The following is a 226,478-nucleotide window of genomic DNA, read 5'->3' as shown; positions in this document are numbered from 1 at the left end:
CGAATGTGAAACACATGGCCGGCCGGCACCCGGATCACGTCTGCGCCGGTGACCGCCCCCAGCAACGGGACCGGAGGTTTTTCTTTTTCCAGCATGGGCAGGATATCGGCCACGTTGGCGGTGCCGGTCAGATTGAACAAGGCAAATACCCGGTCCTCATCAATCAGGCGGCGCACGGTTTTCACGGTGTTGGCCGGCTGGTAGCCGTCATCGACGGTCACCACGCGGATCTGGCGACCGAAAATGCCGCCCTTCGCGTTCACGACGTCGAAGTAGGCCTTCGATCCATTGACGATGTCGGGCGCCAACTGGGCCAGCGGGCCGGTCAACCCCAGGGATTGGCCCAGCACGATTTCCTTGTCGCTGACGCCGTTTTCCGCGTGAGCCCCGCTCCAGAACAATGCGGCCACGATGCCGAGCAAGCTCACCAGGAAGTGCCTGATTTTTGAATTCATCTTGTCTCCTGTTGAGGGTAAGTATCAACTTGCACGTCGTTGCCAAATCACATCCAATTGCCCGCAGGTGTCGCCTGTCCGTGATGTGAAAATTCTAAGGAGCATGTGGCGTTTGATCGTTATCCGAACACGACCGAAGTAATGACTTTGGCTTGCCATTTTTTGATATGAACCGTACGAGCTCCTCCATCTGGGTCAAGGGTGTGACCGACATGTTTGCCTCGCAAGGCATTGATGTGCCGAAGCTGTTCCGGACCGCCAAGCTGGACATTCAGCTGCTGGACAGGCCCGAGGCACGTTTTGACGTCGAAAAGATTTCAGAGCTGTGGGAGCTGGCCGTGGCCTGGTCGGGCAATCAGGCCCTGGGCATGAACCTCGCGCTGACGTCCCGGTACGTGAACTTCGACATCGTGGGCCACGCGATGTTGTCCAGCGCCGACCTGCGTACGGGTCTGGACAAGCTTTCCCGTTACATGGCGCTGATTTCAGACTGCACAACTTTCGAGTTGCAGCCCGAGGGCCAAAACAGCTGGCTGGTCCTCGGCCATATTGGCAACACGCGACGTCTTCCCCGGCAGCGGCAGGAGTACAGCCTGTTGACATTGCTGAATTTGTGCAACTGGGTGACGCGTCGTGACATACGTGTGTTGGGCGCTGAGTTCATCTTTCCAGAGCCCGTCCATCTTGAGCCTTATCGCCGGACGTTTGACTGCCCCTTGAAGTTTGAGCAGTCGGCTTCCCGATTCCTGTTGGCGGCCCAAGACCTGGATGCGCCTGTCCCTTCGCGCAATCCCCTGATATTCGAGCTGCACGAACGCGTGATCGAGGAAAGGCTGAGCAGCCTGGGCAACACCCGCACCAGCTATCGCGTCAGCGAGGAAATCATGCGCAAGCTGCACCAGGGTGAGCCACGCCGCGAAGACATTGCCAGCGACCTGGCCCTGACAGACCGCACCTTGCAGCGGCGGCTGCAAGCCGAAAACACTTCTTTCCAGCAACTGCTGGATGAGGCGCGCCGCGAGTTGGCCCGCAAATACCTGACGGAGGATCGCCATTCGCTGGGCCAGGTGGCTGACAAGCTGGGTTTTGTCGACCAGAGCAACTTCTTTCGCGCCTGCAAGCGCTGGTTCGGCCTGCCGCCGGGGCAGTACCGCCAGCGGCTGGGGATGGGGCCTACCTCGGCGGCTTAACCCCACCGGCACGGGCCAGTGCTGGCCATAGGACAATGGCGGCATGAACTCTGTCATCACCGAGCCGCTGTCCACGCCATCCAGCCTCAAGTGGGTTAACAGTTTTGCCCGGTTGGGTCCGGACTTTTACACCGAACTCCAGCCCAGTCCCCTGCCCTCTCCGTATTGGGTGAGCCGCAACAGCGTCTTGGCGCGTGAACTGGGTTTGGACCCCAACTGGTTTGAGTCGCCCGCAGCGCTGGAGCTGTTCACCGGCAACCGTGTGGCCATCGGCTCGCAGCCGCTGGCCAGTGTTTACAGCGGTCACCAGTTCGGCCAATGGGCCGGGCAATTGGGCGACGGCCGTGCCATTCTGCTCGGCGAGATGGACGCGGCAAACGGGCCGCTGGAAATCCAGCTCAAAGGCGCAGGTGCCACGCCTTATTCACGCATGGGCGACGGCCGTGCGGTGCTGCGCAGCTCGATCCGTGAGTACCTGTGTTCGGAGGCCATGCACGGCCTGGGCATACCCACGACACGTGCCTTGTGCGTGACGGGGTCCGACGCCAAGGTGCGGCGTGAAGAGATCGAAACCGCGGCCGTGGTCACCCGGACCTCGCCGAGTTTTATCCGTTTTGGCCACTTCGAACATTTCAGCTACAGCGACCAGCACGAGCAACTCAAAACACTGGCCGATTACGTGATCGACCGCTTTTACCCGGCCTGCCGCGATACCGCCCAGCCTTATGCGAGTCTGCTGCAGGCCGTGAGCGAACGCACGGCCCACCTGATGGCGGCTTGGCAGGCGGTCGGGTTTTGCCATGGCGTGATGAACACCGACAACATGAGCATCCTGGGCCTGACCGTCGACTACGGACCGTTCCAGTTTCTCGATGCTTTTGACCCGGGCCATATCTGCAACCACTCGGACCCCCAGGGCCGTTACGCCTACAACAAACAACCCAACATCGCCTACTGGAATTTGTTTTGCCTGGGCCAGGCCCTGCTGCCGCTGATGGACACGCAAGACCAGGCCTTGGCGGCGCTGGAGTCTTACAAAACCGTGTTTCCTCAAGCCCTGGAAGGCCGCATGCGCGCCAAGTTGGGCCTGCCGGATGCCAGGCCCGAGGACAAGGCGCTGATTGAAAACACCTTCAAGCTGCTGGCGGCCGACAAGGTGGATTATTCGATTTTCTGGCGCCGCCTCAATCATTTCAACAGCCCGCAAGGGCTGGAGGCAGTGCGTGACCTGTTTTTGGACAGGCCGGCTTTTGATGCCTGGTCGCTACAATATTCGGAGCGCATTACGCCCGTGGATATTGGGCTAAAGACCGATTTGATGCTTAAAAATAACCCAAAATACGTGCTGCGCAACCATTTGGGCGAACAAGCCATACGCGCCGCGAAACTAAACGACTTTTCAGAGGTCGACACCTTGCTGGCTGTGCTGCAGGCCCCATTTGATGAACATCCGGGCCGGGACGGCTTAGCTGGCTTTCCGCCCGACTGGGCTGCCTCGATTGAGATCAGCTGCAGTTCGTAAGCAAGATTAAACAAAAATCTCAAAAGGTAGAACGATGACCGCCAAAATCCAGAAGACCGACGCCGAATGGAAAGCACTGCTGGCCGAAAAAGGCGCGGAGCCCGGCGCTTTCCAGGTGACTCGCCAGGCGGCGACGGAACGGGCTTTCACCGGCAAATACGACCAGAATTTTGCCGATGGCACCTACCGCTGCATTTGTTGCGATGCCGAGCTTTTTGACGCCAGCACCAAGTTTGATGCGGGTTGCGGCTGGCCCAGCTTTTCGCAGGAAATCCGCGCGGGCGCGATCGAAGAACATGTGGACCGTGCTTACGGCATGACACGCACCGAAACCGTTTGTGGCAATTGCGGCGCGCACCTGGGCCATGTCTTCCCCGACGGCCCAACGCCGACCGGGTTGCGTTATTGCATGAATTCGGCGTCGCTCGACTTCAAGAAAAAGTAGCCCCCATGGTCGCTCGCTGCGCGTAGCTCCCTGCCCCACTAGGGGGTTGCCGCGCCTGCAGTCTGGCGAAGCCAGTCCCGCGGCCCCTGCTGGTAGGGGGCGTCATAAAGTCCCGCCCGCGCTTCTGGGTTTTCTGGTTCTTTTTTTGCCACCGATAATCACCGCATGAAAATTCTTTTTGACTTTTTGCCGATCGCACTTTTCTTCGGCATGTTCAAGTACGCCGAAGGCCACAAGGACTGGGCGGCCAGCACGGCCACCGACTGGCTGGGCTTCATGGTGTCTGGCGGCATCGTTGGGCCGGCAGAAGCACCGGTGCTGCTTGCCACCGTGGTGGTCATCGTTGCCACTTTTGCACAAATCCTGTGGCTCAAGGCCAGGGGTAAAAAGGTCGACACCATGTTGTGGGTCAGCCTGGCCCTTGTCACGGCCCTGGGTGGTGCGACGATTTATTTCCACAGCGAAAGCTTCATCAAGTGGAAACCCACGGTGCTTTACTGGGTCATGGGCGGTGCCCTGGCTGTTGGGCAACTGGTGTTCAAGAAAAACGGCATCCAGTCGCTGATGGGCGCGCAAATGAACTTGCCGGAGCCGATCTGGCGCAAAGTCAATTACAGCTGGATGGGCTTTTTCCTCGTCATGGGTTTTGTGAACATCTGGGTGGCGTATAACTTCTCGACCGACGCTTGGGTGAACTTCAAACTCTTTGGCGGCCTGGGCCTGATGTTTGTATTTGTGCTGGCGCAGGCGGTTTTTCTGAACAAACATATCAAGACCTGAGTTTTCATGGCCTCTGCTACCGCCCCTTTGCCTTTTTACACCGCCCGGATCGAGGAACAACTACGCGACCGCCTGAGCCCCACACATCTGGAGGTGATTGACGAAAGCGCGGCCCATGCCGGTCATGCCGGCGCCAATGCGCAAGGTTTTGGCAGCCACTTCCGTGTGCGGATTGCGAGCCCGGCCTTTGCCGGCAAAAGCCGCGTGGCACGCCACCGGCTTGTGTATGATGCACTGCAAAATTTCATTGACGAGGGCCTGCACGCGCTGGCCATTGAAATCATCGAAATCCCCTGATTTTTCACGGCCCTATTCCTGGGCCGTGGATCAACCACCCTTCGACTTACCCCAAGGAAACTCATGAAGAAAAACTTGTTACTGGTTAGCGCCCTCACCGGCCTGATGGCTCTGGGAACGGCGGGTGCCTTCGCCCAGAACGTGGCCATCGTCAATGGCAAAGCCGTGCCCAAGGCCCGTATTGACGCGCTGGCACAGCAACTGGCACGCTCAGGCCGTCCGGTCACGCCAGAGATGGAAGGCCAGATCAAGGAAGAAGTGATTGCCCGCGAAGTGTTCATGCAGGAAGCCGAAAAACTGGGCCTGTCAGCCACGGACGACTTCAAAACCCAGATGGAGCTGGCACGCCAGGCGATTCTGATTCGCGAGTTGTTCGCCGACTACCAGAAGAAAAATCCGGTGACCGATGCGGATCTGAAAGCCGAATACGACAAGTTTGTTGCAGCCAACGGCGGCAAGGAATACAAGGCACGCCACATCCTGGTGGAAAAAGAAGCCGAAGCCAAGGCCATCATCGCCAGCCTGAAAAAAGGCGGCAAGTTTGAAGAGATCGCCAAAAAATCTTCCAAAGACCCTGGCTCTGGCGCCAAAGGCGGTGATCTGGACTGGGCCAACCCAAGCAGCTACGTCCCCGAATTTGCCGAGGCCCTGGGCAAACTGAGCAAAGGCCAGTTGACGGATGTGCCGGTGAAAACCCAGTTCGGTTACCACGTCATCCGCGTCGACGACATCCGCACCGCGCAATTGCCGCCGTTTGAAGAGCTCAAGCCGCAAATTGCACAGCAGATGCAACAACAAAAGCTGGGCGCTTACCAACAAGGCCTGCGCGAAAAAGCCAAGGTGGAGTAATACGCCCGGCGGAGTTTTCTCCGCTTGGCCTTCAAAAAAAACGCGGCCTCGGCCGCGTTTTTTTATGTCGTCAAGCAAGACAGTTCCCGATTGACGGGCACGGCGAGGATAGATCCAATGGTGGCATGCCAACCAAAAAACAGGACATCGCCATGTACGCAGTTGCTCAAAGCCCCACAACTGCTGGATCACGGTTGCCCAAGCTCTTACGCTTGGGTGGGGCGGTGCTGCTTTCAGGCCTGATGGCCGCCTGCGCGTCGGCGCCATCAGCCCCTGTGGCTGAACTGGCGCCTTCGGGCACGCTGCGCGCCGCCATCAATTTCGGCAACCCCATCCTGGCGGTCAAAGACGCGGCGACTGGCGAGCCGCGCGGCGTGTCGGTCGATCTCGCGCGTGAACTCGGCAAGCGCCTGGGCGTGCCGGTCGAACTGCTCACCTTCCCCGCCGCCGGCAAGGTGGTGGAAGCGGTGACCGCGGCTCAGGTGGATATCGGTTTCGTGGCCATAGACCCGGTGCGCGGCACCGGCATGTTGCAGACGCCGCCTTACCTCGTCATCGAGGGTGCTTACCTGGTGCGCAACGATTCGCCGATCAAAAGCAATGCCGAGGTGGATCGTGCCGGCAACCGCATTGTGGTCGGCAATGGCAGCGCCTACGACCTCTACCTCACGCGTGAAATCAAGCATGCGACCCTGGTGAAAGCGCCGACCTCGCCCGCCGTGACCGACCAGTTTCTGGCCCAGAAGCTGGATGTGGCAGCTGGTGTCAAGCAGCAGTTGCAGGCGGACGCCCAGCGCCTGCCCGGCCTGCGTCTGCTCGACGGGCGTTTCATGGTGATCCAGCAGGCCATGGGCCTGCCCAAGGGGCGCGACGCCGGCGCCCGTTACCTGACGGCCTTCGTCGAGGAAATGAAAGCCTCGGGCTTTGTGGCTGCCGCCCTGGCGCGCCACAAGATCGAAGGCGCCATGGTTGCGCCTTTGCAGCCCTGAGTCAGCCCTACGGCGCGGACGGGAGCACGGCTCTAGTCGACGGCAATTTTGCGCTCGCGAATCAGCTGGCTCCACTTGACCGTGTCGGCCGTCACCATCTGTCCCATTTGCTCCGGTGTGCTGCCCGTGGGGGTGGCCCCCAGGGTGGCCAGGCGCTTTTGCATGTCGGGGTCCTGCAGCGCCTGATTGAACGCGGTGTTGACTTTGGCGATCAGGTCGGGCGGTGTGGCCCTGGGGGCATAAACACCAAACCAGTTGCTCACATCAAAACCTTTCAGGCCCTGCTCGTCGAGTGTCGGGACGTCGGGCAGAAAAGGCAGGCGCTGCGGGCTGGTCACGCCCAACACGCGCAATTTACCGTCCTTGATGTTGGCCTGCGCCGTGACGTAGTTGTCCATCAGCATGTGCACTTGGCCCGACATCATGTCGCTGAAAACCAGACCCGTGCCCCGGTAGGGAATGTGGGTGATGAACACGCCGGCATGGACCTTGAACAATTCGCCGCTGAGGTGGCTGTTGGTGCCGTTGCCGCTGGAGCCGTAATTGAGCTGGCCCGGTTTGGCCTTGGCCAGGGCAATAAACTGGGCCAGGTTTTTCACGGGCAGGCTGGCCGGCACCACCAGCACGCTGCTGGTCTTGGCCACATACACCACGGGCGCAAAGTCGCGCTCGACGTTGTAGGGGATTTTCGAGTTGATGAGTGGGCCTATCGAGTGAGTACTGCCGGTGGCGATCAGCAAGGTGTAGCCATCGGGTGCGGACTTGGCGACATGGTCGGAGCCTATGGTGCCGCCGGCGCCGGGGCGATTGTCAATGACAATTTGCTGGCCCAGTTTTTCCGCGGCTTTCTGGCTGATGGTGCGCGCCAGAATGTCGGTAGCGCCGCCGGCCGGAAAAGGCACGACCAGGCGCACGGGCTTGGCCGGGTAAGTCTGGGCCCCGACCCCGCCACACACAAGTGCGCTACCCAGACCCAAGAGCAAATTCAGCAAATGTCGCTTCATCCGTCAGCACTCCGTCTGCAAATTAGTTGCAGATGGCATGCTAACCCGGCCTATAGCCCGTCGGTCTGGGGGCTATCCCCAAGCTTCAGCCTTGATGGCCGTGATCAATGCCCGAGGATGCTGCTCATGGCGCGTAATTCAATTCCGGCATCGGTGAGCCACTGCGCAAACGCGGAACTGCCGAGAACCTCAAACTCCATCTTTCGAGCCGCATGAATGGGGTCCGCGAGTTGAAGCTGTGCGCTGGGGTGACACATCAGCAAGTCGCCCTCTTCACAAACCTTCAGGCTCGCCAGCAACATCGCACGGTAGCGGTCCGGCGAGGTTTGAAAGTCGTACGCGCCAAGAAGGTGCCGATTTTGCGGGTAGTGTCCGCGGCTGGCCAACAAAGCCATGCCGGAGGCACCCAGATGTGCGATGACTCTGGATTTGGCGAGCCCCCGCCAACCGCCGTGCAGGTTTGGCCCCATGGGGCTCGCCGCCCTGGTCGATCGGATCCACGGCCTGAAAGAGCCATACCGGCCGGTCAACTCCTCAAGCAACTCGTCACGCACGCCTGGAAACTGGTGTACATGCTGGTGTCCATCAATGAAGGCCGGCGGTCGGCCCATGGCACTTTCGAAAGCATCCAGTTGCATCCGTATTTCTGCGCGAACCATGGTTCGGTCCAGCCGCCCCAGATAGCTGTCCAGGATCCAGCGTGCAACGGTTTTCCGCGTGTGGCTCAGCAAAGGATATTCCGTCAAATCAAGGTGAAGCCCCAGATCCACCGTGCTTGCATCCAGGCGATGAGCGCCTGCGTGCCCGGCCTTCCAGGCAGGTGCACCGACCATGCAGCCAATGGCATGCACGCGCGCCATCTCGGCGAGCTGCAACGCAGCCGTGTTGATACCTTCATGCAGGCCGAAGTCATCGACACACAAGCAAAGCGGTCGGGGGCGGCTATGCTCTGGGCCATCGTGATTAAAAAACTCATCCATTTCCCGCGTACGCTTCGCCCCGCCATCGGACGATCGAAGCGGATTCTGTGGTTCATCGCTGTTGGTTGTAGCGCGGCTGCCGTGCACTGGTGCATCGTCGTGTTTCTGGTGAGCCAGTGGCAATGGCAACCTCTCAGTGCGAACGTGCTGGGGTGGCTGGTGGCGCTCGGGGTCTCCTTCACCGGGCACCATCGCCTGACTTTCGGGGACTTGAACGCGGACTTCTTGCCCGCGGCGCGGCGTTTTATCCTGGTTTCCGCCTTGGGCTTCGCCATCAATGAGGCGAGCTACGCTTTGTTGTTGCAATGGGGTATCCAGCGCTACGACCTGGCGCTCGCGGTGGTTTTGGTGGGGGTGGCGATTGCTACTTATTTGCTGAGCCGACATTGGGCTTTCCTTCGCAGCGAAGCAAGCTGAGCATTCTGGGGTCCGCCTTATCAACCCGCCACAGAATGGCGTCCTTGTCACTGAATACTTCGCGTGCCGCTTCAACAAACGGATAGCTGGCGCTTTGGGCTCTGGAACCGATCACCCAACTGACGGGCGCCTGGCAAAGGGCCAGCGGCAGCTGTGTTGATTCCATCAGGGTGACGCGCGCTTTGGACGGCGCGAAACGCCCCGCGTCGGAAAATTCCTTGCGCCAGTTGTCATCGACAGAACTCTCAGCACTCTTCCAGTCATCCACCACCACCACTGGATCATTCAGCCTGGCATAAAACGGCAAGTCGTAGTCATAGTGATTGAGCATGAATACCGGCTCATGCGGGGCGTGCTGACTTCTGAGGACCTTGGCCAGTTCCAGAGTGCTCTTGGTCGGATGGGTCGAGAGCCAGGCAACGGCGGCCAGGCTTAAAACAGCGGCGAGGCCGGCGCTCAGGAACCACCAGCGCCGCAAGCGCGGCGATGAGTTGAGCGTCGCCGTGAAGCTGTCAGCCAGAAGAAACGCCAGAGGCGGGACAGCCGGCAGGATGTAACCCAGCAGCTTGGACTTTGGAATCGAGAAGAAAACCACGATCACCAGAAACCAGACCCACATGAGTGCGCGCACCGGATCCGGCCGGGACATGGCCAGGTATTTCGGCGTGAACATCCGGTAGATCCACGGCAGCCAGAGCAGATGGAAGAACAGCAGGACCGCCGGGTAAAACCACCAGGGCAGCATATTGTTGAACCCGCTCCCGGTGAAACGCTGGAAGTGCTGGACGACAAAAAAATAATTCAAAAAGTCGGCAAACTTCCACTGCATGGCTGCGAACCATGGCGCGGTCACCAGCACGAAAAGAAGCAAGCCCGGGAACCAGATCAAAGGCCGGAGCATGCGCCAGCGCTTTGTCGCCAGCAGCCAGACCAGAACAGTCATCGCCGGGAGCGCGCCGCCTATCAGACCTTTCGCCAGGACCCCTATCCCTGCCATGGCATAGGCGCCGGCCAGCGGCCAGCGGTAAGGCAAATCCTGTTCTTTCAGCAGCATGGCGTGAGCGGCCAGAAGAATGGTCGCCGTGATGCAGCCTGCAACCAGCATGTCCAGATTGGCGAACTGGCCTCCGATGAGGAACAACGGTTGCACCAGCAGGACCAACACCGCCATTCGCGCCGTACGCACACTGCACCAGCGGCAGACAAAGGCATACAAGGACATGGCCCCCAGCCAGGCGCCCAGAATGGGCGCTGCACGGGCCGCGATTTCATTGGCTCCGAACAGCGATAACGAGCCGGCCGTGACCCAGTAAAACAGCGGTGGTTTGTGGAAAAAAGGCAAGCTATCCAGAGTGGGCGTCAACCAGTCGCCGGAACGAAGCATTTCCCAGGCAACACCGACGTAGCGCCCCTCGTCCGGCAGCATCAGCGGCCGCGCCCAGGCGCTTGCCGCCAGCCAGATGAGGATGAGGGCAGCGCTTAAAAGCAGTTCGCGGCGAGAGGCTTGTGCAGGATGTGTCACTGGCGAGGCGCTTTCAGCCCACGACCCGTTTGACTCCGGATGACAAACAAGGGCCTGGCCTTGACCTCTTCAAAAATCCGGCCCACGTATTCACCCACGATCCCCAGCGAAACCAGCTGAATCCCGACAAACAACATCAGGCTCACGACAATCGTTGTCCATCCGCTGACGTTATGCCCGTAAAGCAGATAAACGGCCGTCAGGTAGCCGCCGTACAGGAAGGCCGCCATGGCCATGACGATGCCTATGGCACTGACCACGCGCAAAGGCCAGTCGGTAAATGCGGTCAGTCCACTGATGGACAGGCGGATCAGGTGCGCGGCATTAAAGGTGCTGCGCCCGCTAGCCCGTGCATCGGGGACATAAGGGACGGCGATCGATTGAAAACCTACCCAGGCGTACAGGCCTTTCATGAAGCGGTTACGCTCCGGCAAGGCCAGAATAGCATCGACCACCTGCCGGTCCATGAGCCGGAAGTCACCAGCACCGGCCGGCACTTCGAATCGGCCGCCGGCGTTCACCAGCGCGAAAAATCCACGCGCGCCCAAACGCTTGAAAAAACTCTCGTCGTCCCGGTTTTCGCGCAAGGCGTAGGCCACGTCCGCCCCGCGCTGCCAGTGACCCACAAATTCCTTGATCAGCGCCGGTGGATGTTGCAGGTCGGCATCCATCATGACGACCACTTCACCAACTGCAGCTTCAAGACCCGCGGTCAGGGCGGCTTCCTTGCCGAAGTTGCGTGACAGTTGTATGCCAAGAAACCCCGGGCGTTTTGTCCATTCCCTGAAGACCTTGATCGTGTCGTCCGTGCTCCCGTCGTCCACCAGGATGATTTCCCACGCGCGCGTGCATGTCTCCAGAACCTCACTCAGCAGGGGCAGCAGCAGCGCCAGATTTTGCGCCTCGTTGTGGCAAGGGATGACGCAGGAGAGCGTCGGCAGCGAGGATCGTCTCGCCGGGCCTGTCTGGTCCAGGTTATGTGCAGCCAGCCGTGCGCGCGCCAATGGCCTGACGCGGTCTCGCGCGGGCTCTCTTCCATCAAAGGACTTTAAAACGGGTTGTTGGCGCATGAGGGTAGTCCGCAGGTTGCTTGGCTGGCCAGAGTGTGGCTGACTACTATTAAGTGATCCTTAAGACGGTTTCAAAATGTATCTTTTCCGATTCCTGGGTGCCACTTTTTTCTGTCGCAACATGGTTTGGCGCGCTTAGTTCGCTATATGGCAGCCTTGTGATGCGGCAGGTCAGATCGCAGGTCCGTTGGCCGGGGCGCTGAAACCCGCCAGAGTTGTCCCCGCTTCATGTGCATAAGTTTGTTGATGAAGCACAGGAAAAGTCTGCAAAGCCAGACGGGGCGGGGCCTGTACTAGGGTGCCCGCGTTTTAAGCGACTGACGTATCGCCGGGGCATCAGGGCATTTAATGAGAGGAAACTGCCCCGAATGCCCCTCTCATCACAGGTATTTCTGGCCGACTTGGGCCTGGCCTGCCCGCCAGTTTGCGCCGCCTGGATTGACCAGGCGGGACAAACTTCCACGCATCGTCAGTTCTGTGTGGGTTGGCGCCGAACACCCACGCCAAGCCGCGTGCTGAGGTCTTGCCTTTAGCAAATGGGATTTTCAGCTGGCGTTGTTGTGAAATGCATCACGCAGGCACGCTCCGACGCAAGCGGTCACGGGGCGTTGTCGGGTTCGAAGTGGACGGTTGAAACCGGATCAAGACCCAACCGGCCCGCGCTAGGTCTAGCCGGTCAAACAGCCCGCGCGGCCGCAGTGCCTATCCGCGCCATGCGACAACGCAAGCCCTCCCCAAGTTTCACCACTCGGGAGGAGTTAACCCACCCACTTGCGCGCATTGCGCCAGATCTGCATCCACGGACTGAACTGGTTGGGCTCACCCGAGGTCCAGCTCATCTGGATGTTGCGGAACACACGCTCGGGGTGCGGCATCATGGCGGTGAAGCGGCCGTCCGCCGTGGTCACGGCCGTCAGGCCGCCGGCGCTGCCATTCGGATTGGCCGGGTAGGCTTCGGTCGGCTGGCCGTGGTTATCGGTGAAACGCATGGCCGCAATTGCTTTGGACGCGTCGCCGCGGTGGGCAAAGTTCGCAAAACCCTCGCCGTGCGCGACGGCAATCGGCAGGCGGCTGCCGGCCATGCCTTGCAGGAACAGGCTGGGGGACTCCAGCACTTCGACCTGACTCAGGCGGGCTTCAAAACGCTCGCTGCGGTTGGTGGTGAAACGCGGCCAGGCTTCGGCGCCCGGAATGATGTCGGCCAGCTCGGCAAACATCTGGCAGCCGTTGCACACGCCCAGTCCGAAGGTGTCGCTGCGGCCGAAGAAGGCCTGGAACTGCTCGGACAACACCGGGTTGAAGGTGATGGAGCGGGCCCAGCCTATGCCGGCGCCCAGGGTGTCGCCGTAGCTGAAACCGCCACAAGCCACCACGCCAGCAAAATCTGCCAGCTGCGCACGGTCGGTTTGCAAGTCGGTCATGTGCACGTCATACGCTTCAAAACCAGCCTGGGTGAAGGCATAAGCCATCTCCACATGCGAGTTGACGCCCTGCTCGCGCAGCACCGCCACCTTGGGGCGCGACAACATCAGGGCCGGGCTCGCTATGGATTCAGTAGCTGCTTGCGCAGGTGGGCTAAGGGCTGGAGGCTGATTTGATGCCAAATACACGTGCAAACCCGGGTCCAGCGGGTCGCCGGCGGCGGCGTGCTCCATATCGGCGCAGGCCGGGTTGTCGCGCTGCTGGTTGATCTTCCAACTGACCGAGTCCCAGACCTGGTGCAGGTCTTGCAGCTTGGCGCTGAACACCGCCTTGGTGTCGCGCCAGACCTGGACTTGACCCTTGCCCACTTCAAGTGAAGCATGTTGCGGGCGAGTCTTGCCGATGAAATGACTGAACTTGGACAGGCCATGTTCGCGCAAAGTTTGTATCACCTCGTTGCGCACGGCGGTCGCCACCTGAATCACGGCGCCCAGTTCTTCGTTGAACAAGGCCTTGAGCGTGAGTTCTTCGCGGCGCGCACTCACTTGCGAGGCCCAGTTTTTGCTGTCGCCGGCGTCCATGCGGCTGTCGGAAATACCGTCGCCTTCCAGCAGCAACATGTCGATGTTGAGCGACACACCCACGTGGCCGGCAAACGCCATTTCGCAGACGCTGGCAAACAGGCCGCCGTCGCTGCGGTCGTGGTAAGCCATCAGCCGGCCCTGCTGGCGCAAGGTATTGATGGCGTTGACGAGATTGACCAGGTCTTTCGGGTCGTCGAGGTCGGGCACGTCGCCCTCTTCCTTGTCCAGGGTCTGCGCCAGGATGGAGCCACCCATGCGGTTTTGACCTTTGCCCAGATCGATCAGGATCAAGGTGCTATCGGCTTCCTGCGCGTCCAGTTGCGGTGTCAAAGTGCCGCGCACATCGGCCAGGGTGGCGAAGGCGCTGACGATCAGCGAGACCGGCGAGGTCACCTTCTTGCTGTTTTTGTTATCAGTCCAGACCGTGCGCATGGACAGCGAATCCTTGCCGACCGGAATCGACACGCCCAGCGCCGGGCACAGCTCCATGCCCACGGCTTTCACGGTTTCGTACAGCGCGGCGTCCTGCCCGGGCTCGCCGCAGGCCGCCATCCAGTTGGCCGACAGCTTGACACGTGGCAACTCAATCGGCGCGGCCAGCAGATTGGTGATGGCCTCGGCCACAGCCATGCGGCCCGAAGCTGCCGCGTTGACGGTCGCCAGCGGCGTGCGTTCGCCCATGCTCATGGCTTCGCCAGCAAAACCCTGGTAATCGGCCAGGGTGACCGCGCAATCGGCCACCGGCACCTGCCAGGGGCCAACCATCTGGTCGCGGTGTGTCAGGCCGCCCACGGTGCGGTCGCCGATGGTGATCAGGAAACGTTTGGAGGCCACCGTCGGGTGGCTGAGCACGGCGATGGCACTTTTTTGCAGATCCACGCCGGTCAGATCAATCGGCTGGATGGTCTGCGTCACGCTGGTCACGTCGCGGTGCATCTTGGGCGGCTTGCCCAGCAACACGTTCATGGGCATGTCGACCGGTGCCGCAGCATCCTTGTCCGACAAGACCAGTTGTTTTTCTTCCGTCGCCACGCCAATCACGGCAAAGGGGCAACGTTCACGCTCGCAAAAGGCCTGAAACTGCGCCAGCGACTCGGGCGCAATCGCCATCACGTAACGCTCCTGGCTTTCGTTGCTCCAGATTTCCTTAGGCGACAGACCACTTTCTTCCAGCGGCACGGCACGCAAATCAAAACGTGCACCACGTCCCGCATCATTCACCAGTTCGGGGAAGGCATTTGACAAACCACCAGCACCCACGTCATGGATGGCCAGAATGGGGTTGGCTTTGCCCAGTTGGGCGCACTGGTTGATGACTTCTTGCGCACGGCGCTCGATTTCGGGGTTGCCACGCTGCACCGAGTCAAAGTCGAGTTGGGCCGCGTTGGCGCCGGAGGCCATGGAACTGGCCGCGCTGCCGCCCATGCCGATACGCATGCCGGGGCCGCCCAACTGGATCAGCAAGGTGCCGGCCGGGAACAGAATCTTTTGCGTGAGTTCGGCGTCAATCGTGCCGACACCGCCGGCGATCATGATGGGCTTGTGGTAACCCCAGCGCTGGCCGGCCACGGTTTGTTCGTATTCGCGGAAATAACCGGCCAGGTTGGGCCGGCCGAATTCGTTATTGAAGGCCGCGCCGCCCAGTGGGCCCTCGGTCATGATTTGCAGCGGGCTGGCGATGTGTTCGGGCTTGCCGAAATCACCGTCGAACAGTTTGGACACGGTGAAACCCGTCAGGCCGGCCTTGGGTTTGGAGCCGCGGCCGGTCGCACCTTCATCGCGGATTTCGCCGCCCGCGCCGGTCGAAGCGCCAGGGAACGGTGAAATCGCCGTCGGGTGGTTGTGCGTCTCGACCTTCATCAGCACGTGGGTCAACACCGCATCGGAGGCGCTATATTTTTGGGAGCTGCTGGCGCCCGCCCCGTCTGGGCTAGAGGCCGATTTGGCATAAAAACGCTGGATTTTTCCGCCTTCCATGACGGAGGCGTTGTCCGAATACGCCACCACCGTGTGTTGCGGATGCAGCTTTTCGGTGTTGCGGATCATGCCGAACAGGCTTTTGTCCTGCGCAACGCCGTCAATCGTAAAGTCAGCGTTGAAAATCTTGTGACGGCAATGCTCGCTGTTGGCCTGGGCAAACATCATCAACTCGACATCGGTCGGGTTACGCTGAAGCTGGGTGAAGGCATTCACCAGGTAGTCGATTTCATCAGCGGCCAGCGCCAGGCCGAATTCGCTGTTGGCGGCTTCCAGCGCGGCTTGGCCGCCTTTCAACACGTCAATGGTTTGCAGCGGCGCGCCCTGCAGCTCGGTGAACAGCCCGGCCGCCTCGGCCCGTTCGAACATCACGCTTTCGGTCATGCGGTCGTGCAGCAAGGCGGCGACCTGCTCGTGCTGCGCCTCGCTCAAGGCGGTCTTGCTGAAAAAGCCCGATTTGAGCGTCAGCCGGTACTCGGTGATGCGTTCTATACGTTTGATGGCCAGGCCGCAGTTGTGGGCAATGTCCGTCGCCTTGGAGGCCCAGGGCGAAACCGTGCCAAAACGTGGCGAGACGATGAACAGCAGGCTGTCCGCCCCATCGGCATCAGCGCAGGGCTCGCCATAAGTCAGCAGGGCTGCCAGCCGGGTCTTGTCCGCGTCGGATGGCGGCGTTTCGCTGGCGACCAGATGCACAAAACGGGCGCTGATGCCCGTGATTTTGTCGTGGATGGCCTGCAGGCGCGGCAGGAGTTGCTGGACGCGAAAGTCGCTCAGGGCGCTGATGCCGTGGGCTTCGCCCTCAAAAGTCGTCAGGTGCAGGGTCACGGTGGCGTGGCTTTGTAGTGGGAGGTGGGCAGCTCATGCTGCGGGTGTTAACGCTGCCTGGGCTGCGGGCTAAGCGTTAACCCGCAATTTTATCAGCGACTGGCCAAGAGCCCTCGCCGCTGGCCATACGCTACAAAGCCGGCCCAAAATGCAGGCCCGCTGCTGCGGTGGGATAATCGGGGCATGAGTATTACGTACAAAGATGCGGCCGGGATTGCTGGCATGCGGGTTGCCTGCAAACTGGCTTCCGAGGTGCTGGATTACCTGACACCTTTCGTCAAGGTCGGTGTCACCACCAAGGAAATCGACAAGCTCGCCAACGACTACATGGTGAACGTGCAGGGCACGGTGTCGGCCACGCTGGGTTACCAGCCGCCGGGTTACCCGCCCTACCCTGCGTCGCTGTGCACCTCGCTGAACCACGTGGTGTGCCACGGCATCCCGAACGACAAGCCCCTGAAAAAGGGCGACATCATGAACATCGATGTCACCGTCATCACCAAGGACGGCTGGTATGGCGACAACAGTCGCATGTACCTGATCGGCGATGTGTCGATCGCTGCCAAACGCCTGTGCAAGATCACTTACGAGGCGATGTGGCTGGGTATCATGCGTGTCAAGCCGGGCGCCCGCCTGGGCGACATCGGCCATGCTATCCAGACCTATGCGGAAAAGCAGGGTTTCACGGTGGTGCGCGAGTTTTGCGGCCATGGCATCGGCAAAAAATTCCATGAAGAACCGCAGGTGCTGCATTACGGTCGCCCCGGTACGCTGGAAGAACTCAAGCCCGGCATGACTTTCACCATCGAGCCCATGATCAACGCCGGCAAGCGCGACATCAAGGACGGCCCGGAAAAAGACGGCTGGACCATCGTGACACGCGACCATTCGCTGACGGCCCAGTGGGAACACACCATCCTGGTCACCGAAACCGGCTACGAAGTGCTGACACTGTCGGCCGGCAGCCCAGCTATCCCGGACTTTGTGCTGGCGCAGCAGTCGCAGGCCGCAACAGCCGACTCGGCCGCCTGAGGCCGCGCAGCCAGCGCACCCGACTGCAGCAAATGCTCTCCGCGCTGGCCACTTCTCCTTCCGTGACCGAACTGGCCTCCTTGCGCGAACAATACCGGGCCGGCAAAAACGCCTTGTTGACTTCCCTGGCCGGCAGCGGCTCGGCGACGCGCGGCATCCACAGTTTGCTGCGCAAGCTGGCCAGGCACACCGACACCACCTTGTGTGAACTCTGGCGGCGCAGCGACTTTCCGGCCGACTGCGCGCTGGTCGCCGTCGGCGGTTTTGGCCGCGGCGAGTTGTTTCCCCATTCCGATGTCGACGTGTTGCTGCTGCTGCCCGACGAGACCTGTCTGGACGGCGATACCGCGCTGAAAAGCAAGATTGAACACTTCATAGGTGCCTGTTGGGACAGCGGCCTGGAGATAGGCTCCAGCGTGCGCACGGTCACCGACTGTGTCGAAGAAGCCATCAAAGACGTGACGGTGCAAACCTCGCTGCTGGAAGCGCGCTGGGTGGCCGGCTCCAAAACAGGGGTTGCCGCACTGATCACGCAACTGGACGCGGTGCTCGACCCCAGAGCCTTTTTTGTGGCCAAAACGCTGGAACTGCGCCAGCGCCACAACAAATTTGAAAACACGCCTTACGCCCTGGAACCCAACTGCAAGGAGTCCCCTGGCGGCCTGCGCGACCTGCAGGTGGTGCTGTGGGTGGCGCATGCGGCCGGGTTGGGCAAGTCCTGGGATGATCTGGCGCGCAAGGGCCTGGCGACGGCTTTTGAAGTGCGCCAGATCAAGGCCAACGAAGCCCTGCTCAGCCTGATACGCGCGCGCCTGCACCTGATCTCGGGGCGGCGTGAAGATAGACTGGTGTTTGACCTGCAGACGGCCGTGGCCGAGTCCTTTGGTTATTCCGCCCAGGCTGAAGATGGCAGCAAGCTGCCACGACGCGCCAGTGAAGCGCTGATGCGGCGTTATTACTGGGCCGCCAAGGCCGTGACCCAGCTGAATCAGATCCTTCTGCTCAATATCGAGGAGCGGCTCAACCCCCACACCGGGGCGCTGCGTGTCATCAATGAGCGGTTTTTCGACAAGGCCGGCATGATGGAAGTGGCCCGCGACGACTTGTATGAACGCGAGCCGCACGCCATCCTGGAAACCTTTTTGCTGTTCCAGACCACGCTGGGCATCAAGGGCCTGTCGGCCCGCACCCTGCGCGCGCTGTACAACGCACGTGGCGTGATGGACGCCAGCTTCCGGCGCGATCCGGTGAACCGCGCCACTTTTCTGAAAATTCTGCAGCAGCCCTCGGGCATCACCCATGCCATGCGTCTGATGAACCAGACCTCGGTGCTGGGCCGTTATTTGTGGGTGTTTCGCAAAATTGTCGGGCAAATGCAGCACGACCTGTTCCACGTCTACACGGTGGATCAGCACATCCTGATGGTGTTACGCAATGTGCGGCGGTTTTTCATGGCCGAACACGCGCATGAGTACCCCGCGTGTTCACAACTGGCCGCCGGCTGGGACAAGCCCTGGATTCTCTACATTGCCGCCTTGTTTCATGACATCGCCAAGGGCCGCGGCGGCGACCATTCCGAGCTGGGTTGCCGTGACGTGCGGGTGTTTTGCCGCCAGCACGGCATCCCCGCCGAAGATGCGCAATTGATCGAATTTTTGGTCGGTCAACATCTGAGCATGAGCCGTATCGCGCAAAAGGAAGACCTGAGCGATCCCGAGGTGATTGCTGCGTTTGCCAAACGTGTCGGCAATGAACGTTACCTGACCGCGCTTTACCTGCTGACCGTGGCCGACATACGCGGCACCAGTCCCAAGGTGTGGAACGCCTGGAAAGGCAAGCTGCTCGAAGACCTGTACCGCTACACCCTGCGTGTGCTGGGTGGCCGGGCGCCCGACGCCAACGCCGAGGTGGAAGCGCGCAAACGCGAGGCGCTGACCATTCTGGCCCTGCACGCCGAACCCTTCGAAGCGCACAAGGCCTTGTGGGACACGCTGGACATCAGCTATTTCATGCGCCACGAGGCCGCCGACATTGCCTGGCACGCGCGGCATCTATCTCGCTATGTCGGTACCACGCGTTGCATCGTGCGAGCCCGCCGCTCCTCGGCCGGCGAAGGCCTGCAGGTGCTGGTCTACACGCCCGATGCGCCCGACCTGTTTGCCCGCATCTGCGGCTATTTTGAAGAAGCGGGTTTCAGCATTCTGGATGCCAAGGTGCATACCGCCAAGCCTTGCAAGGGCTCGCCCGGTTATGCGCTGGACACCTTCCAGGTGGTCAGCCCCGATCTGCCCGACCACTACCGGGAGCTGGTGGCCATGGTTGAAGCCGATCTGGACCGCGCGATTGAAGAAAACGGCCCCTTGCCGCCGCCCGGCAAAGGCCGGGTTTCACGCCGCGTCAAAAGTTTTCCGATCACGCCCCGCGTGGACCTGCGCCCCGATGAGAAAGCCCAGCGCTGGCTGCTCAGCGTGTCGGCCAGCGACCGTGTGGGCTTGCTCTATTCGATTGCCCGTGTCTTGGCCAACCACCGCATCAACCTGCAACTCGCGAAGGTCACGACCCTGGGCGAACGGGTGGAAGACACCTTTCTGATCGACGGACCGGAACTGCAGCACAACAAGGCGCAGATTGCGATCGAGACCGAGTTGCTGGAAGCCCTGGCGTCCTGAAGCAGCGGCAAGCCCGCCTGTGTGTAGTTGGCCTTGGCGCCATTTTTTTCCCATCGACTTGCAATGCCTGCCCTCTGTTACAGCGGCTTATCGCTGTGCGCATCTTCATCTCCTGAGAAATGGCTGGGAAAAGTATTTATTGATTTAAATCAACGTCTTAGGCGATGTTCTTGAGGTTACAAAGCACCCAAGAACGAGACACATTTGTCGTTGCCCGGCGGTAGACAATGCTTGTTCGGAAAGTACATGCGGATGTCGTGCCGGCCAGGCCAACCGCCGTGGATCGCTTTGTCATTGATCTCAAGTCCAGGAGTTTCTTGTGCCCCACCAGACCCTGAATCTTCTTGCCCGCGAGCAAGATCTACGCACATCCGGCGCCCGTGCCGCCGATGGCCGACCCTTGGCCCAGCAGGTATTTTTTGAACCTGACGACTGGCTGGTGCCAGATGGTTATGAAGAGATGCTGGCCGCCCATGCGACCTATCTACAGGCGCACCCGGAACTTGCCGTCGTGGTGTCCGGCCACAGTTACGGCACCGGCAGTCACCGTTTTTTCTGGCTGATGGGGGAGCGCCGGGCCCTGGCCGTGCGGGCTGCGCTACTGAAAGCTGGGGCGGATCCCGAGCAGTTGCTGGTGCAAAGCCAGGGCGCTGCACGGCCGCTGATCGAAATGGCGGGTGACGATGTCGGGCGTTACCGCCGCCGCGTCAGCATCGACTACCTGGCGCGGGATGCGATGACTGCAGCACCTGTGCCCCCGGATGGGTCGGCCCAATGGTGGCGTTCCGTGCTGGGTACAGTCCACAAGGACAAATTGCCAGACCATCCCCCGGCTTCGCGGGCCAGCTAAACCTCAGGCGCGTTGCGCTTAGTCGTCCGCGGCATCCATGCCCGGAAACAAGACCTCGGTGAAGCCGAACTGCGTGAAGTCGCGGATACGCATGGGGTAAAGCTTGCCTATCAGGTGGTCACATTCGTGCTGCACCACCCGCGCATGGAAACCGTCCACCGTGCGGTCTATCGGGTCGCCATAAGGGTCCATGCCGGTGTAGCGTATGCGTGAAAAACGCGGCACCATGCCGCGCAGGCCAGGGACCGACAAACACCCTTCCCAGTCGCTTTCTTCCTCGTCCGACAAGGGCGTGATCACCGGGTTCAGCAGCACGGTGCGCGGTACCAGCGGCGCATCGGGGTAACGCGGATTGACTTCGTTGGTGCCAAAAATCACCAGCTGCAAATCCACGCCGATTTGCGGCGCCGCGAGGCCAGCGCCGTTGACGGAGAGCATGGTGTCGAACATGTCGGACACCAGCAGGTGCAGCTCGTCGGTGTCGAACACGGTGGCAGGCGGGGGCGATGCGCAGCAGGCGCGGGTCGCCCATTTTGAGGATGTCGCGAATGGTCATGCCTCAATTATCGCGGCTCGCCGTGTTAATGCCAGTGACGGCGGCCGTAATAACCGCGGTAGCCGTAGTAACCGTAGTTGAGCTGCACGGAAGGCACGACCACCGGCGCAACGTAAGCCCCCGCAGGGTAGACGGCGACAGGGCCGGGGCCTATGGGCGCCACCACGCAGCCGGACAAGGTAGCGGCCAGGCCAGTGATGGCCAGCAAGGCGGACAAGCGCATGTTTTTCATGAAAAGCTCCTGTTGTTTAGAGCTTTAACGCCTGGCTTGACGCCCTGGCCTGACATCCCGAAAGCAAAGCTCGGTAACGCGGTGTAAGCGCGGGCCCCGAGGGGCAGCGCCGCTCAGGCTGAATCAGCCGCCGCTGTCAGCAGCGCCAGCAGGGCCGCTTCGTCAATCACGGTCACGCCCAGCTCCTGCGCCTTGGTCAGCTTGCTGCCGGCCTCGGCCCCGGCGACCACATAATCGGTTTTTTTGCTGACCGAACCCGCCACCTTGCCGCCAGCGGCTTCCACCTTCCCCTTGGCCTCGTCCCGGCTCAGGCTTGGCAAGGTGCCGGTGATGACAAAAGTTTTGCCGGAGAAAGGCTGGGGCGCACGTGCCGCCGGTTCACCCTCTTCCCAGGTCACGCCGCAGGCACGTAATTGCTCGACCACTTCACGGTTGTGCGGCTGGTCGAAGAAGGTGCGAAGACTTTTGGCGACAATGGGGCCCACGTCGCTGACTTCGAGCAATTGCTCTTCCGTCGCGTCCATGATGGCATCGAGCTTGCCGAAGTGGCGCGCCAGTTCCTTGGCGGTGGCTTCGCCGACATGGCGAATACCCAGGCCAAACAGGAAACGTGGCAAGGTCGTATTTTTGGATTTCTCCAGCGCTTCGAGCAGGTTGTTGGCCGACTTCTCGGCCATGCGATCCAGGCCCGCCAGCGCCACCAGGCCCAGCTTGTACAGGTCAGGCAAGGTGCGGATCACGTTCGCGTCCACCAGTTGCTCCACCAGCTTGTCGCCCAGGCCTTCGACCTCAACGGCGCGGCGGTGGGCGTAATGCAGGATGGCTTCCTTGCGCTGGGCGCCGCAAAACAGCCCGCCGGTGCAGCGGTAATCGGCCTCGCCCTCTTCCCGCACGGCGGCCGAACCGCAAACCGGGCACACACGCGGCATGGTGAACTGCGGCGCATCGGCCACGCGTTTGTCCAGCAACACGCTGACCACCTCGGGAATCACGTCCCCGGCGCGGCGCACGATCACGGTGTCGCCAACCCGCACGTCCTTGCGTCTGGCTTCGTCTTCGTTGTGCAAGGTGGCGTTGGTCACGGTGACACCGCCGACAAACACCGGCGCCAGCTTGGCAACCGGCGTGAGTTTGCCGGTGCGGCCTACCTGCACGTCAATCGCCAGCACGCTGGTCATCTGCTCCTGCGCCGGGTACTTGTGGGCCACCGCCCAGCGCGGCTCGCGGGTCACAAAACCCAGTTTTTTCTGCAAAGCCAGGCTGTTGACCTTGTAGACCACACCGTCGATGTCGTAAGGCAACTGGTCGCGCTCGCGCCCGATTTTCTGGTGAAACGCTATCAATTCAGGAGCGCCTTGCGCTCTCTGCGTCTGGGCTGCGACCGGAAAACCCCATGATTTCAAGCGCATCAGCAGCTCGAAATGGGTCTCGAACGTGGGACCGCCTTCTTCCTGCGGCGTGATGTCGCCCAGTCCGTAGGCAAAAAAACTCAAGGGGCGCTGGGCCGCAATCGCCGGGTCCAGCTGGCGCACGGCGCCAGCGGCGGCGTTGCGCGGGTTGACGAAGGTTTTTTCGCCTTTGGCGCCCTGAGCAATTTTTTCACGCTGTTTCTCGTTGAGCGACTCAAAGTCATCGCGGCGCATGTACACCTCGCCGCGCACCTCCAGGACAGGCGGCGCGTCTGCCGGCAAACGCAAGGGGATCTGGCGTATGGTGCGGATGTTTTGTGTCACCTCTTCGCCGACTTCGCCATCACCGCGGGTGGCGGCCTGCACCAGCACGCCGTTTTCGTAACGCAAGCTCATCGCCAGGCCGTCGAACTTGAGTTCGGCCACGTAGTCGACCGGCGGATCGGATTCGGAGAGGCCCAGTTCCTTGCGCACGCGGGTGTCAAAATTTTGCGCGCCGCTGGCTTCGGTATCGGTTTCGGTGCGGATGCTGAGCATGGGCACCTTGTGGCGCACGCTGGCAAACTGGTCCAGCGGCTTGCCGCCCACCCGCATGGTGGGTGAATCCGGGCTGGCCAGCTCGGGATGTTGGGCCTCCAGGGCTTGTAACTCCTGGAACAGCCGGTCGTATTCGGCGTCGGGAATCGTCGGTTCGTCCAGCACGTAATAACGGTGGGCGTGGGTATGCAGCTCCGCGCGCAAGGCAGCGATACGCTTGGCAGCCGGCGAGTCCGGCTGCGCAAACAAGTCAAGGGTGGCCATAAGGGAAAGGAAAAATCAGCTGAACAAACGCCGGCCCAGCGCCGAGCCGGCCGCCATGTCGCGTCCGTCCAGCGTGTTGTAGAGCTGTTCCAGGTCGGCGTGAATGACCTCCATGGTTTCGGTACGGATCAGCTGGCCCTGGTCGTCAATGATCACGCCGTCCATGCTGGCGGCCAATGCAATCGCGGTTTCGCACATGCGCACAAAAGGCTGCTCGGAACGCGCCACCTGCGGCACGTCCAGGGACAAGGTCAGCTCGCGCAAGGCGGTTTGTTCGGGGTCGTCGGCCATGGCCGCCTGGGTGTCAAACGACAGGCCCAGGATGGACGCATGGCCGGACTGGCTGGCCGGCAACACCATGCGGCCGGGAATGGCGCCCGCCACAAAACCCTGTTTGGAGGCGCTTTGCTGCACATAACCCGGGCTCCAGGCCGTGTGTTTGGCGCGCAGCGTGAAGCTCAGCTGGGCGTCGTGGGCGCTGGCAAAACTGTCCAGTTCGCGGGCGCGTGCCACCTCTTCCGTCATCTCGGGAAACTCGGGCTGGCCGTCCATCGCGTCGGCAAAGGCTTGGGCCTTCATGACAAATTCTGAAAATTCGATCTGGTTCAGCGCCCCGGTGCGGTTGGCCAGTTGTACGCCGGCCTGGAAGGCGCTGTAACGCTGGCCCGGTGCCGGGGTTTCCCAGATACCTGTCTCCACGCACAGGCCTTCGATGGCAAACGGTTTGCTGCCGGCGCGGCGTGTGGAGGGCATGGCGGCCAGCGCGGCTTCACCCGACACCGGCGCTTCCACGGCGATAGGGGCAATCACATCGATCAACACATCGAGTCCGGTTTTTTTCTCGGGTGCGGTCATGGCCGTCAGGGCGTCCAGACCGGAATCCTGGTCAAAACTGGGCTCCTGGCGCTCCGCGGGGGCGGTGCCTGCGGAGATCTCGCCGATCGGCTCGGACGGCGGCGGTACCGAATCGGGCGTGGGCTGCTTGGGCAGGTTTTTACGCGCCGACCAGGCGCTGTGCGCCACCACCATGGCCAGCAACAGGCCGCCAATCACTGCCAAACTGATCTGAAGTGTGCTCATCTGTATTTATGCTGCTTCCGCAAAACCAAGGGCTGCTTCCATGTCCACGGCCACGATGCGTGACACACCCTGCTCCTGCATGGTCACGCCAATCAATTGTTCGGCCATTTCCATGGCAATTTTGTTGTGGCTGATAAAAAGAAACTGCGTTTCCTTGCTCATGCTGGACACCAGCTTGGCATAACGCTCGGTGTTGGCGTCGTCCAGCGGCGCATCCACCTCGTCGAGTAGGCAAAACGGTGCGGGATTGAGCTGGAAAATCGCAAACACCAGCGCAATGGCTGTCAGCGCTTTTTCGCCGCCCGACAACAAATGGATGGTCTGGTTTTTCTTGCCCGGCGGCTGGGCCAGCACCTGCACGCCGGCGTCCAGGATTTCCTCACCCGTCATCATCAGTTTGGCATTGCCGCCGCCAAACAGACGCGGGAACATCTCGCCGAAATGGCGGTTCACGGTCTCGAAGGTGGACGACAACAAGTCACGTGTTTCCATGTCGATTTTCTTGATCGCGTCTTCCAGCGTGGCCATGGCGTCATTCAGGTCGGCCGATTGCGCATCAAGAAACTGCTTGCGTTCACGCGCGCTGCTCAACTCGTCCAACGCGGCCAGGTTGACGGCGCCCAGGGACTGGATTTCGCGGTTGATGCGGTCGATCTCGCCCTGCAAGCCGGTCAGGCGCACATTGCCGGTCTGGATGGATTGCTCCACCGCGGCCAGGTCGGCTTGCGCGTCTGTCAGCAGTTGCGCGTATTGCTCAAAGCCCAGGCGGGCGGCTTGCTCTTTCAGCTGGAATTCGGTGATGCGCTGGCGCAGCGGGTCCAGCTCGCGCTCCAGCTGCAAACGCCGCTCGTCGCTGGCACGCAGCTTGGTGGTCAGGTCGTCGTACTGGCTGCGTTTGGCGCCCAGATCGGCCTCGCGCTCCAGCTTGACGCTGAGTGCACTTTGCAAGCCGGCTTGTGCGGCGGCATCGGTCAGGCGCGAGAGTTCCTCTTTGGCCCGTTCCTCCTCGGTCGCAATCGACGCGGCTTGCTGCGCGGCAATGGCGATGGAGCGTGTCAACTCGTCGCGGCGCGAGGCCAGGCTGCGCAGCGAAAACTGCGCTTCCTGCGACTGGCGCTCCAGCGCTCGCTGCTGCTCGCGTGATTCGTTGAGTTTGCGTTCGGCTTCGATCACGCGGTCGTCCAGCTGGGCGTGGCGCTCCTGGCTGTCGGCCAGCTGCATGTCCAGCTCTTCAAAACGTGCCTCGGCCGTGACCTTGCGTTCCTGCAAGTCGTTCATCTGCGCGTCGATTTCAGCCAGATCGCCAGCGATTTGCTGACTGCGCGCGCGGGTTTGTTCGGCCAGTTGCGTCAGGCGCAAGACCTCAACCTGCAGCTCGTGGGTACGGCTTTGCCCTTCGGCGGTCTCGCGGCGCGCCGTGGCCAGGCGCTGGGCCGCGTCGGCGTAGGCCGCTTCGGCGCGTATCAGGGCGCTGCGGGTTTCGTCGCTGATCAGGGCCTGGGCGCGCAATTGTTTGTCCAGGTTTTCGATTTCCTGGGCCCGAGCCAGCAAGCCGGCCTGCTCGGAATCCTGGGCGTAAAAACTCACGCTGTGCAAACTCACGGCGTGGCCGCTTTTGACGTAAATCACCTCGCCGGCCTGCAACTGCTGGCGTGCGGCCAGTGCCTCGTCCAGGCTGGTCGCGGTGAAGCAGCCATGTAACCAGTCGCCGAGCAAGGCGGCCTGGCCGGCATCACTCAAACGCAGCAAATCGGCTAGGGGTTTCAGGCTGTGGCCGGAGGCCTTGGCCGGTGCGGCGGCGGACGGCGGCGAATAAAACGAGAGTTTGGCCGGCGGCGTATCGCGGCCATCGGTGCCGGCAAAACCGCGCACCATGTCCAGGCGGCTGACTTCCAGCGCGCCCAGCCGTTCGCGCAGCGCGGCTTCCAGCGCGTTTTCCCAGCCTTGTTCGATGTGGATGCGACTCCACAAGCCCTGCAGGCTGTCCAGGCCGTGTTTGGCCAGCCAGGGTTTGAGTTTGCCGTCTGTTTTGACTTTTTCCTGCAGTGCCTTCAGCGCTTCCATACGCGCCGACAACTCGGCCTGTTTGGCCGACTCGGTGTTGACGGCCTGCTGGCGCGTGCGCCTGTCTTCGTCCAGCTGGGGCACGCTGTCGGTCAGCTCGTGCAGGCGGGCTTCGGCCTCTTCCTGCGCTTCCTGGGCCGCGGCAAACTGGGTGTTGAGGTTGAGCAGGCGCGTTTCATCGGGCGCATTCAGCGCATTTTTGTCGGCGCTGAGTCGCTCGTGGCGCAGGCCAAGGGCGCGTGACTGCTCCTCGATGTTGCGCTGGTCGGCGGCCAGCACCTGGATTTGCTGCTGCACCTGGCCGACGCTGCTGCGTTGCTCATTGGCCTTGGACTGCGCCGAACGCAGCGCCTCTTCGAGCGCGGGCAACTGGCCGGCCTGGTCTTCGCTCTGGGCGGCCAGCAGTTCGGCCTGTTCTTCGGCCTGCACCGCTTGTTCGGCCAGGCTTTCAGTTTCAAGGGCGGCAGAGTCCTTGCGCTCGGCCCACTGGCTGGTTTGTTCTTTCAGTTGTGCCAGGCGCTGCTCGACACGTTGCCGGCCTTCGACCACAAAACGGATTTCAGCTTCCAGCCGGCCGACTTCGGCGCTGGCTTCATACAACTTGCCCTGGGCCTGGTTCACCTGGTCACCGGCGGCGTAATGCGCCTGGCGAATGGTTTCCAGTTCGGCTTCGATGTGGCGCAAGTCGGCAATGCGGCTTTCCAGGTCGTTGACCGATTTGGCGGCGTCGGCCTTGACCTTGGCCTGGTCGGCTTCGCTCTCCATGCGTTTGAGAAACCACAGCTGGTGCTGCTTGAGCGTGCCATCGGCATGCAGGGTGTTGTAACGCAGCGCCACCTCGGCCTGTTTTTCCAGCTTGTCGAGGTTGGCATTGAGCTCGCGCAGAATGTCTTCGACACGGGTCAGGTTTTCACGCGTGTCGCTGAGCCGATTGGCGGTTTCGCGCCGGCGTTCCTTGTATTTGGACACACCGGCCGCTTCTTCCAGAAACAGGCGCAGCTCTTCGGGTTTGGACTCGATGATGCGGCTGATCGTGCCCTGGCCAATGATGGCGTAGGCGCGTGGGCCCAGGCCGGTTCCCAGGAACACGTCCTGCACGTCGCGGCGGCGCACCGGCTGGTTGTTCAGGTAGTAGCTCGACGTGCCGTCGCGTGTCAGCACACGCTTGACGGCGATCTCGGCAAAATGTCCCCACTGGCCGCCGGCGCGCTGGTCGGCGTTGTCGAACACCAGTTCCACGCTGGAGCGGCTGGCGGGTTTGCGCGTGTTGGTGCCGTTAAAAATCACGTCCTGCATGGACTCGCCGCGCAACTCGGAGGCCTTGCTTTCGCCCAGCACCCAGCGCACGGCATCCATGATGTTGGACTTGCCGCAACCATTGGGGCCCACCACGCCTATCAGCTGGCCTGGCAGCACAAAATTGGTCGGCTCCGCAAACGATTTGAAGCCGGATAACTTGATTGAATTAAGACGCACGGCTAACCCTGTTTTTCTTGGCGCTTTGAAGCTAACTTGTTGATTTTTATGGCGCTTTTAAGGCGCACCCAAGCCGCTTCAAGCAATGCACAAGCCCGCAATGTTACCCGAGCCGGCCAGGCTGACCGCTGTAAAAAGGGTGTCATGCTGTGCATTGGCCCTCTGGGCCGGGCAGGATGGCGTGCTCAGCGTGAGGTTTTTATCGATTTTATACGTCAAATTGGCTTCCAGCCTTTGCCCTGTATGCGCAAGAAGCTATCTATTTGGTAGCAAGCAAGGAGCGCAGCCTTTGCACATCCGAAGATGGCGCCGCCTGACGTCGTTTCAGGCTGGATAATCCCCGCCATGAATCCATTGTTGAACCGCCTGCAGCCCTACCCTTTTGAGCGGCTGCGCCAACTCCACGCCGGCATCACGCCCAACCCGGCTTACCGGCCCATCAGCCTGGGTATAGGTGAGCCCAAACACGCGACGCCGGAACTAATCAAAACCGCGCTGAGCGCCAGTCTGGCCGGCCTGGCCAACTACCCCGCGACCGCGGGTGAACCCAGGCTGCGGCAAGCCATGGTCGACTGGATGTTGCGCCGTTACGGCCTGGCGCTGGACCCAGTGACCCAGGTCTTGCCGGTGAATGGTTCGCGCGAAGCCCTGTTTGCGCTGGCGCAAACCGTGATAGACCCGACCCGGGCTGAGGCCACGGTGGTCTGCCCCAACCCTTTTTACCAAATCTACGAAGGTGCGGCCTTGCTGGCCGGCGCGCAGACCTGGTTTGCCCCCAGCGACCCGGCGCGCAACTTTGCGATCGACTGGGCCGGCGTACCCGAAGCGGTCTGGGCCAAAACCCAGCTGTTGTTTGTTTGTTCCCCCGGCAACCCGACCGGCGCCGTCATGGGCCTGGAAGAATGGAAACTGCTGTTTGAACTCAGCGACCGCCATGGCTTTGTGATCGCCTCGGACGAGTGTTACAGCGAGATTTATTTCCGCGACGAGCCGCCGCTGGGCGCCTTGCAGGCCGCGGCGCAGCTGGGCCGCAGCGACTTCAAGAACCTGATCGCCCTGACCAGCCTGTCCAAACGCAGCAATGTGCCCGGCCTGCGCAGCGGTTTTGTCGCCGGCGACGCCGCGCTGATCAAGCCCTTTTTGCTTTACCGCACCTACCACGGCAGCGCCATGAGCCCCATCGTGCAGGCTGCCAGCATCGCCGCCTGGAACGACGAGCAACATGTGGTCGACAACCGCGCCATGTACCGCGAGAAGTTTGCCCAGGTCACGCCGATGTTGTCGGCGGTGATGGATGTGGCTTTGCCAGACGCCGGGTTTTACCTGTGGGCGCAAATCCCGGCGCGTTTCAACAATGACGACGCGGCGTTTTCCAGCGAGCTTCTCGCTCTCTACAATGTCGTGGTGTTGCCAGGCAGTTACCTGGCCCGCGAAGCCCAGGGCCACAACCCCGGCGCCGGGCGAATCCGCATGGCGCTGGTGGCAGAAACCGCTGAATGTGCGGAAGCCGCCGCACGAATTGTCCAATTTATTCAATCCACCTGATCTAAAAAATGACTGAAAACCAATTGCAAAGCATCATCGACGCCGCCTGGGACGACCGCGCCAACCTGTCCCCCACCGCTGCTTCCAAGGAAGTGCAGGACGCGGTGGAACACACCATCGCCGAACTCAACGCCGGTCGTCTGCGCGTGGCCACACGCCAGGGCGTGGGCCAGTGGACCACCCACCAGTGGATCAAAAAAGCCGTGTTGCTGAGCTTTCGCCTGAAAGACAACGTGTTGATGCGCGCCGGCGACCTCGGTTTTTACGACAAGGTGCCGACCAAGTTTGCGCACCTGAGCGAAGAAGAAATGAAGGCCAGCGGCGTGCGTGTGGTGCCGCCCGCTGTGGCGCGCCGCGGCAGCTACATCGCCAAGGGCGCGATTTTGATGCCCAGCTACGTGAATATCGGCGCTTATGTCGATGAAGGCTCCATGGTGGACGCCTGGGCGACGGTCGGCAGCTGCGCACAAGTCGGCAAAAACGTGCACCTCTCCGGTGGCGTGGGCCTGGGCGGCGTGCTGGAGCCTTTGCAGGCCAACCCGACCATCATTGAAGACAACTGCTTCATCGGTGCCCGCTCTGAAATCGTTGAAGGCGTGATCGTTGAAGAAAACTCGGTGATCTCCATGGGTGTGTACATCGGCCAGAGCACGCCGATTTACGACCGTGAAGCCGATACGATCACGTATGGCCGCATTCCGGCCGGTTCCGTGGTGGTCTCGGGCAATCTGCCCAAGGCCGGCGGCAAATACTCTTTGTACTGCGCCGTGATCGTCAAACGTGTGGATGCGAAAACCCGCGCCACGACCAGCCTGAACGACCTCTTGCGCGATTAATCTCCCGCCACGGGGGTGACTAACTGAAAGGCGGGACGATGAGCACGATGGAAAGAATTCTGCGTCTGATGGCTGACAAAAAGGCCTCCGACGTTTACCTGTCGGCTCATTCCCCGGCTTTGATCAAGATCAACGGCGAAGCCATCCCCATCAACAGCCAGATCCTGCCGGCCGATGCGCCGCGCAACCTGCTGGCCGAGGTCTTGCCGCCCGAGCGTATCGAGGAAATGGAAGAGCTGGGCGAGCTCAACATGGCGTTTCCGCTGGCCGGTGTCGGCAATTTCCGCATCAGTGGCTTCCGCCAGCGCAACACCTATGCCGTGGTGATTCGTTATGTGCCTACCGACATCCCGCCGCTGGACAGTCTGAGCCTGCCGCCCATTCTGGCCGACCTGATCATGGAAAAGCGCGGCCTGCTGCTGATGGTCGGCTCCACCGGCGCCGGCAAAAGCACCACCTTGGCGTCCATGCTGGACCACCGCAACGCGACCACCGCCGGCCATATCCTGACGATTGAAGACCCGGTGGAGTTTTTGTTCACCAACAAAAAATCGTTGGTGAACCAGCGCGAGGTCGGCAGCGATACACAGTCGCTGCAGGTGGCGCTGAAAAACGCGCTGCGCCAGGCCCCCGACGTGATCCTGATCGGCGAAATCCGTGACCGCGAAACCATGTCGGCCGCGATTGCTTATGCGCAGTCCGGCCACCTGTGCCTGGCCACCATGCATGCCAACAACAGCTACCAGGCGCTGAACCGCATCCTGAGTTTTTACCCGGTCGAGGTGCGCAACACCATGCTGGGCGACCTGGGTGCGGCCATGAAAGCCATCGTCTCGCAGCGCCTGCTGCGCACCCAAGCCGGCGGCCGCACGCCGGCGGTCGAGGTCATGCTCAACACCAAACTGGTGTCCGAGCTGATTGAAAAAGGCGACTTTTCCGGCGTCAAGGAGGCCATGGAAAAATCCATGGCCGAAGGTTCGCAGACCTTTGAGCAGGACATCGCCAGGCTGATCGGCGACGGCACGGTCACACGCAAGGAAGGCCTGCAACACGCCGACTCGCCGACCAACCTGATGTGGCGCCTGGAAAACGACTTTGCCATCGCGGCCAAAGCCATGGAGCCCGAAGAAGATCCCGATGACGAAGCCTCTTTCACGGAAATCGTCCTGGACGTGCGGCACGATTCGAAATACGGCAGCTCCGGCTTCACCCCTCTTTAAACGCGGCCCCGGCCCCTTTTCATGTCTTCTACCCTTCGACTTGCAGAACAACTCATCTCCCGCCCCTCGGTCACGCCGGACGACGCCGGTTGCCAGGCCATCCTCGCCGCGCGGCTTGAGCCCTTGGGTTTCGAATGCGAAACCATCGTCAGCGGGCCGGAAAACTTCCGCGTTACCAATTTGTGGGCAAAATTTAAAGGTTTTAGCCCACTAGCCCAGGCAGGACGGGCGCAGGCAGCTACCAATTCCGTAGCGCCGCGCACCCTGGTTTTCGCCGGCCACACCGACGTGGTGCCGACCGGCCCGCTGGAGCAGTGGACCAGCCCGCCTTTCACGCCCAGCCACCGCGACGGCGTTTTGTACGGCCGCGGCGCGGCCGACATGAAAACCTCGATCGCCGCCATGGTCGTGGCGGTGGAAGAGTTTCTGGCCGCCAACCCCGAGCCGAACCTGTCCATCGCTTTTTTGATCACCAGCGACGAAGAAGGCCCGTCGGTTGACGGCACGGTGGTGGTCTGCCAGCAGCTCAAGGCGCGCGGCGAGGTGCTGGACTACTGCATCGTCGGTGAGCCGACCTCGGTGCTGCAACTCGGCGACATGATCAAAAACGGCCGGCGCGGCACCCTGAGCGGCAAACTCACGGTCAAAGGTGTGCAAGGCCACATCGCCTACCCGCACCTGGCCGACAACCCGATTCACCGCTTTGCGCCTGCCCTGGCCGAGCTCGTGGCGACCGAGTGGGACGCCGGCAATGCATTTTTCCCGGCGACCAGCTGGCAGGTGTCGAATGTGCACGGCGGCACAGGCGCGTCCAACATCATCCCGGGCGAACTGGTGGTGGACTTCAATTTCCGCTTTTCCACCGAATCCACCGCCGACAGTTTGAAAGAACGGCTGGAGGCCGTGTTGCAAAAACACCAGCTAGCCTACACGCTGAAATGGACCCTGGGCGGCCAGCCCTTTTTGACCACGCCGGGCGAGCTGGTGCAGGCCGTCAGCGGCGCCATCCAGGCCGAAACCGGATTGAGCACCGAGCTGTCCACCACAGGCGGCACCAGCGACGGGCGTTTTATCGCCAGCATCTGCCCGCAACTGATCGAGTTCGGCCCGATCAACGCCTCCATCCACAAAATTGACGAACATGTGCTGGTCAGCTCGCTGGACCCGCTGAAAAACATCTACAAAGGCGTGCTGGAGCGTCTGGCCGCTTTATGACTACCTTGACATCTCAGCCGACGGTGCTGGCCCTGATCGAACACTGGGCCGACCGGCTGGAAGCCGCCGGCCTGAGCCAGTCCGATGGTTTTGGCCAGGGCACACTCACCGCTTTTGACGAAGCCGCCTGGCTGGTGCTGTGGCGCCTGGGGCTGCCGCTGGATGACCTGGATTCAGTAGAAAACAGACCTGTAGCCCCCGCCGATGTTGCGCAGATAGCTACACTTTTGGAAGCGCGCATCAGCACGCGCCAGCCCGCCGCCTACCTCACCAAAGAGGCCTGGTTGCAGGGTGTACCGTTTTACGTCGACGAACGCGTGATCATTCCGCGCTCTTTTATTGCCGAGCTGTTGGTGGATGAAAGCATTGATCCCTGGCTCAGCGAAGACACCCAACGCGTGCTGGACCTGTGCACCGGCAACGGCAGCCTGGCCGTGCTGGCCGCCATGGTTTATCCCGACGTGACGGTGGACGCCGCCGACATCAGCCCGGACGCCCTGGCCGTGGCCCGCATCAATGTGGACAAACACCAGTTGTCCGAGCGCATCACGCTGATCGCCTCCGACGGCCTGGCCGCCTGCCCCGGCCCCTATGACCTGATTTTGTGCAACCCGCCCTATGTGAACGCGACCACCATGGCCGCCCTGCCGGCGGAATTCCGGGCCGAACCGGCCCTGGCATTGGCCGGCGGCGACGATGGCATGGATTTCATCCGACATCTTTTTCTGAACGCCGCCCGCCACATGAGCGACAACGCGGTATTGGTGCTGGAAATCGGCAACGAGCGCGAGAATTTTGAACGTGCTTTCCCGCAGCTGGAGCCGCTCTGGTTTGAAACCAGCGCCGGCCCCGACCAGGTGTTGCTCCTCACGCGCCAACAACTGGCTTGAACGCTGGGTACCCGCATTGAGGCGGCGGCCGTGAGCCAGGCAGCCCCGCTATTGTCCTGAATCTGTAGGCGCCATGGCTTGCCCTCGGTTTGCAGGGCCTTCAGACACCTTTCATTGGCGTCTCAGGGCCCGCAGCTCGCCGCATTGGTGAAGCTGATCTGAGATCCTGTACCTGCACCGAGTACGTGGCACATGCCCTTGACGATAGTGTTGCCGGTGGAGCCGGGAAGGATGTTGGCGTTGTTGACGCTGGTGGCGCGGCTCTCGAGGGCGGTGCCGCCGCTGGCGCTGAGGATGTTGTTGGTGACCGTGGCGCTGGAGTCCACCACGTTGACGCCGATGGCGGTATTGCTGCCGGTGGCCGTGAGGCGGTTGCCGCTGACGAGAATATTGCTGGCGTTGTTGGAAATCTGGATGGCCTGCGCGGAGCCCACGCCGACATTCGTCACGACGCTGAGATCATTGTTGATGATGCGTGCATTGCTGACGCCGTCGACCTTAACGGCATAGGGATTGGGATCGGGGAGGTTGCCAACGGTGGACAGATTGCTGACCGTCATGCCGGTCAGGGTGCTGTTACTCGCCATATGAACCGCTCCGTTGTTGCCGGCCACGGCACCGGTGATGGTGGCGCCGGGCGCGTTAAACGTGGCGATACGGCCGCTGGGGGTGCGCACGGACAAGGGGCCCGCGCCCATCAAGGTCTGGCCGGGCTGCAACTGCGTGATGGCGCTGGTGTTGAACGAGCCGGCGAGCACGACCGTGCTGTTGGCGCCGGCCGCGGCAACGGCCCCGGGCAGGGCAGCCCCCGTGGTCGAGTCGCTGGACAGAAGGGTGAAGTTTTGCCCGCCGGCCAGTGCGCTGGCAGTTTCCACCACAGAGGCACCGGTCACGACCTGGCTGACGATGTCCACATCGCGAACAATGGGCGCCGTCATGCGCTGTTCCTGTGTCGTGAGCCTGCGCTCCCCAGTCTGGCTGCCGCCACCGAAGGGAATACGCAGGCGCAGGCTGACAAAACGCTGGTTGCCACGCGCGTCGTCGTTCTGAACTTCGGCGCCCAGGGTCATCTGGGCGCCTTTCCACAACTGCGGCAATTCGGCAACCGTGTATTCGGCGCGCAGGCGCGTGCCCACCACCCGGGTCACGCTGTCGGAAAAGCGGTAGCCGCCCACATAGACGCGCAATTGTTGCGCCTCGTCGGCGCGGAACACGGGCAGGCGCCAGCCCGCCTCGGCGTCATAACCGCCCAGGGCGCGCTCTTGGCGCATGCCCGGGGTGGTGACCTGGATGCTGGTGCCCGATAGCGTGGCGGTGACGGGGCCGGCCCCCAGATTGTTCACCCGGCTGCCATAAGGGGTGTAGGTATTGGCGCGTAAATCCCAGTCACGTCCCAAGGCTTCCACGCCCAGCGTGGCCTGACCAAAGCTGCTGCCCTGCGGGGTATGGCGGCGGTCCAGATAACCGTAGGCGCCGATATTCCAGCCGTTGTCTAACATGCGGCGCACACCCAGCCCGAGGTTGCCTTCGCGGCTGCTGCCGTCCGCGAAGCGGCCGCGCAGATTGCCGAAGAAAAGAGTGCGCCCGTCTTGCGCAAGCGGAACAAACAGGTCCACCTCGCCCAGACTGCGTTTGTTGCCGGGCTTGGCCTCCAGGTCAAGGTAAGCCCCCCACTTGGGGCGAGCGGCGTCGACAGGCGTGGCGGGCTGCCCCTGCGCCAGGGCAGATCCTGCCAGTGCCCCCAGGATGGAGAGCGCAAAAAAAGTGAAAGACGCGTTTGCGCCGCTCGAAGAATGGGTCATTTCTTGTTTTCCTCAGCCTGGCGCTTGTCGTCCGGCTGTTGTCTTTTTGTCTTGTGGGTCTGGAGCGCCGCCTTGCACGGCGAAAGTCCCTCGATGAAGTGAAAGTTTATCCCACGGCCCCCGCTGCCCTGTAAGCCTAAAGTAGCAGGCATGCGGCTTGATTGCTACTCAATTGATAGCAACGTACTTGGCTGGTGTTTGGTCTATAGGCGATTTTCATCAAGAAAACATCCGGATAAAGCTTTAGAGCCATTCCTGTCATTCAGTGCATTTGGCTTGGTTTTGGCCAGGCAAAACCGTCGCCGGCCCAAACAGCGGCATCTCCTTGGTGTCGTTCCCGGCTGCTTTTGCCGTTGCCCATCGCCTGATTCACGGGACGGCATGGACTGTATAAGAAGCCTTTTTCTAAACGCCGCCCGCCATATGAGCGAAAATGCTGTCCTGGTGCTGGAAATTGGCAATAAGCGCGCGCATTTCGAACGCGCTCTTCCCGAGCTTGAACCCCTGTGGTTCGAGGCCAGCGCGGGCCCTGACCAGGGCTGACCGCTGACGCGGCAGTACCTGGATTGGCGCCTGCGTCCCGGCCTTCCCGTCCGATAATTTTCCTGAGCTTGTCTGTTTTAAATGATTACCCTTAAAAACGTGGTGCTGCGTCGTGGCTCCAAAGTGATTCTCGACAGCGCGTCTGTCACCCTCAACCCGGGCGAAAACGTCGGCCTAGTGGGGCGTAACGGCGCGGGCAAATCATCGCTGTTTGCCATGCTCAACGGCACCTTGCACGAAGACGGCGGCGAGTTTTATATTCCCGCGCAGTGGCGCATGGCGCAGGTGGCGCAGGACATGCCAGAGACCGAGCAAAGCGCCACCGACTACGTGATCGAAGGCGACGTGGTGTTGCAGGCCGCGCAGGCAGAAGTTGATGCGTCCGAGGCCAGCGGCGACGGTGACCGCATGGCCCACGCCTACATGGAGCTTTACGACGCCGGCGCGCATGACGCGCAAGCGCGTGCGCAAGCGTTGATTCTGGGCCTGGGCTTCAAGCTCAGCGAACTCGACAACCCCGTCAACAGCTTCTCCGGTGGCTGGCGTATGCGGCTGCAACTGGCGCGCGCGCTGATGTGCCCGTCCGACCTGCTGCTACTGGACGAACCGACCAATCACCTGGATTTGGACGCGCTGGTCTGGCTGGAAGCCTGGCTCAAGCGTTACCAGGGCACCATGCTGGTCATCAGCCATGACCGCGAATTCCTGGATGCCGTGACCAACGTCACCGTTCATATCGAAAGCGCCAAACTCACGCGTTACGGCGGCAACTACAGCAAGTTTGAAGACCTGCGCGCCGAACAAATGGCGCTGCAACAAGGTGCTTATGCGAAACAGCAGGACAAGATTGCCCACCTGCAAAAATTTATCGCCCGTTTCAAGGCCAAGGCCAGCAAGGCCAAACAGGCGCAAAGCCGGGTCAAGGCGCTGGACCGCATGGAAAAAATCGCGCCGTTGCTGGCCGAAGCCGACTTCACCTTCGAGTTCAAGGAACCGGCGAATCTGCCCAACCCCATGCTGTCGATGCAGAACGCCTACTTTGGCTACCCGGCGCCGGAAGACGCACCCGAAGGCACACCACCCACCGTCATCGTGCAAAACGTCAGCAAGTCGGTGCTGGCCGGCCAGCGCATCGGCATTCTGGGTGCTAACGGCCAGGGTAAATCAACCCTGGTGAAAACCGTGGCGCGCGCCCTCGCTCCGATTCAAGGCGACATGACCGAAGGCAAGGGCCTGAACATCGGTTATTTCGCGCAGCAGGAGCTGGACGTGTTACGTCCCGCCGACAACCCGCTGGAACACATGATTCGCCTCGTCAAGGAAGTCAGCGCCGCCGGCAAGCTGGGCAACCAGCCCACCCGCGAGCAGGACTTGCGCAGTTTCCTGGGCAACTTCAACTTTGGCGGTGACATGGTCAAACAGGCCGTGGGCAGCATGAGCGGCGGCGAAAAAGCCCGCCTTGTGTTGTGCATGATCGTCTGGCAGCGCCCCAACCTCTTGCTGCTCGATGAGCCGACCAACCATCTGGACCTGGCCACGCGGGAGGCGCTGTCGATGGCGCTGAACGAGTTTGAAGGCACCGTGATGCTGGTCAGCCATGACCGCGCCTTGCTGCGCGCCGTGTGTGACGAGTTCTGGATGGTCTCGCAAGGCGGCGTCGCACCGTTTGACGGCGACCTGGACGACTACCAAAAGTATTTGCTGGACCACGCCAAACGTCAGCGCGAAGAAGCCAAAAAATCCAGCAGCAGCGCCGCACCTGCCGCCGCTACCAAAACCGTAGCTGACAGCGCCCCATCCACGGGGGCTACAGGCACTTTTGATGCAAAAAAATCGGCTACGAGCAAAAAAGACGACGCCCAGCGCCGCCAGCAGCAGTCGGAAAGCACCAAACCGCTGCGCAAGGAGCTGGAAAAAATCGATACCCGCATGCTGTCCCTGACGACGGAACGTGACAACCTGCAGGCTTCGCTGGCAGCCATAACCGCCCCGGCGGAAATGGCCCAGACCGGCAAACGCCTGAAAGCCATCGAGAACGAAATCGGGACGCTGGAAGAACGCTGGTTAGAGCTCACCGAGCAGATCGAAACCGCCACGGCGTAAAAAGACGGGGCTTGGGGTACGGCTCTAACCCCGGCCCCTCTTTCGCGCTACAGTGGCTTTCATGCCCACCGCCCTTCAAATGGCTGCCAACGACGCAGCCCTCCAGGCCGCCGTCGCCCGCGGCCGCAAGCTGCTCAACAAACGCGCGCTGGTGGCCGCTGCCGCCAGCGCCGTTCCTGTCCCGGGTCTGGATTGGGCGGTGGATGCGGCCATGTTGTCCAAACTGATTCCCGAGATCAACCGCGAGTTCGGCTTGAGCCCCCAACAGCTCGACCAGTTGACGCCGAAAAAGCGCGAACAAGTCCAGAAAGCCGTGACCCTGGTCGGCTCGGTGCTGATTGGCAAACTCATCAGCCGCGAGCTGGTGATGAAAGCCGCCAGCAAAATCGGCATGCGCCTGACCACCAAACAGCTCGCCAAATACGTCCCTTTCGCCGGCCAGATTGTCTCTGCCGCTGTGGGTTATGCGGCGATTCGTTACCTGGGGGAAGAACACATGAAGGATTGCGTTCGGGTGGCGACACAGGCCGAACTGGACGTACCTCAGCTCGCGTACAGCGCGGTGAAAACCTGAAGATTTTTAGAACACAGCGATGCACATGCAGCATCGTGTCTGCCATGTCGAGCCTTAGCGCTGGCCGTCACTCAACGCCAGCGCTCGAACGATGGCCATGAATTCCTCGCGATTCACATCTGAAATCACCCAGTGCGTCATGCCGCCACGTGTCCAGTGTGCAATTTGAAAACCCCGCTGCGTTGAGACGCTGACACCGCTGTCGGCCCCTGTGCCTGGCCAGACAAAGGTGTTCACCAGGTGTTCTCCCTGCCGGTACACCAGGGCCGCCACCGGACGGCCGTCCAGGTAATCGACCCGTCCGCCCAGGAAGGTTGACCCCGGGATGTCCAGGTCAGCTACGGGGGGCGAGAAGTCGAGTTTTGACGACAGCCATGGCTTGACGGTATGGTGATCCGACGACGCGATATCGACCAGGTGCTGCGTCAGCGTCGCGCGCACATGGCTGGCAATCACCTCCTGCGCCAGGCGCTCGTTCTGATTCCACTGCAACAGCGTGAGATTGAACGCCATGGCCAGCAAGGCCACGGCGCCGAAAGACGCCAGCAACGGCCGCCATGCGAACCAGCGTTGCAAGGCCGCCTTGCCGCTGGCATGGCGCGGAGTGGTGGGCTGTGACGGCACGTCCAAGGCTTGTGCCTGCAGGCGAAGACGCAGCGCGGCCGGGGCCGCATGGTAATCGGCATGGCCGCTCACCGCCTGACGCAGGCTGCGCAGGCCCTCCACCTGCGCGCGCAAGCCTGCGTCCTGGGCCAGGAGCGACTCCATCGCCAACTGGCTACTCAGGTCCAGCTCACCATCGATGAAGGCGTTTAATTGCCGGCTGTCAAATTCTGGGCTCATCATGTCACTCCGCCTTGTGTGGACCGGGCCACGGTGCGCAGCACGGGCCGCCCCCCCGGCAACAAGGCCTGGCGCATCAGGCTGCGTGCGCGTGCCAGGCGCGACATCACGGTTCCAACCGGAACATCGGCAATCCGCGCGATGTCCTTGTAGGACAGGTCTTCCAGTTCACGCAACACCAGCACTTCACGGTAGACAACAGGCAGCCCGGCAATGGCATGGTTGATCTGCTCTCTATCGGCATTGCGAACCGCCAGGGTATACGGCTCATCGGACGACGGCGCGGCGAGCTCGCAGTCATCGAACATCACCACTTCTGCTGGCCGGTTTTCCTTGAGCCACGCGTAACAGGTGTGGCGGACGATTTGCAGCCACCAGGCCCTCGCCTGGTCGCCACGGAAGCCTTTGAAATAACGCATGGCCCGCATGGCCGCGTCCTGCACCACGTCCTGCGCATCCTGGTCGTTGCGGGTCAACCAGCGCGCGAGGTTGTAGGCAGCATCCAGGTGCGGCATCACCAATGCTTCGAAGCGCTGCAAGTCATGACTGTCGATCACAGGTCATCCTCTTTCCTGCATCTATCGGTGCTGACCGGTATTTATTCCCCAAATACCCAAAATCCACGCCCTTTGTCGGGCTTTGAGCGAGTTCGTGGAATTTTTCGCGCATGGTGCCGGTATGGCATACCGAGGCTCGCACACCTCGCTTACCACCAGGAGTTCATTATGAGTACGTTTGATCGCAGACAGTTCATGCAGTTAGCAGGTGTAGGGGGTGTCGTTTTCGTTACTGGGATCGGCAAGCCGGTGCTGGCCGCTGACGCGGCGAGCGGATTGGCCCCTGAGGATTTCTTCTTTGTCCAGCTCTCCGATTGCCACTGGGGCTTCGAAGGCCCGCCCAATCCCGATGCCAGGGGCACGCTGCCCAAGGCGGTGGCGGCGGTCAATGCACTCGCACAGGCCCCCGACTTTGTGATCTTCACCGGCGACCTTACCCACACCACGGACGACCCCAGAGAGCGCCGCAAGCGCCTTGCGGAGTTCCGGGATATTGCGGCCGGGCTGAAAGTCAAGACCGTGTATTTCATCCCCGGCGAGCACGATGCCGCGCTCGACAATGGCAAGGCCTTCAAGGAATTCTTTGGCGCCATGAACTACACCTTCGATCACAAAGGGCTGCACTTCATCGTGCTCGACAACGTCAGCGATCCCGGCGCACAACTCGGAGACGCGCAACTCACCTGGCTGGCTGACGATATGAAGAAGCAGACTCAGGATGCACGCATTGTTGTCTTCGCGCACCGCCCGCTGTTTGACCTGTACCCGCAATGGGACTGGGCCACGCGCGACGGCGCCAAGGCGGTTGACCTGCTGATGCCTCACACCAATGTGACGGTGTTTTACGGCCACATTCACCAGGAGCACCACCACATGACAGGGCACATTGCCCACCACTCGGCCAAGTCGCTGATCTTCGCGCTGCCCGTGCCTGGCTCACAGCCCAAACGCACGCCCCTGCCCTGGGACCCTGCGCAACCCTACCGCGGCCTGGGGTTCCGCGAGGTGACAGCCGAAACAAAAACTGCCGAGTATCTGATTGTTGAATTGCCGGTTCAGAAAGCCTGATGCCATGACCATCGATACCCAACGACGTGCGCTGATGGGCGCGGCAGGGGCGCTGGCCCTGAGTTCGATGCTGGCCTTCGCCATGGACAAGAAGCCCAAGGTGCGGGTGATCAAGGTGATGGCGAAAAAGTTTGAATTTGTGCCGGGCGAGATTCATGTGAAGAAAGGTGAAACCATCACCCTGCAATTCACCGCGCCCGAAGTGCCCATGGGTTTCAACCTTCCCGATTTCGGTGCGCGCACAGACATTGTTCCCGGCAAGCTTGCCACGCTGCAACTGACGCCGGCCAAGACCGGCAGTTTCACGTTTCTCTGTGATGTGTTCTGCGGCAGTGGACACGAAGACATGAACGGAACGCTGGTTATCTCCGAGTGAGTGCGCCGTGTCTATTCAAGAGAGAAGGACCGGTGCGCGGGGTCACACCGGACAGCCAATCCGCAACAGCGGATCGCGGCTGGCCCAACATGTTTGTCGTACCCGGAAGGACAAAAGGACCTGACCACGAGGCCCGAGCCGAACATGGTTGTCATGGTTTGGTGCCGCTCGCTGCTGAAGCGGTTTTTTTGGGTTGGTCGGCGGACCGAATTGCGTTGAGAGCAATTGGTTTCGACCTTCCGTCGGCAACTCTGGGAGCAAGCATTTGCCCTGCTGGTCAAGGACAAGGATCGCCACTTCATGGCCTTCCTGTGTATCGCCGCATTCCTCATCTGGATCTCGATTGAATGTCGATTCAGTCTAGGCCTCAATGGGTGCGTGATTTTTTGAGTTGCCTATTCTGCGGCGTCTACCCTCAATCGACCTGCTTTTCAAATGTCGTTGGGATGCGGGTCGTCAATCAGTTCGGCTTGTTCAAGCTTGCGATCGCTAATATTTTGAATTTGGCGGACAAAATAAACAGGTTTTCGGTCGGAGTCACGCACCAGGCAAGAGGTTACGTGGGCCCAAATAATTTGGCCTGACTTGTGTATATACCTTTTTTCCGTTTGAAAAGTCTCAATCTCCCCGGTGAGCGCTCTCTTTGCAAGCTGAAAATCCGTTTCGATGTCATCGCGATGGCTTATCTCTTGAACGGTTCTCGCCAACATCTCGGCTTCTGAATAGCCTAACATTTGACAAAATACTTTGTTAAACCTTAACCCTCTAGAATCAAGACCAATGAGCGACATCCCGATTGGCGAGTGCTCAAACATATTTGTGAAATGCCCAGCACTTATGGAAAATGAGTCGCCTGTCGTGTCCGACATGTGATGTTGCCGGCCCGCTGAATATGAAATCCTTTCAACAGCAGCGTTCCGATACCCCTCGCGTTTTGGTGCGGCCTGAGCTCCTAACGTAAAGTAAAAGGTGCAGCCTTCCCCAACTGCTGCGTCGGCCCATATTTTTCCGCGATGTCTGGAAATTATGCGATGGACAGTTGCCAAGCCTATGCCAGTGCCGCTGAACTCATCAACCGAGTGCAAGCGTTGGAATGCACCGAACAGCTTATCGGCGTATGCCATATCGAAACCGGCACCGTTGTCACGAACGAAAAATACAGTTTGCAAATCAGGGGCCACAATTTCGCCGATTTTAATTTTTGCAACTGATTTTTTTGAAGTGAATTTCCACGCGTTTCCTATGAGGTTCTGAAGTGCCTGGTGAAGTAGTGCTTTATCCGCAATAACCAGCATATCGGGCTCGACAGTTACCTCCACAAAATGCCTGCGGCCACTCTCTTCCAGCGCTCTAATGACATCAGACGCCACAACGCTCAAATTTATCGACTCAAGGGTGACGCTGGTACGCGAAATATGGGCTAAAGACAAAAGTCCGTCGGTGAGCGCGCCCATATGACGAACACCTTCACGAACCCGACTCAAATATCGGATGCTTTGCTGACCAATTTCACTTGGCAAAGATTTCTCAAGTAAGGTGCAAAAACCGTCAATAGAAGTAAGAGGCGACCGCAAATCGTGTGCCACTGAATACGAAAATGCTTCCAGTTCCTTGATGGCGGTGTGCAGTTGAGCCGTTCTCCTTACAACCCGATTTTCCAATTCAACATTCAGGCCCGCAATTTCGATTTCTCCGCGCTTGACTTTGCTGACATCCGTAATCGTGCTGACAAAGCCCGACGGTACGGTAGGAGACTCCTCAAATAAGGGTTGTACGTTGATCAAACACCACACGTCAATTCCGCAAGGATTGCGATAACGCACAAGCACGTTCGCCTGAGGCAATCCAGTACGTCTTGCCGCCACGCTAGGCCTTTCGTTGACGGGCATCGTGGTTCCGTTTTCGCGGAATATTTGCCAGTCAGACCCCACAGATGTAGCGCCTCTCATCTGAGACAAGGTTCTACCGAAGAGGCGTTCGGCGCTTGCGTTGCAATCGATGATGCGACCGTCTGCATCTCTTAAGATGACCGCGTCGGCTAACGACTCCAAGATGACGCGGAAACGTTTCTCACTGTTTTTGTGCAACGTATCGGATTTATTCAGTTTCTGTTGGAGCGCTTCGTTTGCTATCCTCAGTTCAACTGATTGTTGCGCTAGCCGATAAAGGCTTTGATATGTTTCCAAATCCAAATCGATCATGGCATTGTGCACTTTGAGGGTCGCCTCATTCATCGAAAAGTCGTAGTGCAACCTGCGCAGATTAGATCGTTAAATTGGCAGGTAGCATCGACACCATACGCTCTCTAAGTACCTCGGCTGGCTCGCTGCCCGCCATGGCATCTACAGCAGCGAGAATTTTGTGCGCCACAATCGAGCATTGACTCGCCGTCTCTGACCTCACGGAGCTGAGCAGGGCAGCTGTTAGAAAATTCAGGCAATTTTTTCACAAACATGCGCTCACAGGTGTCCAGGAGAAGCGACTTGGTAATTACAAGCGTACAAGCGCGCGACTGTATCCGGGAGCCTCGGCGGCCTTCCCGTCGATAGCTGGCTCTGGTTCGTGTATCGCCCTGTTGCCATCCATCTGCAGCAAGTAACCGCTTTCGATCAACTTTTGCAAGATAGTGCCGTCATCCTGGAGCAAGAGATTTAAGTCTTGCATGCTCCTTTTGCCATCTGCAAGGAATAGGGCCTGCCGCTCTTTGAGCCCCAGTTGACGCCCCTTGCCACCTATTTCACTTTTGGCTTTTTCCGACCTTTGTAGTTGCATTTGCATCCTCAGTTAGCGCATGAGGAACTCTATGTCGGCTTGATGTCCTATTGATGACGCAGCCCTCCCGGGATTGCTTGTCATTGGCAAATGAACAACCCAGTCACGAACGTTTTATTCGCATCACGGGATCACACATGCAGAAGCCTATTGGCTGAGACAGGCCTCAGCCATCTTGCGGTGCACAACTTAAATGCCCATCTCTGGAGGGGGCCCGTCTTCGATTGCCGACCGTCCTCATGATGGGACTCTTTTGGCTCTTCACGCAGCTGCGATTTCTGTCCGCATTGTCGATAGCCTTTATGCAAAGGATGCGACAGAACATCTTGTGGGTGCGGCAACTCGGAATGATGGAGTTCGAGCCCAAAAAGACAGCAACATGGCCACATTGCTTGCACAGCGACCAAAAGAAAAGGACCTAGCCTCGCGGCCAAGTCCTTGAAATGATTGGTGGGTTCTGCGAGATTCGAACTCGCGACCTACGGATTAAGAGTCCGCTGCTCTACCAGCTGAGCTAAGAACCCAAATAGCGCCAACCTTTCCAGGCGAGCACTATTTTTTTAAAACTGGTGGGACCTGCGGGGGTCGAACCCACGACAAACGGATTAAAAGTCCGCTGCTCTACCAACTGAGCTAAGGTCCCAAAGAAAAAGCGCCTGCCCTTCCAGGCAGGCGCTTTTTTAAAAACTGGTGGGACCTGCGGGGGTCGAACCCACGACAAACGGATTAAAAGTCCGCTGCTCTACCAACTGAGCTAAGGTCCCAGGATTTCTCCGGGTTGCACTACATTATCTGCAGCACAGCCTCAAATTATAGCGTCATTTTTTGGTGCTATAAAAACTTGCTCCGCAATTTTTCCAAGAATCCATCCGGCCGCGCACAAACCGAAGGTCGAGGTCACGCTGACCACCGATCCATAGCCGTGGCAATTCAGGCTGCCATCACTGGCGGCATCGCCTGGGAGATCACAGGCATCGCCCTCTGCGGACGTACTGTTTTCAGTCTGGGCAAGGGTTGCTGGTTGCAGCACGGCCTCGCGGCTAAACACACAAGCAAGGCCGATTTTTCCTTTGCGGGCGGCGCCCTGCTCCTTGCGCAGGCGGTAACGTAGTTGCGCCAACAACGGGTCGTGAGTGACCAGAGACAGGTCTTCAATGTCCACCTTGTGCGCGTGGCGCTTGCCGCCTGCCGCACCCACGCTGACGAAGTTGATTTTGTTTTGGATGGCCCAGGCGGCCATGGCAGTTTTTGCCCGTACCTGATCGCAAGCATCAATCATTGACACGGTGCCGGCGCCTTGCGTCTCCAGGCCGGCAATCGCCGGCCAGTTGCCGGCGTCCACAAACTCTTCGACGCAATTCACTTGACAGTCGGGATTGATGTGCGCAATGCGATCACGCATGGCGATCACCTTGGCTTGCCCCAGTGTGGTGTCCAGCGCATGGATCTGTCGGTTGATGTTGGACTCGGCGATGTGATCCAGGTCAATCAGGGTCAGCTTGGCCACGCCACTGCGCGCCAGGGCTTCTGCGGCCCAGGAGCCCACGCCGCCCAGACCCACAACAATCACATGAGCCGCACGAATCTTCTGAGCACCGGCCACGCCATAAAGGCGTGCCAGGCCACCAAAGCGGCGCTCCAGGTCCGCAGGAAAGTCAGCAAGAATTTCAGCCATGGCTTATTCCCCGCCGGCCGCTTCAAGAGGCATGTATGTCATCGAAAACATGGCCATCATCAAGCGCTGCGTTCAAGCCGCCAGACCTGGTAGCGCAGGCCCACGACACAACCGGCCACGATGGCCGTCACGGCCACAATGCTGGTGGCACTGAGCGTTGAGACGCCGGACAGACCTTGCCCGATGGTGCAGCCCATGGCCGTCACGCCGCCCACCCCCATCAGGACGGCGCCGGCGAGATGGTTGGCCGTGTCTTCGGCATCGCGAAAACCTTCCCAGCGAAAGCTGCGTGACAGCAGCGAATACAGCGTCGAGCCTGCGACCACACCAAACACCGAGACGATGCCAATGGTCAGCAGCTTGCTTTTGTCACTGAAAAACATCAACCAGTCGATGGTGTAGGCCACGGGCGACACAAAACTCAAGGCCTCCATGCGGCCGGAATTGGTGGCCAGGAAAGCGTCCTGCAGCGTGTCGGGATGTTCGGCCACATAGCCCAGATGGCCGCTGACCCACCACATGCCGGCGATCACGGCGCCTATGCCCAGGCCGGCCAGCAGATTGTCAAAGCGGCGAAACTCGGCGCCCAGCAGCGCCCAGAGGATCAGGCCGCCGCCCAGCATCAGGGCCAGCACCAGTCCGGCCAGGGCCGGCGATACACCGGCCACGCCAGCCGCCCAGTTGGACAAGGCGGCGTTGTTGGAAAAATCGATGGCTACCTGGTCCACCGTTGCCACGCGCAGTACGGCCGTGATGCCCTTGAGTGTTGCAAACGCGGCCACACCCATGACCACAAACACCACCAGCGATTTCAGGTTGCCGCCACCTATGCGGACCAAGGTCTTGCTGCCGCAGCCCGACGCCAGCACCATGCCAAAGCCAAACAGCAGGCCGCCGACCAAGGCGGACAGCCAGATCAGGCGGTTCGAGGCATACAGGGTTTTGCTGGGATCAATCACCCCGGCCGCGGCCATGCCGTAAAAACCTATCATGGCCACACCAATGGCCATGCCCCACATGCGCATGCGGGTCCAGTCGCCCATGTTGATGATGTCGCTGACGGCACCCATGGTGCAGAAATGCGTGCGCTGGGCGATGGCGCCAAACAGCATGGAGAGAATAAAGGCCGCCCAGAGAACTTGGGTGGTGAGTGTGTTGAGCTGGGTGATATCCATCCCCCAATTTTAGGGGGTGAATGGACCGCTGCTCGCGGCAGGGGCCATCAGCCATGGGTTGTCGACCCATGGCTGTGCTCCCGGCGTTTTATTTAAGCTTGCTCAGACGCTCTTTGGCAACCGAGGCGGCTTCCGACTGGGGATAGGCTTTCACCAGGTCCTCCAGAGTCTTGCGTGCTGCTTTCACGTCCTTGAGTTCGACCTGGCAGTTGGCCACGGCCAACACGGCCTCAGGCGCACGCATGTGTTCAGGATCAGCCGCGACCAACGCACGGAAATTGACGATGGCATCGCGGTAATTACGCAAGGCGTATTGGGCATTGCCGAGCCAGAACAGTGCGGGCGCCTTGTAGCCGCTTTGCGGATAACGCTTCAGGAAGGCTGTAAAAGCCGCCTGTGCCGGCGCAAACTCGCCTTTGCGCATGACCGCCAGCGCCGCATCAAACTCCTGCTTTTCAGCCGGATCGGCCACAAACTCCTTGCCATCCACGGTGACTTTCGATGGCTCGAACTTGCGAAGCCTGTCATCAACACCTTGCGACAAATCCTTCTGGCGACGCTGGACTTCGGAAAGATCACGCGCAATCTGTTCATCCTGCCCACGCATCTGAGCCATCTCTTTGCGCATGACCTCGAGCTGGTTGGACAAATCAAGCAGGCTGCGACGCAGTTGTGCGTTGTCCTCGTTGGCCTTGCGCAACTCCTCCGTCAGGCGTTGCTGCGAGCTGTCCAGCCGCTGACGCACTTCAAGAATGGCTTTACGGGCTTCGTCGTCTTCGAAAAGACCGGCATGGGCAGTAAAGGCCAGCGCGCAGCCCAGCGCGGCCAGAGCGATCCGGAAGTGCTTCAAGGTCAAAGCTCCGGTTTAACGGTAGTTGAATTCAGCGCGACGGTTCTTGGCGTAAGCCGCTTCGTCGGAGCCGGAGACAGCGGGCTTTTCCTTGCCAAAGCTCACGGCTTCGATCTGGGCATCGACAGCCCCCATCAGGCCCAGCGCGCGGCGCACGGCTTCGGCGCGTTTTTGACCCAAGGCGAGGTTGTATTCGCGGCCGCCACGCTCATCGGTGTTGCCTTCGATGACCAGCTTGCGGTTTTTATTGGCGTTCAAGAAACGTGCATGGGCTTCGATGGTGCCCTGGGCTTCTGGCTTGACCACAAAGCTGTCGTAGTCGAAATAAATCACTTTGGCTGCGCCTTGAGGGCCTGCCAACGAGGCATCAGCGGCGTCGATTTGCACGGGTGCCACGCCGCGGCCAGCCACGCCGGAGGCGTCACCGGTAGCGCCCTGCCCCGTTGTGCTGGCGGCCCTGTTTTCGACAGGAACTTCGTTGAGTTTGACGCCAGAGCTGCAGCCGACCAGGGCGGCGGTCAGGGTGACGATGGTGGCGAGTGAAAGCAGAATACGTTTCATGGAGAGGTACCTTGGGGTAAAGAAATAAAAAAAAGAGGTTCAAAAATGCGGGGTTTAGCGCTGAAAAGGGCCCCAGTCCGGCTCACGGATGTCTCCCGTGGCGCCGGTCAGGCGGGCTTTGATCTTGCCGTCCAGCGTGGTGGTCAACAAGGCTTCCCTGCCGGACTGCTGAGTCGCATACACGATGAGTTTGCTGTTGGGCGCAAAGCTTGGGCTTTCATCGGCACTGGTGTCGGTGATCGCCACACCAGTCCCCTTGCCCAACTCCATCACGTGCAGTTTGAAGGCGCCACCGATGCGTGAAATATAGGCGAGCCAGCGGCCGTCCGGGCTGATGGCCGGGGATATGTTGTAACTCCCGGTAAAGGTGATGCGTTCAACATTGCCGCCACTGGCGCCCATGCGGTAAATCTGTGGCGAGCCACCCCGGTCGCTGACGAAGTAAATGAATTTTCCATCGGGCGAAAAGGCCGGTTCGGTGTCTATGCTCGCGGACTGGGTCAGGCGGCGTGGCTCGCCGCCGGAGGCGGAAATGGCATACAACTGCGAACCACCATCGCGGCTCAGCGTGGCGACCAGTTGGTTGCCGTCAGGTGCCCAGGCCGGTGCGCTGTTGGAGCCACGGAAGTTGGCCAGCAGGCGGCGCTTCCCGGAAACCACATCATGGGCATAAATGACCGGTTTGCGCGATTCAAAGGACACATAGGCCAGTTGCGATCCGTTCGGCGACCATGAGGGCGAAATAATCGGCTCGGGACTGGTCAGCGCCGATTGCGCGCCTTCACCGTCGGAGTCGGCCACCCACAGGTTGTAACGCGTACCGGCTTTGGTCACGTAGGCAATACGCGTGGAGAACACCCCTTTGTCGCCGGTCAATTTTTCGTAGACAAAGTCGGCAATGCGGTGGGCCGAGAGGCGCAGGTCAGCTTGCGGCACCACATAACTTTGCCCGCCCAGGTCTTGCCCGCGCACCACATCCCACAGACGGCAACGCACGTCGTAGCGGCCATCCGCCAGCCGTGTCACGCTGCCCGTCAGCAGCGAATCGGCGGCGCGCTGGCGCCACAGCGACAGATCGGGCCGGGCACTTTCGTCCAGGGTGTTGCCGCTGGCATCGACCGCCCGGAACTGACCGCTTCTTTCCAGGTCGGCCTGCACAATGGCCGCGATTTTTTGCGGTGACTGCGCATCACCACGAAAGGTGGCTATGGCAATCGGCAACTGGGTCAGACCGACACCAGAGACCTCGACCCGGAATTGCGCCCATGTGGGAAACACCGCCAGGGTGCCCAGGCCGCCGGTCAAGCCGGCGATAAACGTGCGCCGTCCTGACAACAGGGATGGCGACGAAGTCGAATCAGTTTTTTCTGGATGCATTTTGCTGGTTCAAACAATACAAGGTGAAATATTTGCCAAAGGCGGCTTGGGCCTGCATGGCGCACACGGCGAAGCCCATGCTGCCATCGAGGATGCCGAGGCGAAAGATATAACTTTTCAGGAAGGCCACCAGCCCCGATGTTACCGCCCTGGGCATGGAGCTGGTCTTGCCGCGTGCATGCGCCTGCTCCGCCCAGGCCAGGCTGTATTGCTCCAGCTTGCGCCAGTAATGCGCCGGGGTGGGATAGCTGTAGTGCAAGAGCTGGAACTTGAGACGCGCCAGTGCGCCGGATTTCAGGATCACACGTTCATGCACCAGATCGTTGCTGAACTCGGCCTGGCCGCGGCGGAACAGTCGCAAGACGTGGTCCGGTGTCCAGCCGCAGTGATGAATCCATTGGCCACAAAACTGTGTGAGTCGCGGAATTTCAAAGGCATTTTCCCCGGAGGTTTGCATGGCCTGCCGGATTTCGGCGGCCAGCTCGGGTGTGACCCGTTCATCGGCATCCAGCGAGAGCACCCAATCCTGCGTGGCCAGGCTCAGGGCCAGGTTTTTTTGCGGACCAAAGCCAGGCCAGGTCTGGGTGGTCGTGACCTCGGCCCCAAAAGCGCTGGCAATCGCCCGTGTGTTGTCCGTACTGGCACTGTCTACCACGACCCACTGGTCTGCAAATCGTACGGACTCCAGGCATGCCTGCAAATTGGCCTCTTCGTTTTTGGTGATGATGATGACGGACAGGCTCATGGTGCGCGAGGTAGGGGTGTTGAATTTCTCAAGCCAGCCACCTCAAGCAAACCTGTGTCAGCAAGTCAATCATTCTGGGTGCTGTGGACGCAAGGGCTTGTAGGAATTGGCCGCCAATTGTTCCACGATAATGCAGGCTTGCTCTGTCCACCGGACTCTTTCGCGGCACATATGTCAAAAATCATCGTCTATTTTCGCTTGGCTTTCGTTGCGCAGGCTGCATCGACGCTCTTGCGGGCCCTTGCCAAGTTGCCAGGCAGGCGGACGACTGCGATCTCTGAGCGCGAGGCCTACACTAAGATTGGGTTTATGGATTCCTTCTCCTTCGGCGGGCAAACGCCAACACGCAACCCTGCATGTCGCGAGGCCACAGCTTGACGAACCCCGGCACCACGCCCGCAGCCCTCACACCGGCACCTATCGGCCAGCGCCTGCGTCGCATCTGGCCGTATTTCAACCAGTCCAAAAGCGCCTGGGCCATTGCCATAGGCGCTACCGTGGTGGCATCGGCCACCGAGCCGCTGGTCCCTGCCCTGCTGCAGCCTTTGCTGGACAAGGGCTTCCAGAAAGGCGGCATTGACCTCTGGGTGATTCCCGTGTCCTTGCTGCTGTTGTTCGGTGTGCGCGGTTTCGCCGGCTTTGTCGCGCAGATTGCGCTGGCCAAGGTGACCAACCTGGGTTTGCTGGAGCTGCGCAAGGCCATGTTCAGGAAGCTGCTGACCGCACGTCTGGGTCTTTTTTCCAGCCAGTCGGCCAGCGCGCTGGCCAATACGGTGGTGTATGAGGTGCAAAACGGCTCCGCCATGCTGGTCAATTCGGTGATGGGCTTGACGCGGGACAGCTTGACCCTGCTGGCTTTGTCCAGCTACCTGCTTTACCTGAACTGGAAATTGACCCTGATCGTTGCGCTGCTGATTCCGGCGGTGGCCTGGGTCATGCAAGTGCTCTCCAGCCGCCTGTACCGGCTGACCAAAGCCAGCCAGACGGCCACCGATTCGCTGGCGTATGTGGTCGAGGAAAACGTGTTGGCGCACCGCGTCATCCGGCTGCATGCGGCGCAGGCCGAGCAGGCGAAGCGCTTTTCGCTCCTGAGTGATACCTTGCGGCGCCTGTCCATGAAGTCGACCGCGGCATCGGCGGCCATGACACCGACCACCCAAATGCTGGCGGCCGTGGCGTTGTCGGCGGTGATCTCGGTCGCCCTGATGCAAAGCGCCACCGATGGCACCTCGGTGGGTTCTTTCGTGGCCTTTGTGACCGCCATGCTGATGCTGGTGGCACCGATCAAACACCTGTCGGAAGTCGCCAGCCCGATCACCCGGGGACTGGCCGCCCTGGAGCGCGGGCTGGACTTGATGGAAAAAACGCCCGATGAACTGGGTGGCAGTTTCTCCAAGCCCAGGGCGGAAGGGTCAATCCGTTTCCTCGACGCCTCCGTGGCCTACAACAACGAAGCCGCGCCCGCCCTGGACAACCTGTCCCTGACCATCACGCCCGGTGAAACCGTGGCGCTGGTGGGGGCGTCGGGCGCCGGCAAGACCACCCTGGTGAACCTGCTGCCGCGTTTTATCGAGCCTACATCTGGAAGCGTGGAACTGGATGGCCATGACGTGCGCGAATGGCAGATGGATGCCTTGCGCCAGCAGTTTGCGCTGGTCAGCCAACATGTGGTGATGCTGAACGACACGGTGGCCGCCAATGTGGCGCTGGGCATGCCCATGGACCGGGACAAAGTCATGGCGTGTTTGCAGGCCGCCAACCTGGAGCGTTTTATTGCCGATCTGCCCCAGGGCATAGACACGCTGGTGGGCCACAACGCCACGCAATTGTCCGGTGGCCAGCGTCAGCGCCTGGCGATTGCCCGGGCGCTGTACAAGGATGCGCCGGTGCTGATCCTGGACGAAGCCACCTCGGCACTGGACACCGAATCCGAACGTGCGGTGCAGGAAGCGCTGCAGCGGCTGATGCGCAACCGGACCACGTTGGTCATCGCACACCGACTGTCCACCGTCCAGCATGCCAGCCGGATTGTGGTCATGGATGCCGGCCGGATTGTCGAGACCGGCACCCATGCCGAACTGATTGAACGCGACGGCCCTTACTCTCGCCTGTACAAACTCGGTTTGTACGACTCCGATTTATCGCAAAGCGCCCCGAGTGCGCAGCTCTCATGACCATATCCATCAGTGGCTTTACCTTTATCCGCAACGGCGTCGAGTTGGGCTTTCCGTTTGAAGCCTCGATCCGTTCCCTGCTTCCGCTGGTCGATGAATTTGTCGTGGCGGTAGGCCGCGGCAATGACGACACCTTGGCACGCGTGCTGGCCATTGGTGATCCGAAAATCCGAGTGATCGAAACCATCTGGAACGAACGTATGGCGGACCGTGGCTTTGTCTATGCCCAGCAGAAAATGATCGCGCAATACGCCTGCACGGGCGACTGGGCTTTTTACCTGGAGGGCGACGAGGTGGTCCACGAAGGTGAGTTGGCGGCCATCCGAGCCAGCGTGGAGCAACACCATGACAACGCGGCGGTGGAAGCGCTGGTGTTCGACTACCACCATTTTTACGGCTCGGCGCAATGGGTGTCGGTCAGCCCCGGCTGGTACCGCCGCGAGTGCCGCTTGATTCGCAATACCCTGCGTTCCTATGCACCCGACGGACAGTACTGGCTGATCACCACCCAGCACAAACGACCGCGCAATCCGCAGGCGGCCCTGGCCAACGCCCACATTTATCACTATGGCTGGATTCGCCGTAACGAAGACATGCAGAAAAAGCTGGACCAGGTCAGCAAGTACTGGGCCGATTCAACGACGATGCAAATCAAGTACAGCCAGTTTGATGCACGGGCGCTGCAGGCTTTTACGGGCACCCATCCCCAGGCGGTTCTGGAGTGGCTTAAAACAGGCGCGGAACAAGAGTTGCACATCGATCCGGCCTATCAGCCCACGCCCAAGGAAAACAAGTACCACCTGATGCGCAAAATCGAGCTGTTGACCGGTCGCGATTTCAGCCGCAAACACTTCAAACTGGTGGCCTGAACCAAGCCCCGGGCAGGCTCAAGCAGGCTTTGTTGCCAGCGACGAGAAATAAACGGCTTCCTGCTGTCGCGCGATGTCCTGCCACTGGTAGCGGCTCGCAAAAGCGCGGGCTAACACACCCAGTCGCTGCTGCAGCGCCGTTTCAAGGATGATTTGATTAAGCGCGTCCGCCAGCAAGGCCGCATTGCGCGGATCGTCAAGAATCAGCGCATTGCGACCGTGGCTTAACAGGCCCGAGATGCCGCAATACGTGGCACCGCTCACCACCACCGGCAAGCCATGTGCCATGGCTTCCAGTACCACCATCGCAAAGGTGTCCTCCAGCGTCGGGTGTGCCAGGCAGTCGGCCGCGCGGTAGGCCGGTGTCACGTCCTGCAGCGCACCCAGGAAAAACACACGCGCGCCCACACCCTCGGCTTCGGCCTGCCGTTTAAACGCCGGTATCTGCGCGGGGTGACCCACCACGGCCAACACCACATCGGCCGGCAGGCTGGGCAGTGCGCGCAGCACGGTTTCAAGCCCTTTTTTTCGGTAGTCGTTGCCGACAAACAGCAGACAGCGACCACTTGGCGGCAAACCCAGTTGCAAACGTGCGGCGCTTTTTTCCACATCGTTGACCGGATGATCGGGCAAGCTGACGCCTGGCGTGATCACATGGGTCACGGCGCGGGTCTGGGGATAGGTCGCGGCCATCCTGTCGCCCAGGCTGTCGGAGGTCACCACGACTCGTCGTGCAGGCGCATTTTTGAAACGTGCTCGCTCCAGGCCCAGGTAGGTCAACAAACGTGGGCTGGTCACCACCTTGACCCAGCGCAAAATACGTTGGAAGCCGGTTCGCCCATGGAACAGGTTGTATTTCACCGGCAGGACATGCACGGTCTGCACTTGCCCATGCCAGGTGTTTTCATGCGAATGAACAATGTCAAAGCCCTGGCGGGTGGCGCGCCAGGTGGCAAAGGCATACCAGAGCTGGTTGAGCCAGCGCGGTTTGCGCAAGGGCATGGACACCTGGTGGTAGGTTACGCCAGGTGCATCATGGCTGATCTGCTGGGCAAACACGTGGACCTCGTGGCGCAAGGAGAGCTGTTCGACCAGCGCGATGGAATAACGCTCTGCCCCGCCGCCACTGGCTTCGAAAACCCGGTTTAAAACGGCAATACGCAGCCTGGGTTGTTCCGGCAGCGACTGCGTCATGCGTTCTTCCGGTCTTCGTAGGCCGTGGCAATTTTGAGCCAGAAAACCGGCAAGCTGGTGGAACGCACGACGGGTACACGCGGCAATTCGAACAAGTCACCCTTCACGGCGCAACGGCCGCGGCGTGTGGTGGTGACGGTTTGAAAACCGGCCTGCCGCGCCATTGCCACATGTGGCTCTGCGTATTCGCCATAGGGATAACAAAAATGCTGGACCGGTGTTGCCAGCAGGTTTTCCAGTGCGGCCTTGTCCTGCGTCATTTCAGCCTGCGCCGTCGTAGCGTCAGTTTTCAGCAGACGTACATGGTTTTGGGTATGTGAGCCCACTTCCTGGCCGCCGGCCACCCACAGACGCAACTGGTCGGCCGTCATGAGTGGCACCTGCGCGATGCCGATGGCGCGGTCCCATTCGTTGGTCTTGCCCAGCAGGTTGCTGACCGCATAACAGGTCGAGGAAAAACCGTGGCGCTGCAGCACCGGCAAGGCATGGGCCAGGTTGTTCAGATAACCGTCATCAAACGTGATGCCCACCACCTTGCCGCTTTTCTCTCCGCACAGGTAAGGCAGCAGCGCACTCATGGACAGGCCCTCGTAACCCAACAGCTTGAGCAAGGCCATCTGCCGGGCAAACGCGGTTGGCGCCACATAAAGGCCGCGAAACGGCGCGCCTTTGGGCGGTGCTTCGCTGATCTGGTGGTAGACCAGAATCGGAATCGAGGGGGAATGACGGGCAGCGGTATCTGGCATGCGATGGCTTATTTCTTTCGATGGATCACAGCAAAACAATGTCGTATTGCTCCTGTGCCATCGCCGCTTCGGACTGCAGCGAAATCGGCTTGCCGATGAAGTCGCTCAGCCCGGCCAGGTGCTGGCTTTCTTCGTCGAGAAACAGCTCGATCACCTTGGGCGATGCGATCACCCGGAATTCCTTGGGATTGAACTGGCGCGCCTCACGCAGAATTTCGCGCAGGATGTCGTAACCGACGCTGCGCGCGGTCTTGACCACGCCTTTGCCCATGCAGGCGCTACAGGGCTCGCACAACTGGTGCGCCAGTGACTCGCGGGTCCGTTTGCGTGTCATTTCCAGCAGGCCCAAGGCCGAAAAGCCGTTGACATTGGTTTTGATGCGGTCACGCGCCAACTGCTTCTGGAATTCGGCCAGCACCGCATCACGGTGGTTGTCCTTGATCATGTCAATAAAGTCGACAATCACAATGCCGCCCAGGTTGCGCAGGCGCAGTTGCCGCGCAATGGCCTGGGAGGCTTCCAGGTTGGTTTTGAAAATCGTGTCGTCGAAGTTACGGGCGCCGACAAAACCGCCGGTGTTGACGTCCACCGTGGTCAGCGCTTCGGTCTGGTCGATGATCAGGTAACCGCCCGACTTCAGCTCCACCCGGCGGCCCAGCGCCTTGGCAATTTCCTCGTCGATATTGAAGAGATCGAAAATCGGCCGCTCGCCGCTATGCAGCTGCAGTCTTTGCAGGGTGGCCGGCATGAACTCTGTGGCAAAGGTGTTGAGTTCTTCAAACTGCTCGCGTGAGTCGATACGTATGCTTTGGGTGTTTTCCACCACCATGTCGCGCAACACGCGTTGCAGCAAGCTCAAATCCTGATGCAAGACCGAGGTCGGCGGCAGGCGCAGCGCTGCGGCCTTGATCCGTGCCCAGGTCTTGCGCAAATAGGCGATGTCTTCGCCCAGCTCGGCGTTCGTGGCATCTTCGCCATTGGTCCGCAAAATAAATCCGCCGCCCATGTCGGCGGTCAGGGTCTGCAAGCGCTGGCGCAACTCTTCCCGCTGCGCGGTCGGTATTTTTTGCGACACACCGATATGGTTGTCCTGCGGCAAAAAGACCAGCAAGCGGCCGGCAATGCTGACTTGTGCGGTCAGCCTGGCACCTTTGGTACCTATCGGGTCCTTGAGCACTTGCACCATCATGGCCTGGCCCTCGAACAGCTGTTTCTCAATCGGCTGCGCGGCCGGGGCCGTCCCCTGGCTGGTGCCGTCGGCATCGGCGTGGCGGCTGTTGATGCTGCTCATCAAATCGGCCACATGCAGAAACGCGGCCCGGTCCAGCCCGATGTCGATAAATGCCGATTGCATGCCCGGCAGGACCCGTACCACCTTGCCGAGGTAGACGTTGCCGACCAGGCCACGCTCCAGCGTGCGTTCGACGTGTAATTCCTGCACCGCGCCGTATTCGACCACGGCCACACGGGTTTCCTGGGGTGACCAGTTGATCAGGATGTCTTGTTGCATGATGGGGTCTCGGGGAAAACTATAGTTTCAGGCCTGCGGCTTTGAGCAGCAGTGCTGTTTCATGCAGCGGCAAACCCATGATGCCCGAATAACTTCCGCTGATGTGGCTGATGTGCATGGCCACCCTGCCCTGCACCGCATAAGCGCCGGCCTTGCCCATGGGTTCACCGGAAGCCACATAGGCGAGTATCTGCGGCTTGCTCATGGACGCAAAAGTCACCCGCGACACGCTCAAAGCCTGCAGGCGCTTGCGCCCGTGCTGCACCGCCACGGCTGTCAGGACGCGGTGCGTCGTGCCCGCCAGTTCGCCCAGCATGCGCATGGCGTCGCTGTCATCGTCCGGTTTGCCATAGATGCGGCGTGCCCGCGCGACCGTCGTGTCCGAACACAACACAGGCGCTGGCGGCAAGCCGCGCCGCTTCAAACGAGCCACGGCGGCGTCCAGCTTCAGTTGCGTCACGCGCTGCACATAAGCTGTGGGCGCCTCGCCAGGAAGCACTGCTTCCAGCGCCTCGCTGTCTTCGCCGGCGTCTGGCAGCAGCAACTGACAGGACACGCCGAGCTGCTCGAGCAACTGGCGACGCCGGGGACTTTGGGATGCCAGGTAAATAAAGTCGGTCATACCGTGAACATGTGGGAGTCCGTCCCCTGCAAACAGGGGCCGCGGGACCGGCTTTGCCGGACCGCAGGCGTAGCGGCCCCCTCGGGGGGCAGCGCAGTACGCGAAGCGACAAGCGTGGGGGCCATTATTCCCTGTGATAGGGATGGTTGACCGTGATGCTCCAGGCCCGGTACAACTGCTCGATCAGCAGCACACGCACCATGGCGTGTGGCAGGGTCAGGTCGGACAGGCGCAGGCGTTCGTGGGCGGCCTGTTTGAAGGCCGGGTCCAGGCCGTCCGGGCCGCCGATAACGATGGCGACATCGTCGCCTTCGCGCTGCCAGGCTTTGAGCTTGTCAGACAAGGCCACGGTGGTCACGGCCGTGCCGCGTTCGTCCAGGGCCACAATGCGTGTGCCCCGGGGAATCACGGCCTCAATGCGTTGGCGCTCCGCTGCCAGCAGCGTGTCCAGCGTCTTGGAGGCGCGCGGCTCGGTCTTGACGGCCTTGATCTCTACCCGTAATTCAGGCGGAAACCGTTTGGCGTAATCGTCGTAAGCGGTTTGCGCCCAATCGGGCACCTTTTGGCCGACGGCGACAATCGTCAGCCTCATTTGCTCCGGGTCGTGGTTTTCTTGGCAGCCGGTTTTTTCGCGGCCGTCTTCGCTGCGGTTTTTGCAGCGGTTTTCTTCGCCGCTACTTTTTTGGCGACTGGGATTTTGACAATCGGTGTTTTAACTGCGGTTTTTTTAGCTGCAGGCTTGGCTGCGGAACGAGTGGGTTTGGCCGCAGGATCTGCAGCCGGTTCGGCGGCATTACGTTTGGCGGTCCAGTCGTTGGTTTTGCCAACCCGGCCGACATAGGTGCCGTCGTCGGTACGGGTGACTTTTTTCGCTGCGGGCTTGGCGGCGGTTTTGGCGCCAGCACGTGCGCGAGGCGCCGGCTTGGCTTCTTCTTCCGCATCAGGCTTGGAGGCCTTGACCAGCGGCGCTGGCGCGCCCAGCTTGAGCTTGACGGGCTTGTCGCCCCACAACTCTTCCAGGTGGTAATACTGGCGAATCACGGGCTGCATGATGTGCGCCACGGCCGCGCCGCAATCCACAATGATCCATTCGCCGTTTTCTTCACCTTCGATACGCGGCTTGGCAAAACCGGCATCACGCACGGCGTCGCGGACACTGGCTGCCAGCGCTTTGGTTTGCCGGTTGGAGGTACCCGAGGCGATGATCACGCGCTCAAACAGCGAGGTGATGTGTTCCGTGTCAAACACCTGGATGTCCTGCGCCTTCACATCTTCCAGGCCATCAATAATGGCTCGCTGCAGTTTCTGGACGTCTTTTTTTGCAGCGGTGCTGGCGGTGTTGGCGGAGGTGGAGGTCATGCAGTGGTTTGCTTCAAAAATGAAAATAACGGGAATTAGATGGAAATATAGAGCTTATGGCGCTCAATATAACGCGCAACCGGCTCAGTAACCAAGTGGGACAGGCTTTCCGGGCTGGCCTCGCCTGAACTTAGTTGCCGCCGTATCTCGGTGGCGCTGACCGGCATCAGGGGTAATTGCAGGGTTAAAACTGCATGCCTGGCCTGGATTTCGGGGTCGAAACCGGCATCAGTCCTTGCGGGATCTGCGCGGTTTGCTATACAAATTATAGCTATTTCCAAAATGGCCTGCCAACGGTGCCATGTTTTCAGGGCGGCGAACTGGTCGGTGCCAATGATCAGGTAGAGCTGGGCACCCGGATTTTCGGCCTGCAAAGACTCCAGCGTGTCGATGGTGAAGCTGGGGCCGGCACGGTTTAATTCACGCTCATCGACCAGCACATGGTCCAGCCCGGCGAAGGCCAGTTGCGCCATCGCCAGCCGGTGTTCGGGCGCACTGAGCGCCCTGTCCTTGTACCAGGCCTGACGGGTCGGGACGATGTGCAGGGCATTGAGCTGCAACTGGGTCACGGCCGCCCGGGCCAGCGCCACATGTGCCAGGTGCGGCGGGTCAAACGAGCCGCCATAAACACCCAGGCGTTTTTGCATGTCTTTGGTGCTGGTTGGGCCCATGACCGGTGCTGCCGTCAAAGCCAGTCCCGCCGTATCAGGAATTCCTTTTGCAGACGTTCTTCGGCGGAGCCGGCTTCCACCGGGCGCTGGTAAGTCCAGCTCACCAGCGGCGGCATGGACATCAGGATGGACTCGGTGCGGCCGCCTGACTGCAGGCCAAAATGGGTGCCGCGGTCCCAGACCAGGTTGAACTCCACATAACGGCCGCGGCGGTGCAACTGAAAATCACGTTCGCGCTCGCCATAAGCCATGTCCTTGCGGCGCTCCACCAGCGGCAGGTAGGCCGGCAAAAAGGCATTGCCGACGGATTGCAGCATGGCCAAGCTGTTATCGAAACCCTGCTCCTGGAAGTCGTCAAAAAAGATGCCGCCTATGCCGCGCTGCTCGTTCCTGTGTTTCAGGTAGAAATACTCGTCGCACCAGGTCTTGAAGCGCGGGTATTTGTCCTCGCCAAAAGGCGCCAGGGCATCGCGGCAGCTGCGGTGAAAGTGCTGGACGTCTTCTTCAAAGCCGTAATAAGGCGTCAAATCCATGCCGCCGCCAAACCAGCAGACGGGTGGGCCGGATGCGGGGGTGGCGGCCAGCATGCGCACATTCATGTGCACCGTGGGTACATAAGGATTGCGCGGATGAAACACCAGCGACACCCCCATGGCTTCAAACGGCGCACCGGCCAGTTCGGGCCGGTGTTGCGTCGCCGAGGGCGGCAACTTGGGGCCGCGCACATGCGAAAAACCGCAGCCGGCACGTTCAAACAGCCGACCCTGCTCCAGGATGGTGGTGATGCCGTTGCCCTGCAGGGACTCCCCGGCCGCCTTCTGCCAGTGGTCGGCGACAAAAGCCTGGCCATCCAGCGCGGCGATGGAGCTGGTGATTTTTTCCTGCAAACCGAGCAGGTATTGGCGAACACCGGAAATGTCTTGAATCGTCATGAAGTGATGATGGTATCGGCTGGGGTCACGGCTGACCTTGGTGGTCCGCCGTGCCGCCCTTTACGCCAAGTGGGTTGGCCGCAGATCAGCCCTCAGGACTTGAGCGCCCGAAAGCCGATGTCCTTGCGGTACTGCGCACCGTCGAACTGGATGGTCCGTGCGACGTCATAAGCCTGGTGTTGGGCCTCCCGGACCGAGTTGGCCAGTGTCGTGACACACAATACGCGCCCGCCCGAGGTCAGCACGCTGTCTTTGGCACTGCCCGTGGCCGTGCCGGCATGGAAAACCACGGTGTCTTCCGGCTCGACCGGATTCACAGGCGGCAGGCCGGTGATCAGATCACCCTTGCGCGGCTGCAAGGGGTAGCCGTGCGCAGCCATGACCACACCCAGCGCCACACGGCGGTCCCATTCCAGCTCGACCTGGTCCAGCTTGCCCGAGGTGGCGGCCATCATGACCTCGTACAGGTCGGATTTGAGCCGCATCATGATGGGCTGGGTTTCCGGATCGCCCATGCGGCAGTTGAATTCCAGGGTTTTGACCTTGCCTTCGGCATCAATCATCAACCCGGCGTACAGAAAACCGGTGAAGGGAATACCGTCTTTTTCCATGCCCTTGATGGTGGGCATGATGATTTCGCGCATGGCCCGGGCATGCACCGTGGGTGTCACGACGGGGGCCGGCGAATACGCGCCCATGCCACCGGTATTGGGACCCTGGTCGCCGTCCAGCAGGCGTTTGTGGTCCTGGCTGGTAGCCAGGGCGGTGACGTTTTTGCCGTCACACAACACGATAAAGCTGGCTTCTTCGCCCTGCAAAAACTCCTCGATCACCACCCGCGCGCCGCCGGCGTTGTGTTTGACACCCAGCGGGTTGAAGTCGGGGTCCGGCGCCAGCATGAACTCAATCGCTTCGTGCGCCTCATGCAGCGTCATGGCCACCACCACGCCTTTGCCGGCCGCCAAGCCGTCGGCCTTGACCACGATCGGTGCGCCTTTTTCATCGACATAAGCATGCGCCGCCGCCGCGTCGGTGAAGGTTTCGTACTCGGCCGTCGGAATGCCATGGCGCTTCATGAAGGCCTTGGAAAAAGCCTTGGAGCTTTCCAACTGCGCCGCCGCCTTGGTCGGGCCAAACACCCGCAGACCGTGCGCGCGGAACTCGTCGACGATGCCGGCGGCCAGTGGCTGCTCGGGCCCCACCACCGTCAACGCTATCTTTTCAGTAGCTGCCCACGCCCGCAGCGCCTGGACATCCGTGATGTTGATGTTCTCAAGGCGGGCGTCGAGCGCGGTTCCGCCGTTGCCGGGTGCGACATAAACAGCCTGCACCTTGGGGGACTGTGCCAGCTTCCAGGCCAGCGCATGTTCACGGCCACCGCCGCCGACCACTAAAACCTTCATGCGAAAACTTTCATTGTTGGACTCTTATTGTGAAATGGCGGCGTTGTGGAAGACGTCCTGGGTATCGTCCAGGTCTTCCAGCACATCCAGCAGGCGTTGCATCTTCTGGGCATCGTCGCCGGTCAGTTCAATTGTGTTGTCGGCGCGCATGGTCACGCCAGCTATTTCAGGCACCAGGCCGGCTGCTTCCAGGGCGTTTTTGACGGTTTCAAAGGCGGTGTAAGGTGTCAGCACCTCGATCGCCCCGTCTTCATCGGTGACCACGTCGTCGGCGCCGGCTTCCAGCGCCACTTCCATGATTTTGTCTTCGCTGGTGCCGGGGGCAAAAATCAGCTGGCCGCAATGTTTGAACTGGAAGGCCACCGAGCCCTCGGTGCCCATGTTGCCGCCGTGTTTGGAAAACGCGTGGCGCACTTCGGCCACGGTGCGCACGCGGTTGTCCGTCATGCAGTCCACGATGATGGCCGCGCCGCCAATGCCGTAACCTTCGTAACGAACTTCTTCGTACTGCACGCCTTCCAGGCTGCCGGTGGCCTTGGCGATGCCGTATTTGACGTTTTCATTCGGCATATTGGCCGCTTTGGCCTTGTCCACGGCCAGGCGCAGGCGCGGGTTGGTGCCCAGGTCGCCGCCGCCCATGCGGGCTGCCACCATGATCTCGCGCATCACACGGGTCCAGATACGCTGGCGCTTCTCGTCCTGGCGACCCTTGCGGTGCTGAATATTCGCCCATTTACTGTGACCAGCCACGGAAATCCTTTGGAATTGATTTAATCTACAAGCAGCATTTTACTTTTTCATCCCAGGACATTGCCATGGCCGAGCCTTTACTGATTGCCCAGAACGCTTCCACCCATTGTGAACTTCTTCCCGGCCTGGCCAATCGCCACGGCCTGATCACAGGCGCCACCGGCACCGGCAAGACGGTGACCCTGCAAACCCTGGCTGAAAACTTCTCGAAAATCGGCGTGCCGGTCTTCATGGCCGACGTCAAGGGCGACTTGAGCGGCATCAGCCAGGCCGGTAGCCTGGGCGACAAGATGGCAGCCATCCTGAAGGAACGCGGCATAAATCCCCCTGCCCCACGCGCCTGTCCGACCCAACTCTGGGACGTGTTTGGCGAGCAGGGCCACCCGGTGCGCGCCACCATCTCGGACATGGGGCCGCTGCTGCTGGGCCGTATGCTCAACCTCAACGAGACCCAGGCCGGCGTGATCAACCTGGTGTTCAAGATCGCCGACGACAACGGCCTGCTGCTGCTGGATCTGCCGGACCTGCGTGCCATGTTGCAACACGTGGGCGACAACGCCAGCAGCTTCACCACCAAATACGGCAATATCAGCGCCGCCAGCGTGGGCGCCATCCAGCGCGGCCTGATGCAGATCGAAAGCCAGGGCGGCGACAAATTTTTCGGCGAGCCCATGCTCAATATCAGCGACTTCATGCAGACCGACGGCAACGGCCAGGGGGTGGTCAACATCCTGGCGGCCGACAAGCTGATGAATTCGCCGCGCCTTTACGCCACCTTTTTGCTCTGGATGTTGTCCGAGCTGTTCGAACAACTGCCCGAAATCGGCGACCCGGATCAACCCAAGCTGGTGTTTTTCTTTGACGAAGCGCATTTGTTATTCAACGAAGCGCCCAAGGTGCTGATTGAACGCATCGAGCTGGTCGTGCGCCTGGTACGCTCCAAGGGCGTGGGCGTGTATTTCGTCACCCAAAACCCGCTGGACATTCCCGACTCGGTGCTGGCCCAGCTTGGCAACCGGGTGCAACACGCCCTGCGCGCCTTCACGCCGCGTGACCAGAAAGCCGTCAAGGCCACGGCCCAGACCATGCGGCAAAAGCCCGGGCTGGACATAGAAACCGCCATCACCGAGCTAGCGGTTGGTGAGGCGCTGGTGAGTTTTCTCGACAGCAAAGGCCGGCCCAGTGTCACCGAACGTGTTTACGTGTTGCCGCCCGGCAGCCAGATCGGCCCGATCACGCCGCAGCAACGCCAAGCGTTGGTGGCCGGCTCGCTGGTAGCCGGTGTCTACGAAAAAGCCGTGGACCGCGAATCCGCCTACGAGGTGCTGACGGCCCGCACCGCCACCGCCCAGGCCGAAACGGCGAAAGCCGCGGAAGACTCAGGCGGCCTGATGGGCGGCCTGAGCGACGTCTTGTTTGGCTCCAAAGGGCCTCGCGGCGGCCAGCGTGACGGCATGGTCCAGTCGGTCCTGAAGTCGGAAGCCCGCCTGCTGGCCCGCCAGGTCTTGCGCGGCGCCCTCGGCAGCATCTTCGGCAGCAAAAAAAGGTAGGCCGCACCCATGTTGACTCCCACTTACGAAGACGTCAGCGCCGCCGCCCACCGCCTGAAAGGCCAGGCGCATCAGACACCGGTCCTGACCTCGCGCACGGCCGATGCCCTATTCGGCGCCCAGCTGTTTTTCAAGTGCGAAAACTTCCAGCGCATGGGCGCGTTCAAGTTTCGCGGCGGCTACAACGCCCTGGCCCGCTTCACACCCGAACAGCGCAAACGCGGCGCACTGGCGTTTTCATCCGGCAACCACGCCCAGGCGGTGGCGCTGTCGGCCCGCATCCTGGGCATGCCGTCGGCCATTTTGATGCCGCAGGACGCACCGGCGGCCAAGCTGGCCGCCACCCGTGGCTACGGCGCCGAGGTCATCACCTTCGATCGTTTCAAGGACGACCGCGATGCACTCAGCCGCCAGTTGGCCGAAGAACGCGGCATGACCTTGATCCCGCCGTTCGATCACGCCGACGTCATTGCTGGCCAGGGTACCGCGGCCAAGGAGTTGTTCGAGGAAGTCGGCGAGCTGGACCATCTGTTTGTCTGCCTGGGCGGCGGCGGTTTGACCAGCGGCAGCGCCTTGTCGGCGCGTGCTTTGTCGCCGCGCTGCAAGGTTTACGGCGTGGAGCCGGAGGCCGGCAACGACGGCCAGCAGTCCCTGCGCAGCGGCGAACGCGTGAAAATCGCCGTGCCCGAGACCCTGGCCGATGGCGCCCAGACCCAGCAACTGGGCAAAATTACCTTCGAGATCATCCGCCGCAACGTGGACGACATCTTCACCGCCACCGATGCAGAGCTGGTCGAATTCATGCGGTTTTACGCCGAACGCATGAAGATGTTGGTCGAACCCACGGGTTGCCTGTCGCTGGCCGGCGCGCGCAGCAGCGGGCTGGACTTGCGCGGCGCGCGTGTCGGCGTACTGATCAGTGGCGGCAACGTCGACCTGTCGCGTTTCGCGCAATTGATGGCGAGCTGAGAGCCGGCTGAGGGTCAAGCGCACTTGCCAGCGGCCGGCGGGCTCTGTACATTGGGATTTTTGAGGGCCGCCCATGTCTGCTGACGCCATGACCCCTGCCCGGGAGCAATCCCCGCACCATATCCGCCTGACCTCGCATGCTGGCGGCAACGGCGCCCTCCCCATCCATTGGGCTGCAGCCACCGCCGCCGAACGCGGGCCGGTGGTCGGCACCACGACCAACCGCGGCCACCGCAACGTGATCGGCACCCACAGCGGCTCCTACAGCGTTTACCGCGCCCTGGCCGTGGCCTCCGGCGCGCTGTCCCCGCACCACAAAGCCGACCTGACCAACACCTCGCCGACGGACCTGATCGGTCCTTACCCGCAATGGAGCGAGCCCGGCCGTATCGTCGCCATGGACCCCTGGGGCGCCGCCGTCGCCGATGTGTTTTCCCGCGAACTCGCCGCCGGTTATGACATCCGGCCGACGATTGCCGTGACCCAGGCCCATGTGATTCTTCCGGAAGTCATCGAGGCCCTGCAGTCCGGCCGGCTGAAAGCCGACGGCAAACACCTCACGGCCGGTGGCGCCGCCATGGTCACCAAGGTGGCCATCGAGCCGGTCTGGTACCTGCCCGAGGTAGCCCATCGGTTTGGCTGCAGTGAAGCCGATTTGCGCCGCGTGTTGTTCGAGGAAACTGGCGGCATGTACCCCGAACTGGTCACACGCAGCGACCTGGAGGTGTTTCTCCCGCCTATCGGGGGCCTCACCGCTTATATTTTCGGCAACCCGCGCGACCTGGCCAACCCGGCGGTCGAACTCACGGCCCGCGTGCACGACGAATGCAATGGCTCGGACGTGTTCGGCTCGGACATCTGCACCTGCCGGCCCTACCTGACCCACGCGATCGAGGAATGTATCCAGGGCGCACAGCGCGGCGGTGTGGGCCTGGTGGTTTACTTCCGCAAGGAAGGCCGGGCGCTGGGCGAAGTCACCAAATTCCTGGTTTACAACGCGCGCAAGCGCCAGGTCGGTGGCGACACCGCCGACCAGTATTTTGCCCGCACCGAATGTGTGGCCGGCGTCCAGGACATGCGTTTCCAGGAGCTGATGCCCGATGTGTTGAGCTGGCTGGGGGTACGCAAAATCCACCGCCTGGTGTCCATGAGCAACATGAAGTTTGATGCGATCGTCAAGGCCGGGATAGAAATTGTCGAACGCGTGAACATTCCGGATGCGCTGATCCCCGAAGACGCCCGCGTGGAAATGGACGCAAAGATGGCAGCCGGTTATTTCACGCCAGGCCTGGTGCCCGATGCCGCAGAACTCAAAAAGGCCAAAGGCCGTGGTCTGGATGTTTAACCTCCAACACATAAGGCGGATTCGCTATGAATACAGTAGCTGGTGACGTCCGACTGACGGGGGCTGAGGCCACATTACGTTCTACAGCCACGATACGCACGCGCGCCAATACCTTGCTGGCGCGGGCGCGCCGTGGTGAATCCCGCTGGTTCACGATCAACGACGGCGCACTCGACACCGCCGCCATCCTGGTGGCCAAGCTGACGCAAGCTCGTTACCCACACCTGAAAATTCCGTACCACAGCCGCTGGCGGCATTTTGAAGCCGGCGGCGTGGACCGCGCTGCTCAACTGACCCAGGCCTTGGGACCCGTCACGCCGGCCCAGCGCGCCCGCGCCCAGATCGACCTGGCGCTGGTCAGCGTCTTGCTTGATGCCGGTGCCGGCCCCGACTGGCGCTACCGGGAGCCCGGCCTGGCGCAAAAACCCGAACATGAATACACCCGCTCGGAAGGTCTTGGCGTGGCCTGCTTTCACAGCTTCATGGCCGGGCTTTTTTCCAGCGACCCGGACCGGCCGCTGCAGGCCGACGCCCAGGGCTTGCAGGCCGTGACGGCCGAACGCCTGGGACTGGCGTTTCAGGTCACGGCGGGCAACACGCTGGTCGGGCTGGAGGGACGTGCGGCCTTGTTGCGCCACCTGGGCCAGGTCTTGCAGGAACACGCCGGGGTCTTCGGCCAGCCGGCCCGGCCCGGCCATTTGTTTGACCTGCTGACGCGGGACGGCCAGACGACCATCCAGGCGCATGAGCTGTTGTCGGTGTTGCTGCGGGGGCTGTCGACGATCTGGCCGGCGCAAAACGCCATTGACGGAACGCCGCTGGGGGACTGCTGGCGCCACCCGGCAGCCAGCGCCCAGGGCGCGGACAGCCCGCTCAGCGAGGGCTGGATGCCGTTTCACAAACTCTCGCAATGGCTGACCTATTCGCTGCTGGAGCCTTTTGAATGGGCCGGCATCCGTGTCGAAGGGCTGGACGCGCTGACCGGCCTGCCCGAGTACCGCAACGGCGGCCTGTTCCTGGACGCCGGCGTCATACACCTCAGAGACGAGTCGCAGGCTCGGCGTTTGCATGAGGTCGGGGATGAATTGATCGTCGAATGGCGAGCGCTGACGGTTGCCCTGCTCGACGAACTCGCGCCGCTGGTGCGCGAGCAGTTAGGATTGACGGCTGCGCAAATGCCGCTGGCCTGCGTGCTCGAAGGCGGGACCTGGGCCGCGGGCCGCGTCCTGGCCCAGCGATTGCGCGAAGGCAAACCGCCCCTGAATATCCAGAGCGACGGCACCGTATTTTAAAAAGCTGAACGACATGACCTCTTCCAAATTCAACGACAAAGTCCACCTGATTGACCACCCGCTGGTCCAGCACAAACTCACCCTGATGCGCCGCAAGGACGCGTCGACCAACACCTTCCGCACCCTGCTCAACGAGCTGAGCATGCTGATGGCCTATGAAGTCACGCGCGACATGCCCACGCAGGACGTCGAGGTCGAAACCCCGCTGGAAACCGCCACCTTCAAGGTCATCGACGGCAAAAAGCTGGTGTTTGTCTCCATCCTGCGTGCCGGCAACGGCATTCTGGAAGGCATGCTCAGCGTTGTGCCCGGCGCCCGTGTCGGCCATGTGGGCCTGTACCGCGACCCGAAAACCCTGACCGCCGTCGAGTATTACTTCAAGATGCCGCAGGACATGGAAGCGCGTGACATCGTGGTGGTCGACCCCATGCTGGCCACCGGCAATTCGGCGATTGCGGCGGTCGAGCGACTCAAGGAACTGAACCCCAAATCCATCAAGTTTGTCTGCCTGCTGACCTGCCCCGAAGGCATCACCGCGCTGCAAAAAGCCCACCCCGACGTGCACATCTACACCGCCGCCATCGACCGCCAGCTCAGCGACCACGGCTACATCCTGCCCGGCCTGGGTGATGCCGGCGACCGGATATTTGGAACAAAATAAGCCTCCCGCCCAATAGCTTCGGGCGCAATCAGCTATCTTTTAAATAGCGAAAATTTCCATGCATCAGTCCACTCTCCCAGGCCGCTTCTGGCGTTTTTTCTTGGCCTGCGGGATGGCACTCTGCCTGGCCGCTTGCGCCAGCATGCCCGCCGGCCGGCTCGACAACACGCCGCGTATGGCCGTTTTGTCGGCTTTTGAGCCCGAGCTGGCCTTGCTGCTCGGCAAGCTGCAGGGGCCGGTACAACACCAGGTCAACGGCGTGCGTTTCACCACCGGCACCCTGGAAGGTCAGGCGGTGGTGTTGTTCCTGTCCGGCATCAGCATGACCAATGCCACCATGAACACGCAACTGGTGCTGGACCGGTTCAACATCCAAAGCATTGTTTTCAGCGGCATCGCCGGCGGCGTCAACCCCGGCCTGCACATTGGCGACGTGAGTGTGCCCGCGCAGTGGGGCCAGTACCTGGAAGTGGCGATGGCGCGCGAAACCTCGCCCGGCCAATTCAGCCTGCCGCCGCACCTGGAACGCCCGCTGTTCCCTGCCTTCGGCATGTTGCAGCCGCGCACGGTTGAAACCCGCACTGCGGCCAACCCGGCGCTGGTGCGCAAGTTCTGGTTTGAGGCCGACCCGAAAATGCTGGACGTCGCGCGGAATCTGCGCCAGGTTGAACTGATCCGCTGCAAGGCCAGTCAATGCCTCACGCGCCAGCCCGAGCTAGTGGTGGGCGGCAATGGCGTGTCCGGCCAGGCCTTTGTCGACAACGCCGCCTTCCGCGAATACGCCTTCAAGACCTTCCAGGCCAATGTGCTGGACATGGAAACCGCCGCCGTCGGCATGGTCGCCTACAGCAACGGTGTGCCTTACATCGCCTTTCGTTCGCTCAGCGACCTGGCGGGCGGCGGCGAAGGCCAGAACGAGATGCAGACTTTTTTCAGCATTGCCGCCGACAACTCGGCGCGGGTGTTGCTGGCGTTTCTGGCGGCCTGGAAACCCTGAGGCCAAAGGACTGTCATGCTCGACCTGCTGATCCGGAACGCCACCCTGCCAGACGGCCGCACCGGTATGTCCATCGCCGTGTTGAACGGCAAAATCATCGCCGTCGAGTCCGACCTGGATGCGCCCGCCCATGAAACGGTGAACGCAAGCGGCTATCTGCTGAGCCCGCCTTTTGTGGACCCGCATTTCCACATGGACGCCACGCTCAGCTATGGCCTGCCGCGTGTCAATGAAAGCGGCACCTTGCTGGAAGGCATCGCCATTTGGGGCGAGTTGAAACCCACGTTGAAGCTTGAGGCCATCATCGAACGCGCCCTCACCTACTGCGACTGGGCCGTGGCCAAGGGCCTGTTGGCGATCCGCAGCCACGTGGACACCAGCGACCCCAGCCTGCTGGCCGTGGACGCGTTGCTGGAGGTCAAAAAACAAGTCGCGCCCTACATAGCCCTGCAACTGGTGGCCTTCCCGCAAGACGGCGTGTTGCGTAGCCCGGGCGGTGTGGACAACCTCAAGCGTGCACTCGACAAAGGCGTAGACGTGGTCGGTGGCATCCCTCATTTCGAGCGCACCATGGCTGAAGGTGCCGCCAGCGTGAAGCTGCTCTGCGAAATCGCCGCCGAGCGTGGCCTGCTGGTGGACATGCATTGCGACGAGTCCGACGACCCGCTCTCGCGCCACATCGAAACCCTGGCCTTTGAAACCCAGCGCCTGGGCCTGCAGGGCCGTGTCAACGGCAGTCACTGCACCTCCATGCACAGCATGGACAACTACTACGTGAGCAAGCTGATTCCGCTGATCGCCGAGTCGCAGGTAAGCATCATCGCCAACCCGCTGATCAACATCACGCTGCAGGGCCGGCACGACAGCTACCCCAAACGCCGCGGCATGACCCGCGTGCCCGAACTGATGGCCGCCGGTATCAACGTCGCCTTCGGCCACGACTGCGTGATGGACCCCTGGTACGGCATGGGCAGCGGCGACATGCTGGAGGTGGCGCACATGGGCCTGCATGTGGCGCAAATGACCAGCCAGCAAGGCATTCGCCAATGTTTTGAGGCAGTGACGACCAACGCCGCCAAGGTGATGCACCTGAATGGTTACGGCATCGCGCCGGGCTGTGATGCAAGTTTTGTGCTGCTGCAGGCGCGAGACCCTGTAGAGGCGATCCGCTTGCGGGCAAACCGCTTGAAGGTGTGGAAAAAAGGCAAGCTGCTGGCAGAGACACCCGAAGTGGTGGCCTTGTTGAAAACGGCTAGCCGGCCAGAACGCGTCACGTTTCAGATCGGTGCGGCCGGCCCCTAGAGACCGCGATGACTGTCACCCGCACTCAGGCGTTGGTGGCAAAAACAGGAGACAGGCATGCTGAAGGTCGACGGCAGAAACATCGATTGTGTGGAGTCCGGCGAAGGTCCGGCGCTGCTGTTTTTGCCGGGTTCGTACAGCACAACAGCGGCCTGGCGCCAGGTGCAGCGCCACATGAACTCGGGTTGCCGCGTGGTGACCAGCAGCTTGTGCGGCTATGGCGGCACAACCGATACACGCACCAAACAGGACTTTGACATTCCGCATGAAGTGCAGTTGGTGCAGGCGCTGGCCCGCCACATCGACCAGCCGGTACATCTGGTCGGTCATTCCTTTGGCGCCACCGTGGCGCTGGCGGCCGCCCTTTCCCGCACGGTTGAGATTGCCAGCCTGACGCTGTTCGAAGCCAACCCGATGGCCCTCATCCAGGCACACGGCGACGGCTGGCTGTATGAGGAAACCTTGGGCATGAGCCGGGCCTTCGAGGCCGCGGTCCATGCCGGCGAGGTACGATGCCCCCGCCCACGTCATTGACTTTTGGAGCAGCCCCGGGGTTTTCGCCGGCATGCCTGATGCCGTCAAAACCTACTGCCGTGAGACCGCTGCGGTGAATGTGCTGGACTGGCGCACAGACTTCGCCTTCAAGGTCAGCGCGTCTGATTGTTCCCACTTGAACATCCCCGTGTTGCTGGTGCGCGGCGGCGAAGCGAACCCGGCCATGATTGCCATCACCGACACTTTGCAAGGCTGCCTGCCGAATGTGCGCTGCGTTGCGGTAGCGGGTGCTGGCCATTTCCTCATCACCAGCCATGCGGCCCGGTGTGCTGAACTACTTTCTTCTTTTTTGCTTGAAGTGGCCTAGGTCAACGCCGGCTTTTGGCCCGACTCCGTCAGCTCCGGACGCAGACGACGTGCGCCTGGATCTTTCCATCAACCGGGCCGGCGCCGAATCGCTCGGCGATGGCAGCGGCGCAGGCCGACGTCGCCTGCTCCAGATTGGCGCCAGAACGGGCCTCAATCTCATTGCGCAAAAGCGTTCCCTGGCAATAAGCCATGGCCGGCACGCGCGCCGACACCGCGCGACTGCGCGCTGCAATGGTCTCGATACGTGGCGCGGCGTCAAACCCCGCAGCTGCGAGGTCGCGTGAAATGATTTCCCGGTCGAAATAGCCATGTGGCGTGCGCGCCATGAACAACGGCGGATCCTCGGGGAACAGGCCAGCCAGCACCGTTGTCACGGTATGGGCAAACTCGTTTTCCTCAATGCGATCCCAGACGTTGAACAACAACACACCGCCGCGACGGAGCACGCGCCTTGCTTCGGCAAACGCGCGCGCCTTGTCCGGGAAGAACATTGCGCCAAATTGGCAAACGACGATGTCGAAACTCGCGTCCTCGAAGGGTAAACGGGCCGCGTCCGCCGCTTGCCACGTCACCGGCCTAGGCGTGCCAACGGCCATCGCACGATCAAGCATAGGCTGATTCAGATCGGTCGCCACCAGCTCGACATGGCCGGGCAAGGCCTGCACCATCGCGCGGGTGACAACACCCGTACCCGCAGCGGTCTCAAGCACATGGGAAGGGTCGAGAGCGGCCACACGCTGCGCCAGATCGGCGGCATAGGACTCAAAAATCAGTGGGACAAGATAACTGTCGTAGAGCTCGGGGATCGAGCCAGTGAAAAGCGCGTCAGATGCAGGCTTGTCCATGAGATGACTCCTTTCGGACTTGCTGCGATCTTAGGCGCGGTAGAGCAAATTGAATAGCGATCTTGCGAAGGATGTCCCCAATGACCGTTTTCGGGCCAGCACTGTCGACCGACCTTTCGGTGCAGCTTGGTGCCGCTTGCCGATCGGATTTTTTTTCGACCGTCAACAGAAGACTGCAAAAGGCCGTTTAGTCGACGAGTTGCCATCCGAAACGCCACGATCCAGGCGCTCGCGGCTCAGGATCGATCTGCGCGAAACGGTCGCTCAACTCAGCGCTGGGGCTTCATGGATCGCTGATGGTCTCGTGTTCAGCGGGAATGAGGATCTCGAGGAGCTCGCAGTCGTCCGACCAGCCGACGACCGTGTGGCGGATGCCGGGTGGCTGGACCCAGCACGACCCGGCGACCAGCCGCTGTGGTCCGATACCCTCGAAGTCTGTCTGGAACCAACCCTTCAGACAGTAGACCAGTTGAAACTGCACATTGTGGTGATGTCGCAGGCTGAGTTCGGTGCGGAACGGCGCGATCATGCGGATCACATGCGCTTTAGCCAACCCATTGGTTGCCGCCGAGACGCCCAGATCGCGGTAAGCCGAATAGTCCCGCAGGCCACCGGTTTTGAAGTCGGTCTCGTTGTGGTGGCTGATGACAAAGCGCTGCGGCGCCTCGCGAAAAGGACGTTCCATCTGATTCTCCGAAAAGATCGTCAGACCGCAATTTAACCTCCGAATCCAGAGCGAAGCAAGCGCACGGTGGCGCCGGCGTCGTCAGGCCGTGAGCCAACATTGCTACCGAGGCTAACGGCAGCAAAGATTCAAGGTGGTAGCCCTTCGACGAGCGGCGCAACCATCTCGCGATCATGCGCTACTGGTCGTGAAGCAACGGGCTCGAGGCACGATCAATCGGTCTCTGCGCTGCATTGATCACCCGGCGTAGTCAGTCTGCGGACACTGGCTGCAGGCGCTCAAGCAGGGCCTTCTGACAGACTGATCCGAGTCCCAACCGGACCTCATGACGTAACTGACGTCGGGTTCGCCCCGAATGTATTGCTACAAGTCCCTGTTTGGGATCAGCGGGTACATTGCTACAAACCACTCTCTGACATCTTATGGACACCACCCATCTGCACCAAATCGCCGTCGAAGCCATGCGCTCCCGAGGCCTGCTGCCCGACTTTGCGCCGCAGGCCTTGCAAGAGGCCGAAGCCGCACGGCAGTCTGCGCCTGAACGCAATGACAGCATCCACGACCTGCGCCACCTGACCTGGTTTTCCATCGACAACGACGACACGCGCGACCTGGACCAGTTGAGTGTGGCCGAGCCCCTGGCCGATGGCACCTCGCGCCTGCTGGTGGCCGTGGCCGATGTGGATGCGAAGGTGGCGCCCGGCGGTGCGGTGGATGGCCATGCGGCCGTCAACACCACCTCGGTGTACACGGCGGCGGGCGTGTTCCCGATGTTGCCGGAGGTCCTGTCCACCGACCTCACCTCGCTGCACGAAGGCCAGGAGCGCCTGGCGGTGGTGGTCGATATGCAGGTTGCCACCGACGGCACGGTGTCTGAATCCACCATCTACCGGGCGACGGTGTTCAACCGCGCCAAGCTCACTTACGACGCGGTCTCGGCCTGGCTGGACGGCGTGGGGCCGCCACCGCCTCAGATAGCCAGCGTGCCGGGGCTGGAAGACCAGTTGCGTTGGCACGACACCCTGGCCGGCCAACTGCGGCAATGGCGCCAGACGCGCGGCGCGCTGAACCTCAACACGGCGTCCGCCCGCCCGGTGTTTGAAAACGGGCATCTGGTGGACCTGCGCCCCGACGAAAAAAACCGCGCCAAGGACCTGATCGCCGACCTCATGATCGCGGCCAATGGCGCAACGGCCCGCTTTCTGGTCGCCAAGGGTTTCCCCTCGCTGCGCCGCATGCTGCAGGCGCCGCGCCGTTGGGACCGCCTCGTTGCGCTGGCCGCTGGCCACGGCGTGCAACTGCCTGAGACACCCGATGCGCCGGCGCTGGACCGCTTTCTGAATACGCGTCGCCTGGCCGACCCGGCCGGTTTTGCCGATCTGTCGCTGGCCGTGGTGAAGATGTTGGGCGCGGGTGAATACGCGGCCGCACCGGCCACCACGACCGGCGCGACGGGATCGGGACACTTCGGGCTGGCGGTGAACGACTACGCGCATTCCACGGCGCCCAACCGGCGTTTTCCCGACCTGGTGACACAGCGCCTCCTGAAGGCATCCCTCGCGGGCGAGGCATCACCCTACTCCGCCGAACAACTGGCCGAGATTGCCAGTCACTGCACGCTGCAGGAAAACAATGCCAACAAGGTCGAGCGCCAGGTGCTGAAGGCCGCAGGGGCCTGGCTGCTGCAGGGGCGCCTGGGCGAGGTCTTTGACGCCATCGTCACCGGCGCTGCAGCCAAGGGCACCTTTGTGCGTATCTGCAGCCCCTTACTGGAAGGCCGGGTCGTGCGCGGTTTTGAAGGGCTGGACGTGGGCGACGCCGTGCGCGTCAGGCTGGTGGCGGTGGATGCAGAAAAAGCTTTATCGACTTTGAACAGGTTTGAGCGCCACGCACAGTTTGTGGATGAAATGTAAGGCCCGGTGAACAAGCCCTTGCAGCAGGCGCGGCCGCTACCATGTGGGCTGAATGCGGCCCGTTGGGGCCAGTCACCAAGGAGTTGCCATGTTGAAACGCCTGACCCTGCTGTGGGCCGTGTTGCGCGGCGACGCGCGGCAGTTGTGGTTTGCGCTACGCCACCCCAAGGCACCGGCTTGGCTGAAGCTTGGCACCGCGCTGATCGCACTCTACCTCTTCTCGCCGATTGATCTCATCCCGGATGTGCTGCCCGTGATTGGCGTGGTGGATGACCTGGTGCTGGTGCCGCTGGCGATTCGCTGGCTGCTCAAGCGCCTGCCGCCGGATATTGCCGAGGCAGCGGCAAATCGCCGTAGCGGTTGAGGTTGAGCGGCCCCCCGCTGCTTGCGCCAAGGTGGCGTACTGTCTGCGCCGAGCGCTGATGCCTACGGGTGTCGCCCTAATTCGTACAGACCGTGAAGCATTGAGACACCATCAAACCAGGCACTCAACGGGGCTGTCCATCAGCGTCTGCAGCAAAACGGCGCAATCTCGCAAAGCGATACATTGAGATGTCATGGCCAGCTGTAAGAAGCGGATGGCATACGGTGGATCTCTATGCATGCGGGTCGAGTCAATCCACCAGCCCTGTCCAGCCATGAGCCATTTGAAGTCGACCTCTGCCAGCAACGACATACGTTCATCGGCGCAGGGTGGCGCTTCCTGGGCTTTTGTCACTCGGTTTTTTTGAGCTTGCATGGTGATGGCTTCCTCATAGTTGGTCGGCATAGCCCTATAACGGCCGAGTCCCCATATGCGCAGACAACAGCAAGCGCAACAACTGTGAAATTAAGGTAAACATGAGGTCTTCCCGGATGAGGGGAAGGCACTGGGCCGGTTAAAAACCACCCACGGTAAACGCGGCCAAACGCTACACGTATGGGGGTAGCGGACTTCCGCAGTCACCCTAAGCCCGCTTCTCTTCCAGCAACTTCACCAGCGCCCACAAGACCCGGTTCGCAGGCGTCGCAATCCCCAGTACCTCGCCGCGTTTCACGATCAGGCCATTGAGGTAGTCGATCTCGCTGCGTTTGCCGCGCGCCAGGTCTTGCGCGGTGGATGAAAACTGGCTGGGCATGCTGCCGGCGAGTTTGTCCACGGCGGCATGGGCATCACCCACCACCTGTACACCTTCGGCCTGGGCCACGGCCAGGCACTCGTTGACGACGTCGCGCATCAGGTCTGTCACGCCCTCACCCTGCACGGTCTTGCCATAAGGCAGCTGGGCGATGGCCGAGACCGCGTTGTAGGCGCAGTTGAGAATCAGCTTGGCCCACAACGCGCCGCGCACGTTGCTGGAGACCTCGGTCGGCACACCGGCGGCGATCAAGGCCTGCGCGACGGCGTCGCTGGTGCTGGCAGGCTCGATCACCAGCTCACCCCGGCCGTGGTGTTTGACGTGGCCCGGACCGGCCATTTCGGTGGCGACGTAGACCACGGCAGCGGCCACCGCATGTTGCGGCAACACACTGCGCAGGCGGTCGGCGTTGTCCACGCCGTTTTGCAGGCACAACACCAGCGCGTTGCTTGCCAAATGCGGCCGAATCAGGGCGCCAGCCGCTTCGGTATCTGTGGATTTGACACAGAACAAGACCAACTGCGCACCCTGCACGGCGCCGGGCTCGCTGCTGGCGGCCAGGCGCACCTGTTCGTCAAAGGACGTGGTTTCCATGCGCAGGCCGTCTCGGGTGATTGCCTCGACATGCTGCGGCCTGGCGATCAGAACCACCTCATGCCCGGCGCGGGCCAGCATGCCGCCGTAATAGCAGCCGACGGCACCTGCGCCCATCACGGCGACTTTGATGGACTTGGAGTGAGGGTTGGAGCTTGTCATGGATCAACGTCAAAAGTGGCGCCTTTGGAGAAGCGAAGGGCGAACGCTAAGGTCATTCTAAGAAGGCTTCTGCAGATGCGCAGCCGATGCCAGCCTAGTCCGTCTGGCACCAGCGACCCGACGCCGGGCACACACGGGCCGGAGCGCCCTTGAGCCAGACCTGCTCATCATCCAGTTGCGAGGCGGTAGCGGGGTCGATGTCGAAGGCGATCCCAAGTGCGTGCGCCACATGGGCATCTTCGATGGGAAGCTCCCAGGTCAGGAAGACCTGGGAGCAATCCTGCTCGGGCGCGAAATCGGCCGCGTCAAAGCCGCTGCTGGTTCGTTGAATGAGCGCATGAGGCTGGCCCGTGTCGAAGATCAGCGCCGTCCCCCGAACCAGGGGGATGCGCTGGCCGGTAGACGGAAAATGCACGTCCAGGCCCTTGTCCTCGCTCAGGAACAGATTGCAAAATGCCGCGCTGCCATACTGCGCCCCGTCATGGTGGTAACGCGCGCCGCGGCAGGCCATGAGCGCGACGTCGCTGGCGGCAAGCACTTCGGACAAGCCCAGCCTGCGTGTCCAATCGGACACCGCTTGCACACAGCGTTTGTAGTCGGGCCAGCGTACACGCGCACGCGCCAAAGGCAAGGCCTCGACATCGCCGGGCTCCAGGCCCAGGCGCAAGGCGATCTCCCTGTCCCAATCGGCGGTCAGCCTTGCGGGCGGCGCAGGTATGTCGACGACGCCAGACAGCACCACATCACTCACGCTTCGACTGCGGATGGCATCGCCACGCCAGAAATAGGAGGTCAGGCCGCTTTGCACATGAAACGCGTCCATATAGAAGGCTTAGGCCTGGTCGCGTTTGGGACGAAAGATGGCATAGTTTCCGTTCGCCTGTGCCACCAGGACTTGCGTCACGTAGAGCCGTGACTCCAGATTTGCAACGGTCTTGCCACGGTTGACGAGTTCGGTTTTGCAGACAACCTGGCCTTGAAACACAGGTTTGAAGTAGTTGATCTTGATTTCTATCGTGGCGCAAATCTCGCCCGCATCGAGCGTTGGATAAAGCGCCGCGCCCATCCCCGTGTCGGCCATGGCGTACAAGACGGCACCGTGCACTACTTCATGTGGATTCAAGTGTTGAGGCGCCACCATCAAGGTCAGCGTGCTTGCGCCGGCCTTGGTTTCAGCGGCCTGCAAATCGATCAATTCGGCGAAAGGATGTTTCATGGTGTCTGTTCGATGTCCTGGTCAGACTATGCAATGGCCCGCGTTTGCCCTTGCCAGTAGGGCTCGCGCAAGATGCGCTTGAGTATCTTGCCACTCGGGTTGCGTGGCAACGCTTCGAGAAAGTCCACACTCTTCGGGCATTTGTAATGCGCCAGGTTCGCTCGCATGAAGTCGATGATCTCGCGCTCGCTGCTTTGCGCACCCGCGCGCAGAACGACACAGGCTTTCACGGCTTCGCCCCAGCTTGTGTCCGGCACACCAATCACGGCGCCGTCCGCGATGTCCGGGTGGCGCATCAGCACGTTTTCCACTTCGGCTGGATAGATGTTTTCGCCCCCGGACAGAACCATGTCCTTGATACGGTCGGTGATGTAGAGATAGCCGTTTTTCAAATAACCACCGTCGCCAGAACGGAACCAGCCGCCATTGGCATTGCGGCCTTCGGGAAAAGCATTCGCCGTGGCCTCGGGATTGCGCCAGTACTCTTTCAGGTTGCGTATGGTCTCTATCCAGATCTCACCCACCTCGCCTTCGGGCAGATCCTTCAAGCTCGTCGGATCGACGATACGCAGACAGGCGCCGCCAACAGGACGTCCGGCCGAACGCAACAAACCGGGCTCCCCGGCTTCATGGTCAGCTGGCGACAGAAAAGTCGCCACGCCTGACACTTCGGTCAGCCCATAGGCCTGAACGAGCTTGCATTTGAAAACTTTTGCCGCTTCCTTCAACACAACCTCGCTGATGGGCGAGCCGGCATACGCCATCAAGCGGAGGTTTTGGTAGTCGGCAACCTGCGCGCCGGGATTTTGCAGCATGAATTGAATCATGGCGGGCACCAGCAAGGTGTGGGTAATACCTTGAGACGCGAAGCTTTGCAGATAGGCGGCCGGATCGAATTCCGAGTACGCCTCGGTTCGCGCACCCGTATAAAGGGTCGCTACCAGCACGCAAATGCCGGCCACATGAAACACCGGCAAGGGATTCCCCATCACGTGATGAGGCTCGAACGCCCAGTCTTCTTCGATGGCCTTCGCCACAGACAACAGGCCTTCATGCGACAGGACCACGCCTTTGGGCAATCCCGTGGTGCCCGAAGAATAGAGCTGCAGCGCCGCATCACTTGTTTCGGCCTTCACGGGCGTGAAGTCGGTGCTGAAGCCGCTGCACCACGCCTCGAAGCTGGGCAGGCCTTCGAACGCTTGTTCGGTGCAAACCAGGGTCTTGATCCTGGGCAGGCGGGCCTTCAGCGCGTTCGGAGCGAGCGCGGCATCGACCAGCAGGAAAGACGCTTCCCCGTTGTCCACGATGTATTCGAGTTCGGGAACCGTCAGCCGCCAATTCACGGGCATGCAGACTGCCCCTAGCTTGCAGGCCGCCAGCAGCAGCAACATGCAATCCAGGTGATGCTTGGTCAGCGCCGCCACCCGGCTTCCCTGTCCGACGCCCATGGCAGCCAGCGCATTGGCAATCTGGTTGCTCGCGCGCTCGACATCCTTGTACGTCAGGCGTCTATCGCCTTCTGCGTAGGCAAGGGCATCGGGGCGGACGTCAAGCTGCCGTCTCAGGGTAGCTATCAGGGTTTGATCTTGCACAGCTGTCTCCTTTTGTTTTATGGGCGAATGCGCGAACGCCAGGCTCGCTCAGCCATTGACGTCCATCACGGCTGGGATGGCGGTGACTTGCTCGTTCAGTTGTTCATGAAAGCGTGGCGCGCTGAACTCAAAGGTGCCAAAGGTCAAGGCCGCATTGGCGCCGGAGGACAAGCCCGCCTGGATGGACTCGGACAGCTCGTAGTCCTCTGCCAGGGCGCGGCGATAAAGATCGACGTTGGCGTTCCAGTAACCTTGCGCCTTGGGCCCGTCCGGCGCGACGGGCAACAAGGTGATCTCATGAACTTTCGTGACGCCCGGCGCAACCAGTTCCAGCGTGCTGAGCTGGGCATGATCGGGCTGCACCAGAATCATGGTGCTTGGGAAAAAGAAATAGATCAGGTTTCCGTGCTGACGTGGCTGGAAGTCTTCAACATGTGGAGGACTGTTGCCGTCGAAACTCGACTTGACGAGATACAGGCGCCGATTGAGACCCAATTCGTCGACGATCTGCACATTTTCGGCAAACATGTGGGCGATCGTTTTTCGATGCGCCACCTTGAAGTGGTAGGCCTCAAAAGAGCCATCCACAAGCAACTTCCAGTTGGCCGCCACCTCGTAGGACCTGGGCGCGAAGGCCACCGGTGTACGCAAATCCAGCGTTTCCAGCTCGTCCATGAGCGGCCCCAGACAGGCATCCACGTCGGTGTCAACCAGCTCGGGATCAGCGATGACCCAGATCAGGCCCGCGCGTTCGCTCGCGGCCAGCCGACGCAAGCCGGAAGAGGCATGGTCGAGGCAGGGAAAACCAAAGGCCTGGGGCAAACCGCGCAATGCGCCGTCAGGCTTGTAGGTCCAGGCGTGATACGGGCAAACAAAGGCCCTGGCCTGTTCGCCACCGCCCAGGGGCGCAACACGCGCGCCCCGATGACGGCAGACGTTGAGGAACGCATGGACCTCGCCATTTTCTTGTCGTACGAGCAAGAATGGGGTGCCGGCGCGGTCACGTGCGAGCCAGGAGCCAGGAGCGGACAGCTCGGAACTGGCGGCGACAGGTTGCGGGAAACGTTTGAAAAGCTGCGCTTCCTGCGCGAAATGGCCAGGGTTCAGGTAGCGATCAACCGCCACCTCGCCAACGCTCGTCCCAGGCTCCGGCCTTTCCCCGCGCACCGCGGTCAGTGTGCGCTGGTACAAATCGCGAATAACGTCCTGCTTCATAAATCGTCTCGTATCAAAGTCTGAAAAAGTGTTTCTGTAATCTTCTGAATCCAGGATTCGTCCTCTGATAACAAGGGCTCATCCAGCTGCATTCGGTGGAAGGTCGGCCTGACAACCAATGCATAGGCCAGGGTGCCCAGCACCTGCGTCAAAAATGCCAGGGGAGGACCGACCGGCAACAACCCCTTGTTTTGGGCCGCCGAGAATTCCCGCGTCAAAATCGTCACAAGATGGGTCAGTGGCAGCGTTTCTGCAGCGTCGACCCGTTCAACGTTGTCGATCAGCTCTCTCAGGATCAACCTGACGGCTGGGGAGCGTTGAATGGTCCATGTCGCCAGTGCCGCCATCAAGGCCCGTAAGCGTTCCTTGGGGCCGGCCACATCAACCAAGGCGGTCGTCACGCGTTCGACGAGTTCGCCGCCCACCCGATCGAGCAATGCAAGATACAAAGCCGCTTTTGTCGGGTAGTGGTGAATCAAGCCTGGATTGCTTAAACCCGCAAACCGGGCAATGGCGCTCAAGGACGCACCATGAAAACCCTGGGCCGCAAACGCATCTTCGGCAGCGGCCAATGCGCGCCGTCGCGACTCGGCAGAAAGGTCGTGTTTTTTAACTGATGAGGTTGTAGCGGCCATTCGGCAAATAATACAGACCGATCAGTCGGTCTGTCAATATGGGATCTACGAATGGAAAAAATTGCGCAGAAACCTGGTTCGCGCGTGACCGCCTCCGCCCTGCTTTGCGGCCATTCAAAACAGACGCACGGCGGGCCGGTTTGACTCTGAGTAGAAGTTCGCTCTTCGCCATCACCGACACCCGATGCGCAAGACCACCTAAGTGCTCGGTTTTTACAGGCGTGGTGGTCCAAGATGGCCCCTATACGCAGTTATCCTTGCGGCATGATTTTTGAATGTCCAAGCGGGTCCAGGAACACCGCAAATTCCACCCTTCGCACGCCCATCCACCCAACAAACTTCAGCGATAAAACCAAGTCCTCGCAGCCAGGTGCCGCTGCATGACGATTTGGCAAATAGCGCTTTTTTTAGTCTGTGTGGCCCTGGCTTCCTGCGCCCAGAGCCTGAGTGGTTTCGCTTTTTCACTGATCCTGCTGGGCCTGGCCGGCCTGTTTGAACTGGCGCCGTTGGCGGACCTGGCCAATGTGGCCACCGTGCTGGCCCTGGCCAATGCCCTGGTCGCCTTGCGCCGAACGGGCAAAACCCTGGACGTGCCGGCCTTTCGCGATATTTCCATGGGCAGCCTGGCCGGCATTTTGGCCGGCCTCTTGCTGCTGGGCTGGCTCAGCAGCAATGTGATCCTGGGCTTGCGCCTGATGCTGGGTTTGACCGTGGTCGCCTGTGCCATCGTGGTGCTGCTTGATACGGCGGCCTTGCGCCAGCGTTCGTCGGTCACCTCGTTTCGCCTTTTTGGGGCCTTGTCGGGCCTGCTGACCGGCCTGTTTTCAACCGGCGGGCCGCCGCTGGTCTACCAGCTCTACCGCCAGCCCATGGCGCAGAAAACCGTGCGCGACACCTTGGTGGCCACGCTGGCGGCCGGCTCCCTGCTGCGGCTGGCCATTGTGTTGCTCAGCGGTCAGTTCAGCCTCAACGCGCTGAAGTTATGTCTGCTGGCCTTGCCACTGGTGTTTGCGCTAAGCTGGTGGCTGGAGCGGCACCCGCCAAGCTGGTCGCGGCAGGCCATGCGCAAACTGATCAGCTTTTTGCTGCTGCTGACGGGCCTGGGGCTGATTCTTCCCGCGCTGTTGCAGATCGCCACCTCCGCACGCTAAGGACCCACCACCATGAACTACTGGCTGATGAAATCCGAGCCCGAAGAATGCTCGGTCGACGACGCGCTGGCCGCACCAAATGCGACCGTGCCCTGGACCGGCGTGCGCAACTACCAGGCGCGCAACTTCATGCGTGATGCCATGCGTGTGGGCGACGGCGTGTTGTTCTACCACTCCAGTTGCGCGGAGCCCGGCATTGTCGGCATCGCCCGCGTGGCCTCGACCAGCCGGGTTGACCCGACACAGTTCGACCCCAAGTCGCCCTACTTCGATCCGGCCTCCAAACCCGAGGCGCCGCGCTGGCTGCTGGTGGACGTGCAAGTGTTACGCAAAATCCCCAACCTGACCCTGCCCGCTTTGCGCGCCCGGCCGGAGTTGGCCGATCTGCTGATGCTGAAAAAAGGCAATCGCTTGTCGATCACACCGGTAGAGCCCGCGCATTGGCAGGCTATTCTGGATAGTTGCCCCGAGGCGTAGTCGCTACACAATTCATAGCTACCTGCGCCCGCTCCACCTGGGCTAGAGCCTCATTTTATTAAAAATCCGGCTTGGCGGGTGTTGAAGCCATCAGTTTCAGACCCGGCGGCAAGGCTTCGCCGAACACACGGCGCTCGGTCGCTTCGTCCAGTTCCACACGTTCGCGCACCAGGGTCTGCCAGGCGGGCGGCGCATGTACAGCCGCGAGTTTGGCCATGATTTTTTCGCGCAGCGGCAGCGGCAAGTCACGCACCCGGTCGTCGGTCACGCGCGCCAGCTGCACAGCGGCAAACGCGGCGGCCTCCAGGCGTTTCCAGTCCAGCGTGAGCAAGGCCTCCACCCACGACGCAGCGACTTCGGCCGGCACCACGTCGTGGGTGCTGCCGTGAACCGGCTGGCGCGCACCTATGCGGCCCAGCGCCCACAAGGTCAGACTGTCGTTGGCCAGCTCGGATTCGCTGCGGGCTTTTTTGGAGGCCACGGCCTTGGACACACGGCCCAGCAGCCAGGTGCCGATTTCGGTTTTGTAGGCCTGCGGAATCCGCTCCAGCGCGGCGCCCAGGCGCAACATGTCGGCGCTGCTGCCGGCAACGGGTTTGGCGGCCAGCGGCTCGTCATCACCCTCTTCGTTGATCTGCAGGTTGAAGGCAAAATCATCGAGCAGACGCAACTGCTCGGGCGCGGCCAGGCCGCCGGCCACACGCCGCCACAAGGTCCACCATTCGGCGCCCACCTGTTTGTCGTTCGTGTGCTGAACGCCCAGTGCATGCTGCGGCCAGAGCTGCTGCACACGCCACTCGTCCAGCACATCGCCAAAACCCGGGCGCAGGCAAAAACCCGCGAGGTTGAGCCAGGCGCGTTCATGCGCGGCGCTGCGGCGGCGCCCGCGCGCGCGTTGCCACAAGGCGTCGTACAACTGGCGCAACACCGGCGTGGTCCAGCCCGCGCGATCGCCGAGCAGGCGTTCCAGCTGTACGCGCAGTTGCGTCACGTCCTTGGGGCTGACGGCCTGTTTGTTGGTGCCGAAGATGCGGTCGATCTGGGTTATGGCTTCGGCCATGCGGGCGGCGGCGCGGCGGTCTTCGGGTGATGCGGTTTCGTCGGCAACGGTCTTGCCGTGCCGCAAGTCAAATTCGAGCCGCCAGCGCTGGGTCGGGTCGGCCAGGCTGACGCAATGCATCTCCAGCGTGCCCACTTCAGTCAGCGAGGTCGCCAGTTGCACCGCGATGTCCTGCCGGCCGCTGTGGGCTGGATTAGCGCTTGCCCTGTTGGGGGGCGCTGGCAGCACCATCACGATGGGCGGCAGACGCACAAACTGATCGTCGTTTAAAGCCACCAACTCACCGGCTTGCGCCGGGGCTTGGTGGGCGTTGCTGATCGCGCTGAACAACTGAAAACGCACCGGCTGGCCGACACGCAACGCAAAACTGCGGCCACTGAGCAAGACTTCCCGCCCGGGCTCGCTGCCACGCGGCAGCAGGCAAATGCCTTGGCTTGTCGCTTTTGCATCCTTGCTGTCATCGAGCTGCAGAAAATAACTGCGCGCCGAACCGCCACCAATTTTGGGCGCCAGCCCTTGCTGCGCCAACGCATAAGCCACGGCGCCACGCGCCACGGCCAAGTCGGGATTGGCGTTGTGTAACAGGCGCAGCGGCGCGCCGCGCCAGGCGCCCAGGGTGTCGGCCAGGCGCTGCACCAGCGCGCCGGCGCGGAACACACCGCCGTTGAGCAGCAGCGCATCGGGCATGGCCGCGTCGTGCTGGCGCAAAAAATCGGCCAGGTGGCGCGTGATGGCGGCGTCGCGCGCATACGGCAGGCCAAAGGCCACCAGGCCGCTACGCGCCTGCCGGACTTGCGCCTCGGCGCCCACCTGCGGGAAAAAACCATCGACGATGAGATATTCCACCTCCTCGCGCGTCAAGCTCACGGAGCGGCTGCCGCCCACCAGTTTCGAGCCGCCGCCCAACAAGGTGACCGTGGTTTGCGCGGGCGCGTCGTCGGCCAGCAGCAACTCCTTGGCGACGCGGCAACGGTCCATCAGTTGTGCCAGGCGGCTGGCGGACAGCGGTTGCGGCGGCGTATCACCCGTAGCGCCAGTCATGCGCGCTTCGGCGGCGTGGGCCAGCGCCAGGTCCATGTTGTCGCCGCCTAACATCAGGTGATTGCCGACGCCGATACGGGTCAGTTGCGGCTGGCCGTTCACCAGCGCGACCTCAATCAGGCTCAGGTCGGTGGTGCCGCCGCCCACGTCGCAAACCAGCACCAGCCGGGTGCCGGCCAGTTCTTCGGCCAGTCGCTCGCGGTGGCGCAGCAGCCAGTCGTAAAACACCGCTTGCGGTTCTTCGAGCAGCCGCACTTTCGGCAAGCCTGCCTGTTGCGCAGCCGCCAGGGTCAAGGCACGCGCGCCTTCGTCAAACGACGCGGGCACGGTGAGCACAATGTCCTGCTGCTCCAGCGGATTTTTCGGAAAACACGTGTTCCAGGCGGCGCGCACATGGCGCAAATAACTCGCGCTGGCCTCCACCGGCGAAACCTTGGCCACCTCCTCGGGTGCGCCCCAGGGCAGGATGGGCGCTTGCCGGTCCACCGCCGCATGCGAGAGCCAGCTTTTGGCGCTGGCCACCAGCCGCCCCGGCACTTGCGCGCCCAACTGGCGCGCCCATTGGCCCATCACCACAGGCGGCTGGCCGGCTTCAAGCTCTGCCGGCCAGGGCAGTTGCAAGCTACTCTCGGCCAGTTCGCCAGGCCCAGCGTGGTAACGCAGCGAAGGCAGCAGCGGCAAGGCGGCGACTTCCCCGGGCGCGACCAACTGGTCGATGTGAAAAAGTTGCACCGCCTCCGGCTGGCCTTTGGCGGCAAGTTTGGCGTAGGCCACCACCGTGTGGGTGGTGCCCAGGTCTATGCCGACGATGTACTGGCGCATCAAGGCTGTGTGTCAGAGCCGCACGTCAGGCATGGCCGCGCACGTCGAACTCGACCTTCCAGCGTTCGCCGCCCTGGCTGGCCACGGCGATCAGTTCCAGCGTGCCGGTTTCGGTGGCGACGGCGCGCAGGCGGACCTGCACGACTTCGCCGTTTTGCCGGCCTTCGGCGGGCAAGGTCGCCTGGATGTCGCCCAGCTCCTGCAACTCATCGGGTTGCCAGGCTTCGAGCAAGGTGCCGGGCTGGTCTTGCCGGCGCACCGACGAACCCATCAGGCGCAAATGCACCGGCTCGCCAACCACCAGGCCAAACTCCTGCGTCTGCAACTCGGCTTCCGTACCTTCTTCCATGCCGAAGGGCGCGATGCACAGCGCTTGCAGCGGCGGCTCAAAACCGGGGATGGCCGGCATGGCCGACTCGATACCCACGTAATAGGCGCGAGCCGTGCCGCCGCGAATCCGCACACCCTCGCCGCGCCGCACATAACCGTAATAGGCCGCGCCACGCGCCACGGCCAGGTCCATGTCGGCGCCCGTCAAGGCGCGCGCTGGCGCACCCTGCTCCGCCGCCAGCCAGCTGTTGAGCGTAGCCAAGGTGCGTTCGGTCAGCACGTCCGACTTGAACACGCCGCCGTTGAACAACACCGCCGTCGGGTGCAAAAAGCTGGCCGAGGCATCCACCCGGCCGGCAAAACCTGCCAGTTCGGCTGTGGCACCGGCCTGGCGGCCCAGCAGCGCGGCCAGATGCCGCGTCACACCGGCGTCCTGCGCATAGGGCAGACCTAATTGCGTCAGGCCGCTGCGGGTGCGTATGACGGGGCGGGCGGAGGCATCGACTTGCGGGAAGAAACCTTCGAGGATGGTGGTACGCACCTCGTCCTGCGTGAGTTCGGTGCGGATGGAGCCGCCAATCAGTTTGGAGCCGCGGCTGGGCACCACCAGCGGCTGTGTCGCCAGGCTGGCATCGCTGAGCAGGTTTTCCTTGGCGCTGCGGCAGGCATAGGTCAAGGCGCGCATCTGCCACGCGTCGAGCGGTTTGCCTTCGGCCGCCAGCTTGCGCGCCACCACGTGCGCCAGGGTCAGGTCCATGTTGTCGCCACCCAGCAAAATGTGCTCTCCCACGGCCACGCGGTGCAACTCCAGCTGGCCGTCTTTTTCAAGCACGGCGATCAGCGAAAAGTCACTGGTGCCGCCACCCAGATCGATCACCAGGATGATGTCGCCAGGTTTGACGTCCTTGCGCCACTGGCCGCCGCTGTTCTGGATCCAGTTGTAAAGCGCGGCCTGCGGTTCTTCGAGCAAGCTCAACGAGCTGTAGCCGGCGGCGCGTGCGGCCTCGGCCGTCAACTCGCGGGCAGCCGGGTCAAAGGATGCAGGAATCGTGACGGTCACGTCCTGCTGCTCAAACGGCGCCTCGGGGTGGGCGTGGTCCCAGGCCTGGCGTACATGGCGCAGGTAACGCGTGGAGGCTTCCAGCGGCGAGATACGCGCCACTTCCGGCGGCGCATCGGCCGGCAGAATGGCGGCGCGCCTGTCCACGCCGGGGTGGCACAGCCAGCTCTTGGCGCTGGACACCAGACGTATCGGCGTCAAGGCGCCGCGCGCACGGGCCAGCTCACCAACGGCAAAGTCCTGGCCGCTGGCCCAGGGCAAGCTCAGGTCACCCTCGGCCAGTTCGCTGGCATGCGGCAGGTACAAAAACGAGGGCAGCAGCGGCAGGTTTTCCACGCTGCCGGGCGCCGTGAGCTGGGGAATGGCCAGCACGCCGTGCCGGGTCTTCTCGCCCTCGCTGGCGCTCAGGTCCACATAGGCCAGCGCGCAATGCGTGGTGCCCAGGTCTATGCCGATGGAAAAACGCGCGTCGGGCCGCAGGCTGGCTTCGCTCACAGCTCGACCTCGGCTTGCGCCAGCACGGTGGCGTCGTGGCCTTCGGCCAGTTTGGGCAGACGGGTCTCGGTGGCGCGCCAGCCGCGGTGGCTCAACGTGCCCTGGAACGGCGCCTGGCCAAGCACATTGCCGGTCAGGCGAATCGCGCGGGCGTCAAAACCTGCTGCCAAGGTGATGCGGCTGCCTTCTTCTTCAGCACGCACAGGCGCCAGGGTGAAATGCTCACGCAAGACCTTGGCGCAGCCCTCATGCACCACACGTGCGGCGCCGCCAATCTCGGCGTCTGAATAGCTGCTCAGGTTTTCCTGCGTGAAGTCGATCAGGCGGGCGTCGCGTTGCAGCAGGGCCAGCAGTTGCAGGGCCGCGTCGGGCGTGGCTTCTTTCAAGGGCGTAGGTGTTGGCGCAGGCGTCGGCGCAGGAGGAACGGGCGCCTCGGGCTGGCTCAGCGCCATCACACGGCTGGCAAACACCGGGTTGCCGAGAATGCTGAAAAAAGCGCCGAAAGCAAGCGGCAGGCGTTTGAAAAACGAAGGGGGCGTGGATGATGGCATCAAGGGCTCCTGAATGCGCCGGCCTGCAAACAGCCGGGCAAAACAAATAAGGGGGGCGTGGTTTTAAAAAAAACCGGCCAGGGGACGGGTCGCGCGACGGGCGCTGCGGCCTCTCCGCGGCTAAAACCTGCGGCAAAGCGCTATTGTCCATAGAAAAATATGCCCCAAACCGGCCTGGGGGCAATTCTTCAAGCCAAAAAGGCCTCCAGCCCAGATCCATCAAGCGCAAGCAGCTATTTAATTCATAGCGAAATGGGCACTGACACGACCGCTTCGTAAAACGGCAGGCGGGATAATCCTCCGCAGCCCACGAAAGACCCGCATGACCGAACCGACCATCACCTGCCCGAGCTGCAGGACAGAAATCAAACTCACCGAATCGCTGGCCGCGCCCCTGCTGGCCTCGACCCGCCAGCAGTTCGAGGCGCAGCTTGCGCGCAAGGACAGCGACATCGCCCAGCGCGAAGCCGCGATGCGCGACAAGGAAAAACTGCTGAGCGAGGCCAAACGCGAGCTGGAGACGCAAGTGGCCGACCAGGTCGCCAGCCAGTTAAAAACCGAACGTACCCGTGTGGCGGCGGAAGAAGCCAAAAAAGCCAAGGCGGCGTCTGCCGACGAGCTGGACGCGAAGGCGCGCGAGCTGGCCGAGTTGCAGGACGTGCTCAAGGTGCGCGACGCCAAGCTGCTGGAGGCGCAAAAAGCCCAGGCCGAGCTGATCAAGAAGCAGCGTGAACTCGACGACGAAAAACGCGAGCTGGACCTGACGATTGAAAAACGTGTGCAGACCGGCCTGAATGAGGTGCGCACCTTGGCCAGGCGCGAAGCCGAAGACGGCATGAAATTACGCGTGGCCGAAAAAGACCAGACCATCGCCTCGATGCAGCAAAAGATCGAAGAGCTCAAACAGAAAGCCGAACAGGGCTCGCAGCAACTGCAGGGCGAAGTGCAGGAAATGGAGCTGGAAAACCTGCTGCGTGGCAAGTTTCCGTTTGACCTGATCGAACCCGTGCCCAAGGGCGAGTTCGGCGGCGATGCGCTGCAGCGCGTCAACAGCCAAAACGGCATACCTTGCGGCACCATTCTGTGGGAGTCCAAACGCACGCGCAACTGGAGCGACGGCTGGCTGCCCAAGCTGCGCGACGACCAGCGCACGGCCAAGGCCGAGGTCTGCGTGCTGGTCAGCCAGGTGTTGCCCAAGGGCGTGGAGTCGTTTGATCTGATAGACGGCGTGTGGATTGCCTCGCCACGCGTGGCGATTCCCGTCGCCATCATGTTGCGCCAGGGCCTGCTGCAGGTCAGCCAGACCCGCGCCTTGTCGGACGGCCTGCAAACCAAGACGGAAATGGTTTACCAGTACCTGACGGGCCCACGTTTCCGGCAACGAGTCGAAGCGATTGTTGAAGCCTTCTCGTCCATGCAGGACGACCTGGACAAGGAACGCAAGGTCATCACCAAACAATGGGCCAAACGCCAGGCGCAGATCGAAAGCGTGATGAACTCCACCGTGGGTATGTATGGCGACCTGCAAGGCATTGCCGGCCAGTCGCTGCAGGAGATTGAAGGGCTGGGGCTGAGCGCGCTCGACGCCCCGCCGCAGGGAACACAACAACTGCTGTGAACCGACAGCGCCAGAGATGCTATCCATTTCATAGCTTCTTGCGCCCGTGCTGAAAGGGCTGCAGCCTGTTTTATTTAAAAATCCCGGGTGCCGGGCGCGCTAAGACCCAATCTTGCCCCTGGCCCGCCGCCGTTTCCGGCTTTTCCTTAAAATCGAAGCTACCGGGAGCGGGGCTGGGCTTGATACGTATCAAGCCCCGCCCCGCCCTCAGCCCTTACGATGGAAGCGCGGCACTTGTTCCGCGCTCAGCCCCTCCTTGCCATGTCCGACTACCTCACCGCCGCTCTTTATAAATTTGTCACCCTGCCCGACTTCGCCGAGTTGCAGGCGCCGCTGCAGGCTTTTTGTGAAGCGAATGATGTGCGCGGCACCTTGCTGCTGGCCGAAGAAGGCATCAACGGCACGATTGCCGGCCCCGAGGACGGCGTGCGGGCGGTGCTGGCCCATTTGCGCAGTGACCCGCGCCTGGCCGAACTCACACACAAGGAATCCTGGGCGCAAAAGCTGCCGTTTTACCGCATGAAGGTGCGCCTCAAGCGCGAAATTGTCACCCTGGGTGTGCCCGGCCTCAATCCCAGCCAGATGGCCGGCCAGTACGTGAAGCCGCAAGATTGGAACGCCCTGATCGCCGACCCCGAGGTGGTGGTGGTCGACACCCGCAATGACTACGAGTTCGGCATAGGCACGTTTGAAGGCGCGCTCAACCCCCACACCAAAAGTTTTTCGGAGCTGCCGGGCTGGGTTGAAAAGAGTCCGCCCCGGGCGGCGCGCTGGCGGCCAAGGACGGTAAAAAACCCAGGGTCGCCATGTTTTGCACAGGCGGCATACGCTGCGAAAAATCCACCGCCTTCATGCGTACCCAGGGTTTTGACGAGGTCTACCACCTGGAAGGCGGCATTCTCAAATACCTGGAAACCGTGCCCGAAACCGACAGCCTGTGGCAGGGTGAATGTTTTGTTTTTGACGAGCGTGTCTCGGTCGTGCATGGCCTGGCCACCGGTCACTACGACTTGTGCCGCGCCTGCCGCGACCCGATCAGCGAGGCCGACAAGGCCTCACCGCTGTACGTGGCCGGCGTGAGTTGCCCGGCCTGCCACGACAAAAAAACCGAGGAACAAAAACGCGGCTTCATTGAACGCCAGCGCCAGGTCGACTACGCCAACCGGCGCCGCCAGCCGCATATCGGGGCCAAGATGCCGTCGTCGACCGCCGAGGACCTTGAAGGCTCCTGATGGGCGCCGCCCTGCCCGTTCTTTATTCGTTTCGCCGCTGCCCGTATGCCATGCGTGCGCGGCTGGCACTGGCCGTGAGCGGCCAGCCTTACGAATTGCGTGAAGTCGTGTTGCGCAACAAACCGGCCGAGATGTTGGCCGCCTCACCCAAAGCCACGGTGCCGGTGCTGGTGTTGCCCGATGGCCGCGTGCTCGATCAAAGCCTGGACATCATGACCTGGGCCTTGCAATGGCATGACCCCGAAGGCTGGCTGACGGCCGATACCACCATCGTGAATGCGCTCATCGCCGCCAACGACGGCCCGTTCAAATACAGCCTGGACCGCTACAAATACCCGAACCGTTATGCCGGAGAACATGACGGTGACAACAAGGCATTTGCTTTAACTCACCGCAGCAACGCCGCCGCCTGGCTGGTGGAACTGGAAGTCCGGCTCAAGCAGAACGACTGGCTGTGTGGCCCCAATACCAGCCTGGCCGACATGGCCATCCTGCCTTTTGTGCGCCAGTTTGCGCATACCGATGCGGCCTGGTTTTCGGCGCAGCCCTGGCCGTGCTTGCAGAGCTGGCTGGCGGGCTTCGAGGGCAGCGCGCTTTACGCGGGCGTGATGGACAAACACCCGGCCTGGCAGCCTGTTGCCTGAAGCTGCAGTCGCTATCAAATAAATAGCTACCTGCAACCACACCGTCTGGGCTAGAGGCCGTTGTGATGCTTAATTTTGGCGATTTTTCAGCCATTCCACTTGCTTGTCACGCATGAAAATGGCCTTCCGCCCAATAGACACGGGCGCAAGTAGCTATGAAAGGTAGAGCAACGGAATACGCTGGGAAGCATTGACCGCCATTCCGGCAGGAGCTGAGCACTTCGCTGGTGTTGAGCGCCGGATGTCGGCTTCGGAGAAGAATCAACGTACCCCTGAGGTCCGAAGCTGCCGCCCAATATGCTGTCTTGGATGTCTTCAAAGCAGGGCGGTTTCTGTCGTTCGTGGCCAGACTCCGAACTCACGGTCCCGGCCTGGCTCCTGTCATTCGCCAGGTCAGAAATTTTCGTCGCCAATGAGCGGTATCGGCCAAGAGCTACCGATGATGCTTGGGGAAGGTGCCGCTTGACGCCTCCCGAACATCGACAATCTCGAACTCGCCCGTGCGCTTCCTGAACGGGCGACTATCGCCCTTGCCGTTCTGCCGCTTGCCGCGCTGCCGTTCGCGCGGAGACGTTTCCGTAAGAGCCACCTCTGACTTCTACCGAAGACGCGCTCGCCGGTATCGACTCGGGCTTAGTTCTTGCCTCTGCGCTCAAATGGCATTTAAAATAGTTGAACGATACGGTGGCCTAATTCCCTTGAGGAGCACCCAGCATGAATACAGTGAATCTCCGTGTGTTGGCGTTGTTCTCTGCCTGTTTGCTGGCGGCACCGCTCGCGTTAGGCCAAGGCGGTGATGTCGAGCAACAAATCTCGGCGCTGTCAGATGAGATGATCCAGGCGAATTTGAAAGACGACATCAGATTTTACGAAAAGTACTACGCCGACGATGCCACGATAGTCCACGGCAACGGCAAGCTGTTCACGAAGGATCAGGAACTCGCGGATCTCAAGTCCGGCGCTCTCAAATATGAGTCCATTGACGTCCGAGAGAGAAAGATACAGGTGTACGGCGATACGGCGGTCGTTAACTTTCTACTCACCTTCAAAGGATCGCTCAGCGGACAACCGTTCAGCCCGACTGACCTTCGCAGAACGGTGGTTTGGGTCAAGCAAAAAGGAAACTGGAAGGTTGTCGCGTGGCAGGTGACGCGAGCACCAGAGAGTAAGTAAGCCTTTCGCTGGGTCTCAGGCAGGTTAATCCTCCCACACAAAGGGCTCGCAGCCCAGGGCTCGAACGAATGACTGCTTTGGGTGGCGTATTCTGTCGCACCAAGCACGGCTGACTCGGGCCCACAGCGGCTGTATTTCGCTACTGGGCCTCAGGAGCTTCCGCGCCCGAGCAGCGCTTGCAGGCGGTCGAGGACTTGCTCCTTGGCTGTTTCGCTGATGTCATTCCCATACGAGGTGTCCCATGACTTTTCAGGCTTACATCGACAACATCCAGGCCAAGACCAGCAAGTCCCCCGCCGACTTCAAAAAGATGGCAGACCAGAAAGGCTTTAGCGTTAAAGGCAAACTCAAGCCCGACGTGAAAGCCGGCCAGGTCGTGGCGTGGCTGAAAGAGGACTTTGAGTTAGGCCACGGCCACGCGATGGCGATTGTGGCTGTGCTCAAGGGCAGCCAGGGTGGACGTGAGGCGTAGCGAACCTGAATAGGTTGGACGACGCGAGGTCGCCCCCCTGTTTGCTCGAGAATAAGGGGATGAGTCCCCTGCCCACGTCACAAACCCACACCATCCGCATCGCCGCAGCCCTCTTGACCCGGGACGATGGGCGCACCTTGTTGGTCCGCAAACGCGGCACCTTGGCCTTCATGCAGCCGGGTGGAAAAATTGAACCCGGCGAAGAACCCGTTGCGGCCTTGGTGCGCGAGTTGTATGAAGAGTTGGGTCTGGTGATCACAGCGTCGCGGCCGGTTTACCTGGGCTGCTTCGCCGCGCCTGCGGCCAATGAGCCGGGCTGGACGGTTGAAGCCGAGATGTTTCGCCTGCATCTCACCAACGCCGACGAGGCGGTGATACCCACCGCCGAGATTGAGGAAATTGCCTGGGTGGACCCGCTGTCCCAGATTACGCTGCCGCTGGCGCCGCTGACCCAGGCGCATGTGTTGCCGCTTTCTGCAAGCTTGGCGTCCCTAGCAGGGATTTCTTAAGTCTTTTAGGCATCCAGCCCTTATGCAGCATACGTAACAAGCTATCAATAGCGTAGCAAAAGCAGGCCTTGCCAGATGGCACCTCGGATGCTCTTGACGCGGCAGCTGGGTACAGCGCGCCTACCCTCAGCGTCGGGTAGGCGCGCCGCCCAGGAACCGGACTCAGTTCTTCTTGGGCAGGGTGTAAGCCACCACGTAATCACCGCGGTCTGGCGACTGCCGGCTGCCGCCTGCGGCAACCACCACAAACTGGCGGCCGCTGGCTGGCGAGACATAAGTCATCGGTGTGGCTTGGGCGCCTACGGGCAGGCGGCCTTTCCACAACTCTTTGCCGGTATGCACGTCATTGGCGCGCAGGTAGTAGTCCTGCGTACCGGCGTAAAACACCAGGCCGGACGCGGTGGTCATCGGGCCGCCCAGCGTGGGCATGCCCAGCGGAATCGGCAAGCCGGCCTTGATGCCTGCGGCCACCACGGTGTCCTGAATCGTGCCCAGGGGACGTTGCCACACCAGTTGACGTGTCTTCAGGTCGACGGCCGACAGTGTTCCCCAAGGCGGCGCGTGGCAAGGCAAGCCCAGCGGCGACAGGAAGGCGCGTTGGGTGATGGCATAAGGCGTGCCCTTTTGCGGGGCCAGGCCCACACCATGGCCCAGGGTGACCTGCTTGTTTTCCACCTTTTCTTGCGGAATCAGCTGCACCAGTTGCGGCATGCGGATGTCGTTGACGATCAGGTAGCCGTTGTCCTCGTTGATGGAGGCGCTGCCCCAGTTCATGCCGCCGTAATAGCCGGGGTAAATCAGGCTGGGTGTGGTCGTGGGTGGCGTGAACTCGCCGTCGTAACGCAGCTTGCGGAATTCAATCCGGCAGGCCAACTGGTCGAAGAAAGTCGCGCCCCACATCTTGGCTTCGGACAGCGGCTCGGCGCCAATCGCCGGCATGCCCACCGAGTACGGCTGTGTAGGCGCCGTCCAGTCGCCGGCCTGGCCGGCTTGCGGCACCGGCTTTTCCTGCACCTCGGCAATCGGCTTGCCGTCGCGGCGATCCAGCATGAAGATTTGGCCGCGTTTGGTGAGCTGGACCAGGGCCGGCACAGTGCCGCCCTTGCCGTCCGGCACGTCATACAACGCGGGCTGGGCCGGCACGTCATAGTCCCAGATGTCGTGGTGCACGGTCTGGAACTTCCAGCGTTCCTTGCCGGTGGCCACATCCACCGCGACGACGGATGAGGAATAAGCCTCGGCCGCCTTGGTGCGCTGGGCGCCCCAGAAGTCGGGCGTGGTGTTGCCGGTGGGCAGGTAGACCAGGCCGAGCTTGTCGTCAAACGCCGGGGTGGACCAGACGTTGGGCGTGCTGCGGGTGTAAGACTCACCGGCTGGGGGCAGCTTGTCGATGTTCGGGTTGCCCAGGTCCCATGCCCAGACCAGTTCGCCGGTGTCGGCGCTGAAGGCGCGCACGGCGCCGGAGGGCTCGTCAACCTCGCGGCCGTCAAAGACCCAGCCGCCAACCACAATCATGTTGCGCACCACCGTGGGTGCCGAGGTCTGGAAGTAATACATCGGCTTGACCAGGCCCATGCCGGCCTTCAGGTCGACCGTGCCTTTGTTGCCAAAACTTTCGCATGGCAGGCCGGTTTTGGCGTCGAGCTGAATCAGGCGCGCGTCAACCGTGGTCATCACGATGCGCTGGGCGCACACCGCATTCGACGCGGCCGCCAGCGCGGGTGCTGGCGCGGCTGGCGTCGAAGGGCTGCTGCTGGAAGCCGTCAGCGCAGCCGCTGCGGCGGCCGGTTCGTAATACCCCACGCCGCGGCAACGGTTCCATATCTTGGCATCCGCCTTGGGGTCGAACTTCCAGCGCTGCGCACCGGTGTCGGCGTCCAGCGCGAACACCTGGTTGCGCGGTGTGCAGACATAAACGGCATCACCGATCTGCGTCGGCGTGTTCTGGTTTTCAGAGCCTGGACCGGCCATTTCACCGGTGCGGAAGGTCCAGGCCACCTGCAACTGGGCGACATTTTCTTTGGTGATCTGGTCAAAAGGTGCGAACCGCGTGCCAGCCGGCGTGCGGCCGTAAAACTGCCAACGGGAATCGGCCGGCCCGGCTGCAGCAGCCGTCTTCGCTGTCGGCTCCGGCGTCGCACCCGCTTCAATCACGCCATGCGGCACAAACATCGCCGCACCACCGGCCACAAGCACGACCGCCATCAGGGCTGCCAGCGCACGGGCCGGGGCGCGCAAGCGACCCTGCGTCAGTGCGGGCAACAACAGCAGCGCCACGAAACCCAGCACCAGCACTGGCGCCAGACGCGGCACCAGTTGCCAGAAGGAAAAACCCACCTCCCACAGCGACCACAAAATAGTCGCGACGAACAGGGCGGCGTAGACCCAGGCACCGGCCTCACGCCGGCGGGCAAACAACACGCCCGACACCACAAAGGCGATGCCGGCCAGCAGGTAATACCAGGAGCCGCCTAAGGTGGCGAGTTGCACGCCGCCTAGGGCCAGGGCCAGGCCGATCAGCGCCAGCACGATGCCGAAAATCAGCAAACCCCAGCGGGCCGTCCCCGGCGGTGGGGGCTTGGGTGAACTTGTCAATGTCATGAATCAAATCTCCTCTTTCTTGACGATACAAAAATAATGCACCTGCTCATCTCCAACCGCCGAATGGCAGCGTGAACAGGGGTGCAGCTGCTTAAAAACGGTAGGCGGCGGTGAGACCCATAGCCCAGTTGCGACCCGGCGCGCTTTCGTAATAACGGCCATTGCCTTCGTTGACGATCACCGAGCCGGCATAGTGGCGATTGAGCACGTTGTCGACACGTGCGAAGCTGCTGATCTCCCAACGCTGCAGCCTAAGCAAATAGCCGGCATGCAGGGACAGCAGGGTGGCGCTGGCCGCCGATTCGGAATTGAGGTCGTTGACCGGGATGGCCCCCACATAACGGGCCTGCACGCCGGCGCGCCAGCCCATGGGCGGTGCCCAGTCCAGTGAGGCTTGGGCCACCTGACGTGCGATGCCGGGAATACGATTGCCGGCAGCGACAGCGCTGGCCGTTGTGCAGGGCGAGCTACAAAAGCCGTCCTGGTAAGTCGCGTCCAGCCAGGTGTAGGCCGCTTGTACACGCCAGTGGCGCGCCACACTGCCGTTCCAGCCCAGCTCCAGCCCGTTGCGTTGTGTGTGTCCGGCGTTCCTGAAGGTAGCCCGGCCGCCGCTGTTGGTGTCGGTGACGATCTCGTTGTCGGTGCGTGTCTGGAACAGTGCCGCTGTCAACAGGCCGCCCGCCACGCGTTGTTTGGCGCCCACCTCGACGCTGGTGTTCACCGAGGGCTGCAGCGTGAAATTGAGGCCAGTCTGGCCACCGTTGCGGTAAGACAACTCATTGAAGGTCGGCGTCTCGAAACCTCGCCCCAGGGTGGCGTACAGGTTGAGCGCCGGATTGGCCTCATAACGCAGTGCCGCCATCGGCAGGGCTTTTTTGTAGTTGGCCGCCCCGCTGTCGTCGCCGTTGGCACCGACGATGTAGTAGTCAGCCGAGGTAAAACGCACCGTGCTGTAGCGCAAGCCGGCCTCTACGGTCCAGCGTTCGGCCATCCGCCAGTTGGCCTGCAGGTAGGGATCCAGGTTTGCCACCCGGTTGGTTTCATCGCGGCGCAAGGCGCCCAGCACGCCGAGTTGCGGCGAGGCCACGGTACCAGTGAAGTTCTGAAAGCCCTGACGCTGTTCGGTCAGCGTGTCGTAGTTCAGCCCACCCACCAGGGTCAGCGGCCGCCCTGCAAACAACAGGCGCGAGGTCCAGCGCGCATCCAGGCCGCCGTACGCGCGGGCCAGCGAGATCACACCACCGGCATGGGTGGCACTGGCCTGGGCTACAGGAGGAATGGCCTGGAACTGCAGCGTGTCACGCGTGCCGGAATACAGCATCAGCCGCAGCTGGTTGTCTGCGTCAATGCGGCGCTCGTAGACCAGACCACCCTGCGTCTGGTCCACGGTCTTGCGGGTGTTGTATTGCTGAGCGAGCGCGGCGCCGCGCGGGTTGCTGGCCAGTTGCGCCGCCGTCAGGCCCAGCGGGTCCTGCGCGTTCAGGCTGACGCTGTTGAGCGCCAGGGTCAGCGAGCTGTCGTCCGAGAGCTTGATGCCCAAACGCGCGTTCGTCAGGTTCTTGCGGGTTTCGCTGTGCTCGCGCCAGCCATCGGTGTTAAAGCGGCTGGTGCTGAGCACATAGTCGATACCGCTCGCCGTGGCGCCGCTGGCCTTGAGGCCATAACGATGCAGGCCGTTGCTGCCAATGGCGACACTGGTGCTGACGGTGGGCGGGCCTTCGCCCTCCTCGCTGAAAACCTGGACCACGCCGCCGGAGGAATTGCCGTACAGCGCCGAAAACGGCCCACGCAACACTTCCACCCGGTCGGCCGAGGCGATGTCGATGTTCGAGCTTTGACCCTGGCCGTCAGGCATGGTGGCGGGAATGCCGTCGACATACAGGCGCACACCACGAATCCCGAAGGTCGAACGCGCGCCGAAACCGCGCACGGACAGCTGCAAGTCCTGTGCGTAGTTCTGCCGGTTCTGCACCAGCAGCCCGGGAATGCCCCCCAGGCTTTCCGACAGGTTGACCTGCAATTGCCCCTGGCGCATATCGTCGCCCGCCACCACGTCGATGGAAGCGGGCACCTCGAAAGGTGGCGCTTCGCTGCGTGTGCTGGTGACAATCTGCGGCTTGAGGCTGGGAATGGTGTCGTCCGGCTCTGCGGACTGCGCCATGACGCCTTCGGCGAAGACGGCTGCCAATACCAGCGCCAGATGCCGCCGCGACGGGCGCATCACGTCCTTATTCCTTGCACGCCGCGTGCCAGTGCCGCATCGACCTGGCCGAAAACCGCCAGACAGGTGTGCAGATCCGCGGCGGGAATACCGTCGAAGGATCGCAGCGACAAATCGGTAAGCACACTCTCGATGCGAAGGCTCAAGGCGCGACCCGCCTGCGTCAGGTGCAGCGTCTTGGCGCGCCTGTCGCTTGGATCAGCGCGCCGTTCAATAAAACCGGCCGCCTCCACGCGGTCCAGGTTGCGCACCAGCGATGGCCCTTCGATGCCCAGCAATTCCGCCAGCTCAATCTGGCGCAGGCCGTCCCGCCGCCCGACCACCAGCACCGGCCAGGCCATCACCTCGGACAGCCCGCAACTTTTCAGCGCCAGGTCCGCCTGGCGCCGGTAACTGCGTGCCAGCAGGCCGGCCGCAATGATGACTTGTTGACCTAAATCAGAGGAGTACGGCATAGTCCAAATAAATAAGCATGCTTATAAGTAGGAGGCTACTTATTTAGGTGCTATTTTGCACTGGAAGCAAAGCCGGAATGAAAGGTGCCAGCTTTCTCCAGCGAAAAACCTGCAAATAACGGGGGCGAAGTACCGATAAAGTTCTAAGGCAGCTCAGGAGCGATCATCTCTGCATAGTCATACAGGGTGCCCAGAATCGCCTCGCCACGTTCGTCGGCATCTTCCTGCAAGGTGTCGATCTCGGCTAGGTAGGCATCCACATTGCGCGCCCCGCCCTCGCCGTCGAGCAGGCGCGCGGCGCGATGTAGCTCCCAGCGCTCGGCCTCGTCGGGCGTGAGGGTGTCGGGAAAGTTGCGTGCGCGGTAACGAAACAGCAGCTCTTCCAGCCGGTCGTCGTCAAAGCCGGTGCGGCTGTGCGCCATCTCGGCGGCGGGCAAGGCGCGCAACTGGTTGAGCCGGCGGCGGTCGGCATTGCCGATGAAGCCACCGTACAGGTCTTCGTCCACATCCGGCAACGCTTCCTGGGGACGCTGGAACACCTCGGGCCATAAGGCGCTCATGTCGGGCAGGCTGGCGGCTTTTTCGGCATTCGCCATGGCGGCGGCCATATCGATCCCCCATTTGGCAGCCATCTGCGGCGTCAGGGTTTGCAACTGGCGCACCACCATGGGCGACTTGTTCAGGTGCACGGACTTGATGGGCAGGCGGTTGATACCCTCGGGCAAGTCGGCCGACTTGGTGAACAGGCGCTGGCGCAAGGTGGCCACATCCAGCAGCGGCAACTCACTGGGGTCGTGGGCCAGGTCCCAGGCCAGGATTTCGTTCTTGTTGCTGGGGTGGGTCGCCAACGGAAACATCACGGCCAGGCAACCACGCTCGGCCGGGAACATGCCCGACACATGCAAAAACGGCCGCGCCGTTTGCAGACTCGCAGGCAGGCCCAGCTCGGTCGCCACGCGGTCTTTTTTGTGCAAACTCAGGCAAAACTCAAACAGCTTGGGCTGCGCCGTGCGAATCAGCCGCGCCAGCGCAATCGTGGCGCGCACGTCGGACAACGCGTCGTGCGCCGCTTCATGCAGCAGGCCGTTGGCCCGCGCCAGGTCTTCGAGCTTGAAGCTGGGCTTGCCGTCTTCTTTGGTTGGCCAAACGATGCCTTCCGGTCGCAGCGCATACGCCATACGCACCACATCCAACAGGTCCCAGCGGCCGCAGTCGTTTTGCCACTCGCGCGCATAGGGATCGATCAGGTTGCGCCAGAACATGAAACGCGTCACCTCGTCGTCGAAACGAATGGTGTTGTAACCCACACCTATGGTGCCGGGCTGGGCCAGCAGCTGTTCGATCTGCGCGGCAAAGTCATGCTCGGGCAGACCGCGCTCCAGACACAGCTGCGGCGTGATGCCGGTGATCAGGCAGGAAGCCGGGTCGGGCAAATAGTCCCTGGCGGGCTGGCAATAAATCATCAGCGGCTCGCCGACCTCGTTCAGCTCGGCATCGGTGCGGATGCCGGCAAACTGGGCGGGCCGGTCACGCCGCGGGCTAAGGCCGAAGGTTTCGTAGTCGTGCCAGAGGAAAGTATGGTGGGGCAAGGCAGCAGGCATGGCTAAACCTCAAAGCAAAGGGGAAAAAAGACGGGCCGTGGCGTCGCCCAGGCGCTGAAGAAAAGGCTGGTGGCGACGGCCGAGGACCCGCCCGGAGCGCCGCAAATCGGCCTCGAATTGTTTGGCCAGCGGCTCCGCCAGCGACTGGCCATAAACCACGGCCATGACTTCAAAGTTCAGGCGAAAGCTGCGGTTGTCGAAATTGGCCGTGCCTATCATGGCGCAGTTCTGGTCAATCAGCAGGGTCTTGGAGTGCAACATGCGCTCGCGGTACTCCCACACCTTGACGCCGGCGGCAATCAGCTCGTCAAAATACGAACGCGCCGCCGCGCTGACCACGCGGCTGTCGCTGCGCCTGGGCACCAGCACCTGCACATCGACCCCACGCAAGGCGGCGCTGGTCAGCGCCATCATGGCGGCCTCGCTGGGCACAAAATAAGGCGTGGTCAGCCAGGCGCGTTGGGTCGAGGCGGTGATGGCATCGACCTGGAAGCGGTGGATCGCTTCGACCGCGCTGTCGGGCCCGCTGGTGACAATCTGCATGGCGATCGGGCCCGGCGGCGACTGAGGCAAGAGGCGCTGCAGGACCGCATCCTCGGTGACCGGCAACACCCCACCGGCATAACGCCAGTCCTCGATAAACACCGTCTGGAGCCAGCGCACGGCCGCCCCCTCAAAACGCAGGTGCACGTCGTGGTAAGCGTCCGGTCGCTGGCGCACGTCCTCCTCGTCGGTGATGTTGACGCCACCGGTGAAACCCACCTGGCCGTCACAGACCACGATTTTGCGGTGGGTGCGGTAGTTCAGCACCGGGCGCAGCCGCCGGCCTATACGTGTGTCATGAAACAGCGCGACCTCGGCACCAGCGGCCAGCAGCGGCGCCAGAAAACGCCGGCCTGTGCCCTTGGAGCCGAGTGCGTCGATCAGCAAACGCACGGTCACGCCCTGCCCGGCTTTGGTGATGAGCAGGTCACGCAGCGCCGTGCCGATGTGGTCAGGCTCGAAGATGTAGTACTCCAGGTGCACGTGGTCGCGCGCCTCGCGGACCGCCGCAAAAATGGCGTCAAAGGTGGCTGCGCCGCCCGACAAAAACTGCACCGCCATGGCGCTGGACACCGGCAGGCGCGAGGCCGCCATGCCCAGGGCCGCCAGTTGTTGCAGCGCGACCGGTGCGGTGTTGGAACTCCTGGCGAGCAGCGCCATGTCGTTGCCGGCATAAACACTGGCCCGGTGCCGCAGGCGTTTGAGCCGCTGCTTTTTCAGGCGCTGCGGGCCTAAAAAATAATAAATCAAAAAGCCGGCATAAGGCAGCAAGGCCATGGACAAGATCCAGCCCAGGGTGGACACCGGTGCGCGTTTTTGCAGCACGATCCATACGGAGAGCACGGCGATGTAGGCGCTCCATGCCAGCGACAGGCCGGTGATCCATTCCGCGTCGAGCTGAGGCATCACCATGGCGAGACGATCAAAGGAGGGGATGGTTCATGCAGCATAGGAATGCGGCAAAGTGTAGAGCAAGGCTGCGCCCATGAAAAAAGCCGGTAGCGATGCGCTACCGGCTTGGGGATGCTGACGCGTCGCCTTGGCAACGCGAAAGGCCTGGGTTTAACCCGTGGCAGCTTCTTCAGCCTCCGGCTTGGCCTTGCCTTCTTTTTTTGGCAGCGGCTGGATGTCGAGCACCACTTCACCGGTTTCCACACCTTTTTCGTCGGTGCTGATCTTCATGGCCACCGTCAGGCGGCCACCGTCGATCAGGCGACCAAACAGCAACTCGTCGGCCAGTGCCCGGCGAATGGTGTCCTGGATCAGGCGTTGCATAGGCCGCGCGCCCATCAGTGGATCGAAACCCTTCTTGCCCAGGTATTTGCGCAAGGTGTCGGTGAAGGTGACGTCCACCTTCTTCTCGGCCAGTTGCGTTTCGAGCTGCAGCAGGAACTTGTCGACCACACGCAGGATGACGGTTTCGTCCAGCGCCTTGAAACTCACCACCGCGTCGAGGCGGTTGCGGAACTCGGGCGTGAACAGGCGTTTGATGTCCGCCATCTCGTCGCCCGCTTCGCGGACCTGGGTGAAACCCATCACAGCCTTGTTCATGGTCTCGGCGCCGGCATTGGTCGTCATGACAATGATCACGTTGCGGAAATCGGCCTTGCGCCCGTTGTTGTCCGTCAAAGTGCCGTGGTCCATGACCTGCAGCAGGACATTGAAGATGTCCGGGTGGGCTTTTTCGATTTCATCCAGCAGCAGCACGGCGTGCGGCTTCTTGGTGATGGCTTCGGTCAACAAACCACCCTGGTCAAAACCGACATAGCCCGGGGGCGCACCGATCAGGCGGCTCACGGCGTGGCGCTCCATGTACTCCGACATGTCGAAGCGGATCAGCTCGATGCCCATGATGTAGGCCAGCTGTTTGGCCGCTTCCGTCTTGCCGACACCCGTGGGGCCGGAGAAGAGGAAGGAGCCAATCGGCTTGTCGTCCTTGCCCAGGCCGGAGCGCGCCATTTTGACGGCCGATGCCAGCACGTCGAGGGCCTTGTCCTGGCCAAACACCACACTTTTCAGGTCGCGTTCCAGCGTTTTCAGCTTGCCGCGGTCGTCGTTCGACACGTTGGCGGGCGGGATACGCGCGATCTTGGCCACAATCTCCTCGACCTCGGTCTTGGTGATGGTTTTCTTGCGCTTGTTGGCCGGCAGGATACGCTGGGCCGCGCCGGCTTCGTCGATCACATCAATCGCCTTGTCGGGCAAATGGCGGTCATTGATGTATTTGGCGCTGAGTTCAGCCGCCGCCTGCAAGGCCGCCACGGCGTATTTGACGCTGTGGTGCTCTTCAAAGCGCGACTTCAAGCCCTTGAGAATTTCAACGGTTTCCTGCACCGTCGGCTCAACCACGTCGACCTTCTGGAAACGGCGCGACAGGGCCGCATCTTTCTCGAAGATGCCGCGGTACTCGGTGAAGGTGGTGGCACCGATACATTTGAGCTGGCCTGAGCTGAGCGCGGGCTTGAGCAGGTTGGACGCGTCCAGCGTGCCGCCCGAGGCGGCTCCGGCGCCGATCAGGGTGTGGATCTCGTCGATGAACAAAATGCCGTTAGGCTTGTCTTTCAGCGACTTGAGTACGCCTTTGAGGCGCTGCTCAAAATCACCCCGGTATTTGGTACCGGCCAGCAAGGCGCCCATGTCGAGTGAATACACCTGCGCTTCGGCCAGGATGTCCGGAACGTCTTTTTGCGTGATGCGCCAGGCCAGGCCCTCGGCAATCGCGGTTTTGCCCACGCCGGCTTCACCGACCAGCAGCGGGTTGTTTTTGCGGCGGCGGCACAAAATCTGGATCACACGCTCGACCTCGTACTGGCGGCCGATCAGCGGATCAATCTTGCCTTCCTTGGCGAGCTGGTTCAGGTTTTGGGTGTATTGCTCCAGCGGCGAGGCTTTTTCGTTCTTCTCGCCGCCCTCTTCGTTCTCGGACGCGCCTTCACCGGCCTTGGTCGGTTCCGGCGGATCGCTCTTTTTGATGCCGTGGGCGATGAAGTTCACCACGTCCAGGCGTGTCACGCCCTGCTGGTGCAGGTAATACACGGCATGCGAGTCTTTTTCGCCAAAAATGGCGACCAGCACATTGGCGCCGGTGACTTCCTTCTTGCCATTGCCGGTGGACTGCACATGCATGATGGCGCGCTGGATCACACGCTGGAAGCCCAACGTGGGCTGCGTGTCGACATCGTCGCTGCCGGCCACTTGCGGCGTGTTGTCCTTGATGAAGTTGGCCAGCGACTTGCGCAGGTCATCGATATTGGCAGAACAGGCGCGCAACACTTCGGCGGCGCTCGGGTTGTCCAGCAAAGCGAGCAGCAGGTGTTCCACGGTGATGAACTCGTGGCGTTGCTGCCTGGCCTCTACAAAGGCCATATGCAAGCTGACTTCTAATTCCTGGGCAATCATTGCTTTTCCTTTCGGCTTGCTGCTTGGGTATCTGAGGGCGTGATTTGATAACTCTTCATGTCGATATGGGCCGTTTTTGCCATTATTCAATGGGCTCGCACACACACTGCAGCGGATGGCCATTTTTTCGTGCAGCTTCCGTGACCTGGTCGACCTTGGTGGACGCCACATCCTTGGAAAACACGCCGCACACCCCTTTGCCGTCCAGGTGGATTTTCAGCATGATTTGTGTCGCTGTTTCGCGGTCTTTGCCGAAAAACTCCTGAATCACCTCAACGACAAACTCCATAGGCGTGTAATCGTCATTGAGCAGCACCACCTGGTACATCTGCGGTGGTTTGGTCTTGAGCGGGCGTCGCTCAAGCACGACCGAATCCCCACCGTTGGCGTCGTCCGGTTTGACGACCGGCGCCTTGGGCGGTGCGGGAGATTTGGGAGGTTGGGTTGCCATGGAATTCATTCTAGCCATCGAAGTTGTTCAATGCGACTGACAGGGAAATTGGTGGCAGTAACGCGACATTCAAGCGCACGCCCGGGGCTTTGTGCTGCGGCTCATGAAAAAACCGCCCCGGCCTGGGCCTGGGGCGGTTTTGCAGTCATTTTCGGCCTGACGGTCGGCAAGCCCATTGCTTGCCGGCGCAGACGGCAAACTTACATATGGTCAATCATGACCTGGCCGAAGCCGGAACAACTGACCTGGGTGGCGCCTTCCATGAGACGGGCAAAGTCATAGGTGACTTTCTTGGACGCAATGGATTGCTCCATGGCGCGGATGATCAGGTCGGCCGCAGCCGTCCAGCCCATGTGGCGCAACATCATTTCGGCCGACAGGATTTCGGAACCGGGGTTCACGTAGTCCTTGCCGGCGTACTTGGGCGCCGTGCCGTGGGTGGCTTCGAAGCAGGCGACGGTGTCGGACAGATTGGCGCCAGGCGCAATCCCGATACCGCCCACCTGGGCCGCCAGCGCGTCGGAGATGTAGTCGCCATTGAGGTTCAAGGTCGCCACCACGGAGTATTCGGCCGGGCGCAGCAGGATTTGCTGCAGGAAAGCATCGGCGATGCTGTCCTTGATGATGATGTCCTTGCCCGTTTTCGGGTTTTTGAGCCTGCACCACGGGCCGCCGTCGATCAGCTCGGCACCAAATTCTTTTTGCGCCAGGGCGTAAGCCCAGTCACGGAAGCCCCCTTCGGTGAACTTCATGATGTTGCCCTTGTGCACAATGGTCACGCTGGGCTTGTTGTTGTCGATGGCGTACTGGATCGCCTTGCGCACCAGGCGCTCCGTGCCTTCGCTGGAGACCGGCTTGACGCCGATACCGGAGGTATTCGGGAAACGGATTTTCTTGACGCCCATTTCATCCTGCAGGAACTTGATCAGTTTTTTGGCCTTGTCGCTGCCGGATTCGAATTCGATGCCGGCGTAAATGTCTTCCGAGTTCTCGCGGAAGATGACCATATTGGTCTTTTCAGGCTCTTTCAGAGGGGACGGAACGCCCTTGAAGTACTGGATGGGGCGCAGGCAGACGTAAAGGTCCAGCTCCTGGCGCATCGCCACGTTCAGGCTGCGGATACCGCCGCCAACCGGAGTCGTCAGCGGGCCTTTGATCGATACGACATAGTCGCGTACGGCCTGCAGGGTTTCTTCAGGCAACCAGACGTCGGGGCCGTAGACCTTGGTCGATTTTTCACCGGCATAAACCTCCATCCAGTGGATCTTTTTCTTGCCGTCATAAGCCTTGGCCACCGCCGCGTCAACCACCTTGAGCATGACAGGCGTGATGTCCGCGCCTGTGCCATCGCCTTCGATAAAGGGAATGATCGGCTCGTCAGGGACATTCAATGAGTTGTCGGCGTTGACGGTGATTTTCTGCCCCTGGGCAGGCACCTTGATGTGCTTGTACATGTAGAAAAGTCTCCGGTAAAGCGCTTGAAATCGCAATGACAACTACGAGGCGCGGTTTAGGTGATAACCCACAAATTTTAGTCCCAAAGCAAAGTTTGAAACTTTTATCAGCCCGTGTGTCAACCGTTTCCAAACCGGCCTCGTTACGAAAGGGTCCCCGAAAAGTTCGGGGTCGTTTCACACAACGTCACTTACAGGAAACTCTCATGAACAAAGTCCTCGCTGCCCTGATCGCTGGTCTCTTCGCCGCTGGTGCTTTTGCACAAGCAGCCGCTCCTGCCGCCGCACCCGCTGCCCCAGCAGCCGTTGCTGCACCGGCTGCTGCCCCAGCCGCCAAAGTTGACGCCAAGGCTGACAAAGCCGCCGCAGCCAAGGCCGCCAAAGAAGAGAAAAAGGCCAAAGCCAAGGCTGCCAAAGAAGAAAAGGCCGCCAAGGCCAAAGCTGCCAAGGAAGAGAAAGCAGCAAAAGCCAAGGCTGCCAAAGAAGCCAAGGCCGCCAAGAAAACTGAAGCCGCCAAGTAATTTCCGGCGCTTTTCGCAAAATGCCCGCTTTCAGCGGGCATTTTTCATGGCCGTCGTTTATGCTGGTGATCTGCCCAATTTTCGGTGACCTCATGCCCTCCACTTACGATCCTAGCCAGCCGCGCCGGCGCGTCATGGCCGCCGCGCTGTCTTTCTGTCTTGCACTGAGCGCCACCTGCGCGCTTGCGCAAGACGCGCCACAGATGAACCTGCCGCGGGTCAAGATATCCGCTGGCATGCACCTGATCGATGCCCAAGTCGCCCAGACACCCGAGCAACGCGCCACCGGCCTGATGTTCCGCCGGGAAATGCCGCAGCACGAAGGCATGTTGTTCGTCTTCGAGCAGCCGGCCGACCAGTGTTTCTGGATGAAAAACACCCTGCTTCCGCTGACCGCCGCCTTTGTGGCCAACGACGGCACCATCGTCAACCTGGCCGACATGAAGCCCCAGACCACCAATCCGCATTGCTCAGCCCAACCTGTGCGTTATGTGCTGGAGATGAACAAGGGCTGGTTTGCCAAGCGCGGCATCAAGGCTGGCAGCAAGCTGGGCGGCCAGCCCTTTGAAGTCCGCAACTAAATTGGTGTGGGGCCTGGCAAGGCCCAAAATCTGAACCGCCAGCCTTCTGGAAAAAATAAAGGCGATCCGGACTTCCGCCCGGATCGCCTGTCAAGTACCTGCCTGGAGCTCGCTTCGCTGACTTAGGCCTTGAAGGACGCCAGTGCCGCGTTCAAGGTCTTGCTTGGACGCATCACCGCGTCCAGCTTGGCCAGGTCAGGCTGGTAATAACCGCCGATGTCCACGGCCTTGCCCTGCACAGCCTGCAGTTCCGCCACGATGGTCTGCTCGTTGGCCGTCAGTTGCTGCGCCAAGGGCGCGAACTGGGCGGCCAGCTCCGGAATGTCGGTCTGCGCAGCCAAGGCCTGTGCCCAGTACATGGCCAGGTAGAACTGGCTACCGCGGTTATCCAACTGACCGGTCTTGGGCGACGGGTTCTTGTTGTTATCCAGCAGCTTGCCTGTCGCTTCGTCCAGCGTCTTGGCAACAACCTTGGCCTTGGCGTTGCCGGTTTTGATGCCCATATCTTCCAGCGACACGGCCAGCGCCAGGAACTCGCCCAGTGAGTCCCAGCGCAGGTGGTTTTCTTCGACCAGTTGCTGGACATGTTTGGGGGCGGAGCCGCCAGCACCGGTTTCGTACATGCCGCCACCGGCCATCAGGGGCACGATGGACAACATCTTGGCGCTGGTGCCCAGTTCCATGATGGGGAACAAGTCGGTCAGGTAGTCGCGCAGGATATTGCCTGTCACCGAGATGGTGTCCTGGCCGCGGATGACGCGCTCCAGCGTGTAACGCATGGCCCGTACCTGCGACATGATCTGGATATCCAGGCCTTGGGTGTCGTGGTCTTTCAAGTAGGTTTCCACCTTCTTGATCATCTCGGCTTCGTGCGGACGGTAGGGGTCCAGCCAGAACACGGCCGGCATGCCGGAGTTGCGGGCGCGCGTGACCGCCAGCTTGACCCAGTCGCGGATCGCCGCATCCTTGACCTGGCACATGCGCCAGATGTCGCCGGCTTCCACGTTCTGCGACAGCAGCACTTCGCCGGTGGCGAGGTCGACGATGTTGGCCACGCCGCCTTCCGTCACCTCGAAGGTCTTGTCATGCGAGCCGTATTCCTCGGCCTGCTGCGCCATCAGGCCCACGTTGGGCACCGTGCCCATGGTCACGGGGTCAAAGTTGCCGTTGGTCTTGCAGAAGTTGATGACTTCCTGGTAGATACGCGCAAAGGTGGACTCCGGGATGACCGCCTTGGTGTCCTGCGGCTTGCCGTTGGCGTCCCACATCTTGCCGCCTATGCGGATCATGGCCGGCATCGACGCATCGACGATCACGTCGTTGGGCGCGTGCAGGTTGGAGATGCCTTTGGCCGAATCGACCATGGCCAGCGAAGGACGGTGCTCATGGCAGGCGTGCAGATCACGGATGATTTCTTCTTTTTTGGACGTCGGCAGCGTGGCGATCTTATCGTACAGGTTCACCATGCCGTTGTTGACGTTCACACCCAGTTCGTCGAACAGCTTGCCGTGTTTGGCGAAGGCTTCCTTGTAGAAGATACGGACGGCGTGGCCGAACACGATGGGGTGCGAGACCTTCATCATCGTGGCCTTGACGTGCAGGGACAACATCACACCCGTCTTGCGTGCATCTTCGAATTGCTCTTCGTAGAAGTCGCACAAGGCCTTCTTGCTCATGAACATGCTGTCGATGATTTCGCCGGCCAGCAGAGAAACCTTGGCTTTGAGCACGACGGACTGGCCGTTTTTGGTGATCAGCTCCATCTTCACATCACGCGCCTTATCCAGCGTCAGGGACTTTTCGCCGTGATAGAAGTCGCCGTGTTTCATATGAGCCACATGCGAGCGCGAGGCCATGCTCCACTCGCCCATGCTGTGTGGATTCTTGCGGGCGTAATTCTTCACAGCGGCCGGTGCGCGGCGATCCGAGTTGCCTTCACGCAGCACCGGATTCACGGCGCTGCCCAGACACTTGGAATAACGCTGGCGAATGGCTTTTTCCTCGTCGGTCTTGGGATCTTCCGGGAGGTCAGGCACGGCATAACCCTTGCCCTGCAGTTCCTTGATCGCGCTGACCAGCTGGTGCACCGAAGCGCTGATGTTGGGGAGCTTGATGATGTTGGTGTCCGGCAACAAGGTCAGACGGCCCAGCTCGGCCAGGTTGTTGGGCACCCGTTGGGCTTCGGTCAGGTATTCGGGAAATTCGCCCAGAATGCGGCCCGCCACCGAAATATCGCTGGTCTCGACATGGATACCTGCGGGCGCAGTAAACGTGCGGACAATGGGCAAAAAGGCGCAGGTCGCCAGCAGCGGGGCCTCGTCGGTCAGCGTGTAGATGATGGTGGGTTGCTCGGTACTCATCGCTTATCTCCAGAAATTGATACGGGAAGGCCACCGTCTGTGTCACAGGCCGGTAGCAATAGTCGGATGCCGTCTGATTTTGCTTTAGGGGTCAGACCCATTCTGCATTTTATGCAATGCAATTTTGCAATGCGGAATTTCAGGCCCTTGAAATGAACTATTTTTCACTCTGACGAAAAAAGGGGCTGCAGCGACGTCAAAAAGACTGCCTCTGCGATGGTCCTGGGTGGAGGTCATCATGTGGGTCTTCCCCCATTCGAAGCCGAGCCGGGGCCCATGGACGGCCCTAAAACAAAAGGGCTCGAAGATCAATCTTCGAGCCCTTTTATTCAAGCTGGGTGTCTCACGGCAAGCCAAATTCAAAACATGGCTGTTTTGTTCAAGGCCTGCTTCACAGGAAACACCGCGAGCCGAATGGCGATCAGGCGAAATTCTTGGCCGCGAAGTCCCAGTTCACCAGTTTGTCGAGGAAGGTCTCGACAAACTTCGGACGCATGTTGCGGTAGTCGATGTAATAAGCGTGTTCCCACACATCCACGGTCATCAGCGCCTTGTCGGCGGTGGTCAGCGGTGTGCCGGCCGGGCCGGTGTTGACGATGTCCACGGAACCGTCGGCTTTTTTCACCAACCAGGTCCAGCCCGAACCGAAGTTGCCGACGGCCGACTTGACGAAGGCTTCCTTGAACGCAGCGTAGGAACCGAATTTGGCGTTGATGGCTGTTGCCAGCGCGCCGGAAGGCTCACCACCGCCCGCGGGCTTCATGCAGCTCCAGAAGAAGGTGTGGTTCCAGATCTGCGCCGCGTTGTTGTACACGCCGCCGCTCGACTTCTTGACGATCTCTTCGAGTGTCATGGCCTCGAACTCCGTGCCTTTTTGCAGGTTGTTCAGGTTGACCACATACGCATTGTGGTGCTTGCCATGGTGGTATTCGAACGCTTCCTGGCTGTAATGAGGCGCCAGCGCGTCAATGGCGTAAGGCAGCGGGGGCAGTGTGTGTTCCATGTTTTCCTCGTGTGGTGTTGTGTTGATAAAACCGACTGTCAGGGCGCATTGTAAAAACTAAATCAGCCGCGGTGCAGAAACTGTCAAATCGACCTCGCCATCGGCAAGGGTTGCACGCAAGGCCTGGCCGGGCCGGGTCGCTGCGGCGCTGCTGATGGCTTGGCCCTGCATATCGGCCAACCAGGCGTAACCCCGCTGCAACACATGGTGAGGGTCCAGCGGCGCCAGGCGCAGTTGCGCGCGCTCCAGGCGGCGCTGCTGCTGTTGCAGTGATTGCGCCAGCGCTTGCGGAAACGCCAGGCTCAGGGCCTGCAGCTGGTTTTTTTCGCGTTGCAGGCCCGACTGCAACGCGTGACGCAGACGCTGGGCCTGGCCGGCCAGCCGGGCCTGCTGGCGCGTGACCAGATGCGAGGGCCGGCTGACGCGGGACGCGGCCCAGTCCAGCCGCTGGTTGTGGGCCTGCAATTGGCGCTCCACTCCGTCTTGCAAGCGATCCTGGGCTCGTTCCAGCGCACCCAGCCAGACCTGCTGCGGCTGGGCACACAACTCGGCCGCAGCGGTGGGTGTGGGGGCGCGCAAATCGGCGCAAAAATCAGCGATCGTGAAGTCGGTCTCATGGCCAACCCCACACACCACCGGCATGGGCGCCGCCACCAGCAATCGCGCCATTTGTTCGTCGTTGAAGGCCCAGAGGTCTTCCATGGCGCCGCCGCCGCGCACCAGCAGCAAGACGTCCACCTCGGCGCGTTCGTAGGCTTTGCGCAAGGCTTGGCGCAACTCCTCGGGCGCCTGTGCGCCCTGCACGCTGGCCGGGTAAATCACCACGGGAATATGCGGCGCGCGGCGTTGCAGGGCCGTCACGACGTCATGCAAGGCGGCCGCGCCCAGCGAGGTCACCACCCCGATGGCTTTGGGCAGCAAGGGCAAAGCCCGCTTGCGGCCGGCCTCAAACAGGCCTTCGGCTTCGAGCTTGGCCTTGAGCTGCAAAAACTGCTCAAACAGATTGCCCTGCCCGGCCTGCTGCATGGATTCGACAATCAGTTGCAGTTCGCCGCGTGGCTCGTAAACGCCGAGCCGGCCGCGCACCTCGACCAGTTGCCCGTCACGCGGGGAAAAATCCAGCAGACCAGCGGCACGCCGGAACATGGCGCAGCGGATTTGGCCCTGGGTGTCTTTCAGCGAAAAATAACAATGGCCGCTGGCCGCCCGCGAAAAACCGCTGACTTCGCCCTGCACCGCCACCGGATTGAAACGTGCCTCCAGGCTGTCGGCAATCGCGCGCAGCAAGGAACCGACGGGCCAGATACGCACGCCCGGCGCGGCTCTTGGCGGCTCACCCGAGGTCTCAAACACAGGCAAATCCCTTGATTTCATGCGGGTAATACTCCACAGAAGCGCATAGGGACGGGGGGTTGGCGGTGGTTTGCCGGGGAAGGTCTGATGTATACGTGTAAGTCATTGATTTTGAATAACTTTATTCTGCTCAATTTTTCATCGTTCTGTCACAAAGCCCCATGGGCGCGGCTTCGCAGCGTAGCGCCGGGTACTTGCTCACAAAGTTATCCACAAGTTCTGTGGGTTAAGTCCTACGCCTTGCTGGCATCCAAACAAATCAGGGAGGGACCGCACAAGCCCGATTCAGCGTGATCGGCTAGGCCATAATCCACAGCAATTATCTGCTGGGAGATTTGCCTTGTTTTCGATCATACAAGCCGCAGGCTGGCCTATTTGGCCCTTGGTTGCCTGCTCCATCCTGGCGCTGGCGCTGGTTATCGAGCGTTTCACCAGCCTCAAGACCGCCAGGATTGCCCCGCCCAAATTACTCGATGAGGCCATCACGGTCTCCCGCAGCGCCGTGCCGGCCCCGGACGTGGTGACCCACCTGGAACACAACTCCCTGCTCGGCCAGGTGCTGGCCAGCGGTTTTCGGGCGCTCAACGCCAATCCGCGCATCAGTGAAGACGACCTGCGCTCCACCCTGGAAGGCGCCGGCCGGCGCGCCGCCCACACGCTGGAGCGTTATCTGGCAGCGCTGGCCACGATTGCCTCGGCGGCGCCGTTGCTGGGCCTGTTGGGCACCGTCATCGGCATGATTGAGATTTTTGGCTCGCAGGCCGGCGGTGGCGGTGTGGCCAACGCTGCCGGCGGCAACCCGGCGCAACTGGCGCAGGGTATTTCGATCGCGCTCTACAACACGGCCTTTGGCCTGATCGTGGCGATTCCTTCGCTGATTTTCTGGCGCTACTTCCGGGCGCGGGTGGATGGTTACCTGCTGACTATGGAAATTGCGGCCGAACGTTTTGTGCGCCACCTCAATACGCTGCGCAAATCATGAAATTCCGCGGACCTTCACGGGATGAACCCGAGATCAACCTGATCCCCTTCATCGACGTGTTGCTGGTTGTGCTGATTTTCCTGATGTTGTCGACCACCTACAGCAAGTTCACCGAACTGCAGATCAAGCTGCCGGTGGCCGATGCCGAGCAGCAGCGCGACTACCCCAAGGAAGTGATCGTGGCCGTCAGCAGTGATGGTCGTTACATGGTCAGCAAAATCCCGGTCAACGGGCGCAGCATCGAGGCGCTCAGCGCCGCGCTGGTGGCCGCCGCCAAGGCCGGCAAGGACAGCGTGGTGGTCATCAGCGCCGATGCCAGCGCCACACACCAGTCGGTGATCACCGTGATGGAAGCGGCCAGGCGCAGCGGCCTGAGCCAGATCACCTTTGCCACCCAGAGCGCGGCCCAGGCCGGCGCCAAATAGACGTGAAGCGGCTGTTGCTGCAGGCCTGGCTGCGCCGCGGCGCCCTCGCCTGCCTGCTCTGGCCGCTGGCCCAGTTGTTTGGCCTGCTGGTGCGGCTGCGCCGGGCTTTGTACCAGGCCGGCGTCTTCAAATCCGAACATGTCTCCGTGCCCGTGGTCGTGGTGGGCAACGTCGTGACCGGCGGCGCCGGTAAAACACCGGCGGTGATTGCCCTGGTGCAACACCTGCAGGCCGGCGGCTGGCAAGCCGGCGTGGTCTCGCGCGGCTACGGTCGCAGTGGGCAAGCCTGCCTGGAAGTTTTGACGTCCACCCCACCCGAAACCTCCGGCGACGAACCCGCCCTGATCCGGCGGGCGACAGGTGCACCGGTTTTTGTCGCGGCGCGGCGTATCGATGCGGTGCGCGCCCTGCTCGCGGCGCACCCGGCCACCCAGGTCGTGGTTTGTGACGACGGCCTGCAACATTACGCCTTGCAGCGCGACATCGAGATTGCGGTGTTTGACGAACGTGGCGCCGGCAATGGCTGGCTGCTGCCGGCCGGCCCGCTGCGTGAGCCCTGGCCGGCACGCTTGCACCGTAGCGCGCGCGCGGGCGGGCGCGGCGTCGATCTGGTGTTGCACACCGGGGCCCGCGCCGCCTTCGATGGGTTTGGATCGACACGCCGCTTGGCCGACCACGCGCTGCGCGCCGATGGCAGCCGCGTGCCGCTGAGCGAACTGACCGGCCAACCCTTGATCGCGCTGGCCGGCATAGCCAAACCCGAAGCCTTTTTTGAGATGCTGCGCGCCCGCGGCCTGCCACTGGCGGAAACCCGGGCGCTCCCCGATCACTATAATTTTGATAGCTATCCGCGCCCGCCGGATAAGGGCTACACCCTGATTTGCACCGAAAAAGATGCGGTCAAGCTGTTTCCCCGGCAAAACGACGTGCTGGCCGTGCCGCTGGAATTCTCCCCGGAGCCGGCCTTTTTCACCGCCTTCGACCGCTTGCTGCATCCCCTGCTTTCTCCATTACCATTCCCCCATGGACACCAAACTGCTTGAACTGCTGGTCTGCCCCGTGACCAAAGGCCCGCTCGTGTATGACCGCGAAAAACAGGAACTGATCTCCCGCAGCGCGCGGCTGGCTTACCCGATTCGCGACGGCTTGCCCGTGATGCTGGAAAACGAGGCACGCACCCTCACCGACGAGGAACTCGGCCTGTGATGTTGCACCTTTCGATCAAGGCATGAGTTTCACCGTCCTCATCCCCGCCCGCCTCGCCTCCACCCGCCTGCCCGACAAACCGCTGGCCGACATTGCCGGTGTGCCCATGGTGGTGCGTGTGGCCCAGCGCGCTTTGCAAAGCGGCGCCGCCCGCGTCGTGGTGGCTGCCGACAGCCCGTCCATCGTGGCGGCCTGCCAAGCTTTTGACGTCGCGGCCGTGTTGACCCGGCCCGACCACCCCAGCGGCAGCGACCGGCTGGCGGAGGCCTGCGACCTGCTGGGCCTGGGTGACGAGGAGCAGGTGGTCAATGTCCAGGGCGATGAACCCCTGATAGACCCGGCGCTGATCAACGCCGTGGCCGGCTTGCTGGCGCAACGCAGCGACTGCGCCATGAGCACCGCCGCCCATGCCATAGACACCCGGGAAGATTTGCTGAACCCGAACATCGTCAAAGTGGTGCTGGATGCGCGCCAGACGGCGCTTTATTTCAGCCGCGCACCAATTCCCGCAGCCCGCGATTTCGCCGGCCAGGCCTGGTGGGACTCCGGCAGCAGCTTGCCGCCGCCCCTGCGCCACGTGGGCATTTACGGTTACCGCGTCGGCTTTTTGCGGCAATTCCCCACCCTGCCGCAAGCCCCGCTGGAGCAACTGGAGCAACTCGAACAACTGCGCGCCCTCTGGCATGGCCACCGCATCGCGGTGCACATCGCCACGCAAGCGCCCGGCGCCGGCGTCGACACCCCCGAGGATCTGGCACGCGTGCGTGCGCTGTTTGTGTAAGCCAGGCGCGGGGAAGCGCATGCTATCCTCAAGCTCAAAGCCATTTATTTGAAAGCGGGCGTCCGGTTCCGGGCCACCCGCTCATTGCCATCTTTATAAAAATCCGAGGACATTCATGAGACTGATTTTGTTGGGCGCACCAGGCGCGGGCAAAGGAACACAAGCCACCTTCATCTGCCAGAAATACGGCATTCCCCAGATTTCCACCGGCGACATGTTGCGCGCCGCCGTCAAGGCCGGCACACCGCTGGGCGTGGAAGCCAAAAAAGTCATGGATGCCGGCGGCCTGGTCAGCGACGACTTGATCATCAACCTGGTGAAAGAACGCATCGCCCAGCCCGACTGCGATCAGGGCTTTTTGTTCGACGGTTTTCCGCGCACCATTCCGCAAGCCGATGCCATGAAGGCCGCCGGCGTGAAGCTTGATTACGTGCTGGAGATTGATGTGCCGTTTGAAGCCATCATCGAACGCATGAGCGGCCGCCGCTCGCACCCCGCCTCGGGCAGGACCTACCACGTCAAGTTCAACCCGCCCAAGGTCGAAGGCCAGGACGACGTGACCGGCGAGCCGCTGATCCAGCGCGAGGACGACAAGGAAGAAACCGTGCGCAAGCGGCTGGAGGTCTACAGCGCGCAAACCCGTCCGCTGGTCGAGTATTACTCCAGTTGGGCCAAGGCCGCGCCCGACGTGGCCCCCCAGTACCGCGCCATCAGCGGCATGGGCGGTGTCGATGAAATCACGGCCCGGGCCTTCAAGGCCTTGTCGGACTGAGACCGCGCTGTCTCCACCAAAAAGGCCGTCGATGGACGGCCTTTTTTCATGGGCGCTTGCCAAGCAATGACAAGATCAGCGCCACCCTGGCCTTGACCGGACTCAGTCCCCGTGAATCCGGGATGGCAGCGTCCGGCGTGGGCAAGACCCGCCCCTCCGAACAGCGCGTGGCGCGCACCACCGGAATGCCCGCCGCCTGCGCCTCATGCAAAGCCGCTTCCAGCGCATGATGCAAGGTGGCGTTGCCAGTGCCTGCCACCACCAGGCCTTGCACCCCGCTGGCCAGCAGCGCCTGCACCACCGCGGCGCTGGCACCGGCGTAATTCATCACGATCTCGACCCGCGGCCAGGCCGCTTCATCTGGCAGCATCGCTATGCTTTCAATAGCTGCTTGCGTATGATCCACCGGGGCTAGAGGCCAATTTCGCATCAAACGCAAGCGCCCTTCCTCGACATAACCGATCGGCCCGGCATCGCCAGAGCTAAAGGCGTCCAGCCGGTACGGGTGCACCTTCTGCACATCCATTGCGCTGTGAATCACACCCGCACACACCGCCACCACGCCGCGCGCGCCCGGGTGCGTCGCCACCGCCACGGCATCGACCAGGTTTTGCGGGCCGTCCGGCACCAGCGCCGTGGCCGGTCGCATGGCGCAGGTCAGCACCACCGGTTTGGCGGGATGGAGCAAAGCCTGCAGAAAATAGGCGGTTTCCTCCAGCGTGTCGGTGCCGTGTGTGATGACGATGCCCAACACCTCGGGCTGCGCCAGCCAGTGGCTGACACGGCCGGCCAGATCGCGCCACACGCTAAAAGACATGTCCTTGCTGTCAATCTGGGCCACCTGTTCGGTCAGCAACTCGAAAGGGCTGCCTGCCAGCGCCGGGACGGCGGCGACCAGTTGTGCAATGCCCAGTTGCGCGGCGGTATAACCCGTGTGATCCCCGGCCCTTGTTGCCGTGCCGGCAATCGTGCCACCCGTGCCCAGAATCACCATCTTTTTATTCGTCACAACATCAGACACTTGCATTCCTTTAAAAACTGGATAAAAATACAGCTACTGGATATTCAAACAGCCCTCAACGATTCTCGCCGTTTGATTCGCTGTGTACCCCAAGGAGTCATCGCCATGAGCAGCCTCGCAGATTTTTCGGAAACGCCCAAACTCACCGCACGCCAGCAGCAAATCCTGGAGCTGATCCAGACCGCGATTGCCCGCACCGGTGCGCCCCCCACACGCGCAGAAATCGCCAACGAGCTGGGCTTCAAATCCGCCAACGCCGCCGAAGAACACCTGCAGGCATTGGCCCGCAAAGGCGTGATCGAGCTGGTCAGCGGCACCTCGCGCGGCATACGCCTGCGTGGCGACACCTTGCGCTCCATCCATGAGTCCCGCAGCAAACAGTTTCCCTTGCCCTTGCAAAGCCTGGCCCAACTCGTCCTGCCGCTGGTGGGACGGGTTGCCGCTGGCAGCCCTATTCTCGCGCAGGAGCATGTTGACCGCACTTACCATTTCGAGAGCAGCCTGTTCCAGAGCAAGCCCGACTACCTGCTCAAGGTGCGCGGCATGAGCATGCGGGATGCCGGCATCATGGACGGCGACCTGCTGGCCGTGCAGCAAAGCAAGGAAGCCAAAAACGGACAAATCGTTGTGGCCCGCCTGGGTGATGAAGTCACCGTCAAACGCTTTCGCCGCACCAAAAACCTGATCGAGTTGCTGCCCGAAAACCCCGACTTCAAAACCATCGTGGTGGAGCCCGGCGAGCCCTTCGAGCTGGAAGGCCTGGCCGTCGGCCTGATTCGAAACACCATGCTGGTCTAGTCCACGCATAGGCGTCATGCCGGACGGCCCCACTTCACCGGGCGTCCACCTCATTTCCGCGCAACAGGTGGCGGGCGTTTGGCCAAGTCGATTGGCCAACACCCTGATGCTGCGGATTGTTCGTTCCTGTAATCCTGCCTGTGTAAACCTCTAACTTTAGGAGTTCTCATGGGAATCGCCAGTTTTTCACGTTCATCGCGGCTGTCGGCCTTGTTCGCACCTTTGCAGGCGCTGGCCGCCTTCTGGGTACCCACACCGCCTGCTGCAGCGTCATCCCCCGTCTTTGCCCCGGTTCCCACGTTGCGGCGCTGCGCCTCGGGCCATACGCCATCCGCTATTAAAAACATAGCTAATGGCGCTCACCCCTCATCGGCTACAGGCCAAAAACCTTGTCAAACCGTAGCCAAAACCACGTCCCCACGGCGCCTGAAAATTGTGCGTGCACTGGAGGCCGGTATCCATCCGGCCTGCGCCGGGCGCATGGTGATTTCGGGTCGCATGGCCGATGTCTGCGCCGAACTGGACCGCATGGCCCAGAGGGAAGCCGCCGCGCAAGCCGCCTGAGCAAGCAGCAAAAGAGCTTTTGCCGCAACGCGTGGAGCGCAAGGCCTCGCGCCCTTGCGGCAGGCCGCTGGCCTCCTGGTTTTTCCGGTTGCGTTCAGGTACATCTTGCTGGTGCGCCGCCTCGTTGCGGCAGAACTTGCAGGCACAATATCGGCATGAATATTGTGATCCTTGACGACTACCAGGACGCGGTGCGCAAACTCTCCTGTGCCGCCAAACTCGATGCTTACCAGGCCAAGGTCTACACCAACACTGTCAAAGGCATAGGCCAACTTTCCGTACGGCTCAAAGACGCCGATGTGATCGTGCTGATCCGCGAGCGAACCCCTTTGCCGCGCCAACTGATCGAAAAATTGCCCAAGCTCAAGATGATTGCGCAAACCGGGCGTTTGGGTAACCACGTGGATGTAGGCGCCTGCACCGAACGCGGCATCGTGGTCTCCGAAGGCGGCGGTTCGCCCACGGCGCCGGCCGAACTGACCTGGGCACTGATCATGGCCGCCATGCGCCGCATTCCGCACTATGTGTCACACCTCAAACATGGCGCCTGGCAGCAGGCCGGCCTGAAAAACGCCTCCATGCCATCCAACTTCGGCATCGGCTCGGTGCTCAAGGGCAAGGTCCTGGGCATCTGGAGTTACGGCAAGATCGGCCAGATTGTGGCCGGTTATGGCCGGGCTTTTGGCATGCGGGTGCTGGTGTGGGGCAGCCAGGCGTCGCGTGCCCGGGCCTTGGCCGATGGCTATGAAGTGGCCTCGTCTAAAAGCGAGTTTTTTCAAGAGAGCGATGTGCTGAGCCTTCACCTGCGCCTGCAGGACGACACCCGGGGCGCGGTCACTCTCGACGACCTGTCGCGCATGAAGCCCTCTTCCGTGCTGGTCAACACCTCACGTGCCGAATTGATTGAGTCTGATGCGCTGATCGCCGGCCTGAACCGCGGTCGTCCCGGCATGGCGGCGGTCGATGTGTTCGAGTCCGAGCCGATTTTGCAAGGCCACGCCCTGCTGCGCCTGGAGAACTGCATTTGCACGCCGCACATCGGTTATGTGGAGCAGGAAAGCTATGAGCTCTATTTCGGCGCCGCTTTTGACAACGTGGTCAACTTCATCAAGGGGACGCCGACCAACATCGTTAACCCGGGGGCCTTGCAGGTGCGCCGCTAATACCCAGCGACAAACTGCGGCCGGCTGGACGCCCACCGGCGCTTGCCCGTCATCGCCATCAGGCCTTGGCGTCGGGCTTGACCGCCAAGGCCGGCGGTTTCAAGCGGAGCGCTGCGGCATCGATCAGTTGCCCATTGGACGCGCTCGGGTGTGCCAGCATGCCACGAATGCAAAAACAGAGCCGGTGACAAGACGGCCGACGGGGGCTTAACGTCACCCCCGGGCTGCGTGATAATCCTTTCCCATGAAACCACTCTATACAACCGTCGGCATTGTTGGCACCGGCGCCATGGGTCGCGGCATTGCCCAACTGGCAGCGCAGGCGGGCAGCCTGGTCAAGCTGTTTGACACGCAAATCGACGCCACCGGCAAAGCCCGCGACGCACTGGGCAGCCAGTGGGACAAACTGGTCGACAAGGGCCGGCTCGACGCGGCGCAGGCGGCCGGCTACAAAGCCCGTTTGCTGCTGGCGGGCACGCTGGAAGAACTGGCCGACTGCGACCTCGTTGTCGAAGCGGTGGTTGAACGGCTGGATGTCAAAAAGTCACTGTTTGCAGCACTGGAAGGCATTGTTTCGCCGCAAGCCATTCTGGCCAGCAACACCTCCTCCTTGTCCGTCACGGCGATTGCCGCCGGCTTGAAACAGCCAGGGCGTTTCGCCGGTTATCACTTTTTCAACCCCGTGCCGCTGATGAAAGTGGTGGAAGTGATCGCCGGCCTGAAAACCGAGCCTGCCACCTGTGAGGCACTGGCCGCATACGCGCGGCAAATGGGCCACACGCCGGTGCAGGCCCAGGACACGCCGGGTTTTATCGTCAACCACGCCGGGCGCGGTTACGGCACCGAAGCCCTGCGTATCGTCGGCGAAGGTGTGGCCGATTTCGCCACCATAGACCGCATCCTGAAAGACCAGGCCGGCTTCAAGCTGGGCCCGTTCGAACTGATGGATTTGACCGCTCTGGATGTGTCACATCCGGTGATGGAGTCGGTCTACCAGCAGTATTACGGCGAGCCGCGTTACCGCCCCAGCGTGATCACCGCGCAGCGCCTGGCCGGCGGCCTCTTGGGCCGCAAAACCGGCGAAGGTTTTTACCGCTACCAGGACGGCGTGGCGCAAGTTGCCGCAGAGCCGGCGACGCCGACGGTCAGCGAGATGCCACCGGTCTGGGTTTCGCCGCGGGCGGCGCGTCGTTCCGAGCTGTTGCAGCTTCTCAAAAACCTAGGCGCCAACATCGAAACCGGTGCCTCACCGTCGCTGAACGCGCTGGTGCTGGTGGCGCCGCTGGGTTTTGACATCACCACCGTGGCCGTGGTCGAGCGCCTGGACCCCGCGCGCACCATAGGTATTGACATGCTGATCGACGACGCGGAGACCAAACGCCGCGTGTTGGCCACCAACCCGGCCACCCGCAGCGACATGCGCGACGCCGCGCACGCCTTGTTTGCCCGCGACGGCAAGGCCGTCAGCGTGATCCGCGACAGCGGTGGTTTTGTCACGCAGCGCGTGGTCGCCACCATCGTCAACATCGCCAGCGACATCTGCCAGCAAGGCATCTGCAGCCCCAAAGACCTGGAAACCGCCGTGACCCTAGGCCTGGGTTATCCCCTGGGCCCCTTGGCCATGGGCAACCGTTATGGTCCCACCAACATCCTGGAAGTGCTGTTCAACATGCAAACCGTTTATGGCGACCCACGTTACCGCCCTTCCCCGTGGCTGCGCCGCCGCGGCGCCATTGGTTTGAGCCTGATGCACGAAGAGTCGTGATACCCCCGTCGGATGCTCACTTCGTGTAGCACCTTCCCCCCTTCCAGGGGGCGACACCTGCGGCCTGGCAAAGCCAGTTCCGCGGCGTCTGCTTGCAATGGGGTCGTGGGTTTCGGACTTCATCGCTGGCTCAACACCCTGAAAGAACTGACATGACCTGTTCCTTGAAAAGCACCAGCGACGGCAGCACCCTGGTACTGACCCTGAGCAACCCCGAGTTCAAAAACGCGCTGGGGCCTGAAATTTATGCCGCCGGTGTGGAGGCCCTGAACGCCGCCGAGAACAACCCCGACATCCGCAGCGTGGTCATCACCGGCGAAGGCCCGACCTTTTGCGCCGGTGGCAATCTGCAACGCCTGCTGGGCAACCGGCAGCAACCGGCCGAGGTGCAGGCCCAGAGCATAGACAGCCTGCACAGCTGGATAGATTCGATACGCACCTTCCCCAAACCCGTGATTGCCGCGGTCGAAGGGGCTGCCGCAGGCGCCGGTTTTTCGCTGGCGCTGGCCTGCGACTTCCTGGTGGCGGCGGACAACGCCATTTTTGTGATGGCCTACAGCAGCGTGGCCCTGTCCCCCGATGGCGGCGGCAGTTGGGCTTTGAGCCGCGCCATGCCGCGCGCTTTGGTCACGGAACTGCTGATGTGTGGTGAACGTATAGGCACACCGCGCTTGCAGGCCTTGGGCCTGGTCAACCGCAGCACCCCGGCCGGCAATGCACTCAACGAAGCCCTGAAACTGGCCGACATGCTCAATGCGCGTGCGCCCAATGCCCTGGCCAGCATCAAGGAACTGGTCAACGAAGCGCCGACCAACACCTTGAGCCAGCAACTCGACGCCGAACGCGCGCATTTTGTGCGCAACCTGCACCACCGCAACGGTGGCGAAGGTATCACCGCGTTTCTCGAGAAACGCCCGCCGCTTTACAGTTAAACGGTAAGGGGCCGCAGCGCAGCGGCCCCGTGCGAGTGGTTTGCCTCGGGACACCGAGGCGACAGATGGGCCCCTCCCAAGCCGTCGCTGGCGCGACAATAGCCTTCTTCTGAGTCACACAAAAGACAGGTTATGGACGATCCCATTCTTACGATAGACGAAAGAGAAGCCATCAACGGTGGCCGCTGGTTTTCATCCCTATCACCCTCACTCAGGCACGACATACTTCGATGCGCTTTTGTCCAACGTTTCAAAGACGGTGCATTGATCTGCGCTCGCGGCGATCCACCGGAGCAATGGATTGCCTGTGCCAAGGGTGCGGTGCGTGTGAGTTCGACCTCGATCTCGGGCAAACAAATCACCCTGACTTATGTGGAGCCCGGCATCTGGTTCGGCGATGTGGCGATCTTCGACGGCGACCGGCGCACACACGATGCCTACGCCCATGGCGAAACCACCATCCTGTGTGTGGCCAAAGCCGACTTCAAAAAAATCCTGGCCTCGCATGTCGAGTTGTACGAAGCCATGTTGCGCCTGCATGCGCGCCGCATCCGCCAGCTCTACGGCCTGGTGGAAGACCTCAACACCTTGCCGCTGCGGGCGCGGTTGGCCAAACAGTTGTTACACCTGGTGCGCAGCTACGGCGTCAGCAGCCTGAGCGACGGGCGCGAGGTGCGTATCGGCCTGCAACTGGCGCAGGAAGAACTGGCGCAGTTGCTTGGCGCCTCGCGTCAGCGTGTGAACCAGGAGCTCAAGGCCATGGAGCGCGAAGAAGCGATCCGTATCGAGCCGGGCGGCCTGGTGGTGCGCAACCGCGAAACGCTGCTGCGAATTTCTGAAGCCGACCTGGAAAAATAAGCATGAGCAACTTTGACCATTTCCTGGGCACCCGCGCGGTCTCGGGCCAACATCTGTTTGATACCGAGGCCCTCAGTACCTACCTGGCCAAAAACCTGCCCGGTTTTCAGGGTCCGCTGACGGTGGAAATGTTCAAGGGTGGCCAGTCCAACCCGACCTACAAACTGATCACGCCGGCACGTGCCTACGTGATGCGCGCCAAGCCGGGCCCGGTGGCCAAACTCCTGCCCTCGGCCCACGCGGTTGAACGCGAGTTCAAGGTCATGACCGGCCTGCAAGGCACGGACGTGCCGGTGGCCAAGATGTATTGCCTGTGTGAAGACGAGGCCGTGATCGGCCGCGCCTTTTACGTGATGGAGTTTGTCGAAGGTCGGGTCTTGTGGGACCAGGCCCTGCCCGACATGACGCAGGCCCAGCGCGGCGAGATTTACCGCGAGATGAACCGCGTGATTGCGGCCTTGCACAAGGTCAAGTTCGCCGAACGCGGTCTGGCCGACTACGGCAAACCCGGCAATTATTTCGAACGCCAGATCGGCCGCTGGAGCAAACAATACGTCGCCTCCATCACCGACCCCATTCCCGAAATGGATGCCTTGATGGCCTGGTTGCCGGCCAACATTCCGGCCAGTGCGCGCGATGAAAGCATGGTTTCCATCGTGCACGGCGACTTCCGGCTCGACAACCTGATGTTCCACCCGACCGAGCCGCATGTGCTGGCCGTGCTGGACTGGGAACTTTCGACCCTGGGCCACCCGCTGGCCGACTTCAGCTACCACTGCATGGCCTGGCATATTCCGCCCGGCGCCTTCCGCGGCATAGGCGGACTCGATGTGGCCAGCCTGGGCATTCCGGAAGAAGCCGACTACATCCGCCTGTATTGCGAACGCACCGGTTTTGCCAGCCCGGAGCTGATCAAGGCCGACTGGAACTTTTACCTGGCCTACAACCTGTTTCGACTTGCCGCAATTTTGCAAGGCATCGCCAAACGGGTTGAAGCCGGCACCGCCGCTAGCGCCCAGGCGGTCAGTTCCGCCAAAGGCGCGCCTGTGCTGGCCCGCATGGCCTGGGACTTTGCCCAAAAAAGTCAGAAGCAACACATCTGAGCACCCTCCCCCTTTAACGACGCCCCACCCCAGGAGATATTGATGGACTTCAGCTACACCCCCAAGGTACAGGACATGCAGGCCCGCCTGCTGGCTTTCATGGACCAACACGTTTACCCGAACGAGGCGCGTTTCTTCCGGGAAATTGCCGAAAACCGGGCCAAGGGCAATGCCTGGATTCCCACCACCCTCATTGAAGAACTCAAACCCCTGGCCCGCAAGGCCGGTTTGTGGAATCTGTTTTTGCCACATTCGCCGCGTGCGCCCGAAGGCCTGTCGAACCTGGAATACGCGCCGCTCTGCGAAATCATGGGACGTGTGCCGTTTGCGCCTGAAATTTTCAACTGCTCGGCGCCCGACACCGGCAACATGGAAACCATCGCCCGCTACGGCTCCGAAGCCAACAAGGACCGCTGGCTGGAGCCTTTGCTCAAAGGCGAAATCCGTTCCGCCTTCCTGATGACCGAGCCCGAAGTGGCCTCCTCGGACGCAACCAACATCCAGTGCAGCATCGTGCGTGACGGTGACGACTACGTGCTCAACGGTCTGAAATGGTGGTCGTCCGGCGCCGGTGACCCGCGCTGCGCCATTTACATCGTCATGGGCAAAACCAACCCCGATGCCGGCCGCCACGAACAGCAGTCCATGATCCTGGTGCCGGCCAACACGCCGGGCATCACCGTGATCCGTCCCTTGACGGTGTTCGGGTACGACGACGCACCGCACGGCCACATGGAAGTGCGCCTGACCAATGTGCGTGTGCCGGTCGGCAATATGTTGCTGGGCGAAGGCCGCGGTTTTGAAATTGCCCAGGGCCGCCTTGGCCCCGGACGTATCCACCACTGCATGCGCAGCATAGGTATTGCCGAGCGCGCGCTCGAGCTGATGTGCAAACGCCTGAACAGCCGCGTGGCTTTCGGCAAACCGGTGGCGCGCCAGTCGGTCTGGCACGAACGGATTGCCGATGCGCGCTGCATGATCGACCAGGCGCGTCTGCTGACGCTCAAGGCCGCCTACATGATGGACACCGTGGGCAACAAGGTCGCCAAGGCCGAAATTGCCATGATCAAGGTGGTGGCGCCCAACATGGCCTGCCAGATCATCGACTGGGCGATCCAGGCCCACGGCGGCGGCGGCGTGTCGGACGATTTCCCGCTGGCTTACGCCTACGCGCACCAGCGCACCTTGCGTCTGGCCGACGGCCCGGACGAAGTGCACCGCGCCTCGCTGGCCAAGCTGGAGCTGGCCAAACACCTGCTGATGCCGGGCGAAGTCGAGATGCCGGTGACCCGCGGCGGCTGAAGCAGCGCGCCGGCCGGGCGCGACGGGCGCCTTCAGTCACTATCAAAAAAAGTAGCTGATTGCGCCCGCCCCATCTGGGCTGGAGCCTCTTTTTCCTTGAATTACAGGGGAATGTCGGTGCTCAAGCCGGCCAGCGCGGCATCACAGGCGCTGGTGTAGATGATGGCCGCATGTTGCAAGGTCGCCATGTCGGCCGGGCTGTATTGCATGCGCAAATAAGCCTTGCCACGCAGCAGCATCAGGAAAAAAGGCGTCTGCGCGTCGGGGCCGGGCGCCGGCCAATGCAGCAGCAATTCGGCCAGGTTGCGGTCCACCCAGGCCAGCGCATGGTCGCGCTGGTCCGCCAGCACCGCGTAGCGCTCCCAAAACTCGGGCACCAGGCTGCTCCAGCCGACTTCGGGGTACATCGCCAGCCAGCGCATTTCTTCGGGCAAACCGGGATCAGCCGTGGTTTGCAAGCTGTCGGAGTACACCGAATCAGCGCGTTTTTCCAGCGCTTCCTTGAGTGGCCGGTTCATGATCAACACCGCCACATCCGGGTTGAGACGCAAGTCCGCCCGGGCGCGCAACTCTTCGCCCTCGATGTAGTCACGCGACGGCGGCCCGCTTTCCAGCTTCCAGGCCTTGTCTCGGACCTTCCCCGTCAGCGCAAAACCTTTGCCGCCCGCACTGGCGTAACCAAAGCCCTGCGTGCTGGCCCACTCCGAAAGCGGCGACACGGCCTCGGAAAGCGCCGTCTCCACAACGTCTGCGTCGTTTCGTGCAAAGACCTTTTTCAAGCGCTCAAACATGATTCCGGCTTTTCTCTTAAAGTGCAGCGACGATCATAGTTCCAAAGGTTTTTGCCATGTTTCAAGTTTATTCCTGGCCCACGCCCAACGGCCACAAGGTCCACATCATGCTCGAAGAGTGCGGCTTTCGACTGGGGCGCGACTGGGAAGTGCGGCCCATCAATATAGGCGCCGGCGACCAGTTCCAGCCCGACTTCCTGGCGATCAGCCCGAACAACAAGATTCCGGCGCTGGTGGACCCCGACGGTCCCGACGGCAAACCCATCGCCCTGTTTGAATCGGGCGCCATCCTGTTGTATCTGGCCGGCAAAACCGGCAAAATTTTGCCCAAAACCGACCGCCTGAAGTTCCAGGTCTTGCAGTGGCTGATGTTCCAGATGGGCGGCGTCGGCCCTATGCTGGGCCAGACGCATCATTTCCGGATGTATGCGCCCGAGAAAATCGGCTACGCGATCGACCGTTATTCCAACGAAGCCAAACGCCTGTACGGCGTGATGGACAAACAACTGGCCGGCAGCAAATTCATTGCCTGCAACCAGTACACGATTGCCGACATCGCCATCTTCCCCTGGCTGCGCAGCTGGGAAAACCAGGGCATCGACTGGGCCGATTACCCCCACTTGAAGAAATGGTTTGATCTGGTGGGCGCCCGGCCGGCGGTTCAGCGCGGCGTCCAGGTGCTGGCCGAGCTGCGTAAACCCGTGCGCAGCGACGCGGAACGCGAGGTCCTGTTTGGCAAGACACAATACCAAAAACGCTGAAATTTTGAGAAAAACAGGCCTCCAGCCTAGGCGAGATAAGCGCAACAAGCTCTTGAATTGATAGCAAAAGTAGAAGGCAACTTGTCCACGCGCCGGCGGACAAAAACGGCCCGGTTTGAATCTTGATGAATAGATGCTGCAAATAGTCTCCGGACAGCGTTCAAGAGGCCAAAGTTCGCGCTATAATAATTGACTAGTCGGAGTGTGGCGCAGTCTGGTAGCGCACCTGGTTTGGGACCAGGGGGTCCAAGGTTCGAATCCTTGTACTCCGACCATTGAATCCATTTAAAAAAAGCTCACTCTGTGGGCTTTTTTTATATCTGTCCGTAGCTCAGTTGGATAGAGCATCAGCCTTCTAAGCTGAGGGTCGGGGGTTCGATCCCCTCCGGACAGGCCAAAACCCCATCTCAATCTCCTAGCCCAAGCCCGGCGCCAGCTGGCTTTTTCGCCATACCGAGACCGTGCAGCCGAACCTGCGCCTGAACCAGAAGGCAAATGCGCTGGGGGCGGAGAAGCCCAGCAACTCGGCCAACTCGGCCATGGAACGGTCACTATCGCGGATTTGCCGCAGGGCAAACTCCGAACGGACCGCCTGCATCATCGAAGAAAACGTTTCCCCGTCAGCCTGCAGATGGCGATGCAGGGTGCGCCTGTCCATGGCCAGATGCTGCGCGACCTGATCGGCGGTACAGCGACCGCCCGGAAGCAGCGCAGCAACAAGCTGACGCGCGGCATCCGTGGTGTTATTCCGGCTGCGGGAAAGCGCCTGATCCAGAAACCGGCGCGCGTACGGGGCCATGCCGGTATCGGCCATTGGCAAGGGTGTGGCGAGATCACGCGCCGCGCACACGATGCCATTAAAACTACCGTTGAACTCCAGCTTCGGACCAAAAAAAGCGAGATGGCTGCTTTTGTCATGGGGCGGCCGGTGCGAGAAACAGACCCGTCGCGGCCGCCATTCAGGTCCCAGCAACTCTTCCAGAATACGGTACATCACCCCCACAGCCAGCTCCATCGACTGTCGGACCGAGGCTGCGCCCTCCAGCAGAAAGTCCTCGCGAATGATCACCACATCATCGTGGTCCTCGATGCGCGTTAGCAGTGATGCATTCAGCAGACGCAAATAGCGGCCCAATGTGTCCAGCGCCTGTCGCGCGGTGGGTTCCTCGCGCAACACGATACTGATAGGCCCGAGATTGGCCAAACGCCTGCCGCGTGCAAGCTGCAAGCCAAAGTCCTCCACCTGGGCCACTGTGGCACTGGACTCCAGCAGCTCCCGCACGGCGATCACGCTGATCGGCATTTCCGGGTCATCCAGGCAGCGCGAACTCAGTCCAGCCTTGCGCATCATGGCCTCGGGATTGAGCTTCAGCGCACCTGCAAGCTCCCTATAACCGCTGAGGCTGGCGCTTCGAATAACGGGTACGGCTTGTGGCACGGACATGTCCCAATTAAGACAAACAATGTCCCAAAATATAAATCAAAACCAGAATGCCGTCGATATAGTCAATTCTTGAGCGGCATCTAAAAACGCATTTCGCCGCCGTACACCGAGACAACAGGAGACCCTGATGAGCAAGCAAACCAAGACCCGCCTATTGCCGAACCTGCTTCTGGCTGCGCTGACCATGATGAGCACTTCGGCTGTCATGGCCTGGACCGACAAACCCGTGAAAATGATCGTGCCGGCACCGGCTGGCGGCACCATGGATGTCGTCGCCCGCCTCCTGGCCGAACAACTTTCCACCGACATCGGCCAGCCGGTGATCGTGGACAACAAGCCCGGTGCAGGCGGCGCCATTGCGGTGCATGCCATGATGGCTGCGCCCGCCGATGGCCAGACCATCATGGTCACGGCCAGCAACGTTCTGACCGAAATCCCGCTGGTCATGAAAACCGGTTTTGATCCGCTCAAGGATGTGAAACCCGTGGCAACCGTGGCGCGCTCGACCATGGTCTTGGTCGGCGCCCCCTCCCTTCCCGCGCAGGATCTCAAAGGCCTGGTGTCTTATGTCAAGGCCAACCCGGGCAAACTGAGCTTTGCGTCTTACAGCGCGGGCACCAGCTCCCAATACGCCGGCATGATCTTCAACCAGAAAGCCGGACTGGACCTGCAACACGTCCCCTTCCCCGGCTCTCCGCCCGCACTGGTGCAGGTAATGGGTGGTCAGATTCCCGTCATGTTTGACGGCATTGCGACTTCATTGCCTCTGATCAAGGCTGGCAAGCTAAAGATTTTTGGTGTGGCCAGCAAGACCCGCTTGGCCCATTTGCCCGATGTGCCGACCATGGCTGAACAGGGCTTTCCGGACATCGATTTCAGCAACTGGGTGGGCGCCGTCGTGGCGTCTGCCGTTCCGGCAGCGATGGTGGAGAAGATCAATGCCGCCACGATCAAGGCAGCTTCTGCGCCAAAGGTGAAAGACCGCTTGATAGCCGTTGGCTTTGAGCCCAACACCGGCCTCACCGCAGGCCAACTCGCGCAGTCGGTCAAGGCCGAGTACGACCGCAACGCAGCCATTGTGAAAACATTCAACATCCAGCTGAACTAGTCACTGAGCATCCTGTCCAGAGCGAGGAAACATCCATGGCTGCGACGCTAGCCACCCGCATCAAAGCAGAACCACAGACCTGTGCAAGCGCGGCACGCAGCGCAAGATGGAACGCGCCGGCAGCATGGGCGATACGCCTTTCCAGACTCCCGCAGCCGCACAGCAAACCTGTCAGAACACACATCGGCAGCCTCACTTCACGCTTCTTTACGACTTCAGTCATTTCATCAAAGGACACCCCATGAACTTCCTCGACGGCTCCCTCATTCCCGAAAACCAGGACAAGCTGGTCATCACGGCCGCGCCTTACGGACCCGAGTGGATTCCCTCGGACTTCCCGTCGGACATTGCCGTCACCATGGAAGAGCAGGTCCAGAAAGCGGTGGACTGCTACACCGCCGGCGCCTCCGTGCTGCACCTGCATGTGCGTGAACTCGACGGCAAGGGCAGCAAGCGCCTGTCCAAGTTCAATGAACTGATTGCAGGTGTTCGCAAGGCCGTGCCCGACATGGTGATACAGGTCGGCGGCTCCATTTCCTTCGCGCCGGAAAGTGACGGAGCCGCCGCAAAATGGCTGTCAGATGACACCCGCCACATGCTGGCCGAACTCGACCCCAAGCCGGATCAGGTGACGGTGACAGTGAACACCACACAGATGAACATCTTCGAGCACATGGACACGGGGGATTACGCTGGCACCTCGCTGGCCGATCCCGCAACGCACGAGGCCTACCGCGAGATGATTGTGCCTTCCGGCCCTGCCTGGGTCGAAGAACATATCCGCCGTTTGAGTGCCGCAGGCATACAAAGCGCCTTCCAGTTCTACAACATCAACAGCTTTGAAACCGTGGAGCGCATGCTCAGGCGCGGCGTGTACAAGGGCCCGCTGGTCATGAACTGGGTCGCCATCAGCGGCGGCATGGATGCGCCCAATATCTACAACATGGCCAACTTCCTGCGCGCCATTCCCGATGGCTCGATGCTGACGGTGGAAAGTTCCATGCGTAATGTGCTGCCCATCAACCTGATGGGCATGGCCTTGGGTCAGCATGTGCGCTGCGGCATTGAAGACAACCTGTGGACCCAGGACCGCAAGGCCAAGATGAGCACCGTGCAGCAGATCGAACAGCTGGTGCGCATCGCCCGCGAAATCGGTCGCGAGGTGGCGAATGGCCAGGAGGCACGACGCATCTGCAAGATCGGCGTGTTCTACGACACCGTCGAAGAGACACTGGCCAAAAACGGCTTTGCGCCCAACCCCAAGCCCGGGCACCAGGGTTTTCTGCGCAAGGCTGCATGACCCATGGCCAAGGCCATACGTTTTCACGAAACCGGCGGACCGGAAGTCCTCAAGCTTGAACCCGTCGAGCTTGGCGAGCCAGGACCCGGCCAGGCGCGCGTGCGCCACACCGGCATTGCAGTCAACTTTATTGACATCTACTTTCGCACCGGGCGTTATCCGCGCCATTGCCCAGCGGCCTGGGCTCGGACGCAGTGGGTGTGGTGGAGGCGGTAGGCCCCGGCGTGACAGAGATTGCAGCAGGCGACCGCGTCGGCTACCTGATCGGCCCGCAAGGCGCTTATTCGGATGTGCGCGTGATGCCGGCCGAGGTGCTGATCAGGCTGCCGGATGGCATTTCGGACAGTACAGCCGCAACCCTCATGATGAAGGGGATGACAGCGCAATACCTGTTTCGCCAGGTGTTTCCACTCCAGGGCGGTGAAACCATCCTCTACCACGCAGCAGCAGGCGGCGTGGGCCTGATCGCCTGCCAGTGGGCCAAAGCCATGGGTGTGACCATGATAGGAACCGTCAGCACCGACGAAAAAGCCGCCATCGCCAAAGCCAACGGATGCGCCCACGTCATCGTCACTTCGCGCGACAACATCGCGGAGCGCGTCAAAGAGATCACCGGTGGCAAGGGCGTGCCCGTGGTGTTTGACTCGGTGGGCAAGGACACACTGGAAGCGTCCCTGAACAGCCTGCAAACACGGGGCACACTGGTGAGCAACGGTACCTCGTCCGGCCCTGTGGTGATAGACACCAAGCTGTTGGCCGCCAAAGGTTCACTGTGGGTGACGCGCCCGGCCATGATGCACTACATCATGCCTCGCAGCCACATGCTGGAGATGGCCAAGGAGGTATTTGACATGGTGCTTGCCGGCAAGATCAAAAGCGAGGCCTCACAATCCTTCCCGCTCGAAGCGGCAGCCGAGGCACACCGTGCACTGGAATCCCGAAAAACCGTGGGCGCTACGGTCTTGTTGCCTTGAGCCGGTCTTGATCCGTAAACACTGCCGTTAACAGGCGCCAGCAGGCAGGTCATTGGCCAAGCTGCCCCTTGCCTGAGACGTCGTACCATCGCCACCACCCGGTCGCGCCGTTGCTGCATATGGCATCCGACCGCAGGTGTCTGGTGCTGCAGCGGATTTCACATCCGGCACAAGCATTTCATAATGCACCTGAACTACCCAAATCCACAGGAGAGCGTTATGGCAGTAAAAATCATCCGGCTTGGCACACCACGAAGCAGCAACGAAGGTCTACGCATAGGCACGGTGCGGCGTCCGCCGCGCGGTGTACCCAAAACCGAATTTGCCTCGCAAGACTGGTATGACGTCTGGTACCCCAACCTGGCGCCCAGCGCGGAGACCATGAAGCTGGGCCAGGCGGTGGCATCCGACAAGGACTGGGCGACCTTTAGCAAAAAATACCGCAGCGAAATGAACGAGGCCGACGCCAGCCGCAACTTGGACCTGCTGGCCGCGCTGTCACATCAGTCCAACTTCACCATGGGCTGTTATTGCGAAAACGAGGCACGCTGCCACCGTTCATTGTTGCGGGATTTGCTCAAAGAACGCGGCGCCCTGATCGGCTGACGCATCAAAAAAGCCCCGAAGCGGATACCGCGTTCGGGGCTTGTTGCATCAGGCCTGCGCCCGAAGATCAGAGCTTCACGTATTCGTAGTCAAGCACGTTGGCATTGATACCGCGGTCCGGCGGTGCGATCCAGCCGGCCATCTTGCCGGGCTCGGTGACGCGTTGCATCAGACTGTGGATAAAGGTTTTGTCTGCATCGGTGGGCAGCCAGGCGTCTTTTTTCGCTTCAAATTCAGCCGCACTGATGGGATGGCCTTGCGGGTCGGTATGGGCGCCAGCCCAGGCACCGACGCTGCGGCGAAAACGTGTGTTCGGCAGGCTCAGTTCAAAGTCGACACCGGCACGTTTGATGCCCATGTTCCAGCGTGTCACGCCGACATTGCAGTCCTTCACGTATTCCAGGCGCGTGATTTCGTTCATACCGTTGCGGGTAGAGATGGTTTCGTTCTTCAAACCGCCCTTCCCGTCCGGCACCTGGATGATCATCTCGCTGTCGACCTCGACGTGATCGGCAAACTTGGCCTCATCGGGCCGGCCCTTGATGCCGTTGCTGAAGTAGTTGGCGGCATTGGACGAAGCCTCGGAGCCGAACAGGTCCAGCGAAGACGTGAACCAGAAGTTCATGAATTTCTGGATGGTCGGCAGGTCGATCACGCCGGCTTTACGCAAGGTGTCCACGTTGTCGGTGTCCAGCTCTTTCATCACTTCCAGCGTGCGTTTGATGACGCGGCCAATGCCGGTTTCGCCCACAAACATGTGGTGCGCTTCTTCGGTCAGCATAAAACGCGTGGTGCGCGCCAGCGGGTCAAAAGCACTTTCGGCAAAACTCTTGAGCTGGAACTTGCCGTCACGGTCGGTGAAATACGTGAACATGAAAAAGCTCAGCCAGTTGTCCATGGGTTCGTTGAAGGTGCCCAGGATGCGCGGCTTGTCGGCATCGCCGCTGTGGCGTGTGAGCAGCTCTTCGGCTTCCTCGCGGCCATCGCGGCCAAAGTGTGCATGCAACAGATAAACCATGGCCCAGAGATGCCGGCCTTCCTCGACGTTGACCTGGAACAGGTTGCGCAAGTCATACAAGGACGGTGCCGTGTGGCCCAGCAGACGCTGCTGCTCGACCGAGGCCGGCTCGGTGTCGCCCTGGGTCACAATCAGGCGGCGAAAAGCGCTACGGTATTCGCCCGGCACTTCCTGCCAGACGTCCTGGCCCATGTGGTCGCCAAAACCAATCTTGCGGTTTTCTTCCTTGTCGGCCAGAAAAATGCCCCAGCGGTAGTCGGGCATGGGCGTGTAGCCATAACTGGCCCAGCCGGAGGCATCCACACCGACAGCGGTGCGCAGGTAAACCTCTTTGGCGTTGAAGTCACTCGGACCCATTTCGTCCCACCAGCTCATGAAAGCCGGTTGCCAGTGCTCAAGCGCACGTTGCAACTGGCGGTTTTCGCCGAGGTTTACGTTGTTGGGAATCAGGGCTTGAAGGTCGATGCTGCTCATGGTGTTTCCTCTTTCTGGGTTTGTCATTGCGGACTTGATCCGCAATCCATGTCACACAGCCCAATGGCTAGCGAGGCGTGGATGCCGGATCGAGTCCGGCATGACGGGAAAATACTGTTTAGATGCGCTTCCAGTCGAATTTCGCTTTTTTGCCGGTGCCAAAAAGTTTCAGCGCGCCGTCTTCACCGACCGCATTCGGCCGGATGAAAATCCAGTTTTGCCAGGCAGACAAGCGGCCAAACACACGTGTCTCCATGGTCTCCTTGCCCGGGAAACGCAGCGAGGCTTCCATGCCGGTCATGGCGTCGGGCGACATGGAGGCACGTTCTTCCAGCATGATGCGGATTTCGTCGTCCCAGTCGATGTCGTCCGGCGTCAGGGTCACCAGGCCCAGCTCCAGCGCCTGGTCGGCGCGCAGCTTGCTGTCGCCGAGTTTTTCGAGCTGGCTGATGGTGGCGTTGTCTTCGTAAAAACGCGTCTGCAGACGGGTCAAGCCGTTGACGGCCGGGAACCAGCCGAAGTTGGCCGGGCTCAGTTGCAGTGCGGGCGCGGCATCGGGCGAGTCCGGCAGGTCCAGCATGTAGATGCGGTCGCAGGCCAGGGCCAGCTCATAAAAGGTGCCGGCAAAACATGAGCCGCCATCCACCAGCGCGATCAGCGAACGGCTGGTCACATCGATGCGGGCCAAGGTGCGGCGCAGCGCACCCGTGGTTTCCTTGACCAGCCAATGGTCTTTGAGCTTGGCCAGCACCTCGTCCATGCGAATCACCTGCCCGGCATCACCTTGCGTGCGGATCACCCAGGTGCCGACTTCGAGTTCGTTGGTGCGCAGGTTCAGGATGGCGTCGTCGAGTTCGCGCTGCAACTTGAGCGGGTACCAGTTGGCGCTGGCGGCTTCAATCGCTTCGGGCGTGGACTCAATCGCGGCAGTCGGTGCCTTGACCGTGATGGTGGCGATGCGTGTGTTGCGATCCACCTGGGCATCGACCACGCTGTAGTGGTAACCGGTATCGTCAATCAGCGCTTTCAAAGGTGTGAGCTCAATGCCTTTTGAGGCTGCAGCCCGCGTGGATTGGGCGCGAAGCGCTTCAATTTCGGTAGCGAGCAAGGCGCCGAACTGTTGCGGCTTGGCGTAGGCGTCTATCAGTTTCCAGTCCTGGGCGCGGTCGGCACGCACCCCTTCGCTGGTGGTGCAGAAAATGTCGGCCAGGTCGCGGCGCACCTTGCGTTTGTCGGTCACGCGGGTCAGGCCGCCGGTGCCGGGCAAGACACCCAGCAGCGGCACTTCGGGCAGGCTCACGGTGGAGGAACGGTCGTCCACCATGACAATGCGGTCGCAGGCCAGGGCCAGCTCATAACCGCCGCCGGCGCAGGCGCCGGTGACCGCCGCGATGGCTTTCAGGCCGTCGTGGCGCGAGGAGTCTTCCAGGCCATTGCGGGTTTCGTTGGTGAACTTGCAGAAGTTGACTTTCCAGCCGTGGGTGGACAGGCCCAGCATGTAGATGTTGGCGCCCGAGCACCAGATTTTTTCCTTGCCGGATTCAAACACCACCACCTTGACGGCCGGGTGTTCAAAACGGATGCGGTTGATCGCGTCGTGCAGCTCGATGTCCACGCCCAGGTCATAACTGTTGAGCTTGAGTTTGTAGCCGGGCTTGATGCCGCCGTCTTCGTTGATGTCGAGCTTGAGGCGCGCGACATCACCTTCGACGCTCAAGGTCCAGTGCTGGTACTTGGTCGGATGCGTGGCAAAACTCACGAGCTCGCGCTCCTGGCCTTCAATCACCTGTTTGAATAACAGCGGTTCAGTCATGGCATTCATGGGGGTCTCCTGTGGGTATCAGTTGCTGCTCGCCTGGGGCACCGACCGCTTCAGGTCGGTCAGGCTTTGCTTGAGGGTGCGTGCCGCGGTATCGACCACGGCATCGGCGCGTGCGTACAAGGCCTCGCGGCTGGCGAGGATGCGGCGCAGGTCTTCCATGGCTTCGTTGGTCGCACCCCGTGTGGTGTCAAAGGGCCGCATGTCGCCCTGCGCGACCACGCGGGCCATGTGTTCTTCCGGGCTGGCCTTGAGCCAGACGCAATAAAAGCGGCTTTGCAGCAGGTCAAAGGTTTCACGCTCGCTGACAATGCTGCCGCCTGTGGTCATGACCACGCCGTCGGCATGGTCCTCGGCAATGCGGAACAAGGCGCGGCGCTCGTAACGGCGGTAACCGGCCTGCCCATGTAACAACAAAATTTCGTTCATGCTGGTGCCGGCTTCGCGTTCGATCTCGCGGTCCAGCTCGACAAAAGGCACGCCGCGTTCGGTCGCCAGTTGCAGGCCCAGGGTTGATTTGCCGGCGCCGCGCAGGCCGATCAGGGCGATGCGCCGCTCACGGCCCAGCGCTTCGCTCAGGCCGAAGGTGCCGCCCAGCAAGGCATAGGCCTGGTCCAGCTGGCTGTCGTCCAGCCGGCCCAGCAGCCCGTGGACCCGGGCCAGCGCCGGACGCGGCGCGTCCTGCAGCAGTTCAAGAATGGAGATGTTCAGGGCGCGGGCGGCGGCTTCCAGCGAGTTGATGGAGACATTGCCCTTGCCGCTTTCCACGTCGGCCAGAAAACGTTCGCTCAAACCCGAATCGGCGGCGAGCTGCTTGCGAGTCATGCCGCGGCGGGCGCGCCAGGCACGGACCCGGCCGCCCAGCTCGGCCAGCGTTGCTTTTGCTTCCATTTCAGATATGACTTGCATCGGACACCACTTTTTGTGAAAAGTACTTGCGCTCTAACTGGATTGCAGTATACTTCACATCAATTCGATGTCAAGCAGTTTATTGCATCTTTTTTTGGAGATCCTTGATGAAGCTCAAAATCCTGGTGGGTACCATGACCAGCACCGCTGACTATGTGGCACAGGCCATTCAGATGGATTGTGCCGATCTGGTCGATGATATTGAAGTCCAGCTGATGGACGGACTAAACATCGGCGTCTTTGATGCACCGGTCGATGAAGATGCGGTATATCTCATTTGCACATCCACCTACGGCCAGGGCGATGTGCCCGACAACGCCCGCGCGCTGTACGACTCGCTGGACAGCCAGCCCAAGTTTCTGGGCCATGTGCGTTACGGCGTGATTGCGCTGGGCGACCGCACCTATCAGCAAACTTTTGCTTTTGGTGGCAAGAAATTCGACGAACGCCTGCAAGGCCTGGGCGCCCAGCGTATCGGCGAGATCTGGATGCACGACGCCAGCGGCGGCACCCTGCCCGAGACCGAAGGCGCCGCCTGGTGCCGCGAGTGGCTGGCCCTGGCGCTGGCCAGTTCTGCCAGCGCAGAAGCCATCACCTAAGCTTTCACATATAAATGCTGTTCCAGCCCTTGCGCAGCGGGCGCAGGCGGCTATAAAAACAAGAGCATCTGGAGACCCCATGAATCTCAGCCGCGCCGACCATTCCATCAGCCCTCCTTTTGTCGACATCCCGCGCGACTACAACGCGGCCCATGATCTGCTGGCGCGCAATGCCGGCCGCAGCGACAAGGTCGCGTTTATCGATGCCGTCAGCGGAAGCACGCTGACGTATGGTGAACTGAGCGAACAATCCCACCGTTTTGCCAACGCCTTGCGCGCCCAGGGTTTTGCGCCCGAGAGCCGCATCCTGCTGGCCATGCTGGACACGCCCGAATGGCCGGTGGCCTTTCTGGGTTGCATCCTGGCTGGTGTGGTGCCGGTGGCGGCCAACACCTTGCTGACCAGTAAAGACTTTGACTTCATGCTGCGCGACTCACGCGCCCAGGGCCTGATCGTGTCGCAGGCCTTGCTGCCGGCTTTCGAACCACTGATAAGCCAGATTCCCACGCTGCGCAGCGTGATCGTCGCCGGCGTCGATAATTCAGCATCAAATACAACGCTAGCCCAGATGGTGCGGTCACAAGCAGCTACCAAAACCGTAGCAGATACTTGTGCCGACGACGCCTGTTTCTGGCTCTACTCCAGCGGCTCCACGGGTGCCCCCAAAGGCACGGTACATCTGCACAGCCACCTGGTGCAAACCGCCGAACTCTATGGCCGCGGCGTCTTGGGCATCCAGGAATCTGACGTGGTTTATTCCGCCGCCAAGCTGTTTTTTGCCTATGGCCTGGGCAACGGCCTGACCTTTCCCATGAGTGTGGGCGCCACGGCCATCTTGCTGCCGTCGCGGCCGACACCGGCCGATGTGTTTGGCCTCCTGAAAAAATACCAGCCCACCATTTTTTACGGCGTGCCCACCCTGTACGCAGCCTTGCTGGCCGACCCGGCGCGCCCGCCAAAGTCGGAACTCAATTTACGTGTCTGCACCAGCGCCGGTGAAGCCCTGCCCGCCGAGATCGGCAAAAAATGGACGGCGCATTACGGCTGCGACATTCTTGACGGCATAGGTTCGACCGAAATGCTGCACATTTTTCTCAGCAACCGTCCCGGTGAAGTGCGTTACGGCAGCACCGGCAAGGCCGTGCCCGGTTATGCGCTGCGCATCGTCGGCGACGACGGGCGCGAATGTGGTGTCGGCGAAATCGGCGAGCTGCAGATCAGCGGTCCCAGCGCGGCACTGATGTACTGGAACAGCCGCGCCAAAACCAAGACCACCTTTGCCGGCGAATGGACACGCAGCGGCGACAAATACACGGTCGATGCCGACGGTTTCTACACCTACAGCGGCCGCAGCGACGACATGCTCAAGGTCGGCGGCATTTATGTCTCACCCTTTGAAGTTGAAGCCTGCCTGATGACGCACCCGGCCGTGCTGGAAGTGGCCGTGATCGGCCTGGCGGACAGTGACGGCCTGATCAAACCCAAAGCCTGCGTGGTGCTCAAGGCCGGGCAAAACGCCTCGGCCGATGAACTCAAGGCCCATGTGAAGCAACAACTGGCGCCCTACAAATACCCGCGCTGGATCGAGTTTGTGTCCGAGCTGCCGAAAACCGCCACCGGCAAGATACAACGCTTCAAATTGCGCCAGACCCAAGACTAGACTCAAAACCTGGCAGAGAAATTGCTTTAAATATAAACAATTTAATCCTCAATCTCGGGTTTTTCACTAGGGTGTTTTCCTACGGCCACCGTTAGTATTCAGGCATTGCTGCGCTTTCACATTTCGCCTCAACCAGGAGTTTTTCAATGACCTCACGCCTTCCTTCACGCCGTTTGATTCTGAGCCAAAGTGCTGCCGTCATCGGTGCGGCATCCACCGGCTTGTTGCTCCCGCAAATCGTGCGAGCCCAGCCGAACAAGGTGCGTGTGGGTTTCATGCTGCCTTACACCGGCACGTTTGCGCAGCTCGGCGTCGCCATCGAAAACGGTTTTCGCATGGCCATCAATGAGCAAGGCGGCAAGCTGGGCGGCCGCGAGATTGAATACTTCAAGGTCGACGACGAGTCCGAGCCTTCCAAAGGTGTCGAAAACGCCAGCAAGCTGGTGCAGCGCGACAAGGTCGACGTGTTGATCGGCACCGTGCACTCCGGCGTGCAGATGGGCATCCAGAAAGTCGCTCGCGACAGCGGCGTGTTGACCCTGATCCCGAATGCCGGCGTACATGCCGCCACCCGCGCCCTCTGCGCCCCCAACGTCTTCCGCACCTCCTTCACCAACTCCCAGCCCACCCTGGCGCTGGGCAAGGTCATGATGGACAAGGGCCTGAAGAAAACCGTCTGGATCACCTGGAAATACGCAGCCGGCGACGAAGCCTTTGAAGGCTTCAAGGAAAGTTACACCAAGGCCGGTGGCACCATCGTCAAGGAACTGGGCCTGCCCTTCCCCAACGTCGAGTTCCAGGCCCTGCTGACCGAAATCGCCGCGCTCAAACCCGATGCCGTGGCCTGCTTCTTCGCCGGTGGTGGCGCGGCCAAGTTCATCAAGGACTACGCCGCAGCCGGCCTGAAGGACAAAATCCCGCTCTACGGCTCCGGCTTCCTCACCGAGGGTGTGCTGGACGCTGCCGGCCCCGCCGCCGAAGGCATCATCACCACGATGCACTATGCCGACTCGCTGGACACGCCGCGCAACAACCAGTTCCGTCTGGCCTACGCCAAAGCCTACCGCTCGCAGCCCGACGTGTACGCGGTGCAGGGTTACGACACAGGTTTGCTGCTGGTCCAGGGCGCCAACGCCGTCAAAGGTGATTTGTCGAACAAACCGACCTTGTACAAGGCCATGGAAGGCGCGACCATCGACAGCCCACGCGGCAAATGGACCATGAGCAAGGCGCACAACCCGGTGCAGGACATCTACCTGCGCCGCGTGGAAAAAGGCGACAACAAGGTGATCGGCGTGGCCGCCAAGGCGCTGGCCGACTCCGGCGCCGGCTGCAAGATGGGCTGAGGACGTGGCCCCCACGCTCGCCACTTCGTGTGCTTCGCTGCCCCCCGAGGGGGCTCATTTTCCTTGGGGCGGCCCTGCGGAAAATTGCTCACGGTGAGGCGATGCGTTCCTGCATCACAGTGGGGAGGTTCTCGGACCTCCCATTTTTTTGGTACAGACCTTGCATGCACGTCTGACACCGCGTTTATCTTTTCTCCCGAACCCACAACGCCTCGATGGATCTAGCCAACTTTCTCATTCAGCTGCTCAACAGCGTGCAATACGGCCTGCTGCTGTTCATGCTGGCTGCCGGCCTGACGCTGATCTTCGGCATCATGGGCGTGGTCAACCTGGCGCACGGCGGTTTTTACATGCTGGGGGCTTACCTGGCCTGGTCACTCAGCGCCTATTTCGGCAGCCTGACCCTGGCCATTCTGGGCGGCGCCGTGCTGTCGGCAATTTTTGGGCTGGCACTGGAGTGGCTGCTGTTTCGCCACTTCTACCAGCGCGACCACCTCGACCAGGTCTTGCTGACCTTCGGCCTGATCTACATCTTTGAAGAGTTGCGCTCCATCCTCTGGGGTGACGACGTGCATGGTGTGCCGATTCCGGAGCTGCTCAGCGCCTCGATCCCACTGACCGACAACCTGTCCTACCCGGTCTACCGCCTGTTCATGTCCGGCGTCTGCCTGGCGCTAGCGGTGGGCCTCTACCTCTTGATTTCAAAAACCCGGCTCGGCATGAAAATCCGCGCCGGCGCCTTCAACCGCGAAATGGCCGGCGCCCTGGGCATCAACATCAAGCTGATCCACGCCGTGGTGTTTGCACTCGGCGTCACCCTGGCGGCGGTGGCCGGCATGATCGCCGCACCGGTTGCCAGTGTCTACCCCAACATGGGCTCGCAAGTGCTCATCATGTGTTTTGTGGTGGTGGTGATTGGCGGCATAGGCTCGGTGCGCGGCGCCATGATCGCGGCGCTGCTGGTCGGCTTGGTCGACACTTTTGGCAAGGTGCTGCTGCCGCAGGTGGCAGGCATGCTGGTGTATATGTTAATGGCCGCTGTATTACTGTGGAAACCCGAAGGTTTGTTTAAACAATGACTAACCGGCCCCCACGTTTGTCGCTTCGCGTACTGCACTGCCCCCCTGGGGGGCTCATTTTCCTAGGGGCGGCCCGACGGAAAATTGACCCTGTTTCTTTTCTTGGATCCCTTGTATGAGTGCCGCTAAAGCCAATCTCGAAATCCTGCCGCGCGGCGTGCAGCTCACCCTGGTGCTGGGCCTGATCGCCCTGCTGGCCTTTCCTTTTGCCGGCACCGACTTCTACACCCAGATGGTCACACGCATGATGATCATGGCCATCTTTGCGATGAGCCTGGACCTGCTGCAAGGCGTCACCGGCCTGGTGTCGCTGGGCCATGCGGCCTACTTCGGCCTGGCCGGTTATGCGCTGGCCTTTCTGATGCCGCAAGGCGAAGCGGTCAGCCTGTGGTGGACCTTGCCACTGGCGGTGCTGGCCTCCGGGCTGGCGGCGCTGATCATCGGCTTTTTTGTGGTGCGCACCCACGGCATTTATTTCATCATGGTGACCATGGCGTTTGCGCAGATGGTGTTTTTCCTGTTTTTTGACAACAAGGTACTGGGCGGCTCGGACGGCCTGTATGTCAACTTCAAGCCGGACACCGCCATCTTCGGCTGGGTGCCGTTTGACCTCGACAACAAACGGACCCTGTATTACTTCACCCTGGCGGTGATGTTGGGGGTCTATGCCTTTTTGCGCCGCTTGTTGTGGAGCCCGTTCGGGCGTGCGCTGGCCGGCATACGTATCAACGAACACCGCATGCGCGCCATGGGTTTTGGCACCTTCCGCTACAAACTCACGGCCTTCACCCTGGCCGGTGCGCTGGCCGGTCTGGCGGGTTATTTGTGGGGCACACAAACCGGCTACATCAACCCCGAACTCATGGGTTTTCACATGAGTGCACACGGCATCATGATGGTGATCCTGGGCGGCATGGGCAACTTCGCCGGCGCCATCGTGGGTGCATTTGCGTTTGAATACCTGTTGCATGTGTTCAAGGACTTGCCGCAGGTCGGCAGTGTCAACCTGGGCAAACATTGGCAATTGTGGATGGGGCTGTTCATCGTGCTGCTGGTCACTTTTGCGCCACGCGGCATCCTCGGCCTGGTCGAGCGTTTCGGCAAGCGCAAGGAAAAATCATGAGCCCCCACGTTCGCCTTCGCTCTCTGCCCCCCGAGGGGGCGCATGCCTGCCTAGAGGCGGCTCGTCGGAGGCATGACCATGAGTGAGATCCTGCTCTCGGCCAAAAACCTGACCAAACGTTTCGGCGGCCTGGCGGCCGTCCACGATGTGTCCATCGATTTGCGACGTCAACACATCCATGCGGTGATCGGCCCCAACGGTGCCGGCAAATCAACCTTGACCAACCTGCTCTCCGGCGACCTGCCGCCCACCTCGGGTTCGGTGCGACTGGGCGAGCAAGACGTCACGGGCTGGAACCCTGAAAAAATTTCGCGCCAGGGCCTGGGCCGCAGCTACCAGAAAACCAATATCTTCCTGCCCTTCACGGTCTGGGACAACGTGCGCCTGGCCGCGCAGTCGCGCCAGCCGCATGCTGCACGCTGGCTCAGCCGCGCTACTGATTTTGTAGCTATTAACGACTGCGCCACCAGGGCAATCGAGCTTTCCGGCCTTGAAAATCGAAAAAACGCGATTGCCGGCACCATCAGCCACGGCGAGCAGCGCCAGCTGGAAATTGCCATGACGCTGGCCACCGGGCCACAGGTGCTGCTGCTGGACGAACCGCTGGCCGGCATGGGTGTGGCCGAGGCCGAACGCATGGTCGCCCTGCTGCTGACGCTCAAGGCCGAACACGGCATTCTGCTGGTGGAGCACGACATGGACGCGGTGTTCACCCTGGCCGACCAGTTGACCGTCATGGTCAACGGCCAGGTCATCGCCAGCGGCACCCCCGCCCAAATCCGCGCCGACGCCGGCGTGCAGGCCGCCTACCTCGGCGAGGAACATTAATGCCCCCACGCTTGTCACTTCGTGTACTACGCTGCCCCCCGAGGGGGCTGGCCTTGCTTGGGGCGGCCCAGCGCTGCGGCCGGCTGGAGACCTTATGAGCACTCTACTGATCGACGCGAAAGACCTCCACACCTATTACGGTGCCAGCCACATCTTGCGCGGCATCAATTTTTCCGTGGCGCGCGGCGAAACCATAGGTCTGATGGGTCGCAACGGCATGGGCAAAAGCACCTTGCTCAAAAGCATCATGGGCCTGGTCAAACCGCGCTCCGGCAGCCTGGACATCGTCGGCAAACCCATGTTGGGCCGGGCGCCTTATGAAATTTCACAACTGGGCATTGCCTACGTGCCCGAAGGCCGCGGCATCTTCGGCAACCTCAGCGTGGTCGAAAACCTGAAGATGGCGGCGCGCGCCGGCACCCGCGGCCAGCGCGACTGGACTTACGACCGGGTGCTGGAAACTTTTCCGCGCCTGAAAGAACGCCTGGGCCACGGCGGCCAGCAGCTCAGCGGTGGCGAGCAGCAGATGTTGACCATAGGCCGCGCGCTGATGACCAACCCCGATGTGCTGATCCTGGACGAGGCCACCGAAGGCCTGGCGCCGCTGATTGCACGCGACATCTGGCGCATCTGCGGTGTGATCCGTGAAAGCGGCATCAGCAGCGTGATCGTCGACAAGAACTGGAAACACGTCACCCAGATCACCGACCGCAACATCATCCTGGTCAAGGGTGAGGTGGTGTTTGAAGGCAGCTCCGCCGAGCTGCACGCCCGGCCCGAACTGCTGACGCAATACCTGGGCGTCTAACTCAGCACACCGGCCGCACTGCGGCGCTGCTGCACAAACGGCGGCAAGCCCTGCAGCAGACGCTGGCCATAACCGGTGTTCACCAGTCGCCGGTCGTAGCAATACACAAAGGCGCGGTCGGTCTCCGTGCGGATGGCTCGCCCGGCCCATTGCGCCAGCCGGATGGCCGTTGCCGGCACCACCAGCTCACTGAAGGGATCGCGCCCTACGGAACGCAGCCACTCGGCGCGCGCTTCGCCCACCGGGTCGTCCGGCGGCGCAAACGGCAGCTTCGCAATAAACACGGACTCGCACAGCTGGCCCGGCAGATCCAGGCCTTCACCGAAAGACTGCAACCCAAAAATCACCGAGGCCTGACCCGCCGCCACGCGCTCGCGATGGCGCCTGAGCAGCACGGGACGCGGCAACTCCCCCTGCACCAGGACTTGCTCGCGCAAGCCGCCAGCCAAAGCCTCGACGGCCTGGCGCATCTGCTCGCGCGAGGTAAACAGGCACAGGGCGCCGTGTGCCACCTGGGCCAGGTCTCCCAGCAAGGCCTGCACCATTTCGGCCGTGAAGGCGTCGGCCTGCTTGGGGTCGGCCCGGGTTTCCACCGTGACGAAGCGTCCCTGGCTGGCGTAATCGAAGGGGCTGGCGACTTCCAGCGCGCTCACCGCCGGATCGTTGTGCAGGCCGGACTCGCGCAGGTAAAAATCAAACTGCCCGCAACTCGTCAGGGTGGCAGAGGTCACTACGGCCGCACGCACACGCGACCAGAAGTTGTGGCGCAGCGTGCTGCCCGGCAGGATAGGGCTGGCATGTGCCTTGATGATCACCAGCCCACCGTCCAGGCCACCCTCACCCATCTCGAAGGTGAACCATTTGGCCACGGGCGCGTTCTCCTGCTCGCCTTCTGTTTCGCGCAGCAGCAACTGGGTGGTGGCATGCACCTGCTCCAGCCGCGGCGAGAGCATGCCCAGTTGCGCGTAAAGCGTGGACAGCCGGCGCGCCTCGCCGGGATCGTCCCGCATCCCCGCGCGCAAGGCCTTGGCAATCGTGTTGAGCACAGCCAGAAAACTCTCGGCCTGCACATCCAGCAGACGCAGAGGTTCGTCCAGCTCGGGCGGCAGGCGGCCGCGCGGCAGGCGTGCCCGCGCTGGCCCGTGTGTGCCCCGCGCGTCCTTGAAAGCCTGGCCGTACAGGTCCATCACCAGCCGGCTGATGTCCAGCAGGCCCTGGCGAAGTTGCGCGGCAAAGCGCGGCACGTCCGCGGCTTCGGCGACGGTCATGAGTCCGCCGATGCGGCGCGCACGCGTGGCCAGCGTGTCCAGCCAGGTGTTGCGGCTCAAATCCATGGACGCGGAAAACTGGTCCAGCGCCACGGCCGGCAGGTGATGGCCTTCATCCAGCACCAGCAAACAGTTATCCAGATCGGGCAACAGACGCGAACCGAGCGAGGACATCAGCAAGTCGTGGTTCGCCACAATCACTTGCGCCCCCACCAGTTCCTTGCGTCTGTCGTAATAGGTGCACTGGCTGTACACCGGGCAATGTTTCCCGGTGCATGAACTGGACTCGGCGGCCACCGACGACCAGAAGTCCGCCGCGGGCGGCTGGGCCAGGTTGTCGCGGTCGCCGTCCCAGGCGCCACTGGCGAGGTCGCGCACCAGCACGGCAAAAAAGCTGCTGCGGGCCTCGGTCACATGTTGCGGCGTGCTGGCGCTCAGCTCGTCGGCAAACAGGTCGTCGTCCTCCTCCGCCGTGCCGGCCTGGCGCGACAGCTTGAGCTTGCAGACATAACGCCCCCGCCCCTTGGCCAGGCCGAACTTGAAGGGCTGCGGCAACATGGCCGCCAGCGCCGGCAGGTCCTTGTTCACCAACTGCTCCTGCAGCGCCACCGTGGCGGTGGAGATCAACACCCGGGTGTTGCGCGCCAGGGCCGCCGCGATGGCGGGCGCGCAATAGGCCAGCGACTTGCCGACGCCCGTGCCGGCCTGGATGACCGCAATCGCACGCACAGGCTCGTCGCCGTCACCCTCGGTTTTGCCCAGCGTGGCGGCGCCAAAGGTCTGCGCCACCTTTTCGGCCATCAGCCGCTGACCGGGCCTGTCCCGGAAGGTAGCGGAAGCGCCCACCGCGTGGTCGAAGGCGGCAAGCGCCAGCCGGGAAATCTCGTCAGGAAGCATGGCTATCAAGGAAAAAGCCGCTGGCGCGGCATGAGTTTGGAAAGTGCCCTGAGCCCTGGCTGGCACGGTGCCCGGCTCTGCAGGAGGTGAAGTTCAAAGCAGCGGCCGCAACTCGCGTGCTGCGTCCAGCAACAGCGGCAACAAGTCGCGCTGCATCATCTGCCCGGTCAGGCGCTGCGGTGAGGCCACCACGTTGAGTGCGGCCACGGTTTTGCCCTGCATATTGCGCAGCGGCACCGCCAGCGCATGTACACCCAGCTCGTGTTCTTCCACGGCCAGGCAGTAGTCGTCCACCCTCACCTGCGCAATCACGGCGCGAAACAGTTTCGGGTCAATGATGGTGCGGGTGGTCAGGCGCGGCAGCGAACGACCCTTGAGCCATTGCGTGAAGGCGGTTTTGGGCTGCGCCGCCAGCAAGACCCGGCCGGTGGACGTGGCGTGGGCCGGCAAGCGGGCGCCCAGGTGCAGGCCATAGGCCAGCACCCGAACCGCGCCTTCCGACGAGTTTTTCCACTCGTAACCGCTGCGCCCAACAATCACCACCTCATCCCCGTCCAGCACCCCGGCGGAAAACGACTCCTGGGTCTGCGCCGCCAGCCGGTTCAAGGTCGGCTGGATCGCACGTGGCAAACGCGCCGACGCCAGGTAACTCCCCGAAAAGCGCAAGACCTTGGCGGCCAGCCAGAAATAACTGCCATCGGTTTCAAGGTAACCCAGGTGGGCCAAGGTCAGCAGGTGCCGGCGTGCCGCCGCGCGTGTGATGCCGGCACGCTCCGCGGCCAGCGTCGCGTTCAGGCGCTGGCGCTGGGTGTCAAAACTTTCCAGCACGGCCATGCCTTTGGCCATGCCTTCAATCAGGTCGGCCTTGGCAATCGGTTTGTTGGTCTGCAGTTCGCCGGCGGTCCGGGCGGAGGGAGTGGATGCGGCGCTCATTGCGCGATCATCGCACAACTGAGCTGCACATCGTGCAAAGGAGGGCTCCGACCGGTGCAACCATCTAGCCACCGGCCAGTCCAACACATACGCTTGACTCTCGACGAAATTTCAACGTGATCGGTGGAGAAAAACATGCGTGTACAAGTGGCAATTGTGGGTGGCGGACCGGCGGGGCATTTGCTCGGCCAACTGCTTTACAAGGCGGGCATTGATGCCGTGGTGCTGGAGCAGCGCAGCCAGGACTATGTGCTGGGCCGCATACGTGCCGGTGTGCTGGAGCAAGGCACGGCCGATCTGCTCGATGAAGTCGGTGTCGGCGCGCGCCTGCACCGCGAAGGCCTGGTGCACGGCGGTGTGGCCCTGGGGTTTGGCGGCGCACACCACCGCATCGACCTGCACAAACTCACCGGCAAACACGTCACGGTTTACGGCCAGACCGAAGTCACCAAAGACCTGATGGAGGCCAGAGCCGCCGCCGGTCTCACCACGATTTACGAGGCCGAACACGTCACCCTGCACGACTTCGACACGCCACAGCCCAAGGTGCGTTACACCAAGAACGGCGCCACGCACGAAGTGTTGTGCGACTTCATTGCCGGCTGCGATGGTTACCACGGCGTCAGCCGCGCCAGCGTGCCGGCCGATGCCTTGCGCACCTACGAGAAGGTCTACCCCTTCGGCTGGCTGGGTGTGTTGTCGGAAACCCCGCCGGTGTCGGAAGAACTGATTTACGCCAACCACGAACGCGGCTTTGCGTTGTGCAGCATGCGCAGCCACACCCGCAGCCGTTATTACGTGCAGTGTTCACTTGACGACAAGGTGGAAAACTGGAGCGATGCCGCCTTCTGGGACGAGTTGCGCCGCCGCCTCGCCCCCGAAGTGGCCGAGACTCTGGTCACCGGCCCGTCGATTGAAAAAAGCATTGCGCCGCTGCGCAGTTTTGTGGCCGAACCCATGCGTTTTGGCCGCCTGTTCCTGGCCGGCGACGCGGCCCACATCGTGCCGCCCACGGGCGCCAAGGGCCTGAACCTGGCGGTCAGCGATGTACGTTACCTGTCACGCGCATTTGCCGAGTTTTACGGCGGCAGCGAAGCCGGGATCAACAACTACTCCGACACCTGTCTGCGCCGGGTCTGGAAGGCGGTGCGTTTCTCGTGGTGGTTCACCTCGCTGATGCACAAGTTCCCCGACGACACCGGTTTCGGCCCGAAAATCCAGGCGGCCGAGCTGGACTACCTGATCCATTCGGAAGCCGGCTCGACGGCGCTGGCGGAGAACTATGTGGGCTTGCCCTATTAAGGATGGGTCATGGCGGGTTTGAAGCGCGATCCGTGCGGGCGGGCCACCCTCACCCGCCATCATTCCCTTCGTAAACCAGCAAGTCCCCCGGCTGGCAATCCAGAAACTCGCAGATCCTGAGCAAGGTGTCAAAACGCACACCCTTGACCTTGCCCTGCTTGAGCAAGGACAGGTTGGCTTCGGTGATGCCGACATACGCCGCCAGGTCTTTGGACCTGGCCTTGCGCTGTGCGAGCATCACGTCGAGTTTGACGACGATGGACACGGGCGTTGGGACTTAAACGAACTGCGCGTTTTCTTCGGCCAGCGCCACGGCCTTGGCCATCACCGCGGCGATCTGCCACACCATGCCGGCAAACAGCAGGGTCAACAACTCGTTGCTGCCCAGGGCCATCGCCAGCGAACGTTCTCCGCCCGGCGCGCCAGCCGTCAGCACCACGCTGATCAGCAAGGACATGAGCAGCCCCGTCACCACCGAGGCAAAAATGCCGGCCGCAAAACCGCGCAGGCAACGCACGGTGCGCAGACTGAAATATTCCGCCTGCGACAAGCCTGAAAAGCAGCGCATCGCGCACACCAGGCCATAAGACGCGCAACACACGGGCAGCATGCCCAGCGCCACGGCCAGGCAACGCTGCAGCAAGGTCACGTCCAGCATGGTGACCTGCGACAGCGACAAGGTGACGCCGGAACGCAGCAGCAAACTTTCGGTCGAGAGGGTCACCAGTTGGTAGAACACGGCCAGCGGCAGGCTCACCGCCAGCAAGGCACAGGTCCAGGCAAACACGCTGCTCAGGCGTTGTACGTCGGGGCCCGACAAGGCCGCAGCCGTCAATCTGTTCTTCATGGAGATACCCCTTTCTGCAAATGCCGAGTATCTCTGAATATTTATCTTAAAACAATAATTAATTTCTGTTTTATATTGATTTTCTCAAATTTTGAAATGCGCCTAAAACGTCACGCCGAGGACTCGCCAGCGCCCATCCGGCTGAAAAAGTCTGTTAAGGTCAATGGCCTGTGGCCCATCCTTACTCCTCTTACCGACGACCACCGATGACCTCTACCGCTGCTTTCAAACCGCTCCAAGGTGTGCGTATCCTGAGCCTGGCGCTCAACCTGCCCGGCCCCGCCGCGTTGATGCGTTGCCGGCAGATGGGCGCCACTTGTTTCAAGCTGGAGCCGCCGCCGCACAAAGACGCCCCACCGGGCGCATCGGGCGACCCCATGGGCCAATACAACCCGGCGGCTTATGCCGCGCTGCACGAAGGCGTGCGTGTGAGTGTGGCCGACCTGAAGACCGACGAGGGTCAGCAAAGCCTGCATCGCGCGCTGGCCAAAACCGATGTCTTGCTCACCTCTTTTCGCCCTTCCGCACTGGTCAAGCTGGGCTTGAGCTGGCCCGCGTTGCACCAGCGCTACCCGGCCCTGAGCCAGGTCGCCATCGTCGGCGCGCCCGGTGAAGCAGGTGAAGAACCCGGCCACGACCTGACCTATATGGCCGACAACGACCTGGTGACCGGACTGGCGCTGCCGCCCACCTTGTATGCCGACATGGGCGGCTCGGCGATGGCCAGCGAAGCGGTGTTGCAAGCCGTGCTGCACCAGCGCGCGCCGTATGCGGGCACCGGCGATCCGCATCCCCAGGGCGTGTTTCTGGAGGTGGCCCTGTCCAGCGCCGCCCGCTACCTGGGCCTGCCCCGCGCCTGGGGCCTGACCACCCCCGGCGCCGCAGTCGGCGGCGGCCATGCCGGCTACCGCGTCTACCCCTGCCAGGACGGCCGTGTCGCCGTGGCCGCACTGGAGCCGCATTTTGCGGCCAGCCTGTGCGCCGCCGCGGGTATCACACCCTCCGACATGAAAGCCATGTTCGCCCCCGCCACGCATCAGGCCATCGCCGCGTTTTTGTACACACAGACACGCGAGCAACTGGACCAGTTGGGGCGGGAGAAGGACATCCCGCTGCACACGCTACCAAATTAATAGCTGCTTACGATCGTCCGTTATGGACTAGAGACCTATTTCTCTCAAACCTTCTGAGAAAACGAACGCCATCTCATTGCGGCTCTATGCCTAGGTCGCGGATGCGCTTGGTGATGATGTCGAACTCGGCCTTGTAGTTGGCCTGCGCCTGTTCAGGCGTGCTCACCTGCATCTCGAAGCCGCGGTCTACGAGCTGGTTGCGTACCTCCGCGCTGTTGGCAATCGCGCGGATTTCCGTGGCCAGCCGCTGCACGATAGGTGCCGGAGTCCTGACCGGCACCAGGACCGCCATCCAGACGCTGGTGTCGTACAGCGGGTCCGTGAAGCCTAATTCGCGCAGCGTGGGCACATGGGGCAAAGCACTGGAGCGCTCCCTGCCCATCATCGCCAGCGGCACAATCTTGCCGGCGGCGACCTGCTGCTTGGCCGTTGCCACGCTGGTCAGGCCAATGCTGACGGTGTGGCCCATCAGGTCCTGCACCACAGGCCCTTCGCCGCGCTGTGGCACGTGCACCATCTGCGCCTTCAGGTTCCGGTTCAGCGTTTCGCCGGCGAGGTGGCCCAGGCCGCCTATGCCCCAGGAGCCGTAGCTGAATTTGGCGGCCGGTTGGGCCAGCTTTCGAAAGTCCTCGAAGTTCTTCACACCCAACTCGGTGTTGGCTGAAATCAACGCCGGGCTGCGCAGGATTTGCGCCACAAAGGCCAGGTCTTTCTGCGGGTCGTAAGGCAGCGTCTTGAACAACGCCACATTGTTGACCAGCGGGTCGTTGATGGTGAACAGCACGGTGTAGCCGTCAGGTTCCGCCTTGGCCACGTCGGCCACACCAATGGCGCCGGCCGCACCAGATTTGTTGTCCACCACGACCGGCTGGCCCCATCGCTTGGACAAACGTTCACCGATCAGCCGGGCCACGTAGTCGGTGGCGCCACCGGCCGGATATGGCACGACGAGGCGGATCGGTTTGTTCGGGTAAGTCTGTACCGCGCCTGCCGCCGGGGCTTGCGCAAGGGCCAAGCCGGCGGCACCTGCAAGCAAGGCAGTGAAGGCCATGGCCTTCAGGCTAGGAAGGATAAAAATACGGCGCATGGTTTGTCTCCTGGGGTTTGTTTTTTGAAAGTTTTCTGGAAAATTCAGGCCGCTGCTGCTTCTTCGACCACGCGTTGAGCCAGCAGGCGGCGAAACTGGATCAAGGCCGAGTCCATGGCCAGTGGCAGCATGGGCGCGTCAGGCTTAAGTTGCATGTTGCGGTGCTGGGCAGTGATCATGTCGCGGTCTTCGTTGAAGGCCGTGATCAGGCTGTCGAAGATGCCCTCGGTCACCGAGGCGTCGCCCTGGTCGGCCGGATGTGACTGCTGGAAGAAGTAATGCGTGCTGGTCTCTGTCTCCGGCGTCAGCGTCTGGCAGCTATGCAGGCGCACGGCGTTGCACATGTCGTCGGCGGCGTCCGTCACCGGGCGCCCGCCGGAATGCATCAGCAGGGTGCCGGGCAACTGAAAATCGTAGATGAACCAGCGGTCCACCGCCGTCTCAAAACTGCGCATCTTGCGGTAGTAAGGCGGCGCCGGCACGTTGGCGACACGGCGTGTGACCCTGATGCCCTGCTGGCCGGGACCGTCTATTTTTTCGATAACCGGCGTGGCCTGGGCAATGGCCGTGCTGCCGCCCAGTGTTTTCTCGTGGACATAACTCAGGTGCGAGAAGTCCATCAGGTTGTCGCAGATCAGCAGGTAGGGTGTGTCGTAATGCATGTAGCCGGGCTTGTGAATCCAGTCTGGGTGATCGCAGGAAAAGTTGTCCGGCAGCAGCGCCTGGTCGGCCTTCGCCGGCTCGCCCATCCAGACGAAGACCCATTGCCTGTGCGACACCACCGGGTAGGTTTTCACACGCGCCTTTTCCGGCACGATGGGAATGCCGGGCGCGTCCACACACCGGCCTGTGGCATCGAACTTCAACCCGTGGTAGCCGCAGCGCACGCAGTCCCCTTCCCTGCGCCCTTTCGACAGGGGTGCCAGGCGGTGGCAGCAGCGGTCCTCCATCGCGGCGAGCACTCCACTTTCGGTGCGCAGCACCAGGATGGGCTCATTGAGCACCGTGCGGGTAAACAGCTTGCCAGACTCGGCAGCGGGAATTTCGTGATCCCAGGCGATGACGTACCAACAGTTTCGTAGCCACATGTTTTTGTCTCCTGCGGGTTCTCGGACCCTGGTTGATGCATGGGCCATGGTGCCGACGGCCGCGCAGGCGCGCGTCCCCCTCATGGGGGACAAGTAGGGGTTTTTCGAACGGCCAGCCGGAACGGCTGGGGTTGTCTTAGCGGCGGACCAGTTCGGCCAGTTGCAGTCGGCTAGCCGTGATGCCGCGACCAGCGAACTTGGCGTAGGCGCGCTTGCGCAGCGTGATCACCGTGGAAGGCGCCACGTCCAGGTCGGCCGCAATGCCGTCCGCGCTGATGCCGCAGGCAATGCGGGCGCAAACAGCCAGCTCACGCGGCGATAGCTCGGGCGCCTTGCGACGCAAGATCGCCTCGGCCCTGGCGATACGTGACTCCAGCGCCTGCCCTTCGGCCTGCGCCGGTACGCTGCGCAGCGCCCCGCTGTGGGTTTGCCTGAGCAGCGGCGCCACGCCCAGCAGGCGCTGGATTTCGCTGGACTGGAACGGGCCTTGTGCATTGTCTCGGTACAGGTTGATGGCGTAGGCTGAACCGGGCGTCGGTGAATAGAAAAAACTCAGGCGATCGGCCAGGTTGGCACGGTCGTAGATATCGGTGCGCCAGGAATCCACCAGAATGTCCCCGGCACTAAAATGCAGGGCCGTGACCGGCGTCGAGGCGCTATGGCTACGGTTCAGGTGCTGGGCAATCTGGGTACCCTGGTCTTCGCGCCAGAAGTGCTTGCGGTAGCGCGAGAAACAGTCGGCCGTGACCTGGCTCAACTGCCGGTTGCTGGCATGGCCTTCCACCAGCGCAGGCGCAGCCACACCGCCCTGGTTGACGTATTCGACCAGGGACAGGTAGTGCACCGGCATCATGACGTTCAGAAAGTCCAGCATCTTGGCCGCAGGCTCTTCGTTGTGCGGGGCCTCCAGCAACAGGGACACCGAGCTTGCAGGCAGTGCTTGCGAGCTTGGTGCTACGTCGATATGCCATGTTTCCAACATGGCCGGATGATAGGACTTTTCATTGCTTGCCGTTACCGCGTAAACACTGGTTTCACATCCTCAGGCTCAGCGTCGCCGCGCCAGCAACAACATCGCCGCCCCCAACAACAAAGCGCCCACACCTTGCCGCGCCGTCAGCGGTTCGGCCAACCACCACGCGGCGGCCAGGGCCGCCACCAACGGTTCAATCAGCGTGCCCACCACTGTCGCTGTCGGTGACAGGCGGCGCGCGCCCCAGGCAAAAGCCAGATAGGCGATCGAGGTGGTGGCCACGCCGGTGTAAGCCACCTGCAGCCAAGCGGTGCTGCCTTGCGGCCAGCTCAGGCCTTGTGCGCTGGCCAGGACCAACATCAGCAACGCCGCCACCGCCATGCCCCAGGCCGAGGCACTGACCGCCGGCACATGGGCCGGCATGCGTGCATTGCCCAGCACCACCAGCGAATACAAGGCCGCCGAGGCAAACGACCACAGCAAGCCGGCCACGTAGTCGAGCGGCAAGGCCAGGGCCTGCGTCGGAACCACGATCAAGGCGACACCGGCCAGCGCCAGCAGCAGGGCTGCGAGCAACCGACCACTGGCGCGTTCATAGCCGCGCAGCACCGAGAGCAGCGCCACCATCACAGGCGCACAGCAAATCGAAATGACGGTGGGCAAGGCTGCGCCTATGTAGCTGACACCCATGAACCAGCAGCTGACGTTCATCGCCATGGCCAGGCCGGTTCCCACGATCAGCATCCGCTCGCGCCAGGGCAAATGCCGCCATCGGCCGGCGGCGGGTGCCCTCGCGCTTTGCTGCCAATGCCACCACCACAACAGCGGCAAGCCCAGCGCGAACCGCGCCAGAGACAGACTGAACGGCGACATGCCGCCGTCCTCCATCACAGACTGGGCAACCAGCGCGCCCACGCCCCACAAGACGCCCGCAAGCAGGACGCCACCCCAGGCCAGAGCGGCCGATGTTCGGGTATTCATGAAAAAATTTCTCCATCCGTGCGCCTGCTGCAAGGCTGTTTGCAGCCAGTGAAGAAAAGGCAGGCAGGCGCGTCAACTCATGGCCGCGCGCTGTTGTTCCTTGTCAGCAGAACAAGCGCGGCCGCATGCGCGACCCGGCGTGAGCCGGGTGCAGTGCGAGTTAGACGGAAGGGGGGGAGAGTTGGAGATGCATGCGCAAGATTTTACCCGCTAAGGAACTACTCGAAAGCAACCCCCGGCACAGCAGTAGTAGAAACGACCTTCTGAGGTTGGCGCGCAATTCGCTTGTTCTCTACCGATATCAGTGCTCTTTCAAACAAGCTATTCGCATCTGGATAACGAAGTAGTTCGTCGAAAACTTTGTCCAAGTTCTCCTTGGTCACAACTAAGACACCTATCTGTTCAGCTTGAGCTAAATCTGCGTTGACTTGCTCTGCTGTCATCGCTGTAACGATCACCGGCAATATACGAAGATGCTTCATGTTGGATGCGCCGAGTGTTTCCCGCAAACTTGCCGCGCGAGCGGACAGCTTAGATAGCTTGCTATCCGCCCGCAACAGTCCCAACGTGCATTCGACAACAACGAAATCACCGTTGGGAGTGATGGCAACCGTATCGAATGCATCGCGCGTCTTCGCGTTGACACCGAAAGTCGCCGTGGAAAACCCAAGCGCCCACAATAACCATCCAATAGCCGCTTCAAAATCATCTGCGGCTCTGTTCCTTGGAGGAAGCTCAGGCTGTAGATACCCTCGAATAGTCTGCTGACTCTGATCGACTATGGATAAGACCGCAGCTCGGGGATTTTGAAAAATGTTCGGATCTGCACGCCACTGCAGCTGATGAGCGTGCCCGTCATAGGACGCGATGCATTGCACGAGTGCTCCCGCGGGGATCGCCAGCTTTGTCGTACCAATGTCAGCAAGACTCTCCTCTTGCCAGTCCAAATCATTCCCAGACGCCGCTCCTCGCTTCAACACACTGCCTTTGTGGAGTACACGGAAACCAATCCTCGCTTTTTTCCGATCAAGCCCATTTGCCATCCAAATCCCTAGCTCTGCGGATGTTCCTTTGACTTCGGATCGCGCAAGCACTTGAACCGCAGTTCTCGCTACCACCTCAATCAACGACCGATCGCCGCGCAAAGCACCAAGTTCATACTCGTAACAAAGTTCTTGAACGGAGTCATACGGAGTGGAGTTTGCTTTGAGTGACCAGTCGCTTTCAGGCTGTCGCACCCATTCCCCCCAGTGCGCCCCTGCCAACGCAAGTACGGCCAGCCGGTTTCCGCTATTCAGACCCTCTGGGTGAAGCAATGTCGGTGGCGAGATAAAGATTTCATTCGCAGCGTCACTAACTAGCCTCAATCGACCAATTCCTTCGATGTGCAACCCATCATCTCCGAGCAGAGCCAAGATAGCATCTTCGACAGATAACTCTGCTTGTGGGATATCCCATTAGCCCACCTCGAGATAACCTGCACAAAAATGCGGCTTAACCTCTTCAGGCTCTCCAACGTCCAGATATATTCTTGCCGAAATAATCGAAAGCACATCGTTTTGCCGAACAGCGAAGAAATGCAATCGTGCTCGGCGGTATGCGGCTCGCCACGCTGATATCGCCGAGAAGAACGCTCCAAATTGCTGCTGTGAAAAATCATTCATATAAAAATCCTTAGATGAAGCAAGCCGATATCCAACTCAGCAATTCCAACTCAACGAACATCTACTTATGGCGGCTTACCCGCCACGCACAGCGGGTTTTAGGAAGTGAAATAGCCGCCCAGCCGGCTGTGAGTCCTGCAAATCCACCGGAGCACACACCACCAGCGACCGCTTGGCCCAAGCATCCGACAAGGGCCGCACAGTCAACCGTCTGCCGCCCACGCCCGTCCCCAACACCGCAGCCGGCACCACCGCCGCGCCCACGCCCTGCTCCACCAAGGTACACATCGCCTCAAAGCTGCCAAGATTGGCACGAACCCGCATGGGCTTGCCCAGCTGTGCCGCCTGCAGGCTCAGGTAGGTGTGCAAGGCACTGGAAGCGCTGTACCCCACCAGCTCAAGATCGAGCACTTGTTCAAAAGCCACAAAGCGGTTGCGCGCCAACGCATGCCCGCGCGGCAGCACGAGCACCAGCGGGTCCTTGCAGAAAAAGGCTGTTTGCAGCCCGGTCATGTCTTCTGCATCCGAAGCAATGCCCAGGTCGGTCGCGCCCTGCCTGACCGCCTGCACGGTCAAGGGGCTGGCGCTTTCTTCGACCACGATGTCGATGGACGGGTGCTGCTGAAGGAAGCCGGCAAGCAGCGGCGGCAGGTGATGCACCAGGGCCGAGGTGTTGCACATCAGATGGATTTTCCCGAGCGCGCCGCGGCCATGCAGCGCAAGTTCGCCGCGCAACTGCGTCATCTGCGCCAGCACGGCGTGGGCGTGGCGCAGCAGCGCCTCGCCGGCTGCCGTGGGCCGCACCCCGCGCGAGTGGCGCAGCAGCAGCGCCACGCCGGCCTGGTCTTCCATGCCACGCAGCCGCGCGCTGGAGGCTGCCAGTGTGAGGTGTGAGCGTCCTGCGGCGGCCGTCATGCTGCCGGCTTCGCAGGCGTGCACAAAAAGCTGAAGGTCGGTCCAGTCGAAACGCATCACATGTCACCCGTGGCTATAGACAGCACTGAGCCTACCTCAAGCAAAGACAGATAGTCATCACGAGGACACCAGGCCAGACTCAACACTCATTATTTCAGGAGCACATATGTTCGTTCCCAACGCCCACGAGTTCATGGTGGTGAGTTTTGTTTTCTTCGCGGCGGGCGGTATCAAGGGCGTGCTGGGCATGGGCCTGCCGACGGTGGCCATGGGCTTGCTGGGCCTGATGATGCCGGTGGCCGAAGGCGCGGCGCTGCTGGTGTTGCCTTCGCTGGTCACCAACCTGTGGCAGATGGCGCGCGGCGGCCACCTGCGGGCGCTGGCACGGCGGCTGTGGCCGATGCTGTCCGGCGTCTGCGTCGGCGTGTGGCTGGGTCGCGGCTGGATGTCGGCGCCGGCGGGCAACGCGATGGTGTGGCTGGGCCTGTGCCTGGTGGTTTACGCGTTGGCCGGGCTGGCGGGCCTGCGACTGCCGCAACCGAAAGCGCAGCACGAAGCGGGTGTGTCGGGCGTGGTCGGCACGCTGACCGGCCTGCTGACGGCAGCCACCGGCGTGTTTGTGCTGCCGGCCGTGCCTTACCTCCAGGCGCTGGGGCTGAAGAAAAACGAGATGGCCCAGGCGCTGGGTCTGTCCTTCGCCGTCTCTACCCTCGCGCTGGCGGGGGCGCTGGCGAGCAGCCGGCATTTCAATACCGGCTCGGCCACACAGTCGCTGCTGATGCTGTTGCCCGCCATGCTGGGCATGTGGCTGGGTCAGCGCCTGCGTGACGAGCTGAGCCAGGAGAGCTTTCGTGCATGGTTCATGGGGGGGCTGCTGGCGCTCGGGGCGTGGCTGGTGTGGCAAGGCCGGTAGGAAGCCATTGCACAGACAGGCCGCCCCGGGTGCACGCAGCGAAGCCGAAAGCACAAAAGCGGCGCTATTCCTGACAAAGTTTCGCGCGCCAAGGAGGGATGTCATGGCGGCGGTGCTGGATAATCAAACTCCCACCACGGAGAGAGCGCACCTTGTTTTCAATGTCTCAGGACCGCCGGATCAGCCTTATCGGGGGGCTTATCCTTTTGGCGGCAAACCTGGCGGCAGGCATCGCCGTGTTTGCCGTCATGGAACGGCAGACAGAGTCCGTTCTCAGCCGCAGCCTTCAGGCGGCACTGCAAAGCAATGTCCTCCTGTTTGAAAGCCAGACCCACCAGGCCCTGGCGGATGCGCGTACCGTGGCCACCCGCCCCTTCCTGGTTCAAAGCCTCCAGACGCTTGAGTCCACACCTGACGATGCCGCAGCAACACTCGCGATGCAGCGGGCCGCCACCTCATTTCTGCCTACCGGCTTTGACGGCCTGTCTTTTTACGACGCGCGCGGCCGTGAAGTGGCCCGCGCCGGCCGTTTTTCCCAGAAAGATGAGCGCCAGGTCGCGCTGAGCAAAAAAGACAACGCCTTCCTGCTGTGGAACGGAAAATTCGTTGTCCAGTCGCACCTGCAGATCCTCGACCCAAAGGGCCTTCGCGTGGGCGAGGTCATGACGGAGACCAGCCTGCCGCTGTTGACCCGTGTCTTTAGCGAAGTGGGGGCCATCGGCCAAACCGCCGAATTTGCCCTCTGCGCGCCGCTGGAAGACGGTGGCAAGGACATGGACTGCTTCCTGGGGCGGGTTTCCGGCGTGGAGTTCAAGCGTGTTGCCCGTATCGTCGAGGGCAAAGCCCTGCCGATGAACTACGCCCTGCTCGGCAATACCGGCATCATCGTCGCCAGGGACTACCGGCGTGAGCAGGTCGTGGCGACCTATGTGCCCGTGGCGTCCTCCGGATTCGGGATGGTGCTTAAGATTGACCAACAGGAACTGTACGCCCCCATCTTCGCCCAGCTCAGGTATATCCTGCCCCTGCTGGCTGTGCTAGCGATCGTCGGCATGCTGCTGCTGAATTTCATGGTGACGCCGGTGGTGCGCCAGCTGGTCCGCTCGGAGCGAACGGTACGCGAAAGCGAAGAGCGGTTTCGTGCGCTGACCGCCTTGTCTTCCGACTGGTTTTGGGAGCAGGATGAAAACTTCCGCTTTGTCCAGGTGTCGGGCGAAACACCTGGCATGGCGAGATTTACAAGGGACAAGGTAATCGGCATGACACGCTGGGAGCTGGACCACGTGAACATGGACGACAGCGTCTGGGCAGCGCACAAAGCCCAGCTTGAACGGCACGAAGTTTTTCGCGACTTTCAAATCACTCTGCGTTACCCCGACGGCGAGATTCGTTACGAGAGCGTCAGCGGCGTGCCGATTTTTGATGCTTCGGGACGCTTCACCGGCTACCGTGGCACCGGCCGTGACGACACCGAAATGCGCCGGGTTGCCGAGGCATTGCGCGCCAGCGAAGTACAGCTGCGCGAGATCACGGACGCCGTGCCGGCCTGGATCACCTATATCGATGCCGATCAGCGTTTTCGCTTTCACAACCGGGCCTATGAAGAGGCCATTGGCCTGACGGCCGGGCAGATCGACGGGAAAACCCTGTGGGAAGTCCTGGGAGAAAAATTCCATGAAACAGTGCGCCCGCAGGTGGAGCACGCACTGTCCGGCTACCCGGTGGTTTACGAGCGCATCCAGAAAACCCCGCGAGGCGGGAACAGGGACTTTGTCATCAACTATTTCCCGCGTTATGGCGATGGCGGTGAAGAAGGCCGGGTCGTGGGGTTTTATGGGCTGGGCACCGACATCACCGAGCTCAAGCGCATCGACCGCATGAAAAGCGAGTTCGTCTCCACGGTCAGCCACGAATTGCGCACGCCGCTCACATCCATACGCGGTTCATTGGGCCTGATCGCGGGCGGTGTGGCCGGCCAGCTCCCGGAGGCCGTCAAGACGCTGGTGGGTATTGCCAAGACCAACTGCGAGCGTTTGATCCGCCTGGTCAACGACATCCTTGACATCGAGAAAATTGAATCGGGCAAAATGAAACTGGATCTGCAGGCCGTGGATCTCAAGCTCTTGCTGGCGCAGGCGCTGGTGGCCAACGAAGGTTTTGGCGCCGCGCACAAGGTGGGCTTGAGCCTGCATGCCCCCAACGACAAGGTACAGGTCCACGTGGACAGCGACCGCTTGATGCAGGTCATCACTAACCTGCTGTCCAATGCCATCAAGTTCTCACCATTCGGAGGGGCAGTGGAAGTTCATGTGTCACTCCCGGGCACCAAGGTACGGATCGAAGTGCGTGATCACGGGCCGGGTATCCCCCTGGAATTTCGCAAGCGCATCTTCCAGAAATTTTCCCAGGCGGATTCATCCGACACGCGCCAGAACGGCGGCACCGGGCTGGGCCTGAACATTTCACAAGCCATCGTCGAGCGCCTGGGCGGCAGCATTGGTTTTCAAACCGAAGCGGGTGCAGGCAGTACTTTTTTCATTGAATTGCCCCAATGGAAAGGCTTGCCGGCTGCGGCCGTCCCCGCCATAGCACATGCCCGCGGCCCGACCCCGGGTCCTCATCTGCGAAGACGACCGTGACATCGCACGCCTGATCTGCATGATGCTGGACAAAGGCGGTTTTGACGCCGACATGGCCTACAGCGCAGCGCAGGCGCAGGCTTATCTGGCGTAAACCCCCTATGCCGCAATGACGGTGGATCTGAAGCTGCCCGACCAGGATGGCATCACACTGATTTGTACGCTGCGCCAGCAGGAAAGCACACGTGATCTGCCCATCGTCGTGGTCTCTGCCAAAGCCGGCGAAAAAGAGATGCTGGCCAATAACCGGACGCTGTCCGTGTCGGACTGGCTGGACAATCCGATCGACGAAAACCTGCTCATCCTGAGCTTGCGGCGCGCCATAAACGGCATGGCCGAGGGCAAGCCCAGAATTTTGCATATCGAGGACGACCTGGATATACAACGCATCACCCAAGCCATTGCGCAGGACTTCGCGATCTTTGAATTTGCGGCCACGCTGCAGGATGCACGCGCCTGCCTGCAAGCCCGACGCTTTGCCCTGATCTTTCTCGACCTCGCGTTGGCAGAAGGCTCGGGTTGGGATTTGCTGGCCGACATCGAGGCACTGAACCCATCACCGCCCGTGGTGGTTTTCTCGGCCACAGAGATCGATTGGGCCCAGAGCGCACGCGTCGACGCCGGGTTGGTGAAGGCGCAAACTTCCAACGACGAACTGCAGCACACCTTGAGGCGCGTGCTCAAGGAAAGTCGCTCACTCGACCGGCCGCTGGAATGAGCCTGCTGATCAGGCGCTCAGTTCCGCCAACTTCGCCTTGAGCGCAGCATTTTCCGCACTGAGCTCCGTGATGGTTTGTTTGAGCCGGGCGATCACACCTTCGGGCGTGTCGGGCTCGGTACGTGCCACGGCCTTGGCGGCGCGAACCTGGCGTGCGGCCTGTTGCAATTCCTTTCGGCCGCCGGCCACGGCCGCCACTTGCTCCTCCACCGGCAGCGACGCCACGGTGGCGGCCGCGTTGATGGAGATCGTGCCGGACTTCACCGCCGCCACCAGTTCCGGCGCGGCCGACTTCTGAATCTTTTCAATCTGGCTGATGGTGTTGCTGCTGACCCGCGCGGCCTTGGCCATGGCTTCGCGGCTCAGCGCTGATTCGGCGACGGGCGTGGCGGCGGCTGCCGTCGAAGGCTCGGGGCTGTTGCCCTCATCCCAGGGCGGTGAACCATCGGCGGGCACCGCACTCACTTCTGGCGCGGATTGCTCGCGCGTAGCCAGAATGTCTTTTTTACGCAGGGCCAGCACGCCGCGCTGAAAGTCAGAGACGCTGCGACGCCCCAGGTGCTGGTCAATCATCCACAGGTGGACGTCGTCCAGGGACTTGAACTGGCTGTGTTGCACGGTGTTGAAAGGAATGCCGTGTTTGGTACAGATGCCGTAACGGTTGTGCCCGTCCACCAACACGTCGCCCCACAAGACCAGGGCATCGCGGCAGCCCTCGCTCAGCAGGCTGCGCTCCAGGGCCTGGTGTTCGTCAGGGGTCAGCGGATCGATGTAGGCAAGTAAGTCTTCGTTGACCGTGATGTTCATGGTTGGTAAATCAATTAGCAGGTACGTGTAAAAAAAGCTTCTCCCGCCACGCACTGGGTGCAAGGCTGTGTCGCCATGAAAGGGAGCATCAACAGGTGGACGTATGCCGTAGGGCATGCAGAACAGGCGCAGCCTGGCAGCAAGCCAGGACAGGGCCGCGTGACGGTAGAGAGAAAGCTGGGCCTGCATCATAGCCAAGGTCGGCCGACCAAGGAGCAGCCTGGGACAAGCCGCGACATGTCCTCATGTGTGAGCTTCACCCGGGGCCGCACCAACCGGTGCCCTGCTCGACTCAAATTCTCAAGAAAAATTGAGCTGCAGCCCTTTACCCATAAGCGCAAGAAGCTACTAAAACAATAGCATCACCATATTACTGACGGAAGACCTGTACAGGCTCACACTCAAATCGCACTGGGCCCAGCTAACGCGCGCTGGATCAGGATTTTCTGTTCATCGTTCGGCATGGCTTGCCTCCGCTTTTTTCTATGGCGCCGCGATAAGTGGGTGCGGTGTAAGTCGAAATCATCAGCCCGCGCTGTGATGCTCGCAAAGCTGTGATTTTCTTGCCTAGACCCTGCGCCGGCGCCCATTCATACTTTCTGGAGGGTGGCCCCTCAATGGGTCGACATTCAGCAAACAAGCCAGGGAGTATCCCTTCATGCCTTACGCAAAACGCGATGTCGGTGGACGCCTGTACGTCTTCTCCAGCAACAATGGCCTGCAGGTCAACACGTCCTGCTTGATTGAAGCGCACGGTGAGCAGTTCTTCTTCGGCAACAGCCGGGGCGTCGCCTTCCGCGTCCCCGCCAACAAAAACGTGCACTTCTATGTTCCCCACAATGCCCCGCAAATCTACCAAAACGGCAGCCGCAGGTTTGGTGCGGTGTATGGCGCCACCGCACGTGACCACCACTACACCACGACACTCACGCGCATCCTGATGGGAACCGCCCTTCCGGCGCAAACCGTCGCGGGGAATCGGAACTGCACCAACTACGTGCTCAGCAAGATCCAGCACACCAATGAAGGTTGTGCAGGAGGCAGTTGGTCCAATTACTGGGGTGAGCGCAATGACATGTCTTATGACGATGTCGAGCTCATGATGGATTATCAAAACGGCGCCAAAGACATCGTCACCATCCGAAACCGGCGCTTTACCAGCGACATGACCTTGAGCCAGGTCATCGCCCTGCTGCTGGCCAACGGCTACAACTACACGGACTTTCATTGCAGCTTTTGCCGCTCGGCGCAATTTATCGGGTCTATCGCCGCGGTCCAGCCTTGATGCTGATCCGGGGACAGTCGGCGCGTGCCTGCCGACACCCACAATACGATCACAGAAACCACGGCTTCAATCCATCCAAATCGGCGTGATTTTCGCTCTATTCTTGATAGCTAGCTGCGACCATAGGATAAGGGCCAGAGGCCTATTCTCCTTGAGAAACCCGGCCAACACCTGAGTCAGACCGACCCCACACGCCGAGACAAAGCCCCGCTGGCCAGCGCCACACCGCAAGCCACCAGGGCACTGGCCGCCAGCGTGCCGGCCCCCAACGGTTCGCCGAGCAGCCAGGCCGCGCCCAGGGCCGTGGTCAAGGGTACAAGCGCGCTGGACAGCGACGCACTGGCCGCGCCCAGCCGTGCAATGGCGATCATATAAGTCACCAGGCCCAGCAGGCCCGCCGCCACGCCCTGCCCCAGCGCCTGCCAGGCTACCTCGGTCCATGGCGCGCTCAAAAGGCGCGGCGCGCCCCAGACCAGCAGCAGCGGCAAGAGCAGCAGGCAGGACCAGGTGTTGACCACCGCCACACCTTGCCACGGCGTCAGACCGCTGCGGCGGAAGGCCAGTGTGTACAGCGCCCAGACTCCGGCGGCCATCACAAACAACACATCGCCGCGCCAGCTCTGCGCCATGCCGGCCAGGCTGCCCGCGCCAAACACCGCCATGCCGGCCACGAGCAACAGCAAGCCGCCCAGGCGCGGGCCGCTGATAGGCTCGCCATGCAGCCGCCATGCGCCCAGCGCCGTGAACAGCGGCACGCTGCCGGCCAGGAACACCCCCATGTGGCTGGCCGGTGCCCACTGCGCGCCGGCCAGCACCAGCAGGCCAAACGGCAGGCCGCCACCCAACACCAGCACGCCGAGTCGCGTGCGCGGCAGGCCTGGCGGGAACAAACCGGTTTTCAGAAGCAGTGGCAACAACACCAGCGCGGGCACGCCATAACGCAGCACGGCCAGCTCCAGCGGCCCCAGCGAGGTGGTCACGCCGTGGCGCGTGGCAATTTGCCAGCCGCAGCCGATCAGAGCGGCCGCCAGCGCGGCCAACAGGCCAATTACGAGGTTGTGCTTCATGCCGCCAGTCTGGCGCTGCGGGCTCCTGGCGGCTATCAGATTCCTGCGCTTGTGAGTTCACGCCTGGCCTGGGCCGGCGTCACACCCAGTTCACTCAGAAAAGCCGCGCCCAGGTGGCTCTGGCTGCTGTAGCCCAGCTCATGCGCGAGCGCGGCGAGGTCGCGCTCGCCCTCTTCCAGGCGCTGCAAGGCCGTGGCCAGGCGCAGGCGCTGGCGGTAGCCGTGCAGGCTCAGGCCGGTGTGACGCCGGAAGGCGCGCGCGAGGTGGAACAAGGAACAACAGGCCGCGTCGGCCACCTCGTGCAAGGTCCAGGGCATGGCGCCCGTGGCCGCGGTGCGCGCCACCATGAAGCGCTGAGCCCGCTGCACGGCGGCGGTCGATCGCCCTTGCCCCCGCACGGCAGGCGCTGCCTGCTGCAGCATGGTTTGTATCAATGCTTGTGTGGGCTCGTCACTCTGGCGACCCTGCGCCAGTGCGCGCCAATGCCGCCGCAGTTGCCACAAGGCGCGTGCGGTCAGCAGCCAGGCGGCGGGCGGCGGCAGGGTATGGTCGGCGCCCAGCGGTGCACTCACCACGATGCTGGCACGCAGCGCATCGACACAGGCTTTCATTTGGTAGCGCTCGCCGGTGGGCAGGCACAAGGCGGTCAAGCCGTCGAGCAAGATCGTGTCCGCGTCCGTACGGAACTCGGTCGCGCCGCAGGCCGGCAAGACCAGGCGCTGGGTCGCCACTTCGTAGCTGGGGCTCCAGGACGCGTACGGCGCTTGCAGCACCACACGCTCCACCGTCAGGGTGGCCGTGTGTTGCAGCAGGGTGCGGTGTTGGGGCATGGCCTCACTATAAAGCGAGGGGTGTGTCGACGAAAACGCAAGCCAGAATCGCTACCTATTTGATAGCTGCTTGCGCCCGGGAAATAAGGGATGGAGGCCTTTTTTCCTTAAGAAAATCGGGAAAACAGCGCCACCAGGATTTTTCTGCTGTGTCATCCCGGATTCGTCCCGGCATGACACGACCCGCTCAGCGCGGCTTGCGCACAAAGGGTTTGCCGCCTGGTTTTCCCGAACCGTTGTCGCGTGGTGGCAGCCCGGTGTGCTGGGTCAGGATGCGGCCCTTGACCGGTGTGACGGGTTTGAGCGCCACGGTGGTCGAGTTTTTCTTGCGCGCGCTCACGTAGCCGCCATCGGTCAGCGGCTGGAAGGTCGGGATCAGATGGTGTTTGCCGTTGCCTATCAAATCGGCGCGGCCCATGGCTTTGAGTGCTTCACGCAGCAGCGGCCAGTTGTTGGCATCGTGGTAACGCAAAAAGGCCTTATGCAGGCGGCGGCGTTTGTCGCCGCGCACGATGTCCACCGTCTCGCTGTCGCGCGTGATTTTGCGCAGCGGGTTTTTGTTGGTGTGGTACATCGTCGTGGCCGTGGCCATGGGTGACGGGTAAAAGGTCTGCACCTGATCGGCACGAAAGCCGTTTTTCTTCAGCCAGATCGCCAGATTCATCATGTCTTCGTCGCTGGTGCCGGGGTGGGCGGCGATGAAGTAGGGAATCAGAAACTGCTTCTTGCCGGCTTCCAGCGTGTACTTCTCGAACATCTGCTTGAACTTGTCATAGCTGCCGATGCCGGGTTTCATCATCTTGGTCAGCGGACCCTGCTCGGTGTGTTCGGGCGCGATCTTGAGATAACCGCCGACGTGGTGCGTGACCAGCTCTTTCACATATTCGGGCGACTGCACGGCCAGGTCGTAACGCAGGCCGGAGCTGATCAGGATTTTCTTCACGCCCTTGAGCGCCCGCGCGCGGCGGTACATCTTGATCAGCGGGTTGTGGTCGGTGTTCAGATTCGAGCAGATGCCCGGATAGACACAACTCGGTTTGCGGCAGGCGGCCTCGATCTCGGGTGACTTGCAGCCGATGCGGTACATATTGGCGGTCGGACCGCCCAGGTCGGAAATTGCGCCGGTAAACCCCTTGACGGTGTCGCGTATGGCTTCGATCTCGCGAATCACCGAGTCTTCCGAGCGGCTCTGGATGATGCGGCCTTCGTGCTCGGTGATCGAACAGAAAGTGCAGCCGCCAAAACAGCCACGCATGATGTTGACGCTGAAACGAATCATTTCCCAAGCCGGGATTTTGGTCGCGCCGTCGTGGCTGCCGGCTTCGTCCTGGTAGGCCGGGTGCGGTGAACGGGCATACGGCAGATCGAACACGTAGTCCATCTCGGCCGTGGTCAGCGGAATCGGCGGCGGTGTGATCCACACGTCGCGCGCAGTCGCGCCTTCGCCGTGGGCCTGCACCAGCGCACGGGCGTTGCCGGGGTTGGTTTCCAGGTGCAACACGCGGTTGGCGTGGGCATACAAAACGGCATCGCTTTTGACCTGCTCGTAAGACGGCAGGCGGATCACCGACTTGTCGCGCGGCGGCACCTTGATCTTGCCCTGCATGTGGGACAAGCTGGGGTTGGGCACAAAAGTCAGCGGCTTGATGGCCGGGTTGGCCTGCGGCAGCTTGGTCAGCACCGGCGAGCCGGCCGATTCGGCTTTGACGGCAACTTCGGCGGCCTCATCTTCGCGGGCGCAGGTGGCGCCCTGCTCTTTGGCCTGCTCCGAAATCATCAGATACGGATTCACATGGGCTTCGACCCGGCCCGGCGCGTCCACGTTGGTGGAGTCGATCTCGAACCAGCCCTGGGCGGTTTCGTCGCCGCTGCGGCGGATAAAGGCCGTGCCGCGGATGTCGGTCATGCTGGCCACCGGTTCTTTGGCCGCGAGGCGGTGGGCAATTTCGACAATCGCACGTTCGGCGTTGCCGTAAAGCAGCAGATCACACTTGGCGTCGATCACGACGGAGCGGCGCACCTTGTCGGACCAGTAGTCGTAATGCGCGATGCGGCGCAGCGAGCCTTCGATGCCGCCCAGGATGATGGGCACGTCTTTGTAGGCTTCGCGGCAGCGCTGCGAATACACCAACGCGGCGCGGTCGGGGCGTTTGCCGCCTATGTCGCCGGGGGTGTAGGCGTCGTCACTGCGGATCTTGCGGTCCGCCGTGTAGCGGTTGATCATCGAGTCCATGTTGCCGGCAGTCACGCCGAAAAACAGATTCGGTTTGCCCAGCGCCTTGAATGGGTCGGCGCTTTGCCAGTCGGGCTGCGCAATGATGCCGACGCGAAAGCCCTGGGCTTCCAGCATACGGCCTATGACCGCCATGCCGAAACTGGGGTGGTCCACATAGGCGTCGCCGGTGACCACGATGATGTCGCAACTGTCCCAGCCCAGCACGTCCATCTCGGCACGGCTCATCGGCAAAAACTTGGACGTGCCGAAGCGGCTCGCCCAGTACTTGCGGTAGCTGGTCAGCGGTTTGGCGGCGCGCGTAAAGAAGGAGACGTCAACGGGGGCGTTCATGGGGCAATCATTGAAAACCGTCAAAAAGGCCTCGGGATAAGGCGGACGGTTTGGGGATAACCCGTAATTTTAAGGTTTTAAAGCGGTTTGCGCATCCCAAAGGCCTTGTTAAAGCCCGTCAATGCCGGATAAGCGCTCTGACGCTGCCGGTCGCGCCCCGGCAGAAACTCAACGCGAGGCACCGGAGCGGAACGGAGTAGAACGCCAACCCATCAATCAAATTGGCCTGCAGCCCAGGCGACATAAGCGCAAGCAGCTACCAAATCAGTAGCAAATCAATACCCCGCTAGTGACACCGGCCTTCACAAGCCGAAGGCTGGCCCCAGCCGCTAGCCGCGCGCGGCCAACACCTGGCCCCGGCAATCGCCAAAACCTATGCGCCTGAAACCGCTGCGCTCGCAGTGACCACGCAAGATGATCGCGTCGCCATCCTGCAAAAAGGTGCGGGTTTCGCCATTGGCCAAGGTCAGCGGATTTTTGCCGCCCGCTGTGAGCTCCAGCAGGGAGCCGGCTTGTTCCGGCTTGGGGCCGGACTGCGTGCCGGACCCCAGCAAGTCGCCGGGCTGCAGGTTGCAGCCGTTGACCGTGTGGTGCGCCAGCATTTGCGCGACCGTCCAGTAGGCGTCGCGGTAGCTGGACTGCGACAGGCGCTGCGGCGCCAGACCGGCATCACGCATGGCCTGTGTCTCTATCAGCACCTCCAGTTCCACATCCAGCCCGCCCTGTTGGCGGTTGCTGGCCGAATCCAGGTAAGGCAACGGCTGAGGGTCAGTCGCTGGGTGTTCAAAAGGCGCACGGAATGGCGCCAGCGCTTCCATGGTCACAATCCAGGGCGAAATCGTGCTGGCAAAGTTTTTCGCCAGAAACGGGCCCAGCGGCTGGTATTCCCAGGCCTGCACATCGCGCGCCGACCAGTCATTGAGCAGCACCAGCCCAAAGGCATGGTCTTCGGCACGGTCAATAGCGATGGGCTCGCCGAGCGCATTGCCCTGCCCCACCAACAAACCCAGCTCCAGCTCATAGTCCAGCCGCTGGCTGGGGCGCAACTGCGGCACCTCCTCGTTCGGACCTTTGGTCTGGCCCAGCGGGCGCGGAAACGTCTGGCCGCTCACAGCAATCGAGGACGCCCGGCCGTGGTAACCGATGGGCACCCATTTGTAATTGGGCATCAGGGGCTGGTCCGGACGGAATAACTTGCCGACCGTGGTGGCGTGGTGGATGCCGGTGTAGAAATCGGTGTAGTCGCCGATGCGGCAAGGCACGGCGTATTCGGCTTCGGCCTGCGGCAGCAGGCAGGGCTGCAGCGCGGCCTGCTGGCGGCTGCCTTCGCGCAGCGCTTGCGACAACGCCTGGCGCAGGGCGACACGGGCGGGGCGGCCCTGGGCCATGAAGGTATTGAGTTCGCCGCGCTCGCAACCATCCAGCGTGGCCGCCACATCGGCGGGAAAAATGCCGGCGGCACGCGCGGCCAGCAGGTCCACGATCTGCTCGCCAATCGCCACGCCGGGGCGAAACGTTTCCTGGCTGCCGGCGCGGCGAAACACGCCCAGCGGCAGGTTCTGGATGGGGAAATCGCTGTCAGGCGTGTTGGCCGATGCGACCCACGAATTGAGCGCGGCATCGTGGGTGAAGTCGAGGGGGGTCAGGCTTGGGCTCATCATGGGGTTTCTTTGAAGTTGTCTTTCAGGCCTTGCCAGCAATTGGCATAAGCGCTGTCCAGCGCCCCGCCCTGCATGGCGTAAGCGGTGGGCACGAAGGTGTAGCGGCTTTCAAACATGAAGGCCAGCGTGTTGTCCAGCTTGTGCGGCGCCAGGTCCGCGCTGCTGGCTTTTTCAAAGGCCTCGGTGTCGGGGCCGTGCGGCACCATGCAGTTGTGCAGCGAGGCGCCACCGGGTTTGAAACCTTCGGGCTTGGCGTCGTACTGGCCGTACACCAGGCCCATGAACTCGCTCATGAGGTTGCGGTGGTACCAGGGTGGACGGAAGGTATTTTCGGCCACCATCCAGCGCGGCGGAAAAATCACAAAGTCGCAGTTGGCCGTGCCGGCCGTGTCCGAGGGCGAGGTCAGCACCGTGAAGATAGACGGGTCCGGATGGTCGTAGCTGATCGAGCCTATCGTCATGAAATGCGCGGTGTTGTATTTGTAAGGCACCAGGTTGCCATGCCAGGCGACCACGTTAAAAGGCGTGTGGGCCTGGCTCGTGGCCCAGAAATGGCCGCCAAACTTCTTGACGATCTCGTAAGCGCCTGTGCTCGTCTCAAAGGCCGCCGTGGGGGCCAGAAAATCGCGCGCGTTGGCCAGGCCGTTGGAGCCAATTGGACCCAACTCGGGCAGGCGGAAAGCGGCGCCATAGTTCTCGCAGACATAACCGCGTGAGGGGCCATCGGGCAAGGCCACGCTAAAAGCCATGCCGCGCGGGATCACGGCGATTTCGCCCGGGGCGACGTCCAGCAAGCCCAGCTCGGTGGTCAGCCGCAAGCGGCCCTGCTGCGGCACCAGCAGCATTTCGCCATCGGCGTTGACCAAGGCACGCTGAACCATGGAACGGTTGGCCAGGTAAACATGAGCGGCAAGGCCGGTTTGTCCGTGGGTGTCGCCGTTGGCAGCCACGGTGCGCATGCCGTCGACAAAATCCAGCGCCTCAGTCGGAATTGCAAACGGCGCCCAGCGCAGCGGATCCGGCGGCACCACCACGCCGCCGGCGGCGCCCGTGGTCCAGCCGGCTTGTACATAAGGCTGGTAGCCACTGGTCACGACCGAGGGCTGGCGCCGGTACAGCCAGGTGCGGCGGTTCTCGGCGCGCGGCGCGGTAAAGGCCGTGCCCGACAGCAGCTCGGTATACAGATCATGCGGCGCGCGCTGCGGGCTGTTGCGCCCTTCCGGCAAGGCGCCGGCTACGGCTTCGCTGACAAATTCGTTACCAAAACCGGACTGGTAACGCAAAGTGCTTGTGTTCATCAAATCGCTCCGCAGGTGAAATTCATTCGTCGTCACTGGCCTGTGCCTGCGCAATCAGGCGGTCAAACAAGCGGCTGAGCTGCTCTCGTTCGGTGGCACTCAGCACGCCAAAAATCTCGTGGTTACGCCTGTCCACCACGGCCATGGCACGGCGCCAGGTTGCATCGCCCTCGGCTGTGAGCGTGAGCACCACGCCGCGCCCGTCGGTCGGGCTGGCGGCCTTGCGCACCAGCCCCTGGTCCACCAGCGACTGGGCGGCGCGGCTGGCCTGCCCTTTGTTCAGGTTGGCCATTTGCGCCAGGTCATTGACGGACAAGGGCGCAAAAGAGCCGACGGCCGTGAGGCAGCGGCCATCGCTCATGGACAGCCCGGCCCCGGCCACATAAGCGCGCTGACTTTCCAGGTCGGTCAGCTTGTGCAGCAAATGCAGGCGGTAGGTCAGGGTCCGGTCGAGCTTGAACATGCTCAGTCCAGCTTGATACCGCTGGTGCGAATCACCTGCGCCCATTTTTCACGCTCGGCCTTGGCATAACTGCCCATCTGCGCCGGCGTGCTCGGCGTAGGCTCCAGGCCCAGGACCTGGAAACGCGCTTTCACCGGGGTGGAGTTCAGGGCATCCACCAGGGTCTTGTTCAGCTTGGCGATCACGTCGGCAGGTGTGCCGGCCGGGGCCGCCAGACCCTGCCAGGCATAGGCTTCAAAACCTTTGAGGCCTTGCTCGTTCAGCGTGGGAATGGTTTCAAAGTTTTTCACGCGCTGCGGGCTGGCAATACCTATGGCGCGCAGGCGTCCGGCATTGATGAAGCCCATGCCGCTGGCCGTATCGACAAACATGAAGGGCAACTGGCCGCCCGCCACATCCTGCACCGCGGGTGCTGCGCCCCGGTAAGGCACATGGACCAGGTTCAGACCGGTCGTGCCGCGAAACAGCTCGGTGGCTAGGTGGTGCGGGCTGCCCGCACCCGGTGTGGCGTAGCTGACGCCACTCTTCTGCGTCTTGGCCCAGGCCATGAATTCAGCCAGGTTCTTCACCGGAATGGCCGGATTGACCACCAGAATCATCGGAAAGCGGGCCAGCAAACCGATGGGCGCCAGGTCTTTTTCGGCGCTATAGCTGAGCTTGGCGTAAAGCGCCGGGTTGGCGGCCAAGGTGGCTGTGTCGCCGGTCAGAATCGTGTAGCCGTCGGGCTTGGCATGGGCCACATAGTCGGCGCCAATGTTGGTGGCGGCCCCCGGCTTGTTGTTGATGATGATGGGCTGGCCCAGGGCCTGGCCCATGGCCTCGGTCAGCGAACGCGCCACCACATCGGAGCCGCCGCCAGCGGGGTAAGGCACCACCCATTCAATCGGTTTGACCGGATAGTTTTGCGCCGAAGCAGCGGTCGCGGCAAAAGCCAGCAGTGTCAGCGAGTGGCGGATAAGAGTGGGAATGCGTTGCATGGTGTCTCCAGGTTATGGGCTGTGTGTGTAAAAAAATCAGGTGTTGGCCAGCCGCTCGGCTTGGGCAATCAGCGCCAGGGCTTGGTCCGCATCCGTTTGCCGCGTCAGCAGCGCCAGGGAAAGTGTGGCCAGAAACAAGGGCGCCTGGGCTTCACCGACGCGGGCCGTGGCTTGTGCCAGCGCGGTATAGGTTTGGTCGAGTTGGGTGTCGGTCATAGGGGTCTCCTGGAGCGTCAAGGGGCGACGGAGTGAATGGCCAGGCGGCGCAGGGCTGCCTGTACGTCTGCAGCACTGCCTTCACGCCACCGCCCCATCACATAACCGTCAGGTCGCACCAGGTACAGCGTGCCCTCTTCTGCGTCATAACGCTCATGGGCCTGGCCGAGTTCATCAATCAGCGTGTGGGCATTGGCTTGCCCCTGGCTCGCAATGCAGATCACCTTGAGCGCAGCGGGGCCGGTGACATCCGGCGTGGCCAAGGCCTGCAGTGCCGCGGGCAAGCCGGGCTGCTTGGCAAAGTGCAACAGCACAAACTCTCCGCCGAAGCAGGAAGTCAGGTGCAGGTCGCCGTTGCCGGCGCGCAGTTTAGCCTCAGGCGCTGGCATGCCGGCTCGGGCGCCCGCCTTGAAACCAGCCTCTTGCGCCGTCAGGTTCAGTGGTGAATTTTGGTACTCGACCGGGGTGGACTGGCGCGGGTTGACCAGTGAACTCACGGCCGGGTTTTCGGTGCACAGGCGCAGTGCAGCCTCGCGCAGCAGCTTGAAGCCGTAATCGGGCGGCGCCATGAATTCGGTGCTCTTGGCACCGTAGGCGATGTTCTCGTGTGTGGCCTGCACACGTTCGCTGGAGTAACTGTCCAGCAGCGCGTCGGCCGCCTGCCCCTGCTGTACCAGCGCCAGCTTCCAGGCCAGGTTGCCGGCATCGTCCAGGCCGGAATTGAGCCCGCGCACGCCAAAAATCGGCACCAGGTGGCCGGCATCGCCGGCAAACAACACACGGCCATGGCGGTAGCTGGACAGCGTGAGGCATTTGGCGTTGTAGATGGAAATCCACAGCGGCTCCCAGGGCTCGTTCTCGCCAATCATGGACAAATGGCTTTGCACACGCGGCAACACGTTCTCAGGCTTCACGGCTTCCACCGGGTCTTCGTCATCCCGAATCTGGTAGTCAATACGCCAGACATCGTCGGGCTGACGATGCATCAGGATGGTGGAGCCCGGGTTGGACGGCGGGTCAAACCAGGCCAGGCGCTCCACCGCACGTTTGGTTTTTTGCACGACGTCCACAATCACGTATTTGCCTTCGTATTGCGTGCCTTCCAGCTGTAAGCCAAGTTGTTCGCGCACGGTGCTGCGGCCGCCGTCGCAGGCCACCACCCAGTCGGCCTGCACGGTATGTGTGCCATCCACGGCCTCGATATCCACTTGCGCGCCGTCTGCCTGCGGCCGTACGGCTATCACCTTGCTGGACCAGCGCACATCGACCCGGCCGCCTTGCGCCAGCGCCGCCTTGTGCGCAAACTCCTCGGCGTAAAACTGCTGGATGTTGACCATGGGCGCGTAGCGCTGCGTCGGTTCGCTGGGCATCTGGAAATGCAGCACTTCGCGGTCGCGAAAGTAGCTGCGTCCGCCGACCCAGGACAAACCTTTGTCGACCAGCGGCTGGTCGGCGCCGACCCAGCCCAGGATTTCCTGCGAGCGGCGCGACATGCAGATGGCGCGGCTGCCGGCGCAGTAGCCGTCGTCGGCTTCAATCACCAGGCTGGCGATGCCGTAACGCGCCAGCAAGGCCGCCAGGGTCATTCCGACAGGACCGCCGCCGGCGATCAGCACAGGCACGTGGTCCGGAAATGGGGAAGCAGTGAAAGTCATGGGTACCCGCTTATTTAGTTGCGGGCACAACTATAAGGCAACTTGGTTGCGGCCGCAACCAGATCACATCCACATCGCCCTGTTGAAACACCTGGCTCGTCCTTGGCTATGATGATTTTCATCAAAAAAACCAGGAGACAAGACCATGCCCACCTTCAGCACCCTGCGCATCGACAAGGATGCCGCCCACCCCCGCATCGCCCGCCTGCTGCTCAACCGGCCGGAGCGGCTCAATGCCATCAACGATGCCATGCCGCGCGAGATCCGCGCCGCCATCGACTGGGCGGCGGCCGAGGACGAGGTCCACGTGATCATTGTGGAAGGCGCGGGCAAAGGCTTTTGTGGCGGTTACGACCTGAATCACTTTGGCGAAGGCAACATCGACCACCCCTGCCAGCAGGAGAAGTTTCCATGGGACCCGATGGTCGACTACGCCTATATGAAACGCAACACCGAAGACTTCATGAGCCTGTGGCGCAGCCCCAAACCGACGATTGCCAAGGTCCATGGTTACGCAGCCGCCGGCGGCAGCGACATTGCGCTGTGTTGTGATTTGCTGGTGATGGCTGACGATGCCCGTATAGGCTACATGCCGACCCGCGTCTGGGGCTGCCCGACCACGGCAATGTGGACTTACCGCCTGGGCGCCACGCGCGCCAAACAACTGATGTTTACCGGCGACACCATAGACGGCAAAAAGGCGGCCGACTGGGGCCTGGCGAATGAAAGTGTGCCGATCGACCAGTTGGAGGCGGCGACCCTGAAACTTGCGCAGCGTATAGCCGGCGTGCCGCGCTCACATCTGGCCATGCACAAGATGGTGGTGAACCAGGTCATGCTGACCATGGGCCTGGAGCAGACCCAGATGATGGCCACCGTGTTTGACGGCATCACCCGCCACAACCCGGAGGGCCTGTGGTTTCGCCGTTACGCCCAAGCCGAAGGTTTCAAGGCCGCCGTGCAGTGGCGCGACAGCGGCGAGCCAATTCCCGAAGGCGATGAGGCGCGCGACAAAATTCAGCAGTTGTCGGCCGGTCGGCCCGAGGCCAGCTAAAGCAACTTACTTGGTTTTCAGGATCGCGCGGGCAGCCGCCATGTCGCGGTCATACAAGGCTTTGGCATCACGCCGGCAAGCGCTGCGTTCAGCCACCGCCATGGCCGCACATTCGGCGAGGTAACCCTTGTAGCCGCCGTTCGCCTCGTTGATGGCGGTGCGGTATTTCTGCTGCGGCGTGGTGTCGGGAATGGTCCCGCGTTCGATCAACTTGTCCTCCATCGCCGCCGGCTGGGCCAGGGCGGCAGAGCCGGCGACAGCCAGCACGGCGGAAACAAACAAGGTCGAGAGTTTTGTTGACATGGTGAAGTCCTTGGTGACTGGCCCGGTCCGGGCCATGGCGGAGAGATACGGGCAAACAGCGTGTTGATGGTCAGGACCCACCTTAAACGCCAGGGAAGAATGCCGACGTCGGCAGGCAGGCCCTGTGGGTGTAGGACCTATCGCGCGTCGCGACAGGCGAAAAAAAACCGGGCCAATCAGCCCGGTTCTTTTGTCTGCAGCCTAGCGCGTGACTCAGTTACGCATGGTCATCTGCCCGCGAATCTCGCCGCCCGGAAACTGCGCCGTGTGCACGTTGGCGTACCACCTGCCGGCCATCAGGTCCGCGACCTGCGCCGCCGTCAAGGTCGCCTGGCCGGACTGCGGGCTGGTCACCGGGCTGGAAAACGGCACCACGACGCCGGCATTCGCGCCCACTGGGGCCGGGCCGTGAAAGTGGGCGGCGGTGGCCGGACCGCTCAGGCCCGCATACGTCAGTTGCCAGCGCAGCAAGTTGGTGTCCTTGTTCAACACCGCATCCACCTGACCGCTGGCGTTGCTGGCATTCGCCGGCACCTCGTTGGCGCCGCGCAGTTGCGTCGTGAACGTCACCTGGTTGGACTGCCCCGGCATCATGCCGCAACCAGCCACCAGGACCACAGCGGCAGAAGCCGCCAGAAGAGCGCGAAAGCCGTGGCGATAACTCATCATCATGATTGTCTCCAGGTGAATGAACGGGCTTCATCTTAGATCGGCCCGCAACGCAAAAGCTGTAGGACACCGGCTAGTCAGGCTCTGCCACGCGCTTCCTGCCAGGCCTTCAGCACTCACCAAAAATAGCAATGAAATTGGCCTACAGCCCTTTATTCATGGACGCAGGAAGCTATCCATTCAATAGCAACGGCGAGCCTGCATTCAGACCACGGGTGACGGAAGCCGCCCCTGTAGGACCGCCATCACAGGGGCTTGGGTGCTGAACTGACAAAGGGGCGGCTTGCCAGCCTCTGGGCAAGGCGGGTGCGTGGATTTACGGTAGGTGTAGGCCTCCCCGGATGTGCCGGTTGGCCCTGCGTTTTATCTTTGATGGGAGCAAGACATGAAGTCACTTTTCACCGCCCTGCCCGCTGTTCTGGTTCTGCTTGCCCTCAGCGGTTGCCCCCAGTCCCGGACGCCAGACATCCCGCCGCATGCACCGCAACCCAAAGCCGTGATGCATCACGGGGAGGCGCTTCAAAGCCAACTCGCGATGGCCTTGGGCCAAGCCCGGGAAGTTTGAATCCAGCACGAATCCTCCTGATGAAGACCCGCGCACGCGCACAAGATGCTATTGAATCGATAGCATCCACAAAGCTTTACAAACCCGCCGTGACGCCCTACGCAACTTTACAAAGCATGCGGTATGCCGTTTGCGAGCCCGCCGGACACTGAGATCAACAACCAAGGAGAGCCCTTCATGAGCATCAGCAACCCGATCAAAAAAATCCTGCTCGCGACCCTGTTGGCAGGTGCCGTCGCCGCCCCGGTGATGGCGCAAGTCAGCATCAACATCGGTATCGCCCCGCCGCCGCTGCAATACGAGCCCGTGCCCATGCTCGCCCCCAGCCAGGTCTGGGCACCAGGTTACTGGGCATGGACCGGCAATCGCTATATCTGGGTACGTGGACGTCCCATGTTGCAACGCGATGGCTACCGCTGGGCACCCGACCACTGGGAGCATCGCGGCAATGGTTATTACCGCCAGCCGGGCTATTGGGTCCGTGATACACGGCCGGGGTTCAACAACAGGCCAAGCTACAGGCCGCAGCAAGGCGACAACCATGGCAACAAGCACGGCAACAAGCACTGGGACAAACACGATGACCGAGGTCATGGCAAGAACCGGGACCGGGATCACGATCGCCGCTGACATAGCGCGATCATGAAGAAATAGGAAAAGCTGGCAATGCCAGCTTTTTTTCGTTCGCCCGGCGCATCTGCGGACTATGGATGTCTTGCACACCCGCAACACTGACTTGCCGTGTCAGCCGTCCAGCTCGGGATAGCGCCTGAAGATGCCCTCTTCGTTGAACGCAATCCGCCTGTCGCTGGCCAGGTAAGCCGCCACACGCCGGTGTTGCGCCACGCGCTGGTGCAGATCAAACACATGCGGCGTCGACTTGAGCACCCGCTTGCTCGCTCTTGGAAAGGCGTAAAGCAAGCCATCAACCACTTGGAACAAGGACAAATCCGCGTAGCTCAGGCGTGCGCCGACCAGGTGTTCCGGCCCCTTGGGGTTGCGTGCCAGCACGGTTTCAAACCAGGCCAAAAACTTGGGCAAACGCAGTTGGCGAAAAGCCTTCGCCCGTTTGACGGCCTCTGCCTTCTGGTCTTCGTAATAAAGGTGGCTTGAAATCGGGTGATGTGTCTCATGGACTTCCGCCACCAGGTCGGCCATGGTCAGTTGCAATTGATGCGTCCACAACTGGCTGGCTTCGCTTTTGCCCACCAGGCCCAGACGCGGCCCGAGGTACAGCAGGATGGCGGCGGTCTGCCCTATGGTGTGTTTGCCGTGGACCAGAAAAGGCGGTGCAAACGGCGGATGTTCCAGCGCCGGGTCTTGCATGCGGCGCAAGGTGGCCGCCAGACCCTGCCCCGGTTTGCCTTGGCCACGCGCAACGTCCACATACTCGGCGCCGGCGGCCTCCAGCGCCAGCCGCACAAACTCACCGCGGCCCTGGATTGTTGGCCAGTAATGCAGTTCGTAAGGCATGGCGATGTCCTTGTCTTGAAGCAGGTAGGCTGGCTAAAGTGGCGCCAAGCTGCTTTTGGCAGAAAATATGAACGAAATAGGCCTCCAGCCCTTTATAAACGGGCGCAAGCAGCTATCACATTCATAGCAACTGTCAAGCAAGCGTTTTGGCACCCAGCCGCCAGAGCGAGGTCACTTCAGCTGCCCGGGCGGCATGCAGGGCATCGTCCACGTCAAACACCTTGCTGTGTTGCGGCTTGGCGTCCACACGGGCCAGCACCTGCAGGCCGGCGGCATCGATCCAGGCCAGCAAGTCGGCACGTGTGCGCAGGCCCAGGTGTTCGGCCAGGTCGGACAGAATCAGCCAGCCCTCGCCGCCAGGCGCCAGGTGTACCGCCAGGCCGCTGAGAAAACCACGCAACATGCGGCTGTCGGGGTCGTACACCGCGTGTTCGATGGGCGAACTCGGACGGGCTGGCACCCAGGGTGGGTTGCAGACGATCAGCGGCGCACGCCCTTCGGGAAACAGGTCTGTTTGCTGCAGGTTGACTTGGGCGGTCAACGCCAAACGCTTGATGTTGTCACGCGCGCAGGCCATGGCCCGCGGGTCCTGGTCCGTTGCTACGACCCGATTCACGCCGCGGCGCGCCAGTACCGCTGCCAGCACGCCGGTGCCGGTGCCAATGTCGAAAGCCACGCCGTCAGCACCCAAGGCCGACGGCAAGGCGGTGTCGGCCACCAGGCCCAGATATTCGCTGCGCACAGGCGCAAACACGCCGTAATGCGGGTGAATGCGCTGGCCGTCCAGGGCCGCAATCTCCACCCCTTTGCTGCGCCACTCATGGACGCTGATCAGCCCCAGCAGCTCCCGCAGCGAAACCACGTAAGGGCCTTGCGCCAGGTCGCCGGGGCCATAGACCTCGCGGCAGGCTTGCACCACGTCAGGCGCGCGCCGCAGCACGCTGTGATGCGCGCCGTCAAACTCCAGCACCACCATGGCCAGCGTACGCGCGCGCTGCGACTGCGCTTGCCGATGCAGATTGAAGAGGTCTGCAGGAGAAGGTTCGGCCAGGCCTGGTTTGGCTTTTTTGGCCTTTTTAGGCCTGTCGATGCGCCTGGCCAGGGCCTGCAGCAAATGCCGTGCATTCTGGAAGTCACCGCGCCACAACAAGGCCGTGCCTTCACTGGTCAGGCGATAGGCCTCGTCCGCGCCCAAGGTGTCGTTGGCAAGAAGCACGCGTTTAGGCGGCAATGCGCCGTTTTCGGAGCGCCAGCGCGCAGAACGCGTTTCACCGGCTTCGGTCCACTCGATGCGGGGCTGGGTCTGGGGCTGCGTGCTCATGCCAGTACTTTCGGGGCAATGTGAGAAATGCGCTGCACGCACAGGCGCAAAAAGAGGAGAAACATTGCAAAAACCCGGTGAATGAATAGACCCCCATTATCCGGTGCCGCACCCAAAGGCGGCTGACGCGCTGCCGTGCAGCCGCTTATCGGCTGTCTTTTCCGTTGTCGCCCAGGCTGTCGAGCTCACCCAGCGGCACCAGGTCGGACGCGTAAGTGCGGTCGCCTATGTTCATCTGGCTGCTTTTTTGCCAGGCAGCCTCGAAAGCCGCCAGTTCTTCCGCGGTCGCACGCTCGTAGCGGCGAACATTCAGTGAACGTGAGGCTTGTGGCGATGTCTGGTCCGGACGCGGGCCCTCTCCGGCGCGCGGGGAGTCCAGTCCCTTGAGCTCTTCATTGACACGCCAGTACACCGCCGGCACGCCGAGGCCATAACGGCTCAAGGCGTTTTTCTTGATGGCAGCCCCCAGCGCTGCCAAGGGTCCTTGCCGCCCCTGCTCGTTGCTCAGATAGTCGGTTGACAAGTCCACCATCACGGCAAAGGTATGACCGCGTTTGTCAACACGCACAACCTTGAACCGGTAACTTTCGCCCACCAAGCCCCAACTCTTCATCGTGCTGTTGATCGAGTCAAAAAGCATTTCCCGGCGAAACGCCATGCGTTCCTCCAGGCTCATCTGAACAGGGCCGGTCTCCGGCCCAACCTTGCTGTCCCTGGCTCCGCGTGAAGGAGAAAACAGATTTTGAAAAAGCGACATGGAGAAAAAGATGTTGAGTGAGGTCTCCCAACCTCGTTGCAAAACGTTCTTCGAGTTATGAGGTACTGACAAGCCGCTGGGCAGACTTATCGCAAACAAGCATCCTATGCTTTTCATTACATGTTGTCACGATCGGATACATGGCATTTTGAAGCGCCGCGCCTGTGACAAATAGCAGGAATTAGGCACAAAGAAGTCGCCAAGTGCTTGGTTTTAGAACTTTTTCGTGTATTCAGCCAACACCCCAGGAATCGCAACCTCAAGTGCACCGCGCCAAAAATGAGGTAGGCCAATTCTCACGCAGCAATGCGGATAGCTCCCACAAGCGCCCCTTCCTGCCAGCCGCAATGTTGCGGCTGGTACGGGCGCGGGCCGGGCTGACGCCAAGGGGCCTATTTATCCATTCTATTTTTGGAGCCTTTATGAAACTGAACCGTCTCGTCAACCTTTCCGCCGCAGCGGCCGCCCTGGTTTGTTCCAGCCCTGGCCTGCTGATGGCCCAGCCCGTTCAAAACTCGTCCTTGTACATCATGCCGTCCATCACGATCGTGGACCCCGATTCCCGCTTCAATGGCAACAAGAATCTGGGCGGCCTTGGTCTGCGCCTGGGCAAAGCGATCACGCCGTCCTGGGACATTCAGGTCGGCGGCAGCATCGCACGCGCGACCAACAATGGCCAGCGTTTTGAGCAAAGTTCACTCGGTGTTGATGCCTTGTACCTGTTCAACCGCAGCAACTTCCGACCCTTCCTGCTGGCTGGCGTGGGCGCAGAAAACGACAAACTGCCCAACGCCCGCCAGACCTCACCCTATATCAACCTGGGTTTGGGGTTTCAGCTGGCGTTGTCCGAGCAATGGTTTATGCAGGCCGATCTTCGCCGCAGCCACACCTACCAGCGCGACGACACCCTCTTTGGAACGGACCGGACCAACAGCAACTCCCTGAACTTCGGCGTGAGTTACTACTTTGACAAACCGGCGCAACCGGTGGTCGCGCAGTACACCCCGCCGCCCGCCCCCGAACCAGTGGTCACACCTCCGCCCCCTCCTCCGCCAGCGCCACCTGCACGGTTTGAACGCGTGACCCTGTCAGCCACCGAGCTGTTTGAATTTGACAGCGCCGAATTACGCATGCCGCAGGCCAGGCTCGACGAAATTGCCCAGGCCTTGAGTGGCGGGCAATACACCGGCAATATCACCGTGACGGGCTACACCGACCGCCTGGGGGCGGACAGCTACAACCTGAAGTTATCCCAGCGCCGCGCGGACGCGGTGAAAAACTACCTGACCGGCAAAGGCGTCAGCGCCAGCCGCCTGACGGCCATCGGCAAGGGCAAAGCCAACCCGGTCGTCGACTGCAAGGACCGCAACCAGGCGGCGCTGATCAAATGCCTGGCGCCCAACCGCCGGGTAGAGGTTGAAGAGATTGTGATTGAGCGCCGCGTCAACTGAGCGATCAGCAACGGCCCGTGGCCAGCTCACGGAGCCTTGCTGAGGACACGCCAAGTCGTTATTTGGCCCCCAGGCCCATGGCCCGCGAAATCACCTCTTTCATGATTTCGTTGGTGCCGCCGTAAATCCGTTGCACGCGTGCATCGGCATAAGCGCGGGTGATCGGGTACTCCCACATATAACCATAACCACCGAAGAGCTGCACACATTCGTCCATGACTTTGCACTGCAAGTCGCTGCACCAATATTTGGCCATGCTGGCCGTCGCGGTGTCCAGCTTGTCCTGGCTGATCAGCTCGCAGCATTTGTCGACAAACACACGTGCGACCTGTACCTCGGTCTGCAACTCGGCCAGGGTATAGCGGGTGTTCTGGTAGCTGGCGACCGGCTGGCCAAACACTTTGCGCTCTTTCACATAAGCCAGCGTCCAGTCAATCGCAGCCTGCGCCGAGGCGACGGCCGTGATCGCAATTTGCAAACGCTCCCAGGGCAGTTGCTCCATCAGACAGATAAAACCCCGGTTCTCATGCGCCTCGCCGCCCAGCAGCATATCTGCGGGCACGCGCACGTCGGAGAAAAACAGCTCGGACGTGTCTTGCGCCTTGAGGCCGAGTTTTTTCAATCGTTTGCCCACTTCAAAACCGGGCATGCCGCGTTCCACCAGCAGCAAGCTGGTGCCCTTGGCGCCCGCCGTCGGGTTGGTCTTGGCGACCACAATCACCAGATCCGCATGCCAGCCATTGGTGATGAAGGTCTTGCTGCCATTGAGCAAATAGCTGCCTTCGGGCTGCTTGAGGGCAGTGGTTTTCACGCCCTGCAGGTCGGAGCCGGCGGCCGGCTCGCTCATGGCAATTGCGCCCACCATCTCGCCGCTGGCGAGTTTGGGCAGGTATTTCTGTTTTTGCGCTTCGGTGCCGTAATGCAGGATGTAGGGCGCAACAATTTCATTGTGCAGGCCGTAACCAATACCAGAGAAGCCGCCGCGCGCCAGCTCTTCCATCTGCACCACCGAATAAAGCTTGTCGGCACCCGCACCACCATAAACCTCGGGCATGGTCATGCATAAGAACCCGTTTTCACCGGCCTTGTTCCACACCGCGCGATCGACATAACCCTGCTCCTCCCAGTCGGCGTGGTGGGGCGCAATTTCCTGCGCCAGGAAACGCCGGAAGCTGTCGCGAAACGCTTCGTGGTCCGTTGAAAAAAGGGTTCGCTCGATCATGGTGTCACCTTGAGGACTATTTATAAAAAGCAATTGCTTGGTGAAAAGAATATACTGCAAACGCCATAAAACAACCCGGGACACTGACGCACCATGTCGCAAGCCGCTGTTGATGACACCACCCTTCTGCCTCCCGCCGTCACGGCTGCCTTGCTGGAACGTATCCGGGTCCAGCTGGCCAGTGCCCAGCCGGACTGGAAGGCCCACCCTGCCGCAGAAACCCATATTCCGGTGGCGCGTTATTTTTCGCCAGAGGTCTGGCAGGCCGAACTGCAAGCCCTGTTTCGCCCCTTGCCCCAGATCGCCGCGCACAGCAGCGAACTGGCGCGCGGCCAAACCATGGCACACGACAGTTTTGGTGTGCCGCTGCTGCTCAGCCGCGACGCAGACGGCACGGTGCGCTGTTTTCTCAATGTTTGCCGCCACCGCGGCATGCGGCTGATCGAAGCCGCTGGCGGCGCGCAAACACGCAACAGCGTGGTCTGTCCCTACCATGGCTGGACCTACAAGCTCAACGGCGAGTTGCGCCACATGTTGCATGCCGACGCCTTCGACGCCTGCCCCGCAGGCGCGCGCGACCTGACACCTGTGCCTTGCGCTGAACGCCATGGCCTGATCTGGGTGGTGCCTGATCCCCAAGGCGCCATCAACCTGGACGATTTTCTGGGCGGACTCAACCATGAACTGCCTTTTTTCGCCATCGAGCAGTTGCAGCACTTTCGCACGGTTGAAGCCGACTACCCCGCCAACTGGAAACTCATCATCGATGCGTTTTTGGAGTCCTACCATATCCGGGTACTGCACCAGAACACCATCTATCCCTATTTCTCGGACGGCATCACCTCGGCCGAACGGTTTGGCCCACACATCCATTCGCTGGTGGCGCGCAAAGCTGCGCAGGAATGGGCCGCGCAGCCAGGCAGCGAGGCGCCCACCACGCTGGAAGGCCTGAGCCGGCTGGCGACGACGAGTCAGGTGATTTTCCCCAACACGGTGACCATCTTTCACCCCGACTATCTGAGCCTGATCACCGTGGTGCCCACCGGTCCCAGACCTTGCGCTGGACGCACCGCATGCTGATTCCCGCCGCCAAGGCCACGCCAGACTGGACACCACATTGGGAAAAAACCTTTCGCCTGATCGAACAAGGCGTGTTCCAGAAAGAAGACATCCATTGCGCCATCGGCATTCAGCGTGGAATAAAAAGCGGCGCCAACCCACACATCACGGTGGGCCGCGCTGAACAAGGCGTGGCCTGGTTTCACGAACAGGTGCAAGAAGCCACCGCGCCCTATTTGCAAAACACAACGATCCCATCCTATTGATCAGGAGAACAAGCATGACCGAAGCCTTCATCTACGACGCCATACGCACGCCGCGCGGCAAGGGGAAAAAAGACGGCAGCCTGTACGAAGTCAAACCCGTCAACCTGCTAGCCGGCGTGTTGACGGAGTTGCAGCGCCGCAATAACTTCGACACGGCGCAGGTCGACGACGTGGTGATGGGCGTGGTTTCGCCCATCGGCGAACAAGGCTCGGTGATTGCCAAGGTCGCCGCACTCAAGGCAGGCTGGGACTTTCGCGCCTCGGGCGTGCAGGTCAACCGCTTTTGCGCCTCCGGGCTGGAGGCCGTCAACATGGCCGCGCAAAAAGTCCGCTCGGGCTGGGAAGACCTGGTGGTGGCCGGCGGCGTGGAAAGCATGAGCCGCGTGCCGATTGGCTCCGACGGCGGCGCCTGGGCGCAAGACCCGGAAACCAACAGCGCGACTGCGTTTGTGCCACAAGGCATAGGCGCCGACCTGATTGCCACGCTGGAAGGCTTCAGCCGCGCCGATGTGGACACTTTTGCGCTGGAAAGCCAGAAACGCGCGGCCAAGGCACGTGAGGCCGGCTACTTCGATCACTCCATCGTGCCCGTCAAAGATTTCCTGGACCAGACCATTCTGGGCCAGGACGAATTTATCAAGCCCCACACCACCTTGGAAGGCCTGGCCTCGCTCAAGCCCGCGTTCGAACAAATGGGCAGCATGGGTTTTGACCAGGTCGCGTTGACCCGTTACCCGCAGGTTGAACGTATCCAGCATGTGCACCACGCCGGCAACTCCTCGGGCATTGTGGACGGCGCCGCGGCGATGCTGATCGGCTCCGCCGCCGCCGGCAAAACCCATGGTTTCACGCCGCGCGCACGTATCGTCGCGGCAGCCCTGAGCGGCGCCGACCCAACCATCATGCTGACCGGCCCCATGCCGGCGGCGCGCAAGGCGCTGGCCAAGGCCGGGCTGACGATAGACCAGATCGACCTGTTTGAAGTCAACGAAGCTTTTGCCGCCGTGGTGATGCGTTTCATGAAAGAGATGAAGGTGCCGCACGACAAGGTCAATGTCAACGGCGGCGCGATTGCCATGGGCCATCCGCTGGGCGCCACCGGTGCCATGATTTTGAACACCCTGGTCGACGAGCTGCACAGGCGCAAACTGCGTTACGGACTGGCCACGCTGTGTGTGGGCGGCGGCATGGGAATTGCAACGATTGTGGAAAGAATCTGATGAAGACCATCCAGTACGAATTGGCCAACGGCATCGCCACCCTGACCTTTGACGAGCCCGGCTCGCCGGTCAACACCATGTGTGCGCAATGGCAACACGACATGTCCGAAGTGACCGCGCAAGTCCTCCAAGACAAAGCGGCGATCAAAGGCATCGTCCTGGCCTCGGCCAAAGCCACTTTTTTTGCCGGCGCCGATCTCAAGGCCGTGATGCGCCTGAGCCCGGCGGACGCCCTGGCCTCGTATACCGAGATCGAGCTGCTGAAGAAGAACTTCCGCACGCTGGAAACACTGGGTGTGCCGGTGGTGAGTTGCCTCAATGGCACGGCCCTGGGCGGCGGTTGGGAAGTGGCCTTGCTCGGCCATCACCGGATTGCGGTGGACGATAAAAAAATCCAGTTCGGCCTGCCGGAAGTGACCTTGGGCCTGCTGCCCGGCGCCTCGGGTGTGACCAAGATGACGCGCCATCTGGGCCTGCTGGCGGCGCAGCCCTATTTGCTGGAGGGCAAACTGTTCGGCCCGCACGAAGCACAGGAAATGGGCCTGGTACACGCCCTGGTCAGCAACGCCAGCCAGTTGCGCGGCGAAGCCCTGGCCTGGATCACGGCCAGCCAGGGCGACCCGGCCAAAGCCCAACACCCCTGGGAGACCAAGGACTACAGAATCCCCGGCGGCACACCGGCCAACCCCAAGATCGCCATGGCCCTGACGGTCGCACCCGCCATGCTGAAAAAGCAGACACGCGGCCTCTACCCGGCCCCCGAAGCCATCCTGGCCTGCATGGTCGAAGGCGCGCAGGTGGATCTGGAAACAGCCTTGCGCATTGAAAGCCGTTATCTCGCCAAACTGATGACGGGCACCAATGCGAAGGCCATGATCAACACCTTCTTCTTCAACATGAACGCGATCAAAAGTGGCCAGTCACGGCCCAGGGATGTGCCGCGTTTCAAACCCGCCAAGGTCGGCCTCCTGGGCGCCGGCATGATGGGGGCCGGCATTGCCTATGCGCAGGCCAGCAAAGGTATCGCCACCGTGCTCAAGGACGTCAGCCAGGACAAGGCCGATGCCGGCAAGGCTTACAGCGCAAAAATCACGCAGCCGCGTGTGGACAAGGGCCGCATGAGTACCAGCGACCAGGCCGCCCTGCTCGCGCGCATCAAGGCCACGGACAAGGTCGCCGACCTGGCCGGCTGCGAGCTGATCATCGAGGCGGTGTTTGAGCGTCGCGACCTGAAAGCCAAGGTCACGCAAGAGGCCGAGCCCATGCTGGCGCCTGGCGGTTTTTTTGCATCCAACACCTCCACCTTGCCCATCAGCGGCCTGGCGGCTGCCAGTGCCAACCCGGCCAAATTCATAGGCATTCATTTTTTCAGCCCGGTCGACAAGATGAAGCTGGTCGAGATCATCCGCGGCAAACAGACCGATGACGAAACCGTGGCGCGCGCTTTTGACTATGTACAGGCCCTGGGCAAAATTCCCATCGTGGTCAACGACTCGCGCGGTTTTTACACCAGCCGCACTTTTGGCACCTTTGTGATGGAAGGCGCGGCCATGCTGGGCGAAGGTGTTCCGGCCGCCGCCATTGAAAACGCCGGCATCCAGTGCGGCATGCCGGTCGGGCCGCTGGCCGTGCTGGACGAAACCGCCTTGTCGCTCAGCGTGCATGTGCTGGACCAGACCCGTGCCGACTACAAGGCCGAGGGCAAGACCTACATCGCCACGCCGGGCGAATTACTCGTCGAACGTTTGGTCAAGGAGTTCGACCGCAAGGGCCGGGCGGCGGGCGCCGGCTTTTACGACTACCCGCTTGAGAAAGGCGCGAAGAAAACCTTGTGGCCCCAACTGAAAACACTGTTTGAAACACCCAGCGCCACCTGGGACATCACCGAACTGAAAGACCGGCTGCTTTACCGCCAGGCCGTGGAAACCGCGCGTTGCCTGAGCGAAAACGTGTTGACCACGGTGCACGACGCCAACATCGGCTCCATCTTCGGCATCGGCTTTCCAGCCTGGACCGGCGGTGCCATGCAGTTCATCTACGGCATGGGCGTGGATGCGTTTGTGCAACGTGCCGAGCAGTTGGCCGCGAAGTTCGGCCCGGGTTTTGCTCTCAGCGACAAGGTCAAGGCCACCATCAAGCAGCACCAGCCGGTTTATTGAGCCTGGCGTTCCAAACTGCGAACCGCAATTACTTGACCAAGTCAAGTAATTGCCGGATGATCAGCGCCATGAAAGCTGATCCTTCCGCCGCCGTTCCCGTCGCTCACGTCAAGGCCGTACGTGGTTTCAACCGCTTTTACACGCAGCGCATCGGGGTGCTGGCGCCTTACCTGGGCAGCGAGTTTTCGCTGACCGAAGTGCGTGTCCTGTACGAGCTGGCGCACCGCCAGCAACTCACCGCCACCGACTTGAGGCGTGACCTGGCACTGGACGCGGGTTACCTCAGCCGCATCCTGCGCCGTTTTGAAAGTCAGGGCTGGATGGCCCGCACACCCGCCCCGGCCGACGCGCGGCAAAGCCTGTTGCAACTCACCGAAGCCGGTTACCAGGCGTTTGCGCCGCTGCAGCAACGCTCGCGCGACGAAGCCGCCGCGTTGCTGGCGCCGCTGCCCGGGCCGGCGCAACAAGAACTGACAGCCGCGCTGGCCACCGTGCAGCGTTTGCTGGCGCCGGCCAGCCTGCCCACACCGAGCGTGATCCTGCGTGATCCGCAAGCCGGTGACATGGGCTGGGTGGTGCAGCAACACGGCGAAATTTACGCGCGTGAATACGGCTGGAACAGCGAGTTCGAAGCCCTGGTCGCTGACATCGTGGCCGGCTATCTACGCAAGTACCGGCCCGACTCGGACCGCTGCTGGATCGCCGAGCTCAATGGCGAGCGGGTCGGCTCCATCTTTGTGGTGCGCAAATCCGCCACCGTGGCCCAGCTGCGCATGCTGATCCTGACACCGCAGGCGCGCGGCCTGGGCCTGGGCGCACGGCTGACCGACGAATGTATTGCTTTTGCCCGCAGCCGGGGCTACAAAAAAATAGTACTCTGGACCAACAGCTGCCTGGACAGCGCCCGGGCCCTGTATGCCAAACGCGGCTTCAAACTGGTCAAAAGCGAGCCCTACACCGGTTTTGGGAAAGACCTGGTGGGAGAAACCTGGGCGCTCAAGCTGTAGAAGCCTGACACCAGCCTGGCTGGATTTTTCTTGTTTTTACAAGCTTTTTAGGCCTCCAGCCCTGATGGGACGGTCGCAGTCAGCTATCAAAAAAGAAGCAAATTAAAAGTCACGCACAATCCTGACCCTGAATAACCCCACGATTCGCCGGTGATAATTGCGGCATGAATGCCTTGCCCACTGACGAAGAAACCGCCCGCCCGCGGCCCGAATCCCTGACCGATCTGTTTGTCTCCTTCACCCTGCTGGCGCTGCAAGGTTTTGGCGGTGTGCTGGCCGTCGTGCAGCGCGAGTTGGTCGAGAAAAAACGCTGGATGACGCGTGAGGAGTTTGTCGAGGAATGGGCGGTCGCGCAAATCATGCCCGGACCCAATGTGGTCAACATTTCCATGATGATAGGCCACCGCTATTTCGGCCTGCGCGGCGCCCTGGTGGGCCTGGCCGGCATGTTGACCGTGCCACTGGTCGTGGTTTTGCTGCTGGCGCTGGTGTATGCGCAGTTTGCCGACAACCCCCATGTGGCCGGTGCCCTGCGCGGCATGGGTGCGGTCGCCGCCGGCCTGATCGCCGCCACCGGCCTGAAGCTGATGGGCGCCCTGAAAAACCACCCGCTTGGCCGGCCCCTGTGTATGGGGCTGGCGCTGCTGACGTTCATCGGCATCGGACTGCTGCGCCTGCCGCTGGCTTACGTGGTCCTCGGGCTGGGCGTGACGGCCTGCACGCTGACTTACCGGAAGCTGGCACCATGAATTTGACCCTGCACTGGAGCGACTGGCTCGCCATGTTCGGGCATTTCATGACCCTGTCGCTGCTGTCGGTGGGCGGCGCGATCACCACCGCGCCCGACATGCACCGCTACCTGGTGGACCGCCAGCACTGGCTGACCGACCCGCAGTTCAACGCCTCGGTGGCGATTGCGCAGGCCGCGCCCGGCCCCAACGTCTTGTTTGTCGCCCTGATGGGCTGGCATGTGGGCCTGAACGCCGGCGGCCCGCTGCTCGGCTTGTTTGGCGTCCTGGTCACCATGCTGGGCATCATGTTGCCCAGCACCACCCTGACCTACCTGGCCGCCAGCTGGGGCCACCGCAACCGCAACCTGCGCGGAGTCCGTGCCTTCAAACAAGGCATGGCGCCGATTGTGATTGCGCTGCTGATCGCCACCGGCTGGATTCTGGCCAGCGCCAGCGTCAGCAGCCTGAAAAACTGGCCGGTGATGCTGCTGACCGCGGTGACGGCCTTCATCGTCTGGCGCACCCGGCTGCATTTGTTGTGGCTGCTGGGCACGGGGGCGTTGCTGGGCTGGTTCGGTTTCGTTTGAAGCGCGGCCTGCAGAAGGTGCGAAATGCGGAAACAATGGCCCTTCCGCATTTCAACCCAAGCACCAAGGACAGCGCATGACTCACCCTGGCTACCGCGAACTGGGCCGCTCCGGCCTGCAGATTTCACCGCTCACCCTGGGCGGCAATGTTTTTGGCTGGACGGTGGATCAGCCCACCTCCTTTGCCCTGCTCGACGCCTGGGTCGAGGCCGGCTTCAACTTCATAGATACGGCGGATGTGTACTCCAGCTGGGCCCCAGGCCACAGCGGCGGAGAATCCGAAACCGTGATCGGAAAATGGCTGAAACACAGCGGCAAACGCGACCGCGTGCTGATAGCCACCAAGGTGGGCAAACCCATGGGGCCGGGCAAACAAGGTTTGAAGCCGGCGTATATCCGCCAGGCGGTGGAAGACTCCTTGCGTCGCCTGCAGACGGATCACATCGACCTCTACCAGTCGCATGACGACGATGCCGACACACCTCTCGAAGAAACCCTGGCCGCCTTTGGCGAACTGATCCGGGCCGGCAAGGTGCGCGCCATAGGCGCCTCCAACTACAGCGCCGTCCGGCTGGCCCAGGCACTGGAGGTCAGCGCCACAAACAGCCTGCCCCGTTATGAAAGCCTGCAGCCGCTGTACAACCTGTATGACCGGGCCGTGTTTGAAGATGAGCTGGCGCCCTTGTGCCTGAAACAGGGCGTGGGGGTGATCAATTTTTACACCCTGGCAGCAGGCTTTTTGACAGGCAAATACCGCACGGCGGCCGATGCCGGCAAAAGCGCACGCGGCGCCGGCAGCACGGCCAAATACCTCAATGCGCGCGGATTACGCATTCTGGCCGCGCTGGACCAGGTGGCGGCACGTTACAACACGACGCCGACGCAAATCGCCACCGCCTGGCTGATGGCGCAAGCCGCCGTGACTGCCCCGATTGCCAGCGCCACCTCGCTGGCGCAGATGGCGGAGCTGGTCGCCGCCACACGCCTGACGCTGGATGCCGAGGCGATGGCGACGCTGAATCAGGCTAGCGCCTGACGCCGCTGGCAACCGGCGCCCTCTTGGGCGCCACGGGCTGGCTCTAAGCGGTCAATGCAACTGGGGCGCCTTCAGCAGCAACCCGAACAGCTCGTTGCGAAAGTGGATCCCCAGGCGCGCGAAGGCGCGGTTGCGGTAGGTTTTCACGGTGGGCAAGCTCAGGCCCAAGTCCGCTGCCACGCCTGCCTGCGTCATACCCTGCAGCAGCCGGGCGCACACATCGAGCTCACGCGCGGTCAACTGCCCGTTCAGGCGGCGCAGGCGCTGCATCAGCACCGCCACCGAGCCGGAGTCAGCCTCGATCACAGGTGGCAACGAATCGGCCAGGGCCAGGTGTTTTTGCGTCAGCGCCAGCAAGGCCGGCGCCAGGCCTTCGAAAGCCGCCACCTGCCCGTCGCTGAAGGCCCGCTGGTGGGTGTGGCGATAGAAATTGATGGCGAACACCGACTCATCGTCCTGCTGCCGCACGATGGACACCCGTTCGGCTACGCCGTGAGCGTCATAGACGCGCGCACGGTGCTCGCTCGCCACCTCCTGTGCGGTGATGTGGCACAACAAGGTGGCTGGCTGCGGCGAGGCGGCAGCACCGTCCTGCACCAGCGTGCGGTCGCTCAGGTAAGGCCCTGACAGGTAGGCGCGCCAGCAATCGCGCGTGGTGTCGGGCATGCCGTGGCTGGCCGACATGAACATCGCCGGCTGGCAGTTTCTGCCTGTGCGGTAGACCGACCAGGAGCCGGCCGGCACCAGCGGGTGCAGGCAGTTGAGCAGCGCTTCTTCAAAATGCGGCTGACCCAGGCGGCTGATCATGCCGGCCAGCGCCTGCCCCACGTCCACCCCGCTGCCCTCGGTCAAATGCCACTTTCTCATCGCCACTCCTGTGCCTGTCATCTTCAGGGATGACAGCTGCAGACCGCAACGGGGATTACGCTAGGGTCATGCATGCCCTTCCCCTCCCCGTACTTGTGCCTTTTGCCGATGTATCCGTCCAAGTGGCCGCGCCGCTGGAAGTTGGCCAGACCGTTCACGGCCTGCGCCGCCTTATTCCCATCGTCGGCGGAGAAGCGACCGGCCAAGGCTGGACCGCCCGGGTCTTGCCCGGCGGCGCGGACTTCCAATTGATCGTCAACGACCGCCTAGCCGAACTGGACGCGCGCTACGTCCTGGAAACCGACGGCGGCGACATGATTTATGTGCAGAACCGGGCGGTGCGCGCCGGCCCGCCCGAGTTGATGGCGCGGCTGGTTCGCGGCGAGCCAGTGGACCCGGCGCAGATCTACTTTCGCTGCTCGCCCAGCTTCGAGACCTCGTCAACGTCACTAGGCTGGATCGCCGAGCGCATGTTTGTCGGTTGCGGCGCGCGCCATCCCGACCGCGTGGTCATGCGTTTTTTCGAGCTGGCCTGACCCTTCCCGTTATTGATCGCTTTCTAGCAACTTTTTCCTATAACAACCCGGAGACATCTTCATGAGCCCTTGCCCCTTCTCACTGGCCCGACGCGCGCTCGCCCTGGCCCTGGTGGCCGCCGGTCTGGCGCCCTGGGCTGCAGCCCAGGCACAGGCGACCTACCCCGCTCGCCCGGTCCGCATCATCGTCGGTTTTCCTGCCGGCACCGGCCCCGACATCGTCGCTCGGCTGCTGGCGCAAAAGCTGTCTGAAAACTGGGGCGGCGTGGGCGTGATCGTCGACAACAAGCCGGGCGCCGGTGGCCTGATTGCGGCAGCGGAGGCCGCACGCGCCGCGCCCGATGGCTACACGCTGATGCTGGGCGAGACCGGCCAACTCAGCATTGCCCCCAGCAGCTACAACAAGTTGCCCTACGACCCGGCGAAAGACTTCGTCGCCGTCAGCCAGGCCGTCAGTGCGGACTTTGTGCTGCTGGTCAACCCGCAAAAGGTGCCTGCGAAAAATGTCAAAGAGTTCGTGAGCTGGACCCAGCAGCAAAAAGGCCTGTTCATGGCCACCTTCGGCGCGGGCACGCCGGGACATTTCGGCGCTTTCATGTTCGGCGAGGCCATCAAGATCAAGCCCGAACCGGTGCACTACAAGACCACGGGCGATGCGCTGGGCGGCCTGTTCAGCGGCGACGTGCAGGGCGTATTCGCCAGCGTCGGCCTGGCCGCGCCCAATGTCAAGGCGGGCAAACTGGTGGCGCTGGGCACCACCGGCGCCACGCGCGCCGGCGCGCTGCCCGATGTGCCGACCATCAAGGAGCAGGGCTTTAGCAACCTCGAGTTCACCTCATGGTTCGGCATCGTGGCACCAGCCAAAACACCGGCCGACATCGTCGCCAAACTCAGCGCCGACGTGCAGAAGGCCGTCCGTTCGCCTGAAGGAAAGCAGAAGATGGAAGACGCCGGATTTCGCGTGACCGGCACCACGGGCGAAGAGTTCGCACGCATCATCCGCGCCGACACCGTCACATGGGGCAAGGCGGTCGCCGCCACCGGCTTCAAGGCCGACTGACACGCGCCTGCATCGTTTCGGTGAGCTCGGTGATGTGCATGGTGGTGTAAAACCCGCCGCAAATGGCGTCGAGGCTCAGCTGCGCTGGGTGCGCGCCTTCAAACAAGAAATGGCGCTGATGGTGATCGCGCGACGGATCGCCACCGGCTGCATTGGTTGTGGCTGCGTGGCGCGGCGCTTTGCTGGGCTGGTTTGATCTAGGGGACGCGCCGTGGAACAACGGCGGCCGGCACGCGCAGCTGCTCTAATTTACTGGCCAGGGACGCGGCCGACAACTCGCCCAGATGGCTGTCAACCAAGCGGCCGCTGGCGTCGTAAAACAAGGTGGTCGGCAAAGAGCGCGAGCCCACGGCCAGCGCCAGCGCGGTGCGGGGGTCAAACACCACGTGGGAAAGGTTCAGTTTGCTGCTGGCCAGGTAACGCAGCACGGTCGCGCCGTCTTCACCCTGGTTGGCAAACACAAAACGCACACCGCTTTCCTGCTGCTGTGCGGCGGCGAGAACCGGCATTTCACGGCGGCAAGGCGGGCACCAGGTGGCCCACAGGTTCACCACCAGGGGTTGGCCGGCGGCCAGTTCCGCTAGCTGGACCGACTCGCCCGCCAGGGTCGTCAACACCACCGTGGGCAACACCGGCGGCTCCTCCTTCACCCAATGCAGCGTTGCCGACATGGCACCCGAGACCAGGGCGCCCGCCGCCAAGCCCAGGATCAGCGGCTTGCGTATTGCCACGCGGCGCCTGCCCTGCCAGATCGCCACCCCCAAAGCCGCCAGCACGCCGGCCCAGAGGCTAAAGCCGCCATCACGGATATCGAGAATAGACAAAGGCGCCTGGCGGTAGCTGTCAAACCATTGGCCCACAAACACCAGGCGCGCCACCAGCAGCCCGATGAGCAATATGTCGGACAAGCTGTTGGCGATGCCGCCGGTTTTCTGGCTCCGCCCGACCAGGTGGCCCACCGCCAGAGCCACCAGCAACGCCACCATCAGAAAAAGCTGATTCAGCGGCAATGGGAAAGGGCCGATATTGACGCTTAGCATGTCTCAGGCCGGGCACGCGGCAGGCGCGCCGTGAAGGCAGTCAATGCCAATGGTCAGCTGCGCTGACGCAGGGCTTCGTACAGGCAGACGCCGCTGGCCACGGACACGTTCAGGCTTTCGACCGCGCCGCGCATCGGGATGCTGACCAGTTCGTCGCAGGTTTTGCGTGTCAACTGGCGCATGCCTTCACCTTCGGCGCCCAGCACCAGGGCCACCGGGCCGGTGAGTTTGACGTCGTAAATGGTTTTGGTCGCGTCGTCGCTGGTGCCGATGATCCAGATATTGCGTTCCTTGAGTTCGCCCAGGGTGCGCGCCAGGTTGGTCACCATGAAATAAGGCATGGTTTCGGCGGCGCCGCTGGCCACCTTGGCCACCGTGGCGTTGATACCGGCCGCGTGGTCTTTGGGCGCAATCACCGCGTGGGCACCGGCGCCATCGGCGACCCGCAGGCAGGCACCCAGGTTGTGCGGGTCGGTCACGCCGTCCAGCACCAGCAAAAGCGGCTGGGCGGTGCCCGCCGCTTCCAGGTTTTCAAGCATCTCATCCAGCGAGGTGACCTGGGCCACAGCGTCCACCCGCGCCACCACACCCTGGTGGCCATGGCTGCCGCACATCTTGGCCAGGCGCAAGCCGTCCGACTCGATCAGGCGGACACCGGCCTCTTTGGCGCGGTCCACAAACTGGCGCATACGCGCGTCACGGCGCGAAACATCGAAAAAAACTTCAAAAACGGACTGGGGCGCGGTCTTGATACGCACACCGACGGCATGAAATCCGAACAGGACTTTGGGGGATGAGGACATGGCTGGATTATCGCTGCATCAACCCCAAGGGAATCCGCAAAGCATGGATGACCCGGCCCTAAGCCTAAAATGGTAACAAGACGTTTTTGTAACGAGGACGACATGGGGCTGCGGCTTAAATTCAATTTGGTGCTGATCGTCGTGTTTCTGGCCGGTTTTGCTGCGGTCGGCTTTGTCTCGCGCGAGCTGCTGCAGGAGAACGCGCGTGAAGAAGTGTTGCGCAACGCCCGCCTGATGATGGACACCGCGCTGTCGGTGCGCAGCTACACCGTCGAGCAGGTCAAGCCGCACCTGGACAAAGAACTCGAAGACCTGTTTTTGCCGCAAAGCGTGCCGGCTTATGCCGCCACCGAAACCCTGAACCAGTTGCAGAAAAAATACCGCGACTACGGTTACAAGGAAGCCACGCTGAACCCCACCAACCCGCGCAACCGGGCCACCGACTGGGAAGCCGACATCGTCCAGCAGTTCCGCCACAACGCGGAGTCCAAAGAACTGGTGTCCGAACGTGTGGGCGGCACCGGCCGCACCCTCTACATCGCCAAACCGATCCAGATCAGCAACGCCGCCTGCCTGCAGTGCCACAGCGTGCCCGCCGCAGCGCCGGCCAGCATGCTCAGGATTTACGGCGATGCCAATGGTTTTGGCTGGAAACACAATGAAATCATCGGCGCTCAGGTGGTGACCGTGCCCATGGACATCCCCATCCTGAACGCCGACCGTGCCTTCAAAACTTTCATGGCTTCGCTGGCCGGCGTGTTTGCGGTCGTATTTATCGCGCTCAACCTCATGCTGAGCTGGCTCATCGTGCGTCCTATCCGGCGCATGTCCCAGGCGGCCGACAAGGTCAGCACCGGCGATTTTGATGTGCCCGAATTTTCCGATGCGGGTCGTGACGAAGTCGCCGTGTTGGGCAGCTCTTTCAACCGCATGCGCCGCAGCCTGGAAAAAGCCATGCAGATGATTGAACGGGGCGGACACTGAGCCCATGAATGTTCTGCCAGACCCCGGTGTCCGGCCTGTGGCGGCCGGTGTGGACGCGGCCGCCCTGCCCGCCGGCCACACGGTGTTTGAGTACCGCATTGAAAAAATGCTGGGCGGCGGCGGCTTTGGCATCACCTACCTGGCGCACGACATCAACCTGGACCTGCCGGTCGCGATCAAGGAATATTTCCCCGGTGAGCTGAGCCTGCGTGCTTTGGATCTGTCGGTGCAAGTGCGCAGCCCTGGCAGCCAACAGCAGTTTCAGTGGGGGCTGGAGCGTTTTCTCGACGAGGCGCGTGCGCTGGCCTCGTTTCGCCACCCCAACATCGCGCGTGTGCTGCGTTATTTCCGGGAAAACGATACGGCTTACATCGTCATGGAGTACGAGTCCGGCGACCCGCTCAGACGCTGGCTGGCGCGTCAGCCGGCGCTGGATCAGGCCGGCCTGCTGAAGGTGATTTACCCGCTGATGGACGGGCTGGAAGCGGTGCACAAGCTGGACTTTTTGCACCGCGACATCAAACCCGACAACATCTACATACGCGCCGACGGCACACCCGTGTTGCTGGACTTCGGCTCGGCCAGGCGCACCACCGGTGAGCGCGATCTGACCCACGTCGTCAGCCCCGGTTTTGCGCCTTTTGAGCAGTACCACAGCCGGGGCAAACAAGGGCCGTGGAGCGACATCTATTCGCTGGGCGCGGTGATGTACTGGATGACCACCGGGCAAAAACCCGTGGAATCGATCGCACGTGTGCAGCATGACACCATGCCGGGCGCGCTGGCCCTGGGTCATGCCGCGAGCTTTGGCGAAGGGGTGTTGCGTGCCATCGACTGGGCCCTGAGCCTGGACGAAGCCGGCCGGCCGCAAAACGTGGCCGAGTTGCGCGCGGTACTGGTCGGTGTGGCCGCCGTGAGCCCCGCCGCCCCCGGATCTAAGCCCGGCAGCGGCGCCCTGGCCTTTGCCGCCAGCGCCCAGACGACTCCCGGTCACAGCACCGAGAGCCCGCGCAAAAACGTGCTTGGCACCGTGATGTATATCAACCTGGTGGCCAAATCCAGGCGTTCCATCGAGCAGCATGTGGAGCTCAAAGCGCGTTTCAACGAGCTGATCCTCAAGGCGCTCAAAGGGGTGCCCGAGGCCTCGCGCATCGTGATCGACACCCCGGATGGCGCGGCCACCTGTTTTCTCGGCGACCCGGAAGAGGCGCTGCAGTCGGCCCAGTTGCTGCGCGACCTGCTGCTGCAGAAATACGGGCAACTGCTGTCGCTGCGTATCGGTCTGCACCTGGGTCCCATGCGTATCGTGTTTGACGCCCAGCAGCGCGTCACGGTGGTGGGTGACGGCATCAACGTGGCCCAGCGCATCATGGACTTTGCGCAGCCCAACCAGATCGTGGTCTCGCGCGCTTATTACGACGTGATCTCGTGCGTCACCGACAACGCCGCCGGCATGTACCGCGCGTTGGGGCCACATCTGGACAAACACCTGCGCTCGCACGACATTTATGCCTTGCTGGAGCCTCAGGCTCGCGCCGCGCCAGCGCCGGTCGTGCCCAGCGAGGAGTTTGAAAACACCGCGTCCTTGTCCACGCTGGCGTCCTTGACGCCGGAAGTGGTGGTGGAGATCGAAACCGAGCTGGCCCGCAGCATTGGACCGCTGGCCAGGGTGCTGGTGAAAAAAGCGTTGCCGCGCAGTGTCAGTGCCCAGCGCCTGCGTGAATTACTCGCGGTGTCCATTCCCGACCCGAAAGCGCGCGAGCTGTTTATCCGTCCCGGGAACCACAACACCCAGCCCACGCCCTACCCCGACGGCCGGCATGAGCTCACCGCCCCGATCAGCCAACGCTGGGCAGACCGCAGCCAGCCGGTCAGCGCGAGCATCAGCGGACGTTCGGTCCCGCCGTCCTCGCCCTACTTCAGCGTCGCCGTGTTGGTACAGCTGGAAAAAGCCCTGACCCAAAGCATAGGCCCGCTGGCCAGAATGATCCTCAAACAGGAAGTGATGCGGCATCAGGCGCTGGAGTCGCTGCGCCAAGCCCTGGCGGCGCAGGTGGACTCCCCCGCCGAGCGCGAAAAATTCCTGGCTGCCACGCAGAAACTCCAGCAACCGCTACCCTATTGATAGCTGCTTGCGCCCGCCATTCGCGGGCTGGAGGCCGATTTGATACTCAAGAAGCAATGATTTGCCCGGCTTCCAGCGTGATACGCCGCTCGCAACGCGCCGCGATGCTGCGGTCGTGGGTCACCAGGACCAGCGTGGTGCCCAGTTCCTGGTTGAGCTCGAACATCAAGGCCATGACTTTTTCACCGGTGGCGAAGTCCAGGCTGCCGGTCGGCTCGTCGGCCAGCAGCAGCGCCGGCTGCACCACAAAGGCCCGGGCCAGCGCCACACGTTGCTGCTCGCCGCCCGACAAGACCTTGGGGTAATGGCCCAGGCGTTCACCCAGGCCGACACGTTTGAGCATCTCGGTGGCTTGCGCCCGTGCGTTTTTGGCGCCCGACAGCTCCAGCGGCAACATGACGTTTTCCAGCGCGCTGAGGTTGCCCATGAGCTGAAAGCTCTGGAACACAAACCCGACCTTCTGCGCGCGCAGCGCGGCGCGGTCGTCTTCACTGAGCGCAAACAGGTCCTGGCCGGCCAGTTGCACCGTGCCTTGGGTGGGGGTGTCCAGCCCGGCAATGATGGACAGCAGCGTGCTTTTGCCCGAGCCGGAAGCCCCGACAATGGCGGCAGTCTCCCTGGCTGCGAGTGCGAAATGAATATCGCGCAAAATAGTCAGGGTGCCGGTCGAGTCGCTCACACTCTTGAATACATGCTCCACGGAAATAATTGAAGAGGGAGAGGACGCGCATGCAGCGTCGTTCAGCACATTAACCGCGGGTTCAAACATGTCAGCCTTGTCAGAAAACTTGAGAACAGACTTTACCAAGCTTGCCCGCGCCGCGGCTGGCCGCCTGCTAAGACCTTTGGCCGCGCTGTTGCTGGCCGGACTGGCGGCCGGGCCTGGCTATGCCCAGGCGCCCGCCCCGGCTTCTTCTGCGTCCGGTGAAACCATTCTGGTGGTTGGTGATTCGCTGAGTGCCGAATACGGTCTCAAGCGCGGCAGCGGCTGGGTGCCTCTGCTTGAAAAACAACTGGCCCGCGAGAAAAAAACCGCCAAAGTCGTCAACGCCAGCATCAGCGGCGACACCACCTCCGGCGGCCGTTCGCGCCTGCCGGCCCTGCTGACGCAACACCAGCCGAGCACCGTGGTGATCGAGCTGGGCGGCAACGACGCGCTGCGCGGCCTGCCGCTGGACATGACCGAAAACAACCTGCGCGCCATGACCCAGGCCGCCAAAAAAGCCGGTGCCAAGGTGCTGCTGGTCGGCATGCAGGTGCCGCCCAACTACGGCGGCGACTACAGCGCGAAATTTTCCGGGCTGTTTGCCAACCTCGCCAAAGCCGAAAAAGTCGCACTGGTGCCCTTTTTCCTCAAAGGTATTGCCGATGTTGACGACGCCGTCGCCAACTTCCAGGCCGACCGCATCCATCCCAACGAACAGTCGCAGGCCCGTATGTTGGCCAATGTCTGGCCCGAACTGAAGAAACTCATCAAGTGACCCTGGAACGCATTTCCGCCGAGCAAGCGCTCGGCACGCTCGCCGATTATTCCCTCGTGATCGACGCCCGCAGCGAGGGTGAATACGCCGAAGACCACCTGCCCGGCGCCGTCAACTGGCCCAGCCTGCACGACGAGGAACGCGCCATCGTCGGCACCCGCTACAAACAGATCAGCCAGTTCGAGGCCAAAAAACTCGGTGCCGCGCTGGTCGCCAAAAACGTGGCCGAACATATCCAGCGCGAGGTGCTGGACAAAGCCCGCGAGTGGCAGCCGCTGATTTATTGCTGGCGCGGCGGCAAACGCAGCGGCTCGCTGGCGCTGATCCTGGATCAGATCGGGTTCAAGGTCACCCTGGTGGACGGCGGCTACAAGGCCTTCCGGGCAGCCCTGGTGGCCGATTTGCCGCAGCTGGCGGCACGTCACCACTACCAGGTGGTGTGCGGCCCCACTGGCGCCGGCAAAACCCGCCTGCTGCACGCCCTGGCGAAACAAGGCGCGCAGGTGCTGGACCTGGAGGCGCTGGCCAATCACCGCAGCTCGGTGCTGGGCCTGATTCCCGGCGTGGCCCAGCCCAGCCAGAAGGCTTTTGACAGCCTGATCTGGGCCGCCTTGCACCGCTTTGATCCGGCGCGCCCGGTGTTTATCGAAAGCGAAAGCAAAAAAGTCGGCAACGTCGCCGTGCCCGAAGGCCTGATCACGGCCATGCGGCGCAGCCCTTGCCTGCGCGTGGACCTGTCCGAAGCCGAACGTGTGGCGCTGCTGCTGGAAGACTATGCGTTTTTTGTCCAGGACATCGCGTTTTTCTGCGAACGCCTGGGCGCGCTGACCGAAGCCCGCGGCAAGGCCACGGTGGAAGACTGGCAGGCGCGTGCACGCAGTGGCGACGTCGCTTCGGTGGTGCAGGAGTTGCTGGTCAACCATTACGACCCAGCCTACCTGCAATCGATACGGCGCAACTTTGACCAGTATGAAACCGCCAGGGTGCTGGCACCGCGCGATCACACGGCGGACGCCATGAACGAACTGGCGCGCACCCTGCTGGCGGCCTGAGACGCCCCCAAAAAAAACAAGGCCCCGGGGGACAGAATGCCTGTCCCGGCGGAGCCTGTGCGGTGCAGTCGCTATCAATACAATAGCTGCTTGCACCCGTTGATCAAGGGCTGGCGCCCTCTCTCATTCAAATTTTCAGCGATATGCGCCCTTCAGGGTGCAGCATCCGTGGCGGGCGGTGTGCCACCTTCCTGGCCGTCCGTCCCCTCATCGTCCGGCAGGTCCGGCTTGCCTTCGGCTTTGCGTTTGAGTTTTTCCTCTTTTTTCTTCTTTTTGGCCAGCTCTTTCTGGCGTTTTTCGTAGGAATAATTGGGAGTTGCCACGGCGTACTTTCTTCAGGAATATAGCCCTAACTGTACTGCATCGCAGCCAGCGATTGGGCCAGGTCGGCCTGCAGGTCTGCAGCAGCCTCCAAGCCGATGGATAAGCGCACCAGACCGCCGGTATAAGGCCAGGGCGTGCTACGGATGGCGGGCACGTCATACGGCACACACAAACTCATGGGGCCGGCCCAGCTGTAACCCAGCTGGAACAGTTGCAAACGGTCACAAAAGCCATCGACCTCGGCCTGCGTGTAGCCCGGCTTGAAGACCACGCTGAGCAAACAGGCCGCCGCCGTGCAGTCGCGCCGCCAGACCGCGTGGCCGGGCGAGCCGGCCAGCGCCGGGTGTAACACCGCCTCGATCTGCGGCTGCTGCTGCAGCCAGGTGGCCAGCGTACGGGTGGCGTTGTCCTGCGCCGCATAACGCAAGGCCAGGCTGCCCAGGCCGCGCAAGACCAGTTCGACGTCGTTGCCGGCTACGCCGTAACCCAGGCGCATATGGCAAAAATGCACCAGTTGGTACAAGGCGTCGTTGCGCGTGACCACCGAACCCATCAACACATCGGCACCGCCGCTGGGGTATTTGGTCAGGGCCTGGACCGAGATGTCGGCGCCCAGGTCAAAGGCGTTGAAAGCCACACCCGCGCCCCAGGTGTTGTCCAGCGCGGTGACAATGCCGGCCGGATGCACGTCAGCATGCGCCTTGACCACCGCCACCAATGCCGGCAGATCGGGAAACTCCAGCGTGATCGAACCCGGCGCTTCCAGCCAGACCAGGCGGGTTCTGGCGCTGAGTTTGGCCGCCAGATCACTGGGCCGCATGGGGTCGTAATAGGCGTAACTGATGCCCCAGGCCCTCAGCTCATGCTCGGCAAAAGCCTTGTTCGGGCCGTAGGCGTTGTCGGGGATCAGCACCTCGTCGCCGGCCTTGAGCAGCGCCATGTCGACCAGCGCCACCGCCGCCAGCCCACTGGGAACCAAGGTGCAGAACTGACCGCCTTCCAGCGTGGCGATACGTTGTTCCAGCGTGAAGGTCGTGGGTGTGCCGTGCAGGCCGTAGGTGTAGCCGGTCTTGTGTTTCCAGTCGCGCTGGCGCAGGGCCGCGACACTGGGAAAAATAATGGTGGAAGCCTTGTGCACGCCCGGCTGGATGGACTCAAAACCGGATGGCGGCTGGTAGGCGTGGTGGATCAGTTGGGTGGAAATGTCGCTCATGCACGCATGTTAACGGCAGGCGGCCATGGATTGCGGGTCCAGCCCGCAATGACCAAGACAAGCACCCAGGGGACTTGTCCTCCCCGCCTTCCCAAGCAGGGGCCGCGGGTCTGGCTTCGCCAGCCCGCAGGCGCAGCGGCCCCCACGGGGGGCAGGAAGCTACACGCAGTGAGCGACCGTGGGGGCTCTAGATCTTCCACTTCTCCATGAGTTGCGCCGGCCGCATCGAATCGTAACTTTCGAAGGGCTGGTGAATCCAGGGGTTGGTCGCCAAAAACTCGACCGAATAATCCGCCTGGAAGGTGGACACACCCTTGGTCCAGATCACGGCGCTGCGCAGCTCGGAAATCGGCTCGTAGTTGTCGCGCAACTGGTTGATCACGGCATTCAGCGTGTGACCGGTGTCGGCCAAGTCGTCGACCAGCAAGACCTTGCCGGCGATCTCGCCCTGCGGGGTGGTGATGTAGCGGGCGATGTCCAGTTTGCCCTGCACCATGCCGGCTTCGGCACGGTAAGAGCTGGTGGACATGATGGCCAGCGGCTTGTCGAAAATGCGCGACAGGATGTCGCCCGGCCGCATGCCGCCGCGTGCCAGACACAGGATGGTGTCGAACTCCCAGCCCGACTGGTAGACCTTGAGCGCCAGTTTTTCAATCAGGTTGTGGTATTCGTCATAACTGACATAAAGGTGCTTGCCGTCTTCGGTCAACATGAAAAATACTCCTGATTAAATAGCTGTTAATGCCCGCAGATACTGGGCCAGGCCACGATTTGGCTTGAAACTTTTCTAAAAATGGACTTAAACCGCCGGCGCCGCGAACGGGTCGCGCAGCAAGATGGTGTGGTCGCGGTCCGGGCTGGTGGAAATCATGTGCACGGGCACGCCGGTCACATCTTCGATGCGTTTCAGGTAACGCTGGGCCGCGGCAGGCAGCTTGTCGTAGTCGGTCACACCCACCGTGCTCTGGGTCCAGCCCGGCAGGGTTTCGTAAATCGGCGTGCACCGGGCAATGTCGTCGGCACCCATGGGCAGGATGTCGGTGATGTGGCCGTCCAGCTCGTAACCTGTGCACAGTTCCAGCTGCTCGATGCCGTCCAGCACGTCCAGCTTGGTGATACACAAACCCGACAAACCGTTGACCTGCGCCGAACGCTTGAGCAGCGCTGCGTCAAACCAGCCACAACGGCGGCTGCGGCCGGTGGTCACGCCTTTTTCGGCGCCCACGGTGCTCATGTGGTAACCCGGCGTGCCAGGTGTTTCCCAGTCCAGCTCGGTCGGGAACGGGCCACCGCCCACACGGGTGCAATACGCCTTGGTGATGCCCAGGATGTAATGCAACATGCCGGGGCCGACACCCGAACCGGCGGAGGCATTGCCGGCCACGCAGTTGCTGGAGGTCACATAGGGGTAGGTGCCGTGGTCCACGTCCAGCAAGGTGCCCTGCGCGCCTTCAAACAGCAGGTTGGCGCCTTCGGCATGGGCGTCGTTGAGCTCGCGCGACACGTCGGCCATCATGGGTTTGAGCAACTCGGCGTGTTTCATGGCCTCGTTGTAGACCGTGTCGAAATCAATCGCTGGCGCATGCAGGTAACCGGTCAGCACGTAGTTGTGCAGGTCCAGCAACTCGCGCAGCTTGGTGGCAAAACGCTCGGGGTATTTCAGGTCTTGCACGCGCAGCGCGCGGCGGGCGATTTTGTCTTCGTACGCGGGGCCAATGCCACGGCCGGTGGTGCCGATCTTGGTCACGCCGCCTTTTTCGCGGAAAGCTTCGCGGGCGATGTCAATCGCTGCGTGGAAAGGCAGGATCAGCGGGCAGGCTTCGCTGATGCGCAGGCGCGAACGCACTTCGACGCCGGCTTTTTCCAGGCCTTCGATTTCTTCAAACAGCTTGGCCGCCGACAGCACCACGCCGTTTCCGATGTAACACTTGACGCCGGGGCGCATGATGCCGCTGGGGATCAGGTGCAAGGCGGTTTTCACACCGTTGATGACCAGCGTGTGGCCGGCGTTGTGCCCCCCCTGGAAACGCACCACGCCTTGCGAACTTTCGGTCAGCCAGTCGACCAGTTTGCCCTTGCCTTCGTCACCCCATTGGGTGCCCACAACCACCACGTTGCGTCCGGGGCTGGCGGCTAATGTTTTTGTCATCATTGGTTTACTCACTAAGAATGGATTGCGGAATGCGGGGTCGAACGCCGTGCCGGTCAGGCTGGCGTTTTGCCCAGGGGCTGGACCTGCCACTGGCCGGCCACGCTGGCCAGTTCGCGGTCACAGTAAAACTCGTCGACTTCATGTTCATGGCCGGGCAACACACAGGCCACGGTTTCGCCGCTGGCGCGCAGCTGGGCAATGGCGGCGCGCAGGCCGGCCTCTTCGCCCCAGGGTGCACGAATCGCAGCTTTCAGCGGTTTGGGCAGCAACACGCTGACCAGTTCCTTCAAATCCAGGCTGAAGCCGGCGGCCGGACGATTGCGACCGAACACCGCACCGACTTCGTCATAACGGCCGCCACGCACCAGCTCGGCACCCTGTGCACCCTCGCGCTGGCCATGGCCATAAATCGCAAAACGGGTGCCGCTGTAATAGGCGTAACCACGCAGGTCGGCCAGATCGAAGCCGATCTTGACCTCGCCGGCGAGGTTGCCGACATGGGTCGCCAGCCACTTCAAATTTTGCAGCGCCTTGAGCGCCTCGGGCACGGCCTGGAAGGCCTTTTCAGCCTCCAGCAAAACCTTCTCGTCACCATAAAACTGCAGCAGCGCCAGCAGGCCCTGGCGCGCGGCGGCGGAAATCTCGCTGCCCAGGCTGGTGCTCAGGCTGGCCAGCTCGCTGGCATCCTTGCCGGCCAGGGCCGCGTGAATCCGCGCCAGCATGGCGGGGCTGATTTTGGCGCCCGCCAGCAGGCTGCTGACAATGCGCACGTCGGCCATGTCCACCGACAGTTGCGTCACGCCGGCAGCGCTCAGCCCCTGCAACGCCAGCAACTGGGCTTCGAGGTCGGCTTCGAGTCCGGCATGGCCATAAATTTCGGCGCCAAACTGCAAAGGCTCACGTGTGGCGTAGGGCCGGTCGGCGCGGGTATGCACCACCGGGCCGCAATAACACAGGCGGGCTACGCCCTGGCGATTGAGCAAATGGGCGTCGATACGCGCCACTTGCGGTGTGGTGTCGGCGCGCAGGCCCAGGGTGCGGCCCGAGAGCTGGTCCACCAGCTTGAAGGTCTGCAGGTCCAGCGCTTCACCGGTGCCGGTGAGCAGGGACTCCAGATGCTCCATCAACGGGGGCATGACGAGTTCGTAGCCGTAGCTGCGGGCCGTGTCCAGAAACAAACGACGCAGTTCTTCGATGTGACGCGCCTCGGAAGGCAGGACATCGGCAATTTGATCCGGCAATTGCCATGATGACGACCAGGCGGGCATGTATTTATCGTGGGCTGTTAAAAACAGGATTTTACCGGGCTTGGACGCGGTTTCCGGCGCGCTCGGGAATTGGCAGCGAAAAGCAGGCCCAAATTCAGGCGCCTGCCCCTCGCGCCAGAGCCGGATGGTCAAAGCAAAAAAGCGATCCAGGCCAGGCCGGCGACGATGCTGCACAGGCCAAAAAAACGGATCTGGCCGTTGCTCAGCTTGAGGATTTGCTCAAACATGCGGCGCCAGCCGGCCGGCGAGAAAAACGGCAGCAGGCCCTCGATCACAAGCAGGCAGGCCAGCGCCAGCCAGAGCGTGCTGCTGTCCAAGGAGAATTACTTCTTGGCCGGGGCTGGGGCGGTACCGGAACCGGAACCGGAACCGCGCATGGCCTTGAAGAAGTCCGACGACGGGTCCAGCACCATCACGTCGCTCTTCTTGCTGAAGCTGGCCTTGTAGGCGTCCAGACTGCGGTAGAACTGGGCAAACTGCGGATCGCGGCCAAAGGCTTCGGCGTAGGTCCGCGCCGCCTCGGCATCGCCCTCACCCTTGATCTTCTGGGCATCGCGGTAGGCATTGGCAATCGTGATCTCGCGCTGGCGGTCGGCATCGGCGCGGATTTTTTCGCCTTCGGCAGCACCGGTGGAGCGCAATTCGTTGGCCACCCGTTTACGTTCGGCGTCCATGCGGCGATAAACCGACTCGGTGATGGCATCAACATAGTCCACACGCGTGATACGCACGTCGACCACGTCTATGCCCAGGGGCTTGGCTTTTGCAAGCACTTCGCGTTTGACGTCAGCCATCAAGGTCTCGCGTTTTTGCGACAACAAGTCCTTGAGGGTGTATTTGTTGATTTCTTCCTGGAAGGCATCACGCACCACCCGGTTCAACTGGTTGGCACCCGCACGTTCGTCCGTCCCGACATTGCGGATGTACTCGGACGGCTGGCTGATGCGCCAGCGCACATACCAGTCGATGACCACACGCTGCTTTTCGGCGGTATAGATAGGCTCCACATCGGTGCTGTCCAGCGTGAGCAGGCGCTTGTCGAGATAAGAGACATTCTGAAAAGGCGGCGGCAGCTTGAAATGCAAGCCGGGGTCGGTCACCACGGACTTGATTTCCCCCAGTGCATAGACCACACCAAACTGGCGTTGATCAACGACAAACAACATGGAACTGGCCAGCGCAAGCACGACCAGCAGCGACGAAGCGATAAATCCAACTCTGTTCACGGTATCTTCCTCTTAACGGGTGTCGCGGTCACGCGTACGGGACGCATCACGGGCACGTGAATCGGTGCTGGTGGCGGGCACATTGGGGATGGCGGGCGCGGCTGCGCCGGCGCCCGGCAACAAGCTTGGGTCACTGCCAGCGGCGGGACCACTTGCAACCGACTGCTGCATGATCTTGTCCAGCGGCAGGTACAACAGATTGGAACCCTGGCGCGAGTCGACCAGCACCTTGGTCACATTGGTGTAGACCTGCTGCATGGTGTCGGTGTACATGCGATCACGGGTCACCTGCGGCGCCTTCTGGTACTCGGTCAAGACGGAGCGGAAGCGCTGCGCGTCACCCTGGGCCTGCGCCACGATACGGGCCTTGTAGGCTTCGGACTCTTCCTTCAAACGGGATGCGGCCCCCACAGCGCGGGGGATCACGTCATTGGCATAAGCCTCGGCCTCGTTCTTGGCGCGTTCGCGCTCCTGGCCAGCCTTGAGCACATCGTCGAAGGAGGCCTGCACCTGCTCGGGCGGACGCACACCACCTTGCTGCAAGTTAACGGCAACCACTTCCACACCCACGCTGTAGCGATCCAGAATCTCCTGCATCAGCTTGCGCACCTGCGGCGCGATCTTGTCGCGGTCTTCGCCGAGCGCAGCGTCCATGCGCATCTTGCCGACCACTTCGCGCACAGCGGTTTCCGCCGCCTGCACCACGGCGCCGGCGGGATCCTTGCTTTCGAACAAATAGGCCCGGGCATCTTTCAGGCGGTATTGCACGGCGAATTTGATCTCGACGATGTTTTCATCGGAGGTCAACATGGCCGACTCACGCAGGCCGGTGGCCTTGATCACGTTATCGCGGCCCACGTCGACCGATCGGATTTGTGTCACCACCACGATTTCGTGGCGCTGCAGCGGATACGGCAGGCGCCAGTTGAAACCCGCACCCACGGTTGATTTGTATTTGCCGAACTGCGTGATCACGGCCTGCTGGCCCTCTTGCACGATGAAAAAGCCCGTGCCCAGCCAGATCAGGACAGCCACGCCGGCGATCAGGCCAACACCAATGCCGGCGCTTTTCATGTCGGGCTGGAAACCACCGGGGCCGCCATTGCCGCCGCCCATGCCGCCATTGCCACCGTTACCGCGCGCACGCTGACCCGCATTTTTGGCGCCACCGAACAAGCCACCAAGCTTGCGGTTGAAATCGCGCCACAACTCGTCGAGATCGGGCGGACCCTGGTTCGGACCCTGGCCTTGTTGACCCTGGGGACGATTCGGCGCCGGCGGCCGAACCGGGGCGTTTTCGTCGCGGCCAGCTTCCGGCTTGGATTCGTCGGGAGAAGCTTTGTTGTCGTCGTCGCGGCCCCAGCGTGGATCGTTCAGATTGAACATTCCTCGGGCGCCTTGCCTCAGGCGTCCCGGCAGGGTTGTCAGCGTCTGTAGCACAGGGTTCAGGTTCATGGAATCAAGCTCTTTTTTTTAATGACTTCGACATTGTGCCCAATCAGGCGACAGCCTCACTTATTGGGAGGGTATCTTCGACAGGCGGCAATGCGGCATGCCGCGCCAGCAACTCGCGCAGCAAAGGCAAACCTTCACCGCTCTGCGCACTGACAAACACCCGATCGACCCGCTTGCCGGTGTCGGAAAAGGCGTCCTTGATTTCAAAGCTGTCACTTAGCTGCAGCGGCCAGCGTGACTTTTCAAGGGCGTCCAGCTTGTTAAAGACCAGGATTTGCGGCACATCGGCCGCACCTATCTCGGACAACACGCGCTGCACTTCCTCGATCTGCTCCAGGTGGTTGGGATTGGCGCCGTCCACCACATGCAGCAACAAGTCGGCATCGGCCGCCTCTTGCAAGGTGGCGGCAAACGCGTCGATCAGTCCGTGTGGCAGGTCACGGATAAAACCCACGGTGTCCGACAAGGACACCGAACGTCCGGCATCGCCCAGATAGAGCTGCCGCGTCGTCGTGTCCAAGGTGGCGAACAGCTGGTCGGCCGCGTAGGCACGCGCCTTCACCAGGGCGTTGAACAAGGTCGATTTGCCGGCATTGGTGTAACCCACCAGCGAAATGGTGAAAGCGTTGCGGCGATCACGCTGTTTGCGCTGGGTTTGCCGCTGTTTTTTGACTTTGCCGAGGCGTTCTTTGGTGCGCTTGATGGCTTCGCCGATCATGCGTTTGTCCAGCTCGATCTGCTTCTCACCCGGGCCGCCGCGCAGGCCGGCACCACCGGTTTGCCGCTCCAGGTGCGACCAGCGCCTGACCAGCCGGGTCGACAGGTATTGCAGACGTGCCAGCTCGACCTGCAGCTTGCCCTCATGGCTACGTGCACGCTGGGCAAAAATCTCCAGGATCAGCAAGGTCCGGTCATTCACCGCCAAACCGAGCACCCGCTCGAGATTGCGCTGCTGGGCCGGGCTCAGGGATTGGTCGAACAGGATTTCGCTGGCGCCTGTCTCCAGGGCCAACATCTTGATCTCGTCAGCTTTGCCGCTGCCGATGAACAAAGCCGCGTCGGGCGCCTTGCGTTTGCAAGTGACACGGGCAACAGGCTGCAAACCCGCGGTCTGCGCGAGCAAGCCCAGCTCTTCAAGGCCGGCATCAAAATTGGGGTAGCCCAGATCAACCCCGACCAGGATGGCCAGGGGTGGTGTTGTCTGGGAGAAGTCCTGCGAACTCAGCTGGCTGGGCTTTCTTGAGATTCTGCTGCAGCAAAATTGACTGCACGACCGGGAACAATGGTTGAAATCGCGTGTTTGTAGACCATTTGCGTGACGGTGTTACGCAAAAGGACCACATACTGATCGAAAGATTCGATCTGGCCCTGAAGTTTGATACCGTTGACGAGGTAAATCGAAACCGGCACATGCTCACGGCGCAAAGTATTGAGGAAGGGGTCCTGCAAGAGCTGACCTTTGTTATTGCTCACGATATTTTCCGTGTTCAAGAGTTGATAGGGCTTCACCTTACCACAGCCCATAGGCTGTGGACGTCATCCTAGGTCGAATCTTTGTCCGCGTAAGGGTTGCTCGAGGATTTCATCTGGATGCGCAGCGGCGTACCCACCAGGTCAAACTCCTTGCGGAAGCGCCCCTCCAGGAAGCGCTTGTAGGCTTCGGTGACATGCTCCAGCGAATTGCCGTGAATAATGATGATGGGCGGATTCATGCCGCCCTGGTGCGCGTAACGCAGCTTGGGGCGGAACATGCCGGCCCGCTGCGGGCTCTGGAACTGCACCGCTTCCAGCAACAGGCGCGTGAGCACCGGCGTGGACATCTTGCGGGTTGCCGACGCATGGGCCTGGATGATGGACTTCCAGACCGGACCCAAACCTTGGCGCTTGATGGCCGAAATATTGTGGATGGTGGCAAATTTCAGGAAAGACAGGCGGGTTTCGACGGAACGCTCCAGGATTTCCCGCTGGTAGCTGTCCACGGCATCCCATTTATTCACGGCCAGCACCACCGCGCGGCCGCTTTCCAGGATGTAACCGGCGATATGGGCGTCCTGGTCGGTCACGCCCTGGGTCGCATCCAGCAGCAACAAGACCACATTGGCGCTTTCGATGGCCTGCAGGGTCTTGACGACGGAGAACTTCTCGATCGCCTCAAATACCTTGCCCTTGCGCCGCAAACCGGCGGTATCGATCAGCTCGAACTTCTGGCCGGCGCGCTCGAAAGGCACGGAAATCGCGTCACGTGTGGTGCCGGGCTGGTCAAACGCCACCAGACGCTCCTCACCCAGCCAGGTGTTGATCAGGGTCGATTTGCCGACGTTGGGACGCCCGGCGACGGCCAGCTTGATCACAGACGGATCGACCTGCGGGCCGTCTTCGTCGGGATCCGGCAGGTTCAGCGGCTGCAGCGCCAGTTCAACCAGCGTGCGCATGCCCTGCCCGTGCGAAGCCGACACCGGCAGTATTTCGCCCAGGCCCAGCTCAAAAAACTCGGAGAGCTGCACGCCCTCGGTCATGCCTTCGGCCTTGTTGGCGGTCAGCACCGTCGGTTTGCCCAGCTTGCGCAAATAACGTGCGATTTCGTGGTCCTGGGCATTGACGCCAGCTCGGGCATCCACCACAAACACCACGACGTCGGCCTCAGCCACGGCCTGCCGCGTCTGCTTGGCCATTTCCTTGTAGATGCCTTCGATGGCGTCGGGCTCGAAGCCGCCGGTATCGATAACGATGAACTCCTGCGAGCCAAGCCGGCCGTTGCCGTAATGGCGGTCCCGCGTCAAACCGGCGTAGTCGGCCACAATCGCATCCCGCGATTTGGTCAGCCGGTTAAAAAGTGTCGATTTCCCAACATTGGGACGACCGACCAGGGCAATTACAGGTTTCATCAATACATTTCACGACCACAAAGGCCGGTTGAATTATTCAGGCGCGAAGCCGTAAACGGTGCCGGAGCGCGTCACCGCGACCAGCGTGTTGGCCGCCAGCACCGGGGAAGCCGCCACGGGCGAGCCGTCGGTAGTGAGCCGATTTAACAGGGAACCATCGGCGCGCGACAGCATGTGGATAAAGCCGGCAGAGTCGCCGATGGCGACCGAACGGCCCACCACCAGTGGCGCCGTCAGGCTGCGGTAATGCAGGCGGTCCGTGCTCCAGGCATTTTCGCCGTCGGCGCGGCGCCAGGCCAGCACCCGGCCATCGGATTCGGTGCCAAAGACAAACTGGTCGTCGCCGTCAATACCTTGCGCGCCGTTGGCGGGTTTGCTCCAGAGCAAGGTGCCACGCGCGGCATCCACGCAGCCCACGCTGGCCTGGAAGGCCCGGGCACAGACCGTGTTGCCGGTGCGGCTGACGGAACCGACCAGATCGACCAGGCGCTCCACGTCGTTGATACCGCGCGGCGAGGCAATCGGGGCCTCCCAGCGAATGCTGCCATTGAGCGGGTTCAACCCGGTCAGGCGGCCGGCCAGGCCCACCACCAAGGTGTCGCCGACGGCCAGCATCACGCCACCCTGGCGCAGCACCAGCGGCTCACTGGGACGTTGCTGGGACCAGAGCTTGCGACCGGTCTGACCGTCAAAGGCATTGACCGAACGGTCGGCGGCCAACACAAAAACACGGCCACCGGCCACAAACGGCGAGGTAAAAGCCTGGGCCGAGAGTTTTTGACGCCAGATTTCACGGCCGCCAGCCAAAGCCACAACTTCATTGCCGCGGGTGACCACGGCGGCCACTTTGCCGTCGCTGCCGACACCGGCTGCAATCGGCGTGCCGATGTTGGTGCGCCAGACATCACGGCCGGTACGCGCATCGAGTGCAGCAACCGCACCATCGGTGCTGGCCACCACCACGGTGTCACCCGCCACCTCGACTTCGAGGGGGAAGCTCACCTCACCGATACGTGCACTCCAGGCCAGCTTGGCCGGGACCAGCGCCACCACCGGTTGCAGTTCGGCCGCCTGGGGCTTTTTGCTCGAGCTGCTGAAAAAGCCGCTGAACATCGAGCAGCCCGACAAAGACGCTATTAAAACAATAGCTACTGGCGCTCGAACAGCAAGGGCCAAAGGCCTGAAAGACTTGAAAATCACGGCTTCACCTCGGTCACGGACGCGGAAGACGCTGCAGCAACGGCCGCAGTGCTGGGCAATGTCGCCGACGGGTTCACACCCAGCGCATTGAGCTTGACCTCGACCAGGCGCCGGTATTCGGTGCGGTCGTCCATGCCCTGGTAGGCTTTTTCATACTCAGCCTTGGCTTCGCTGTTTTTACCTTGCGCGGTGAAGACGTCACCACGGCGATCGGCCACCAAAGCGGTGAAATCTTTCGGGAAGGCGCCGGACAGCTGCTTGAGCGCGTCGTCGTAAGCCTTGGCCTCGACCAGCACACCGGCCAGGCGCAATTTGGCGATGGCCTGATAACCTTCGTCGGCGCTTTTGCCGGCGACCCATTCCAGGGAGGCTTTGGCCGCGTCGATATTGCCCTTGTCGTAATAAGTCTTGGCCGCGAGCAGGCCGGCTTGCTGGGCAAACGCCGTGCCGCCGAAACGCTCCTTCATGTCGGCCAGCGCGCGCTCCACCCGGGTGGCATCACCCGAAGCGGCAGCCCGTTCCACCTCGTCGTACATGACGGCGGCCTGCGCTGCCTGGCTGCGCTGCCAGTAGTGGTAGCCGTTCCAGGCCGCCACCGCACCCAAAACGACAATCAGCGCCCAGGTGATCAAGTTGCCGTATTGCTTCCAGAAGTGTTTCAGCTCGTCAAGCTGTTCCTGCTCTTCCAAATCGAGATGTTTTGCCATATAGCTCTTCTTGTTCTGTTCAGTGATTTGTGTTGATTGTAGGGGGCGGCCGTCAGCCGCCTGTGCGCAAGCCCTGCGCCCACGAGGGAATATTGTCCAGCGGCTGCAGCACTTGGGCCTGCGCGGCCTCGGCCTTGTCGCCGCGCAAGGCTTTCACGGCCACGCGGCCCTCGGCCAGCTCCGCTTCGCCAAAAATCAGGGCGAAACGCGCGCCACTGCCATCGGCTTTTTTGAACTGTGACTTCATGCTGCCCATGCCGTCCGCGCCACTGGCATGCATTTGCACATTGACGCCGGCGGTGCGCAAGGCTTCGCAAGCCGCCATCGCGGTTGGCATGACCTGCGCCGACGGCACGATCGCGTAGACGTCGGGGGCGCTCTCGGGTGGCTGCACGCCGACCGCCTCGAGCAGCAGCAGCATGCGCTCCACGCCCATGCCCCAGCCGACCGCCGGCGTTGGCTTGCCGCCCAGTTGCTCGAACAGGCCGTCATAACGGCCACCACCGCAAACCGTGCCCTGCGAGCCGAGCTTGTCGGTGATCCATTCGAACACGGTGAGGTTGTAGTAATCCATGCCGCGCACCAGGCGCGGGTTGATGCGGTAGGACTGGCCAGCTGCGTCGAGAACCGCACGCACCGCGTTCAGGTGCGCAAGCGAAGCCTCGCCAAGGAAGTCCATCAGTTGCGGCGCCGCTTCGACGATCGCCTGCATGGCCGGATTTTTCGTGTCGAGTATGCGCAATGGGTTGCTGTGCAGCCGGCGCCTGGCGTCCTCGTCCAGCACATCGGCGTGCGCCTCGAAGTGCGCGATCAGCGCGGCCCGATGCGCCATGCGCTCGCCCGGCTGGCCCAGGCTGTTCAATTCGAGCCGCACATGTTCCATCGGAATGCCGAGGTCGCGCAGCAGCGCACGGCACATCAGAATCTGTTCGGCGTCCACATCCGGCCCGGCAAAACCAAGCGCTTCGACGTCGATCTGGTGAAACTGGCGATAACGCCCCTTCTGCGGCCGCTCATGGCGAAACAGCGACACCGCCGACCAGACCCGCATCGGCCCGTTGTACAGCGCGTTGTGCTCGACCATCGCGCGCACAATGCCGGCCGTGGCCTCCGGGCGCAGCGTGAGCCTGTCGCCATTCATCGAGTCCACGAAGGAATACATTTCCTTTTCGACGATGTCGGTCACCTCGCCGAGGCCGCGCACAAACAGCGCCGTCGGTTCGACGATAGGCGTGCGCACGTTGGCATAGGCATAACGCGCCATCAGCGCGCGCACCTTGGCTTCGAACCATTCCCAGCGCGCCGAATCAGGCGGCAATATGTCGTTCATGCCTTTGACGGCAGTAAGTTTTTCAGCCATGAGTTAGTTAAACGGCCTGGGCGACGGCTTGCGTGCCAAAGCGCTTTTCAATGTAGTTTTCGACAATAACCCGGAACTCCTGCGCAATCCGGTCGCCGCGCAGGGTCACACTTTTCTCGCCGTCAATATAGACCGGAGCCGCCGGCGCTTCACCGGAGCCCGGCAGGCTGATGCCGATGTCGGCATGTTTGCTTTCACCCGGGCCGTTGACGATGCAGCCCATGACCGCAACCTTGAGTTTTTCGACACCGGGATATTGCGCCCGCCAGACCGGCATCTGGGCACGCAGGAAATCATCGATTTCTTTGGTCAGTTCCTGGAAGGTGGTGCTGGTCGTGCGGCCGCAGCCGGGACAGGCCGTCACGCTGGGCACAAAACTGCGCAGACCCAGGGCCTGCAGAATTTCAGAGGCGATCAGCACTTCCTGGGTACGCGCTTCGCCGGGCTGGGGCGTAAGCGAGACACGAATGGTGTCGCCAATGCCTTCCTGCAGCAACACGGCCAGGGCGGCGGCGGAAGCCACCGTGCCTTTGGTGCCCATACCGGCTTCGGTCAGGCCCAGGTGCAAGGCGTAACGCGAGCGTTTGGAGAGTTCGCGGTAGACCGAAATCAAATCCTGGACACCGCTGACCTTGCAGGACAGGATGATCTGGTTTTTGTCCATGCCCAGTTGTTCGGCCAGCACGGCAGAATCGATGGCCGAGGTGATCAGCGCCTCGTACATCACCTGTTTGGCATCCCAGGGCTGGGCCCGGCGGCTGTTTTCGTCCATCAGACTGGCCAGCAGTTCCTGGTCCAGGCTGCCCCAGTTGACGCCGATACGCACCGGTTTGTTCCAGCGCACAGCCGCTTCAATCATCTGGCCAAACTGCCGGTCGTGCTTGTCGCCCTTGCCCACATTGCCCGGGTTGATGCGGTATTTGGACAAAGCCTCGGCGCAAGCCGGGTAGTCGGTCAACAGGCGGTGGCCGTTGTAGTGAAAGTCGCCGATCAGCGGCACATCGATGCCCATGCGATCGAGCTGCTCGCGGATATAAGGGACCTGCTGCGCAGCTTCGGGGGTGTTGACGGTGATACGCACCATCTCCGAGCCGGCAATCGCCAACTCCTTGACCTGGATGGCGGTACCGATCGCGTCCACCGTGTCGGTGTTGGTCATGGACTGCACACGCACAGGCGCGTCACCCCCCACCGTCACCACACGTGAGCCCCAGACCACACGGGCCTGCGACGAGACACGCGCCTTGGGCGCTGCCACTTCAATCGGTAAACAAGCGGTCACTATTTCACCTCAAACCGTGCAACGTTGTCTTTGCTCACGGCGTTCAAATCGAAAGCCTGGCCACGTACCTGCACCAGTGTGGCGTCAACCCGGCCCACCACGGCGGCCAGAGGCAAGGCGCCCGACGCGCTGGCCGCTTCTCCGGCGGCCAGGGTACGGCGCAAAACCACCATGCCTTTGGCATCGGTGACTTCGACCCAGGATGATCCTTTGGCCGTGAACACAATGATGCCGGCGGCTGCGGCCGGCACCTGTACCGCCGCAATGGACGCCGCAGGAGGCGGGACTGCAGGAGCGGCGACAGCCAACACGGGCGCAGATACCGGAGCGGCCGGCAATGTGGGCGCAACCACCACTGCTTCAACCGGACGGTCCGGGACCGCAGCGTTGGCGCTGCCCGGCACATCCACAGTGGTCGTGACAACACCCGGGGAGGCAGGCTGAGCTGCCATCTGCCCCGAATCCGCGGCAGGGACGGCGGCCAGCACGTCCGTCTTGAGTTGCAACTGCATCGCCGGCAAAAAGATCAGCACCAGGGCACCCAGCAGCAAAAGCAGACCGACCAAAACGGCAGGACGGGACACGTGCGCCCACAAGGAGGGGCCCGGCCCGTCGCTGGGGGCACGGAAAGGGGTGTTGATGCTGGGGCCTTGCTCACCGACACGCGACTTGCCGGTTTGCGGCAACAATGCCAACACCGGCGCAGCATCAATCTTGAGGGTGCGACAAACGCTGGAGGCCAGCGCACGAACAAACACCGAATCGGGCAATTCGTCCAGCCTGTCGGACTCCAGCGCTTCCAGTTTTTTCACCGGCACCTTCAGAGCCACCGCCAGCGCGGCGATGTGCAGGCCGGCGGCCTCGCGGGCCTGCCGCAGCACGGTGCCGGCGCTTGCTGTTGATAGATGAGACAAGGATTCCCCTTGTGTCATGGCGTTATGGCCCGGCAACTGGCCATCGAACTCACTCATTAAAAGCCCCTCTGTCATAGGCGGCCGCTTCGCGCGACTGCCCGAAGCGTTTTCTCAATTGACCGGCCAGCTGCGTCATCGCGTCACGATCACCCAGGCTGCGCTCCACCTTGATACCCAGCCAAAGGGTTTCCGCATTGGCCAGATCGCTGTTGTTCAAACGACGAATGTAAAACTGCGAACGTGTGAGGTCGCCGCGCAGGAATAACAGGTTCGCCAGGTTGTAACCCGTCAGCGGATTGCCCGGGTCCAGCTCGTAAGAACGCGACAGGCTGCGCTCGGCTTCCGCACGCTGGCCTGCACGTTCCTGGCAAAGACCTTGCGTCATCAACGTTTTGGCCTGTCCCTCATAGGAGGGTGTGGCAATGGCGCGTGTAAAGGTGGCGACGGACTCGCTGTAGCGGCCTTGCTGGCACAAGAGCCAGCCGTAGTTGTGCAACACATTGCCATCGCGCGGATTCAGCGTCATCGCGCGGCGGAAACTGTCTTCCGCCAGCACGTTGTCGTTCAGGCGCATGTAGACCAGACCACGCAGGTTGTGCGCGTCGGCATACGTCGGGTCGGCGCTCAGCGACTGCTTGAGTTCATCCAGCGCCACATTGGTCTGACCCTGCTGGAAATAATTGGCGGCCAGCTCCAGGCGAATGCGGGCGCGTTTGCGGCCATCGGGCTCGTCCGATTCGGTGACGATCTCCGGGTGCCCGCTACCGGCCGCCGGCGCGCCCGCATGGCCCGCACAGCCAACCAGCAGCACGGCCGCCCAGCAGGCAGAAAGCCACATGGCGTTGCGGACAAGCTTCATACACCGGCCTCTTTGGTAACGATTTTGATGCCTTTGAGCATACCTTGCCGCTGTGACGCCATACGTTGCTCCACGCCGGTCCGGTCCTGCACATCGCCCGCCAGTTGGCCGCAGGCCGCGTCGATGTCGTCACCCCGGGTTTTACGCACGGTGGTGACCATGCCGGCATCCATCAGGATTTTGGCAAAAGCCATCACCTGCGGCATGTCCGAACGTTTCAGGCCCGAGGCCGGAAATGGATTGAAAGGAATCAGGTTGAACTTGCAGGACAGGCCGCTGACCGCATGCCGCTGCATCAAGGCCACCAGTTGGCGCGCATGTTCGGGCTGGTCGTTCACGCCGTCAAGCATGCAATATTCAAAAGTGATGAAATCCCGGGGGGCTGCCACCTGGTAGCGGCTGCAGGCGTCCAGCAGTTCGGCAATCGGGTATTTTTTATTCAGCGGCACCAGGTTGCTGCGCAGCTCGTCTTCAGGCGCATGCAGCGACACCGCCAGGGCCACCGGGCAGTCTTGCGCCAGGCGGTCAATCATGGGAACCACACCCGAAGTCGAAACCGTCACACGCCGGCGCGACAGGCCGTAGCCATGGTCGTCCAGCATCACACGCAAGGCCGGCAGCAACTGCGAATAATTTTGCAAGGGCTCGCCCATGCCCATCATCACGACATTGGAGACGACGCGTTCGTCCTTGCCGAGGTGCTTACGCAGAAAATGTTCGGCAAACCAGAGCTGGCCGAGGATCTCGGCGGTGGTCAGGTTGCGGCTGAAGCCCTGGTGGCCCGTCGAGCAAAAACGGCAGCCCACGGCGCAACCCGCCTGCGATGAAATACACAGGGTGCCGCGATCGGATTCGGGAATAAAAACAGTCTCAATGACATCGCCGGCACCGACGTCGAACAGCCATTTGATGGTGCCGTCGGCCGAATCGTGGCGTGACACCACCTTGGGGCCGGCAATATGTGCCGATGCGGGGAAGTTTTTCGCGCAGGGACTTGGCCAGATCGGTCATCTGATCGAAACCGGTCGCGCCTTTTTGATGAATCCAGCGGAAAAGCTGGGTGGCCCGAAAACGTTTTTCACCGAGCTGCTCGCAAAAGGCAGCCAGCCCATCCAGATCGTAATCAAGCAGGTTGGTTGTCATTGCGGGAAAGCGCGGGCCGCGAGGCACCGCGAAGGGCCGCCCCGGGCAAGCGACGACCCCATGGCGGGGCAGCGAAGCGTGGGGGCAACCATGTGATTAACGCGCGTAGATGTTCATGCCCGCGAAGAAGAAGCTGATCTCCACCTGGGCAGTTTCGACGGCGTCAGAGCCGTGCACGGCGTTGGCATCGATGCTGTCGGCGAAGTCGGCGCGAATGGTACCGGCAGCGGCTTTCTTCGGGTCGGTTGCACCCATCAGGTCGCGATGTTTGAGGATCGCGTTTTCGCCTTCCAGTGCGGAAATCATGACCGGGCCGGAAATCATGAACTCGACCAGATCCTTGAAGAAAGGACGCTCTTTGTGCACAGCGTAAAAAGCTTCGGCTTCGCCGCGTGACAGGTGCGCCATGCGGGCCGCGACCACTTTCAGGCCGGCAGCTTCAAAACGTGCGTAGATTTGACCGATGACATTTTTTGCCACGGCATCGGGTTTGATGATTGAGAGAGTGCGTTCGATCGCCATGAGATTTCCTTAACCTTGATTTTCTGATTTATTCAAATCGAATAAAGCCTCTGATTTTAACCTGCCGCCAATGGCCCTGGTCAAAAAAAGGCGTGGACCGATACCGCCGGGATCAGCGGTTTCCGCCCCGGTTGCCGCCACCACTGCCGCGATTACCACCGCTGCGGTTGCCGCCACCGCCACCACTGCCGCCGCGACGTGGGCCTGAACCACCGCCGCCGCCGCCGCCGCCAAAATTGCCACCACCACCACCGCGCCGCGGACCCTGCCCTTGCGCCTGACGCTGACGGGTAAAGGTTTCCGCACCGATGTAGCCGAATGAAGTTTTCATCGGATCGGGCTGGGCGCCGCCTGAGCCTTTATCGTTACGCTCACCACGGCCACCCGCATCATCACGGCGCTTGGGTCCACGCCCAGGATTTCCGCCGAAATTGCCGGGAGGGCCGGATCGGAGGGCGCCGCCGTTGCCGCCGCCTGGCCCGCGGCCTTTGCCGCCGCGACGCTGATTGGCGTCACGCGGCGCGTCGCTGTGGTTCCTGGGCGGCTGAAACTCGTTCGGCTCCTGCTGGCCGCCACCGGTCTGCTGGTTGGGCGAGCGGGCCGGGCCGGCGTCCGGCCGTCCCCGCGCGCCGCCGCGTGAGCGCTCATTTCTGCGCGGACCACGGTCTGGGCGCCCCTCGCCGGCAGGCGCTTCGCCGGATTCGGCGGCGTTTCTCGCCCCCCGCGAATCGGCGCGGGCTTCCGCGCGACCAATCGCACCGGTCAAGGCCAGGATGTCGTGCTCATCGAGCTCAACAAAGGCACCGCGCTTGAGGCCGCGCGGCAATACCACGGCGCCATAACGAATCCGGATCAGGCGGCTGACGGCGTGGCCGACCGCCTCGAACATACGGCGCACCTCGCGGTTGCGCCCTTCGGAAATGGTCACCCGATACCAGCAGTTGGCGCCCTCGCCTCCGCCGGCTTCAATCGAGCTGAACTGCGCCAGACCATCCTCGAGGCTCACGCCCTCGAGCAAGCGTTTTTTCTCTTCGTTGCTTAGCGCACCCAACACCCGCACCGCGTATTCGCGCTCCAGGCCAAAACGGGGGTGCATCAGCTTGTTGGCCAGCTCACCGGAACTGGTCAGCAGCAGCAGGCCTTCGGTGTTCAGATCCAGGCGGCCAACGGATTGCCACTTCCCCTGAAACAACTTGGGCAGACGGCGAAACACCGTGGGCCGGTTTTGCGGATCGTCATGGGTGACCACTTCGCCGGCAGGCTTGTGATAGGCGATCACGCGCGGTGGCGGCGGATCGATACGCACGCGAATCGGCTTGCCGTTGACCTTGACGGTGTCGCCAAACTGGATGCGCTGGCCGATGTGGGCCGGCTCGCCATTGACGGAAATCCGCCCTTCCAGGATCAGTTGCTCCATTTCCAGCCGCGAACCCAGGCCCGCCTGCGCCAGCACCTTGTGCAGCTTGGGGGTTTCCGGCTGGGGCAACAACACGCGCTTGGGCAGCTCCAGAGCCGTATCTTCCTCGTCGGCATCAAACTTGCCGGTCACCACGTCGTCAAAACGGTAGCCCAGGTCGGACTCCGCCGACTCCACGCGAACGGACTGGCTGACACCCGCATCACCTGCCAGCGCTTCAGACGCTACCAAATCAATAGCTACTTGCGCTTGAGGGATCAGGGCTGGAGCCTCATTTGACTCATTATTTTGAGGAGCCGGGGGGGCCGAAGCCGGGTTGTCGTGTTGGTTCATGCGGTATACGTTCAGGCGTGTGGATCAGTGGATGACTGGCTGTTGAGCGAGGCATCCTGCAAGCTTTCAAAATCGGCCGAAGCGGGGTCGGTGGCACAAAGCACTTCAACCTCCACCTCGGCGGGTAGCCCGGCCTCGTCCGGAACCGTCTCCTCAGCGGCCACAGGCGCCGCCAGACCAAATTCAATCTGCTCCAGCATGCTGGCCTGCCCCGCCGTGTTATCCATGGCGGGCAGTTGATCCAGCGACTCGACACCCAGGTCGTCCAGGAACTGCCGGGTGGTGGCGTACAGGCCGGGCCGTCCAACGGTTTCGCGATGGCCAATGACCTCCACCCAACCCCGGTCTTCCAGCTGCTTGAGGAGCAGGCTGTTGATCGTGACGCCGCGAATGTCTTCCATGTCGCCCCGGGTTACCGGCTGGCGATAGGCAATGATGGCCAGCGTTTCCAACGTGGCACGCGTATAACGCGGCGGCTTCTCGGGGTGCAGTCGATCCAGAAATTCGCGCATTTGCGGCCGGCTTTGAAAACGCCAGCCGCTGGCCACATGCACCAGTTCCACCCCTCGTCCAGCCCAGTCGTTTTGCAAGTCCTCAAGCAGAAGCTTGAGGGTATCGGCCGTCATCGCCCCGTTGAACAAAACACCCATTTCACGCAGAGGCAGAGGCTGCTGAGCGCAAATAAGTGCCGTTTCGAGGACGCGCTTGGCATCCGTCGTATTCATGTACTTGGTTCCGAAAATATTCGAGATATAGGCGCCGGGAAGCGCAATTCACATTCACGCGCCACGGCTTCTTCGGCGGGCGTCATGTGCGGGTAGCGAAAAAACTACTGGGCTTGATTGTATCCCAGCCCCAAACTTTCCACGGCTGCCGCCAGATCAGCAGGCAAGGCTGACTTGAATTCAAGCGCCTCGTGGGTCACCGGATGATCAAAAGCCAGCCGGCAGGCATGCAAGCCCTGGCGCGTGAGCCCGGCTGCGGGCCGGCCGCCATAAACCTCGTCCGCCACCAGCGGATGGCCTATCGAGGCCATATGTACACGGATCTGGTGGGTCCGCCCGGTCTGCAACTTGCAGCGCACCAAGCAAAAATCGCCCTCACTGCCCAGCCGGAAAATACCGGTAGACGCCGTTTTTCCGGCATTTTTTTCCAGATCCACCACCGCCATGCGCAAACGGTTGCGCGGATCACGCCCGACGGGCGCCTCCACCTGTCGCGCCGCAGCGCCCTGCCAGGCGTTGTGGGCCAACGCTAGATACTCGCGGCTGACCGTCCGTTCGGCAATCATGGCCACCAACTGGTCCATCACCTGGCGCCTGCGCGCCACCACCATCAGCCCGCTGGTGTCCTTGTCCAGCCGGTGCACAATGCCGGCACGCGGCAGCAGGCTCGCCTGCGGATCGCGGGCCAGCAAACCGTTGAGCAAGGTGCCGCTCCAGTTACCAGGGGCAGGATGCACCACCAGACCGGCCGGTTTGTTGACCACCAGCAAGTGTTCATCCTCAAACACGATCTCCAGTTCCATCGCCTCAGGCTTGAAAGCCTGACTTTGCGGTGTGGGTTTGAGTTCGATCTGGAGGTCGTCGCCGGCCTTCACCTTGGACGAGACTTTGGTGATGGTGGTACCGTTGATCTTCACGGCCGCCGCCTCGATCAACTGCTGCAGATAGCTGCGGGAAAACTCGGGCACAATGCCAGCCAGCGCGCGGTCAAGACGCTCGCCATGGCTGCCTACCGGAACCATCACCTGGCGCAATTCAAACTCTGCGCCGGCCTCCGCGTCGCCCAGGACCTCTTCCGGCAGGATGTCCGCCTCAGTGGCGCTCGATATAATTAGTTTGCTTTGTACAGAATCAGTCATTTACAGGATCAATTGCGATGTTTTCCACCAAATTATCGGTTGTTCCAGCGACGACGCCTTTTTCAGCGGCCCTGATCGTTTGCGTACTCGCTCTTTCGGCCTGCTCTTCCACCAAGGTGAAAGACCCGACCGCCGCCTGGAGCCCCAACAAGATTTACGCAGAAGCCCGGGACGAAGCCAACTCCGGCGCTTACGACAAAGCCATTCCGCTGTTCGAAAAACTGGAAGGCCGCGCGGCCGGCACACCACTGGCCCAGCAAGCCCAGCTGGAAAAAGCTTATGCCCAGTACAAAGGCGGCGAGCAGGCCCAGGCCCAAGCCACGCTGGACCGCTTCATGAAGCTGCATCCCGCCAGCCCGGCGATTGATTACGCCCTCTACCTCAAAGGCTTGGTCACCTTCAACGAAAACCTGGGCCTGTTCAGCTTTCTGTACAAGCAGGATCTTTCCGAGCGCGACCAGAAAGCGGCCAAGGAGTCCTTTGAAGCTTTCAAGGAACTGATCAATCGTTTTCCTGAGTCCAAGTATTCCGCCGACGCTCGCCTGCGCATGACCTATATCGTCAATTCGCTGGCGCAGTATGAGGTGCATGTGGCGCGTTATTACTACACCCGCGGCGCCTACATCTCGGCCATCAACCGCGCACAGTCGGCACTGACCGACTACCGCGATGTGCCGGTGCTGGAAGACGCACTCTTTATTCTGTACAAGTCTTACGATGCTTTGGGCATGGCCCAGTTGCGCGACGACGCCAAACGCGTGATGGAAAAAACCTACCCGCAAAGCGAGTACCTGACCAAGGGTGTCAGGTCGGCTGATACGCCGTGGTATCGCTTCTGGTAAGCAGATCCAGCCTGTCGTTCAGCTCTTGTTCTGACGCCAGGCGTTGCATCGCCGGCAGCGCACGCAGCAGGCGCTTGCCGTACCCCATGGACGCCAGCCGGCTGTCACACACCACCAGCACACCCTGATCGGTTTCGCGGCGTATCAAACGCCCCGCGCCCTGCTTCAGGGCCACCGCCGCCTCCGGAAGAAAGTAGTCGCTGAAGGCGCTTTTGCCTTGCGATTCCAGCAACCTGGCCTTCGCCTCCACCATGGGATCGTTGGGTGGCGGAAAAGGCAGCTTGTCGATGATCACCAGTTGCAAGGCGTCGCCCGGCACATCAATGCCTTCCCAGAACGACGCAGACGCCACCAGCACACAACCCCGGCCGCCATGCATGTCGGCCTGGCGAAAACGTTCAATCAAGGTTCGTTTGGGCATCGCGCCCTGCACCAGCACCTCGATGTCGCCGGAGGCCTCAAACGTCGCCTGCAAGGCATCACCGATGGCACGCAAGGCCCGCAGTGTGGTGGTCAGCACCATGGTGCGGCCACCCAGCCGGCGCGCCCAGTCCGCCGCCGACGCAGCCACCGCCGCGGTATGTGTAGGGTC

203 protein-coding genes, 5 tRNA genes and 6 pseudogenes (2 of these 214 only partly in view) are annotated in these 226,478 nt (G+C 61.7%); 96 read left to right on the top strand and 118 right to left on the bottom strand.

Translation table 11 applies throughout. From position 1 onward, the window contains the following. Positions 1–455 carry the 5' end (the start) of an ABC transporter substrate-binding protein gene (locus ACHMXK_RS11560; RefSeq protein ID WP_397440444.1) on the bottom strand. The gene continues 694 nt to the left of window position 1, outside the view, so the window shows 455 of its 1,149 coding nt (coding positions 1–455); the start codon lies at positions 453–455; its stop codon lies off the left edge, out of view. 167 nt (positions 456–622) lie between these two features. On the opposite strand from ACHMXK_RS11560, the gene ACHMXK_RS11555 reads away from it, so the two are divergent. From ACHMXK_RS11555 to ACHMXK_RS11525, 7 genes are all read left to right on the top strand, one after another. Further along, positions 623–1,645 carry an AraC family transcriptional regulator gene (locus ACHMXK_RS11555; RefSeq protein ID WP_397440442.1) on the top strand — a complete coding sequence of 341 codons (1,023 nt, stop codon included), beginning with the start codon at positions 623–625 and terminating at the stop codon, positions 1,643–1,645. A 43-nt stretch (positions 1,646–1,688) separates the two neighbouring features. Continuing rightward, positions 1,689–3,167 (top strand): YdiU family protein, encoded by a 1,479-nt coding sequence (locus tag ACHMXK_RS11550; RefSeq protein WP_397440440.1) that lies wholly within the window; start codon positions 1,689–1,691, stop codon positions 3,165–3,167. Positions 3,168–3,201: 34 nt separating this feature from the next. Further along, entirely contained in the window at positions 3,202–3,612 is a 411-nt protein-coding gene (msrB, locus tag ACHMXK_RS11545) for a peptide-methionine (R)-S-oxide reductase MsrB (RefSeq protein WP_397440438.1), read from the top strand. Positions 3,613–3,777: 165 nt separating this feature from the next. Next, a complete protein-coding gene (locus tag ACHMXK_RS11540; protein WP_397440436.1) occupies positions 3,778–4,392 on the top strand; it encodes a septation protein A in 615 nt (204 codons plus the stop codon). 6 nt (positions 4,393–4,398) lie between these two features. Then, on the top strand, positions 4,399–4,689 hold the full coding sequence (locus ACHMXK_RS11535; protein ID WP_397440434.1) for a BolA family protein: 291 nt from the start codon (positions 4,399–4,401) through the stop codon (positions 4,687–4,689). A 63-nt stretch (positions 4,690–4,752) separates the two neighbouring features. Then, entirely contained in the window at positions 4,753–5,538 is a 786-nt protein-coding gene (locus tag ACHMXK_RS11530; RefSeq protein WP_397440432.1) for a peptidylprolyl isomerase, read from the top strand. A gap of 242 nt (positions 5,539–5,780) precedes the next feature. After that, a complete protein-coding gene (locus ACHMXK_RS11525) occupies positions 5,781–6,527 on the top strand; it encodes an ABC transporter substrate-binding protein (protein WP_397442504.1) in 747 nt (248 codons plus the stop codon). A 32-nt stretch (positions 6,528–6,559) separates the two neighbouring features. Here the strand turns inward: ACHMXK_RS11525 and ACHMXK_RS11520 are convergent, their stop codons facing one another. Next, positions 6,560–7,531 (bottom strand): Bug family tripartite tricarboxylate transporter substrate binding protein, encoded by a 972-nt coding sequence (locus tag ACHMXK_RS11520; protein WP_397440430.1) that lies wholly within the window; start codon positions 7,529–7,531, stop codon positions 6,560–6,562. Positions 7,532–7,635: 104 nt separating this feature from the next. Beyond that, complete coding sequence (locus ACHMXK_RS11515; protein WP_397440428.1) at positions 7,636–8,511, bottom strand: ChbG/HpnK family deacetylase; 876 nt, start codon at positions 8,509–8,511, stop codon at positions 7,636–7,638. Between ACHMXK_RS11515 and ACHMXK_RS11510 the strand changes: the two genes are divergently transcribed. Then, positions 8,428–8,928 carry a GtrA family protein gene (locus ACHMXK_RS11510; protein WP_397440426.1) on the top strand — a complete coding sequence of 167 codons (501 nt, stop codon included), beginning with the start codon at positions 8,428–8,430 and terminating at the stop codon, positions 8,926–8,928. The two genes, ACHMXK_RS11515 and ACHMXK_RS11510, sit on opposite strands and share 84 nt — an antisense overlap. Here ACHMXK_RS11510 and ACHMXK_RS11505 read toward each other — a convergent pair. The 3 genes from ACHMXK_RS11505 to purL all read right to left on the bottom strand — a co-directional run bounded on the left by ACHMXK_RS11505 (position 8,876) and on the right by purL (position 16,331). Continuing rightward, complete coding sequence (locus ACHMXK_RS11505; protein WP_397440424.1) at positions 8,876–10,450, bottom strand: ArnT family glycosyltransferase; 1,575 nt, start codon at positions 10,448–10,450, stop codon at positions 8,876–8,878. The two genes, ACHMXK_RS11510 and ACHMXK_RS11505, sit on opposite strands and share 53 nt — an antisense overlap. After that, the gene (locus ACHMXK_RS11500) at positions 10,447–11,520 is read right to left on the bottom strand and encodes a glycosyltransferase family 2 protein (RefSeq protein ID WP_397440422.1); all 1,074 of its coding nucleotides are present in this window, start codon (positions 11,518–11,520) and stop codon (positions 10,447–10,449) included. Before ACHMXK_RS11500 ends, ACHMXK_RS11505 begins: the two co-directional genes overlap by 4 nt. A 758-nt stretch (positions 11,521–12,278) precedes the next feature. Beyond that, positions 12,279–16,331 (bottom strand): phosphoribosylformylglycinamidine synthase, encoded by a 4,053-nt coding sequence (gene purL / locus ACHMXK_RS11495; protein ID WP_397440420.1) that lies wholly within the window; start codon positions 16,329–16,331, stop codon positions 12,279–12,281. Positions 16,332–16,514: 183 nt separating this feature from the next. On the opposite strand from purL, the gene map reads away from it, so the two are divergent. From map to ACHMXK_RS11480, 3 genes are all read left to right on the top strand, one after another. Then, positions 16,515–17,363 carry a type I methionyl aminopeptidase gene (map, locus tag ACHMXK_RS11490; RefSeq protein ID WP_397440418.1) on the top strand — a complete coding sequence of 283 codons (849 nt, stop codon included), beginning with the start codon at positions 16,515–16,517 and terminating at the stop codon, positions 17,361–17,363. A 32-nt stretch (positions 17,364–17,395) separates the two neighbouring features. Next, a complete protein-coding gene (locus tag ACHMXK_RS11485) occupies positions 17,396–20,032 on the top strand; it encodes a [protein-PII] uridylyltransferase (protein ID WP_397440416.1) in 2,637 nt (878 codons plus the stop codon). Positions 20,033–20,351: 319 nt separating this feature from the next. Next, a complete protein-coding gene (locus tag ACHMXK_RS11480) occupies positions 20,352–20,882 on the top strand; it encodes an OmpA family protein (RefSeq protein WP_397440414.1) in 531 nt (176 codons plus the stop codon). Between the two features lie 18 nt (positions 20,883–20,900). Here ACHMXK_RS11480 and def read toward each other — a convergent pair. The 5 genes and pseudogenes from def to smc form a co-directional block, all read right to left on the bottom strand. Beyond that, positions 20,901–21,438 (bottom strand): annotated as a pseudogene (gene def, locus ACHMXK_RS11475) (peptide deformylase). 25 nt (positions 21,439–21,463) lie between these two features. Beyond that, positions 21,464–21,670 (bottom strand): hypothetical protein, encoded by a 207-nt coding sequence (locus tag ACHMXK_RS11470; protein ID WP_397440412.1) that lies wholly within the window; start codon positions 21,668–21,670, stop codon positions 21,464–21,466. A gap of 113 nt (positions 21,671–21,783) precedes the next feature. After that, positions 21,784–23,880: an NAD-dependent DNA ligase LigA gene (gene ligA, locus ACHMXK_RS11465; protein WP_397440410.1), complete on the bottom strand. Its 2,097-nt coding sequence runs from the start codon at positions 23,878–23,880 to the stop codon at positions 21,784–21,786. Positions 23,881–23,895: 15 nt separating this feature from the next. Next, positions 23,896–24,960, bottom strand: coding sequence for a cell division protein ZipA C-terminal FtsZ-binding domain-containing protein (locus ACHMXK_RS11460; RefSeq protein WP_397440408.1), 1,065 nt, complete (start codon positions 24,958–24,960; stop codon positions 23,896–23,898). A 6-nt stretch (positions 24,961–24,966) separates the two neighbouring features. Continuing rightward, positions 24,967–28,500, bottom strand: a complete 3,534-nt coding sequence (gene smc / locus ACHMXK_RS11455; RefSeq protein WP_397440406.1) for a chromosome segregation protein SMC — start codon at positions 28,498–28,500, stop codon at positions 24,967–24,969. Between the two features lie 345 nt (positions 28,501–28,845). Here smc and dapC point away from each other — a divergent pair, with 345 nt between their 5' ends. Genes dapC through prmB form a run of 5 tightly spaced genes read left to right on the top strand, consistent with a single transcriptional unit; the run spans position 28,846 to position 34,206 of the window. Further along, positions 28,846–30,045, top strand: a complete 1,200-nt coding sequence (dapC, locus tag ACHMXK_RS11450; RefSeq protein ID WP_397440404.1) for a succinyldiaminopimelate transaminase — start codon at positions 28,846–28,848, stop codon at positions 30,043–30,045. 8 nt (positions 30,046–30,053) lie between these two features. Next, positions 30,054–30,881: a 2,3,4,5-tetrahydropyridine-2,6-dicarboxylate N-succinyltransferase gene (gene dapD, locus ACHMXK_RS11445; protein ID WP_397440402.1), complete on the top strand. Its 828-nt coding sequence runs from the start codon at positions 30,054–30,056 to the stop codon at positions 30,879–30,881. 38 nt (positions 30,882–30,919) lie between these two features. Next, entirely contained in the window at positions 30,920–32,101 is a 1,182-nt protein-coding gene (locus ACHMXK_RS11440; protein WP_397440400.1) for a PilT/PilU family type 4a pilus ATPase, read from the top strand. Between the two features lie 21 nt (positions 32,102–32,122). Beyond that, positions 32,123–33,316, top strand: a complete 1,194-nt coding sequence (dapE, locus tag ACHMXK_RS11435) for a succinyl-diaminopimelate desuccinylase (RefSeq protein ID WP_397440398.1) — start codon at positions 32,123–32,125, stop codon at positions 33,314–33,316. Next, a complete protein-coding gene (prmB, locus tag ACHMXK_RS11430) occupies positions 33,313–34,206 on the top strand; it encodes a 50S ribosomal protein L3 N(5)-glutamine methyltransferase (protein WP_397440396.1) in 894 nt (297 codons plus the stop codon). Before dapE ends, prmB begins: the two co-directional genes overlap by 4 nt. Positions 34,207–34,328: 122 nt before the next feature. On the opposite strand, the gene ACHMXK_RS11425 is transcribed toward prmB, so the two are convergent. Continuing rightward, the gene (locus ACHMXK_RS11425) at positions 34,329–36,008 is read right to left on the bottom strand and encodes an inverse autotransporter beta domain-containing protein (protein WP_397440394.1); all 1,680 of its coding nucleotides are present in this window, start codon (positions 36,006–36,008) and stop codon (positions 34,329–34,331) included. Between the two features lie 375 nt (positions 36,009–36,383). Here ACHMXK_RS11425 and ACHMXK_RS11420 point away from each other — a divergent pair. From ACHMXK_RS11420 to ACHMXK_RS11410, 3 genes and pseudogenes are all read left to right on the top strand, one after another. Further along, positions 36,384–36,551, top strand: a pseudogene (locus ACHMXK_RS11420) (50S ribosomal protein L3 N(5)-glutamine methyltransferase); the annotation flags it as partial. A gap of 81 nt (positions 36,552–36,632) precedes the next feature. Then, on the top strand, positions 36,633–38,654 hold the full coding sequence (locus ACHMXK_RS11415) for an ABC-F family ATP-binding cassette domain-containing protein (RefSeq protein WP_397440392.1): 2,022 nt from the start codon (positions 36,633–36,635) through the stop codon (positions 38,652–38,654). A 61-nt stretch (positions 38,655–38,715) separates the two neighbouring features. After that, complete coding sequence (locus ACHMXK_RS11410) at positions 38,716–39,228, top strand: hypothetical protein (protein WP_397440390.1); 513 nt, start codon at positions 38,716–38,718, stop codon at positions 39,226–39,228. A gap of 54 nt (positions 39,229–39,282) precedes the next feature. Here ACHMXK_RS11410 and ACHMXK_RS11405 read toward each other — a convergent pair whose 3' ends face one another. After that, a complete protein-coding gene (locus ACHMXK_RS11405; protein ID WP_397440388.1) occupies positions 39,283–40,071 on the bottom strand; it encodes an anti-sigma factor family protein in 789 nt (262 codons plus the stop codon). Then, positions 40,071–40,628 (bottom strand): sigma-70 family RNA polymerase sigma factor, encoded by a 558-nt coding sequence (locus ACHMXK_RS11400; protein ID WP_397440386.1) that lies wholly within the window; start codon positions 40,626–40,628, stop codon positions 40,071–40,073. The genes ACHMXK_RS11405 and ACHMXK_RS11400 overlap by 1 nt, the downstream gene beginning before the upstream one ends. A 168-nt stretch (positions 40,629–40,796) precedes the next feature. On the opposite strand from ACHMXK_RS11400, the gene ACHMXK_RS11395 reads away from it, so the two are divergent. Both ACHMXK_RS11395 and ACHMXK_RS11390 read left to right on the top strand, forming a co-directional pair. After that, positions 40,797–41,696, top strand: coding sequence for a metallophosphoesterase family protein (locus ACHMXK_RS11395; protein ID WP_397440384.1), 900 nt, complete (start codon positions 40,797–40,799; stop codon positions 41,694–41,696). A gap of 4 nt (positions 41,697–41,700) precedes the next feature. After that, positions 41,701–42,072: a cupredoxin domain-containing protein gene (locus tag ACHMXK_RS11390; RefSeq protein WP_397440382.1), complete on the top strand. Its 372-nt coding sequence runs from the start codon at positions 41,701–41,703 to the stop codon at positions 42,070–42,072. A gap of 431 nt (positions 42,073–42,503) precedes the next feature. On the opposite strand, the gene ACHMXK_RS11385 is transcribed toward ACHMXK_RS11390, so the two are convergent. From ACHMXK_RS11385 to ACHMXK_RS11335, 11 genes are all read right to left on the bottom strand, one after another. Next, positions 42,504–44,273 (bottom strand): PAS domain S-box protein, encoded by a 1,770-nt coding sequence (locus ACHMXK_RS11385; protein ID WP_397440380.1) that lies wholly within the window; start codon positions 44,271–44,273, stop codon positions 42,504–42,506. 289 nt (positions 44,274–44,562) lie between these two features. Further along, on the bottom strand, positions 44,563–44,850 hold the full coding sequence (locus ACHMXK_RS11380) for a hypothetical protein (RefSeq protein WP_397440378.1): 288 nt from the start codon (positions 44,848–44,850) through the stop codon (positions 44,563–44,565). A gap of 442 nt (positions 44,851–45,292) precedes the next feature. Further along, a tRNA-Lys gene (locus ACHMXK_RS11375) sits at positions 45,293–45,368 on the bottom strand. Between the two features lie 43 nt (positions 45,369–45,411). Then, a tRNA-Lys gene (locus tag ACHMXK_RS11370) sits at positions 45,412–45,487 on the bottom strand. 45 nt (positions 45,488–45,532) lie between these two features. Beyond that, positions 45,533–45,608 (bottom strand) — tRNA-Lys (locus tag ACHMXK_RS11365). A gap of 41 nt (positions 45,609–45,649) precedes the next feature. Beyond that, positions 45,650–46,519, bottom strand: coding sequence for a ThiF family adenylyltransferase (locus ACHMXK_RS11360; protein ID WP_397440376.1), 870 nt, complete (start codon positions 46,517–46,519; stop codon positions 45,650–45,652). 59 nt (positions 46,520–46,578) lie between these two features. After that, a complete protein-coding gene (locus ACHMXK_RS11355; protein WP_397440374.1) occupies positions 46,579–47,694 on the bottom strand; it encodes a YeeE/YedE family protein in 1,116 nt (371 codons plus the stop codon). Between the two features lie 88 nt (positions 47,695–47,782). Then, on the bottom strand, positions 47,783–48,544 hold the full coding sequence (ybgF, locus tag ACHMXK_RS11350) for a tol-pal system protein YbgF (protein ID WP_397440372.1): 762 nt from the start codon (positions 48,542–48,544) through the stop codon (positions 47,783–47,785). Between the two features lie 15 nt (positions 48,545–48,559). Then, on the bottom strand, positions 48,560–49,105 hold the full coding sequence (gene pal, locus ACHMXK_RS11345; RefSeq protein WP_397440370.1) for a peptidoglycan-associated lipoprotein Pal: 546 nt from the start codon (positions 49,103–49,105) through the stop codon (positions 48,560–48,562). A gap of 54 nt (positions 49,106–49,159) precedes the next feature. Continuing rightward, complete coding sequence (tolB, locus tag ACHMXK_RS11340) at positions 49,160–50,482, bottom strand: Tol-Pal system beta propeller repeat protein TolB (RefSeq protein WP_397440368.1); 1,323 nt, start codon at positions 50,480–50,482, stop codon at positions 49,160–49,162. After that, positions 50,463–51,227 carry a glycosyltransferase family 2 protein gene (locus ACHMXK_RS11335; RefSeq protein ID WP_397440366.1) on the bottom strand — a complete coding sequence of 255 codons (765 nt, stop codon included), beginning with the start codon at positions 51,225–51,227 and terminating at the stop codon, positions 50,463–50,465. The genes tolB and ACHMXK_RS11335 overlap by 20 nt, the downstream gene beginning before the upstream one ends. A 356-nt stretch (positions 51,228–51,583) precedes the next feature. Here ACHMXK_RS11335 and msbA point away from each other — a divergent pair, with 356 nt between their 5' ends. After that, entirely contained in the window at positions 51,584–53,401 is a 1,818-nt protein-coding gene (msbA, locus tag ACHMXK_RS11330; RefSeq protein ID WP_397440364.1) for a lipid A export permease/ATP-binding protein MsbA, read from the top strand. Next, the gene (locus tag ACHMXK_RS11325; RefSeq protein WP_397440362.1) at positions 53,398–54,270 is read left to right on the top strand and encodes a glycosyltransferase; all 873 of its coding nucleotides are present in this window, start codon (positions 53,398–53,400) and stop codon (positions 54,268–54,270) included. Before msbA ends, ACHMXK_RS11325 begins: the two co-directional genes overlap by 4 nt. 18 nt (positions 54,271–54,288) lie before the next feature. On the opposite strand, the gene ACHMXK_RS11320 is transcribed toward ACHMXK_RS11325, so the two are convergent. The 10 genes from ACHMXK_RS11320 to ACHMXK_RS11275 all read right to left on the bottom strand — a co-directional run bounded on the left by ACHMXK_RS11320 (position 54,289) and on the right by ACHMXK_RS11275 (position 63,457). Beyond that, on the bottom strand, positions 54,289–55,464 hold the full coding sequence (locus tag ACHMXK_RS11320; protein ID WP_397440360.1) for a glycosyltransferase family 4 protein: 1,176 nt from the start codon (positions 55,462–55,464) through the stop codon (positions 54,289–54,291). Next, a complete protein-coding gene (locus tag ACHMXK_RS11315; RefSeq protein WP_397440358.1) occupies positions 55,461–56,210 on the bottom strand; it encodes a polysaccharide deacetylase family protein in 750 nt (249 codons plus the stop codon). The genes ACHMXK_RS11320 and ACHMXK_RS11315 overlap by 4 nt, the downstream gene beginning before the upstream one ends. A gap of 25 nt (positions 56,211–56,235) precedes the next feature. Further along, positions 56,236–57,720: a ribonuclease G gene (rng, locus tag ACHMXK_RS11310; RefSeq protein ID WP_397440356.1), complete on the bottom strand. Its 1,485-nt coding sequence runs from the start codon at positions 57,718–57,720 to the stop codon at positions 56,236–56,238. A 19-nt stretch (positions 57,721–57,739) separates the two neighbouring features. After that, positions 57,740–58,342, bottom strand: coding sequence for a Maf family protein (locus ACHMXK_RS11305; RefSeq protein ID WP_397440354.1), 603 nt, complete (start codon positions 58,340–58,342; stop codon positions 57,740–57,742). A 124-nt stretch (positions 58,343–58,466) separates the two neighbouring features. Beyond that, entirely contained in the window at positions 58,467–58,934 is a 468-nt protein-coding gene (gene rlmH, locus ACHMXK_RS11300; protein ID WP_318404414.1) for a 23S rRNA (pseudouridine(1915)-N(3))-methyltransferase RlmH, read from the bottom strand. After that, a complete protein-coding gene (gene rsfS / locus ACHMXK_RS11295) occupies positions 58,931–59,701 on the bottom strand; it encodes a ribosome silencing factor (RefSeq protein WP_397440351.1) in 771 nt (256 codons plus the stop codon). The genes rlmH and rsfS overlap by 4 nt, the downstream gene beginning before the upstream one ends. 35 nt (positions 59,702–59,736) lie before the next feature. Next, the gene (gene nadD, locus ACHMXK_RS11290; protein WP_397440349.1) at positions 59,737–60,348 is read right to left on the bottom strand and encodes a nicotinate (nicotinamide) nucleotide adenylyltransferase; all 612 of its coding nucleotides are present in this window, start codon (positions 60,346–60,348) and stop codon (positions 59,737–59,739) included. Between the two features lie 38 nt (positions 60,349–60,386). Next, positions 60,387–61,304 (bottom strand): oxygen-dependent coproporphyrinogen oxidase, encoded by a 918-nt coding sequence (gene hemF / locus ACHMXK_RS11285; RefSeq protein ID WP_397440347.1) that lies wholly within the window; start codon positions 61,302–61,304, stop codon positions 60,387–60,389. A gap of 92 nt (positions 61,305–61,396) precedes the next feature. Next, on the bottom strand, positions 61,397–62,707 hold the full coding sequence (gene purD, locus ACHMXK_RS11280; protein ID WP_397440345.1) for a phosphoribosylamine--glycine ligase: 1,311 nt from the start codon (positions 62,705–62,707) through the stop codon (positions 61,397–61,399). Positions 62,708–62,731: 24 nt separating this feature from the next. Next, positions 62,732–63,457, bottom strand: coding sequence for a YebC/PmpR family DNA-binding transcriptional regulator (locus ACHMXK_RS11275; protein ID WP_397440343.1), 726 nt, complete (start codon positions 63,455–63,457; stop codon positions 62,732–62,734). A gap of 65 nt (positions 63,458–63,522) precedes the next feature. Between ACHMXK_RS11275 and ACHMXK_RS11270 the strand changes: the two genes are divergently transcribed. The 9 genes from ACHMXK_RS11270 (at position 63,523) to ACHMXK_RS11230 (ending at position 72,435) form a co-directional block, all read left to right on the top strand. After that, positions 63,523–65,007 (top strand): helicase HerA-like domain-containing protein, encoded by a 1,485-nt coding sequence (locus ACHMXK_RS11270; protein WP_397440341.1) that lies wholly within the window; start codon positions 63,523–63,525, stop codon positions 65,005–65,007. A 9-nt stretch (positions 65,008–65,016) separates the two neighbouring features. Next, positions 65,017–65,976, top strand: a complete 960-nt coding sequence (locus tag ACHMXK_RS11265) for a threo-3-hydroxy-L-aspartate ammonia-lyase (RefSeq protein WP_397440339.1) — start codon at positions 65,017–65,019, stop codon at positions 65,974–65,976. A 73-nt stretch (positions 65,977–66,049) separates the two neighbouring features. Further along, the gene (locus ACHMXK_RS11260; protein ID WP_397440337.1) at positions 66,050–67,321 is read left to right on the top strand and encodes a GTP cyclohydrolase II; all 1,272 of its coding nucleotides are present in this window, start codon (positions 66,050–66,052) and stop codon (positions 67,319–67,321) included. 26 nt (positions 67,322–67,347) lie between these two features. Continuing rightward, the gene (locus tag ACHMXK_RS11255; RefSeq protein ID WP_397440335.1) at positions 67,348–68,613 is read left to right on the top strand and encodes a URC4/urg3 family protein; all 1,266 of its coding nucleotides are present in this window, start codon (positions 67,348–67,350) and stop codon (positions 68,611–68,613) included. A gap of 13 nt (positions 68,614–68,626) precedes the next feature. Beyond that, positions 68,627–69,274, top strand: a complete 648-nt coding sequence (upp, locus tag ACHMXK_RS11250) for a uracil phosphoribosyltransferase (protein ID WP_397440334.1) — start codon at positions 68,627–68,629, stop codon at positions 69,272–69,274. A gap of 112 nt (positions 69,275–69,386) precedes the next feature. Further along, complete coding sequence (locus ACHMXK_RS11245; RefSeq protein WP_397440332.1) at positions 69,387–70,271, top strand: 5'-methylthioadenosine/S-adenosylhomocysteine nucleosidase; 885 nt, start codon at positions 69,387–69,389, stop codon at positions 70,269–70,271. Between the two features lie 15 nt (positions 70,272–70,286). Then, positions 70,287–71,573, top strand: coding sequence for an amidohydrolase family protein (locus ACHMXK_RS11240; protein WP_397440330.1), 1,287 nt, complete (start codon positions 70,287–70,289; stop codon positions 71,571–71,573). A 57-nt stretch (positions 71,574–71,630) separates the two neighbouring features. Beyond that, positions 71,631–72,107, top strand: a complete 477-nt coding sequence (locus tag ACHMXK_RS11235) for an alpha/beta fold hydrolase (RefSeq protein ID WP_397440328.1) — start codon at positions 71,631–71,633, stop codon at positions 72,105–72,107. Positions 72,108–72,138: 31 nt separating this feature from the next. Continuing rightward, on the top strand, positions 72,139–72,435 hold the full coding sequence (locus tag ACHMXK_RS11230) for an alpha/beta fold hydrolase (RefSeq protein WP_397440326.1): 297 nt from the start codon (positions 72,139–72,141) through the stop codon (positions 72,433–72,435). A 28-nt stretch (positions 72,436–72,463) separates the two neighbouring features. On the opposite strand, the gene ACHMXK_RS11225 is transcribed toward ACHMXK_RS11230, so the two are convergent. Then, the gene (locus ACHMXK_RS11225) at positions 72,464–73,282 is read right to left on the bottom strand and encodes a class I SAM-dependent methyltransferase (RefSeq protein ID WP_397440325.1); all 819 of its coding nucleotides are present in this window, start codon (positions 73,280–73,282) and stop codon (positions 72,464–72,466) included. Positions 73,283–73,565: 283 nt separating this feature from the next. After that, positions 73,566–73,967 (bottom strand): cupin domain-containing protein, encoded by a 402-nt coding sequence (locus tag ACHMXK_RS11220; RefSeq protein WP_397440323.1) that lies wholly within the window; start codon positions 73,965–73,967, stop codon positions 73,566–73,568. Positions 73,968–74,389: 422 nt separating this feature from the next. Here ACHMXK_RS11220 and ACHMXK_RS11215 point away from each other — a divergent pair, with 422 nt between their 5' ends. Together ACHMXK_RS11215 and ACHMXK_RS11210 are read left to right on the top strand one after the other, a co-directional pair. After that, on the top strand, positions 74,390–75,880 hold the full coding sequence (locus ACHMXK_RS11215; protein WP_397440321.1) for an RNB domain-containing ribonuclease: 1,491 nt from the start codon (positions 74,390–74,392) through the stop codon (positions 75,878–75,880). Between the two features lie 88 nt (positions 75,881–75,968). Further along, positions 75,969–76,244 carry a YkvA family protein gene (locus ACHMXK_RS11210; RefSeq protein WP_397440319.1) on the top strand — a complete coding sequence of 92 codons (276 nt, stop codon included), beginning with the start codon at positions 75,969–75,971 and terminating at the stop codon, positions 76,242–76,244. A 111-nt stretch (positions 76,245–76,355) separates the two neighbouring features. On the opposite strand, the gene ACHMXK_RS11205 is transcribed toward ACHMXK_RS11210, so the two are convergent. The 7 genes from ACHMXK_RS11205 to ACHMXK_RS11175 form a co-directional block, all read right to left on the bottom strand. After that, positions 76,356–76,619 (bottom strand): hypothetical protein, encoded by a 264-nt coding sequence (locus ACHMXK_RS11205; RefSeq protein WP_397440317.1) that lies wholly within the window; start codon positions 76,617–76,619, stop codon positions 76,356–76,358. Positions 76,620–76,827: 208 nt separating this feature from the next. After that, complete coding sequence (locus ACHMXK_RS11200) at positions 76,828–77,724, bottom strand: ketopantoate reductase family protein (protein ID WP_397442503.1); 897 nt, start codon at positions 77,722–77,724, stop codon at positions 76,828–76,830. Positions 77,725–77,848: 124 nt separating this feature from the next. Further along, positions 77,849–78,577, bottom strand: a complete 729-nt coding sequence (locus ACHMXK_RS11195) for a hypothetical protein (protein WP_397440315.1) — start codon at positions 78,575–78,577, stop codon at positions 77,849–77,851. A gap of 9 nt (positions 78,578–78,586) precedes the next feature. Beyond that, positions 78,587–78,970 (bottom strand): PaaI family thioesterase, encoded by a 384-nt coding sequence (locus ACHMXK_RS11190; RefSeq protein ID WP_397440313.1) that lies wholly within the window; start codon positions 78,968–78,970, stop codon positions 78,587–78,589. Between the two features lie 26 nt (positions 78,971–78,996). Beyond that, complete coding sequence (locus tag ACHMXK_RS11185) at positions 78,997–80,562, bottom strand: long-chain-fatty-acid--CoA ligase (RefSeq protein WP_397440311.1); 1,566 nt, start codon at positions 80,560–80,562, stop codon at positions 78,997–78,999. A 48-nt stretch (positions 80,563–80,610) separates the two neighbouring features. After that, positions 80,611–81,777, bottom strand: coding sequence for an aromatic ring-hydroxylating dioxygenase subunit alpha (locus tag ACHMXK_RS11180; RefSeq protein ID WP_397440309.1), 1,167 nt, complete (start codon positions 81,775–81,777; stop codon positions 80,611–80,613). Beyond that, on the bottom strand, positions 81,774–82,412 hold the full coding sequence (locus tag ACHMXK_RS11175) for a TetR/AcrR family transcriptional regulator (RefSeq protein ID WP_397440307.1): 639 nt from the start codon (positions 82,410–82,412) through the stop codon (positions 81,774–81,776). The genes ACHMXK_RS11180 and ACHMXK_RS11175 overlap by 4 nt, the downstream gene beginning before the upstream one ends. Positions 82,413–82,792: 380 nt before the next feature. On the opposite strand from ACHMXK_RS11175, the gene ACHMXK_RS11170 reads away from it, so the two are divergent. Together ACHMXK_RS11170 and ACHMXK_RS11165 are read left to right on the top strand one after the other, a co-directional pair. Beyond that, positions 82,793–83,563 carry a TSUP family transporter gene (locus ACHMXK_RS11170; RefSeq protein WP_397440306.1) on the top strand — a complete coding sequence of 257 codons (771 nt, stop codon included), beginning with the start codon at positions 82,793–82,795 and terminating at the stop codon, positions 83,561–83,563. A gap of 12 nt (positions 83,564–83,575) precedes the next feature. Then, positions 83,576–84,040 (top strand): EVE domain-containing protein, encoded by a 465-nt coding sequence (locus ACHMXK_RS11165; protein WP_397440304.1) that lies wholly within the window; start codon positions 83,576–83,578, stop codon positions 84,038–84,040. A gap of 58 nt (positions 84,041–84,098) precedes the next feature. Here ACHMXK_RS11165 and ACHMXK_RS11160 read toward each other — a convergent pair whose 3' ends face one another. The 3 genes from ACHMXK_RS11160 to ACHMXK_RS11150 are packed head-to-tail and all read right to left on the bottom strand — an operon-like array spanning position 84,099 to position 89,399. Then, entirely contained in the window at positions 84,099–86,963 is a 2,865-nt protein-coding gene (locus tag ACHMXK_RS11160; RefSeq protein WP_397440302.1) for an Hsp70 family protein, read from the bottom strand. Positions 86,964–86,988: 25 nt separating this feature from the next. Next, positions 86,989–88,848: an Hsp70 family protein gene (locus ACHMXK_RS11155; RefSeq protein WP_397440301.1), complete on the bottom strand. Its 1,860-nt coding sequence runs from the start codon at positions 88,846–88,848 to the stop codon at positions 86,989–86,991. Then, positions 88,845–89,399 carry a DUF2760 domain-containing protein gene (locus ACHMXK_RS11150; RefSeq protein WP_397440299.1) on the bottom strand — a complete coding sequence of 185 codons (555 nt, stop codon included), beginning with the start codon at positions 89,397–89,399 and terminating at the stop codon, positions 88,845–88,847. Before ACHMXK_RS11150 ends, ACHMXK_RS11155 begins: the two co-directional genes overlap by 4 nt. A 322-nt stretch (positions 89,400–89,721) precedes the next feature. Between ACHMXK_RS11150 and ACHMXK_RS11145 the strand changes: the two genes are divergently transcribed. The 6 genes and pseudogenes from ACHMXK_RS11145 (at position 89,722) to ACHMXK_RS11120 (ending at position 95,047) form a co-directional block, all read left to right on the top strand. After that, positions 89,722–91,017: a DUF2130 domain-containing protein gene (locus tag ACHMXK_RS11145; protein ID WP_397440297.1), complete on the top strand. Its 1,296-nt coding sequence runs from the start codon at positions 89,722–89,724 to the stop codon at positions 91,015–91,017. Positions 91,018–91,278: 261 nt separating this feature from the next. Next, a pseudogene (locus tag ACHMXK_RS11140) lies at positions 91,279–92,249 on the top strand (rhodanese-related sulfurtransferase). Beyond that, positions 92,249–92,893, top strand: a complete 645-nt coding sequence (locus ACHMXK_RS11135) for a glutathione S-transferase (protein ID WP_397440295.1) — start codon at positions 92,249–92,251, stop codon at positions 92,891–92,893. Before ACHMXK_RS11140 ends, ACHMXK_RS11135 begins: the two are co-directional and overlap by 1 nt. Before the next feature lie 714 nt (positions 92,894–93,607). Next, entirely contained in the window at positions 93,608–94,066 is a 459-nt protein-coding gene (locus ACHMXK_RS11130) for a nuclear transport factor 2 family protein (protein WP_397440293.1), read from the top strand. Positions 94,067–94,307: 241 nt separating this feature from the next. Continuing rightward, complete coding sequence (locus ACHMXK_RS11125; protein ID WP_397440291.1) at positions 94,308–94,538, top strand: DUF4287 domain-containing protein; 231 nt, start codon at positions 94,308–94,310, stop codon at positions 94,536–94,538. Between the two features lie 59 nt (positions 94,539–94,597). Next, a complete protein-coding gene (locus ACHMXK_RS11120; protein WP_397440290.1) occupies positions 94,598–95,047 on the top strand; it encodes an NUDIX domain-containing protein in 450 nt (149 codons plus the stop codon). A 162-nt stretch (positions 95,048–95,209) separates the two neighbouring features. On the opposite strand, the gene ACHMXK_RS11115 is transcribed toward ACHMXK_RS11120, so the two are convergent. From ACHMXK_RS11115 to icd, 8 genes are all read right to left on the bottom strand, one after another. Then, positions 95,210–97,648 carry a membrane-bound PQQ-dependent dehydrogenase, glucose/quinate/shikimate family gene (locus ACHMXK_RS11115; RefSeq protein WP_397440288.1) on the bottom strand — a complete coding sequence of 813 codons (2,439 nt, stop codon included), beginning with the start codon at positions 97,646–97,648 and terminating at the stop codon, positions 95,210–95,212. A 91-nt stretch (positions 97,649–97,739) separates the two neighbouring features. Next, on the bottom strand, positions 97,740–99,809 hold the full coding sequence (locus ACHMXK_RS11110; RefSeq protein WP_397442502.1) for a TonB-dependent receptor family protein: 2,070 nt from the start codon (positions 99,807–99,809) through the stop codon (positions 97,740–97,742). 59 nt (positions 99,810–99,868) lie between these two features. Beyond that, on the bottom strand, positions 99,869–100,324 hold the full coding sequence (locus ACHMXK_RS11105; RefSeq protein ID WP_397440286.1) for a MarR family winged helix-turn-helix transcriptional regulator: 456 nt from the start codon (positions 100,322–100,324) through the stop codon (positions 99,869–99,871). A 143-nt stretch (positions 100,325–100,467) separates the two neighbouring features. Further along, positions 100,468–101,925, bottom strand: coding sequence for an exodeoxyribonuclease I (gene sbcB / locus ACHMXK_RS11100; RefSeq protein WP_397440284.1), 1,458 nt, complete (start codon positions 101,923–101,925; stop codon positions 100,468–100,470). A 9-nt stretch (positions 101,926–101,934) separates the two neighbouring features. After that, a complete protein-coding gene (cls, locus tag ACHMXK_RS11095) occupies positions 101,935–103,380 on the bottom strand; it encodes a cardiolipin synthase (protein WP_397440282.1) in 1,446 nt (481 codons plus the stop codon). A 150-nt stretch (positions 103,381–103,530) separates the two neighbouring features. After that, positions 103,531–105,867, bottom strand: coding sequence for an ATP-dependent Clp protease ATP-binding subunit ClpA (gene clpA / locus ACHMXK_RS11090; RefSeq protein ID WP_397440281.1), 2,337 nt, complete (start codon positions 105,865–105,867; stop codon positions 103,531–103,533). Between the two features lie 82 nt (positions 105,868–105,949). Then, complete coding sequence (gene clpS, locus ACHMXK_RS11085) at positions 105,950–106,318, bottom strand: ATP-dependent Clp protease adapter ClpS (RefSeq protein WP_397440279.1); 369 nt, start codon at positions 106,316–106,318, stop codon at positions 105,950–105,952. Between the two features lie 200 nt (positions 106,319–106,518). Then, positions 106,519–107,772, bottom strand: a complete 1,254-nt coding sequence (gene icd, locus ACHMXK_RS11080; RefSeq protein ID WP_397440277.1) for an NADP-dependent isocitrate dehydrogenase — start codon at positions 107,770–107,772, stop codon at positions 106,519–106,521. A 35-nt stretch (positions 107,773–107,807) separates the two neighbouring features. Here icd and ACHMXK_RS11075 point away from each other — a divergent pair, with 35 nt between their 5' ends. After that, complete coding sequence (locus tag ACHMXK_RS11075; protein WP_397440275.1) at positions 107,808–108,293, top strand: hypothetical protein; 486 nt, start codon at positions 107,808–107,810, stop codon at positions 108,291–108,293. 134 nt (positions 108,294–108,427) lie between these two features. Further along, entirely contained in the window at positions 108,428–108,874 is a 447-nt protein-coding gene (locus ACHMXK_RS11070) for a DUF192 domain-containing protein (protein WP_397442501.1), read from the top strand. A 122-nt stretch (positions 108,875–108,996) separates the two neighbouring features. Here ACHMXK_RS11070 and ACHMXK_RS11065 read toward each other — a convergent pair whose 3' ends face one another. The 3 genes from ACHMXK_RS11065 to xseA form a co-directional block, all read right to left on the bottom strand. Beyond that, positions 108,997–111,234: an NADP-dependent isocitrate dehydrogenase gene (locus ACHMXK_RS11065; protein WP_397440273.1), complete on the bottom strand. Its 2,238-nt coding sequence runs from the start codon at positions 111,232–111,234 to the stop codon at positions 108,997–108,999. Between the two features lie 421 nt (positions 111,235–111,655). After that, the gene (locus ACHMXK_RS11060; RefSeq protein ID WP_397440271.1) at positions 111,656–112,237 is read right to left on the bottom strand and encodes a superoxide dismutase; all 582 of its coding nucleotides are present in this window, start codon (positions 112,235–112,237) and stop codon (positions 111,656–111,658) included. A 57-nt stretch (positions 112,238–112,294) separates the two neighbouring features. Next, positions 112,295–113,611 carry an exodeoxyribonuclease VII large subunit gene (gene xseA, locus ACHMXK_RS11055; RefSeq protein WP_397440269.1) on the bottom strand — a complete coding sequence of 439 codons (1,317 nt, stop codon included), beginning with the start codon at positions 113,609–113,611 and terminating at the stop codon, positions 112,295–112,297. Between the two features lie 319 nt (positions 113,612–113,930). Between xseA and ACHMXK_RS11050 the strand changes: the two genes are divergently transcribed. From ACHMXK_RS11050 to adk, 6 genes are all read left to right on the top strand, one after another. Continuing rightward, positions 113,931–114,572 (top strand): MotA/TolQ/ExbB proton channel family protein, encoded by a 642-nt coding sequence (locus ACHMXK_RS11050; RefSeq protein WP_318404503.1) that lies wholly within the window; start codon positions 113,931–113,933, stop codon positions 114,570–114,572. Beyond that, positions 114,569–114,997, top strand: coding sequence for an ExbD/TolR family protein (locus tag ACHMXK_RS11045; RefSeq protein ID WP_397440266.1), 429 nt, complete (start codon positions 114,569–114,571; stop codon positions 114,995–114,997). The genes ACHMXK_RS11050 and ACHMXK_RS11045 overlap by 4 nt, the downstream gene beginning before the upstream one ends. A 2-nt stretch (positions 114,998–114,999) precedes the next feature. Next, entirely contained in the window at positions 115,000–116,040 is a 1,041-nt protein-coding gene (lpxK, locus tag ACHMXK_RS11040; protein WP_397440264.1) for a tetraacyldisaccharide 4'-kinase, read from the top strand. After that, positions 116,021–116,203, top strand: coding sequence for a Trm112 family protein (locus ACHMXK_RS11035; RefSeq protein ID WP_318404508.1), 183 nt, complete (start codon positions 116,021–116,023; stop codon positions 116,201–116,203). Before lpxK ends, ACHMXK_RS11035 begins: the two co-directional genes overlap by 20 nt. 22 nt (positions 116,204–116,225) lie before the next feature. Next, on the top strand, positions 116,226–116,984 hold the full coding sequence (kdsB, locus tag ACHMXK_RS11030; protein ID WP_397440261.1) for a 3-deoxy-manno-octulosonate cytidylyltransferase: 759 nt from the start codon (positions 116,226–116,228) through the stop codon (positions 116,982–116,984). 115 nt (positions 116,985–117,099) lie between these two features. Then, positions 117,100–117,756, top strand: coding sequence for an adenylate kinase (gene adk, locus ACHMXK_RS11025; RefSeq protein WP_397440259.1), 657 nt, complete (start codon positions 117,100–117,102; stop codon positions 117,754–117,756). Positions 117,757–117,802: 46 nt separating this feature from the next. On the opposite strand, the gene ACHMXK_RS11020 is transcribed toward adk, so the two are convergent. Next, entirely contained in the window at positions 117,803–118,783 is a 981-nt protein-coding gene (locus tag ACHMXK_RS11020) for an asparaginase (protein ID WP_397440257.1), read from the bottom strand. 99 nt (positions 118,784–118,882) lie between these two features. Here ACHMXK_RS11020 and lexA point away from each other — a divergent pair, with 99 nt between their 5' ends. From lexA to ACHMXK_RS10980, 8 genes are all read left to right on the top strand, one after another. After that, positions 118,883–119,575, top strand: a complete 693-nt coding sequence (gene lexA, locus ACHMXK_RS11015; RefSeq protein WP_397440255.1) for a transcriptional repressor LexA — start codon at positions 118,883–118,885, stop codon at positions 119,573–119,575. A gap of 168 nt (positions 119,576–119,743) precedes the next feature. Then, entirely contained in the window at positions 119,744–120,139 is a 396-nt protein-coding gene (locus ACHMXK_RS11010; RefSeq protein ID WP_397440253.1) for a hypothetical protein, read from the top strand. 155 nt (positions 120,140–120,294) lie between these two features. Further along, positions 120,295–121,302, top strand: a complete 1,008-nt coding sequence (locus tag ACHMXK_RS11005) for a D-2-hydroxyacid dehydrogenase family protein (protein ID WP_397440251.1) — start codon at positions 120,295–120,297, stop codon at positions 121,300–121,302. A gap of 244 nt (positions 121,303–121,546) precedes the next feature. After that, a complete protein-coding gene (locus ACHMXK_RS11000; protein ID WP_397440249.1) occupies positions 121,547–123,067 on the top strand; it encodes a 3-hydroxyacyl-CoA dehydrogenase in 1,521 nt (506 codons plus the stop codon). Positions 123,068–123,219: 152 nt separating this feature from the next. Then, the gene (locus tag ACHMXK_RS10995; protein WP_397440247.1) at positions 123,220–123,999 is read left to right on the top strand and encodes an oxepin-CoA hydrolase, alternative type; all 780 of its coding nucleotides are present in this window, start codon (positions 123,220–123,222) and stop codon (positions 123,997–123,999) included. 132 nt (positions 124,000–124,131) lie between these two features. Then, positions 124,132–124,857, top strand: a complete 726-nt coding sequence (locus ACHMXK_RS10990; RefSeq protein WP_397440245.1) for a Crp/Fnr family transcriptional regulator — start codon at positions 124,132–124,134, stop codon at positions 124,855–124,857. A gap of 2 nt (positions 124,858–124,859) precedes the next feature. Beyond that, a complete protein-coding gene (locus ACHMXK_RS10985) occupies positions 124,860–125,960 on the top strand; it encodes a phosphotransferase (RefSeq protein WP_397440242.1) in 1,101 nt (366 codons plus the stop codon). 42 nt (positions 125,961–126,002) lie between these two features. Beyond that, positions 126,003–127,262: an acyl-CoA dehydrogenase family protein gene (locus ACHMXK_RS10980; RefSeq protein WP_397440240.1), complete on the top strand. Its 1,260-nt coding sequence runs from the start codon at positions 126,003–126,005 to the stop codon at positions 127,260–127,262. Between the two features lie 101 nt (positions 127,263–127,363). On the opposite strand, the gene ACHMXK_RS10975 is transcribed toward ACHMXK_RS10980, so the two are convergent. Beyond that, on the bottom strand, positions 127,364–128,053 hold the full coding sequence (locus tag ACHMXK_RS10975) for a hypothetical protein (protein WP_397440238.1): 690 nt from the start codon (positions 128,051–128,053) through the stop codon (positions 127,364–127,366). Between the two features lie 56 nt (positions 128,054–128,109). Here ACHMXK_RS10975 and ACHMXK_RS10970 point away from each other — a divergent pair, with 56 nt between their 5' ends. The 3 genes from ACHMXK_RS10970 (at position 128,110) to ACHMXK_RS10960 (ending at position 129,211) form a co-directional block, all read left to right on the top strand. After that, complete coding sequence (locus ACHMXK_RS10970; RefSeq protein WP_397440236.1) at positions 128,110–128,814, top strand: glutathione binding-like protein; 705 nt, start codon at positions 128,110–128,112, stop codon at positions 128,812–128,814. Positions 128,815–129,012: 198 nt separating this feature from the next. Further along, a tRNA-Pro gene (locus ACHMXK_RS10965) sits at positions 129,013–129,089 on the top strand. 45 nt (positions 129,090–129,134) lie between these two features. Continuing rightward, positions 129,135–129,211: transfer RNA gene (locus tag ACHMXK_RS10960), tRNA-Arg, on the top strand. Positions 129,212–129,229: 18 nt separating this feature from the next. Here ACHMXK_RS10960 and ACHMXK_RS10955 read toward each other — a convergent pair. Next, positions 129,230–130,258, bottom strand: a complete 1,029-nt coding sequence (locus tag ACHMXK_RS10955) for an AraC family transcriptional regulator (RefSeq protein ID WP_397440234.1) — start codon at positions 130,256–130,258, stop codon at positions 129,230–129,232. Positions 130,259–130,385: 127 nt separating this feature from the next. Between ACHMXK_RS10955 and ACHMXK_RS10950 the strand changes: the two genes are divergently transcribed. The 4 genes and pseudogenes from ACHMXK_RS10950 (at position 130,386) to ACHMXK_RS10935 (ending at position 134,246) form a co-directional block, all read left to right on the top strand. Beyond that, positions 130,386–131,366 (top strand): Bug family tripartite tricarboxylate transporter substrate binding protein, encoded by a 981-nt coding sequence (locus ACHMXK_RS10950; protein WP_397440232.1) that lies wholly within the window; start codon positions 130,386–130,388, stop codon positions 131,364–131,366. A gap of 241 nt (positions 131,367–131,607) precedes the next feature. Continuing rightward, positions 131,608–132,666, top strand: coding sequence for a 3-keto-5-aminohexanoate cleavage protein (locus tag ACHMXK_RS10945; protein WP_397440230.1), 1,059 nt, complete (start codon positions 131,608–131,610; stop codon positions 132,664–132,666). A 3-nt stretch (positions 132,667–132,669) separates the two neighbouring features. Then, positions 132,670–133,640: pseudogene (locus tag ACHMXK_RS10940) on the top strand (quinone oxidoreductase family protein). A 219-nt stretch (positions 133,641–133,859) separates the two neighbouring features. Then, positions 133,860–134,246 (top strand): DUF488 domain-containing protein, encoded by a 387-nt coding sequence (locus tag ACHMXK_RS10935; protein ID WP_397440228.1) that lies wholly within the window; start codon positions 133,860–133,862, stop codon positions 134,244–134,246. 67 nt (positions 134,247–134,313) lie between these two features. On the opposite strand, the gene boxB is transcribed toward ACHMXK_RS10935, so the two are convergent. The 3 genes from boxB to ACHMXK_RS10920 form a co-directional block, all read right to left on the bottom strand. Next, the gene (boxB, locus tag ACHMXK_RS10930) at positions 134,314–135,738 is read right to left on the bottom strand and encodes a benzoyl-CoA 2,3-epoxidase subunit BoxB (RefSeq protein WP_397440226.1); all 1,425 of its coding nucleotides are present in this window, start codon (positions 135,736–135,738) and stop codon (positions 134,314–134,316) included. A gap of 118 nt (positions 135,739–135,856) precedes the next feature. Continuing rightward, positions 135,857–137,560: a 2,3-epoxybenzoyl-CoA dihydrolase gene (gene boxC, locus ACHMXK_RS10925; RefSeq protein ID WP_397440224.1), complete on the bottom strand. Its 1,704-nt coding sequence runs from the start codon at positions 137,558–137,560 to the stop codon at positions 135,857–135,859. Between the two features lie 18 nt (positions 137,561–137,578). After that, complete coding sequence (locus ACHMXK_RS10920) at positions 137,579–138,448, bottom strand: helix-turn-helix transcriptional regulator (protein WP_397440222.1); 870 nt, start codon at positions 138,446–138,448, stop codon at positions 137,579–137,581. Between the two features lie 125 nt (positions 138,449–138,573). Between ACHMXK_RS10920 and ACHMXK_RS10915 the strand changes: the two genes are divergently transcribed. The 7 genes from ACHMXK_RS10915 to ACHMXK_RS10885 all read left to right on the top strand — a co-directional run bounded on the left by ACHMXK_RS10915 (position 138,574) and on the right by ACHMXK_RS10885 (position 145,909). Further along, entirely contained in the window at positions 138,574–139,065 is a 492-nt protein-coding gene (locus ACHMXK_RS10915; RefSeq protein ID WP_397440220.1) for a flavodoxin domain-containing protein, read from the top strand. Between the two features lie 79 nt (positions 139,066–139,144). Next, positions 139,145–140,725: a benzoate-CoA ligase family protein gene (locus tag ACHMXK_RS10910; RefSeq protein ID WP_397440218.1), complete on the top strand. Its 1,581-nt coding sequence runs from the start codon at positions 139,145–139,147 to the stop codon at positions 140,723–140,725. A 146-nt stretch (positions 140,726–140,871) separates the two neighbouring features. Beyond that, complete coding sequence (locus ACHMXK_RS10905; RefSeq protein ID WP_397440216.1) at positions 140,872–142,071, top strand: ABC transporter substrate-binding protein; 1,200 nt, start codon at positions 140,872–140,874, stop codon at positions 142,069–142,071. A 215-nt stretch (positions 142,072–142,286) separates the two neighbouring features. Continuing rightward, positions 142,287–143,150 carry a branched-chain amino acid ABC transporter permease gene (locus ACHMXK_RS10900; protein WP_397440214.1) on the top strand — a complete coding sequence of 288 codons (864 nt, stop codon included), beginning with the start codon at positions 142,287–142,289 and terminating at the stop codon, positions 143,148–143,150. A gap of 115 nt (positions 143,151–143,265) precedes the next feature. Next, the gene (locus ACHMXK_RS10895; protein ID WP_397440212.1) at positions 143,266–144,273 is read left to right on the top strand and encodes a branched-chain amino acid ABC transporter permease; all 1,008 of its coding nucleotides are present in this window, start codon (positions 143,266–143,268) and stop codon (positions 144,271–144,273) included. Positions 144,274–144,351: 78 nt separating this feature from the next. After that, positions 144,352–145,101 (top strand): ABC transporter ATP-binding protein, encoded by a 750-nt coding sequence (locus tag ACHMXK_RS10890; RefSeq protein WP_397440210.1) that lies wholly within the window; start codon positions 144,352–144,354, stop codon positions 145,099–145,101. Between the two features lie 94 nt (positions 145,102–145,195). After that, a complete protein-coding gene (locus ACHMXK_RS10885; protein ID WP_397440208.1) occupies positions 145,196–145,909 on the top strand; it encodes an ABC transporter ATP-binding protein in 714 nt (237 codons plus the stop codon). Here the strand turns inward: ACHMXK_RS10885 and dinG are convergent. Both dinG and ACHMXK_RS10875 read right to left on the bottom strand, forming a co-directional pair. After that, positions 145,906–148,074 (bottom strand): ATP-dependent DNA helicase DinG, encoded by a 2,169-nt coding sequence (gene dinG, locus ACHMXK_RS10880; RefSeq protein ID WP_397440206.1) that lies wholly within the window; start codon positions 148,072–148,074, stop codon positions 145,906–145,908. The two genes, ACHMXK_RS10885 and dinG, sit on opposite strands and share 4 nt — an antisense overlap. A 93-nt stretch (positions 148,075–148,167) precedes the next feature. Next, on the bottom strand, positions 148,168–149,007 hold the full coding sequence (locus ACHMXK_RS10875; protein WP_397440204.1) for an IclR family transcriptional regulator C-terminal domain-containing protein: 840 nt from the start codon (positions 149,005–149,007) through the stop codon (positions 148,168–148,170). Between the two features lie 135 nt (positions 149,008–149,142). Between ACHMXK_RS10875 and pobA the strand changes: the two genes are divergently transcribed. Further along, positions 149,143–150,309, top strand: coding sequence for a 4-hydroxybenzoate 3-monooxygenase (gene pobA, locus ACHMXK_RS10870; protein WP_397440202.1), 1,167 nt, complete (start codon positions 149,143–149,145; stop codon positions 150,307–150,309). 49 nt (positions 150,310–150,358) lie between these two features. Here pobA and ACHMXK_RS10865 read toward each other — a convergent pair whose 3' ends face one another. Then, the gene (locus ACHMXK_RS10865; RefSeq protein WP_397440200.1) at positions 150,359–150,574 is read right to left on the bottom strand and encodes a helix-turn-helix domain-containing protein; all 216 of its coding nucleotides are present in this window, start codon (positions 150,572–150,574) and stop codon (positions 150,359–150,361) included. A gap of 12 nt (positions 150,575–150,586) precedes the next feature. Further along, positions 150,587–151,156: a DUF2975 domain-containing protein gene (locus ACHMXK_RS10860; RefSeq protein ID WP_397440198.1), complete on the bottom strand. Its 570-nt coding sequence runs from the start codon at positions 151,154–151,156 to the stop codon at positions 150,587–150,589. Positions 151,157–151,362: 206 nt separating this feature from the next. On the opposite strand from ACHMXK_RS10860, the gene ACHMXK_RS10855 reads away from it, so the two are divergent. Then, a complete protein-coding gene (locus ACHMXK_RS10855; protein ID WP_397440196.1) occupies positions 151,363–152,289 on the top strand; it encodes a CoA transferase in 927 nt (308 codons plus the stop codon). A 73-nt stretch (positions 152,290–152,362) separates the two neighbouring features. Here the strand turns inward: ACHMXK_RS10855 and ACHMXK_RS10850 are convergent, their stop codons facing one another. From ACHMXK_RS10850 to ACHMXK_RS10820, 7 genes are all read right to left on the bottom strand, one after another. Next, complete coding sequence (locus ACHMXK_RS10850) at positions 152,363–153,376, bottom strand: Bug family tripartite tricarboxylate transporter substrate binding protein (protein ID WP_397440194.1); 1,014 nt, start codon at positions 153,374–153,376, stop codon at positions 152,363–152,365. 44 nt (positions 153,377–153,420) lie between these two features. Next, on the bottom strand, positions 153,421–154,464 hold the full coding sequence (locus ACHMXK_RS10845; RefSeq protein WP_397440192.1) for a Rieske 2Fe-2S domain-containing protein: 1,044 nt from the start codon (positions 154,462–154,464) through the stop codon (positions 153,421–153,423). Positions 154,465–154,600: 136 nt separating this feature from the next. Continuing rightward, positions 154,601–155,446: a LuxR C-terminal-related transcriptional regulator gene (locus tag ACHMXK_RS10840; RefSeq protein WP_397440191.1), complete on the bottom strand. Its 846-nt coding sequence runs from the start codon at positions 155,444–155,446 to the stop codon at positions 154,601–154,603. Between the two features lie 66 nt (positions 155,447–155,512). Beyond that, positions 155,513–156,418, bottom strand: coding sequence for a DMT family transporter (locus ACHMXK_RS10835; protein WP_397440189.1), 906 nt, complete (start codon positions 156,416–156,418; stop codon positions 155,513–155,515). A 218-nt stretch (positions 156,419–156,636) separates the two neighbouring features. Further along, positions 156,637–157,833 (bottom strand): hypothetical protein, encoded by a 1,197-nt coding sequence (locus tag ACHMXK_RS10830; protein ID WP_397440187.1) that lies wholly within the window; start codon positions 157,831–157,833, stop codon positions 156,637–156,639. A gap of 42 nt (positions 157,834–157,875) precedes the next feature. Further along, entirely contained in the window at positions 157,876–158,082 is a 207-nt protein-coding gene (locus ACHMXK_RS10825) for a hypothetical protein (protein WP_397440186.1), read from the bottom strand. Between the two features lie 75 nt (positions 158,083–158,157). Continuing rightward, complete coding sequence (locus tag ACHMXK_RS10820; protein ID WP_397440184.1) at positions 158,158–159,054, bottom strand: LysR substrate-binding domain-containing protein; 897 nt, start codon at positions 159,052–159,054, stop codon at positions 158,158–158,160. Positions 159,055–159,163: 109 nt separating this feature from the next. On the opposite strand from ACHMXK_RS10820, the gene ACHMXK_RS10815 reads away from it, so the two are divergent. From ACHMXK_RS10815 to ACHMXK_RS10800, 4 genes are all read left to right on the top strand, one after another. Further along, on the top strand, positions 159,164–159,910 hold the full coding sequence (locus tag ACHMXK_RS10815; RefSeq protein WP_397440182.1) for a sulfite exporter TauE/SafE family protein: 747 nt from the start codon (positions 159,164–159,166) through the stop codon (positions 159,908–159,910). A 248-nt stretch (positions 159,911–160,158) separates the two neighbouring features. Next, complete coding sequence (locus ACHMXK_RS10810; RefSeq protein ID WP_397440180.1) at positions 160,159–162,549, top strand: ATP-binding protein; 2,391 nt, start codon at positions 160,159–160,161, stop codon at positions 162,547–162,549. Continuing rightward, a complete protein-coding gene (locus ACHMXK_RS10805) occupies positions 162,503–162,643 on the top strand; it encodes a hypothetical protein (protein ID WP_397440178.1) in 141 nt (46 codons plus the stop codon). The genes ACHMXK_RS10810 and ACHMXK_RS10805 overlap by 47 nt, the downstream gene beginning before the upstream one ends. A gap of 15 nt (positions 162,644–162,658) precedes the next feature. Beyond that, positions 162,659–163,267: a response regulator gene (locus ACHMXK_RS10800; RefSeq protein WP_397440176.1), complete on the top strand. Its 609-nt coding sequence runs from the start codon at positions 162,659–162,661 to the stop codon at positions 163,265–163,267. A 9-nt stretch (positions 163,268–163,276) separates the two neighbouring features. On the opposite strand, the gene ACHMXK_RS10795 is transcribed toward ACHMXK_RS10800, so the two are convergent. Next, positions 163,277–164,074 (bottom strand): hypothetical protein, encoded by a 798-nt coding sequence (locus ACHMXK_RS10795; protein WP_397440174.1) that lies wholly within the window; start codon positions 164,072–164,074, stop codon positions 163,277–163,279. Between the two features lie 658 nt (positions 164,075–164,732). Between ACHMXK_RS10795 and ACHMXK_RS10790 the strand changes: the two genes are divergently transcribed. Further along, on the top strand, positions 164,733–165,359 hold the full coding sequence (locus ACHMXK_RS10790) for a putative adhesin (RefSeq protein WP_397440173.1): 627 nt from the start codon (positions 164,733–164,735) through the stop codon (positions 165,357–165,359). A 176-nt stretch (positions 165,360–165,535) separates the two neighbouring features. Here ACHMXK_RS10790 and ACHMXK_RS10785 read toward each other — a convergent pair whose 3' ends face one another. From ACHMXK_RS10785 to ACHMXK_RS10745, 9 genes are all read right to left on the bottom strand, one after another. Then, positions 165,536–166,426 carry a DMT family transporter gene (locus ACHMXK_RS10785; protein WP_397440171.1) on the bottom strand — a complete coding sequence of 297 codons (891 nt, stop codon included), beginning with the start codon at positions 166,424–166,426 and terminating at the stop codon, positions 165,536–165,538. Between the two features lie 35 nt (positions 166,427–166,461). Then, entirely contained in the window at positions 166,462–167,256 is a 795-nt protein-coding gene (locus ACHMXK_RS10780) for a helix-turn-helix transcriptional regulator (protein WP_397440169.1), read from the bottom strand. Positions 167,257–167,443: 187 nt separating this feature from the next. Further along, a complete protein-coding gene (locus tag ACHMXK_RS10775; RefSeq protein WP_397440167.1) occupies positions 167,444–169,822 on the bottom strand; it encodes a YgiQ family radical SAM protein in 2,379 nt (792 codons plus the stop codon). Positions 169,823–170,151: 329 nt separating this feature from the next. Then, on the bottom strand, positions 170,152–171,480 hold the full coding sequence (gene fahA / locus ACHMXK_RS10770) for a fumarylacetoacetase (RefSeq protein ID WP_397440165.1): 1,329 nt from the start codon (positions 171,478–171,480) through the stop codon (positions 170,152–170,154). Continuing rightward, a complete protein-coding gene (gene hmgA, locus ACHMXK_RS10765; protein ID WP_397440164.1) occupies positions 171,480–172,781 on the bottom strand; it encodes a homogentisate 1,2-dioxygenase in 1,302 nt (433 codons plus the stop codon). Before hmgA ends, fahA begins: the two co-directional genes overlap by 1 nt. A 22-nt stretch (positions 172,782–172,803) precedes the next feature. Further along, on the bottom strand, positions 172,804–173,244 hold the full coding sequence (locus ACHMXK_RS10760) for a MarR family winged helix-turn-helix transcriptional regulator (protein WP_397440162.1): 441 nt from the start codon (positions 173,242–173,244) through the stop codon (positions 172,804–172,806). Positions 173,245–173,246: 2 nt separating this feature from the next. Then, positions 173,247–174,221: a Bug family tripartite tricarboxylate transporter substrate binding protein gene (locus ACHMXK_RS10755; protein ID WP_397440160.1), complete on the bottom strand. Its 975-nt coding sequence runs from the start codon at positions 174,219–174,221 to the stop codon at positions 173,247–173,249. A gap of 36 nt (positions 174,222–174,257) precedes the next feature. After that, a complete protein-coding gene (locus tag ACHMXK_RS10750) occupies positions 174,258–174,437 on the bottom strand; it encodes a hypothetical protein (protein ID WP_397440158.1) in 180 nt (59 codons plus the stop codon). Between the two features lie 17 nt (positions 174,438–174,454). After that, entirely contained in the window at positions 174,455–176,092 is a 1,638-nt protein-coding gene (locus tag ACHMXK_RS10745; RefSeq protein WP_397440156.1) for an FAD-dependent oxidoreductase, read from the bottom strand. A gap of 145 nt (positions 176,093–176,237) precedes the next feature. Here ACHMXK_RS10745 and ACHMXK_RS10740 point away from each other — a divergent pair, with 145 nt between their 5' ends. Then, positions 176,238–177,146, top strand: coding sequence for a crotonase/enoyl-CoA hydratase family protein (locus ACHMXK_RS10740; protein ID WP_397440154.1), 909 nt, complete (start codon positions 176,238–176,240; stop codon positions 177,144–177,146). 6 nt (positions 177,147–177,152) lie between these two features. On the opposite strand, the gene ACHMXK_RS10735 is transcribed toward ACHMXK_RS10740, so the two are convergent. Together ACHMXK_RS10735 and ACHMXK_RS10730 are read right to left on the bottom strand one after the other, a co-directional pair. Further along, positions 177,153–177,449 (bottom strand): hypothetical protein, encoded by a 297-nt coding sequence (locus ACHMXK_RS10735; protein WP_397440153.1) that lies wholly within the window; start codon positions 177,447–177,449, stop codon positions 177,153–177,155. 213 nt (positions 177,450–177,662) lie between these two features. Beyond that, a complete protein-coding gene (locus ACHMXK_RS10730) occupies positions 177,663–178,118 on the bottom strand; it encodes a CHRD domain-containing protein (RefSeq protein WP_397442500.1) in 456 nt (151 codons plus the stop codon). A 742-nt stretch (positions 178,119–178,860) separates the two neighbouring features. Between ACHMXK_RS10730 and ACHMXK_RS10725 the strand changes: the two genes are divergently transcribed. Then, positions 178,861–179,313, top strand: a complete 453-nt coding sequence (locus ACHMXK_RS10725) for a hypothetical protein (RefSeq protein WP_397440151.1) — start codon at positions 178,861–178,863, stop codon at positions 179,311–179,313. A 114-nt stretch (positions 179,314–179,427) separates the two neighbouring features. On the opposite strand, the gene ACHMXK_RS10720 is transcribed toward ACHMXK_RS10725, so the two are convergent. From ACHMXK_RS10720 to ACHMXK_RS10710, 3 genes are all read right to left on the bottom strand, one after another. After that, positions 179,428–180,156: a glutathione S-transferase gene (locus ACHMXK_RS10720; protein ID WP_397440149.1), complete on the bottom strand. Its 729-nt coding sequence runs from the start codon at positions 180,154–180,156 to the stop codon at positions 179,428–179,430. Positions 180,157–180,289: 133 nt separating this feature from the next. After that, positions 180,290–181,477, bottom strand: coding sequence for a methyltransferase (locus ACHMXK_RS10715; protein WP_397440147.1), 1,188 nt, complete (start codon positions 181,475–181,477; stop codon positions 180,290–180,292). A 145-nt stretch (positions 181,478–181,622) separates the two neighbouring features. Further along, positions 181,623–182,234 carry a hypothetical protein gene (locus tag ACHMXK_RS10710; protein WP_397440145.1) on the bottom strand — a complete coding sequence of 204 codons (612 nt, stop codon included), beginning with the start codon at positions 182,232–182,234 and terminating at the stop codon, positions 181,623–181,625. Positions 182,235–182,656: 422 nt separating this feature from the next. On the opposite strand from ACHMXK_RS10710, the gene ACHMXK_RS10705 reads away from it, so the two are divergent. Beyond that, a complete protein-coding gene (locus tag ACHMXK_RS10705; protein ID WP_397440143.1) occupies positions 182,657–183,685 on the top strand; it encodes an OmpA family protein in 1,029 nt (342 codons plus the stop codon). A gap of 58 nt (positions 183,686–183,743) precedes the next feature. On the opposite strand, the gene ACHMXK_RS10700 is transcribed toward ACHMXK_RS10705, so the two are convergent. Then, positions 183,744–184,907: an acyl-CoA dehydrogenase family protein gene (locus ACHMXK_RS10700; protein WP_397440141.1), complete on the bottom strand. Its 1,164-nt coding sequence runs from the start codon at positions 184,905–184,907 to the stop codon at positions 183,744–183,746. A gap of 93 nt (positions 184,908–185,000) precedes the next feature. On the opposite strand from ACHMXK_RS10700, the pseudogene ACHMXK_RS10695 reads away from it, so the two are divergent. The 7 genes and pseudogenes from ACHMXK_RS10695 (at position 185,001) to ACHMXK_RS10665 (ending at position 192,972) form a co-directional block, all read left to right on the top strand. After that, positions 185,001–186,232 (top strand): annotated as a pseudogene (locus ACHMXK_RS10695) (aromatic ring-hydroxylating dioxygenase subunit alpha). A gap of 14 nt (positions 186,233–186,246) precedes the next feature. Further along, on the top strand, positions 186,247–187,452 hold the full coding sequence (locus ACHMXK_RS10690) for an acetyl-CoA C-acetyltransferase (protein ID WP_397440139.1): 1,206 nt from the start codon (positions 186,247–186,249) through the stop codon (positions 187,450–187,452). Then, complete coding sequence (locus ACHMXK_RS10685) at positions 187,452–189,611, top strand: 3-hydroxyacyl-CoA dehydrogenase NAD-binding domain-containing protein (protein WP_397440137.1); 2,160 nt, start codon at positions 187,452–187,454, stop codon at positions 189,609–189,611. The genes ACHMXK_RS10690 and ACHMXK_RS10685 overlap by 1 nt, the downstream gene beginning before the upstream one ends. Positions 189,612–189,679: 68 nt before the next feature. Further along, on the top strand, positions 189,680–190,618 hold the full coding sequence (locus tag ACHMXK_RS10680; protein ID WP_397440135.1) for a GNAT family N-acetyltransferase: 939 nt from the start codon (positions 189,680–189,682) through the stop codon (positions 190,616–190,618). A gap of 164 nt (positions 190,619–190,782) precedes the next feature. Then, positions 190,783–191,367, top strand: a complete 585-nt coding sequence (locus ACHMXK_RS10675; RefSeq protein WP_397440134.1) for a chromate transporter — start codon at positions 190,783–190,785, stop codon at positions 191,365–191,367. Next, a complete protein-coding gene (locus ACHMXK_RS10670; RefSeq protein ID WP_397440132.1) occupies positions 191,364–191,936 on the top strand; it encodes a chromate transporter in 573 nt (190 codons plus the stop codon). The genes ACHMXK_RS10675 and ACHMXK_RS10670 overlap by 4 nt, the downstream gene beginning before the upstream one ends. Positions 191,937–192,012: 76 nt before the next feature. Further along, the gene (locus tag ACHMXK_RS10665; RefSeq protein ID WP_397440130.1) at positions 192,013–192,972 is read left to right on the top strand and encodes an aldo/keto reductase; all 960 of its coding nucleotides are present in this window, start codon (positions 192,013–192,015) and stop codon (positions 192,970–192,972) included. Between the two features lie 51 nt (positions 192,973–193,023). Here ACHMXK_RS10665 and ACHMXK_RS10660 read toward each other — a convergent pair whose 3' ends face one another. Continuing rightward, positions 193,024–193,839, bottom strand: a complete 816-nt coding sequence (locus ACHMXK_RS10660) for a LuxR C-terminal-related transcriptional regulator (protein WP_397440128.1) — start codon at positions 193,837–193,839, stop codon at positions 193,024–193,026. A 68-nt stretch (positions 193,840–193,907) separates the two neighbouring features. On the opposite strand from ACHMXK_RS10660, the gene ACHMXK_RS10655 reads away from it, so the two are divergent. Next, positions 193,908–194,375, top strand: a complete 468-nt coding sequence (locus tag ACHMXK_RS10655; protein WP_397440126.1) for a DUF3237 domain-containing protein — start codon at positions 193,908–193,910, stop codon at positions 194,373–194,375. A 61-nt stretch (positions 194,376–194,436) separates the two neighbouring features. Further along, on the top strand, positions 194,437–195,435 hold the full coding sequence (locus tag ACHMXK_RS10650) for a Bug family tripartite tricarboxylate transporter substrate binding protein (protein ID WP_397440124.1): 999 nt from the start codon (positions 194,437–194,439) through the stop codon (positions 195,433–195,435). A gap of 197 nt (positions 195,436–195,632) precedes the next feature. Here ACHMXK_RS10650 and ACHMXK_RS10645 read toward each other — a convergent pair whose 3' ends face one another. Next, positions 195,633–196,475, bottom strand: coding sequence for a prolipoprotein diacylglyceryl transferase family protein (locus ACHMXK_RS10645; protein WP_397440123.1), 843 nt, complete (start codon positions 196,473–196,475; stop codon positions 195,633–195,635). A gap of 53 nt (positions 196,476–196,528) precedes the next feature. Further along, positions 196,529–197,278: a 23S rRNA (guanosine(2251)-2'-O)-methyltransferase RlmB gene (rlmB, locus tag ACHMXK_RS10640; protein ID WP_397440121.1), complete on the bottom strand. Its 750-nt coding sequence runs from the start codon at positions 197,276–197,278 to the stop codon at positions 196,529–196,531. Positions 197,279–197,380: 102 nt separating this feature from the next. Here rlmB and ACHMXK_RS10635 point away from each other — a divergent pair, with 102 nt between their 5' ends. Together ACHMXK_RS10635 and ACHMXK_RS10630 are read left to right on the top strand one after the other, a co-directional pair. Further along, the gene (locus tag ACHMXK_RS10635; protein ID WP_397440119.1) at positions 197,381–198,262 is read left to right on the top strand and encodes a DUF3365 domain-containing protein; all 882 of its coding nucleotides are present in this window, start codon (positions 197,381–197,383) and stop codon (positions 198,260–198,262) included. Between the two features lie 4 nt (positions 198,263–198,266). Next, entirely contained in the window at positions 198,267–200,387 is a 2,121-nt protein-coding gene (locus ACHMXK_RS10630; protein ID WP_397440117.1) for a protein kinase, read from the top strand. 46 nt (positions 200,388–200,433) lie between these two features. On the opposite strand, the gene ACHMXK_RS10625 is transcribed toward ACHMXK_RS10630, so the two are convergent. Next, positions 200,434–201,156, bottom strand: coding sequence for an ABC transporter ATP-binding protein (locus ACHMXK_RS10625; RefSeq protein WP_397440116.1), 723 nt, complete (start codon positions 201,154–201,156; stop codon positions 200,434–200,436). A gap of 19 nt (positions 201,157–201,175) precedes the next feature. Between ACHMXK_RS10625 and ACHMXK_RS10620 the strand changes: the two genes are divergently transcribed. After that, the gene (locus ACHMXK_RS10620) at positions 201,176–201,868 is read left to right on the top strand and encodes an arylesterase (RefSeq protein ID WP_397440114.1); all 693 of its coding nucleotides are present in this window, start codon (positions 201,176–201,178) and stop codon (positions 201,866–201,868) included. Further along, a complete protein-coding gene (gene mnmH / locus ACHMXK_RS10615) occupies positions 201,865–202,920 on the top strand; it encodes a tRNA 2-selenouridine(34) synthase MnmH (protein ID WP_397440112.1) in 1,056 nt (351 codons plus the stop codon). The genes ACHMXK_RS10620 and mnmH overlap by 4 nt, the downstream gene beginning before the upstream one ends. Positions 202,921–203,072: 152 nt before the next feature. Here the strand turns inward: mnmH and ACHMXK_RS10610 are convergent, their stop codons facing one another. The 22 genes and pseudogenes from ACHMXK_RS10610 to ACHMXK_RS10505 all read right to left on the bottom strand — a co-directional run bounded on the left by ACHMXK_RS10610 (position 203,073) and on the right by ACHMXK_RS10505 (position 225,044). Continuing rightward, the gene (locus tag ACHMXK_RS10610) at positions 203,073–203,243 is read right to left on the bottom strand and encodes a hypothetical protein (protein ID WP_397440110.1); all 171 of its coding nucleotides are present in this window, start codon (positions 203,241–203,243) and stop codon (positions 203,073–203,075) included. 26 nt (positions 203,244–203,269) lie between these two features. Next, a complete protein-coding gene (locus ACHMXK_RS10605) occupies positions 203,270–204,457 on the bottom strand; it encodes a PLP-dependent transferase (protein ID WP_397440108.1) in 1,188 nt (395 codons plus the stop codon). 187 nt (positions 204,458–204,644) lie between these two features. Then, entirely contained in the window at positions 204,645–205,169 is a 525-nt protein-coding gene (locus tag ACHMXK_RS10600; RefSeq protein WP_397440106.1) for a phosphoribosyltransferase, read from the bottom strand. A gap of 87 nt (positions 205,170–205,256) precedes the next feature. Beyond that, positions 205,257–206,606 (bottom strand): adenylosuccinate synthase, encoded by a 1,350-nt coding sequence (locus ACHMXK_RS10595; protein ID WP_397440104.1) that lies wholly within the window; start codon positions 206,604–206,606, stop codon positions 205,257–205,259. Between the two features lie 56 nt (positions 206,607–206,662). Continuing rightward, the gene (locus ACHMXK_RS10590) at positions 206,663–207,877 is read right to left on the bottom strand and encodes an ATP phosphoribosyltransferase regulatory subunit (protein ID WP_397440102.1); all 1,215 of its coding nucleotides are present in this window, start codon (positions 207,875–207,877) and stop codon (positions 206,663–206,665) included. Positions 207,878–208,005: 128 nt separating this feature from the next. Further along, the gene (locus ACHMXK_RS10585; protein WP_397440100.1) at positions 208,006–208,194 is read right to left on the bottom strand and encodes a DUF2065 domain-containing protein; all 189 of its coding nucleotides are present in this window, start codon (positions 208,192–208,194) and stop codon (positions 208,006–208,008) included. Between the two features lie 6 nt (positions 208,195–208,200). Beyond that, on the bottom strand, positions 208,201–209,103 hold the full coding sequence (gene hflC, locus ACHMXK_RS10580; RefSeq protein ID WP_397440098.1) for a protease modulator HflC: 903 nt from the start codon (positions 209,101–209,103) through the stop codon (positions 208,201–208,203). Positions 209,104–209,115: 12 nt separating this feature from the next. Continuing rightward, positions 209,116–210,558, bottom strand: a complete 1,443-nt coding sequence (gene hflK / locus ACHMXK_RS10575; RefSeq protein ID WP_397440096.1) for an FtsH protease activity modulator HflK — start codon at positions 210,556–210,558, stop codon at positions 209,116–209,118. A gap of 43 nt (positions 210,559–210,601) precedes the next feature. After that, positions 210,602–211,783 carry a GTPase HflX gene (gene hflX / locus ACHMXK_RS10570; RefSeq protein WP_397442499.1) on the bottom strand — a complete coding sequence of 394 codons (1,182 nt, stop codon included), beginning with the start codon at positions 211,781–211,783 and terminating at the stop codon, positions 210,602–210,604. Beyond that, positions 211,780–212,082 (bottom strand): RNA chaperone Hfq, encoded by a 303-nt coding sequence (gene hfq / locus ACHMXK_RS10565; RefSeq protein WP_318404667.1) that lies wholly within the window; start codon positions 212,080–212,082, stop codon positions 211,780–211,782. The genes hflX and hfq overlap by 4 nt, the downstream gene beginning before the upstream one ends. 17 nt (positions 212,083–212,099) lie before the next feature. Further along, entirely contained in the window at positions 212,100–213,443 is a 1,344-nt protein-coding gene (gene der, locus ACHMXK_RS10560; protein WP_397440093.1) for a ribosome biogenesis GTPase Der, read from the bottom strand. A 33-nt stretch (positions 213,444–213,476) separates the two neighbouring features. After that, a complete protein-coding gene (gene bamB, locus ACHMXK_RS10555) occupies positions 213,477–214,643 on the bottom strand; it encodes an outer membrane protein assembly factor BamB (RefSeq protein WP_397440091.1) in 1,167 nt (388 codons plus the stop codon). Continuing rightward, positions 214,640–215,350 (bottom strand): YfgM family protein, encoded by a 711-nt coding sequence (locus tag ACHMXK_RS10550; RefSeq protein ID WP_397440089.1) that lies wholly within the window; start codon positions 215,348–215,350, stop codon positions 214,640–214,642. The genes bamB and ACHMXK_RS10550 overlap by 4 nt, the downstream gene beginning before the upstream one ends. A gap of 52 nt (positions 215,351–215,402) precedes the next feature. After that, on the bottom strand, positions 215,403–216,710 hold the full coding sequence (gene hisS, locus ACHMXK_RS10545; protein WP_397440087.1) for a histidine--tRNA ligase: 1,308 nt from the start codon (positions 216,708–216,710) through the stop codon (positions 215,403–215,405). 7 nt (positions 216,711–216,717) lie between these two features. Further along, on the bottom strand, positions 216,718–217,992 hold the full coding sequence (gene ispG, locus ACHMXK_RS10540; RefSeq protein WP_397440085.1) for a flavodoxin-dependent (E)-4-hydroxy-3-methylbut-2-enyl-diphosphate synthase: 1,275 nt from the start codon (positions 217,990–217,992) through the stop codon (positions 216,718–216,720). Beyond that, positions 217,992–218,963: a helix-turn-helix domain-containing protein gene (locus ACHMXK_RS10535; protein WP_397440083.1), complete on the bottom strand. Its 972-nt coding sequence runs from the start codon at positions 218,961–218,963 to the stop codon at positions 217,992–217,994. Before ACHMXK_RS10535 ends, ispG begins: the two co-directional genes overlap by 1 nt. Then, a complete protein-coding gene (gene pilW / locus ACHMXK_RS10530) occupies positions 218,956–219,765 on the bottom strand; it encodes a type IV pilus biogenesis/stability protein PilW (RefSeq protein ID WP_397440081.1) in 810 nt (269 codons plus the stop codon). Before pilW ends, ACHMXK_RS10535 begins: the two co-directional genes overlap by 8 nt. Next, positions 219,762–220,908: pseudogene (gene rlmN, locus ACHMXK_RS10525) on the bottom strand (23S rRNA (adenine(2503)-C(2))-methyltransferase RlmN). The gene pilW and the pseudogene rlmN overlap by 4 nt, the downstream one beginning before the upstream one ends. 96 nt (positions 220,909–221,004) lie before the next feature. Further along, positions 221,005–221,430 (bottom strand): nucleoside-diphosphate kinase, encoded by a 426-nt coding sequence (ndk, locus tag ACHMXK_RS10520; RefSeq protein ID WP_397440080.1) that lies wholly within the window; start codon positions 221,428–221,430, stop codon positions 221,005–221,007. Positions 221,431–221,542: 112 nt separating this feature from the next. Beyond that, entirely contained in the window at positions 221,543–223,180 is a 1,638-nt protein-coding gene (locus tag ACHMXK_RS10515) for a pseudouridine synthase (protein ID WP_397440078.1), read from the bottom strand. An 11-nt stretch (positions 223,181–223,191) separates the two neighbouring features. Continuing rightward, the gene (gene scpB / locus ACHMXK_RS10510; protein ID WP_397440076.1) at positions 223,192–223,905 is read right to left on the bottom strand and encodes an SMC-Scp complex subunit ScpB; all 714 of its coding nucleotides are present in this window, start codon (positions 223,903–223,905) and stop codon (positions 223,192–223,194) included. Between the two features lie 104 nt (positions 223,906–224,009). Further along, the gene (locus ACHMXK_RS10505) at positions 224,010–225,044 is read right to left on the bottom strand and encodes an RluA family pseudouridine synthase (RefSeq protein WP_397440074.1); all 1,035 of its coding nucleotides are present in this window, start codon (positions 225,042–225,044) and stop codon (positions 224,010–224,012) included. Between the two features lie 17 nt (positions 225,045–225,061). On the opposite strand from ACHMXK_RS10505, the gene ACHMXK_RS10500 reads away from it, so the two are divergent. Then, complete coding sequence (locus ACHMXK_RS10500) at positions 225,062–225,886, top strand: outer membrane protein assembly factor BamD (RefSeq protein ID WP_397440071.1); 825 nt, start codon at positions 225,062–225,064, stop codon at positions 225,884–225,886. Here ACHMXK_RS10500 and ACHMXK_RS10495 read toward each other — a convergent pair. Further along, positions 225,849–226,478, bottom strand: the 3' portion of a protein-coding gene (locus ACHMXK_RS10495) for an ATP-dependent DNA helicase (protein WP_397440069.1). It continues 1,377 nt past the right edge of the window; the window shows 630 of its 2,007 coding nt (coding positions 1,378–2,007); its start codon lies off the right edge, out of view — the gene reads right to left on this strand; it ends in the stop codon at positions 225,849–225,851. The two genes, ACHMXK_RS10500 and ACHMXK_RS10495, sit on opposite strands and share 38 nt — an antisense overlap.

The sequence above is a fragment of the Polaromonas sp. UC242_47 genome (assembly GCF_044452385.1).
Classification (GTDB): Bacteria; Pseudomonadota; Gammaproteobacteria; order Burkholderiales; family Burkholderiaceae_C; genus Polaromonas.
This window is presented reverse-complemented; position numbering and strand designations above follow the sequence as displayed.

Excerpts from the sequence above, each read along its gene's own strand:
- ACHMXK_RS11130 (WP_397440293.1), top strand. The coding sequence starts at position 93,608 with ATGAATACAGTGAATCTCCGTGTGTTGGCGTTGTTCTCTGCCTGTTTG.
- ACHMXK_RS10995 (WP_397440247.1), top strand. The coding sequence starts at position 123,220 with ATGACCTGTTCCTTGAAAAGCACCAGCGACGGCAGCACCCTGGTACTG.
- ACHMXK_RS10910 (WP_397440218.1), top strand. The coding sequence starts at position 139,145 with ATGAATCTCAGCCGCGCCGACCATTCCATCAGCCCTCCTTTTGTCGAC.
- ACHMXK_RS11415 (WP_397440392.1), top strand. The coding sequence starts at position 36,633 with ATGATTACCCTTAAAAACGTGGTGCTGCGTCGTGGCTCCAAAGTGATT.
- ACHMXK_RS10955 (WP_397440234.1), bottom strand. The coding sequence starts at position 130,258 with ATGTCCGTGCCACAAGCCGTACCCGTTATTCGAAGCGCCAGCCTCAGC.
- ACHMXK_RS10515 (WP_397440078.1), bottom strand. The coding sequence starts at position 223,180 with ATGAACCAACACGACAACCCGGCTTCGGCCCCCCCGGCTCCTCAAAAT.
- ACHMXK_RS11005 (WP_397440251.1), top strand. The coding sequence starts at position 120,295 with ATGAATATTGTGATCCTTGACGACTACCAGGACGCGGTGCGCAAACTC.
- ligA (WP_397440410.1), bottom strand. The coding sequence starts at position 23,880 with ATGGCCACCCTTGACTTGTTTGCGCAGCCGGACTCGCCGGCTGCCAAG.
- ACHMXK_RS10535 (WP_397440083.1), bottom strand. The coding sequence starts at position 218,963 with ATGAGTGAGTTCGATGGCCAGTTGCCGGGCCATAACGCCATGACACAA.
- cls (WP_397440282.1), bottom strand. The coding sequence starts at position 103,380 with ATGGTGATGCCTCAGCTCGACGCGGAATGGATCACCGGCCTGTCGCTG.
- ACHMXK_RS10975 (WP_397440238.1), bottom strand. The coding sequence starts at position 128,053 with ATGTTTGAGCGCTTGAAAAAGGTCTTTGCACGAAACGACGCAGACGTT.
- ACHMXK_RS11390 (WP_397440382.1), top strand. The coding sequence starts at position 41,701 with ATGACCATCGATACCCAACGACGTGCGCTGATGGGCGCGGCAGGGGCG.
- ACHMXK_RS10985 (WP_397440242.1), top strand. The coding sequence starts at position 124,860 with ATGAGCAACTTTGACCATTTCCTGGGCACCCGCGCGGTCTCGGGCCAA.
- ACHMXK_RS10735 (WP_397440153.1), bottom strand. The coding sequence starts at position 177,449 with ATGTCAACAAAACTCTCGACCTTGTTTGTTTCCGCCGTGCTGGCTGTC.
- ACHMXK_RS10840 (WP_397440191.1), bottom strand. The coding sequence starts at position 155,446 with ATGTTGGAAACATGGCATATCGACGTAGCACCAAGCTCGCAAGCACTG.
- ACHMXK_RS10595 (WP_397440104.1), bottom strand. The coding sequence starts at position 206,606 with ATGACAAAAACATTAGCCGCCAGCCCCGGACGCAACGTGGTGGTTGTG.
- ACHMXK_RS11555 (WP_397440442.1), top strand. The coding sequence starts at position 623 with ATGAACCGTACGAGCTCCTCCATCTGGGTCAAGGGTGTGACCGACATG.
- ACHMXK_RS10685 (WP_397440137.1), top strand. The coding sequence starts at position 187,452 with ATGAAGACCATCCAGTACGAATTGGCCAACGGCATCGCCACCCTGACC.
- ACHMXK_RS11120 (WP_397440290.1), top strand. The coding sequence starts at position 94,598 with ATGAGTCCCCTGCCCACGTCACAAACCCACACCATCCGCATCGCCGCA.
- rlmH (WP_318404414.1), bottom strand. The coding sequence starts at position 58,934 with ATGAGGCTGACGATTGTCGCCGTCGGCCAAAAGGTGCCCGATTGGGCG.
- ACHMXK_RS10745 (WP_397440156.1), bottom strand. The coding sequence starts at position 176,092 with ATGACTTTCACTGCTTCCCCATTTCCGGACCACGTGCCTGTGCTGATC.
- ACHMXK_RS11110 (WP_397442502.1), bottom strand. The coding sequence starts at position 99,809 with ATGGCGCAGTCCGCAGAGCCGGACGACACCATTCCCAGCCTCAAGCCG.
- pobA (WP_397440202.1), top strand. The coding sequence starts at position 149,143 with ATGCGTGTACAAGTGGCAATTGTGGGTGGCGGACCGGCGGGGCATTTG.
- ACHMXK_RS10625 (WP_397440116.1), bottom strand. The coding sequence starts at position 201,156 with ATGTTTGAACCCGCGGTTAATGTGCTGAACGACGCTGCATGCGCGTCC.
- boxB (WP_397440226.1), bottom strand. The coding sequence starts at position 135,738 with ATGAGCAGCATCGACCTTCAAGCCCTGATTCCCAACAACGTAAACCTC.
- clpA (WP_397440281.1), bottom strand. The coding sequence starts at position 105,867 with ATGATTGCCCAGGAATTAGAAGTCAGCTTGCATATGGCCTTTGTAGAG.
- ACHMXK_RS11245 (WP_397440332.1), top strand. The coding sequence starts at position 69,387 with ATGGCACTCTGCCTGGCCGCTTGCGCCAGCATGCCCGCCGGCCGGCTC.
- ACHMXK_RS10800 (WP_397440176.1), top strand. The coding sequence starts at position 162,659 with ATGACGGTGGATCTGAAGCTGCCCGACCAGGATGGCATCACACTGATT.
- ACHMXK_RS11520 (WP_397440430.1), bottom strand. The coding sequence starts at position 7,531 with ATGAAGCGACATTTGCTGAATTTGCTCTTGGGTCTGGGTAGCGCACTT.
- ACHMXK_RS11525 (WP_397442504.1), top strand. The coding sequence starts at position 5,781 with ATGGCCGCCTGCGCGTCGGCGCCATCAGCCCCTGTGGCTGAACTGGCG.
- ACHMXK_RS11125 (WP_397440291.1), top strand. The coding sequence starts at position 94,308 with ATGACTTTTCAGGCTTACATCGACAACATCCAGGCCAAGACCAGCAAG.
- ACHMXK_RS10855 (WP_397440196.1), top strand. The coding sequence starts at position 151,363 with ATGACCTCTACCGCTGCTTTCAAACCGCTCCAAGGTGTGCGTATCCTG.
- ACHMXK_RS10895 (WP_397440212.1), top strand. The coding sequence starts at position 143,266 with ATGAGTGCCGCTAAAGCCAATCTCGAAATCCTGCCGCGCGGCGTGCAG.
- ACHMXK_RS10850 (WP_397440194.1), bottom strand. The coding sequence starts at position 153,376 with ATGCGCCGTATTTTTATCCTTCCTAGCCTGAAGGCCATGGCCTTCACT.
- ACHMXK_RS11500 (WP_397440422.1), bottom strand. The coding sequence starts at position 11,520 with ATGCGCCAACAACCCGTTTTAAAGTCCTTTGATGGAAGAGAGCCCGCG.
- ACHMXK_RS10835 (WP_397440189.1), bottom strand. The coding sequence starts at position 156,418 with ATGAATACCCGAACATCGGCCGCTCTGGCCTGGGGTGGCGTCCTGCTT.
- ACHMXK_RS10810 (WP_397440180.1), top strand. The coding sequence starts at position 160,159 with ATGGAACGGCAGACAGAGTCCGTTCTCAGCCGCAGCCTTCAGGCGGCA.
- ACHMXK_RS10845 (WP_397440192.1), bottom strand. The coding sequence starts at position 154,464 with ATGTGGCTACGAAACTGTTGGTACGTCATCGCCTGGGATCACGAAATT.
- ACHMXK_RS10715 (WP_397440147.1), bottom strand. The coding sequence starts at position 181,477 with ATGAGCACGCAGCCCCAGACCCAGCCCCGCATCGAGTGGACCGAAGCC.
- ACHMXK_RS11190 (WP_397440313.1), bottom strand. The coding sequence starts at position 78,970 with ATGAAACATCCTTTCGCCGAATTGATCGATTTGCAGGCCGCTGAAACC.
- ACHMXK_RS11470 (WP_397440412.1), bottom strand. The coding sequence starts at position 21,670 with ATGAAAAACATGCGCTTGTCCGCCTTGCTGGCCATCACTGGCCTGGCC.
- ACHMXK_RS11180 (WP_397440309.1), bottom strand. The coding sequence starts at position 81,777 with ATGAAGCAGGACGTTATTCGCGATTTGTACCAGCGCACACTGACCGCG.
- ACHMXK_RS11010 (WP_397440253.1), top strand. The coding sequence starts at position 119,744 with ATGGGAATCGCCAGTTTTTCACGTTCATCGCGGCTGTCGGCCTTGTTC.
- rsfS (WP_397440351.1), bottom strand. The coding sequence starts at position 59,701 with ATGACCTCCACCTCCGCCAACACCGCCAGCACCGCTGCAAAAAAAGAC.
- ndk (WP_397440080.1), bottom strand. The coding sequence starts at position 221,430 with ATGGCGATCGAACGCACTCTCTCAATCATCAAACCCGATGCCGTGGCA.
- ACHMXK_RS11325 (WP_397440362.1), top strand. The coding sequence starts at position 53,398 with ATGACCATATCCATCAGTGGCTTTACCTTTATCCGCAACGGCGTCGAG.
- ACHMXK_RS11045 (WP_397440266.1), top strand. The coding sequence starts at position 114,569 with ATGAAATTCCGCGGACCTTCACGGGATGAACCCGAGATCAACCTGATC.
- ACHMXK_RS11405 (WP_397440388.1), bottom strand. The coding sequence starts at position 40,071 with ATGAGCCCAGAATTTGACAGCCGGCAATTAAACGCCTTCATCGATGGT.
- sbcB (WP_397440284.1), bottom strand. The coding sequence starts at position 101,925 with ATGCCTGCTGCCTTGCCCCACCATACTTTCCTCTGGCACGACTACGAA.
- ACHMXK_RS11335 (WP_397440366.1), bottom strand. The coding sequence starts at position 51,227 with ATGAGCCTGTCCGTCATCATCATCACCAAAAACGAAGAGGCCAATTTG.
- pal (WP_397440370.1), bottom strand. The coding sequence starts at position 49,105 with ATGAAACGTATTCTGCTTTCACTCGCCACCATCGTCACCCTGACCGCC.
- ACHMXK_RS11215 (WP_397440321.1), top strand. The coding sequence starts at position 74,390 with ATGGACACCACCCATCTGCACCAAATCGCCGTCGAAGCCATGCGCTCC.
- ACHMXK_RS10860 (WP_397440198.1), bottom strand. The coding sequence starts at position 151,156 with ATGAAGAACAGATTGACGGCTGCGGCCTTGTCGGGCCCCGACGTACAA.
- ACHMXK_RS11020 (WP_397440257.1), bottom strand. The coding sequence starts at position 118,783 with ATGCAAGTGTCTGATGTTGTGACGAATAAAAAGATGGTGATTCTGGGC.
- ACHMXK_RS10670 (WP_397440132.1), top strand. The coding sequence starts at position 191,364 with ATGAATTTGACCCTGCACTGGAGCGACTGGCTCGCCATGTTCGGGCAT.
- ACHMXK_RS10750 (WP_397440158.1), bottom strand. The coding sequence starts at position 174,437 with ATGACCGACACCCAACTCGACCAAACCTATACCGCGCTGGCACAAGCC.
- nadD (WP_397440349.1), bottom strand. The coding sequence starts at position 60,348 with ATGCAAAAACGCCTGGGTGTTTATGGCGGCTCGTTTGACCCGCCGCAC.
- ACHMXK_RS10650 (WP_397440124.1), top strand. The coding sequence starts at position 194,437 with ATGAGCCCTTGCCCCTTCTCACTGGCCCGACGCGCGCTCGCCCTGGCC.
- ACHMXK_RS10945 (WP_397440230.1), top strand. The coding sequence starts at position 131,608 with ATGAACTTCCTCGACGGCTCCCTCATTCCCGAAAACCAGGACAAGCTG.
- ACHMXK_RS10645 (WP_397440123.1), bottom strand. The coding sequence starts at position 196,475 with ATGCTAAGCGTCAATATCGGCCCTTTCCCATTGCCGCTGAATCAGCTT.
- ACHMXK_RS11000 (WP_397440249.1), top strand. The coding sequence starts at position 121,547 with ATGAAACCACTCTATACAACCGTCGGCATTGTTGGCACCGGCGCCATG.
- ACHMXK_RS11270 (WP_397440341.1), top strand. The coding sequence starts at position 63,523 with ATGGCCGAGCCTTTACTGATTGCCCAGAACGCTTCCACCCATTGTGAA.
- kdsB (WP_397440261.1), top strand. The coding sequence starts at position 116,226 with ATGAGTTTCACCGTCCTCATCCCCGCCCGCCTCGCCTCCACCCGCCTG.
- ACHMXK_RS10680 (WP_397440135.1), top strand. The coding sequence starts at position 189,680 with ATGAAAGCTGATCCTTCCGCCGCCGTTCCCGTCGCTCACGTCAAGGCC.
- ACHMXK_RS11220 (WP_397440323.1), bottom strand. The coding sequence starts at position 73,967 with ATGGAACGTCCTTTTCGCGAGGCGCCGCAGCGCTTTGTCATCAGCCAC.
- ACHMXK_RS10720 (WP_397440149.1), bottom strand. The coding sequence starts at position 180,156 with ATGCCTTACGAACTGCATTACTGGCCAACAATCCAGGGCCGCGGTGAG.
- ACHMXK_RS11380 (WP_397440378.1), bottom strand. The coding sequence starts at position 44,850 with ATGCAAATGCAACTACAAAGGTCGGAAAAAGCCAAAAGTGAAATAGGT.
- ACHMXK_RS11240 (WP_397440330.1), top strand. The coding sequence starts at position 70,287 with ATGCTCGACCTGCTGATCCGGAACGCCACCCTGCCAGACGGCCGCACC.
- ACHMXK_RS11135 (WP_397440295.1), top strand. The coding sequence starts at position 92,249 with ATGGGCGCCGCCCTGCCCGTTCTTTATTCGTTTCGCCGCTGCCCGTAT.
- ACHMXK_RS10500 (WP_397440071.1), top strand. The coding sequence starts at position 225,062 with ATGTTTTCCACCAAATTATCGGTTGTTCCAGCGACGACGCCTTTTTCA.
- ACHMXK_RS10805 (WP_397440178.1), top strand. The coding sequence starts at position 162,503 with ATGCCCGCGGCCCGACCCCGGGTCCTCATCTGCGAAGACGACCGTGAC.
- ACHMXK_RS11425 (WP_397440394.1), bottom strand. The coding sequence starts at position 36,008 with ATGACCCATTCTTCGAGCGGCGCAAACGCGTCTTTCACTTTTTTTGCG.
- ACHMXK_RS10705 (WP_397440143.1), top strand. The coding sequence starts at position 182,657 with ATGAAACTGAACCGTCTCGTCAACCTTTCCGCCGCAGCGGCCGCCCTG.
- ACHMXK_RS10675 (WP_397440134.1), top strand. The coding sequence starts at position 190,783 with ATGAATGCCTTGCCCACTGACGAAGAAACCGCCCGCCCGCGGCCCGAA.
- prmB (WP_397440396.1), top strand. The coding sequence starts at position 33,313 with ATGACTACCTTGACATCTCAGCCGACGGTGCTGGCCCTGATCGAACAC.
- ACHMXK_RS10980 (WP_397440240.1), top strand. The coding sequence starts at position 126,003 with ATGGACTTCAGCTACACCCCCAAGGTACAGGACATGCAGGCCCGCCTG.
- ACHMXK_RS11535 (WP_397440434.1), top strand. The coding sequence starts at position 4,399 with ATGGCCTCTGCTACCGCCCCTTTGCCTTTTTACACCGCCCGGATCGAG.
- ACHMXK_RS10690 (WP_397440139.1), top strand. The coding sequence starts at position 186,247 with ATGACCGAAGCCTTCATCTACGACGCCATACGCACGCCGCGCGGCAAG.
- ACHMXK_RS11530 (WP_397440432.1), top strand. The coding sequence starts at position 4,753 with ATGAAGAAAAACTTGTTACTGGTTAGCGCCCTCACCGGCCTGATGGCT.
- msrB (WP_397440438.1), top strand. The coding sequence starts at position 3,202 with ATGACCGCCAAAATCCAGAAGACCGACGCCGAATGGAAAGCACTGCTG.
- ACHMXK_RS10825 (WP_397440186.1), bottom strand. The coding sequence starts at position 158,082 with ATGAATGATTTTTCACAGCAGCAATTTGGAGCGTTCTTCTCGGCGATA.
- ACHMXK_RS11075 (WP_397440275.1), top strand. The coding sequence starts at position 107,808 with ATGACAACTACGAGGCGCGGTTTAGGTGATAACCCACAAATTTTAGTC.
- ACHMXK_RS10740 (WP_397440154.1), top strand. The coding sequence starts at position 176,238 with ATGCCCACCTTCAGCACCCTGCGCATCGACAAGGATGCCGCCCACCCC.
- ACHMXK_RS10935 (WP_397440228.1), top strand. The coding sequence starts at position 133,860 with ATGGCAGTAAAAATCATCCGGCTTGGCACACCACGAAGCAGCAACGAA.
- ACHMXK_RS11225 (WP_397440325.1), bottom strand. The coding sequence starts at position 73,282 with ATGGACAAGCCTGCATCTGACGCGCTTTTCACTGGCTCGATCCCCGAG.
- hisS (WP_397440087.1), bottom strand. The coding sequence starts at position 216,710 with ATGGCTGAAAAACTTACTGCCGTCAAAGGCATGAACGACATATTGCCG.
- xseA (WP_397440269.1), bottom strand. The coding sequence starts at position 113,611 with ATGAAATCAAGGGATTTGCCTGTGTTTGAGACCTCGGGTGAGCCGCCA.
- ACHMXK_RS10905 (WP_397440216.1), top strand. The coding sequence starts at position 140,872 with ATGACCTCACGCCTTCCTTCACGCCGTTTGATTCTGAGCCAAAGTGCT.
- ACHMXK_RS11205 (WP_397440317.1), bottom strand. The coding sequence starts at position 76,619 with ATGCAAGCTCAAAAAAACCGAGTGACAAAAGCCCAGGAAGCGCCACCC.
- ACHMXK_RS10795 (WP_397440174.1), bottom strand. The coding sequence starts at position 164,074 with ATGAACATCACGGTCAACGAAGACTTACTTGCCTACATCGATCCGCTG.
- msbA (WP_397440364.1), top strand. The coding sequence starts at position 51,584 with ATGTCGCGAGGCCACAGCTTGACGAACCCCGGCACCACGCCCGCAGCC.
- ACHMXK_RS10970 (WP_397440236.1), top strand. The coding sequence starts at position 128,110 with ATGTTTCAAGTTTATTCCTGGCCCACGCCCAACGGCCACAAGGTCCAC.
- ACHMXK_RS10655 (WP_397440126.1), top strand. The coding sequence starts at position 193,908 with ATGCATGCCCTTCCCCTCCCCGTACTTGTGCCTTTTGCCGATGTATCC.
- ACHMXK_RS11355 (WP_397440374.1), bottom strand. The coding sequence starts at position 47,694 with ATGGATATCACCCAGCTCAACACACTCACCACCCAAGTTCTCTGGGCG.
- ACHMXK_RS10990 (WP_397440245.1), top strand. The coding sequence starts at position 124,132 with ATGGACGATCCCATTCTTACGATAGACGAAAGAGAAGCCATCAACGGT.
- ACHMXK_RS10730 (WP_397442500.1), bottom strand. The coding sequence starts at position 178,118 with ATGATGAGTTATCGCCACGGCTTTCGCGCTCTTCTGGCGGCTTCTGCC.
- ACHMXK_RS11170 (WP_397440306.1), top strand. The coding sequence starts at position 82,793 with ATGACGATTTGGCAAATAGCGCTTTTTTTAGTCTGTGTGGCCCTGGCT.
- ACHMXK_RS11395 (WP_397440384.1), top strand. The coding sequence starts at position 40,797 with ATGAGTACGTTTGATCGCAGACAGTTCATGCAGTTAGCAGGTGTAGGG.
- hemF (WP_397440347.1), bottom strand. The coding sequence starts at position 61,304 with ATGACGATTCAAGACATTTCCGGTGTTCGCCAATACCTGCTCGGTTTG.
- ACHMXK_RS11360 (WP_397440376.1), bottom strand. The coding sequence starts at position 46,519 with ATGGCTGAAATTCTTGCTGACTTTCCTGCGGACCTGGAGCGCCGCTTT.
- ACHMXK_RS10820 (WP_397440184.1), bottom strand. The coding sequence starts at position 159,054 with ATGCGTTTCGACTGGACCGACCTTCAGCTTTTTGTGCACGCCTGCGAA.
- ACHMXK_RS11065 (WP_397440273.1), bottom strand. The coding sequence starts at position 111,234 with ATGAGTACCGAGCAACCCACCATCATCTACACGCTGACCGACGAGGCC.
- dapE (WP_397440398.1), top strand. The coding sequence starts at position 32,123 with ATGTCTTCTACCCTTCGACTTGCAGAACAACTCATCTCCCGCCCCTCG.
- ACHMXK_RS10890 (WP_397440210.1), top strand. The coding sequence starts at position 144,352 with ATGAGTGAGATCCTGCTCTCGGCCAAAAACCTGACCAAACGTTTCGGC.
- ACHMXK_RS11150 (WP_397440299.1), bottom strand. The coding sequence starts at position 89,399 with ATGCCATCATCCACGCCCCCTTCGTTTTTCAAACGCCTGCCGCTTGCT.
- ACHMXK_RS11385 (WP_397440380.1), bottom strand. The coding sequence starts at position 44,273 with ATGATCGATTTGGATTTGGAAACATATCAAAGCCTTTATCGGCTAGCG.
- ACHMXK_RS10785 (WP_397440171.1), bottom strand. The coding sequence starts at position 166,426 with ATGAAGCACAACCTCGTAATTGGCCTGTTGGCCGCGCTGGCGGCCGCT.
- rlmB (WP_397440121.1), bottom strand. The coding sequence starts at position 197,278 with ATGTCCTCATCCCCCAAAGTCCTGTTCGGATTTCATGCCGTCGGTGTG.
- dinG (WP_397440206.1), bottom strand. The coding sequence starts at position 148,074 with ATGCTTCCTGACGAGATTTCCCGGCTGGCGCTTGCCGCCTTCGACCAC.
- ACHMXK_RS10920 (WP_397440222.1), bottom strand. The coding sequence starts at position 138,448 with ATGGAAGCAAAAGCAACGCTGGCCGAGCTGGGCGGCCGGGTCCGTGCC.
- ACHMXK_RS11260 (WP_397440337.1), top strand. The coding sequence starts at position 66,050 with ATGTCTGCTGACGCCATGACCCCTGCCCGGGAGCAATCCCCGCACCAT.
- pilW (WP_397440081.1), bottom strand. The coding sequence starts at position 219,765 with ATGAAGCTTGTCCGCAACGCCATGTGGCTTTCTGCCTGCTGGGCGGCC.
- icd (WP_397440277.1), bottom strand. The coding sequence starts at position 107,772 with ATGTACAAGCACATCAAGGTGCCTGCCCAGGGGCAGAAAATCACCGTC.
- lexA (WP_397440255.1), top strand. The coding sequence starts at position 118,883 with ATGAGCAGCCTCGCAGATTTTTCGGAAACGCCCAAACTCACCGCACGC.
- hfq (WP_318404667.1), bottom strand. The coding sequence starts at position 212,082 with ATGGGCTGTGGTAAGGTGAAGCCCTATCAACTCTTGAACACGGAAAAT.
- ACHMXK_RS10505 (WP_397440074.1), bottom strand. The coding sequence starts at position 225,044 with ATGACTGATTCTGTACAAAGCAAACTAATTATATCGAGCGCCACTGAG.
- ACHMXK_RS10780 (WP_397440169.1), bottom strand. The coding sequence starts at position 167,256 with ATGCCCCAACACCGCACCCTGCTGCAACACACGGCCACCCTGACGGTG.
- scpB (WP_397440076.1), bottom strand. The coding sequence starts at position 223,905 with ATGAATACGACGGATGCCAAGCGCGTCCTCGAAACGGCACTTATTTGC.
- ACHMXK_RS11305 (WP_397440354.1), bottom strand. The coding sequence starts at position 58,342 with ATGACCGACTTTATTTACCTGGCATCCCAAAGTCCCCGGCGTCGCCAG.
- ACHMXK_RS10885 (WP_397440208.1), top strand. The coding sequence starts at position 145,196 with ATGAGCACTCTACTGATCGACGCGAAAGACCTCCACACCTATTACGGT.
- hmgA (WP_397440164.1), bottom strand. The coding sequence starts at position 172,781 with ATGAACACAAGCACTTTGCGTTACCAGTCCGGTTTTGGTAACGAATTT.
- ACHMXK_RS10600 (WP_397440106.1), bottom strand. The coding sequence starts at position 205,169 with ATGTTGACCGAAGACGGCAAGCACCTTTATGTCAGTTATGACGAATAC.
- ACHMXK_RS10755 (WP_397440160.1), bottom strand. The coding sequence starts at position 174,221 with ATGCAACGCATTCCCACTCTTATCCGCCACTCGCTGACACTGCTGGCT.
- ACHMXK_RS10635 (WP_397440119.1), top strand. The coding sequence starts at position 197,381 with ATGGGGCTGCGGCTTAAATTCAATTTGGTGCTGATCGTCGTGTTTCTG.
- ACHMXK_RS10760 (WP_397440162.1), bottom strand. The coding sequence starts at position 173,244 with ATGTTCAAGCTCGACCGGACCCTGACCTACCGCCTGCATTTGCTGCAC.
- ACHMXK_RS11440 (WP_397440400.1), top strand. The coding sequence starts at position 30,920 with ATGAGCACGATGGAAAGAATTCTGCGTCTGATGGCTGACAAAAAGGCC.
- ACHMXK_RS11550 (WP_397440440.1), top strand. The coding sequence starts at position 1,689 with ATGAACTCTGTCATCACCGAGCCGCTGTCCACGCCATCCAGCCTCAAG.
- ACHMXK_RS11070 (WP_397442501.1), top strand. The coding sequence starts at position 108,428 with ATGGCCGCCGCGCTGTCTTTCTGTCTTGCACTGAGCGCCACCTGCGCG.
- upp (WP_397440334.1), top strand. The coding sequence starts at position 68,627 with ATGACCTCTTCCAAATTCAACGACAAAGTCCACCTGATTGACCACCCG.
- ACHMXK_RS11230 (WP_397440326.1), top strand. The coding sequence starts at position 72,139 with ATGCCTGATGCCGTCAAAACCTACTGCCGTGAGACCGCTGCGGTGAAT.
- ACHMXK_RS10815 (WP_397440182.1), top strand. The coding sequence starts at position 159,164 with ATGTTCGTTCCCAACGCCCACGAGTTCATGGTGGTGAGTTTTGTTTTC.
- ACHMXK_RS10710 (WP_397440145.1), bottom strand. The coding sequence starts at position 182,234 with ATGTCGCTTTTTCAAAATCTGTTTTCTCCTTCACGCGGAGCCAGGGAC.
- ACHMXK_RS11210 (WP_397440319.1), top strand. The coding sequence starts at position 75,969 with ATGTTGAAACGCCTGACCCTGCTGTGGGCCGTGTTGCGCGGCGACGCG.
- ACHMXK_RS11510 (WP_397440426.1), top strand. The coding sequence starts at position 8,428 with ATGCAGGCCGAAGTCATCGACACACAAGCAAAGCGGTCGGGGGCGGCT.
- ACHMXK_RS10590 (WP_397440102.1), bottom strand. The coding sequence starts at position 207,877 with ATGCCCGCCTGGTCGTCATCATGGCAATTGCCGGATCAAATTGCCGAT.
- ACHMXK_RS10950 (WP_397440232.1), top strand. The coding sequence starts at position 130,386 with ATGAGCAAGCAAACCAAGACCCGCCTATTGCCGAACCTGCTTCTGGCT.
- ACHMXK_RS10660 (WP_397440128.1), bottom strand. The coding sequence starts at position 193,839 with ATGAGAAAGTGGCATTTGACCGAGGGCAGCGGGGTGGACGTGGGGCAG.
- ACHMXK_RS10700 (WP_397440141.1), bottom strand. The coding sequence starts at position 184,907 with ATGATCGAGCGAACCCTTTTTTCAACGGACCACGAAGCGTTTCGCGAC.
- ACHMXK_RS10630 (WP_397440117.1), top strand. The coding sequence starts at position 198,267 with ATGAATGTTCTGCCAGACCCCGGTGTCCGGCCTGTGGCGGCCGGTGTG.
- ACHMXK_RS11485 (WP_397440416.1), top strand. The coding sequence starts at position 17,396 with ATGCTCTCCGCGCTGGCCACTTCTCCTTCCGTGACCGAACTGGCCTCC.
- ACHMXK_RS11540 (WP_397440436.1), top strand. The coding sequence starts at position 3,778 with ATGAAAATTCTTTTTGACTTTTTGCCGATCGCACTTTTCTTCGGCATG.
- fahA (WP_397440165.1), bottom strand. The coding sequence starts at position 171,480 with ATGAGCCCAAGCCTGACCCCCCTCGACTTCACCCACGATGCCGCGCTC.
- ACHMXK_RS11060 (WP_397440271.1), bottom strand. The coding sequence starts at position 112,237 with ATGGAACACACACTGCCCCCGCTGCCTTACGCCATTGACGCGCTGGCG.
- clpS (WP_397440279.1), bottom strand. The coding sequence starts at position 106,318 with ATGGCAACCCAACCTCCCAAATCTCCCGCACCGCCCAAGGCGCCGGTC.
- ACHMXK_RS11320 (WP_397440360.1), bottom strand. The coding sequence starts at position 55,464 with ATGACGCAGTCGCTGCCGGAACAACCCAGGCTGCGTATTGCCGTTTTA.
- dapD (WP_397440402.1), top strand. The coding sequence starts at position 30,054 with ATGACTGAAAACCAATTGCAAAGCATCATCGACGCCGCCTGGGACGAC.
- tolB (WP_397440368.1), bottom strand. The coding sequence starts at position 50,482 with ATGCATCCAGAAAAAACTGATTCGACTTCGTCGCCATCCCTGTTGTCA.
- ACHMXK_RS10915 (WP_397440220.1), top strand. The coding sequence starts at position 138,574 with ATGAAGCTCAAAATCCTGGTGGGTACCATGACCAGCACCGCTGACTAT.
- ACHMXK_RS11315 (WP_397440358.1), bottom strand. The coding sequence starts at position 56,210 with ATGCCAGATACCGCTGCCCGTCATTCCCCCTCGATTCCGATTCTGGTC.
- ACHMXK_RS11515 (WP_397440428.1), bottom strand. The coding sequence starts at position 8,511 with ATGGATGAGTTTTTTAATCACGATGGCCCAGAGCATAGCCGCCCCCGA.
- boxC (WP_397440224.1), bottom strand. The coding sequence starts at position 137,560 with ATGAATGCCATGACTGAACCGCTGTTATTCAAACAGGTGATTGAAGGC.
- ACHMXK_RS11265 (WP_397440339.1), top strand. The coding sequence starts at position 65,017 with ATGTTGACTCCCACTTACGAAGACGTCAGCGCCGCCGCCCACCGCCTG.
- ACHMXK_RS10775 (WP_397440167.1), bottom strand. The coding sequence starts at position 169,822 with ATGAACGCCCCCGTTGACGTCTCCTTCTTTACGCGCGCCGCCAAACCG.
- ACHMXK_RS11235 (WP_397440328.1), top strand. The coding sequence starts at position 71,631 with ATGCTGAAGGTCGACGGCAGAAACATCGATTGTGTGGAGTCCGGCGAA.
- ACHMXK_RS10790 (WP_397440173.1), top strand. The coding sequence starts at position 164,733 with ATGCCTTACGCAAAACGCGATGTCGGTGGACGCCTGTACGTCTTCTCC.
- ACHMXK_RS11105 (WP_397440286.1), bottom strand. The coding sequence starts at position 100,324 with ATGCCGTACTCCTCTGATTTAGGTCAACAAGTCATCATTGCGGCCGGC.
- adk (WP_397440259.1), top strand. The coding sequence starts at position 117,100 with ATGAGACTGATTTTGTTGGGCGCACCAGGCGCGGGCAAAGGAACACAA.
- ACHMXK_RS11175 (WP_397440307.1), bottom strand. The coding sequence starts at position 82,412 with ATGGCCGCTACAACCTCATCAGTTAAAAAACACGACCTTTCTGCCGAG.
- ACHMXK_RS11195 (WP_397440315.1), bottom strand. The coding sequence starts at position 78,577 with ATGGACGCGTTTCATGTGCAAAGCGGCCTGACCTCCTATTTCTGGCGT.
- map (WP_397440418.1), top strand. The coding sequence starts at position 16,515 with ATGAGTATTACGTACAAAGATGCGGCCGGGATTGCTGGCATGCGGGTT.
- ACHMXK_RS10875 (WP_397440204.1), bottom strand. The coding sequence starts at position 149,007 with ATGAGCGCCGCATCCACTCCCTCCGCCCGGACCGCCGGCGAACTGCAG.
- ACHMXK_RS11460 (WP_397440408.1), bottom strand. The coding sequence starts at position 24,960 with ATGAGCACACTTCAGATCAGTTTGGCAGTGATTGGCGGCCTGTTGCTG.
- ACHMXK_RS11255 (WP_397440335.1), top strand. The coding sequence starts at position 67,348 with ATGAATACAGTAGCTGGTGACGTCCGACTGACGGGGGCTGAGGCCACA.
- ACHMXK_RS11160 (WP_397440302.1), bottom strand. The coding sequence starts at position 86,963 with ATGCGCCAGTACATCGTCGGCATAGACCTGGGCACCACCCACACGGTG.
- dapC (WP_397440404.1), top strand. The coding sequence starts at position 28,846 with ATGAATCCATTGTTGAACCGCCTGCAGCCCTACCCTTTTGAGCGGCTG.
- ACHMXK_RS10725 (WP_397440151.1), top strand. The coding sequence starts at position 178,861 with ATGAGCATCAGCAACCCGATCAAAAAAATCCTGCTCGCGACCCTGTTG.
- ACHMXK_RS11145 (WP_397440297.1), top strand. The coding sequence starts at position 89,722 with ATGACCGAACCGACCATCACCTGCCCGAGCTGCAGGACAGAAATCAAA.
- ACHMXK_RS11410 (WP_397440390.1), top strand. The coding sequence starts at position 38,716 with ATGCCCACCGCCCTTCAAATGGCTGCCAACGACGCAGCCCTCCAGGCC.
- purD (WP_397440345.1), bottom strand. The coding sequence starts at position 62,707 with ATGAAGGTTTTAGTGGTCGGCGGCGGTGGCCGTGAACATGCGCTGGCC.
- ACHMXK_RS11115 (WP_397440288.1), bottom strand. The coding sequence starts at position 97,648 with ATGACATTGACAAGTTCACCCAAGCCCCCACCGCCGGGGACGGCCCGC.
- ACHMXK_RS11165 (WP_397440304.1), top strand. The coding sequence starts at position 83,576 with ATGAACTACTGGCTGATGAAATCCGAGCCCGAAGAATGCTCGGTCGAC.
- ACHMXK_RS10900 (WP_397440214.1), top strand. The coding sequence starts at position 142,287 with ATGGATCTAGCCAACTTTCTCATTCAGCTGCTCAACAGCGTGCAATAC.
- rng (WP_397440356.1), bottom strand. The coding sequence starts at position 57,720 with ATGCAACAAGACATCCTGATCAACTGGTCACCCCAGGAAACCCGTGTG.
- ACHMXK_RS10605 (WP_397440108.1), bottom strand. The coding sequence starts at position 204,457 with ATGAGCGACATTTCCACCCAACTGATCCACCACGCCTACCAGCCGCCA.
- ACHMXK_RS10665 (WP_397440130.1), top strand. The coding sequence starts at position 192,013 with ATGACTCACCCTGGCTACCGCGAACTGGGCCGCTCCGGCCTGCAGATT.
- hflK (WP_397440096.1), bottom strand. The coding sequence starts at position 210,558 with ATGAACCTGAACCCTGTGCTACAGACGCTGACAACCCTGCCGGGACGC.
- ACHMXK_RS10550 (WP_397440089.1), bottom strand. The coding sequence starts at position 215,350 with ATGGCAAAACATCTCGATTTGGAAGAGCAGGAACAGCTTGACGAGCTG.
- ACHMXK_RS11035 (WP_318404508.1), top strand. The coding sequence starts at position 116,021 with ATGGACACCAAACTGCTTGAACTGCTGGTCTGCCCCGTGACCAAAGGC.
- der (WP_397440093.1), bottom strand. The coding sequence starts at position 213,443 with ATGAAACCTGTAATTGCCCTGGTCGGTCGTCCCAATGTTGGGAAATCG.